Origin of the sequence: Streptomyces sp. HP-A2021 (assembly GCF_022807935.1) — a bacterium.
Taxonomy (GTDB): Bacteria; Actinomycetota; Actinomycetes; order Streptomycetales; family Streptomycetaceae; genus Streptomyces; species Streptomyces afghaniensis.
The window spans coordinates 3,643,104-3,869,221 of record NZ_CP094344.1; the positions used below are offsets into that span (position 1 = coordinate 3,643,104).

At 71.6% G+C, this 226,118-nt stretch carries 198 protein-coding genes, 2 pseudogenes and 1 riboswitch (2 of these 201 cut by a window edge); of the genes and pseudogenes, 92 read left to right on the plus strand and 108 right to left on the minus strand.

What is annotated here, in order from left to right; genetic code table 11:
- Positions 1-648 carry the 5' portion of a Flp pilus assembly protein CpaB gene (gene cpaB / locus MQE23_RS16405; RefSeq protein WP_037673082.1) on the minus strand. Its footprint begins 60 nt before the window's first position, so the window shows 648 of its 708 coding nt (coding positions 1-648); its start codon is at positions 646-648; the stop codon falls past the left edge of the window.
- Between the two features lie 124 nt (positions 649-772).
- The gene (locus tag MQE23_RS16410; RefSeq protein WP_243382653.1) at positions 773-1,606 is read right to left on the minus strand and encodes a hypothetical protein; all 834 of its coding nucleotides are present in this window, start codon (positions 1,604-1,606) and stop codon (positions 773-775) included.
- A gap of 382 nt (positions 1,607-1,988) precedes the next feature.
- On the opposite strand from MQE23_RS16410, the gene MQE23_RS16415 reads away from it, so the two are divergent.
- Genes MQE23_RS16415 through MQE23_RS16435 form a run of 5 tightly spaced genes read left to right on the plus strand, consistent with a single transcriptional unit; the run spans position 1,989 to position 6,665 of the window.
- The gene (locus MQE23_RS16415; protein WP_243379480.1) at positions 1,989-3,548 is read left to right on the plus strand and encodes a hypothetical protein; all 1,560 of its coding nucleotides are present in this window, start codon (positions 1,989-1,991) and stop codon (positions 3,546-3,548) included.
- A 19-nt stretch (positions 3,549-3,567) separates the two neighbouring features.
- Positions 3,568-4,122, plus strand: a complete 555-nt coding sequence (locus tag MQE23_RS16420; protein ID WP_243379481.1) for a hypothetical protein — start codon at positions 3,568-3,570, stop codon at positions 4,120-4,122.
- A gap of 2 nt (positions 4,123-4,124) precedes the next feature.
- Positions 4,125-4,556 carry a DUF3592 domain-containing protein gene (locus tag MQE23_RS16425; RefSeq protein WP_020276615.1) on the plus strand — a complete coding sequence of 144 codons (432 nt, stop codon included), beginning with the start codon at positions 4,125-4,127 and terminating at the stop codon, positions 4,554-4,556.
- Positions 4,556-4,945 carry a hypothetical protein gene (locus MQE23_RS16430; RefSeq protein WP_020276616.1) on the plus strand — a complete coding sequence of 130 codons (390 nt, stop codon included), beginning with the start codon at positions 4,556-4,558 and terminating at the stop codon, positions 4,943-4,945. The genes MQE23_RS16425 and MQE23_RS16430 overlap by 1 nt, the downstream gene beginning before the upstream one ends.
- 31 nt (positions 4,946-4,976) lie before the next feature.
- Complete coding sequence (locus tag MQE23_RS16435; RefSeq protein WP_243379482.1) at positions 4,977-6,665, plus strand: glycoside hydrolase family 18 protein; 1,689 nt, start codon at positions 4,977-4,979, stop codon at positions 6,663-6,665.
- A 6-nt stretch (positions 6,666-6,671) separates the two neighbouring features.
- On the opposite strand, the gene MQE23_RS16440 is transcribed toward MQE23_RS16435, so the two are convergent.
- The 5 genes from MQE23_RS16440 to MQE23_RS16460 all read right to left on the minus strand — a co-directional run bounded on the left by MQE23_RS16440 (position 6,672) and on the right by MQE23_RS16460 (position 12,693).
- Positions 6,672-7,079, minus strand: coding sequence for a hypothetical protein (locus MQE23_RS16440; protein WP_020272066.1), 408 nt, complete (start codon positions 7,077-7,079; stop codon positions 6,672-6,674).
- A gap of 17 nt (positions 7,080-7,096) precedes the next feature.
- Positions 7,097-8,413: an Nramp family divalent metal transporter gene (locus MQE23_RS16445; protein WP_020272065.1), complete on the minus strand. Its 1,317-nt coding sequence runs from the start codon at positions 8,411-8,413 to the stop codon at positions 7,097-7,099.
- A 158-nt stretch (positions 8,414-8,571) separates the two neighbouring features.
- On the minus strand, positions 8,572-9,054 hold the full coding sequence (locus MQE23_RS16450; RefSeq protein WP_020272064.1) for an ATP-binding protein: 483 nt from the start codon (positions 9,052-9,054) through the stop codon (positions 8,572-8,574).
- An 80-nt stretch (positions 9,055-9,134) separates the two neighbouring features.
- Positions 9,135-10,046 carry an MEDS domain-containing protein gene (locus MQE23_RS16455; protein WP_037668679.1) on the minus strand — a complete coding sequence of 304 codons (912 nt, stop codon included), beginning with the start codon at positions 10,044-10,046 and terminating at the stop codon, positions 9,135-9,137.
- A gap of 31 nt (positions 10,047-10,077) precedes the next feature.
- A complete protein-coding gene (locus MQE23_RS16460; RefSeq protein WP_020272062.1) occupies positions 10,078-12,693 on the minus strand; it encodes a LuxR C-terminal-related transcriptional regulator in 2,616 nt (871 codons plus the stop codon).
- A 264-nt stretch (positions 12,694-12,957) separates the two neighbouring features.
- Between MQE23_RS16460 and MQE23_RS16465 the strand changes: the two genes are divergently transcribed.
- Positions 12,958-14,310: a M14 family metallopeptidase gene (locus MQE23_RS16465; protein ID WP_020272061.1), complete on the plus strand. Its 1,353-nt coding sequence runs from the start codon at positions 12,958-12,960 to the stop codon at positions 14,308-14,310.
- 12 nt (positions 14,311-14,322) lie between these two features.
- Here MQE23_RS16465 and MQE23_RS16470 read toward each other — a convergent pair whose 3' ends face one another.
- The 5 genes from MQE23_RS16470 to MQE23_RS16490 all read right to left on the minus strand — a co-directional run bounded on the left by MQE23_RS16470 (position 14,323) and on the right by MQE23_RS16490 (position 18,701).
- Positions 14,323-14,835, minus strand: a complete 513-nt coding sequence (locus MQE23_RS16470) for a hypothetical protein (RefSeq protein WP_020272060.1) — start codon at positions 14,833-14,835, stop codon at positions 14,323-14,325.
- Positions 14,836-14,918: 83 nt separating this feature from the next.
- Positions 14,919-16,397, minus strand: coding sequence for a gluconate:H+ symporter (locus MQE23_RS16475; RefSeq protein ID WP_243379483.1), 1,479 nt, complete (start codon positions 16,395-16,397; stop codon positions 14,919-14,921).
- A gap of 104 nt (positions 16,398-16,501) precedes the next feature.
- Complete coding sequence (locus MQE23_RS16480; RefSeq protein ID WP_020272058.1) at positions 16,502-16,912, minus strand: RidA family protein; 411 nt, start codon at positions 16,910-16,912, stop codon at positions 16,502-16,504.
- Positions 16,909-17,670: an IclR family transcriptional regulator gene (locus MQE23_RS16485; protein ID WP_020272057.1), complete on the minus strand. Its 762-nt coding sequence runs from the start codon at positions 17,668-17,670 to the stop codon at positions 16,909-16,911. The genes MQE23_RS16480 and MQE23_RS16485 overlap by 4 nt, the downstream gene beginning before the upstream one ends.
- Complete coding sequence (locus tag MQE23_RS16490; protein ID WP_243379484.1) at positions 17,667-18,701, minus strand: sugar kinase; 1,035 nt, start codon at positions 18,699-18,701, stop codon at positions 17,667-17,669. The genes MQE23_RS16485 and MQE23_RS16490 overlap by 4 nt, the downstream gene beginning before the upstream one ends.
- 133 nt (positions 18,702-18,834) lie before the next feature.
- Here MQE23_RS16490 and MQE23_RS16495 point away from each other — a divergent pair, with 133 nt between their 5' ends.
- Positions 18,835-20,112 carry an amino acid deaminase gene (locus MQE23_RS16495; RefSeq protein ID WP_020272405.1) on the plus strand — a complete coding sequence of 426 codons (1,278 nt, stop codon included), beginning with the start codon at positions 18,835-18,837 and terminating at the stop codon, positions 20,110-20,112.
- 12 nt (positions 20,113-20,124) lie between these two features.
- Positions 20,125-21,735, plus strand: coding sequence for a D-aminoacylase (locus MQE23_RS16500; RefSeq protein ID WP_243379485.1), 1,611 nt, complete (start codon positions 20,125-20,127; stop codon positions 21,733-21,735).
- A 22-nt stretch (positions 21,736-21,757) separates the two neighbouring features.
- Here MQE23_RS16500 and MQE23_RS16505 read toward each other — a convergent pair whose 3' ends face one another.
- From MQE23_RS16505 to MQE23_RS16520, 4 genes are all read right to left on the minus strand, one after another.
- The gene (locus MQE23_RS16505; protein ID WP_020272407.1) at positions 21,758-22,684 is read right to left on the minus strand and encodes a serine protease; all 927 of its coding nucleotides are present in this window, start codon (positions 22,682-22,684) and stop codon (positions 21,758-21,760) included.
- A gap of 137 nt (positions 22,685-22,821) precedes the next feature.
- Positions 22,822-23,244 (minus strand): MerR family transcriptional regulator, encoded by a 423-nt coding sequence (locus tag MQE23_RS16510; RefSeq protein WP_020272408.1) that lies wholly within the window; start codon positions 23,242-23,244, stop codon positions 22,822-22,824.
- Positions 23,245-23,364: 120 nt separating this feature from the next.
- Positions 23,365-24,636 carry an MFS transporter gene (locus MQE23_RS16515; protein ID WP_037668983.1) on the minus strand — a complete coding sequence of 424 codons (1,272 nt, stop codon included), beginning with the start codon at positions 24,634-24,636 and terminating at the stop codon, positions 23,365-23,367.
- Between the two features lie 102 nt (positions 24,637-24,738).
- Complete coding sequence (locus tag MQE23_RS16520; RefSeq protein WP_243379486.1) at positions 24,739-25,479, minus strand: hypothetical protein; 741 nt, start codon at positions 25,477-25,479, stop codon at positions 24,739-24,741.
- A gap of 126 nt (positions 25,480-25,605) precedes the next feature.
- On the opposite strand from MQE23_RS16520, the gene MQE23_RS16525 reads away from it, so the two are divergent.
- Both MQE23_RS16525 and MQE23_RS16530 read left to right on the plus strand, forming a co-directional pair.
- On the plus strand, positions 25,606-26,817 hold the full coding sequence (locus MQE23_RS16525) for a pyridoxal phosphate-dependent aminotransferase (protein WP_020272411.1): 1,212 nt from the start codon (positions 25,606-25,608) through the stop codon (positions 26,815-26,817).
- A 111-nt stretch (positions 26,818-26,928) separates the two neighbouring features.
- Entirely contained in the window at positions 26,929-27,351 is a 423-nt protein-coding gene (locus MQE23_RS16530; protein ID WP_243379487.1) for a hypothetical protein, read from the plus strand.
- Positions 27,352-27,577: 226 nt separating this feature from the next.
- Here MQE23_RS16530 and MQE23_RS16535 read toward each other — a convergent pair whose 3' ends face one another.
- On the minus strand, positions 27,578-29,311 hold the full coding sequence (locus MQE23_RS16535; RefSeq protein WP_243379488.1) for an Ig-like domain repeat protein: 1,734 nt from the start codon (positions 29,309-29,311) through the stop codon (positions 27,578-27,580).
- A 239-nt stretch (positions 29,312-29,550) separates the two neighbouring features.
- Positions 29,551-31,380, minus strand: coding sequence for a phosphoenolpyruvate carboxykinase (GTP) (locus MQE23_RS16540; protein ID WP_243379489.1), 1,830 nt, complete (start codon positions 31,378-31,380; stop codon positions 29,551-29,553).
- A gap of 326 nt (positions 31,381-31,706) precedes the next feature.
- Between MQE23_RS16540 and MQE23_RS16545 the strand changes: the two genes are divergently transcribed.
- Genes MQE23_RS16545 through MQE23_RS16555 form a run of 3 tightly spaced genes read left to right on the plus strand, consistent with a single transcriptional unit; the run spans position 31,707 to position 33,842 of the window.
- A complete protein-coding gene (locus MQE23_RS16545; RefSeq protein ID WP_020272415.1) occupies positions 31,707-32,420 on the plus strand; it encodes a hemolysin III family protein in 714 nt (237 codons plus the stop codon).
- 36 nt (positions 32,421-32,456) lie between these two features.
- Positions 32,457-33,077, plus strand: a complete 621-nt coding sequence (locus MQE23_RS16550; protein ID WP_020272416.1) for a TetR family transcriptional regulator — start codon at positions 32,457-32,459, stop codon at positions 33,075-33,077.
- Between the two features lie 33 nt (positions 33,078-33,110).
- Positions 33,111-33,842: a Mut7-C ubiquitin/RNAse domain-containing protein gene (locus tag MQE23_RS16555; protein ID WP_243379490.1), complete on the plus strand. Its 732-nt coding sequence runs from the start codon at positions 33,111-33,113 to the stop codon at positions 33,840-33,842.
- A gap of 73 nt (positions 33,843-33,915) precedes the next feature.
- Here MQE23_RS16555 and MQE23_RS16560 read toward each other — a convergent pair whose 3' ends face one another.
- The 5 genes from MQE23_RS16560 to MQE23_RS16580 all read right to left on the minus strand — a co-directional run bounded on the left by MQE23_RS16560 (position 33,916) and on the right by MQE23_RS16580 (position 42,614).
- Entirely contained in the window at positions 33,916-36,321 is a 2,406-nt protein-coding gene (locus MQE23_RS16560; RefSeq protein ID WP_020272418.1) for a galactose oxidase-like domain-containing protein, read from the minus strand.
- Positions 36,318-37,511, minus strand: a complete 1,194-nt coding sequence (locus MQE23_RS16565; protein ID WP_020272419.1) for a glycosyltransferase family 2 protein — start codon at positions 37,509-37,511, stop codon at positions 36,318-36,320. Before MQE23_RS16565 ends, MQE23_RS16560 begins: the two co-directional genes overlap by 4 nt.
- Entirely contained in the window at positions 37,508-39,157 is a 1,650-nt protein-coding gene (locus MQE23_RS16570; protein ID WP_020272420.1) for a phospholipid carrier-dependent glycosyltransferase, read from the minus strand. The genes MQE23_RS16565 and MQE23_RS16570 overlap by 4 nt, the downstream gene beginning before the upstream one ends.
- A complete protein-coding gene (locus MQE23_RS16575; RefSeq protein ID WP_243379491.1) occupies positions 39,154-40,443 on the minus strand; it encodes a glycosyltransferase in 1,290 nt (429 codons plus the stop codon). Before MQE23_RS16575 ends, MQE23_RS16570 begins: the two co-directional genes overlap by 4 nt.
- Positions 40,444-40,580: 137 nt before the next feature.
- Positions 40,581-42,614 (minus strand): thioredoxin domain-containing protein, encoded by a 2,034-nt coding sequence (locus MQE23_RS16580; protein ID WP_037668977.1) that lies wholly within the window; start codon positions 42,612-42,614, stop codon positions 40,581-40,583.
- A 227-nt stretch (positions 42,615-42,841) separates the two neighbouring features.
- On the opposite strand from MQE23_RS16580, the gene MQE23_RS16585 reads away from it, so the two are divergent.
- Positions 42,842-46,039 (plus strand): tetratricopeptide repeat protein, encoded by a 3,198-nt coding sequence (locus tag MQE23_RS16585; RefSeq protein ID WP_243379492.1) that lies wholly within the window; start codon positions 42,842-42,844, stop codon positions 46,037-46,039.
- Between the two features lie 98 nt (positions 46,040-46,137).
- Here the strand turns inward: MQE23_RS16585 and MQE23_RS16590 are convergent, their stop codons facing one another.
- Positions 46,138-46,434, minus strand: a complete 297-nt coding sequence (locus MQE23_RS16590; RefSeq protein WP_243379493.1) for a hypothetical protein — start codon at positions 46,432-46,434, stop codon at positions 46,138-46,140.
- Positions 46,427-47,308, minus strand: a complete 882-nt coding sequence (mca, locus tag MQE23_RS16595) for a mycothiol conjugate amidase Mca (RefSeq protein ID WP_082319852.1) — start codon at positions 47,306-47,308, stop codon at positions 46,427-46,429. The genes MQE23_RS16590 and mca overlap by 8 nt, the downstream gene beginning before the upstream one ends.
- Positions 47,309-47,455: 147 nt before the next feature.
- Between mca and MQE23_RS16600 the strand changes: the two genes are divergently transcribed.
- The gene (locus MQE23_RS16600) at positions 47,456-47,854 is read left to right on the plus strand and encodes a DUF4307 domain-containing protein (RefSeq protein WP_020272427.1); all 399 of its coding nucleotides are present in this window, start codon (positions 47,456-47,458) and stop codon (positions 47,852-47,854) included.
- A 179-nt stretch (positions 47,855-48,033) separates the two neighbouring features.
- Entirely contained in the window at positions 48,034-48,531 is a 498-nt protein-coding gene (gene greA, locus MQE23_RS16605) for a transcription elongation factor GreA (RefSeq protein ID WP_010045682.1), read from the plus strand.
- Between the two features lie 56 nt (positions 48,532-48,587).
- Here the strand turns inward: greA and MQE23_RS16610 are convergent, their stop codons facing one another.
- The 3 genes from MQE23_RS16610 to ilvA all read right to left on the minus strand — a co-directional run bounded on the left by MQE23_RS16610 (position 48,588) and on the right by ilvA (position 51,798).
- The gene (locus MQE23_RS16610) at positions 48,588-49,445 is read right to left on the minus strand and encodes an ABC transporter permease (protein WP_020272428.1); all 858 of its coding nucleotides are present in this window, start codon (positions 49,443-49,445) and stop codon (positions 48,588-48,590) included.
- Positions 49,442-50,419 (minus strand): daunorubicin resistance protein DrrA family ABC transporter ATP-binding protein, encoded by a 978-nt coding sequence (locus MQE23_RS16615; protein WP_020272429.1) that lies wholly within the window; start codon positions 50,417-50,419, stop codon positions 49,442-49,444. The genes MQE23_RS16610 and MQE23_RS16615 overlap by 4 nt, the downstream gene beginning before the upstream one ends.
- A 149-nt stretch (positions 50,420-50,568) precedes the next feature.
- Positions 50,569-51,798, minus strand: a complete 1,230-nt coding sequence (gene ilvA / locus MQE23_RS16620) for a threonine ammonia-lyase (RefSeq protein ID WP_037668980.1) — start codon at positions 51,796-51,798, stop codon at positions 50,569-50,571.
- Between the two features lie 163 nt (positions 51,799-51,961).
- Between ilvA and MQE23_RS16625 the strand changes: the two genes are divergently transcribed.
- From MQE23_RS16625 to MQE23_RS16635, 3 genes are all read left to right on the plus strand, one after another.
- Positions 51,962-52,468: a MarR family transcriptional regulator gene (locus tag MQE23_RS16625; protein WP_020272431.1), complete on the plus strand. Its 507-nt coding sequence runs from the start codon at positions 51,962-51,964 to the stop codon at positions 52,466-52,468.
- A 279-nt stretch (positions 52,469-52,747) separates the two neighbouring features.
- Positions 52,748-53,251 (plus strand): sigma factor-like helix-turn-helix DNA-binding protein, encoded by a 504-nt coding sequence (locus MQE23_RS16630; RefSeq protein WP_243379494.1) that lies wholly within the window; start codon positions 52,748-52,750, stop codon positions 53,249-53,251.
- A complete protein-coding gene (locus MQE23_RS16635; protein ID WP_020277038.1) occupies positions 53,248-53,499 on the plus strand; it encodes a hypothetical protein in 252 nt (83 codons plus the stop codon). The genes MQE23_RS16630 and MQE23_RS16635 overlap by 4 nt, the downstream gene beginning before the upstream one ends.
- Positions 53,500-53,515: 16 nt before the next feature.
- Here MQE23_RS16635 and MQE23_RS16640 read toward each other — a convergent pair whose 3' ends face one another.
- Positions 53,516-54,670, minus strand: a complete 1,155-nt coding sequence (locus MQE23_RS16640; protein ID WP_243379495.1) for a cystathionine gamma-synthase — start codon at positions 54,668-54,670, stop codon at positions 53,516-53,518.
- A 175-nt stretch (positions 54,671-54,845) separates the two neighbouring features.
- Here MQE23_RS16640 and MQE23_RS16645 point away from each other — a divergent pair, with 175 nt between their 5' ends.
- From MQE23_RS16645 to MQE23_RS16665, 5 genes are all read left to right on the plus strand, one after another.
- Positions 54,846-55,967, plus strand: coding sequence for a hypothetical protein (locus MQE23_RS16645; RefSeq protein WP_020277036.1), 1,122 nt, complete (start codon positions 54,846-54,848; stop codon positions 55,965-55,967).
- 137 nt (positions 55,968-56,104) lie between these two features.
- Positions 56,105-56,773 carry a peptide-methionine (S)-S-oxide reductase MsrA gene (gene msrA, locus MQE23_RS16650; RefSeq protein WP_243379496.1) on the plus strand — a complete coding sequence of 223 codons (669 nt, stop codon included), beginning with the start codon at positions 56,105-56,107 and terminating at the stop codon, positions 56,771-56,773.
- Between the two features lie 115 nt (positions 56,774-56,888).
- Positions 56,889-58,025, plus strand: coding sequence for an AI-2E family transporter (locus MQE23_RS16655; RefSeq protein WP_243379497.1), 1,137 nt, complete (start codon positions 56,889-56,891; stop codon positions 58,023-58,025).
- Positions 58,026-58,164: 139 nt separating this feature from the next.
- Positions 58,165-58,845 (plus strand): DUF4389 domain-containing protein, encoded by a 681-nt coding sequence (locus MQE23_RS16660; protein WP_037673659.1) that lies wholly within the window; start codon positions 58,165-58,167, stop codon positions 58,843-58,845.
- 102 nt (positions 58,846-58,947) lie between these two features.
- Positions 58,948-59,874: a DUF5829 family protein gene (locus tag MQE23_RS16665; protein WP_020277032.1), complete on the plus strand. Its 927-nt coding sequence runs from the start codon at positions 58,948-58,950 to the stop codon at positions 59,872-59,874.
- 17 nt (positions 59,875-59,891) lie between these two features.
- On the opposite strand, the gene MQE23_RS16670 is transcribed toward MQE23_RS16665, so the two are convergent.
- The 3 genes from MQE23_RS16670 to MQE23_RS16680 all read right to left on the minus strand — a co-directional run bounded on the left by MQE23_RS16670 (position 59,892) and on the right by MQE23_RS16680 (position 62,295).
- The gene (locus tag MQE23_RS16670; protein WP_243379498.1) at positions 59,892-60,653 is read right to left on the minus strand and encodes an NAD(P)H-binding protein; all 762 of its coding nucleotides are present in this window, start codon (positions 60,651-60,653) and stop codon (positions 59,892-59,894) included.
- Positions 60,654-60,764: 111 nt separating this feature from the next.
- Positions 60,765-61,148 carry a VOC family protein gene (locus tag MQE23_RS16675; protein ID WP_020277030.1) on the minus strand — a complete coding sequence of 128 codons (384 nt, stop codon included), beginning with the start codon at positions 61,146-61,148 and terminating at the stop codon, positions 60,765-60,767.
- 106 nt (positions 61,149-61,254) lie between these two features.
- Positions 61,255-62,295, minus strand: a complete 1,041-nt coding sequence (locus tag MQE23_RS16680; RefSeq protein ID WP_020277029.1) for an NAD(P)-dependent alcohol dehydrogenase — start codon at positions 62,293-62,295, stop codon at positions 61,255-61,257.
- 179 nt (positions 62,296-62,474) lie between these two features.
- On the opposite strand from MQE23_RS16680, the gene MQE23_RS16685 reads away from it, so the two are divergent.
- Entirely contained in the window at positions 62,475-63,395 is a 921-nt protein-coding gene (locus tag MQE23_RS16685; RefSeq protein ID WP_020277028.1) for a helix-turn-helix transcriptional regulator, read from the plus strand.
- An 87-nt stretch (positions 63,396-63,482) separates the two neighbouring features.
- Here the strand turns inward: MQE23_RS16685 and MQE23_RS16690 are convergent, their stop codons facing one another.
- The 3 genes from MQE23_RS16690 to MQE23_RS16700 form a co-directional block, all read right to left on the minus strand.
- Positions 63,483-66,797 (minus strand): S8 family peptidase, encoded by a 3,315-nt coding sequence (locus MQE23_RS16690; RefSeq protein ID WP_037673655.1) that lies wholly within the window; start codon positions 66,795-66,797, stop codon positions 63,483-63,485.
- Between the two features lie 315 nt (positions 66,798-67,112).
- Entirely contained in the window at positions 67,113-68,360 is a 1,248-nt protein-coding gene (locus MQE23_RS16695) for an Ig-like domain-containing protein (protein ID WP_037673663.1), read from the minus strand.
- Positions 68,361-68,637: 277 nt separating this feature from the next.
- Positions 68,638-68,970 (minus strand): hypothetical protein, encoded by a 333-nt coding sequence (locus tag MQE23_RS16700; RefSeq protein WP_243379499.1) that lies wholly within the window; start codon positions 68,968-68,970, stop codon positions 68,638-68,640.
- 109 nt (positions 68,971-69,079) lie between these two features.
- On the opposite strand from MQE23_RS16700, the gene MQE23_RS16705 reads away from it, so the two are divergent.
- A complete protein-coding gene (locus tag MQE23_RS16705; RefSeq protein WP_243379500.1) occupies positions 69,080-69,394 on the plus strand; it encodes a hypothetical protein in 315 nt (104 codons plus the stop codon).
- 57 nt (positions 69,395-69,451) lie between these two features.
- On the opposite strand, the gene hutH is transcribed toward MQE23_RS16705, so the two are convergent.
- The 3 genes from hutH to MQE23_RS16720 all read right to left on the minus strand — a co-directional run bounded on the left by hutH (position 69,452) and on the right by MQE23_RS16720 (position 73,128).
- Entirely contained in the window at positions 69,452-70,990 is a 1,539-nt protein-coding gene (hutH, locus tag MQE23_RS16710; RefSeq protein WP_037673652.1) for a histidine ammonia-lyase, read from the minus strand.
- A 92-nt stretch (positions 70,991-71,082) separates the two neighbouring features.
- Complete coding sequence (locus tag MQE23_RS16715) at positions 71,083-72,234, minus strand: GGDEF domain-containing protein (protein ID WP_243379501.1); 1,152 nt, start codon at positions 72,232-72,234, stop codon at positions 71,083-71,085.
- A gap of 93 nt (positions 72,235-72,327) precedes the next feature.
- Complete coding sequence (locus MQE23_RS16720) at positions 72,328-73,128, minus strand: enoyl-CoA hydratase-related protein (RefSeq protein WP_020274356.1); 801 nt, start codon at positions 73,126-73,128, stop codon at positions 72,328-72,330.
- Positions 73,129-73,343: 215 nt separating this feature from the next.
- Between MQE23_RS16720 and MQE23_RS16725 the strand changes: the two genes are divergently transcribed.
- Positions 73,344-73,979, plus strand: coding sequence for a hypothetical protein (locus MQE23_RS16725; RefSeq protein WP_020274357.1), 636 nt, complete (start codon positions 73,344-73,346; stop codon positions 73,977-73,979).
- Positions 73,980-73,997: 18 nt separating this feature from the next.
- Here MQE23_RS16725 and MQE23_RS16730 read toward each other — a convergent pair whose 3' ends face one another.
- Entirely contained in the window at positions 73,998-75,101 is a 1,104-nt protein-coding gene (locus tag MQE23_RS16730; protein WP_020274358.1) for an adenylate/guanylate cyclase domain-containing protein, read from the minus strand.
- A 264-nt stretch (positions 75,102-75,365) separates the two neighbouring features.
- On the minus strand, positions 75,366-76,232 hold the full coding sequence (locus tag MQE23_RS16735; protein WP_037670763.1) for a biotin--[acetyl-CoA-carboxylase] ligase: 867 nt from the start codon (positions 76,230-76,232) through the stop codon (positions 75,366-75,368).
- 110 nt (positions 76,233-76,342) lie between these two features.
- Here MQE23_RS16735 and MQE23_RS16740 point away from each other — a divergent pair, with 110 nt between their 5' ends.
- The 4 genes from MQE23_RS16740 (at position 76,343) to MQE23_RS16750 (ending at position 79,038) form a co-directional block, all read left to right on the plus strand.
- The gene (locus tag MQE23_RS16740; protein ID WP_020274360.1) at positions 76,343-77,944 is read left to right on the plus strand and encodes an acyl-CoA carboxylase subunit beta; all 1,602 of its coding nucleotides are present in this window, start codon (positions 76,343-76,345) and stop codon (positions 77,942-77,944) included.
- Between the two features lie 24 nt (positions 77,945-77,968).
- The gene (locus MQE23_RS16745) at positions 77,969-78,178 is read left to right on the plus strand and encodes an acyl-CoA carboxylase epsilon subunit (RefSeq protein ID WP_031132777.1); all 210 of its coding nucleotides are present in this window, start codon (positions 77,969-77,971) and stop codon (positions 78,176-78,178) included.
- Between the two features lie 78 nt (positions 78,179-78,256).
- The gene (locus tag MQE23_RS43525; RefSeq protein ID WP_010045609.1) at positions 78,257-78,385 is read left to right on the plus strand and encodes a hypothetical protein; all 129 of its coding nucleotides are present in this window, start codon (positions 78,257-78,259) and stop codon (positions 78,383-78,385) included.
- A 32-nt stretch (positions 78,386-78,417) separates the two neighbouring features.
- Entirely contained in the window at positions 78,418-79,038 is a 621-nt protein-coding gene (locus tag MQE23_RS16750) for a nucleoside triphosphate pyrophosphatase (protein WP_020274362.1), read from the plus strand.
- Here MQE23_RS16750 and MQE23_RS16755 read toward each other — a convergent pair.
- A pseudogene (locus MQE23_RS16755) lies at positions 79,007-79,481 on the minus strand (hypothetical protein). The gene MQE23_RS16750 and the pseudogene MQE23_RS16755 overlap by 32 nt on opposite strands.
- Positions 79,482-79,825: 344 nt before the next feature.
- Here MQE23_RS16755 and MQE23_RS16760 point away from each other — a divergent pair.
- Positions 79,826-81,601, plus strand: coding sequence for a biotin carboxylase N-terminal domain-containing protein (locus tag MQE23_RS16760; protein WP_020274364.1), 1,776 nt, complete (start codon positions 79,826-79,828; stop codon positions 81,599-81,601).
- 256 nt (positions 81,602-81,857) lie between these two features.
- Here MQE23_RS16760 and MQE23_RS16765 read toward each other — a convergent pair whose 3' ends face one another.
- A complete protein-coding gene (locus MQE23_RS16765) occupies positions 81,858-82,832 on the minus strand; it encodes a DeoR/GlpR family DNA-binding transcription regulator (protein WP_279345148.1) in 975 nt (324 codons plus the stop codon).
- 165 nt (positions 82,833-82,997) lie between these two features.
- Entirely contained in the window at positions 82,998-84,446 is a 1,449-nt protein-coding gene (locus MQE23_RS16770; protein ID WP_020274366.1) for an NAD(P)H-quinone dehydrogenase, read from the minus strand.
- Between the two features lie 96 nt (positions 84,447-84,542).
- Here MQE23_RS16770 and MQE23_RS16775 point away from each other — a divergent pair, with 96 nt between their 5' ends.
- The 3 genes from MQE23_RS16775 (at position 84,543) to MQE23_RS16785 (ending at position 87,944) form a co-directional block, all read left to right on the plus strand.
- Positions 84,543-84,980, plus strand: a complete 438-nt coding sequence (locus MQE23_RS16775; protein WP_010045592.1) for a gamma-glutamylcyclotransferase — start codon at positions 84,543-84,545, stop codon at positions 84,978-84,980.
- 91 nt (positions 84,981-85,071) lie between these two features.
- Positions 85,072-85,896 (plus strand): purine-nucleoside phosphorylase, encoded by an 825-nt coding sequence (locus MQE23_RS16780; RefSeq protein ID WP_020274367.1) that lies wholly within the window; start codon positions 85,072-85,074, stop codon positions 85,894-85,896.
- A gap of 401 nt (positions 85,897-86,297) precedes the next feature.
- Positions 86,298-87,944 (plus strand): phospho-sugar mutase, encoded by a 1,647-nt coding sequence (locus tag MQE23_RS16785; RefSeq protein ID WP_243379503.1) that lies wholly within the window; start codon positions 86,298-86,300, stop codon positions 87,942-87,944.
- 146 nt (positions 87,945-88,090) lie between these two features.
- Here the strand turns inward: MQE23_RS16785 and MQE23_RS16790 are convergent, their stop codons facing one another.
- Positions 88,091-88,816 carry a PH domain-containing protein gene (locus tag MQE23_RS16790; RefSeq protein ID WP_020274369.1) on the minus strand — a complete coding sequence of 242 codons (726 nt, stop codon included), beginning with the start codon at positions 88,814-88,816 and terminating at the stop codon, positions 88,091-88,093.
- Between the two features lie 156 nt (positions 88,817-88,972).
- Here MQE23_RS16790 and deoC point away from each other — a divergent pair, with 156 nt between their 5' ends.
- The 3 genes from deoC to MQE23_RS16805 are packed head-to-tail and all read left to right on the plus strand — an operon-like array spanning position 88,973 to position 92,257.
- Complete coding sequence (gene deoC / locus MQE23_RS16795) at positions 88,973-89,935, plus strand: deoxyribose-phosphate aldolase (RefSeq protein ID WP_243379504.1); 963 nt, start codon at positions 88,973-88,975, stop codon at positions 89,933-89,935.
- A 5-nt stretch (positions 89,936-89,940) separates the two neighbouring features.
- The gene (locus MQE23_RS16800) at positions 89,941-91,377 is read left to right on the plus strand and encodes an aldehyde dehydrogenase family protein (protein WP_020274371.1); all 1,437 of its coding nucleotides are present in this window, start codon (positions 89,941-89,943) and stop codon (positions 91,375-91,377) included.
- On the plus strand, positions 91,370-92,257 hold the full coding sequence (locus tag MQE23_RS16805) for an aldehyde dehydrogenase family protein (protein ID WP_020274372.1): 888 nt from the start codon (positions 91,370-91,372) through the stop codon (positions 92,255-92,257). Before MQE23_RS16800 ends, MQE23_RS16805 begins: the two co-directional genes overlap by 8 nt.
- Positions 92,258-92,342: 85 nt before the next feature.
- On the opposite strand, the gene MQE23_RS16810 is transcribed toward MQE23_RS16805, so the two are convergent.
- A complete protein-coding gene (locus MQE23_RS16810; protein WP_020274373.1) occupies positions 92,343-92,747 on the minus strand; it encodes a hypothetical protein in 405 nt (134 codons plus the stop codon).
- A gap of 56 nt (positions 92,748-92,803) precedes the next feature.
- On the opposite strand from MQE23_RS16810, the gene MQE23_RS16815 reads away from it, so the two are divergent.
- Complete coding sequence (locus MQE23_RS16815) at positions 92,804-93,508, plus strand: uridine kinase (protein ID WP_128092622.1); 705 nt, start codon at positions 92,804-92,806, stop codon at positions 93,506-93,508.
- A gap of 215 nt (positions 93,509-93,723) precedes the next feature.
- On the opposite strand, the gene MQE23_RS16820 is transcribed toward MQE23_RS16815, so the two are convergent.
- The gene (locus MQE23_RS16820) at positions 93,724-94,470 is read right to left on the minus strand and encodes a SigE family RNA polymerase sigma factor (RefSeq protein ID WP_243379505.1); all 747 of its coding nucleotides are present in this window, start codon (positions 94,468-94,470) and stop codon (positions 93,724-93,726) included.
- Positions 94,471-94,707: 237 nt separating this feature from the next.
- Here MQE23_RS16820 and afsQ1 point away from each other — a divergent pair, with 237 nt between their 5' ends.
- The 5 genes from afsQ1 to MQE23_RS16845 all read left to right on the plus strand — a co-directional run bounded on the left by afsQ1 (position 94,708) and on the right by MQE23_RS16845 (position 98,558).
- Complete coding sequence (gene afsQ1, locus MQE23_RS16825; RefSeq protein ID WP_010048893.1) at positions 94,708-95,385, plus strand: two-component system response regulator AfsQ1; 678 nt, start codon at positions 94,708-94,710, stop codon at positions 95,383-95,385.
- Positions 95,382-96,989, plus strand: coding sequence for a HAMP domain-containing sensor histidine kinase (locus tag MQE23_RS16830; RefSeq protein WP_243379506.1), 1,608 nt, complete (start codon positions 95,382-95,384; stop codon positions 96,987-96,989). The genes afsQ1 and MQE23_RS16830 overlap by 4 nt, the downstream gene beginning before the upstream one ends.
- Positions 96,989-97,606 carry a hypothetical protein gene (locus MQE23_RS16835; protein ID WP_243379507.1) on the plus strand — a complete coding sequence of 206 codons (618 nt, stop codon included), beginning with the start codon at positions 96,989-96,991 and terminating at the stop codon, positions 97,604-97,606. Before MQE23_RS16830 ends, MQE23_RS16835 begins: the two co-directional genes overlap by 1 nt.
- A gap of 95 nt (positions 97,607-97,701) precedes the next feature.
- Complete coding sequence (locus MQE23_RS16840) at positions 97,702-98,283, plus strand: VanZ family protein (RefSeq protein ID WP_020274382.1); 582 nt, start codon at positions 97,702-97,704, stop codon at positions 98,281-98,283.
- A 62-nt stretch (positions 98,284-98,345) separates the two neighbouring features.
- Positions 98,346-98,558 carry a PspC domain-containing protein gene (locus tag MQE23_RS16845; RefSeq protein WP_010048883.1) on the plus strand — a complete coding sequence of 71 codons (213 nt, stop codon included), beginning with the start codon at positions 98,346-98,348 and terminating at the stop codon, positions 98,556-98,558.
- 83 nt (positions 98,559-98,641) lie between these two features.
- Here MQE23_RS16845 and MQE23_RS16850 read toward each other — a convergent pair whose 3' ends face one another.
- Positions 98,642-98,968, minus strand: a complete 327-nt coding sequence (locus MQE23_RS16850; RefSeq protein ID WP_020274383.1) for a hypothetical protein — start codon at positions 98,966-98,968, stop codon at positions 98,642-98,644.
- 142 nt (positions 98,969-99,110) lie between these two features.
- Entirely contained in the window at positions 99,111-100,268 is a 1,158-nt protein-coding gene (locus MQE23_RS16855) for an adenosine deaminase (protein ID WP_243379508.1), read from the minus strand.
- A 123-nt stretch (positions 100,269-100,391) separates the two neighbouring features.
- Between MQE23_RS16855 and MQE23_RS16860 the strand changes: the two genes are divergently transcribed.
- Positions 100,392-101,150 carry an alpha/beta hydrolase gene (locus MQE23_RS16860; RefSeq protein ID WP_020274385.1) on the plus strand — a complete coding sequence of 253 codons (759 nt, stop codon included), beginning with the start codon at positions 100,392-100,394 and terminating at the stop codon, positions 101,148-101,150.
- A gap of 69 nt (positions 101,151-101,219) precedes the next feature.
- On the opposite strand, the gene MQE23_RS16865 is transcribed toward MQE23_RS16860, so the two are convergent.
- Positions 101,220-102,179, minus strand: coding sequence for a LysR family transcriptional regulator (locus tag MQE23_RS16865; RefSeq protein WP_037670779.1), 960 nt, complete (start codon positions 102,177-102,179; stop codon positions 101,220-101,222).
- A gap of 63 nt (positions 102,180-102,242) precedes the next feature.
- Between MQE23_RS16865 and MQE23_RS16870 the strand changes: the two genes are divergently transcribed.
- The 3 genes from MQE23_RS16870 to MQE23_RS16880 all read left to right on the plus strand — a co-directional run bounded on the left by MQE23_RS16870 (position 102,243) and on the right by MQE23_RS16880 (position 105,912).
- On the plus strand, positions 102,243-103,514 hold the full coding sequence (locus tag MQE23_RS16870; protein WP_037667767.1) for an MFS transporter: 1,272 nt from the start codon (positions 102,243-102,245) through the stop codon (positions 103,512-103,514).
- 101 nt (positions 103,515-103,615) lie between these two features.
- A complete protein-coding gene (gene dnaN, locus MQE23_RS16875) occupies positions 103,616-104,776 on the plus strand; it encodes a DNA polymerase III subunit beta (protein ID WP_243379509.1) in 1,161 nt (386 codons plus the stop codon).
- A gap of 119 nt (positions 104,777-104,895) precedes the next feature.
- Positions 104,896-105,912: a sigma-70 family RNA polymerase sigma factor gene (locus MQE23_RS16880; RefSeq protein ID WP_020270948.1), complete on the plus strand. Its 1,017-nt coding sequence runs from the start codon at positions 104,896-104,898 to the stop codon at positions 105,910-105,912.
- Here MQE23_RS16880 and MQE23_RS16885 read toward each other — a convergent pair.
- Positions 105,796-106,140, minus strand: a complete 345-nt coding sequence (locus tag MQE23_RS16885) for an STAS domain-containing protein (RefSeq protein ID WP_243379510.1) — start codon at positions 106,138-106,140, stop codon at positions 105,796-105,798. The genes MQE23_RS16880 and MQE23_RS16885 overlap by 117 nt on opposite strands.
- Positions 106,141-106,318: 178 nt before the next feature.
- Here MQE23_RS16885 and MQE23_RS16890 point away from each other — a divergent pair, with 178 nt between their 5' ends.
- Positions 106,319-107,239 (plus strand): AEC family transporter, encoded by a 921-nt coding sequence (locus MQE23_RS16890; RefSeq protein ID WP_020270949.1) that lies wholly within the window; start codon positions 106,319-106,321, stop codon positions 107,237-107,239.
- A gap of 1 nt (position 107,240) precedes the next feature.
- On the opposite strand, the gene MQE23_RS16895 is transcribed toward MQE23_RS16890, so the two are convergent.
- The 9 genes from MQE23_RS16895 to MQE23_RS16935 form a co-directional block, all read right to left on the minus strand.
- Positions 107,241-107,834: a Uma2 family endonuclease gene (locus MQE23_RS16895; RefSeq protein WP_020270950.1), complete on the minus strand. Its 594-nt coding sequence runs from the start codon at positions 107,832-107,834 to the stop codon at positions 107,241-107,243.
- A gap of 96 nt (positions 107,835-107,930) precedes the next feature.
- Entirely contained in the window at positions 107,931-109,208 is a 1,278-nt protein-coding gene (locus MQE23_RS16900; RefSeq protein WP_243382655.1) for a thymidine phosphorylase, read from the minus strand.
- 92 nt (positions 109,209-109,300) lie between these two features.
- Positions 109,301-109,705, minus strand: a complete 405-nt coding sequence (locus MQE23_RS16905; RefSeq protein WP_020270952.1) for a cytidine deaminase — start codon at positions 109,703-109,705, stop codon at positions 109,301-109,303.
- Positions 109,702-110,967 (minus strand): ABC transporter permease, encoded by a 1,266-nt coding sequence (locus MQE23_RS16910; protein ID WP_020270953.1) that lies wholly within the window; start codon positions 110,965-110,967, stop codon positions 109,702-109,704. The genes MQE23_RS16905 and MQE23_RS16910 overlap by 4 nt, the downstream gene beginning before the upstream one ends.
- Positions 110,964-112,085: an ABC transporter permease gene (locus MQE23_RS16915; RefSeq protein ID WP_020270954.1), complete on the minus strand. Its 1,122-nt coding sequence runs from the start codon at positions 112,083-112,085 to the stop codon at positions 110,964-110,966. Before MQE23_RS16915 ends, MQE23_RS16910 begins: the two co-directional genes overlap by 4 nt.
- On the minus strand, positions 112,085-113,656 hold the full coding sequence (locus MQE23_RS16920) for an ABC transporter ATP-binding protein (protein ID WP_243379511.1): 1,572 nt from the start codon (positions 113,654-113,656) through the stop codon (positions 112,085-112,087). Before MQE23_RS16920 ends, MQE23_RS16915 begins: the two co-directional genes overlap by 1 nt.
- 211 nt (positions 113,657-113,867) lie before the next feature.
- Complete coding sequence (locus MQE23_RS16925) at positions 113,868-114,914, minus strand: BMP family ABC transporter substrate-binding protein (RefSeq protein ID WP_243379512.1); 1,047 nt, start codon at positions 114,912-114,914, stop codon at positions 113,868-113,870.
- A gap of 293 nt (positions 114,915-115,207) precedes the next feature.
- Complete coding sequence (locus MQE23_RS16930) at positions 115,208-116,251, minus strand: BMP family ABC transporter substrate-binding protein (protein ID WP_128092489.1); 1,044 nt, start codon at positions 116,249-116,251, stop codon at positions 115,208-115,210.
- A 405-nt stretch (positions 116,252-116,656) separates the two neighbouring features.
- The gene (locus MQE23_RS16935; protein WP_243382660.1) at positions 116,657-117,889 is read right to left on the minus strand and encodes a M20 family metallopeptidase; all 1,233 of its coding nucleotides are present in this window, start codon (positions 117,887-117,889) and stop codon (positions 116,657-116,659) included.
- Between the two features lie 300 nt (positions 117,890-118,189).
- Here MQE23_RS16935 and MQE23_RS16940 point away from each other — a divergent pair, with 300 nt between their 5' ends.
- Positions 118,190-118,870 carry a class I SAM-dependent methyltransferase gene (locus MQE23_RS16940; RefSeq protein WP_243379513.1) on the plus strand — a complete coding sequence of 227 codons (681 nt, stop codon included), beginning with the start codon at positions 118,190-118,192 and terminating at the stop codon, positions 118,868-118,870.
- Between the two features lie 442 nt (positions 118,871-119,312).
- Here the strand turns inward: MQE23_RS16940 and MQE23_RS16945 are convergent.
- From MQE23_RS16945 to MQE23_RS16960, 4 genes and pseudogenes are all read right to left on the minus strand, one after another.
- Positions 119,313-120,362: pseudogene (locus tag MQE23_RS16945) on the minus strand (hypothetical protein); the annotation flags it as partial.
- Between the two features lie 47 nt (positions 120,363-120,409).
- On the minus strand, positions 120,410-121,348 hold the full coding sequence (locus tag MQE23_RS16950) for an N-acetylneuraminate synthase family protein (protein ID WP_020273960.1): 939 nt from the start codon (positions 121,346-121,348) through the stop codon (positions 120,410-120,412).
- Between the two features lie 13 nt (positions 121,349-121,361).
- Positions 121,362-122,627 (minus strand): N-acylneuraminate cytidylyltransferase, encoded by a 1,266-nt coding sequence (locus MQE23_RS16955; protein WP_037670432.1) that lies wholly within the window; start codon positions 122,625-122,627, stop codon positions 121,362-121,364.
- A 44-nt stretch (positions 122,628-122,671) separates the two neighbouring features.
- A complete protein-coding gene (locus MQE23_RS16960; protein WP_243379514.1) occupies positions 122,672-124,018 on the minus strand; it encodes a DUF6716 putative glycosyltransferase in 1,347 nt (448 codons plus the stop codon).
- A 198-nt stretch (positions 124,019-124,216) separates the two neighbouring features.
- On the opposite strand from MQE23_RS16960, the gene MQE23_RS16965 reads away from it, so the two are divergent.
- From MQE23_RS16965 to MQE23_RS16980, 4 genes are all read left to right on the plus strand, one after another.
- A complete protein-coding gene (locus MQE23_RS16965; RefSeq protein ID WP_037670434.1) occupies positions 124,217-125,203 on the plus strand; it encodes a glycosyltransferase family 2 protein in 987 nt (328 codons plus the stop codon).
- Positions 125,203-126,534 (plus strand): alpha-2,8-polysialyltransferase family protein, encoded by a 1,332-nt coding sequence (locus tag MQE23_RS16970; protein WP_020273964.1) that lies wholly within the window; start codon positions 125,203-125,205, stop codon positions 126,532-126,534. The genes MQE23_RS16965 and MQE23_RS16970 overlap by 1 nt, the downstream gene beginning before the upstream one ends.
- A 227-nt stretch (positions 126,535-126,761) precedes the next feature.
- A complete protein-coding gene (locus MQE23_RS16975) occupies positions 126,762-127,865 on the plus strand; it encodes an acyltransferase (RefSeq protein ID WP_243382662.1) in 1,104 nt (367 codons plus the stop codon).
- 63 nt (positions 127,866-127,928) lie between these two features.
- Positions 127,929-128,849, plus strand: coding sequence for a class I SAM-dependent methyltransferase (locus MQE23_RS16980; RefSeq protein WP_243379515.1), 921 nt, complete (start codon positions 127,929-127,931; stop codon positions 128,847-128,849).
- A 10-nt stretch (positions 128,850-128,859) separates the two neighbouring features.
- Here MQE23_RS16980 and MQE23_RS16985 read toward each other — a convergent pair whose 3' ends face one another.
- Positions 128,860-129,510, minus strand: coding sequence for a TetR/AcrR family transcriptional regulator C-terminal domain-containing protein (locus MQE23_RS16985; RefSeq protein ID WP_020273967.1), 651 nt, complete (start codon positions 129,508-129,510; stop codon positions 128,860-128,862).
- Positions 129,511-129,584: 74 nt separating this feature from the next.
- On the opposite strand from MQE23_RS16985, the gene MQE23_RS16990 reads away from it, so the two are divergent.
- Positions 129,585-130,982: an FAD-dependent oxidoreductase gene (locus MQE23_RS16990; protein ID WP_243379516.1), complete on the plus strand. Its 1,398-nt coding sequence runs from the start codon at positions 129,585-129,587 to the stop codon at positions 130,980-130,982.
- Here the strand turns inward: MQE23_RS16990 and leuE are convergent, their stop codons facing one another.
- On the minus strand, positions 130,983-131,630 hold the full coding sequence (leuE, locus tag MQE23_RS16995) for a leucine efflux protein LeuE (RefSeq protein ID WP_020273969.1): 648 nt from the start codon (positions 131,628-131,630) through the stop codon (positions 130,983-130,985).
- A 33-nt stretch (positions 131,631-131,663) separates the two neighbouring features.
- Entirely contained in the window at positions 131,664-133,244 is a 1,581-nt protein-coding gene (locus tag MQE23_RS17000) for a methylmalonyl-CoA mutase family protein (protein WP_020273970.1), read from the minus strand.
- A 146-nt stretch (positions 133,245-133,390) separates the two neighbouring features.
- On the opposite strand from MQE23_RS17000, the gene MQE23_RS17005 reads away from it, so the two are divergent.
- Positions 133,391-134,245 carry a L,D-transpeptidase family protein gene (locus MQE23_RS17005; protein ID WP_037670438.1) on the plus strand — a complete coding sequence of 285 codons (855 nt, stop codon included), beginning with the start codon at positions 133,391-133,393 and terminating at the stop codon, positions 134,243-134,245.
- A 156-nt stretch (positions 134,246-134,401) separates the two neighbouring features.
- On the opposite strand, the gene MQE23_RS17010 is transcribed toward MQE23_RS17005, so the two are convergent.
- From MQE23_RS17010 to MQE23_RS17025, 4 genes are all read right to left on the minus strand, one after another.
- Positions 134,402-135,460 (minus strand): hypothetical protein, encoded by a 1,059-nt coding sequence (locus MQE23_RS17010; protein ID WP_243379517.1) that lies wholly within the window; start codon positions 135,458-135,460, stop codon positions 134,402-134,404.
- Positions 135,460-136,134: an RNA polymerase sigma factor gene (locus MQE23_RS17015; RefSeq protein ID WP_243379518.1), complete on the minus strand. Its 675-nt coding sequence runs from the start codon at positions 136,132-136,134 to the stop codon at positions 135,460-135,462. The genes MQE23_RS17010 and MQE23_RS17015 overlap by 1 nt, the downstream gene beginning before the upstream one ends.
- 463 nt (positions 136,135-136,597) lie before the next feature.
- Positions 136,598-137,551 carry a hypothetical protein gene (locus tag MQE23_RS17020; RefSeq protein ID WP_243379519.1) on the minus strand — a complete coding sequence of 318 codons (954 nt, stop codon included), beginning with the start codon at positions 137,549-137,551 and terminating at the stop codon, positions 136,598-136,600.
- A gap of 171 nt (positions 137,552-137,722) precedes the next feature.
- On the minus strand, positions 137,723-138,340 hold the full coding sequence (locus MQE23_RS17025) for an RNA polymerase sigma factor (RefSeq protein ID WP_020273754.1): 618 nt from the start codon (positions 138,338-138,340) through the stop codon (positions 137,723-137,725).
- Between the two features lie 309 nt (positions 138,341-138,649).
- Here MQE23_RS17025 and MQE23_RS17030 point away from each other — a divergent pair, with 309 nt between their 5' ends.
- A complete protein-coding gene (locus MQE23_RS17030; RefSeq protein ID WP_243382664.1) occupies positions 138,650-141,262 on the plus strand; it encodes an N-acetylmuramoyl-L-alanine amidase in 2,613 nt (870 codons plus the stop codon).
- Positions 141,263-141,376: 114 nt separating this feature from the next.
- Positions 141,377-142,609, plus strand: a complete 1,233-nt coding sequence (locus tag MQE23_RS17035; protein WP_243379520.1) for an N-acetylmuramoyl-L-alanine amidase — start codon at positions 141,377-141,379, stop codon at positions 142,607-142,609.
- A gap of 1 nt (position 142,610) precedes the next feature.
- Here the strand turns inward: MQE23_RS17035 and MQE23_RS17040 are convergent, their stop codons facing one another.
- The 4 genes from MQE23_RS17040 to MQE23_RS17055 form a co-directional block, all read right to left on the minus strand.
- On the minus strand, positions 142,611-143,006 hold the full coding sequence (locus MQE23_RS17040) for a hypothetical protein (protein ID WP_020273758.1): 396 nt from the start codon (positions 143,004-143,006) through the stop codon (positions 142,611-142,613).
- Between the two features lie 154 nt (positions 143,007-143,160).
- On the minus strand, positions 143,161-143,715 hold the full coding sequence (locus tag MQE23_RS17045; protein ID WP_020273759.1) for a hypothetical protein: 555 nt from the start codon (positions 143,713-143,715) through the stop codon (positions 143,161-143,163).
- Positions 143,716-143,822: 107 nt separating this feature from the next.
- On the minus strand, positions 143,823-144,329 hold the full coding sequence (locus MQE23_RS17050) for a hypothetical protein (protein WP_020273760.1): 507 nt from the start codon (positions 144,327-144,329) through the stop codon (positions 143,823-143,825).
- Between the two features lie 96 nt (positions 144,330-144,425).
- A complete protein-coding gene (locus tag MQE23_RS17055) occupies positions 144,426-146,021 on the minus strand; it encodes a glycoside hydrolase family 20 protein (protein ID WP_243382666.1) in 1,596 nt (531 codons plus the stop codon).
- A 299-nt stretch (positions 146,022-146,320) separates the two neighbouring features.
- Here MQE23_RS17055 and MQE23_RS17060 point away from each other — a divergent pair, with 299 nt between their 5' ends.
- The 9 genes from MQE23_RS17060 to MQE23_RS17100 all read left to right on the plus strand — a co-directional run bounded on the left by MQE23_RS17060 (position 146,321) and on the right by MQE23_RS17100 (position 153,332).
- On the plus strand, positions 146,321-146,815 hold the full coding sequence (locus tag MQE23_RS17060; RefSeq protein ID WP_243379521.1) for a 2-oxo-4-hydroxy-4-carboxy-5-ureidoimidazoline decarboxylase: 495 nt from the start codon (positions 146,321-146,323) through the stop codon (positions 146,813-146,815).
- A gap of 191 nt (positions 146,816-147,006) precedes the next feature.
- A complete protein-coding gene (gene sdhC / locus MQE23_RS17065) occupies positions 147,007-147,387 on the plus strand; it encodes a succinate dehydrogenase, cytochrome b556 subunit (RefSeq protein WP_037670267.1) in 381 nt (126 codons plus the stop codon).
- 5 nt (positions 147,388-147,392) lie between these two features.
- Positions 147,393-147,875, plus strand: a complete 483-nt coding sequence (locus tag MQE23_RS17070; RefSeq protein ID WP_020273764.1) for a succinate dehydrogenase hydrophobic membrane anchor subunit — start codon at positions 147,393-147,395, stop codon at positions 147,873-147,875.
- Between the two features lie 19 nt (positions 147,876-147,894).
- Positions 147,895-149,649, plus strand: coding sequence for a succinate dehydrogenase flavoprotein subunit (sdhA, locus tag MQE23_RS17075; RefSeq protein WP_020273765.1), 1,755 nt, complete (start codon positions 147,895-147,897; stop codon positions 149,647-149,649).
- Positions 149,649-150,428: a succinate dehydrogenase iron-sulfur subunit gene (locus MQE23_RS17080; protein WP_020273766.1), complete on the plus strand. Its 780-nt coding sequence runs from the start codon at positions 149,649-149,651 to the stop codon at positions 150,426-150,428. Before sdhA ends, MQE23_RS17080 begins: the two co-directional genes overlap by 1 nt.
- A gap of 321 nt (positions 150,429-150,749) precedes the next feature.
- Positions 150,750-151,523, plus strand: a complete 774-nt coding sequence (locus MQE23_RS17085; protein WP_243379522.1) for a LamG domain-containing protein — start codon at positions 150,750-150,752, stop codon at positions 151,521-151,523.
- Between the two features lie 103 nt (positions 151,524-151,626).
- Positions 151,627-152,034 carry a hypothetical protein gene (locus MQE23_RS17090; RefSeq protein WP_243379523.1) on the plus strand — a complete coding sequence of 136 codons (408 nt, stop codon included), beginning with the start codon at positions 151,627-151,629 and terminating at the stop codon, positions 152,032-152,034.
- A 12-nt stretch (positions 152,035-152,046) separates the two neighbouring features.
- The gene (locus tag MQE23_RS17095) at positions 152,047-152,571 is read left to right on the plus strand and encodes a DCC1-like thiol-disulfide oxidoreductase family protein (protein ID WP_020273769.1); all 525 of its coding nucleotides are present in this window, start codon (positions 152,047-152,049) and stop codon (positions 152,569-152,571) included.
- Between the two features lie 17 nt (positions 152,572-152,588).
- On the plus strand, positions 152,589-153,332 hold the full coding sequence (locus MQE23_RS17100; RefSeq protein WP_020273770.1) for a TetR family transcriptional regulator: 744 nt from the start codon (positions 152,589-152,591) through the stop codon (positions 153,330-153,332).
- Positions 153,333-153,353: 21 nt separating this feature from the next.
- Here the strand turns inward: MQE23_RS17100 and MQE23_RS17105 are convergent, their stop codons facing one another.
- The 3 genes from MQE23_RS17105 to MQE23_RS17115 form a co-directional block, all read right to left on the minus strand.
- On the minus strand, positions 153,354-154,895 hold the full coding sequence (locus MQE23_RS17105) for an ABC transporter substrate-binding protein (protein WP_243379524.1): 1,542 nt from the start codon (positions 154,893-154,895) through the stop codon (positions 153,354-153,356).
- Positions 154,896-155,075: 180 nt separating this feature from the next.
- Positions 155,076-156,560, minus strand: a complete 1,485-nt coding sequence (locus tag MQE23_RS17110) for a metallophosphoesterase (RefSeq protein WP_243379525.1) — start codon at positions 156,558-156,560, stop codon at positions 155,076-155,078.
- 23 nt (positions 156,561-156,583) lie between these two features.
- Positions 156,584-156,823: a hypothetical protein gene (locus MQE23_RS17115; RefSeq protein WP_010047056.1), complete on the minus strand. Its 240-nt coding sequence runs from the start codon at positions 156,821-156,823 to the stop codon at positions 156,584-156,586.
- Between the two features lie 91 nt (positions 156,824-156,914).
- Here MQE23_RS17115 and MQE23_RS17120 point away from each other — a divergent pair, with 91 nt between their 5' ends.
- Positions 156,915-158,234: a D-alanyl-D-alanine carboxypeptidase gene (locus MQE23_RS17120; protein ID WP_020273774.1), complete on the plus strand. Its 1,320-nt coding sequence runs from the start codon at positions 156,915-156,917 to the stop codon at positions 158,232-158,234.
- Here the strand turns inward: MQE23_RS17120 and MQE23_RS17125 are convergent.
- From MQE23_RS17125 to MQE23_RS17140, 4 genes are read right to left on the minus strand one after another with little or no spacing between them, the layout of a single operon-like run.
- Positions 158,182-159,108 carry a YihY/virulence factor BrkB family protein gene (locus MQE23_RS17125; RefSeq protein ID WP_243379527.1) on the minus strand — a complete coding sequence of 309 codons (927 nt, stop codon included), beginning with the start codon at positions 159,106-159,108 and terminating at the stop codon, positions 158,182-158,184. The two genes, MQE23_RS17120 and MQE23_RS17125, sit on opposite strands and share 53 nt — an antisense overlap.
- The gene (locus tag MQE23_RS17130; RefSeq protein ID WP_020273775.1) at positions 159,096-159,548 is read right to left on the minus strand and encodes a GtrA family protein; all 453 of its coding nucleotides are present in this window, start codon (positions 159,546-159,548) and stop codon (positions 159,096-159,098) included. The genes MQE23_RS17125 and MQE23_RS17130 overlap by 13 nt, the downstream gene beginning before the upstream one ends.
- Positions 159,545-160,489, minus strand: a complete 945-nt coding sequence (locus tag MQE23_RS17135; RefSeq protein WP_243379528.1) for a decaprenyl-phosphate phosphoribosyltransferase — start codon at positions 160,487-160,489, stop codon at positions 159,545-159,547. Before MQE23_RS17135 ends, MQE23_RS17130 begins: the two co-directional genes overlap by 4 nt.
- A complete protein-coding gene (locus MQE23_RS17140; RefSeq protein WP_243379529.1) occupies positions 160,482-161,003 on the minus strand; it encodes a phosphatase PAP2 family protein in 522 nt (173 codons plus the stop codon). The genes MQE23_RS17135 and MQE23_RS17140 overlap by 8 nt, the downstream gene beginning before the upstream one ends.
- 133 nt (positions 161,004-161,136) lie before the next feature.
- Here MQE23_RS17140 and MQE23_RS17145 point away from each other — a divergent pair, with 133 nt between their 5' ends.
- Positions 161,137-162,519, plus strand: coding sequence for an FAD-binding oxidoreductase (locus tag MQE23_RS17145; protein ID WP_020273778.1), 1,383 nt, complete (start codon positions 161,137-161,139; stop codon positions 162,517-162,519).
- 19 nt (positions 162,520-162,538) lie between these two features.
- Complete coding sequence (locus tag MQE23_RS17150) at positions 162,539-163,294, plus strand: decaprenylphospho-beta-D-erythro-pentofuranosid-2-ulose 2-reductase (protein WP_020273779.1); 756 nt, start codon at positions 162,539-162,541, stop codon at positions 163,292-163,294.
- 12 nt (positions 163,295-163,306) lie between these two features.
- Here the strand turns inward: MQE23_RS17150 and MQE23_RS17155 are convergent, their stop codons facing one another.
- The 5 genes from MQE23_RS17155 to MQE23_RS17175 all read right to left on the minus strand — a co-directional run bounded on the left by MQE23_RS17155 (position 163,307) and on the right by MQE23_RS17175 (position 168,401).
- A complete protein-coding gene (locus MQE23_RS17155) occupies positions 163,307-163,885 on the minus strand; it encodes a 2'-5' RNA ligase family protein (RefSeq protein ID WP_020273780.1) in 579 nt (192 codons plus the stop codon).
- A 141-nt stretch (positions 163,886-164,026) separates the two neighbouring features.
- Complete coding sequence (trpS, locus tag MQE23_RS17160) at positions 164,027-165,040, minus strand: tryptophan--tRNA ligase (protein WP_037670272.1); 1,014 nt, start codon at positions 165,038-165,040, stop codon at positions 164,027-164,029.
- Between the two features lie 124 nt (positions 165,041-165,164).
- Entirely contained in the window at positions 165,165-166,646 is a 1,482-nt protein-coding gene (locus tag MQE23_RS17165; protein WP_279345149.1) for a glycine hydroxymethyltransferase, read from the minus strand.
- A riboswitch (ZMP/ZTP riboswitch) is annotated at positions 166,646-166,732 on the minus strand. (Overlaps the previous gene by 1 nt.)
- 111 nt (positions 166,733-166,843) lie before the next feature.
- Complete coding sequence (locus MQE23_RS17170) at positions 166,844-168,025, minus strand: glutathionylspermidine synthase family protein (RefSeq protein WP_020273783.1); 1,182 nt, start codon at positions 168,023-168,025, stop codon at positions 166,844-166,846.
- A 16-nt stretch (positions 168,026-168,041) separates the two neighbouring features.
- Positions 168,042-168,401 carry a hypothetical protein gene (locus tag MQE23_RS17175; protein ID WP_037670274.1) on the minus strand — a complete coding sequence of 120 codons (360 nt, stop codon included), beginning with the start codon at positions 168,399-168,401 and terminating at the stop codon, positions 168,042-168,044.
- A 141-nt stretch (positions 168,402-168,542) separates the two neighbouring features.
- Here MQE23_RS17175 and MQE23_RS17180 point away from each other — a divergent pair, with 141 nt between their 5' ends.
- The 7 genes from MQE23_RS17180 to MQE23_RS17210 all read left to right on the plus strand — a co-directional run bounded on the left by MQE23_RS17180 (position 168,543) and on the right by MQE23_RS17210 (position 177,698).
- Complete coding sequence (locus MQE23_RS17180) at positions 168,543-169,385, plus strand: DMT family transporter (protein ID WP_020273785.1); 843 nt, start codon at positions 168,543-168,545, stop codon at positions 169,383-169,385.
- Between the two features lie 169 nt (positions 169,386-169,554).
- A complete protein-coding gene (locus MQE23_RS17185) occupies positions 169,555-170,133 on the plus strand; it encodes an antibiotic biosynthesis monooxygenase (RefSeq protein ID WP_037670275.1) in 579 nt (192 codons plus the stop codon).
- Between the two features lie 30 nt (positions 170,134-170,163).
- The gene (gene pabB / locus MQE23_RS17190) at positions 170,164-172,560 is read left to right on the plus strand and encodes an aminodeoxychorismate synthase component I (RefSeq protein ID WP_243379530.1); all 2,397 of its coding nucleotides are present in this window, start codon (positions 170,164-170,166) and stop codon (positions 172,558-172,560) included.
- The gene (locus MQE23_RS17195) at positions 172,557-174,080 is read left to right on the plus strand and encodes an AMP-binding protein (RefSeq protein ID WP_243379531.1); all 1,524 of its coding nucleotides are present in this window, start codon (positions 172,557-172,559) and stop codon (positions 174,078-174,080) included. The genes pabB and MQE23_RS17195 overlap by 4 nt, the downstream gene beginning before the upstream one ends.
- 71 nt (positions 174,081-174,151) lie before the next feature.
- Positions 174,152-175,711 carry an AMP-binding protein gene (locus tag MQE23_RS17200; protein ID WP_243379532.1) on the plus strand — a complete coding sequence of 520 codons (1,560 nt, stop codon included), beginning with the start codon at positions 174,152-174,154 and terminating at the stop codon, positions 175,709-175,711.
- Positions 175,708-176,886 (plus strand): FAD-dependent monooxygenase, encoded by a 1,179-nt coding sequence (locus MQE23_RS17205; protein WP_243379533.1) that lies wholly within the window; start codon positions 175,708-175,710, stop codon positions 176,884-176,886. The genes MQE23_RS17200 and MQE23_RS17205 overlap by 4 nt, the downstream gene beginning before the upstream one ends.
- Before the next feature lie 11 nt (positions 176,887-176,897).
- Complete coding sequence (locus MQE23_RS17210) at positions 176,898-177,698, plus strand: aminotransferase class IV (protein WP_037670277.1); 801 nt, start codon at positions 176,898-176,900, stop codon at positions 177,696-177,698.
- 69 nt (positions 177,699-177,767) lie between these two features.
- Here the strand turns inward: MQE23_RS17210 and MQE23_RS17215 are convergent, their stop codons facing one another.
- Positions 177,768-178,235: a carboxymuconolactone decarboxylase family protein gene (locus tag MQE23_RS17215; RefSeq protein ID WP_243379534.1), complete on the minus strand. Its 468-nt coding sequence runs from the start codon at positions 178,233-178,235 to the stop codon at positions 177,768-177,770.
- Between the two features lie 48 nt (positions 178,236-178,283).
- Positions 178,284-179,672 carry a PLP-dependent aminotransferase family protein gene (locus MQE23_RS17220; RefSeq protein WP_243379535.1) on the minus strand — a complete coding sequence of 463 codons (1,389 nt, stop codon included), beginning with the start codon at positions 179,670-179,672 and terminating at the stop codon, positions 178,284-178,286.
- 47 nt (positions 179,673-179,719) lie between these two features.
- Between MQE23_RS17220 and MQE23_RS17225 the strand changes: the two genes are divergently transcribed.
- From MQE23_RS17225 to MQE23_RS17235, 3 genes are read left to right on the plus strand one after another with little or no spacing between them, the layout of a single operon-like run.
- The gene (locus MQE23_RS17225) at positions 179,720-180,238 is read left to right on the plus strand and encodes a carboxymuconolactone decarboxylase family protein (protein ID WP_243379536.1); all 519 of its coding nucleotides are present in this window, start codon (positions 179,720-179,722) and stop codon (positions 180,236-180,238) included.
- Positions 180,235-180,681, plus strand: coding sequence for a carboxymuconolactone decarboxylase family protein (locus tag MQE23_RS17230; protein WP_020273335.1), 447 nt, complete (start codon positions 180,235-180,237; stop codon positions 180,679-180,681). The genes MQE23_RS17225 and MQE23_RS17230 overlap by 4 nt, the downstream gene beginning before the upstream one ends.
- Entirely contained in the window at positions 180,678-181,397 is a 720-nt protein-coding gene (locus tag MQE23_RS17235) for an isocitrate lyase/phosphoenolpyruvate mutase family protein (protein WP_243379537.1), read from the plus strand. Before MQE23_RS17230 ends, MQE23_RS17235 begins: the two co-directional genes overlap by 4 nt.
- 6 nt (positions 181,398-181,403) lie before the next feature.
- Here MQE23_RS17235 and MQE23_RS17240 read toward each other — a convergent pair whose 3' ends face one another.
- From MQE23_RS17240 to MQE23_RS17265, 6 genes are all read right to left on the minus strand, one after another.
- Positions 181,404-182,360 carry an ABC transporter substrate-binding protein gene (locus tag MQE23_RS17240; protein WP_020273337.1) on the minus strand — a complete coding sequence of 319 codons (957 nt, stop codon included), beginning with the start codon at positions 182,358-182,360 and terminating at the stop codon, positions 181,404-181,406.
- 1 nt (position 182,361) lies between these two features.
- Positions 182,362-184,311, minus strand: coding sequence for an ABC transporter permease subunit (locus MQE23_RS17245; protein ID WP_037669908.1), 1,950 nt, complete (start codon positions 184,309-184,311; stop codon positions 182,362-182,364).
- Positions 184,311-185,381, minus strand: a complete 1,071-nt coding sequence (locus MQE23_RS17250; protein ID WP_051185602.1) for a glycine betaine/L-proline ABC transporter ATP-binding protein — start codon at positions 185,379-185,381, stop codon at positions 184,311-184,313. The genes MQE23_RS17245 and MQE23_RS17250 overlap by 1 nt, the downstream gene beginning before the upstream one ends.
- 32 nt (positions 185,382-185,413) lie before the next feature.
- Positions 185,414-186,943, minus strand: a complete 1,530-nt coding sequence (locus MQE23_RS17255; RefSeq protein WP_243379538.1) for a GMC oxidoreductase — start codon at positions 186,941-186,943, stop codon at positions 185,414-185,416.
- An 85-nt stretch (positions 186,944-187,028) separates the two neighbouring features.
- Entirely contained in the window at positions 187,029-188,549 is a 1,521-nt protein-coding gene (locus MQE23_RS17260) for an aldehyde dehydrogenase family protein (protein WP_020273341.1), read from the minus strand.
- Positions 188,550-188,731: 182 nt separating this feature from the next.
- Positions 188,732-189,652 (minus strand): LysR family transcriptional regulator, encoded by a 921-nt coding sequence (locus tag MQE23_RS17265; protein WP_243379539.1) that lies wholly within the window; start codon positions 189,650-189,652, stop codon positions 188,732-188,734.
- 94 nt (positions 189,653-189,746) lie between these two features.
- On the opposite strand from MQE23_RS17265, the gene MQE23_RS17270 reads away from it, so the two are divergent.
- Positions 189,747-191,177 carry an MFS transporter gene (locus MQE23_RS17270; protein ID WP_243379540.1) on the plus strand — a complete coding sequence of 477 codons (1,431 nt, stop codon included), beginning with the start codon at positions 189,747-189,749 and terminating at the stop codon, positions 191,175-191,177.
- On the opposite strand, the gene MQE23_RS17275 is transcribed toward MQE23_RS17270, so the two are convergent.
- The 4 genes from MQE23_RS17275 to MQE23_RS17290 form a co-directional block, all read right to left on the minus strand.
- Positions 191,170-192,159, minus strand: coding sequence for a malate dehydrogenase (locus MQE23_RS17275; RefSeq protein WP_020273344.1), 990 nt, complete (start codon positions 192,157-192,159; stop codon positions 191,170-191,172). The two genes, MQE23_RS17270 and MQE23_RS17275, sit on opposite strands and share 8 nt — an antisense overlap.
- A 1,034-nt stretch (positions 192,160-193,193) precedes the next feature.
- On the minus strand, positions 193,194-194,444 hold the full coding sequence (locus tag MQE23_RS17280) for an XRE family transcriptional regulator (RefSeq protein ID WP_243379541.1): 1,251 nt from the start codon (positions 194,442-194,444) through the stop codon (positions 193,194-193,196).
- Between the two features lie 368 nt (positions 194,445-194,812).
- Positions 194,813-195,280: a DUF3017 domain-containing protein gene (locus MQE23_RS17285; RefSeq protein WP_167338020.1), complete on the minus strand. Its 468-nt coding sequence runs from the start codon at positions 195,278-195,280 to the stop codon at positions 194,813-194,815.
- Positions 195,281-195,401: 121 nt separating this feature from the next.
- Positions 195,402-196,256, minus strand: coding sequence for a bifunctional methylenetetrahydrofolate dehydrogenase/methenyltetrahydrofolate cyclohydrolase (locus MQE23_RS17290; protein ID WP_086602564.1), 855 nt, complete (start codon positions 196,254-196,256; stop codon positions 195,402-195,404).
- A gap of 274 nt (positions 196,257-196,530) precedes the next feature.
- On the opposite strand from MQE23_RS17290, the gene MQE23_RS17295 reads away from it, so the two are divergent.
- From MQE23_RS17295 to MQE23_RS17315, 5 genes are all read left to right on the plus strand, one after another.
- A complete protein-coding gene (locus MQE23_RS17295) occupies positions 196,531-197,115 on the plus strand; it encodes a hypothetical protein (RefSeq protein WP_020273348.1) in 585 nt (194 codons plus the stop codon).
- A gap of 134 nt (positions 197,116-197,249) precedes the next feature.
- Positions 197,250-197,999 carry an FHA domain-containing protein gene (locus MQE23_RS17300; protein ID WP_020273349.1) on the plus strand — a complete coding sequence of 250 codons (750 nt, stop codon included), beginning with the start codon at positions 197,250-197,252 and terminating at the stop codon, positions 197,997-197,999.
- Entirely contained in the window at positions 197,996-199,558 is a 1,563-nt protein-coding gene (locus MQE23_RS17305; RefSeq protein ID WP_020273350.1) for a protein kinase, read from the plus strand. The genes MQE23_RS17300 and MQE23_RS17305 overlap by 4 nt, the downstream gene beginning before the upstream one ends.
- Positions 199,559-199,663: 105 nt before the next feature.
- Positions 199,664-201,394 carry a serine/threonine-protein kinase gene (locus MQE23_RS17310; protein ID WP_243379542.1) on the plus strand — a complete coding sequence of 577 codons (1,731 nt, stop codon included), beginning with the start codon at positions 199,664-199,666 and terminating at the stop codon, positions 201,392-201,394.
- Between the two features lie 115 nt (positions 201,395-201,509).
- On the plus strand, positions 201,510-202,103 hold the full coding sequence (locus MQE23_RS17315) for an ALF repeat-containing protein (protein ID WP_243379543.1): 594 nt from the start codon (positions 201,510-201,512) through the stop codon (positions 202,101-202,103).
- A 48-nt stretch (positions 202,104-202,151) separates the two neighbouring features.
- On the opposite strand, the gene purH is transcribed toward MQE23_RS17315, so the two are convergent.
- Together purH and purN are read right to left on the minus strand one after the other, a co-directional pair.
- Positions 202,152-203,741 carry a bifunctional phosphoribosylaminoimidazolecarboxamide formyltransferase/IMP cyclohydrolase gene (gene purH / locus MQE23_RS17320; protein ID WP_020273353.1) on the minus strand — a complete coding sequence of 530 codons (1,590 nt, stop codon included), beginning with the start codon at positions 203,739-203,741 and terminating at the stop codon, positions 202,152-202,154.
- Positions 203,738-204,376, minus strand: a complete 639-nt coding sequence (purN, locus tag MQE23_RS17325; RefSeq protein WP_243379544.1) for a phosphoribosylglycinamide formyltransferase — start codon at positions 204,374-204,376, stop codon at positions 203,738-203,740. The genes purH and purN overlap by 4 nt, the downstream gene beginning before the upstream one ends.
- 321 nt (positions 204,377-204,697) lie before the next feature.
- On the opposite strand from purN, the gene MQE23_RS17330 reads away from it, so the two are divergent.
- Positions 204,698-205,474, plus strand: a complete 777-nt coding sequence (locus tag MQE23_RS17330) for a hypothetical protein (RefSeq protein ID WP_243379545.1) — start codon at positions 204,698-204,700, stop codon at positions 205,472-205,474.
- Positions 205,475-205,506: 32 nt separating this feature from the next.
- Here MQE23_RS17330 and MQE23_RS17335 read toward each other — a convergent pair whose 3' ends face one another.
- On the minus strand, positions 205,507-207,336 hold the full coding sequence (locus tag MQE23_RS17335) for a DUF6350 family protein (protein WP_243379546.1): 1,830 nt from the start codon (positions 207,334-207,336) through the stop codon (positions 205,507-205,509).
- A gap of 96 nt (positions 207,337-207,432) precedes the next feature.
- Between MQE23_RS17335 and MQE23_RS17340 the strand changes: the two genes are divergently transcribed.
- Positions 207,433-208,785 carry a helix-turn-helix domain-containing protein gene (locus tag MQE23_RS17340; RefSeq protein WP_243379547.1) on the plus strand — a complete coding sequence of 451 codons (1,353 nt, stop codon included), beginning with the start codon at positions 207,433-207,435 and terminating at the stop codon, positions 208,783-208,785.
- Positions 208,786-208,900: 115 nt separating this feature from the next.
- On the opposite strand, the gene sucD is transcribed toward MQE23_RS17340, so the two are convergent.
- From sucD to MQE23_RS17365, 5 genes are all read right to left on the minus strand, one after another.
- Positions 208,901-209,785 carry a succinate--CoA ligase subunit alpha gene (sucD, locus tag MQE23_RS17345; RefSeq protein ID WP_010036416.1) on the minus strand — a complete coding sequence of 295 codons (885 nt, stop codon included), beginning with the start codon at positions 209,783-209,785 and terminating at the stop codon, positions 208,901-208,903.
- A 21-nt stretch (positions 209,786-209,806) separates the two neighbouring features.
- The gene (gene sucC, locus MQE23_RS17350) at positions 209,807-210,985 is read right to left on the minus strand and encodes an ADP-forming succinate--CoA ligase subunit beta (protein ID WP_020276790.1); all 1,179 of its coding nucleotides are present in this window, start codon (positions 210,983-210,985) and stop codon (positions 209,807-209,809) included.
- 1,580 nt (positions 210,986-212,565) lie between these two features.
- A complete protein-coding gene (locus MQE23_RS17355; protein WP_010036424.1) occupies positions 212,566-213,729 on the minus strand; it encodes a VWA domain-containing protein in 1,164 nt (387 codons plus the stop codon).
- A gap of 145 nt (positions 213,730-213,874) precedes the next feature.
- A complete protein-coding gene (locus tag MQE23_RS17360) occupies positions 213,875-216,340 on the minus strand; it encodes a DUF5682 family protein (RefSeq protein WP_243379548.1) in 2,466 nt (821 codons plus the stop codon).
- A gap of 55 nt (positions 216,341-216,395) precedes the next feature.
- Positions 216,396-217,571: an AAA family ATPase gene (locus MQE23_RS17365; protein ID WP_243379549.1), complete on the minus strand. Its 1,176-nt coding sequence runs from the start codon at positions 217,569-217,571 to the stop codon at positions 216,396-216,398.
- Positions 217,572-217,716: 145 nt separating this feature from the next.
- Here MQE23_RS17365 and MQE23_RS17370 point away from each other — a divergent pair, with 145 nt between their 5' ends.
- Positions 217,717-219,072, plus strand: a complete 1,356-nt coding sequence (locus tag MQE23_RS17370; protein ID WP_243379550.1) for an SWIM zinc finger family protein — start codon at positions 217,717-217,719, stop codon at positions 219,070-219,072.
- Between the two features lie 151 nt (positions 219,073-219,223).
- Positions 219,224-220,891, plus strand: coding sequence for a DUF5691 domain-containing protein (locus MQE23_RS17375; RefSeq protein ID WP_243379551.1), 1,668 nt, complete (start codon positions 219,224-219,226; stop codon positions 220,889-220,891).
- 119 nt (positions 220,892-221,010) lie between these two features.
- On the opposite strand, the gene MQE23_RS17380 is transcribed toward MQE23_RS17375, so the two are convergent.
- Positions 221,011-221,427, minus strand: coding sequence for a cobalamin B12-binding domain-containing protein (locus MQE23_RS17380; protein WP_037673345.1), 417 nt, complete (start codon positions 221,425-221,427; stop codon positions 221,011-221,013).
- A 509-nt stretch (positions 221,428-221,936) separates the two neighbouring features.
- Between MQE23_RS17380 and MQE23_RS17385 the strand changes: the two genes are divergently transcribed.
- Together MQE23_RS17385 and MQE23_RS17390 are read left to right on the plus strand one after the other, a co-directional pair.
- Complete coding sequence (locus MQE23_RS17385) at positions 221,937-222,800, plus strand: alpha/beta fold hydrolase (protein WP_243379552.1); 864 nt, start codon at positions 221,937-221,939, stop codon at positions 222,798-222,800.
- 219 nt (positions 222,801-223,019) lie between these two features.
- Positions 223,020-224,555, plus strand: a complete 1,536-nt coding sequence (locus MQE23_RS17390) for a M23 family metallopeptidase (RefSeq protein WP_082320065.1) — start codon at positions 223,020-223,022, stop codon at positions 224,553-224,555.
- Positions 224,556-224,605: 50 nt separating this feature from the next.
- Here the strand turns inward: MQE23_RS17390 and pcrA are convergent, their stop codons facing one another.
- Positions 224,606-226,118 carry the 3' portion of a DNA helicase PcrA gene (gene pcrA / locus MQE23_RS17395; RefSeq protein ID WP_243379553.1) on the minus strand. 965 nt of this gene lie beyond the right edge of the window, so only the last 1,513 of its 2,478 coding nucleotides appear in the window; the start codon falls outside the window, past its right edge; its stop codon occupies positions 224,606-224,608.

Here is a 226,118-nt window from a genome sequence, read left to right on the forward strand (position 1 = left end):
GGGCGCGACCAGCGCGAGCCGGACCCGCTGGGCGAACGACTCGGCGTAGGTGAGGCGCTGGGCGTCGAGGGCGGACAGCGCGAAGGTGATGGGGACGGCGTCGGTGGGCTGCTGGGTGCGGTTGTTCTCGTCCGGTTTCAGCGCGGTGAGTTCGCCGACGTCGAGGACCTTGGCGTTGGTCACGATGATCTTCGACTGGTCGGGGTCGCCCTCGCGCTTGCCCTCGAAGGTGGCGTAGACGTTGACCGAGGAACCGGGCGTGATCTTGCCCGCCACACCGGTCGCCGCGTCGATCATGATGGCGACCTCCTGCTGGCCGGGCTGGAGGGCCGGCTGGCGGACGATCATGTCGGACTGGAGCAGCGAGCCCGCTTGCAGCGTGGTCACGGCGATCTTGCCCTGGATCTCGCGCAGGTCGGTGACGGCGTTGTCCGACAGCCACCGTTCGGGCATCTCGATCTTCTCGAACTGGCCCGTGCTGAGGGTGGTGTAGGGCGGTACGTCGGACTTGAGCCGGTAGGCGGTGACCTCGGGGCCGACCTTGGACTTCACGTCGCTGATGACGGACAGCACGCCGGCGAAGGCGCCGAGGGCGCAGACGACCGACAGGAGCAGGAGAATCACGCCGCGGCGCTGACGGGAATTCATGAACCGTACAACCTCATTGGGGATATCGGTCGAGCGGAAACGAACGGGTGTGAGCGGTGGTCCGTGCGGGCCGGGGCCAGGACCCTGTGACGCGAGTCCCGTGGCGCGCCCTGTGGTTCAGGACTCACCCGACGGGCGTTTGGTTCTCGTGCGGGTTCTGGCGGGGTTGGTCGTGGACGGGCGGCGTGGCCGAGCAGAACACGCAGCGGTCGCCGATGACGTCGATGCCGCACCAGTGGCAGCGGGTCCGCCGTACGGAGGTGACCAGTTGGTAGAGGACCGACAGGTCGGGCAGGTAACTGCAGAACTCGATCAGCTTGCCGGTGCCCCACCAACCCGGTGACTCGGCTGGGAGCGGGGTCTCGCGCAGGCCCTGCACCTTCCAGGACGGGGCGAGGGTGCCCGTGACCCAGTCGGACGGGAGCTGCCCCTTGGCGACCAGCATCCAGGTGCCGAACTCGGGGCCGGGCAGCTCGGCTTCGGGGGTGATCCGGACCAGCTGCGGCTCCGGGTGGGCGAGGACGCCGAACTGGCTGCCGGGCACCCAGGACTTGGCGTGCGACTTCAGGCCGACGGGGACCCGGTCGAGCCGGGCGACGGAGTTGAGCAGCGCCCCGGCGTGGATGTAGTGCACGAGCAGCCGCCCGGCGGAGGCGAGGACGCCGGGGCTGATGTCGCAGGACGCGAGCTGTCGTAACTGGCGGGCCAGGACGGCGAGTCCGAGCGGGGGCAGATCGGGCTGGAAGAGGGCGATCCGGTCGGTCTCCATGAGGGAGCGCAGGGTGTACAGCCGTCGCTGCACGGTGATGGGCGCGGCCTGTGAGCACACCACGATCACATGGCCGTGGTGTTCGACCAGGGCCTGCATGTCTGCGAGCGCCTGCTCCAGCGGGCGCCGGTCGACGTCTCGCAGCACCACGGCGGGCAGGGTGCGTTCGTCCTGTGGCGGCAGCGCCATGTCGGCACTGGTCACGGCAATGGCAGTTGGCACGCGCAGCTCCCCGTTTCCCCATGCCCTCGGCGCGCCGCCTTGTTACCGCGGCACACCGTGGTGACTTCACTGCGTGACTACCTCAGCACTGTATCCACGGCTCTGTGACCGGAGAACAGCGTTTGTGTAGCTGAGGAGCAACTGTCGTTGCACAAGATGCGTCAAAACGGGGCAGGTTGAGCATCTTGCCGGTCGCGGCGGGGGCTCGGGTAGTCCCGGCCGGTGGTCCCGGAGGGCCCAGTGTTGACGGTGGGTCTCCGTTTGGGCCCTGAGACCCACGCCTCCCGCCGGGGTGCGTCCCTACTCTCACCGTCCACAGGCACGTGGTTCGGGCAAGGAGGTGTGCCGTATGGCCGGCGGGGGTGGCATACGGACGTACGGACACAGACCGGTCTTCGACGATCGCGGCGCGACCGGCACCGAGTACCTCGGCATGGTCGTCGTCAGCGCCGCGATCGTCCTGGCCGTCTCGGCCACCGGCGTCGGGCAGCTCGTCTACGACAAGATCGCCGCGCAGATCTGCAAGGTGGCCGGTGGCGGCGACTGCGCCTCGGGCGGGCCCGGGCCGGGCAAGCCCCTCACCGACGCCGACTTCGAGCCGGCGCTGTGCCAGGTCTCCTCCGTCACGGACAAGGCGGGCTCCAAGGCGAAGATCCTCTTCTGGGAGATCGGCAAGGAGTACGGCTTCCAGGAGCAGCACATCAAGGCGAACACGGACGTCAACGGCGACGGCACGGTCGACGACAAGGACCAGCTGGTCTATCTGACCTTCACGGACGCCGCGTCGGTCGCCGCGAAGAAGGACTTCAAACCGGGCATGAAGGTGGGCCGGTTCGGCGCCGACAAGGTGGAGCTCGGGCTCGGCATCAAGGTCACCAACGGCGACACCTGGGTCTTCGAGAGTCCCGAGGAGGCCCAGCGGTTCCGGGACGACGTGGAGAAGCTGCAGATGTACGAGATGCGGCGCACCATGCCCGGGGGCGCCGAGGCCAGTCTCGGCGACAGCATCGCCTATCTCTTCGGGACCGGTCCGCTCAAGGACGAAGAGGACACCCAGAACCGGATCAAGGACCAGCTGGGCGACAACCGGCAGATCACCTACGGCAAGGTGGGCCTGGAGGCCTCGGCGTCGGCGGGCCTGAAGATCTCGGCGGGCGACGAGAAGAAACTGAGCGCCGCGCTCGGCGGCACGTTCAAGTACTCCCCCGACGTCACCTGGACGGACAACGCCTACAAGAACACCAAGTCGTACACGTACTCCTCGTCCATCGAGTACGGCTCCAATGTGGGCTACGAGGCGGGCCCGCTCAGCGGCGAGTACGCGGCGAACACGACGCAGACCGGCACCATCACGGTCACCTACGACAAGAAGACCGGCAAGCTGGTCCGCGTCGACATGACCCGCACCGTCGAGGAGGGCGGCCAGAAGGACGGCGCCAAGGCGGGCGGCGACAACGGCAAGAAGGACGGCGACAAGCGGGGCGGGAACGCCGGCGTGAAGGGCACGGACTCGCAGACCGGCATCGAGATCGTCACCAACTCCGTCAGTTTCGACCCCGGCCCCGAGGGCGACGCGGACCGGGCGGTCGCCGAGCGCTGGCTGGACAGCAACAACGAGCAGGTCGCCACGCCCTTCCAGTACATGTTCGACGACCACGCGCCGACGTCCCGCCCGGGCGCCGACGACCCCTTCGGGCAACTGATGTTCGACAAGGGCAGGTCGAGCCGGATGACGTACACGGGTGAGGTGAACGCGGCCGAGTACGGCTTCGAGTTGAATCTCGGGCTCAGTCTGGGCATGACGATCAGCACGGAGAAGAAGTCGGAGACGCTGACCGACGCCCGGTTCCTGGGGGCGCCCCGCGGGAACGGTCGCTCCTATCTTCCCTACAGCTACTGTGCGAACTGACGAGACGGAGTCCAAGCCGATGAAGACCCGCCGTGCCCTCCTGGCCGCCGCCCTGCTGACGGCCTCCGTGGCCCTGACCGGCTGCGGGAGCTCCGACGCCGGCTCGGTGCCCGTCGGCTGGGGCACCCTGAAGACCAAGGGCGTCGACGTCTCGTATCCGAAGGGGTACGAGGAGCAGAGCGCCGGCGAGCGCGGCAAGCACAACGCGGCCGCGGCAGTGCGCACGGAGGGCGGCAGGAAGGTCTCGGTCATCACCGTGCAGCTCGGGTTCACCGAGGCGAACTCCGCCGAGCAGGCCGCGATCGCCGCCGAGGCGGGCATCCAGATGGGCGCGGACGTCAAGGGCCAGAAGGACGTGGAGCTGGCCGGTGCGGACGAGGCGAAGCGGATCGACTTCACCTTCGAGGCGACCGGCGAGGACGGCGGTCCGGCGAAGGGCACCCCGGTCGAGGGCGTGATCCTGGCCGGTCTCGACTCGACCGACTCCGCCTTCGCGATCCGGGTCGACGCGCAGAAGGGGTCCCTGTCGGACGGTGACCTGGACCGGATCATCGACTCGGTCGAGGTGCACTAGCCATGGAGGTGCCGGGCGCCGGCTACGTCGTACTCGCGCTGCTCGTGGCACTGTTCGGCGCGCTGTCGTGGAAGTACGCGCGGCGGCTGGTGACGGTGGCGCGGGTGCTGCGGCGAGGGGTGCGGGCGCAGGGCGAGTGCGTCCGGGTGGAGACGGAGCCGTACCACCGCTCGGACGCCCGGCGGCACTTCTTCGCCTTCCGTACGGCCGACGGCACGCCGGTCGAGTTCGAGGACCTGGCGGGCTGGTCGACGACGGAGGGCACCCGCGTCACCGTCACCTACGACCCGCACGATCCGCAGGGCACGGCGACGGTGGCGGGCCGGGGCAGCTGGTCCCCGGTACTCCAGTCGCTCGCCCTGGTCGCGGGCTGCGGCATGGCCGCGCTGGGCTTCGCGGTCCTCCTCTACGTCGAGATCTTCGGGAGCGGTTGATGGCGCTCGTCCGCTGCTGGGCCGTCGGCATCGTCGTCCTGGTCGTCAGCGAGTACGTCCAGATGACGCTGGTGTACGGCCCGTTCGTCGGCCCTCGGGGCGTCGGCTCGTTCGGTGCCGCGCTGGCGCTGGTGCACCTGCCGAACCTGGTGTGTGTCGTGCTCGCCACCTGGGCGGCGGCGCGGGTGCATCCGCAGCCGTGGCGGGAGATGCCGGGGCGGCATCTGGCGGCGGCGTGCGCGGCTCCTGCGGCGGCGCAGGTGCTGCTGCTGGCGCTGCGGCCGGGGGTGCTGGACCCGGCGGGGCCGGCGTTGTGGATGTCGACGGGCGTGCTGCTGGCAGGGTGTGCGGTCGGGCTGCTGCTGGACAGGTTGGTCTGGACCTCTTGACAGTGTCGTTGGTCTGGACCATTTTCTTGTCATGTCCAGACACAGACGATCCCTGCGGCTGTGGTCGGGCGCCCTCACGGCGGCCCTGGCCCTCACTGTCACGACCGTCGGCCAGGCATCCGCCGCCGACGTCAACAACGCCAGGAACGCCGGCTTCGAGTCGGGCCTGAGCGACTGGACCTGCTCGGCGGGCAGCGGTACGACCGTCTCCTCCCCGGTGCACGCCGGCACGGCAGCGCTGAAGGCGACCCCGGCGGGGCAGGACAACGCCCGGTGCGCCCAGACGGTCAGGGTGAAGCCCGGATCGACGTACACGCTGGGCGCCTGGGTCCGGGGCGGTTACGCCTACCTCGGTGTCTCGGGCACGGGCACGACGGACGTGTCCACCTGGACGCCGGACTCCGCTTCCTGGAAGCAGCTGTCGACGACCTTCACCACGGGTTCGTCGACGACGTCGGTGACGGTGTACACGCACGGCTGGTACGGGCAGGCGGCGTACTACGCGGACGACGTGTCGGTGTTCGGCCCCGACGGGGGCGGCGGCACGGACCCGGGCCCGACGGTCCCGTCCGCGCCGGGCGGCCTGAGTGTCTCCGGCACGACGTCCTCCTCGGTCTCCCTCGCCTGGAACGCGGTCTCGGGAGCGACGGGTTACACCGTCTACCGCGACGGCACGAAGGTCACGGCGGTCTCCGGCACCTCGGCGACGGTGACCGGCCTCGCGGCCTCGACGTCGTACTCCTTCCAGGTCACGGCGACGAACGCGGCGGGTGAGTCGCCGAGGTCGGCGGCGGTGACGGGGACCACCACCAAGCCGAACGGCCCGGGCCCCGCGCTTCCCGAGCACGCGGTGACGGGCTACTGGCAGAACTTCAACAACGGGGCGACGGTCCAGAAGCTGGCCGACGTGCCCTCCCACTACGACATCATCGCCGTCTCGTTCGCGGACGCGACGTCCACGCCGGGTGCGGTGACCTTCACCCTGGACTCGGCCGGACTGAACGGCTACACGGTCGACCAGTTCAAGGCGGACATCAGGGCCAAGCAGGCGGCCGGCAAGAAGGTCGTCATCTCGGTGGGCGGTGAACGCGGCACCGTGGCGGTGAACGACGCGGCGTCGGCGGCGAACTTCGCGAACTCCGTGTACTCCCTGATGCAGACGTACGGCTTCGACGGCGTCGACATCGACCTGGAGAACGGCCTGAACGCGACCTACATGACGCAGGCGCTGCGGTCGCTCTCGGCGAAGGCGGGCTCGTCGCTGATCATCACGATGGCCCCGCAGACCATCGACATGCAGTCGACGTCGAACTCCTACTTCCAGACCGCGCTGAACATCAAGGACATCCTGACGGTCGTCAACATGCAGTACTACAACAGCGGTTCCATGCTCGGCTGCGACGGCAAGGTCTACAGCCAGGGCTCGGTGGACTTCCTGACCGCCCTGGCCTGCATCCAGCTGGAGAACGGCCTCGCCCCGTCCCAGGTCGGCCTGGGCGTGCCGGCCTCGACCCGGGCGGCGGGCAGCGGGTACGTGGCACCGTCCGTGGTGAACAGCGCCCTGGACTGCCTGACCAGGGGCACGGGCTGCGGCTCGTTCAAGCCGCCCCGGACGTATCCGGACCTCAGGGGCGCGATGACCTGGTCGACCAACTGGGACGCCACGGCCGGCAACGCGTGGTCCAACGCGGTGGGTCCGCATGTGCACGGGCTGCCGTAGCGGCCCCTATCCCATCGGACGGTAGTGGCCGAGGACCCAGGCCAGCTGCGGGAACCACTCCTGAAGCCGCGTCCTGGGCTTGGCCTCCACCACGCACTCGTAGAACCTGCCGTCCATGTGGACCACGGCGACCATCAGCGCCTTGCCGTCCGGGCTCGCCCGGTAGTGGACGCCGCGGATCTCCGGCCAGCGGAACTCGACCGTGAGGCCTGACGTCTCGAAGGCGACGCCGGACGCGTCGACGACGACCGCGTTGCGCTTGTCGACGGCCAGGAAGTCCGGGCCGGCCGCCGCCTGCTGAGGCGGCGGCGGAGCCTGGATGTACGGAGGCTGTGCGGGGGCGTACGGGGGCGCAGGCGCGTACTGCGGCGGGGGCGGGCCGAAGCCCGGGCCGGGTGGCGGGTGCTGGGTCATCCGGCCATTCTCCCGCTCTAGAAGAACTCCCCCCACGGCTGGTCCCAGATCTGCTTCACGCACAGGACCAGGAACAGCAGGCCCGCGACGGCGAGCATCACGTTGCTGAGCGGTCCGTTGCGCCACTCCCTGGGCGTGCGGGAGGAGTTCAGGAGCCAGATCAGCGTGCCGGCGAGGAAGGGCAGGAAGGCCGCGCCGAGGACGCCGTAGATGATGATCAGGCGGAAGGGCTGGCCCTCGAAGAGGAGGATCATGGGCGGGAAGGTCAGCCAGAGCAGGTAGGCGCGGAAGGGCCAGGAGCGTTCACGGGTCCCCGAGGCGACCTCCTCGCCCTTGGCCTGGCCCGTGCCCGACAGGCGGGCCACGAAGTCGGCGAACATCAGGCTCACGCCGTGCCAGACACCGATCAGCGAGGTGAACGACGTGGCGAAGAAGCCGATCAGGAAGAACTTCGCCGTCGCCGCGCCGTACTCGTCCTCCAGGATGTCGCCCAGCTGGATCAGGCCCTTGTCGCCGCTCGCGATCGCGACGTTCGCCGAGTGCAGGAGTTCGGCGCCGACGAAGAGCATGGCGATCACGAAGATGCCGGTCGTGGCGTAGGCGACGCGGTTGTCCAGGCGCATGACCTTCATCCAGCCGGTGTCGGTCCAGCCCTTGGCGTTGACCCAGTAGCCGTAGGCCGCGAGGGTGATCGTGCCGCCGACGCCGCCGATCAGGCCCAGGGTGTTGAGGATCGAGTCCTTCTCGTCGGGCAGCACCGGGAGGAGGCCCGCGAAGGCGTCGGGGATGTTGGGCGTGACCCGGATCGCCAGATACACCGTCACCAGGAACATGACGCCCACCAGGACGGTCATGACCTTCTCGAACACCGCGTACTTGTTGAACCAGACGAAGACCAGGCCGACCAGGCCGCAGGCGATGCCCCACCACTTCAGGTCCATCACATCGGGGAACAGCGCCTGGAGCGGCAGCGCGCTCGACGACATCGCCGCCGCGCCGTAGACGAAGCCCCAGACCACGACGTAGACGGCGAAGAACCAGGTGGTCCAGCGACCGAGGCTCGCCCAGCCGTCGAACAGTGTGCGGCCCGTGGACAGATGCCAGCGGCCCGCCGCCTCGGCCAGGGAGATCTTCACCAGGCAGCCGATGATCGCGGCCCACAGGAGGGTGTAGCCGAAGTTGCTGCCCGCGATCAGTGTGGCGACCAGGTCGCCCGCGCCGACACCGGTCGCCGCGACGACGATGCCCGGACCGATGTACTTCCAACTCGCTTTACGAGGCTGAGGGTGTCGCGACGCCTCGTGGTCCCTGGTGTTTCCCGTGGTCTCCGCCATGCAGGTCAACAAACCGCAAAGAGCCCGGCCCGACAAGAGGGCAGGAGGGGTCCGACCTCAGGGGCGCGGGGAACTGCGCGATCGACCACGACGGACCCGCGGCCCGAAGACGGGCCCAGGCGGGCAGGACGCACCGCCAGGGCCCACCCAGCGGAGCGTCACGGCTGTCGCCGACCACAGCCGTCCGATCCGCACGTGCCGAGCTCGAACCACACGGTCTTGCCCGGCCCGTCCCGGTGGCAGCCCCAGCGCTGGGCCAGCGCGTCCACCAGGAACATCCCACGGCCGCTCTCCCCGGTGCCCGCGTCCAGCACCCGGGGCACGCGGCGTTCGGTGTCGGCCACCTCGCAGCGCAGTACGCCGTGTGCGGCGAAGAGCGTGAGCCGGAAGCGGCTCTCGGCGTGCACCAGGGCGTTGGTGGCCAGTTCACCGACGAGCAGTTCCGCCACGTCCGCCACCTCACCGCGCTCCGCGAGCCCCCATCCCTCCAACTGCCTGCGCACCTGAGCGCGGGCCTCGCGGACGGCGGAGGGTTCGGGGGCGTACTCGACGCTCAGGTGGCCGGCCCCCAGGGGTGGTTGCGGGAACGGGCCGTACCTGGCGTCGGGGTCCGGGAGGTGGCGCCCGGAGAGTTGCAGCATGCCCCCAGGGTGCCCCTGGGGCCGCTCCGGCGCAGGGGGAGGACTACCCGATCCCCTACCTGCTTGCGCAGGTGGGCGGCTTACGCGTACTGGAGGCGGACCGTGGCTCCCCCCGCGTCGTCGCGGATGTCCACGTACGCGCAGACCTGCCGCGCGTACCACAGCCCCGGGCCGGGCTCCGGCCCGGCGGGCGGTGGCGGGACGAAGCCGGCGAGCGGGTCGCCGACGGGGCGGGCCGAGCGCAGCTCGCAGACGCAGGCGGGCGCCTCGCCCCACAGCAGGGCGGTGCCGTCGAGGGGCGCCAGGGCCGCCGCCGTCTCCGCGACGGCGGCGGCGAACAACTCGGCGTCGGCGGCGGGCAGTCCCCGGGTCTGTGCCCAGGCCTGCACGGCCGCGGCGTGCGGCTCCAGGAGGGGCTGCGCACCGGCCGGGGGCAGCGGCAGCGGTACGGCGTCGAGTTCGGCCGCGAGCCGCACCGGGTCCTCGTACACCTCCGTGTCGGGGTGGGCGCGGCGGGCCGCCGCGACGACGGCGGGGCCGGCGGTGCGGGTGTCGTACGCGCACAGCGCGGTCGTGGCCATGGGCGCGAAGAGGAGGTTGGCGAGGGCCTCGTAGCGGATCCACTCGGTGGTCTCGCGGGCCGAGCGGCCGGCCCGGCCGCTCCAGACGGGCTCCATGAGGAGGTGGATCCTGCCCCCGGGACCGGCGTGGGCGGTGAGGTAGGAGGCAGCCTGGGCGACGGCGTTGGCGGCCGAGCCGGTGTACCAGTCGGTGTGCGGGATGCAGGTGACGTCCTTGGCGTCCGCGCCGAGGGCGTCCCGCAGGAGGTCCAGGTTGCGGGGGTCGGCGATGGCCACGGGGGGTGGTTCGCCGGGGGCGGCGAGGCCTTCGCCGAGGAAGGGCAGGGCGGCGGCCACGAAGTCGTCGTCGGTGCCGAAGACGGCCATGCGGTGGCCGAACGCGGGGGGCGTCGGGGGCTGTCGGGTGGTCATGGTTCCCCTCGGGGTTCGCGGTACGGACGGGTCAGCGCTGGGCGGTCACCCAGGCGGCGATCTGGCTGCGGTTGCTGAAGCCGAGCTTGCTGAGGATGCGTTCCACATGGCCTTCGGCGGTGCGGCGGGCGATCACCAGGCGGTCGGCGATCTGCTGGTTGGCGAGCCCTTCGGCGACGAGCCGGGCGACCTCGGTCTCACGCCGGGTGAGACGGACCGGGGTGTCGTCGTGCGGGGCCCTGGACTCGCGGGGGCGCGGGCGGGCCGGTTCCTGGAGCGCCTGGCCGACGAGCTCGGCGAGACCGAGGCCGGCGCCGCGCCGGTGAGCCCGTTCGAACGCGTCCCGTCCCAGGGCCAGGCAGGCCCGCTCCTCGCTGTCCCGGCGGGCGGCGTTCAGGGTGCGCGCGCCCCAGCGGGCGGCGTCGATGTCGGCCCAGACGCGGTCGGCGCCGCCCAGCAGCACGGCCGCGTGCCGGTGGGCGCCGCGTTCGGTGGCGATCGACGCGAGCAGGTCGAGTGTCAGGGCGATGCCGATGACGTCGTGGACGGCGAGCTTGAGGCGCAGGGCCTCGCGGGCGTGCCGCTCGGCCCGGGCCCAGTCGCGGCGCACGCTGTGCGCGAGGGCGAGGATGCGCAGCACGTACGACCGTACCCACAGCTCGCCGTGCCGCTCGCACAGTCCGAGAGCCCGCTCGCACACCTCGACGGCCCGGTCGGCCTCGCCCAGGAAACCCAGCGCGCAGGCGAGTTCGACCTGGTCGAGTCCTACGACGCTGAGGTGTTGGCCGGGCACGGGGCCGCGGGCGACGGTGGTCTCGAAGTGCCGCAGCGCGCCGGGCAGGTCGTCGCCGAACAGCCTGAGGACGCCGATGACGTACTCGGCGTGGGCGGCCTCGGCGGCGTGGCCCAGGAGCCGGGCGAGGGCGAGGGCGTCCCTGGCGTGCCGGCGGCCGCGGGGGAAGTCCTGGGTGGCGGCGGCGAGCAGTCCGGCGACCCAGAGGCCGCGGGCCCGTTCCGGGGTCGGCTCGGGGTTGGCGGCCAGGGCCCGGTCGAGCCAGTACAGGCCTTCGCGCGGTGCGCCGCAGGCGTGCCAGTAGAACCAGAGGGTGCCGGCGAGCCGCAGCCCGGCGCGCGCCTCGCCCGGGGTGGAGAGGCTGAAGTCGAGGGCGGCGCGCAGGTTGTCCCGGTCGGCGCGCAGCCGGGCGACGGTCTCCGGCTGCCCGGGCCCGAACCAGCCGCGCTCGCACGCCTCGACCGACCGCAGCGTCCAGTCCCGCTGCCGCCGCCGGGCGGCGCCCTCCTCCCCGACGGTCCGCCGCAACTGCTCCAGCCCGTACTGCCGCAGCGTGTCGAGCATCCGGTACCGCACCCCGCCGGGTCCCGGCTCCCGGCACAGCACGGACTTGTCCACGAGCCCGGCGACGGCGTCGAGCACGTCGTCGGCACGGAGGCCTCCGGGCCGCGGGGTCCAGTTGCCTGCGGCGCCCGCGGTCGGCGGGGGCAGCGTCAGGCCCCCGCCGGTGCTCGGGACGATCAGGGACTCGGGGCGCATCACGGGCAACGGCACGGGCCCGCCTGCCGGAGCGGGGGCAGGCGGGAACGCGCTCCCCACCGTCACAGTCCCCGAGAGCGCCTGCACGGGCCGGGTGAGTTCACAGGAGCCGTCCGCGAACCGGGGCCCGCCCGGCAGGAGCGCTTCCGCCGGTGCCGGGCCAGTCCCCCACCCGGCGTCCGGCTCCCCGGTGTCGTCCGCGCACACCGCCTCCGCCGTCTCCAGGTCGAAGCTGCCCGCCAGGACCGACAGCCGGGCCCACACCAGTTGCTCGGGGCCGGTGCACAGGTCGTGGCTCCAGGCGACCGCCGCGCGCAGGGTCTGGTGGCGGGGCAGGGCGGCGGGGCTGCCGGTGGTGAGGAATCGGTAGCGGTCGTCGAGGCGGTCCAGGAGCTGGTCGACGTCGAGGACGCGCATGCGGACGGCGGCGAGTTCGATGGCGAGGGGGAGGCCCTCCAGGCGGTGGCACAGGCGGGCCACGGAGGCGCGGTTGTCCGGGGTGAGGCGGAAGCCGGGGACGACCGCGGCGGCCCGGTCGGCGAAGAGCGTGAGGGCCGGATAGCCCTCGGCGGCGGAGAGGTCGCCGTCCGGGTCGGGCACCGGCAGGGGCCGCACCTCCAGCAGGTGCTCCTCGGTGAGGCCGAGCCGGTGCCGGCTGGTGGCGAGGACGCGGACGCCCTCGGTGCCGTGCAGCAGGGCCGCGGCGAGCTGCGCACACGCCCCCGCCAGATGTTCGCAGTTGTCGACGACGAGCAGCAGCCGCCGGTCCCGCACCTGCTCGACGAGGGCGTCCAGGGGCGGCTGGGCGGAGTGGTCGTGCAGCCCCAGCGCATCGGCGGCGGCGAGTGGCACGAGCGCCGGGTCGTGCAGCCCGGAGAGGTGCACGAAGCGCACGCCGTCGGGGAAGGCCCGCTGCACCCGGGCCGCGATGCGCGCGGCGAGCCGGGTCTTGCCGACGCCGCCCGGCCCGGTCAGGGTCACCAGCCGTGCGCGGGCCAACAGCTCGCGGCCCTGGGTCAGTTCGCCACGCCGGTCGACGAAGCTGGTCGTCTCGACCGGCAGCTGGTGGTCCCGTCGTGGCGCTGATCCGCCCATGATCAGCCAGTCCTCTGGGGGTGTGGTCCGAGGATCCGGACACTCCTTGCGCGGACCCTCACTCTCCCCCGCTGCGTACATATATGCACGCTCGGGTCACACCCGTGGGTGTACTTCGACCAGGACAGCTCGACCGCCGCGCCGCCCGCGTACTATGCGCGACCGCTTTCCATCTTGACCTGCTCATGCCATTGGCAGAACGATGTGCGCCACCCGCACCACGTACGTCGCACGGAACAACCCCACCTCCCACAAGGAGATTTCATGCGACTCCGCATACGAGGCTCCGGTGCCCGCACCGGCAGACGCACCGCCGCCCTCGCGGCCCTCCTCGCACTCGCCCTCGCGGCGCCCCTGACCGCGACGACCTCGGACGCCACCGCCGACAGCGCCCGCAAGGCGGCCCCGTCGGCCGACGACGTCCGGCAGTACGAGATCCACCTGCACGCGACGGCCGAGGACCGCACGGCACTTCAGCGCACCGGCGTGACCGTGGACGAGGCCCACGGCCACGGTGTCGTCGTCTCCGGACGCGCGGACCAGATCAAGAAGCTGCGCGCGCTGGGCTACGAGGTCACCCCGCTCGGCGCCGCGCCCGACCGGTCCGCCGGCGACGACGACGTCCGGATCCACGACTTCCCGTCCGCCGACTCGCGTTACCACAACTACGCGGAGATGACGAGCGCGATCGACTCGATCGTCTCGGCCAACCCGTCCATCGTGAGCCGGCGCGTGATCGGCAAGTCGTACCAGGGCCGGGACATCGTCGCCGTCAAGATCAGCGACAACGTGGGCAGCGACGAGTCCGAGCCGGAGGTGCTGTTCACCCATCACCAGCACGCCCGCGAGCACCTCACCGTCGAGATGGCGCTCTACCTGCTGCGCGAGCTGACCTCCGACTACGGCTCCGACTCGCGCGTCACCAGCATGGTGAACAACCGTGAGATCTGGATCGTCCCGGACATCAACCCGGACGGCGGCGAGTACGACATCGCGACGGGGTCGTACCGCTCGTGGCGCAAGAACCGCCAGCCCAACAGCGGCAGTTCGTACGTCGGTACCGACCTCAACCGCAACTGGAACTACCGCTGGGGCTGCTGCGGCGGCTCCTCGGGCTCGACGTCCTCCGATACGTACCGGGGCCGGGCGGCGGAGTCGGCACCCGAGGTGAAGGTCGTCGCCGACTTCGTGCGCAGCCGGGTCGTCGGCGGGGTGCAGCAGATCAAGGCCGGCATCGACTTCCACACGTACAGCGAGCTGGTGCTGTGGCCGTTCGGCTACACGTACTCCGACACGACCACCGGCATGACCGCGGACGACAACGCGGCGTTCAAGGCGGTCGGGCAGAAGATGGCCGCGAGCAACGGGTACACGGCCGAGCAGTCCAGCGACCTGTACATCACGGACGGGTCGATCGACGACTACCTCTGGGGCACGCACAAGATCTTCGGGTACACCTTCGAGATGTATCCGAGGTCCGGCGGTGGCGGGTTCTACCCGCCCGACGAGGTGATCGAGCGGGAGACCTCCCGTAACCGCGACGCGGTGCTGCAACTCCTGGAGAACGCGGACTGCATGTACCGGGCCATCGGGAAAGAAGCCCAGTACTGCCGGTAGTGGACCGGCCGGCTACTCGGCGTCTTCCTCGAAGTAGGCGTCCAGTACCGCGTCCAACTGCGTGTCCCACTCGGTGAAGTGGCTCCTGGCCGGTGCTTCGATCTCGATCGGGTACCAGCGCCGGTCAGGGGTGTGGACGGTGACGGTGTAGCGCTTGCCGAAGCGGGCGGTCTCCGTCTCCACCGCCCCGATCTCGTCCCAGCGGAACTCGCATCCCTGGTCGTCCAGGGACAGGCGTACGCCTCTGTGGTCCGCGACTATTCTCGCGCGGCGGTCGGACGCCTCGAAGACGGGACCGTCGACGTCGGCCTCCTCCTCCGGCTCGGAGGGCGAGGCCGCCTCGGCCGTCTCCTCCGGCTCGGGGGCGGACTCCTCGGCGTCCTGCGCCGCGGCGACCTCCGGCTCCTTCTCCGGCCCGTCGTCCTCCGTCCTCGCCGACGCGGGTGACGTGAGCCCGGGGATGAAGGCCGGGTCGAATCCGGCGCCCTCCAGGGGCTGGCTGCTCGAACCTATGCGCTGCTCCACAGCGGAGCAGTATGGTCGACAAACCTGTGCCGCACACAGCCAGCCCCGACTTCGTTATAAGACGCCTACACGAAACAGGACGTCTACACGAACAGGCTCAGTACCGCCGCCACCGCGAACCCCGCCACCGACAGGACACTCTCCAGCACGGTCCACGACTTGAGCGTGTCCCGTTCGCTGATGCCGAAGTACTTGGCGACCATCCAGAAGCCGCCGTCGTTGACGTGCGAGGCGAAGATGGAGCCGGCGGAGATGGCCATGATGACCAGGGCGACGAAGGCCTGGGAGTGGTCGCCCTCGGACAGCAGGGGCGCCACGATGCCCGCCGTCGTCACGATGGCCACCGTCGCGGAGCCCTGGGCGACGCGCAGGACCACGGAGATCAGGTAGGAGAGGACGAGCACCGGCAGGCCCACGTCGTTGAACGTGTCCGAGAGGGCCTGGGCGACGCCGCTGGCCTTGAGGACGGCGCCGAAGATGCCGCCCGCGCCGACCACGAGCAGGATGTTGCCGACCGGCTTCAGGGACGCCGTGGACACCGTCTCCAGCGACTTGCGGGACCAGCCGCGCCGGATGCCCAGCAGGTAGTACGCGAGGAACAGGGCGAGGGTGAGCGCCACGAACGGGTTGCCGAAGAACTCGATCACCGAGCGGAGGGTGGAGGGGTCCAGGGCGATCGAGGAGAAGGTCGCGGCGAGGATGAGGACCAGCGGGGTGCCGATGATGCCCAGGACCGTGCCGAGGGAGACCGGCTGCTCGCGCGGCTCCGTGCCGACCGCCCGCTGCTCGTCGACGACGGCCTGCTTGGCCTCCTCCGCCGCCTCGACCATGTCCTGCGGCACGGCGACGAAGATGCGGCGGCCGATCCACGCCGAGTACGCCCAGGCGGCGGCCACGGCGGGCAGACCGCAGACGATGCCCATGAGGATGACCCAGCCGAGGTCGACGTGGAGGAGACCGGCGGCGGCCACCGGGCCCGGGTGCGGCGGCAGGAACGCGTGGGTGACCGACAGGCCCGCGAGCAGGGGCAGGCAGTAGAGCAGGATCGACTTGCCCGAGCGCTTGGCGGCGGCGTAGACGATGGGCGCCAGGACGAAGATGCCGACGTCGAAGAAGACCGGGATGCCGAAGATCAGACCGGTGAGGCCCATGGCGAGCGGGGCGCGCTTCTCGCCGAACAGGCCGAGCAGGCGACCGGCCAGTACCTCGGCGCCGCCGCTGACTTCGAGGATCGCGCCGAGCATGGTGCCCAGGCCGATGATGATCGCGACATGGCCGAGGATGCCGCCCATGCCGGACTCGATGGTGGAGACGGCGTCCGACTTCTGGACCGTGCCGAAGAGTTCGGTGACCGACAGGCCGGCCGCGAGGCCGACGGCTATGGAGACCGCGAGCAGGGCGACGAACGGCTGGAGTCTCATCCTGATGATGAGGAACAGCAGCAGCCCGATGCCGAGCGCGGCGGTGAGCAGGAGTCCGGCCGTACCGTCGACCAGGAGGAGCAGGCCTCCGGTGTGGGGTGGGGTCTCGGCTGGGGCGGACGCGGCGAGCGGATGGGACATTCGGGGGTCCTCTACGTAAATGCATGCAGCTTCTGGGTAGGGGGGAGCGCGACGCGGCGCATCGAGGGCGCCGCGCCTCACGGACGTGCGGGGGTGGGGGTGGGTCAGCCGAGGACGGCCAGCGCGTCGATCTCGACGAGGAGACCCGCGGGCAGGCCGACGTAGACCGTCGTGCGCGCGGCGGGCGGCCGGGTCAGGCCCTGCTCCTCGAAGTACGCGTTGTAGATCTCGTTGAACTCGGCGAAGTGGGCCACGTCGGTGAGGTAGACGCGGATCATCATCGCGTCGTCCCAGCCGGCGCCGCCCTCTTCGAGGACGGCCTTGACGTTGGCCAGGGTCTGGAGGGTCTGCTCGCGCAGGGTCGGCCCGGCGGGCGTGGGCGGCTTGCCCTCCTCGGCGGGCAGGAAGCCGACCTGTCCGGCGACCTGGAGGATGTTGCCCTTCCTCACACCGTGCGAGAACTTCGCCGGCGGGGTGGTGTGGGTCTTGGGGGTGAGTGCGGTCTTGTCCGTCATTCGGTGCCCTTCACTGGTGTTCTGCCGGAGTACTCGCCGCTGATGGCGTCCGCCGTACGGCGCACCAGCGGCAGGAGGGTGAGGAGTTCGTCGGCGGTGACGACGACGTTCGGCGCGGAGACCGACATCGCGGCGACGACCCGGCCGTCGGCGCCGCGGATGGGCGCCGCGACGCAGTTGATGGACTCCTCGTGGCCGCCGAGGTCGGTGGCCCAGCCCTGTTCGCGCACCTTCTCCAGCTCGCGCAGGAACGCGCCGGCGTTCGGTGTCGAACGGGACGTGTAGGTCGGGTAGTCGAGCTTCTCCGCCACGGCCCGCCGCTCGTGCTCGGGCAGGTCGGCCAGCAGCAGCTTCGCGACCGCGGCGACGGTGATGGCGACGGGCTTGCCGATGCGGGAGTACATCCGCACCGGGTAGCGGCTCTCGACCTTGTCGATGTAGAGGACCTCGTTCTCCTCGTACACGGCGAGGTGCACGGTGTGCCCGCAGCTCTCGTTGAGGCGGACCAGGTGGGGATGGGCGATCTCGCGGACGTCGAGGTTCTCCATCGCCTCCTGGGCGAGGGCGAAGAGGCGGGCGCCGAGGCGGTAGCGCTGGTCGGACTGGCGGTAGACGAGGCCGTGCTCGTGGAGGGTGCGCAGCAGGCGCAGGGCCGTGGACTTGTGCACGCCGAGGCGGTCGGCGACCTGCCCCAGGTCGGCGGGGCCCTCGGCGAGCAGCGGCAGGATGCTGAGCGCGCGGTCGACGGTCTGGCTCATGGCGTACGTACCTCCTCGGGGGCCCGCTGTGTGTCATCGGTCCAGCCCGGGCCGAGTCGCAGTCTCCCCCATGCGGCGTCGTCCAGGGCGGCGAGGCGGTCGGCGTGCTCCCGCGCGGGCGGCGCGGCGAGGTCGCCGGGGGCGGTGAGCGCGGCGGCGGCCAGCAGATGCCCGTGCCGCAGCCGGTCGCGGACGGGCAGTCCGCGCAGGGTGGCGGAGAGGAACCCGGCGGCGAAGGCGTCCCCGGCACCGACGGCGGCGACGACGTCGACCCGCGGGGCGGGCACGAAGGTGACGTCCCGCCGGTCGAAGACGGTGGCTCCCGCGGCGCCCTGCTTCACGACCAGCACCTCGGGTTCGGGGAGGGCGGCGCGGACGGCCTCGGCGCCGCGCAGCCCCCAGGCCTCGTCCTGCCCGACGAACACGAGGTCCGCGCCGCGCGCGAGATCCCGCAGCACCTCCGGAGCGTCCGTGTCGCGCCACAGGCCGGGCCGGTGGTTGACGTCGAAGGAGACCAGGGGGCGGCCGGGCCGGCGGGCGGTCAGCTCGCGCATCAGGTCCAGGCAGGTCGCGGACAGTGCGGCCGTGATCCCGGACAGGTGCAGTACGCGGCCGGCGCGGACCGCGTCCAGGTCCACGTTGCCGGCCGACATGGCCGAGGCCGCTGACCCGGTCCGGTAGTACGCCACCTCGTGCGCGTCGGTGGCCCGGTCGCCGGCGGTGCGGAAGTAGATGCCGGTGGGGCGGGCGGGGTCGCGCCGGACGTGTGCCACGTCGACCCCGTACCCGCCGATCGCCCCGACCAGGTGGTCGCCGAACGGGTCGTCCCCCACCCGGCTGACCCACCGCACGGAGTGCCCGGCGGCGGCCAGCACGCACGCCGTGTTGGACTCCGCGCCACCGATGCCCCGGTCGAAGGAGGGGACGTCGGCGAGCCGTCCCGGCCGGGACGGCAGGAACGTGACCATGGACTCGCCGAGCGCGACGACGTCCACGACGTCGGGGGCGTTGCAGGGTCCGGTGGGGGTCACGATGCTCGTAGCTCCTCGTCGGGTCGGTGGGTGGCGGTTTCATTGACCGGCGGTGGCCGAGATGTTAGACAGCGTTCAGCGACATACGCAATGAAGGTTGCAGCTACTGCAACAGTGCTGATCAGGAGGCTCCATGACAGCCGACAGCCCCGCCGAGTCCCTCGCCCGGCTCGCCGCCGAGCGCGTCGACCACCGCTTCAAGGGCCTCCCGCCGGACGCCGACGGGCTGACCGTGGGCGAGCTGGCCGCCCAGCGCCGGAACCTGTTCACGGGCGGCTTCGCCACGCCCGTGCTCGCGCTGTCCGCCGAGCGCCTGGAGCACAACCTGAGGCTCATGGAGACCTACGCGGACCGGCACGGCCTGGCCTTCGCGCCGCACGGCAAGACCTCCATGGCGCCGCAGCTGTTCCAGCGGCAGATCGAGCACGGGGCGTGGGGCATCACGCTGGCGGTGCCGCACCAGGTGCGGGTGGCGCGCGCGTTCGGGACCCGACGCGTCTTCCTGGCGAACGAGCTGGTCGACCCGGCGGCCCTGCGCTGGGTCTCCGCCGAGCTCGACGCCGACCCGGAGTTCCGCTTCGTCGCTTACGTCGACTCGGTGCGCGGGGTGGAACTGATGGACGCCGCGCTGGGTGATGCCCGGCGCCCGCTGGACGTCGTCGTGGAACTGGCCGCCGGGGAGGGCGCCCGGACCGGTGTGCGGACGGAGGCGGAGTGCGCGGCGGTCGCGGACGCGGTGGCGGGCACCCGGTCCCTGCGGCTGGTCGGCGTCGCGGGCTACGAGGGCGAGGTGCCGAAGGCCGACCCGGAGCGGGTGACGGCGTGGCTGCGGCGGCTCGTCGCGCTGGCCGCCGGCTTCGACGAGGCGGGGCGTTTCACGGACGTGGACGAGATCGTCGTCAGCGCGGGCGGCAGCGCCTGGTTCGACGCGGTCGCCGACGTCTTCGCGGAGATCCCCGAACTCTCCCGGCCGGTCCTGAAGTTGCTGCGCTCGGGCGCCTACGTCTCGCACGACGACGGCCACTACCGCAAGCTGACCCCGTTCAACCGGGTGCCCGAGGAGGGCGCCCTGGAGCCGGCGTTCCGGCTGTGGACGCAGGTGGTGTCACGGCCCTCGGCCGAGCAGGCCTTCGTCAACGCGGGCAAGCGGGACGCGGCCTACGACCTCGACCTGCCCTTCGCCCAGGTGATCCGCCGGGACGGCGCCGAGCGCCCGGCCACCGGCGTGTCGGTGACGGCCCTGTCCGACCAGCACGCCTGGCTGAGCACCACGCCGGAGGCGGATCTGGAGGTGGGCGACTGGGTCGGTCTGGGGCTGTCCCATCCGTGCACGTCGTTCGACAAGTGGCCGCTGATCCCGGTCGCGGAGGCGGACGGCACGGTCGTCGACTACGTCCGTACGTTCTTCTAGGAGGCCGGCGCGATGGAAGAACTCGTCATCCGGGACGCGGACGTCGTGGACGGCTCCGGCGAACCGTCCTACCGGGCCGATGTCGTGGTCGACGGCGGCCGGATCGTGTCCATCGTCAAGGAGGCCGCCGCGGCCGGCTGCCAGCGGCCGAAGGCGCGCCGGGAACTGGACGCCGAGGGACTCGTCCTCTCCCCCGGCTTCGTCGACATGCACGCCCACAGCGACCTGGCCCTGCTGCGCGACCCCGACCACAGCGCCAAGGCCGCGCAGGGCGTCACGCTGGAGGTCATCGGCCAGGACGGACTGTCGTACGCGCCGGTCGACGACCGCACGCTCGGCGAGGTGCGCCGGGCGATCGCCGGGTGGAACGGCTCCGGCGACGACATCGACTTCGACTGGCGGACGGTGGGCGAGTACCTCGACCGCCTCGACCGCGGCATCGCCGTCAACGCGGCCTACCTCGTCCCCCAGGGCACGGTCCGTGCGCTCGCCGTCGGCTGGGAGGACCGGGAGGCCACCCCGCGGGAGCTGGACCGGATGCGGCAGTTGGTCGCCGAGGGCATGGAGCAGGGCGCCGTCGGCATGTCGTCGGGGCTGACGTACACGCCCGGCATGTACGCCAAGGACGCCGAACTGACGGAGCTGTGCCGGGTGGTGGCGTCGTACGGCGGCTACTACTGCCCGCACCACCGCTCCTACGGCGCGGGCGCCCTGGAGGCGTACCGGGAGATGGTCACGCTGGCCCGGGAGGCGGGCTGCTCCCTGCATCTCGCCCACGCCACCATGAACTTCGGCGTGAACAAGGGCCGGGCGCCCGAGCTGCTGGCCCTGCTGGACGAGGCGCTGGCGGCCGGGGCGGACATCAGCCTCGACACCTACCCCTACACCCCGGGCTGTACGACGCTGGCGGCCATGCTGCCGAGCTGGGCGAGCGAGGGCGGGCCCGAGCGGGTCATCGAGCGGCTGGCGGACGAGGAGACGGCCGAGCGGATCCGCCACGACCTGGAGGTCACCGGCTCGGACGGCTGCCACGGCGTGCCCATCGAGTGGGACACGATCGAGATCTCGGGCGTGGGCGACCCGGCCCTGGCCGATTACGTCGGCCGGACGGTGCAGGAGTCGGCCGACCGGCGGGGCGAGGCCCCCTGGGTGACCGCGCGCGGGCTGCTGCTGGCCGACCGGCTGGCGCCGACGATCCTGCAGCACGTCGGCCACGAGGAGAACGTCCGGGCGATCATGCGCCACCGCGTGCACACCGGCGGCTCGGACGGCATCCTCCAGGGCGCCAAACCGCACCCTCGCGCGTACGGCACGTTCCCGCACTACCTCGGGCACTACGTGCGGGAGTTGGGGGTGCTGTCGCTGGAGGAGTGCGTCGCGCACCTCACCTCGCGCCCGGCGGCCCGGCTCCGGCTGCCGGACCGGGGCCTGGTGCGCGAGGGGTACGTCGCCGACCTGGTGCTCTTCGACCCGGTGACGGTCGCGGCGGGGTCGAGCTTCGCCGAGCCGCGCGTGCTCCCGACGGGCATCCCGTACGTGCTGGTCGACGGGCGGTTCGTGATCGAGGACGGGCGCCGCACGGACGCCCTGGCGGGCCGGGCGGTCCGCAGGACTCCCGCGTGACCGCCCGACCCGGGGACCTCCCTTACGGCTTGGGCAGGGTGCAGCCGCTCGCGCTCAGGTCGAGCTTGTTGTCGATGCCGAAGCAGGACGGGATCTGGTAGGTCTGCTGGGCGTAGTTGATGCCCTTGCGGACGGTCACGTTGCCGCTCTTGTCGACCTCACAGGGGTTGTTCACCGTGCAGCGCTCGCCGTCCTCGTTGCCGGTGTTGTTGATGGCGACGACCTTGCCGGTGGCCTGGTCGACGACGGGCGAGCCGGACGTGCCGCCGATGGTGTTGCAGGCGGAGGTGTAACGGACCGAGTCCTTCCAGGTCCAGTCGCCCTCCTTCAGGCGGTACGCGAACCCGTCGATGTCGCAGCTGTAGATCCGCTTCCAGTAGCCGGAGGGGATGCTGATGGCGGTGCCGGCGACGGGGTGCGAGTCGTTCAGCGTCAGCGGGCTGATGCCGTAGGAGCTCTTGATCTGCGCGTAGCTGGTGGTGAGCTGGTAGAACGCGACGTCCGTGTCGGTCATCGTGGCGTACGCGAGCTTGGCGGCGCGCAGGGTCGCCACGCGCGAGCCGGAGGCGTTGAGCAGGCTGAAGGTGCGGCTGGAGGCCTTGTCGACCTGGACCTCGCCGGGGCCGGGGAAGCCGGACTCCAGGCAGTGGCCGTTGGTCATCACCAGCGCCGGGTCGCCGGCCTCGGAGTCCGGCATGCGGACGACGGAGCCGGAGCAGTTGCTGAGCGCGACCGTGCCGGCGAAGTTCACGCCCTTGGGCGCCGGGTTGGTGAGCCCGGACACGGTCTCCGCTGCGGACGTGACCACGTCCGAGACGGCGGACGTGACCGCGCCCGTGTCCGCGACCTTGCCGACGCCCGTGGGGGCGGCCTCGGCTGCGGTCGCGGGAGCCGCGCCGGCCCCGGCTATCGCCAGGGCGCAGAACGCGGCTGCGAGAGGTTTTCTCATGGGGGGTCCCCTCTTGCGACGGAGGCGGCCGGAAATCTTCCGGCCGCCCGCACTGTTGTCATGCGCATTGTGATCGTCGCAAGGCGGGTGGGGCAAGGAGTTGTTCCGCGCGGGGGACCTGCGCGTCCGGCCCGACCCTACTCAACGGCCTTGCAGGCCGGATTACTTGGGGTCCTGGGTACCGCCGGCACCTTTTCCGGGCTGCGGCGCAGGTCGGACAGCCGGTCGAGGAGCTGCTCGCGGACGGCGACGAGGCCATTGATGCGCTGCTGGAGAAGGGCGAGGCGGTGCTCGAAAACGTCGATCTTGGGAGTCGGGTCGGCGCAGGCATGGTCCCCGACCAGCTCGTCACGCAGGCAGTCGTCGAGGAGACGCAGGTCGTCCGTGGTCAGGCCGGCGGCCAGGAACAGCCGGATGTTCTCGACGACGCGTACGGCGCTGTCCGGGTAGCTGCGGTAGCCGTTGGCGGAACGGTCGGGTCGCAGCAGGCCCTGTTCCTCGTAGTAGCGAAGCGCCCGGGTCGTGACACCGGTGACACGGGCGAGTTCCCCGATGCGCATCCTGCCTCCCTCCTTGATCCACGCGGTCAGGGGGAGCGTAGACCTTGCCGTCGACGTGAAGGTCAATCCGGAGCGGTGAGCGGCGCCGACGCCTCGTCAGGGGAAGGAGATCGAACGGGTTCATGCCGAAGCTCCACTCGTCGCGTCGGAGCGCCGCGGGGCGTCCTGCCCGGTGTCGCCGATCGCTTCCCCTCGTCGGCTGCCGCGGTGTTCGGCACAGACGACGACCAGTGCCAGGACTGCGATCAGCCCGCCGACGAGAGGAAGCCGGCGCAGGTCCCCGCCGCCGGCGATGGCTTCTCCGCCCGCCCAGCCGCCCGCGGCGATGCCGAGGTTGAACGCGGAGCTCTGCACGGTCAGGGCCAGAGTCCGTGCCCGGCGCGAAGCCACGTTCAGCATGCGGGTGTTCACCGCCGGGATGACGGCGTAGTAGGCGGCGCCGAAGAGGAAGAGGAACAGTACGGCGAGCGGCTTGATGGTGACCGTCGCTCCCAGGAGCAGCAGGGAGCCTGCGAGCGCCGCCACGGCCAGGCACGCCGCCCGGGTCGCGGACCGGTCGGTGAGCTTGCCGCCGAGGAGGTTGCCGACCGTGCCGCCGATCCCGAAGAGCAGCAGCAGGATCGTCACGCCGGAAGGAGTGAAGCCCACGGCGCTGGTGAGCAGGGGCGTGATGTAGGTGTATGCGGTGAATGCGGCGGCAGCGGTCAGCGTGGTGACCACGACGACTGCCTGGACGCGGCGTTCGGCGAGCACTCGGATCTCCGCCCTGCGGTTCGCCGCTGCGCCGGGCTCCTCGGCGGCAGGCGTCCCCTTGGCCAGGGTGAGTACCGGACCGGTGGCGGCGAGGGCGAGCAGGGCCACGGCGGCGAAGGGGGCCCGCCAGGAGAGCCACTGGCCCAGCGCCGTCCCGATCGGCAGGCCCACGAGCATGGCGAGGCTGAGCCCCAGGGACACCCGGGCCACCGCGGTGCCGCGCTTGTGGGCAGGCACCGCGTCAGCTGCGAGGCCGAAGAACAGCGGCATCAGGGCCGAGTGTGCGAGGGCAGCCGCGATCCTCCCCGTGGTCATGACGGCAAACGACGAGGTCAGCGCGGACAGGGCAGTGCCCAGCACGAACAGCGACAGCAGCACGCCCAGCAGTCGGCTGCGGCGCGCGGTCGTCGTGGTCAGAGCCAGTACCGGGCCTCCCACGACCACGGTCAGCGCGAACATGCTGACGAGCAGGCCGGCGGTGGACAACGAGACGTCGGCGGCCGCCGCGAGGTCCGGCAGTATTCCGGCGATCATGATCTCGCCGGTACCGAGCGTGAACGCGCACAAGGTCAGGATGGTCAGCGCCCACGCCGATCCGCTGCGTGCGGGACGGCCGGCGTCGTGTTCCGAAACGTTCATGGCGCCACCCTCGACGTTCACGTCGGCGTGAACGTCAAGCCGGCGGCTTCGGCGGACAGGAGCGCAGGACCGAAGCCGTGGTGACAGGGCTGTGGAGACCGACTACTTGGGTCCCTTCGTGCCGCCGGGGCCGTGTCCGGGCTTTCCGTCGGTTCGGCCGGGGGGCGTGGCGGTGACGGCGGGAGCGGAGGTCGTCGGGGTGCCGGCCGTGGGTGTGCCGGCCGAGGGACTCTGGGGGTCCGGCGCCGACTCGGACGGGGTGGGGCTCGCCGCCGTGGTCGGGCTCACGGACGCCGGCCCGGACGGCTCGTCACCGTTCGCCGGCCGGCCGACGAGGGGGGTCCCGGTGGTCGGTGTCCGGTCGGCACCGGTCGAGGGAACGGTCGGCGACTCCCCCGCGGTCGGACCCGTGCGGCCACCGCCACCCTCACGCGTCCCGCCGGAGGGCGCGTCCGGGAAACCGAGACCGGCTATCAGCGCGGCCGCCGAGACGGCACCCACGGCTCCGGCGGCCACCGCCCAAGGGCGGGCACGCCACGGCCCCAGTCCACGCCGGGAGTGGCGTCCCGCACCGGACCGGCCATGCCCCGGCACCGGCACCGGCACCGGCACCGGCACCGGCGGCAGCTCACGCGTGTCGCCCATGTCTCGCGTGTCGCCGGTGCCGCGCGCGGCGTCCTGGCCGTCCAGCGGGTCGTACACGTCCTGCCATCCGTGCGCCGCCGCCGGATCGGCGTACGCGTCGTAGGCCGGAGGCGGATCGGCCTGCGGCAGGTACACGTTCGGCGGCTCCTGGGGGGCACCGCTCGTCGCTCCGTCGGCGTACTCGGATGGCCTGGACATGGCGGCGCATTCTAGGCACCGATGGTGCTGGTGGGACAGCGCGTGGCGATATCCACCCAAAGCGACGCGTCTCACGTGGCGGAAAACACGACCCGTGGCGCATTACCGCGCCGTAAGCTCCCAGACATGCAGGTGATCCAGTCGACCAAGCTCGCCAACGTCTGTTACGAGATCCGGGGTCCGGTGCTCGAGGAGGCGATGCGGCTGGAAGCGGCCGGTCACCGCATCCTCAAGCTGAACACCGGCAACCCGGCGGCGTTCGGCTTCGAGTGCCCGCCCGAGATCCTGGAGGACATCCTCCGGAACGTGTCCTCGGCGCACGGGTACGGAGACGCCAAGGGGCTGCTGGCCGCCCGCCGCGCGGTCGTGATGCACAACCAGACACTCGGCATCGAGACGGACGTCGAGCACGTCTTCATCGGCAACGGCGTCTCCGAGCTGATCGTGATGGCCATGCAGGGCCTGCTGGACGACGGGGACGAGGTGCTCGTGCCCGCCCCGGACTATCCGCTGTGGACCGCCGCCGTCTCCCTGTCCGGCGGCACCGCCGTGCACTACCGGTGCGACGAGCAGTCCGACTGGATGCCCGACCTGGCCGACGTCGAGCGCAAGGTCACCGACCGCACCAAGGCGCTCGTGATCATCAACCCCAACAACCCGACCGGGGCCGTCTACGACGAGGCGATGATCAAGGGGCTCACCGACATCGCCCGCCGTCACAACCTGCTGATCTGCTCGGACGAGATCTACGACAAGATCCTCTACGACGGTGCCACGCACACCCCGACCGCCGCCGTCGCCCCCGACCTGCTGACCCTCACCTTCAACGGCATGTCGAAGGCGTACCGCGTGGCCGGCTACCGGGTCGGCTGGATGTCGATCTCCGGGCCCCGCGCGCACGCCGACTCCTACATCGAGGGCCTGACGATCCTGGCGAACATGCGGCTGTGCGCGAACATGCCGGGCCAGCACGGTGTCGTCGCGGCGCTCAGCGGACGCCAGACGATCAACGACCTGGTGCTGCCGGGCGGCCGGCTGCACGAGCAGCGGGACGTCGCCTACGAGCTGCTGACCCAGATCCCGGGCGTGAGCTGCGTGAAGCCGAAGGGGGCCCTGTATCTCTTCCCGCGCCTCGACCCCAAGGTCTTCAAGATCAAGGACGACCGGCGGATGGTCCTGGACCTGCTCCGGCGCGAAAAGATCATGGTCGTCCAGGGCACCGGGTTCAACTGGCCGGAGCAGGACCACTTCCGGGTGGTGACCCTGCCGACGGTCGGCGACCTGCGGGACGCGGTGGGTCGGATCGGGCACTTCCTGGACGGCTACAGCCAGGCCTGACCGGTCACCTCGCTCACGGTACGTGTGCAGCCCGTCCGGGTTTGTGAGCAACTCAACTTTAGACGAAATCTAAGCTAGGATGGCTTCCTGAAGCACTCAGGAGGCCCTCCCATGTACGAACCGATCCGCACCAAGTCGGTCCACAGCACGGTGGACGGCCCCGCCCCCGACTTTCCCCACCGTTCCCGCGAGGAAGAGCTGGACATCCAGCTCGCGGGCCATCTCGCCGCCCTGCTCGCCGTCACGGACGAGCTGCGAGCGAGGGAGAGCTCGGCCGACCTGGACACCGCGGCGGAGCGGCTCGCGGAACAGGTGGGCCGGCTGCGGGGAGGGCGTACGCCGGTCCGCGCGCCGATGAGCGGCACCCGGCGCGAGCGCAGCGCGACAGCCCTGCACCGGCGGGCGCACGCTCTGGCGGGCCGCGCGCTGGTCGTCGCCGCCTCCCGCGCCGACACGGCGGCCGCCATCCTGTCCGCCGAGCGGATGGACGCGCACGCCGCTGCTCTGGAGCCGCGCGAACTCGCGTCCCGCTGAGCCCCCGCGGGGGCTCCCCCCGACGGCCCCGGTCCGCGCGCTCCCGCAGCGACGCGCGGACCGGGTGCCACAGCACTGCCTTGGCTTGAGCCGGTTATCGCCGTTGTGGTTTTGGGCTGGGGGTTTGCGCGGGTTGAGTGTGGCTGGTCGCGCCCACGCGGCGGAGCCGCACATCGATACAGCCCCGCGCCCCTAAAGGGCGTGCCCCCGCCCGGCGTCGCAGTGGCTAGCGCCTTACATACACCTCGGCCGAGGCCGTTGCGCCCTCGTGCAGGTCGTCGCCCGGCCAGGTGACCGTGTAGGTCACCTCGCGGCGGGTGCGCGGCACGTCGTTGATCGTGAACGTGCCGTCCGCGGCGACGGTCACCGACGACAGCGTGCCCGTGCCGAGCCGGTCCTCGCGTACGACCTTGAGCACGGCCCGCTCGGGCAGCGCCTTGCCCCGGGCGGTGAACGTGCCGGTGATCTCGATGCCGCCGGACATGCTCGCCTCCTCGGGTGCGGCGAGCGCGATCGAGGTGGGCGCCTTGCCGACCGTCACGGTGTGGGTGACGTCGGTGGCCGGACGGTGGGTCAGATCACCGAGGTACGACACCGTGTACGTGGCCTCGCCGACCAGGCCGGGCTCGTCGAGGACGGTGAAGGTGCCGTCGGCCTTGACGGTGGCGGTGCCGAGGTCGTGGGTGCCGTCGGCGTCCGTGCGGGTCGCCTTGACCTTCAGCGGCTCGGCGGGCGCGGGCCCGTCCTGCTCCAGCCTGCCGCGCACGGCCAGCGGCTCGCCCGCCACGGCCTGAGCGGGGCTGTGGGTGAGACCGCCGGTGAAGCGGGTGTCGTACTGGACGGCGGGCGGCTTGATGACGTGCAGCCAGTACTGGCCGCCGGTCGCGTTGGTGGTGACCGCGAACAGCCGGGAGCCGTCCGCCGACCACTCCATGCCGCGCGGCACCACCCGGTCGCCGTCGAGGCTGCCCTCGAAGACGAACTCCAGCGGGGTGGTGGAGTCGCCCGGGTCGGCCGGCTGCACCAGCAGGTCGGGGACGGCACCGGTGGCGGCGGATCCGCGGGCGATGTACTTGCCGTCGCCGCTGAAGGCGACCGCGCTGGCGGTGGCACCTTCGGGCAGGGCCTGGTAGCCGGTCGCCGCGTCCGACAGGTCGCCGGTGTTCAGCAGCCGGGTGCCGGCGGTGGCGTCGGCGACGGCGACCTTGCTGCCGTCGGCGGACAGCGCCAGATCCTTGAGGTTCAGGGCGCCGTTGCCCGCGCCGTCGGCGAAGCGGCGCGCGGCGTTACGGACCAGGGCGCCGTTGCCGGTGTCGTACACGGCGAGGAAGGGGTCGGCCGCCTTCGCGTTGAGCGGCTGGCCCATGAGCATGCGGTCCCCGGCGCCGGACTCCAGCAGCAGATCGCCGTAGTCGTTCCAGCCCGTGTACGTGTACGCGCCGTTCACGACCCCCGCGAGGTGGGTCTCGGACGTGGCGCACTGGGAGACCGAGGACGCGTACGGCGCCGTGAAGTAGAGCTGGCCGCTGGACTGGGCGACCTCGCGGCCGCAGTAGTCGGTGCCGACGGAGGCGACGGTGGTGCGCTGGTAGGTGACGGTGTCGTAGGCCTCGATGCGGTCGCGCAGACCCGCGTACAGCTTGCTGCCGTCGGCGCTGACCGCGAGGCCCGAGACGTGGGCCTGGTTGGTGGTGAGGGTCGTCAGGCGCTCGCCCTCGAAGTTGTAGACGGCGATGGTGCCGGAGTTGAGGTAGTAGCCGACGTTGCTGTCCGCCACGAAGACACGCTGGTGGACGTTGTCGACGGCCAGTGCCGAGTACGACGAGATCGGCAGCTTGGCCACGGCGTCGGAGGCCGCCGCGTGCGCCGCGGGCGCGGCGGCGACGGTGAGCCCGGTCCCGGCGAGGATCGCGGCGGACAACGTGGCCGCGAGCCGTCTGGAACGGTGTGCAGTATTCAACTGTGCCCCCCACAGGCTGGCTTGGGTCTCACCGGGACCGGCGAGACACCTGTAGAGAGCATGAAACAGGCGTGAAGATCCTGTGAGCAAGGGGGCGCGACGTAAGCAGTGAAAGGCAGGGGCCCGCACGCCGTTGTGCGAACCCCTGCCTCCTGTGGTGCTGTCACCGCGGCCGGCCGTGACGATGTTGCTGGTCAGGGCACGATCGGAGCCGGCCGCGGCGTCGGTGGAGGGCTGTCTCAGCCCAGGCGCTGCACCAGCGCGCGGTACTCGTCCCACAGTTCCTTGGGCGTGTGCTCGCCGAAGGTGTTGAGGTGCTCGGGGACCAGGGCGGCCTCCTCGCGCCAGACCTCCTTGTCGACCCTGAGCAGGAACTCCAGGTCGGAGTCGGCCAGCTCCAGGCCGTTGGTGTCGAGGGCATCCTTGGTCGGCAGGACGCCGATCGGCGTCTCGACGCCCTCGGCCGTGCCCTCCAGGCGCTCCACGATCCACTTCAGGACGCGGGAGTTCTCACCGAAGCCGGGCCAGACGAACTTGCCGTCGTCGTCCTTGCGGAACCAGTTGACGTAGTAGATCTTCGGCAGCTTGGACTGGTCCTTGTCCTTGGCCACGTCGATCCAGTGGGCCATGTAGTCGCCCATGTTGTAGCCGCAGAACGGCAGCATCGCGAAGGGGTCGCGGCGCAGTTCGCCGACCTTGCCCTCGGCGGCGGCGGTCTTCTCGGAGGCCACGTTGGCGCCGAGGAAGACGCCGTGGTTCCAGTCGAAGGACTCCGTCACCAGCGGTACGGCGGTGGCCCGGCGCCCGCCGAAGAGGATCGCCGAGATCGGCACGCCCTTGGGGTCCTCCCACTCGGGCGCGATGATCGGGCACTGGGCGGCTGGGACGGTGAAGCGGGCGTTGGGGTGGGCGGCCGGGGTCTCGGACTCGGGCGTCCAGTCATTGCCCTTCCAGTCGGTGAGGTGGGCCGGGGCCTCCTCGGTCATGCCCTCCCACCAGACGTCACCGTCGTCCGTCAGCGCGACGTTGGTGAAGACCGCGTTGCCCCACAGCGTCTTCATCGCGTTGGCGTTGGTGTGCTCGCCGGTGCCGGGCGCGACACCGAAGAAGCCCGCCTCGGGGTTGATGGCGTAGAGCCGGCCGTCCTCGCCGAAGCGCATCCAGGCGATGTCGTCGCCGATGGTCTCGACCGTCCAGCCGGGGATGGTCGGCTCCAGCATGGCGAGGTTGGTCTTGCCGCAGGCGCTCGGGAAGGCGGCGGCGACGTACTTGGCCTCGCCGCGCGGCGGGGTCAGCTTCAGCACGAGCATGTGCTCGGCCAGCCAGCCCTCGTCACGCGCCATCACGGAGGCGATGCGCAGGGCGTAGCACTTCTTGCCGAGCAGGGCGTTGCCGCCGTAGCCGGAGCCGTAGGACCAGATCTCGCGGTCCTCGGGGAAGTGCGAGATGTACTTGGTCGTGTTGCAGGGCCAGGGGACGTCCTCCTGGCCGGGCTCCAGCGGGGCGCCCAGGGTGTGCACGGCCTTGACGAAGAAGCCGTCGGAGCCGAGCTCGTCGAGCACCGCCTGGCCCATGCGCGTCATCGTGCGCATGGAGACGGCGACGTAGGCCGAGTCGGTGATCTCGACGCCGAGCGCGGACAGCGGGGAGCCGAGCGGGCCCATGCAGAACGGCACGACGTACATGGTCCGGCCGCGCATCGAGCCGCGGAACAGGCCGCCCTGGCCCTCGGAGCCCTGGAAGATCTCCCGCATCTCGGCGGGGGCCTTCCAGTGGTTGGTCGGGCCCGCGTCCGCCTCCTTCTCGGAGCAGATGAACGTCCGGTCCTCCACGCGGGCGACGTCGGTGGGGTCGGAGGCCGCGTAGTAGGAGTGGGGGCGCTTGATCGGGTCGAGTTTGCGGAAGGTGCCCTTCTGGACGAGCTCCTCGCACAGTCGCTCGTACTCGGCTTCGGATCCGTCACACCAGACCACGTTGTCCGGCTGGGTCAGCTCGGCGATCTCGTTCACCCACGAGATCAGGCCCTTATGGGTGGTGGGGACGGTGGGAGCCGCGATGTCGCGCGCCACGATTGCTCCTAAATGAGGGATTTTTTTGATGTGGAGGCCCCGTGGGGGCTGCGACCCGGATGCTTCACGGTGAAACTTGGCGCTCATCCGGTGCCGACCGCACTCATTTGATCATCCGACGCGTGCGCCCATCTGTCCAGAGGAGCGCACAGGTGAGCAACGTGAGGATCGCCACGGTTTCTCGCGCCCCTTTACATGCACGTTGGGTTCACCTGACCGTTCGTTTGCGTAACCATCGTTCGGCCAGGATGAGAGGATGGCCACTCTTCATCGGCCAATCGACCCGACTGATGGGTCACTTACGGTTCCGTAGCTACCATTCGGCCATGACTGCGTTCGCCCCCGACGCGCCTACGGACACGCCGGCCGACGGCCGTGGTCCGACGGCGCTCTCCCTGCCGCACCCGGTCAAGCCCAAACTGCGCGGCTGGCTGCACCTCGGCATGTTCCCGGCGGTTCTCGTCGCGGGACTGGTGCTGACCGCCCTCGCCGACTCGACCAGAGGGCGCATAGCCTGCGGGATCTTCGCACTGACGGCATGCCTGCTGTTCGGTGTGAGCGCGCTGTACCACCGGGGCGACTGGAGTCCGCGCATGGACGGCGTGCTGCGCCGCCTGGATCACGCCAACATCTTCCTGATCATCGCGGGCACCTACACTCCGCTGGCCATGCTGCTCCTGCCTGGCGCCAAGGGCGAGTGGCTGTTGTGGGGCATCTGGGCCGCGGCGGCGGCCGGCATCCTCTTCCGCGTCTTCTGGGTCGGCGCCCCGCGCTGGCTGTACACGCCGTGCTACATCGCGATGGGCTGGGCGGCCGTCTTCTACCTGCCGGACTTCATGCGGACCGGCGGCATCGCCGTCCTGGTCCTCGTCATCGTCGGCGGCGTGCTCTACAGCGCGGGCGGCGTGATCTACGGGATCAAGCGACCCAACCCGTCACCGCGCTGGTTCGGCTTCCACGAGGTGTTCCACTCCTTCACCCTGGCGGCCTTCATCGCGCACTACGTGGGGATCTCGCTGGTGGCCTACCAGCACGGGTAGTGACAGTGGGTAGTGATTGACAGTTACTGTCGATTCATGGCTGACGTCACGCCCGCCGACCGGCCCCCACTGGGACTCCGGGAGCGGAAGAAGATCAAGACCCGCCAGGCGATCCGCGCCGCGACCTACGCGCTGATCGAGGAGCAGGGTTACGACGCCACGACGGTCGAGCAGATCGCCGACCGGGCCGAGGTGTCGCCTTCGACCGTCTTCCGGTACTTCCCGACCAAGGAGGACATCGTCATCACCGACGAGTGGGACCCGGTGATACTGGCGGAGCTGCGGGCCCGGCCGGAGGACGAGTCGTGGGCCGACGTCCTGCGGCACGTGATGCGCACGGCCCTCGACCTGAGCCTCGCCGAGGAACCCGAGGTGACCCGGCTGCGGAGCCGGCTCGGGGTCGAGGTCCCCGCCGTCCGCGCCCGCATGACGGAGAGCATGGCGGCGACCGGCCGGCTGCTCCGCGAGGCCCTCGCCGAGCGCTCCGGGCTGGACCCCGACAGCCTGGAGCTCCGCGTCTTCGCCATGTCCGTGATGGGCGGGCTGCTGGAGGTCTCCCACTACTGGGCCGAGACCGGCCACCGGGACGACGTCCGGGAACTCGTCGACCGTGCCCTGGACGTCCTGGAACACGGCCTGACGACCGGAAAAGCCTGAGGCCGGCGCCCGCCGCCGTGGCATCCTGACCGGGTGAACGGTCCCGAGATCCACGTCGAGTTCGCTCCCGAGCTGCACGTGTTCGTCCCCCAGGCCCGGCGGGTGGGCACCCTGCGGGCCACCACGGACGGCCTCTCCAGTCTGGGCCATGTCGTCGAGTCGCTGGGTGTGCCGCTGACCGAGGTGGGCGCCCTGGTCGTGGACGGCCGCGAGGTGCCCGTCTCGCACGTCCCGGCGGCCGGAGAGTCGGTGACCGTTCGGACCGTCGCCCGACCCCAGCGGGTGCCGGGCGCGCCCCTGCGCTTCCTCCTCGACGTACACCTCGGCACACTGGCCCGCCGGCTGCGGCTGCTCGGCGTGGACACGGCCTACGAGTCGACCGACATCGGCGACCCCGCCCTCGCGGCGCGTTCGGCGGCCGAGCGGCGGGTCATGCTGAGCCGCGACCGGGGGTTGCTGCGGCGGCGCGAGCTGTGGGCGGGGGCGTTCGTGTACAGCACCCGGCCGGAGGAGCAGCTTCGGGACGTCCTGGAGCGCTTCCAGCCCGAGTTGCTCCCCTGGACGCGGTGCACGGCCTGCAACGGGGTGCTCCGCAAGGCGACCAAGGACGAGGTCGCCGATCAGCTGAAGCACGGGACGCATGCGATGTACGACGTGTTCGCGCAGTGCACCGCGTGCGGCCGGGCGTACTGGAAGGGTGCGCATCACGAGCAGCTCGAAGCGATCGTGGAGCGGGCGATGGCGCTTCGGTCGGAGCGCCGTTGACAGTTGGGCGCCGCGGGGAACTGCGGGCCGTCGGTGGCTGGTCGCGCAGTTCCCCGCGCCCCTTGGAGGGCGTCTAACGCCTGGTCAGGTCCTTCTTGCCGCAGGCGATGCCGTCCCTGTCGCGGTCCAGCCCGAGCGGATCGTCCCTGCCGTTGACCTTCAGGCGGCCGTAGTCGTTCGCCTTGAGCCACGCACAGCGGGACGCCGTCGTCTTCTTCACCTCCGCCGGGAAGTCGGTCGGCACGCAGACGTTGATCGAGCCGTAGTGCCGGTCGCAGCCGGAGATCGTCGGGCTGACCTTCTGTGCCACCCGCTTCTTGCCGGGGCCCGTGACCTTGCCCTCGGGCGCGTCCGCGAAGTCGTGGACATGGGCCGAGGCGTCCGTCGCCTTGAGCGCCTGCGGGCCCTGGAGGTGCACCCACTTCGCCACCGACGGCACCCCGTTCGCGTCCACCGCGAAGAGCATGTACCAGCCGGGCGGAGCCAGGTTGGGGTTGCTCGTCACGTTCAGGTCGACGTTGTCGCCGTCGACGGACAGTGGCAGGTCCACGAACCGCTGGTTCGGGTCGGAGGAGTGCGTGACGGCGGCCGGACGGATCAGCTCGGCCTTGGCGATGGGCCGGTCGACGGTGATCCGCTGGGTGTCGCCGTAGTTCCACTCGGTGTCGATCACCGAGGTGATCGAGGGGCGCGGGCCCTTGAACAGATAGGGCGGGCTGTAGACCGACACGTCGTGGTTCCAGGAGCCGTTGCCCGGGTTGTCGCCGGTGGTCATCACCCGGCCGTCAGGGAGCAGGAACGCCGAGGAGTGGTAGCCGCGCGCCTCGGGGTCGACGGCCACCGGGTCGAAGGTCTCCGACGCGGGGTCGAAGATCGACGTCTCGTAGACCGGGTTGGCGCGGTTGTGCAGCGCGCCGCCCGTCTCCAGCACCTTGCCGTCGGGCAGGAGCACGGCGGAGACGTACATCTTGCCCTGGTTCCCGGTCTGCGGCACCGGGCCGTTGCCCAGGTCGACCGTGCCCTGTGGGATCGGCGGCCCGGCCATGTACGCGGGGCTGGGCTGCTTGAGGTCGATGATGTCGGTCAGGCGGTTCGCCTCCGGGTTGGAGTCGATGTTGCCGCCTCCGAGGGTGAGGACCTTCTGGTCCTGTGCCGGGGGCAGCAGCACGCTGGCCGACTGGTCGCGCTCGTCCTTCTTCTGGAGGCCGGGGACCTGGGTGATGGTGTTGGCGCCGTAGTCGTAGATCGCCGAGCCGGTGCCGGGGATGTTGTTGCCGAAGACGTGGCTGCCCGAGTAGAAGAGGCGGCCGTCCTGCATGAGGATCATCGACGGGTACAGGCCCCAGTACGACCAGGTCTGGTTGACCTTCCACAGCGGCTGCCACTGCTGCTCGGCCTCGGAGAACAGCTCGGCGGTGACCGAGCCGCTGGAGTCCTCGCGCAGGCCGCCGAAGGAGATGACGTCACCGTTGCCGAGGATCGTGGCCGACGGGTACCAGTGGCCGTCGTTCATGTCGTTGGTCTTCGTGTAGGCCTCGGTCTCCGGGTCGAAGATGTACGAGTCCTTGTAGCCCTGGTAGCCGACGCGGCCGTCCGCCGTCGGGTAGCCCTTGTTGCCGCTCATCACCAGCACGCGCCCGTCCTGGAGCTGCACATGGCCGGCGCAGAACATGTCCTTCGGTGTGGGGATGACCTTGTAGGAGCCGTTCGCCGGGTCGTAGACGGCCGAGGTGAAGGTGCCGGCCTTGAACATCGACTCGTCGTTGCCGGAGCCCGCGATGAGCAGCACCTTGCCGTTGTGGAGGACGACGGAGTGCATGGAGCGGACCGGGTTCTTCGTGGGCAGCACGTCCCACGTGCCGTTGGCGCACTGCTCGGCCGTGCCGGTGCAGTCCGGCGGCGGGACCGGGGCGGCGACCTGCTCCATCGTGTAGTCGTCGGTGGTGGCCGAGCCGGTGCCGTAGACGGAGACGCCCCAGGAGATGCGGTCGGTGCCGGCCGGGACCTCGGGGGTGCGGACGGTGGCCTCGGTCCAGGTGCCGGCCATGTCCAGCGTCTTGAGGTCGGTCCAGTACTGCCAGCCGGCCGTCTTGTCGTGCCGGAAGAGGGTGACCGAGGCGTCCGGGGTGGTCGTCTTGTACCAGAGCCCGAGGTCGTACTGCCTGCCCGGCGTCACCACCGGCGCGCACTCGGCGGACTCGGTGATCAGGGCCTTGCGGTCGCCGTCGACACGGCGGGTCAGCTCGACCTTCATGGCCTTGGAGCCGGTGTGCGCGTCGGCCGTGGCGGTGAAGGTGAAGTCGTTGTCGCCCCAGCCGGACTTCTCCCAGCAGTACGGCATGTCGCCGGTGCCGGCGGTCTCGAAGCCGGGGTTCCTGATGAGGTTGGCGGCGGAGGCGGGCTGGGGTGCGGTCAGCAGGAGGCCGGCCGTGAGGGCGCCCACGCCGACGAGTGCGGTTCTTCTCCGGTACTTGTTCACACGGCTCTCCTTGCGGTGCGGCCGTCGCGCACGGGCTTCTCACCGGCCCGGCGCGGCAGGTAGACCAGCGCTTCGGTCGCCACGAAGCGCAGGACGAAAGTCGTCACCAGCGCGAGCGCGGTGGCGGACAGCACGCCCAGGTGCAACTGGTGCACGAACAGGGCGATCAGCGGGATACGCAGCACCAGATCGGCGTTGGCGAGCAGCGCGAACCGGCCCGCCCGGTCCCACCAGCGCCGGTGCCGGCGCCGCTCGCGGAACAGCAGGTGCTCGATGAGCACGAAGTTCCAGGCGACGCCGAGCTGGTTGGCGAGGATCTCCGCCGGTACGTAGTGCATGCCGGCGGCGGTCAGCGCCCACAGGCCGAGCAGGTTCGGCAGGAAGCCGGTGAGCCCGATCAGGCCGAAGCCGACCATGCGCGCGACCGGCGAGGCGGCGCGCAGCCCGGCCAGGTGGCGCAGGAACCGCAGGCCCTCCTGCGCGGTCGACTTGGACTCCCCGGCGAACCGGTCCTGGAAGACGAAGGGCACCTCGGTGACCTTGCGCGGGCGGCTGCGGACGGCGAGTTCGAGGAGGATCTTGTAACCGAGCGGCTGGAGCACCTCGGCGGTGACCGCGCTGCGGCGGATCGCGAAGAAGCCGCTCATCGGGTCGCTGATGCCGTGCAGCCGGCGCGGGAACAGTGCCTTGGTCAGCCAGGTCGCCCCGCGCGAGACGGCCACCCGGTAGCTGCCCGCGAGCCCGGCCCGGCTGCCGCCCTTGATGTACCGGGAGGCGACGACGAGCCCGGCGTTCGCCCGCTCGCCCGTGGCGACCAGGTCGGGCACCAGGGACGGCGGGTGCTGGCAGTCGCCGTCCATGACGACGATCCAGTCGGACGTGGCGGCCTTCAGTCCCTCGACGACCGCGCCGCCGAGCCCGCCCACCGGTTCCTGCCGGTGCAGGACGGTCACCGGGAAGGGGCAGTCCTGCGCCGCCTTCTCGATGACCTCGGGCGTGTCGTCGGTGGAGTCGTCCACGAAGAGGACTTCGCAGGGCAGCCGGGCGGGTACGGCCTCGGTGATCTGGTGCAGCAACTGCCGTACGTTCGCCGACTCGTTGAACGTCGGTACGACGATGGTGACGGCGCCCGGCTCGGGGATCTCGGCGGTCTCGACGACCTCTCCGGGGACGGTGGACTCCTGGCTCATCGCGCGCCTCCGGCGGACGTCTGGATCTGGCGGATCTCGATGCGGTCCTCGCCGGTGCCGAAGGTGGCGACCGGGTCCGAGTGCTCCATGGCGGCCTTGACGTTGGGCAGGTCGGCCGCGTCGCGCCGCACGGTCGGCGAGGCGACGACGTAGTCCAGGTCCTTCCAGCCGCGCGGCATCGTCTTCGTCACCGCCGGGTCGAGGTCGGCCTTGTAGAACCAGATGACGCCGAGGCCCGGCCGGTAGCCCTGGTGCACCAGGTCCAGCCAGAGGGCGTCGTCGACCAGGACGCGGGTGCGCTCCGGGTGCTCGACCTCGGTGGCCAGCCACTTGGACGCGGCCTTGTAGGGGGCGTTGGCGTCGGTGGTGACGGCGGTGCGGGCGCCGTCGTACCAGTGCGGTACGACGTAGGCGCCGGCGGCGAGGGCGAGGACCGTGGCGAGCGCGTACCGGCCCACGCTGACGTACCGTTTCTCCGCCTCGGAGCGCCAGCGGCTCAGCACCGCGTGGGCGACGGAGGCGGTTCCTCCGGCGAGGACCAGGGCGAGGAACGGCAGGGCCTGGATGACGTACATCGCGGGCAGGTAGCCGTTGGGGCGCAGGGCCAGGGCGGCGAAGATCGCGACGGCCAGGGCGGGTCCGGCCAGGGCGCGCGCGGTGACGGACCAGCGCCAGGTGACGAGGAGCAGGAGGGCGCCCGCGAGGCCGCCGAGGGGCAGGATCCTGTCGTAGTACAGCCACGACTGGAGTACGCCCCAGGAGCCGGAGCCCTGGTCCAGGATGAAGCCCGAACCGGGCCTGGTCATCTGGTACTTGACGCCGTCCCAGAGGGAGACGTGCCCGGCGCCCGGCAGCAGCTCGCCCTTGAGCAGGGCGAACAGCGGATACGAGAAGCCGATCAGGGCGCAGGCCGTGACGGCTCCGGTGAGGGCGAACTTGCGGGTGTCCTTGTGGCTGTGCCGCCACATGGTGAGGAACAGGGCCGGCAGGACGATGAGCATCGTCTCTTTGGTGAGGACGGCCGTGGCGGCCGCGATCCCGGCCCCGAAGTGGTGCCAGAGGTGGCGGCTCGGGGAGGCGGCCAGGGTGAAGGCCAGCAGCGTCCACATCACCGCGAGGTTGTCGAGGAAGATCTCCCGCTGGAGGACGACGGCCAGCGGCGAGAGGCCGAAGAACACCATGCCGAGCGCGGCCGCCCAGCGAGGCAGGGCGAGGCGGCGGCCCAGGACGTAGACGAGGACCGCGCTGATGCCGCTGATCACCAGCATCGCGGCCCGCATGGTGCCGACCGTCATCGACTCGGGGCTGATCAACGCCGGGATCCAGGTCAGCACGGCGATCTGGATCCAGCCCAGCGGCGGGTGGTCGTACCAGTAGGTGTAGTGGGCCAGGCCGTTGCCCTGCTGGACCGACCAGGCCTGGGCGAGGTAGGTGCCCTCGTCGTCGCTGAGCGCCGGGTAGTCGGCGATGTTCCAGCCCTGCACGACGAGGATCGCCACGAGGAGGACACCGCACAGCAGCAGGTCGGACCGGGAGGAGCGCAGCCGGCTCGGCGGCTCCGGTCGTCGGTGGGCACCGGTGCGGGGCGCGGGCTGCCGCTGCGCGGGGACCTTGGCAGTGGTCACCGCGGGAAGGGTGGAGGTCACGCGGGAACGTCCTCTCGGGTCACGGGAACGTCCTGCCGGCTCACGGCCGTCTCGTCGAGATGCGCGCCCACATGGGTCGTCAGCTCCCAGTCGTTGCGGCCGCGCTGCTCGCGCCATACGGCACGGACGGCCGCCCCGGCGAGCAGGACCTGGTAGAAGGGGCCGCCCAGGACCAGCTTCAGGTAGTGCGCGAACCGCACGCGCAGTCCGTACTGCTTGCCGAAGTCGTGCAGTCCGACGATCTCGAAGACGAAGGTGACCAGGGCGGTGACGGCCGGCAGGAAGGTGATGAAGGCGATGCCGACCGGTACGTCCAGGAACAGCGCGATCGCCACGTTCAGCGGGATGATCAGGCCGGTGAAGGCCTGCATGAACGGTGTCATCAGGGTGTAGCGGGCGAGCAGCCGCTGCCCGAGGGTGGGCAGTTGCTTCCAGTCCTTCTTCCGGTACACCTGGAGGAACCCCTGGTTCCAGCGGGTGCGCTGCTTCAGCAGGGACATCAGCGAGCCCGGGGTCTCCTCCCGGGTCACCATGTCGGAGTCGTAGGCGACGACGACCTTCTTGCCGACGCTGGAGAGCCTGACGCCCAGGTCGCAGTCCTCGGCGAGGCAGTTCGGGTCCCAGCCGTCGGCTTTCCTGAGGACGTCCGTGCGGACGAAGACCGTGTTGCCGCCGAGCGGAATGAAACCTTTCTGCGCGTGCAGGTGGAGCCGCGAGCGGAACCAGAAGAAGTACTCCAGGCAGTTGCGCAGGCTGTACCAGCTGGAGTGGAAGTTGATCAGCTGCACCCCGCCCTGGACGACGTCCGCGCCGGTGGTGCGGAAGGCGTGGTCGACGTGGGCGAGGAGCTCGGGGTGGACCTGGTCCTCCGCGTCGAAGACGCCGACGACGTCGCCGCGGCAGTGCGGCAGTGCCGTGTTCATGGCCTTCGGCTTGTTCTTCTTCTCGTGGCGGTCGACGACGACCCGGACCCGTGGATCACGCGCCGCGGCCTGCTCGGCCACGGCGGTGGTCTCCGGGTCGTCGTGTCCGACGATCACGATGATCTCGAAGTCGGTGTGGCTCGATTCCAGCAGCCGCTGGATCGTGTGGTCCAGCACCGCCTGTTCGTGCCGTGCGGGCAGCAGCAGCGAGAACGAGACGTGCTCGGTCCCGTCCGGACTGCTGAACCGCGTGGAGGCGAGCACTTCCGGCGTACGCCAGGCGTGCATCTGCCACCACAGGGTGAACGCCGCCATCCAGAACAGGGCCAGTGAAACGGCAGCGATGAAGACAGACGTCAGCAAACAGATCCCCCCAGATCCCAGAACCCCCCGCCGTGACGGTCTATCTCAGCCATCACGGCACTGTGCAGAGATTAAGGGGGAACTGTGAAGCCTGGGGGCCGTTCAGATAAAGAGCGTGTTGCCGTTGGTTCCCGACGTCAGTCGCTCAGCACCGCACGCAACCTGTCAGCTTCGGTCGTCGGGGCATCGCAGGTGAAGTTGCGGCAGACGTACGCGGCCGGTTCACCGCCGACCAGCGGACGGTCCGCGAGCAGCGGAAACTCGTCACTCTCGGGGGCACCGACGGCGACGACCGCGCCTGGCGCGGTGCCCAGAAGTGCCGTGCGGTGCAAGGTCCTCGTCCCCTCGTGATCGAGGGACGGTCCCACGATCGCGACCTCGCGCGGCCCGTCCAGCGCGGCCTCGGCGGCGGCGAGCCCCCAGCCGATGAAGCGGGGCACGCGCGGCCCGAGCGCCTTGACGACGCCGAGGGCCTTCTCCGCGGCGGTGCGGTGGGGCTCCGACCCGGTGTGCGCGGCGTAGCTCAGCAGGGCGCCCGCCGCCGCGGTCCAGCCGGACGGGGCGGCGTTGTCGGTCGGGTCCTGCGGGCGCCGGATCAGCCGCTCGGCGTCTGCGGCGGTGTCGAACAGGGCGCCCGACTCCTCGTCGGTGAAGCGGGCCAGGACGTGGTCGAGGAGGAACCCGGCGAACTCCAGCCAGACGCCCTCCCCCGTGACGGACGCCAGCGCGAGGAAGCCCTCCGCCACGTCGGCGTAGTCCTCCAGCACGCCCGCGTTGGCGCCGGCGTGGCCGTCCTTGCTGGTGCGGGTGAGCCGGGCCTGCTCGTCGAGGTGCAGCCGGACGAGGAGGTCGGCGGCGGCGAGGGCGGCCTCGACGAGGTCGGGCCGGTCGAAGTAGGCACCGGTCTCGGCGAGCGCGGCGATCGCGAGGCCGTTCCACGCGGCGACGACCTTGTCGTCCCGGCCCGGGGCGGGACGCCCGGCTCGCTCCGCCAGCAGCCGTTCCCGGATGGAGGCGATCTTTTCGGCGTCGAACAGGCCGTCCTGCTGCGGCAGTTGGAGGACGGACTGACCGTGTTCGAACGTGCCTTCCTCGGTCACCCCGAAGTACTGGACCGCGAGCTCGGCGTCCTGCTCGCCGAGCACCTCGCGCAACTGCCCGGGCGTCCACACGTAGTACGCGCCCTCGACGTGCTTGCCGGTGCCGTCGTCGCTGTCGGCGTCCAGTGCGGAGGCGAACCCGCCCTCGGCGGTTCGCAGTTCGCGCACCATGAAGTCGGCGGTCTCCAGGGCGACCCGACGGGCCAGCTCGGAGCCGGTGGCGCGCCAGAGGTGGGCGTAGACCCGGCACAGCAGGGCGTTGTCGTACAGCATCTTCTCGAAGTGCGGCACGATCCAGTCGCGGTCGACGGAGTAGCGGGCGAAGCCGCCGCCGAGCTGGTCGTAGATGCCGCCCCGGGCCATGCGCTCACAGGTGTCCTGCGCCATCTGGAGAGCGCCCTCGGCACCGGTGCGGGCGTGGTGGCGCAGCAGGAACTCCAGCACCATGGACGGCGGGAACTTCGGCGCCCCGCCGAATCCGCCGCGCTGCGGGTCGTACTCGCGGGTGAGCGCGAGCAGCGCCTGCGCGAGCTCCTGCTCGCCGGGCGTCTGCGCGTCACCGTAGGAGATCTCCCGCCCGGCCAGGTCCCGGACGATCTTCCCGGCGACCTCGGTGACCTCGTCCCGCCGCTCCTCCCACGCCTGGTGGACGCCCTGGAGCACCTGCCGGAAGGACGGCATGCCCTGGCGCGGGGCGGGTGGGAAGTACGTGCCGAAGTAGAACGGCTCGGCGTCCGGGGTGAGGAAGACGGTCATGGGCCAGCCGCCCTGGCCGGTCGCCGCCTGCACGGCCTCCATGTAGACCGCGTCGACGTCCGGGCGCTCCTCACGGTCGACCTTCACGCTCACGAAGTGCGCGTTGAGGTACTCGGCGGTCTGCTGGTCCTCGAAGGACTCGTGCGCCATCACGTGACACCAGTGACAGCTGCTGTAGCCGATGCTGAGCAGCACGGGCACGTTCCGCTTGCGGGCCTCCTCGAAGGCCTCCGCCGACCAGGGCCACCAGTCCACGGGGTTGTCGGCGTGCTGCAGGAGGTAGGGGGACGTCTCGTGCGCCAGTCGGTTCGGCATGGTGTCCATCCTGCCGCAGTACCCCGCCCGGCACGCGTCAGGCGCCGCGCGGGCGCCGCCCGGGGCGCACACCCGACGGACGCGCGGCGCCTCAACCCGCCCGCGTCTTCACATAATCGGGCCGGGCACGCCCCCTCGCCCCGATGCGCCGTCGGCAGCACACTTGACCAAGGAAACGACCAGTACGACGACCTAGGTGCGCCGGTGCCGCCGGAGGGGGACGTGACATGCGGGACAGTCATCGGGCGGAAGCCGAGCGGCTGTTGGCACAGGCCGTGGAGGAGGAGGTGCGCCGGACGGGCGGGCGCACGGACGGGAAGGTGCTGCTCGCGCGGGCACGCGGGGCGCTCGACACGATGGCGCAGAGCGCGGCCGAGGAGTACGAGGCCTACACGCGCGCCCTGGACGAGGCGGCGGCCGGGCAGCTCACCTTCGGGCAGCGCTACGCCCGGGAAGGCGCCGGGACACCGCTGCTGGTGGCCGGGGTCGCGGCGGTCGCGGCCGTGGTCGCCGACATGGCCCTCGGCACGGACACCGGGACGGCGCTGGGCGCGGGCGTGACCGTGGGTGTCGTGGGCGCCGCGGCGACCGTCGTGAAGGTGGTCGGCTCACATCTGCCGGCCGCGCACCACCGGGCCGGGGCCGCGAGCCAGCCGGGCGGGCCCGAACAGCTGCGGCTGCAGTGGCTGACGGCACTGGAGGTGCGGGGCATCCGGCCGTTCCTGGACCAGCAGCGGGTGCTCGCCGCCTCCACGGGGCCGAAGAAGACCGGGCCGCGGCTGCGGGGCGCCGACAAGAGCGCGGCGGCGCGCGGGCGCAACGTGCTGGAGCAGTCCTTCGCGCAGCTCCCGGAACCGGCGGAGCCGTTCGCGGGGCGCCGGCACGAGCTGGCGCAGATCCGGCAGTGGGTGCAGGCGGCCCGGGCGAGCACTCAGACCCAGCCGACGGTGGTCGTCCTGCACGGCACGCCCGGCAGCGGCCGTACGGCCCTCGCGGTGCACGCCACGCACGATCTGAAGGACTACTTCCGCGGCGCCTGCGTCGTCGACCTGCGCGCCGAGGGCCGGGGCGAGTCCCCGCTGTCCACCCGCGACGCCCTGCTGCACCTGCTCAACCGGCTCGGCGCGCCCCGCGAGCAACTGCTGTTCCGCGAGCGCTCCTCCCCCGACCAGCAGGTCAAGCGGCTGAGCGAGCTGTACCACCAGCATCTGACCGGCCTGCCGGTCACGGTCGTCCTGGACGACGCCTCGGACGCGGGGCAGGTCCGGGCCCTGGTCCCGGAGCGGTCCGACAGCCTGGTGCTGGTGACCGCGCGGGGCCCGCTGGAGCTGGGCGAGCTGCCCGCGCGGGTGCACCAGCTGGCGGTGGCGCCGCTGGACGCGGCGGGTGCGGAGGAACTGCTGGGCGCGGCGGCCCAGGACCGGTCCGGACCGTACGACGCCGAGTCCGCCGACCGGGTCCGGGAGCTGTGCGGCGGGCTGCCGCTGGCGCTGCGCATCGCCGGCTCGTGCCTCGGCCCGCGCTCCCCGCGCGCGCTGGCCACGGACCTCGGCGCGTACGGCCCGGTCGATCCCGTCGAACGCGCCCTGTGGCTGCGCTACACCGACCAGCCCGAGCCCGTACGGCGGCTGCTGCGCCGCCTGGCCCTGGCCGGCCGGGCCTCGCTGGGCGCCGCCGCGGCCGCCGCCCTGCTGGCCACCGACGAGGCGGAGGCCACACGCCACCTCCAGGCCCTGACCCGGGCGGGCCTGATCGACCACGTGCGGGGCGACCGCTACCGGCTGCACGACCTGGTCCGTGCCTTCGCGCAGGCCCGGCTCCTCGACGAGGAGGAACCGGCCGAGCGCACGGCGGCGCAGGAACGGCTGATCGTGAACTACGCCGAGCTGGCCGACTCGGTGCTGCGCATGGTCGACGGCAACATGTCGACCCGCACGAACCGCTTCAGCCCGTACGGCTTCCCCTCCCTCGACGAAGCGCTGCGCTGGCTGGACGACGAGTCGAGCTTCATCACGGCGGCGCTGCGGCACGCCGAGGGCGTGAACCAGGCGTCGGTCCTGAACCTCCTGGGCGCCCTGTGCGACTACTGCCTGCTGCGCGGCGACCTCTACCGCCTGGGCGAGATCAGCGAGCTGGCCCAGGCGGTGGACGAGGGCCTGCTGGTCCGCTCGGTGCAGTGGCGCACCGGCATCGCGGCACGGCAGCTCGGCGAACTGGACAAGGCGCGCACGACCCTCGCCTCGGTCGTCGACCTGTACCGGGAGGCCCATCACGACGCGGGTGCCGCCCGCGCCCTGTGCTCCCTCGGCATCACCCTGCACCACCAGGGCAATCTGACGGAGGCGTCGGCGAAGCTCCGCGAGGCACTCGCCCTGCAGTCCTCCCCCGAGCTGGCGACGGACCGGGCGTGGACGATGCACGCCCTGGCGGCGGTGGAGCGGGACCGGGCCCGGGTGGCGGAGGCGCTGGACCTGCTGACCGAGTCGCTGGTGCTGCACCGGCGGGGCGAGTCCGTGCACGGTCAGGCCTGGGCCCACTTCCAGCTCGGCCAGCTCGGCCTGCGCATGGGCGACGTCCCGCGGGCCGAGGCCGAGCTGCGCGCGGCCCTGGAGCTGTACGGCCGCACCCGTGACGCCCGCGGCGAAGCCTGGGCCCTGACCCAGCTGGCCCGGGCGCTGCTGGTCGCCGGTGACGCGTCCCCGGCCGTGGAGGAACTGCGCGGGGCCGCCGCCCGGCACCGCGAGAACGAGGACGCGCGCGGCGAGGCGTGGACGCTGTACTACCTCGGCCAGGCCCTGGAGGAGACGGGCAACCTGGACCAGGCGGTCCGTGAACTGGAACGCTCCCGCACGATGTTCTCCCGTATGCGGGACGTCTACGGCCTGGCCTGCGCTCGCCACCACTCGGCCCGCGTCACCCGCGACCAGCGCGCGGCCCAGACGGGTTCCCTGCGCAACTCCGGCTTCGCCCGCCAGCTCCTGGTGGACGCCCGCGCCGACTTCCAACGCATCGGCGTCGCCCACGGCGAGGCGTGGACCTGCCTGGAGCTTGCGGTGGTGGACGCGGGCAACGCCCGCACCCAGCAGGCCCTGGCACTGTGCGACGAGGCGGCGGATCTCTTCATGTCGTACGGCGACCGCCGGGGCGAGGACTGGGCCCGCTTCCTGCGCTGCACGCTGCTGCCGTACGCGGCCCCCGGCGGTATGGAGGTCGGCACGGCCGTGGCCCAGGAGGAACTGGCCCAGCTGTCCCGCGCGAGCCATCCGCTGCGCGACCAGAAACTGGACGACTACCTCGACGCGTACGCCCTGCTGCTGGAACGCGGCGTGACCCTGGAGGCGGGCTGGCAGGCCTGGCGCCTGGGCATGGTGCCGAACCGGCATGCGCGGGAGGTGATGGGCGTGGCCGTGGAGTCGAAGGCGTAGGGACGCCCCCCTGGGCGGGCACGCGACGCACCCGTCGGCGGCGGACGGCCACCGACGGGTGCCCCCCCGGGGAGAGACGGACGCCCCGGGAGGGGGCGTCAGCCCTGCTTCTGCTTGCCCTGGCCGGAGGCCTCCGCGTCCGCGGGCTCCGGTTCAGCCTGCTCGGCCTGCTCGGCCTGCTCGGCCTGCTCGGCCTTGGGGTCGGGAACCTGCGTGAAGTCGACCCTGTTCATGTGCCGGCTCATGGACTTCATCAGGGCCCACACCGCCAGGGCCATCGCCGCGAAGACGATGAAGCCGAGGACGCCGGGGGTGACCTTGTCCTCGTCGACCTCTTTGGCGAAGGTGACGAGGTGCGTCATTGCCAGGCTTGCGCTTGCGCTCATGTCAGGCATTGTCGCGGACGCCCGCGAAGAGGTCGTCCTCGGGGAGGGAGGTATCGACGAGGGACTTCGCCAGCTCGTACTCCTCCGTCGGCCAGACCTCCTTCTGGATGTCCATCGGCACCTTGAACCAGCCGCCGTCCGGGTCGATCTGCGTGGCGTGCGCGATCAGCGCCTTGTCGCGGATCTCGTAGAAGTCGCCGCAGGGGACGTGCGTGGTGAGCGTGCGCTCCTTCATCCCGAATTCGTCCCAGCGCTTGAGCCAGTCCCCGTAGGGCGACTCCAGACCCCGGTCGAGCATCGCCTGGTGCAGCGCCTCGGTGCGGGGGCGGTTGAAGCCCTGGTTGTAGTAGAGCTTCTGCGGCTGGTACGCGGGGCCGTACTCGGCCTCCGGGTACTTCTCGGTGTCCGCCGCCCCCTCGAACGCCACCATCGAGATCTTGTGGGTCATGATGTGGTCGGGGTGCGGGTAGCCGCCGTTCTCGTCGTAGGTCGTGATCACCTGCGGACGGAAGGAGCGGATCTTGCGCACCAGCTCACCGGCCGCGTGGTCGACGTCCTGCAGGGCGAAGCAGCCCTCCGGCAGCGGCGGCAGCGGGTCGCCCTCGGGCAGGCCCGAGTCGACGAAGCCGAGCCACTCCTGCTTGACGCCCAGGATCTCCCGGGCCTCGTCCATCTCCTTCTTGCGTACCTCGTGGATGTGCTCCTCGACGTACTTGTCCCCCTGGAGCTTCGGATTGAGGATGGAGCCGCGTTCCCCGCCTGTGCAGGTCACGACCAGCACGTCCACCCCCTCGGACACGTACTTGGCCATGGTCGCCGCGCCCTTGCTCGACTCGTCGTCGGGGTGGGCGTGAACGGCCATCAGTCGCAACTGGTCAGTCAAGACTCATTCCTCAGTAAGTCGGCGCCCTGTGTGCGTCGGCGCAATCAGCGGCTTCTATAGTGACCGAACCGGGGGGCGAATAATTCCGGGCCCCGGTCACGAGCCCCCTTACGGGACGTTCGTCCCGGCCCTGTCTGGAGGACGATCATGAGTACGGCGACCACGCGACTGCCCGAGGGACGTTACGGCCGTTCCTCGGACGAGCGCGCCGACCGCACACTCAAGATCGTCGGCGCCGTCCTCGCGGTGGCGCTGCTGGGGCTCGTCGGCTGGTTCGGCTACCACTACGTCGCCCAGAGCGAGATCAGCGCCGAGGTGATCAGCTTCGAGCCCGGCAAGGAGTCCGTGCAGGTGCACCTGGAGGTCCGCAAGGACGCCGGTGCCGACGGCTACTGCACCGTGCGCTCGCAGGCCGAGAACGGTGCCGAGGTCGGCCGGGCCGATTTCCGCTTCGACGGGGACGCCACCCGCATCGACAAGGTCGTCACGCTCCGTACGACCTCCCCGGGGACGACGGCCGAGCTGCTGGGCTGCCACACCGGCTGAGACCCCGCCCGAGTCACCTGCAATACGTAGCGCCTGACCTGCGTTGACGTGAAACTGGTGGCTTATGTCCTCCCCCTTCCGCTCCTGAATTGTTAGGCTCGTGGTTTCGCCCATCCGTGAAGGAACATGCTTCTGGGTAGGGCGATGCTTTGTATTCCCAGTACCTACGAGGAGCACCTGTGACCCAGACCAGCGAGAACGTCACCTGGCTGACCCAGGAGGCGTACAACAAGCTCAAGGCTGAGCTTGAGTACCTTACTGGTCCCGCGCGGGCTGAGATCTCCGCGAAGATCGCCGCCGCGCGCGAGGAGGGCGACCTGCGTGAGAACGGCGGGTACCACGCAGCCAAGGAGGAGCAGGGCAAGCAGGAACTCCGTGTGCGCCAGCTCACCCAGCTCCTCGAGAGCGCCAAGGTCGGCGAGGCGCCCGCGGCGGACGGCGCCGTGGCGCCCGGCATGGTCGTCACGATCGCCTTCGACGGTGACGAGGACGACACTCTGACGTTCCTGCTCGCCTCGCGCGAGTACGCGAGCACCGACATCGAGACGTACTCACCGCAGTCCCCGCTGGGCACCGGCGTGATCGGCCACAAGGTCGGCGAGGACGCCGAGTACGAGCTGCCGAACGGCAAGAAGGCATCGGTGAAGATCCTCAAGGCCGAGCCGTACGAGGGCTGAACCGCCTCGACCGACGTCTTGCCTGCCCCCGGCGCCGCGCGGCGCCGGGGGCATCGTCATGCCGTCGCGGACCGGTACTTGCGCACCGCCAGCGTCCGGAAGACGACCAGGATCAGGACCGAGTAGATCAGCGAGGCCCAGACGGGGTGTTGCATGGGCCAGGCGTCCGACGGTGACTGGCCCGGGTTGGCGAACAGCACTCGGCAGGCCTGGACCGTGGCGCTGAAGGGGTTCCACTCGGCGATGTGGCGCAGCCACGGGGTCATGTGGCTGGTGTCCACGAACGCGTTCGAGATGAAGGTGACCGGGAAGAGCCAGATCAGACCGCTGGACGTGGCCGCCTCAGGGGTCCGGACGGACATGCCGATCAGGGCGCCGATCCAGGTGAACGCGTACCCGAGCAGGAGCAGCAGGCCGAAGGCCCCGAGCACCTTGCCGAGGTTGGTGTCGCCGTCCGACCCGACGCGCCAGCCGACCAGGAGGGCGACCACCGCGAGGACGACCAGGGTGAGGGCCGTCTGCACCGAGTCGGCGAGGGTGCGCCCGGTGAGGACCGCGCCGCGTGCCATGGGCAGGGACCGGAAGCGGTCGATGAGGCCCTTGTGCATGTCGTCGGCGATACCGGCGCCGGAGCTGGCGGTGGCGAACGTGACGGTCTGCGCGAAGATGCCCGCCATCAGGAAGTTCTTGTAGTCGACGGCGCTGGTGCTGCTGCCGATCTGCATGGAACCGCCGAAGACGTAGGTGAACAGCACCACGAACATGATCGGCTGGATCAGTCCGTAGATGATCATCTCCGGGATCCTGGACATGCGGATCAGGTTGCGTTGCGCGACGACCATCGAGTCCCGGATGGACTGGCTGACCGGGTTCGTGGCCGGCGCGACGCGCACGGTGTCGGTGACGGCACTCACTTCACGGCCTCCTCGTCGTTCTCCTCGTTCTTCGCCTCGGCCACGTGTCCCGTCAGCGACAGGAAGACGTCGTCGAGGGTCGGCCGGCGCAGGCCGATGTCGTCGATCTCGATGCCCCGGGTGTCCAGTTCCCGGATGACCTCCGCCAGGAGCTTGGCGCCGCCGGTCACGGGCGCGGTGAGCTTGCGCATGTGCTCCTCGACCGTGGTGTCGCCCTTGCCGAAGCCGGCGAGCACCTCGGCGGCGGCCGGGATGTGCTCGCGCTCGTGCACCACGACCTCGACGCGCTCGCCGCCGGTGCGGGCCTTGAGCTGGTCGGAGGTGCCCTTGGCGATGACCTTGCCGTGGTCGACCACCGCGATGTCGTGTGCCAGGTGGTCGGCCTCTTCCAGGTACTGCGTGGTCAGCAGCAGCGTCGTGCCGCCGGAGACCAGTTGCTTGATGACCTCCCACAGCTGCTGGCGGTTGCGGGGGTCGAGGCCGGTCGTCGGCTCGTCCATGAACATCACGGGCGGCGAGACGACCAGGGCCGCCGCGAGGTCGAGCCGGCGGCGCATGCCTCCGGAGTAGGTCTTGGTGGGGCGGTCGGCCGCGTCCGCGAGGTGGAACTGCTCCAGCAGCTCGGCCGCGCGCTCCTTCGCCGCCTTGGCCTTCATCTGGTAGAGCCGGCCGACCATCTGCAGGTTCTCGCGGCCGGTCAGGTATTCGTCGACGGCCGCGAACTGGCCGGACAGACCGATGGAGCGGCGGACGGCGTCGGGCTGTTTGAGCACGTCGATGCCCGCTACGACCGCCCGTCCGCTGTCGGGGCGCAGCAGGGTGGTCAGGCAGCGGACGGTCGTCGTCTTGCCCGCGCCGTTCGGCCCGAGCAGGCCGAGGACCGTGCCCTCGGGCACGTCGAGGTCGACGCCGTCCAAGGCCCTTACGTCACCGAAGGTCTTGACCAGACCTTCGGCATAGATGGCGCCTGGCATAAAAGTCTCCACGTCTTCGGGGATCGCCGGACAGGATGGATCAGGTATCGCACGGACACACCATAACGCGATGTATCGCGTCTCACAACGAGGTTTTCCGCGTGGTGCTCGGTGTGACGAAAGGATCTTGAGCCCGGCTCCGGAGGCGGTCAGCCCATGACCGTGTAGCCCGCCTCGCGCAGCGCCTGGCCCACCTCGGCGCAGTGCGCCGGGCCCTTCGTCTCCAGGTGCAGCTCGACCTCCGCCTCCGTGAGCCCGAGCCGTGGGTCGGTTCGTACGTGACTCACATCGAGGACATTAGCGTCGACCACTGACAACACACCCAGAAGTGTGGCCAGAGCTCCGGGCCGGTCCGTCAGCCGCAGCCGGACGGCCAGGTAGCGGCCCTGCGCGGCCATGCCGTGCCGCAGCACCCGCTGCATCAGCACCGGGTCGACGTTGCCGCCGGACAGCACCGCGACGACCGGCCCCTCGAAGGAGCCGGGCCGGCTCAGCAGCGCCGCGACCGGGCTCGCCCCGGCCGGCTCCACGACCAGCTTGGCCCGCTCCAGGCACAGCAGCAGCGCGGCGGACAGCTCGTCCTCGCTGACCGTGCGCACCTCGTCGACCAGCTCGCCGACGATCCCGAACGGCACGTCGCCGGGCCGCCCGACCTTGATGCCGTCGGCCATCGTCGCCGGATTCTCGACCGTGACGGGCCGGCCCGCCGCCAGCGAGGGCGGATAGGCCGCCGCGCCCTCCGCCTGGACGCCCACGATCCGCAGATCCGGCCGCAGGGCCTTCACCGACACCGCGATCCCGGCGGCCAGCCCGCCCCCGCCGATACCGACCACGATCGTCCGCGCCTCCGGGCACTGCTCCAGGATCTCCAGGCCGACCGTGCCCTGGCCCGCGATGATGTCGGGGTGGTCGAAGGGATGGATGAACACCGCGCCCGTCTCGGCCGCGTACTCCTGCGCGGCGGCCAGCGTCTCGTCGACCACCTGGCCGTGCAGCCGCACCTCGGCACCGTAGTCCCGGGTGGCGCTGACCTTGGGCAGCGGGGCGCCCTTCGGCATGAACACCGTGGAGCGCACGCCGAGCAGCGCGGACGCCAGGGCCACGCCCTGCGCGTGGTTGCCGGCGCTCGCGGCGACGACACCGGCGGCGCGTTCCTCGGGCAGCAGTCCGGCGATCCGGACGTAGGCGCCGCGCAGCTTGAACGAACCCGTCCGCTGGAGGTTCTCGCACTTGAGATGCACCGGCGCGCCGACCAGCTGGGACAGGTGCCTGCTGCCCTCCATCGCGGTCACCCGCGCCACGCCCGAGAGCATCTTCTGGGCGCCGCGCACGTCGTCGAGGGTGACGGGCCGCAAGGAGTCAGCCGTGCTGTAGCTCATGACTCCAGCATCGCAGTTCACGAGCGGGAACGGCCGTTGTGACCAACCTCCGAGACCCGCTTTGCGCAGCGCCGGTACGGCCCGCCCCCCGGCCGCGTACCCTGTCCCCCAATCAGCCAGCCCTCCACGAAGTGAGCCCCCGGCCATGCCCACAACACCTGAAATGTCGATGGACATGACGACCGTCGGTGACACCGGTCTTCTCGACACCCTCCAGCACGAGGTGGCGGTGTTCGCACGCCGTGCCGAACAGACCCGGCTCGGCGGGGTCGGGCAGGTGCGCAACTCCATGGACCGCGCCGCATACCTGCTGCTCAACCGCCTCGACAAGGAAGGCCCGATGGGCGTCAAGGCCCTCGCCGCGAGCATGGGGATCGACTCCTCGACGGTCACCCGACAGGTGGCTCCGCTCGTCGACACCGGCCTGGTCAAGCGCACGTCGCACCCCGAGGACGGGCGGGCGGTGGTGCTCCAGCTGTCCCCGCGCGGGCAGTCCCGGCTGGAGGAAGTGCGCTCGTCCCGGCGGCAGTTGATGGCCGAGCTGACCGAGGACTGGGAGCCGGAGGAGCGCGAGGCGTTCTGCTCGCTCCTCACGCGCTTCAACAGCGCGCTGTCCGCCCGGATGTCGGTACAGGGGGTGCCGGGGCCGGAGGCGCAGTCGCCGTCCTGACCCCCACGCGCGCGTGGCCAGTGGAGCGGGCGGGACGCCGACGCCGTCCGCCGGCGGGCCGCGACGCAGTTGCTGCAGGCGGTCGGCCGGGCCCGGGTGAGGCTCTGGCCGCGGTGCGGCCCGCGCCCGCCGCCATCCGCCGTCCCGACCCGGTGCGCGACTCTTGACCCCGGGGCCACCCCTGGCCTGATATGAGACCGGGTCTCCGTGGTACGCGGCCGTCGCGCGCGTACCCGGCCGGGCCCGCATCCTCAGGGTCGCCGTCGGGCGGGAGGCGCGATGCGAGAGCGGCATGCGTCCCGGGCAACCCGTCGAGCCCGGGAGTTCGAGGCGTTCGTCGCGGGCGCGGCCGGGCGGCTGCTGCACGCCGCCACCCTGCTCACGGCGGAGGCCCCGGACGACAACCCGCGCGCGCGGCGCCTGCTGACCCTGTCGCTGGCGCACACGTACGCGTGCTGGGACCGGCTGCGCGGCGAGGATCCGTACGACCGCACCCGCCAGTACCTGGCGACCCGCTTCGCGCGCGGCGCGTGGCACCACCACGGCGCTCTCGGCCGCTCCCGGCCGCACCCGGCGAGCCCCTTGGCCCCGCTCACTCCGCAGGAGCGGCTCATCCTGGTTCTCAGGCTTTACGAGGGCGTCGCCGAGGAGCAGACGGCGGCCCTGCTCGGCCTGTCCGCGGAGCGCGTACGGGCCATCTGCCACCGGGCGACGACGACCCTGCTGCACCGCTCGCGGGGCGCGGCCCCGACGGTGACGGCCGCGAAGGCGGTGCCGTCATGAGCGGGAACGACCGCGACGCGGCCGTACGGCGGCTGCTGGAGCAGGCGTCGTCGCGGTCCGTGCCGCCCGAGATTCACGCGGAGGCCGTGCGCCGGGGCGGCCGGATGGTGCGGCGCAGGACGATCGCCCGGCGCCTGCTGTGGCTGCTGCTGTTCGCGGCGGCCGTGGCGTTCACGGTCTGGGCGCTGACGGCCCGCCCGTGGGTGGAGCCGCCGTCGGACACGACTCCACCTCTCACCGGCTGGTGACCCCGCCGGGGCCGACCTAGCCGAGCGCCTGCTGGAGGTCCTCCAGCAGGTCGTCGGCGTTCTCGATGCCGACGGACAGCCGCACCAGGTCGCCGGGCACCTCCAGGAGCGAGCCGGCCGCGGAGGCGTGCGTCATCCGGCCGGGGTGCTCGATCAGCGACTCGACGCCGCCCAGGGACTCGCCCAGCGTGAACACCTTGGCGCGGTTGCAGACCTCGACGGCCGCCTCCTCGCCGCCCGCCACGCGGAAGGAGACCATGCCGCCGAACGACTTCATCTGCTTGGCGGCGACCTCGTGCCCGGGGTGCTCCGGCAGGCCCGGGTACAGGACGCTCGTCACGCGCGCGTGCCGGGTGAGCATGTCGGCGATCTTCGCGGCGTTCTCGCTGTGCCGGTCCATGCGCACGGAGAGGGTCTTGGTGCCGCGCAGCACCAGCCAGGAGTCGAAGGGGCCGGCGACCGCGCCCATCGCGTTCTGGTGGAAGGTCAGCTCCTCGCCCAGCTCCGGGTCGTTCGTGATCAGGGCGCCGCCGACGACGTCCGAGTGGCCGCCCATGTACTTCGTCAGCGAGTGCACGACGACGTCCGCGCCGAGCGAGAGCGGCTGCTGGAGGTAGGGCGTGGCGAAGGTGTTGTCGACGACGAGGCGCGCGCCCGCGTCCCGGGTGACCTGAGCGACGGCGGCGATGTCCGTGATGCCGAGGAGCGGGTTGGAGGGGGTCTCCACCCAGACGACCTTGGTCTTCGGGGTGATGGCGGCCCGTACGGCGGCCGGGTCGCTGGTGTCGGCCACCGACCACTCCACTCCCCAGCGCGCGACGACCTTGGCGAAGAGGCGGAACGTGCCGCCGTAGGCGTCGTTGGGGATGACCACGTGGTCGCTGGGGCTGAGCAGCGTACGCAGCAGGCAGTCCTCGGCCGCCAGCCCGGACGCGAACGCGAGACCGCGACGGCCGCCCTCCAGGGCGGCGAGGTTCTCCTCCAGCGCGGTCCTGGTCGGGTTGGCGCTGCGGCTGTACTCATAGCCGCCGCGCAGGCCCCCGACGCCGTCCTGCTTGTAGGTGGACACCTGGTAGATCGGCGGGACCACCGCGCCCGTCAGGGGGTCGGCGGTGTTGCCCGCATGGATCGCGAGCGTCTCGAAGTGCTGACTGATAGGCCTGTCGCTCATGGGCACCGAGGGTAATGCGCCGACGCGATGAGTGCCGGGGGAAGCGCCGGGGGCCGAGGCGGCACGGGCCCGGGGCCGGGGTTTCCACAGGGCGGCGGATGCGGCCCGGCCGGGTTTTCCACAGGTTCGGGGACCAGGTTGGCCAATTGTCGGCGCGGTCTGGTTCGCTTGTTGCATGGAGATTCTCTGGGTCCTGATCGCACTGGTCATGCTGGGCTTCGTGCTGCTTCCCTTCCTGCGGCGCAGGCGCGGGGCCGCGATCGGGCTGGTCTCGCCCGACCACCCGGACGCCGCGGACCCGGCGAACTACGGCTTCGTCCGCGAGGAGGAGCTGGACATCCGCATGCCCGGTCCCGACCAGGACCTGCTGGACGTCCTGGACGTGGTGCAGCGCACGCAGGACTACCGCGCCGCGCAGCAGCTCCTCGCCGGTACGGAGACGGAGGGCGAGCGCCGCTGGCAGCGCGTGCAGGCCTTCGCGGGTGCGGCGTCGCTGGAGCTGCAGCAGCGGCCCGGCGGGGTGAGCGAGGCGCCGGGCGGGCAGTGGCTGCGGGTGTGGCGGGCCGAGGCGCCCAAGGACGCGGGCGGGGCCGCGGTGCACGCCGAGTTCCTGGTGCAGCAGGCGTGGCGGACGGCCACGCCCGGCACGGACGAGTTCCGGATCATCATGGAGGAGGCGAAGGCGGCGTGCGGCGAGGCGGCGCTGCTGGCCCCCGGCGACCCGATCCCGTACATCGTGGAGCTGTCGGTGGCCCGTGGGCTGGGCTACTCCCAGAAGGACTTCGAGCAGCTCTGGCTGAAGATCCTGGACCGCGCCCCGGCCCACATGGGAGCGCACCTGGCCGCGCTGCACTACTGGTGCGAGAAGTGGCACGGCTCGCGTGCGCTGGCGTACGAGTTCGCGGAGGCCGCGGCGGCCCGCGCGCCCAAGGGCTCCCTGCTGGCGGCGATGCCCCTCTTCGCCGTGTTCGAGCACCTCCCCGAGGTGACCCTGGTCAGCAGCTTCTGGCAGACCGAGGTCGTCACGAAGGCGGTCCACGGCGCGCTGCACGCGGTGCACTCGGCCCGCCCCGACGACCCGATGCTGGCGCACGTGCGGCACATGCTGGTCTTCTTCCTGGTCCGCAGCGAGCGCTGGGCGGAGGCCATGAACCAGCTGGTGCACATCGACGGCCACGTCGGCGCCCTGCCCTGGACCCTCTCCACCGACCCGGCGGCTGAGTTCGCGGTGTACCGCGCCCTGGCGGTCGCAGGCTACGAGGCGAACGGCGGCAGCCCGGCGAGCCTCCCGCACTGAACCGCGAGCGGGGGCGAAGCCCCGGGGCGTGGGCCCGGACCACCCCCGGGCACGGCCCCCGGCCGGAATTCCCCCCGGCCCTCGCGCGTTGAACTGGGCGTCGCCCCCGCGTGGGTGTCGTGCCGATTGGAGACCGCATGTTCCTGCACAGCCGTACGCCCCAGCTGCCGACCCCCGAGCAGGCGCTGCCCGGCCGCCCGGAGCCGGCGTTCACGGTCCCCGACCGCCACACCGTCCTCGGCAACCCGCTGCTCGGCCCGTACCCCGAGGGCCTGGAGACCGCCGACTTCGGTCTGGGCTGCTTCTGGGGCGCCGAGCGCAAGTTCTGGCAGCTTCCGGCAGGGGTGTGGACGACCCTGGCCGGCTACCAGGGCGGTCACACGGAGAACCCCACGTACGAGGAGGTCTGCTCGGGCCTGACCGGCCACACGGAGGTCGTCCGCGTGGTCTACGACCCGAAGCAGATCTCGTACGAGCGCCTCCTGAAGACGTTCTGGGAGTCCCACGACCCCACACAGGGCTTCCGCCAGGGCAACGACGTGGGCACGCAGTACCGTTCGGCGATCTACACCCACACACCCGAGCAGGCGGCCACCGCCAAGTCCTCCCGCGACTCCTACCAGAAGGTCCTCACCGCGTCCGGCTACGGCGAGATCACCACGGAGATCGTCCCGGCAGAGGGCCGCCCGTTCTACCCGGCGGAGGGCTACCACCAGCAGTACCTGGACAAGAACCCGGCGGGTTACTGCGGCATCGGCGGTACGGGCGTGTCCTGCCCGATCGGCGTGGCGAAGGCCGAGGGGTGACGACCGGCGTCACCCCTGGACGAGACGCCCCGGGCCCGAGCGGATCGCACCGCGCCTCGACCGTAGCGAAGTGATCGGACGTGGCAATGGGAGTCGGTGGCAATAAAGTGCCTCCGTGACTGCGCCCTTGAGTTCCACGAAGACCCGTGACGCGCTCCGGATATCCGCCCGCGTCTCCGCAGAGTTGCTGCTGGTGCTTGTGATGCTTGCGGTGGCTCTGTGGCTGCTGGGGCGGATGTGGTCGGTGGTCTGGCCGCTCGTCGTCGGGTTGCTGCTGACCACCCTGACCTGGCCCGCGGCCCGCTTCCTGCGGCGGCGCGGGTGGCCGCCCGCACTCGCCGCGTCGGTGGTGACCGTGCTGTTCCTGCTGGTGGCCGCGGGTGTCGTGGCGCTGATCGCCGTGCCCGTGGCGTCCCAGTCCGGTCAGCTGACCGACGGCGTGGTCGAGGGCATCCAGAAGATGCGCGAGTGGGCCGCCGGGCCGCCGCTGAACATCGGCGACGCCCAGATCAACAAGGCTTTCGACACCGCGGTCTCCCGCGCTCAGGAGGGCGTCGGCAGCATGGTCGGCGCTGTCGTCACGGGGGTGAGCACCGTGGTGAACGGCCTGGTCACCGCCGTTCTCGCCCTCTTCCTGATGTTCTTCTTCCTCAAGGACGGCCCGCGGTTCCTGCCGTGGCTCTCCCGTCAGCTGCCCGGCCGGCTCGCCGCCGACGTCCCGACCGTGTTCGAGCGCGGCTGGAACACTCTGGGCGCCTTTGTGCGTTCCCAGGCGGCCGTCGGCCTGCTCGACGCCGTGCTGATCGGACTGGGCCTGTGGATCCTGGGCGTACCGCTGGTGCTCCCGCTGGCGGTGCTGACCTTCGTGTCCGCGTTCGTGCCGATCATCGGCGCCCTGTTCGCCGGTTTCGTCGCGGTCCTCATCGCGCTCGTCTCCAGCGGCCTGACGGACGCGCTGATCGTGCTGGCCATCATCGTCGTGGTGCAGCAACTGGAGGGCAATGTGTTCCAGCCCATGATCCAGAGCCGGGGGCTGGGCCTGCACGCGGCCGTGGTGCTGCTGGCGGTGACGCTGGGCGGCAGTCTGGCCGGGATCGTGGGCAGTCTGCTCGCCGTCCCCGTCGCCGCGCTGATCGCGGTGGTCTGGAACTACGTGCGCGAGCAGCTCGTCGATCCACCGCGGGAACCTGACGGCGCCGATGAACCTGACGGCACCGACGAGCCGGACAGCGCCGCCCCCGTCCCGTCGTAACGGTCCGGACGCACGAACCCACCTCGGACGCACGAACGCCCCCGGACCCACGAACCCGCCCCGGACGCGCGAACGGCCCCGTCCAGGTCGCGGGGCTCCCCTTCGCTTGCGAGCCTGCAAGCGAAGGGAGTGCCACCCCATGGTTCCTGTCACCGCGTCGCCCGTGCGTCTCGAGGCGTCCGTCGACGCCCGGTTGTCCCGATGGCTGTGGCTGGTGAAGTGGCTGCTCGCCATCCCCCACTACATCGTGCTGTTCTTCCTGTGGATCGCGTTCGTCGTCGTGAGCGTCGTCGCATTCTTCGCCATCCTGTTCACCGCCCGGTACCCCCGGTCCCTCTTCGACTTCAACGTCGGCGTGCTGCGGTGGAACTGGCGGGTCACCTACTACGCACACACCGCGCTCGGCACCGACCGGTACCCGCCGTTCACCCTCGCCGACGTGCCCGACTATCCGGCCCACTTCGACGTCGCCTACCCCGAGCAACTCTCGCGCGGACTCGTGCTGGTGAAGTGGTGGCTGCTGGCGATCCCGCAGTACATCGTCGTCGCGATGTTCGTCGGCGGCGGCTGGGGCTGGGACGACGGGGACGGCTGGCGCGGCACGGGGCTGATGCCGTTCCTCTCACTGGTGGCGGTGGTCGTCCTGCTGTTCACCGCCCGCTATCCGCGGCACCTCTTCGACTTCCTGCTCGGCCTCGCCCGCTGGTGTGCCCGGGTGACCGCGTACGCCGCCCTGATGACCGACCAGTACCCGCCGTTCCGCCTCGACATGGGCGGCCAGGAGTCACCTGACCGAGGGCCACTGATCAAGGGCCAGTGACCAGGGGCCCCGCAAACGGCCCTGACAAACGCCGCAATCCCCGGCGGAAGCGATTCCTCCCGCTCTACGCTCCTGCGCATGACGGTCAGACGAGCATTACAGATGATCATGGTCGTCGCCCTGGCCCTCGCGGGGGCGGTCCAGGGCGGAGTGAGCTCCGCGCAGGCCGAGGACGGCGCACGGCAGCTCCTCTTCTACAACCACGCCTACGGCGTCCTCGACCGGGAGACCGCCGACGCCATCGAGCACTCCGCCTATCTGCGGGACTTCGCGAACTTCCAGGTCCGCACCACGACCGGTGCCGGCGGGCAGACCTGGACCGGCCGCTATCTGATGGGCCGCGAGACCTACATCGAGCTGTTCGGGATCGGTGACGTCCCCGGCAAGGACGGCACCCTCGGCGCCGGCGGCATGGGCGTCTCGGCCGAGCGGGAGGGCGACCTGGCGACGGTGACCGCGCGGCTGCGCGAGCTGGGGATCAGCGACCCCGTCGAGTTCCGGCAGACCCGCGACTTCGGCGACGGCGTCCCGGTGCCCTGGTTCGACGCCGTCTTCACCACCGAGGAGTACGACCTCTTCGGCGCCTGGGGCATGGAGTACCGGCCGGAGTACTTCGCCGACCCCCGGAGCAAGACCGAGCCCGCCGCACACCCCGGTGACGTGGGCCGGGAGCGCTATCTGCCCGACGCCTACCGCGACCACCTGATGCGGGACGTGACCGGCATCCGGCTCGCGGTGACCGCCCGGGACCTCGCCAACACGCTGCCGCTGCTGAAGGCCGGAGGGTTCGCCGTCCGGTCCCTGCCCGGCGGGGGCGCCGTCGCGAAGGGCGGCGGCACCACGCTGCGGTTCGACGCCGTGCCGCTGGACCAGGTGGGACTGCGGCAGGTCGAGATGTCGCTGAACAGGCCGGTGTCGTACCGGCACGAGGAGCGGATCGGTCACTCCGCCCTCGTCGTCGGCCCGGGGTCCCGTGCCGTGTGGACCTTCGGCGAGCAGGACCGGCAGGACCGGCCGACGGCCCGCTGACACCCGGCCGGCAAGGATCAGCGCAGCTTCTCCGCCAGGAACTCCTCCCAGGTCCGCTTCCCTTCCTCCGCCCCCTCCAGCGTCAGGTTCGCCCCCGCCCGGTACGCCCGCCCCGCCTTCCCGGGGATGCGCACCGGCAGCATCGGGCGGCGCCGGCCGCTGCGGCGGAGGTAGGGGCGGGCCAGGGCGGCGAGATCGTAGAGGTGCGGGCCGGTCAGGTCCGGGACGAGGCCGGACGGGGCGCCGAGGGTCAGTTCCGCGAGGCGGGCGGCGACCTCCCGTGAGTCCACCGGCTGGAGCCGGAGGCCGCCGGGCACCGGGAGGACCGGCAGCTTCGCCATCTTCTCGACCATGGTCAGTGCCAGGTCGTGGAACTGGGCCGCGCGCAGGATCGTCCACGGGATGCCCGAGTCGGCGACGGCCCGTTCCGACTCCAGCTTCGTCCGCATCCAGGCCAGCGGTACCCGGTCCGCGCCGACGACCGAGATGTACACCAGGTGCCGTACGCCCGCTGCCGACGCGGCGCGAACCAGGGTGCGGGTCGCCTCGTCGTCGTCCTTCGGTCCGCCCGCCAGGTGCAGCACGGTCTCCACGCCGTCGACGGCGGCCTCGACGCCCTCGCCCTTCAGCAGGTCGCCGGTGACGTACTCGACACCGGCCGTGGCGGGGCGCGGGCGCCGGGTGAGGATCCGCACGTCGTGGCCGGAGGCGCGCAACAGCGGGACGACGTGACCGCCCAGCGTGCCCGTGCCACCAGTGACCAGGATGGGTGTCGTCATGACTGCTCCCCTGTCCGGAGCGCCCGGGCCTCGCCCGGGCGCCTCTCGTGTGCCTTCACCGCTATGACGGCGGCCGGCGGGGAGATGTGACGGGCGGAGCGCTCCGGGAGATCACCCGCCGCTGCCGTACGGCCGCGTGATGATCTCCAGGCGGTGGCCGTCGGGGTCGTCGAAGTACGCGCCGCGGCCGCCGTCGTTGTGGTTGATCTCGCCGGGACGGCTGTGGAACGGATCCGCCCAGTACGTCAGACCGGCCTGCTGGATCCGCGCGAAGATCTGGTCGAACTCGTCCTCCGAGACGAGGAAGGCGTAGTGCTGCGGCGTGATGGCGCCGGGGCTGTCCATGTAGTCGAGCGTCACGGCGTTGGGTATCTCGACCGGGAGGAACGGGCCGTAGGGCGGGCCCACGTCCAGCCCCAGGATGTCGGCGAGGAACCGGGCCGACACGCGCTTGTCGTGCGCGACGACGATGGTGTGGTTCAGCTGCACGGTCATGGCGGGCCTCCCCTCCCACTCCACGATACGGCGGTACCCGCTGAGGCTGCCCGGACGGCGCTGAGGGCCCCGGCACGCGGCCGGGGCCCTCACGGGGCGATACGGATCAGATCGTCGCCGTGTCGATCACGAACCGGTAGCGCACGTCGCTGGCGACCACCCGCTCGTACGCCTCGTTGATCTGGTCACCGCGGATCAGCTCGATCTCGGCACCGAGGCCGTGCTCGGCACAGAAGTCCAGCATCTCCTGGGTCTCCGCGATGCCGCCGATCATGGAACCGGCGAGGGACTTGCCGCCGCCGATCACCGAGAAGAGGTTCAGGGAGATGGGCTCCTCGGGGGCGCCGACGTTGGCCAGCGTGCCCTCGGTCTTCAGCAGCGACAGGTAGGCGCCGAAGTCCAGCGGGGCCGAGACGGTGGAGACGATCAGGTCGAAGGTGCCGGCCAGCTCCTCGAAGGTCTTCGGGTCGCTGGTGGCGTAGTAGTGGTCCGCGCCCAGCTTCAGGCCGTCCTCCTGCTTGCGCAGGGACTGCGACAGCACCGTCACCTCGGCGCCCAGCGCGTGCGCGATCTTCACGCCCATGTGGCCGAGGCCGCCCAGGCCGACGATCGCGACCTTCTTGCCGGGGCCGGCGCCGAAGCGCTTCAGCGGGGAGTAGAGGGTGATGCCGGCGCACAGCAGCGGCGCGGCGACGTCGAGGGAGAGGCCGTCGGGGATGCGGACGACGAAGTTCTCGTCGACGACGACCTTCTGCGAGTAGCCGCCGTAGGTGGGCTCGCCGTCCTTGCCGATGCCGTTGTACGTCGGGACGTTGCCCTTGACGCAGTACTGCTCGCGTCCGGCCTTGCAGTTCTCGCACTCGCGGCAGGAGTCGACCATGCAGCCGACGCCCACGCGGTCGCCGACGGCGAACTTCGTGACGCCCGAGCCGACCTCGGAGACGACACCGGCGATCTCGTGGCCGGGGACCATCGGGAAGATCGCCTCGCCCCAGCCCTCGCGGGCCTGGTGGATGTCCGAGTGGCAGATACCGGCGAACTTGATGTCGATCAGGACGTCGAACTCGCCGACCTCACGGCGCTCGATGGTGGTGCGCTCCAGCGGAGCCTTGGGCGCGGGGGCGGCGTACGCAGCAACAGTGGTCATGCCGGGGGTTCTCCTAGCAGGGTTCCGTGCCCGGCTGCCTTCTGGATCTTCTGACCGGGCACGATCACCACCGTGCCAAACCCGCGAGCGTCTACCCAGACCACGGTTTTGCGTACGCACAGCGTGCGTACCACTGGCGGGGTCAGGCTCGTGTGCGTACGACCGTGCAAACTGGGGGCATGGACGAACAGCCCGAACCGGTACAGGAGCCCGCACCGCAGACCGGCGGGGGCCTGGACCGGCGTGCCGAGCTCAGTGAGTTCCTGCGCACCCGGCGTGCCCGGCTGAAGCCGGAGGACGTGGGGCTGCCCGACTTCGGGCGGCGGCGGGTGCCGGGGCTGCGCCGTGAGGAGCTGGCGCAGCTGGCCGGGGTGTCCGTGGCGTACTACACACGCCTGGAGCAGGGCAACGGGCGCAACGTCTCCGCGGAGGTGCTGGACGCGATCGCGCGCGCCCTGCGGCTGACCGGCGCCGAGCACGCCCACCTGATGCACCTGGCGAAGCCGAAGCAGCACAAGAAGAAGCAGACGGCGCGGGCCCAGCAGGTGCGGCCGGCGTTGCGGCATCTGCTGGACTCGATCGACACCGTCCCGGCGTACGTCGTCGGGCGCCGCTCGGACATCCTGGCCTGGAACCGGATGGCCGCGGCCCTCTTCGGCGACTGGGCGGAGCTGCCGGCGCCGGAGCGGAACTGGGCGCGGCTGGTGTTCCTCAGGCCCGACTACCGCGAGCTGTTCGTCGAGTGGGACCAGAAGGCGTCCGACATCGTCGGTTATCTGCGCATGGACGCGGGCTGCCATCCGGACGACCCGAAGCTGTCCGCCCTGGTGGGCGAGCTCTCCGTGAAGAGCGAGGAGTTCCGCCGGCTGTGGGCCGCGCACGACGTCAAGGAGAAGAGCTACGGCGTGAAGCGGATGCGCCACCCGCTGGTCGGCGACCTGACCCTGTCCTTCGAGACGTTCCGCCTGGTCGACGACGCCGAGCAGTCCCTGATCACGTTCCACGCGGAACCGGGCTCCCCGTCGGCGGAGGCGCTGCGGCTGCTGGCGAGCTGGGGCGCGGACGCGACCCGGGCGGGGAGCGGTACACCGGCCCGGTGAACGGGAACGGCCCGCCGGAAACCGAGGCTTCCGACGGGCCGCTCACCGACGAGTCCTACAGCTCACCCTGCGGCGCAGGGCGGCGTCTCACTTGCCGTAGTACGCGTTGTAGATCGAGATCGTCGACTTGTTGCCCTTCTTGTCGGCGATCTTGGCGTGGAAGGAGATGGCCTTCCCCTTCGCCGGGTTCTTGAAGCTGACCTTGCCCTTCTTGACGGTGAGCTTCTTCCAGGTCTTGCCGTAGTCGTACGACACGTACACCGACAGCGACTTCAGGTTGCTGCCCTTGGCCGCGCCCTCGACGGTGACCGGGACACTGACCGTCTTGCCGGCCGGGACCTTGCTGTCCAGACCCGTGACCGCGTTGAAGCGGACCGTGGAGGCGGGCAGCTGCTTGATGCCCGAGGTCTTCTTCGAGCGGAACGTCCAGCTCGCGTCGATGCGGGTGGAGGCCGCCGCGACCTTGACGCTGCGCTTGACCGACGTCGTCAGCTTGTACTCGGCGTCACCGGCCGGGACCTTGAACTGCTTCTCGCCGAACAGCGGGTCGTCGTTGCTGCCGACCTTCTTGCCGTTGCGGTACAGCGTCGTGTCGACCGCGGAGAAGGTCGAGTAGCCCGCGTTGCCCTTGCCGTCCGCGAACAGCGGCAGGGAGCCGTAGATCTGGTTGTCCTCGCGGAAGAGGCCGAAGTCGGCGTTGAGACGCGGTCCGAAGACGGCCGTGTTGACGGTCTTCGAGTAGGTCTTGCCGGCGGCGAACTTGTGCGTGCCCATCGCGTAGCCGGCCTCGTCGATCGGGAAGCCGTCCTCGTCGACACCGCCGGACTGGGCGAACTCGAGCTGCCACTTCACATCGCCCACGGTGGACAGGTGCAGCGTCCGCGTGCTGGGCAGGGACTGCTGGATGCCGATCGAGGAGGCGCTGTTGCTCCACGGCAGCCAGCCGACGGCGCTGATGGCGCCCTTCTTGCCCTTCGCCGCGGCGCCGAGGCCCGCCTTCACCGTGGCGAGCTCGCTCGCCTTGTAGTGCTTGGTGTAGCCGGTGGCGAGCTGCTTGACCTTGCCGCCGCCGGTGACGTCGTACTGCTCCTTGTCACCCTTGGTCCAGTGGCCGTCCCACTGCTGGGTCACGGAACCGTCGGTGATCTGCGGGCCGACGTGCGCGGTGCGGATGTCGGCGTAGGAGTCGAGGAACCAGCCGAAGCCGTAGCTGGAGTCCTTCGTCTCCACCGTGTAGTCGGGCGAGGCGAACTCCGACTTGGCGGCCTTGTCCGGCACGGTGATGTCCACCGGCTTGGCCTTGCGGGCGTCCAGCGTGACCGTCGTGTTCTTGGTGACGTCCAGCTTGGGCTGGGCGAGCCAGTCGGCGCCCTGGAACTTCTCGGGGTCGTCGCCCACGAAGATGTTGGTGTTGAGGATGAAACCACCCTTGGGCACCCGGGTGGTGACGGTGCCGTCCGCGTCGTACGGCGCGTAGAACTTGCCCTTGCCGAGGCCGGAGACGGCGGCCAGGTCGGCGCTGTAGTTCTTGGCGGGCTTGCCGTCACGGTCGAGGAACTTCAGCGTGACGTCGTACGACTCGACCTCGCGCTGCACCGCGGCGGCCGTGCGGACCGTCTGGCCGCCGCCCGTCGCCGTCACGTACGACGAGTAGGCGCCGTCGAGCGTGCCGCCCAGCTTGGTGTTCACCGTGAACGGGACGGAGGCCTTACCGCCGGCCGGGACGGTCACCGAGGTGGCGCCGAGCTTGAAGAAGCCGGCCGGAGCGGCCTTGCCCTTCGGGTCGGTGGCGGTCGACGCCAGCTTCAGCGTGACGTCCTTCGTACCGAGGTTGCGGTACGTCAGTTCTTTGGTGACCGGCTTGTCGTCGGTGTGCGGCCACTGCTGGACGCCGAAGCTCACCGAGGACGGGTTGGCGATCACGGACTGCTTGATGGCCTGGTCGACCTGGATGCGGCCCGAACCCTGCTGGAACGGCGTGTACTTGCCGCCCTTCGTGGAGCCGGTGAGGGCGCCCTTCAGCTCGGCGTACTTCCACTCCGGGTGCTGCTGCTTCAGCAGCGCCGCGGCGCCCGCGACGTGCGGGGTCGCCATCGACGTACCGGAGATCGTCATGTAGCCGGCCGGCTTCTCGCCGACCTCGGCGGCTATCTGGTTGCCGGGGGCGGAGGCCGCGGTGATGTCCACGCCGGGCGCGGTCACGTCGGGCTTGAGGGCGCCGTCCATGCCGGGGCCGCGGCTGGAGAAGTCGGCCAGCACGTCCTTGTCGTCGACCGCGCCGACGGTCAGGGCCGCCTCGGCGCTGCCCGGGGAGCCGATGGTCTGCTCGCCGAAGTCGCCCTCGTTGCCGGCCGCGATGGCGAACAGGATGCCCTTCTCCTCGGACAGCTTGTTCACCGCCGCTTCCAGCGGGTCGATCGCGGGCGTGTCGCCGCCGCCCAGGCTCATGTTGACGACGTCGGCGCCCTCCGCGGCGGCCCACTCGATGCCGGCGAGGACCTCGGAGTCGCTGCCGAATCCGCCGTCGTCGAGCACCTTGCCGTTGATGATCTTCGCGCCGGGCGCGACACCCTTGTACTTGCCGCCGGACTTCGCGCCGGTACCGGCCGCGATGGAGGCGACGTGCGTGCCATGGCCGACCTTGTCGGTGGTGTCGGGCGAGGTGGTGAAGTTCTTGGCGCCGATCACCTGCCCCTTGAGGTCGGGGTGGGTGGCGTCGACACCGGTGTCCAGGACGGCGATCTTCACGCCCTTGCCGTCGTAGCCGGCGGCCCACGCCTTGGGGGCGCCGATCTGCGGGACGGACTTGTCGAGGCTGGCCTTGCGGACGCCGTCGAGCCAGACGTGCGCGATACCGGAGGCGGTCTTGTCGCCGTTGGTGACCGCGTCCCACAGCTCGGGCGCGTCCTCCTGCGGCGTCTGAACAGCGTCCGCGTTCACGGTCTTCAGAGCGTGGCTCAGCCGGCCGGCGTCGCGGACGTCGGCCTTGGTGGCCGCGGCGCTGCCCTGGTAGCCGACGATGACCTTCAGGCCCTTCTTCTGGGCCTTGCGGGTCGCGGACTTGTTGAGCTCGGTGACGTCGAAGAGCCGCTGGTCGAGCTTGCCGGTGGCGACCAGGCGTGCCGCGTCGGCCGGGATCACGAGCGTGTGGCCGTCGAGCTTGCGGACCTGGAAGGGAATGTCCTCGCGTCCCTTGGCCCGCTCCAGACCGATGACCCGGCCCTTGGCGTCCAGGACGACCCGGTCGCCGGTGATCAGTGTGATGCGGTGCTTGGCGGTGACCGACGCCTGCTTCGCGGCTGCGGTCGTCTGCTCGCCGTTCGCCGACGCCGGGCTGGTCATACCCGCCGCCAGGGCCACGGCTGCTGCTGTGGCGACCGTGGCCGCGCACGCCCTTTTCACTTGTCTGCGCAAGTTTCCCCCTTGCAGAAGTACCGGGCGAATTCCCCGTTCACCCGGCCGGGGGTGGTCTCGTACGCATGGACGTACACCCCCCGGAATACGCAGTATGCCGACGGGTGATCAGGCACTCAATAGTTGAGAGAGAGGTAAGAAATCCGTGGGCCGGCTGTTACACGGCTGCCGGAACTCCGTTACAGGGTAGGACCATTGCGCACGCGTGTTCTCCTTGACACCAGAGCCGCGGAGAAACGGAAGCCGCCGCTCGCCCCCCAAATCGGGGCAGAGCGGCGGCTCTTGAGTGCAGCTACGGCGCCGTCAGACCGCCGAACCGGCCTTCCAGTCGGCCCAGTTCATGTTCCAGCCGTTGAGGCCGTTGTCCGGCGCGACGGTCTTGTCGCCGGTGTTCTCGACGACCACCACGTCACCGATCATCGAGTTGTTGTAGAACCACGCGCCCGGGGTGTTCGGGTCGTTCGCGCCCTTCGCGTCCTGGAGACCGACGCAGCCGTGGCTCGTGTTCACGTTGCCGAAGATGGACTTCGCGCCCCAGTAGTTGCCGTGGATGAACGTGCCCGAGCTGGACAGGCGGATGGCGTGCGGCACGTCCTTGATGTCGTACTCGCCCTTGCCGTCGTCGTCCGTGAAGCCCACGGTCGCGCCGTTCATGCGCGTCTCCTTGAACTTCTCGGACATCACCATGATGCCCTCGTAGGTCTTGTTCGCCGGCGAGCCGGCGGAGATCGGGATCGTCCGGACGACCTTGCCGTCCTGGGTGATCTTCATCTGCTTCGTCTTCGCGTCGACGTACGAGACCTGGTTGCGGCCGATCTTGAAGGTGACCGTCTTCTGCTGGACACCGTAGACGCCCTCGGCACCCTGGACACCGTCGAGCGCGAGCTTCAGCGTGACGGTGGAGCCTTCCTTCCAGTAGTCCTCGGGACGGCAGTCCATGCGGTTGGCGTTGAACCAGTGACAGGCGACCTCCTGGCCGCTGGTCGTGCTGACCTTGATGCCCTTCTGGACGGCGGCCTTGTTGGTGATCGCCTTGTCGAAGTTGATCGAGACCGGCATGCCGACGCCCACGGTGGTGCCGTCGTCCGGAGTGAAGGTGCCGATGAAGCTGTTGGCCGGGGAGACCGTGGTGAACGAGGCGTTCTCGTGGGCGACACGACCGTCGGAGTCCTTCGCCTCCGCCGCCAGCTTGTAGGTGGTGGAGCGCTCCAGCTGCGTGCTGGGCTTCCAGCTGGTCTTGTCGGCGGATATCTGGCCGCTGACCTCCGTGCCGTCGGACGTCGTCATCTTGACGCTCGTGAGCGTGCCCTTGCTCACGGTGACGGCGGCGGAGTTGTTGATGGAGGCGTTGTCGGAGCCGTCCTCGGGCGTGATCTTGATCTGGGCCTTGGAGGCCTTCTTGGCCGCGGCCTCGTCGACCTTCGACTGGGAGCTGCCGCCGTCGCTCCCGGAGGCGCTGTCATCGCCGCCGGAACAGGCCGAGAGCACCAGCACTCCGCCGAGCAGTGCGGACGCGACCGTCAGGCCCTTGCGCCGCTTACTGACCGTCATCACACGCTTCTCCATCGTTGCCGATTTCCCCAAAACCCCGAGTGTCCCCGTCAAAAGTCCAAGTGCCCCCGTCAGGACTCGTGAGTCCTCGCCCGGAACTTTCAACGCTACGACTGGTTCGTCCGGTTCCCCATGTCGCGCACGTGTGGGGATCACCACGCCCGCGCCGGTCCACGGCGCACGGGCGCGGACGGTGCGGCTCAGGGCGGTGCGCCGCCTGAGACGCAGAGACCCCGGACGACGGTTGCCGCCCGGGGTCACTGTTTTCTCAAGTGCCTCAGCTGTCACTGTCGTCGTCTACATCATCCTCGTCGAGGTCCCAGTCCGGCGAATCGGGGTCGTAGTCGATCCGCTCGCTGCTCCAGGAGGCCTGCTGGAGTTCCACCCCCGGCACCTGGCTGACCAGGTCGAACGGGTCCACGAGGTATGCGAGGGCCTCGGCAGTGTCTTCCGTCACAGCGGCCTCGCCGTGGGCCCGTTCCGCCGTCGGCATCTCACCGTCGTCGGCGATCCGGCGCAGCGCGGCTTTGGTGATCGCGTCCGCGTCCTCGACTTCAAGAACGAGTTCCACCCGAAGCCGGACAAAACGTGATTTCTCTGGAGTGCTCATGGCGCGAGCGTACGTCCAGGGCCTCCCGTGACTTTCCCGTGACCCGCGACTTTCACTAACATCGCCCCACACGGCCAATTCGCCAGCGCCACAAGGGGATCGATATTCCGTGTCATCCGCTCGCCGTCCGTTGCTGACCGCCACCGCCGCGGCGACCCTGCTGGGCGCCCTGTGGTTCGTCCCGTCCGCCAACGCGACGTCAGACTCGCCGGTGAGAGACGCGGTCGCGGCGAGCCCGTCGCCGCAGGTCACGGAGCAGGCGCGGATCGCGGCCACGACCGCGGGCGACTCCGTCACCGGCACCCGCCTCGCCGACACGGGCAGCTTCGACAGCACGCCGTACGTCATCGGCGGCACGTTCTTCCTCACGCTGGGCGCGGGCTTCGTCGCGTACTCGGTCCGCCGGGAACGGCTCGGCTTCTGAGATTCACGCGCCCGGGACCCCCGCCGCACGGCGGGGCCCCGGGCGGCCCTCTCCTGCCTACTGGAGCGGACCGGTGACCGTCTCCACCGCGGCCAGCAGCCGCCCGTCGCGCACGAACGCGTCCGCCGCGGCCAGGTCGGGCGCCAGGAACCGGTCCGGGCCCGGACCCTGAACCCCTGCTTCCCGCAGGGCGTCGATGACCGCCCGCGTCGCGGGCGCCGGGGTCAGCCCCTCGCGCAGTTCGATCGCGCGCGTGGCGGCGTACAGCTCGACGGCCAGGACCCGGGTGAGGTTGTCGACGGCCGTGCGCAGCTTGCGCGCGGCCGACCAGCCCATCGAGACATGGTCCTCCTGCATGGCGGAGGACGGGATCGAGTCGGCGGACGCCGGTACGGCGAGCCGCTTCAGCTCGCTCACCAGCGCGGCCTGGGTGTACTGGGCGATCATCAGGCCCGAGTCCACGCCGGCGTCGTCGGCGAGGAAGGGCGGCAGGCCGTGGCTGCGGTTCTTGTCGAGCAGCCGGTCGGTGCGCCGCTCGGCGATGGAGCCGAGGTCGGCGACGGCGACGGCGAGGAAGTCCAGGACGTAGGCGACCGGCGCGCCATGGAAGTTGCCGTTGGACTCCACACGCCCGTCGGGCAGCACCACCGGGTTGTCCACCGCGGAGGCCAGCTCACGGTCGGCGACCAGCCGGGCGTGGGCCATGGTGTCCCGCCCGGCCCCGGCGACCTGCGGGGCGCAGCGCACCGAGTAAGCGTCCTGGACGCGGGGCGCGTCGTCCTGGTGATGCCCGGTCAGGCCCGAACCCTTCAGCACGGCCAGCATGTTGGCGGCACTGGCGGCCTGCCCCGGGTGCGGCCGGATGGCGTGCAGCTCGGGCGCGAGGACCTTGTCGGTGCCGAGCAGGGCCTCCAGCGACAGCGCGGCGGTGACGTCGGCGGACCGGTAGAGCATGTCCAGGTCGGCCAGGGCCATGACCAGCATGCCGAGCATGCCGTCGGTGCCGTTGAGGAGGGCGAGACCTTCCTTCTCACGCAGTTCGACCGGCTGGATGCCGTGCGCCGCCAGCAGTTCGGCGGCCGGGCGTACGACACCGTCGGGGCCCTCGGCGTCGCCCTCGCCCATGAGCGCGAGCGCGCAGTGGGACAGCGGGGCGAGGTCGCCGGAGCAGCCGAGGGAGCCGTACTCGTGCACGACCGGGGTGATACCGGCGTTGAGCAGGTCGGCCATGGTCTGCGCGACCTCGGGCCGTACGCCGGTGTGCCCGGAACAGACGGTCTTCAGCCGCAGGAACATCAGGGCCCGTACGACGTCCCGCTCCACCCTCGGCCCCATGCCGGCGGCGTGCGAGCGGACGATGTTGCGCTGGAGCTGTGCGCGCAGCTCAGGGCTGATGTGCCGGGTCGCCAGGGCACCGAAGCCGGTGCTCACGCCGTACACGGGGTCGGGCTTGGCCGCCAGCGCGTCCACGATCTCGCGGGCCGCGGCGAGGGCGGCCAGCGCCTCCTCGGAGAGCTGGACGCGGGCGCCGCCGCGCGCCACGGCGAGCACGTCGGACGCGGTCACCCCGGACGTCCCCACCACCACAGTGTGCATATCCATATTCAGGAGCGTACGCAGTGAATTCGATGATGTCACCACTGGGGACCCGGTTCACCCCTTACCGATACGTCACACGCGGGCCGTCCCTAGGGTGCGTGCCGCCCCCGGAAGCGCCGGCGCTCGCCGTCGGTCTCCCGGGACGGTTCGTCCGCGAGCCGCACGACGGGGTCGTCGGGCCCGGCCCGCCCGGCGACGACCGGCCGCGTGGCCTGCTCGGCCTTCGCCCGGTACTGGGCCGCGTCGGCGAGCCGGAACAGCCGCCGGGCGGAGCGCACCGGCCCGATCGGATCCTCGGTGGACGCGACCCCGCAGGCCACGCCGTCCCCGAGCTCCAACTCCGCTGCCCGGCGGCACAGTTCACCGGCCGCCTTCACGACCTGGTCGGCGGGCGGCCCGACCGCGAGCAGACAGAACTCGTCCCCGCCGAGCCGTGCCGCCAGGGCCCCCGGCAGCATGGCCCCGCACAGCGACAGCACCGAGCCGAAACGCTCCAGGAGCCGGTCGCCGGCGGCGTGCCCGTGGGTGTCGTTGACGCGCTTGAGCCCGTTCAGATCGCAGACGACGAGGCTGACGACGGCTCCGTCCCTGCGGTGCCGCTCGATCGCCTGCTCCAGGTGTACGTCGACGGCACGGCGGTTGGCCAGTCCCGTCAGCGCGTCGGTGAACGCGAGGCGCCGGGCCTCCTCCAGCCGCTCGGTCTGGGCGATGCCGGCGGCGACGACGGCGGCCAGGACGGTGGCGAAGTCGGCGTCGGCCCGCTCGAAGACGGGCTCCCCGGCCGGCCGGGCGACGTACAGCTCGCCCCAGGCCCTGCCGTGCAGCACGATGGGCGCGACCACGCAGCAGCCGCGGCCCCGGCGGCGCAGGGCGGCGACGCGCTGGTGGCAGTACCCGGGACGCCGCCCGGCGGCAGGCCCCTCGGCGGTCTCCACCCAGGCGTCCGGCTCCCCGCCACCGGCCCACTGCTCGTGCAGGAACTCGGTGATCTCCGCGAACTGGTGCACCGGGTAGGACTCGTCCTCCGGGAACTCCTCTTCCCCCTCGGCCAGCTCACCGACGTTCACGAGGACCTTCAGCCGCCCGAGCTCCCGCTCCCACACCGACAGCGCGGCAAAGCTCCCGCCCAGCGCCCGGCACGCCCCGACGGCCGCCGCACGCCACGCCTCATGCAACCCGTGCGCGGCCGCCATCCCCTGAGCCAACGCGACGACAGCCACGAGCCGTCTGTCCTCACCCATCACCCCAGGCTAGGCAGTTTCCAGCCATTTGGTTCGGTTGACGGCGCGAACGGGGAGAACCGGACGCCCCACGGCCGGCCCAGCGACCTCAGCTCACTCGCCCGGCCACTGAGGCCTGCGCTTCTCATTGAACGCAGCGACCCCTTCCGCCCGGTCCCCCGAAAACGCCACAGACCGCCAGGCCGCGTCCTCCACCTCGAGGCCGGCCCGTAGATCCAGCCCCTGCCCCAACCGCAACGCCCGCTTCGCCGCCCGCAACCCCACAGGCGAATTCCCGGCGATCCGAGCGGCCAGCTCCAAGGCCGACTCCCGGTCCCGCCCCTCCTCCACCACCTGATCGACCAGCCCCAACTCCCCCGCCTCAGCGGCCTCCACCCGCCGCGCCGAGAAGATCAGCTCAGCCGCCCGCGCCGCCCCCACCCGCCGCGGCAGCAACTGCGTCCCCCCGCCTCCGGGAATCACCCCCACCGACACCTCCGGCAGCCCCACCACCGCGGTCCGGTCCGCCACGATCACGTCACACGCCAGCGCCAGCTCGAACCCGCCCCCCAAGGCGAACCCGTGCACCGCCGCCACCGTCGGCACCGGCAGCTCCAGCACCCCGGTGTACGCGCCCCGCGCCACCGGCCGCTGCCGCACCAGCTCCGCGTCACTGAAGGAGTTCCGCTCCTTCAGATCGGCCCCGACACAGAACGCTCGCTCATGCGACGAGGTCAGTACGACCACCCGTACGTCCCGGTCCTCCCCCAGCGCCGCACAGGCCCCGGCGAGGGACCGCGCCATCTCCGTCGACACCGCGTTCATGGCCTTGGGCCGGTCGAGGACGAGCTCCGCGACATGTCCCTGCTCATGCCGCCGCACCAGCACGAACTCCCCGAACCGTTCCTCACTCATGACACCCTCCGGTTAACGCGGGTTAACAACATCACCGCTCCGATCATCGCAGCCCCACCCCACCCGCGAAAGAGCGGACGCGTCCGGTTCCCGCACCACGACCCCGCCCACCCGTTCGAGTGACATCAGCCCAACTCCGGTCCGATCGCCCATGGGAGCGCATAGCGTGCATCCGCCACGGCGCACTGGGGGCGCGTGCGTACCGGGGAGGGACCATGACGACGACGAACACGTCGGCGAAGCCGCAGCGGGACACCGGAGCACCGGGGGAAACCGACTCCTTCTCACCCCGCGCCCGAGGCGGCCGCCACCGCAAACCCCGCCCCCGCAAGGCCCTGCTCGCCGCCGGCGGCCTCGCCCTGGCAGCCGGCGCCCTGAGCCTCGTACGTCTGACCTCCGGCCCCGGCCCCAGCACCGACAGTGTCGGCACGGTCGAGGCCGAGCCCCGCCCGGACCCCGTCACGACCGGCACGGACGAGGCCACGAACACCGCCGCCACCGCCACCCCCGAGGCGAGCCCCTCGTCACCCACCGCCCTGGGCGGCCTGACCCCGTCGCCGGGCACCCGCGGCCCGGTCGCCGCCCCGCCCGCCCCGTCCACGTCCATCGACACCCGAGGGGCGGATACGGCCGCGAATCCCCGGACCACGACCGTCCCCGACACGACGAACCCCCCGGCGCCGACGTCCAGGGGCGAGGCCCCACGCCCGGCCCCGACCCAGCCCTCACCACCGAGCCGGACCACACCTGCCCCGGCACCCGAGCCCGAGAAGCCCGAGAAGCCGGAGAAACCGCAGGACCCGGACCTGTGCGTGCCGGTCATCGGCGTGTGTGTGGACCCGCTGGACTGAGCGCCCGCGTCGGCCTCGTCAGCCGCTGTCCCGTCGCGTGAGCAGCCACGGCTCCACGACGCCCAGCCCACGCACCGGCCGCTGCCACATCGGCTGCAACGCGAACCGGTACGCCGGCGGCTCCTCGCCCTCCTTCTCCGCCGCCGCGGCCTCCTCGGCCGCCTCCGCCTCCGAGGAGGGGGCGTCCTGCGTGCGGATCAGCTCCTCGGCGAAGGCGGTGTCGACGAGGACGGCGTCCTTCGGAGCTATCGAGGTGAGCCGGGAGGCCAGGTTCACGGTCGTACCGAAGACATCACCCATACGGGTGGTCACCGTGCCGAACGCCATGCCGACGCGCAGCTCCGGCATCGTCTCGTCGTGCGCCATGGTCTCGATCAGCCGCAGGGCGATCTCGGCGGCCACGCCCGCGTCGTCGGCGGCGTACAGCACCTCGTCGCCGAGAGTCTTGATCAGCCGGCCGCCGTTCGCGGCGACCAGGTCCGCGGCGGTGGTCTCGAAGGCCTCGACCAGCTCGCCGAGCTCCTCCTCCTCCATCCGGCGGGTCAGCCGCGTGAACCCGACCAGATCGGCGAAGCCGACCGCGAGCCGCCGGTCCACCATCTCCTCGTCGTCGGCGGCCTGCACGACCCGTCCGGCCGAGGCGGCGAGCTGCCGCCGCCAGACGTAGACCAGGAACTCCTCCAGCTCGGGCAGGAGCAGCTCGACGATCGGGTACGTCACCTCGGTGCGCGTCATGCCCGGCTCGGGCGGCTCGGTCAGCCCCTCCAGGAAGGAGTCGATCTGCCACTCGGCGAGCCGCGCGGTGGTCTGCCCGGTGGACCGGGCCACCTGTACGGCCATCGCCTCGCTCAGCAGCCCCGCCTCGACGAGACCGGCGAGGCGCCGCAGCGCGAGGACGTCCGCCTCCGTGAGCGCCTTGGCCTGGCCGATGTCGGCGAAGCCCATGGCCCGCCAGAAGCGGGAGGCCAGTTCCATGGAGACGCCGGCGCTGCGGGCCGCCTGGAACGGGGTGTAGCGGCGCTCGGCGCCCAGGATGAGCCCTTCGAGGCGCAGGGCGAGCGGATCCTCGCCGGAGTCGGCGCCCTGCGCGTCCTCGCCGGAACCCGAGTCGTCGACGGTCACGCGTGCTGCCCTTCCGATCTGTCACGGTCATGTATCGACCGGCCTCAACTCTACGGCAGGTGTGCGCCAGCTCACTCCGTTAGGTTCGGCCGGGGGGTGGGGTGAGGTACCCGGCGTGTCCGAGGCACCCGGCGCTGCGAAGGCCGGCGCTGCCGTAATCCGCGGGCATGCGTGCCGCCTGGGGCGGCACGGGTGGGCGCGGGCGGCACCCCGCAGCGCCGGGCTGCGCAACGCCCCGACCCGAGCGACAACGCCGAGCAACCGTCACGCAGGCCTCAGGTGCACGATGTCCCCCGCGCCGACAGGCTCCTGCACCCCCTCCCCCGTGGCCAGCACCAACCGCCCGTCCCCGTCCACCGCAACCGCTTCCCCCACCACGGCCCGATCCCCCGGCAACTCCGCCCGTACTTCCCTCCCGAGCGTCGCGCACCCCGCCGCGTACGCCTCCAGCAGCCCACAGGCACCCGCGTCACCCCGGGCCGCACGCCACTTCCCGTACCACTCCTCCAGAGCCCGCAGCACCCCCCGCAACAACGGATCCCGGTCCGTGCTCACCGCCCCGGCCAGCCCCAGCGACCCCGCCGTGGGCACCGGCAGCTCGTCCTCCTTCAGCGTCACATTGATGCCGACCCCGATGACGACCCCGCCGTCCCCCGCCCGCTCCGCCAGGATCCCCCCGGCCTTGCGCTCCTCGCCCCGCACGGTGACCAGCAGGTCGTTCGGCCACTTCAGCGCCGTGTCGACACCCGCAGCGCGCGACAGCCCGGTCGCCACCGCGACACCCGTGAGCAGCGGCAGCCACCCCCACCGCTCCACGGGCACCTCGCCCGGCGTGAGCAGCACGGAGAAGAACAGACCGGAGCGGGGCGGCGCCGTCCACTGCCGGTCGAGACGCCCGCGCCCTGCCGTCTGCTCCTCGGCGACGAGCACCGCACCCTCGGCGGCCCTGCCCTCGGCCGCCCGGGCCACCAGGTCGGAGTTCGTGGAGCCGGTGCGCTGCACCACGTCCACCTCGGACCACAGCCCGCCCTCATGCACCAGGCCCCGGCGCAGGGCGGTGATGTTGAGGGGCGGACGGTCCAGGTCGGACCAACGGCTACCGTTCGGCTCTGATGCATCTCGCGGCGTCATGCAACCCACCCTAGGTGTGGTAAACGCCGCACTGCCGATACCGAGGCACCCCACTACTCTACGGATGAGTAACCGTCCCCCCTTTTGAGCAGGCAGGGAGCCGCATCCCGATGTCCGAGCCGGAAGAGCAGCAGCCTGACATTCACACGACCGCGGGCAAGCTCGCGGATCTGAAGCGCCGCATCGAGGAAGCGACGCACGCCGGCTCCGCACGCGCCGTCGAGAAGCAGCACGCCAAGGGCAAGCTGACGGCACGTGAGCGGATCGAACTCCTGCTGGACGAGGGCTCCTTCGTCGAGCTGGACGAATTCGCCCGGCACCGCTCCACCAACTTCGGCCTCGACAAGAACCGGCCGTACGGGGACGGGGTCGTCACCGGTTACGGCACCGTCGACGGCCGCCCCGTCGCCGTGTTCTCGCAGGACTTCACCGTCTTCGGCGGGGCCCTCGGCGAGGTCTACGGGCAGAAGATCGTCAAGGTCATGGACTTCGCCCTGAAGACCGGCTGCCCGGTCATCGGCATCAACGACTCCGGCGGCGCCCGGATCCAGGAGGGCGTCGCCTCCCTCGGTGCCTACGGCGAGATCTTCCGCCGCAACACCCACGCGTCGGGTGTCATCCCGCAGATCAGCCTGGTCGTCGGCCCGTGTGCGGGCGGGGCCGTCTACTCCCCGGCCATCACCGACTTCACGGTCATGGTCGACCAGACCTCGCACATGTTCATCACCGGCCCCGACGTCATCAAGACCGTCACCGGCGAGGACGTCGGCTTCGAGGAGCTGGGCGGGGCCAGGACCCACAACTCGACGTCCGGAGTCGCCCACCACATGGCGGGGGACGAGAAGGACGCCATCGAGTACATCAAGCAGCTGCTGTCGTACCTGCCGTCCAACAACCTCTCCGAGCCGCCGGCCTTCCCCGAGGAGGCGGACCTGGAGGTCACCGACGAGGACCGCGAGCTGGACACGATCGTCCCGGACAGCGCGAACCAGCCGTACGACATGCACGCGGTGATCGAGCACGTCCTGGACGACGCCGAGTTCTTCGAGACGCAGCCGCTGTACGCGCCGAACATCGTCACCGGCTTCGGCCGGGTCGAGGGCCACCCGGTCGGCATCATCGCCAACCAGCCGACGCAGCTCGCCGGGTGCCTGGACATCAAGGCCAGCGAGAAGGCCGCCCGCTTCGTGCGCACCTGCGACGCCTTCAACGTCCCGGTCATCACCTTCGTCGACGTCCCCGGCTTCCTGCCCGGCGTCGACCAGGAGCACGACGGCATCATCCGCCGCGGCGCCAAGCTGATCTACGCCTACGCCGAGGCGACCGTCCCGCTGATCACGATCATCACGCGCAAGGCGTTCGGCGGCGCCTACGACGTCATGGGCTCCAAGCACCTGGGCGCCGACCTCAACCTCGCCTGGCCCACCGCCCAGATCGCCGTCATGGGCGCCCAGGGCGCGGTCAACATCCTGCACCGCCGCACGATCGCCGAGGCCGAGGCGGGCGGCGAGGATCTGGAGGCGGTCCGGGCCCGGCTGATCCAGGAGTACGAGGACGCCCTCCTCAACCCCTACGTCGCGGCCGAGCGCGGCTACGTCGACGCGGTGATCCTGCCGTCCGAGACCCGCCGGCACGTCGTACGCGGCCTGCGTCAGCTGCGTACGAAGCGGGAATCCCTGCCTCCGAAGAAGCACGGCAACATCCCCCTCTAGTCCCGGCGAGCCCAGGAGGCCCACATGACGATCAAGGTCGTACGGGGCAACCCGACCCCGGAGGAGCTGGCCGCCGCCCTGGCGGTGGTCAGGGCCCGCGCCGCGGCGGCGGCCGCAACGCCGCCCGGCGCGCCGGCCACCCGCGACTCCTGGTCCGACCCGTCCCGCATCGCAGCTCACCGCCTGCCCCAGCCGGGGCCGGCGGCCTGGGGCCGCACGTACTGGCCGGGCTGACCCCTAGGGGTGGGGGCCGGACAAGTTGAGTACTCGTACTCAGGCGTCGCCCCCACCCCCGGTCCGACGATGGAAGGCATGCTGTGGTCCGACCCCGAGAACGAACCGCCGAAAGAGCTGCGGGACACGCAGGACATGCTTCGGCGGCTGGGCGTTCTCATGGCGTTGGCCATGGTGCTGGCGATGATCGTGATCGGCGTGAGGTGAGAGGCGACAGGTGACGCCGATACGCTGAACGCATGACAGATCAGCCGCGCCGCCGACTCGTCCTCGCCTCCCAGTCCCCCGCCCGGCTCGGCCTGCTCCGCCAGGCCGGTCTCGCCCCCGAGGTGATCGTGAGCGGCGTCGACGAGGACGCCGTCACCGCACCCACCCCCGCCGAGCTGGCGCTCGCCCTGGCCGAGGCGAAGGCCTCCGTCGTGGCGGCCCGGCCGGAGGCCAAGGGCGCGATCGTGATCGGCTGCGACTCGGTGCTCGACCTGGACGGCCAGGCCCTCGGCAAGCCCGAGGACGCCGAGGAGGCCACCGCCCGCTGGAAGGCGATGCGCGGACGCGCCGGAACCCTCCAGACCGGCCACTGTGTCTACGACACGCTCTCCGGCCGCTACGCCTCCGCCACCGCGTCGACCGTCGTCCATTTCGGCGACCCCACCGACGAGGAGATCGCCGCCTACGTCGCCTCCGGCGAACCCCTCTACGTCGCCGGGGCGTTCACGCTGGACGGCCGCTCGGCCCCGTTCATCGACGGCATCGACGGCGACCACGGCAACGTGATCGGCATCAGCCTGCCCCTCGTACGGCGGCTCCTCGCCGAACTGGGCGTCGGGATCACGGAGTTGTGGGCGCCGGCGGAGAAGTGACCGGGGAGCCGTCGCCGCCCGCCCCGTCCTGGGGCGCGGCGTCGGCGGGCTCGGCCGGACGGTCGTACGTCATCAGCACCAGCACGATCAGACCGAGCACCAGCACCATGAAGAGGAACGCGGGCCAGCCCACGAGCCCCCAGGTGAACGCGCCGAGCAGCCCGTGCACGACCGCCGCGCTGATCAGCAGCACCCGCCCGAAGCCCGCCGGGGGCCGGTCCCGCAGCGCCACCAGCAGGGCGACCAGGCCGCACAGCGCGAAGTAGGCCGAAGGCGATCCCGCCGATCTTCGACGACACGGACATCATGTGCGGGTCGAGCCCGGCCAGGGACATCTCCTGCCGGTCGACGACGACGCCGAGAAACCAGTTCAGCGCGGCGATGCCGAGCGCCTCACCGAAGAGCAACACCGCCACGATCCACGCCACCGGCCTGCGCACCACCGGGCCCACCCACTTACCCCTAGTACGTTCGAGACATCGCGAACGCTACTAACGAGTAAACCCTGGGACAAGGGTTCTGCGGCGGGCAAAGAATCATTGGGCCATTCGTAGGGACTCCACAAAGAAACCGAGTGGCCCGCAGCACGTGATGACAGAGACCTTGACCACAGGGGAGGGCTAGGGTTTCCCGGAGGAGTACCGCGTATCGCGGTGCGACAAGGGATTTTGCGGGTCGAGCGAGCCTCGCATCACGCTCCGTGTGGGCAAGCTCACCACTGGGGACGGGTCGAAGTGCCGTGTCGGCAGTCCCTAAACTCGGCTTGTTTCAAGGAGGGAGCCTCATCGTGCGCAAGGTGCTCATCGCCAACCGTGGCGAAATCGCTGTCCGCGTGGCCCGGGCCTGCCGGGATGCCGGCATCAAGAGCGTGGCCGTCTACGCCGACCCGGACCGGGACGCTCTGCATGTCCGCGCCGCGGATGAGGCGTTCGCCCTGGGCGGTGACACGCCGGGCACCAGCTACCTCGACATCGAGAAGGTGCTGAAGGCCGCCCGCGAGTCGGGCGCGGACGCGATCCACCCCGGCTACGGCTTCCTCTCCGAGAACGCGGACTTCGCGCAGGCGGTCCTGGACGCGGGCCTGATCTGGATCGGCCCGCCCCCGCAGGCGATCCGCGACCTGGGTGACAAGGTCGCGGCCCGGCACATCGCGCAGCGCGCGGGCGCCCCGCTGGTGGCGGGCACGCCCGACCCGGTGTCCGGTGCGGAGGAGGTCGTCGCCTTCGCCGAGCAGCACGGTCTGCCGATCGCCATCAAGGCGGCGTTCGGCGGTGGCGGCCGCGGTCTGAAGGTCGCGCGCACGCTCGAAGAGGTCCCGGAGCTGTACGACTCGGCGGTCCGCGAGGCCGTGGCGGCCTTCGGCCGGGGCGAGTGCTTCGTCGAGCGCTACCTCGACAAGCCGCGGCACGTGGAGACCCAGTGCCTCGCCGACCAGCACGGCAACGTGGTCGTGGTGTCCACGCGTGACTGCTCCCTCCAGCGCCGGCACCAGAAGCTGGTCGAGGAGGCACCCGCCCCCTTCCTGTCCGACGCGCAGGTGGAGCAGCTGTACTCGGCCTCCAAGGCGATCCTGAAGGAAGCCGGCTACGTCGGCGCGGGCACGGTCGAGTTCCTCGTCGGCAACGACGGCACGATCTCCTTCCTGGAGGTCAACACCCGTCTCCAGGTCGAGCACCCGGTCACCGAGGAGGTCGCCGGCATCGACCTCGTCCGCGAGATGTTCCGCATCGCCGACGGCGAGGAGCTCGGCTACGACGACCCGGCGCTGCGGGGGCACTCCTTCGAGTTCCGCATCAACGGCGAGGACCCGGGCCGCAACTTCCTGCCGGCCCCCGGCACGGTCACGACGTTCGCCCCGCCGTCCGGCCCGGGTGTCCGTCTGGACGCGGGCGTGGAGTCCGGGTCGGTCATCGGTCCGGCGTGGGACTCCCTGCTGGCCAAGCTGATCGTCACCGGCCGCACGCGCAAGGAGGCGCTGGAGCGGGCCGCGCGTGCCCTGGAGGAGTTCCAGGTCGAGGGCATGGCGACGGCGATCCCGTTCCACCGTGCGGTGGTGCAGGACCCGGCGTTCGCACCCGAGCTCACCGGCTCGTCCGACCCGTTCACGGTCCACACCCGCTGGATCGAGACGGAGTTCGTCAACGAGATCAAGCCGTTCGCGGCGGCCGCGGACGCCCTGGAGGCGGACGAGGAGCCCGGGCGCGAGACGGTGGTCGTCGAGGTCGGCGGCAAGCGCCTGGAGGTCTCCCTCCCGGTGTCCCTGGGCATGTCCCTCGCCCGCACGGGCCTCGCGGCCGGGGCCAAGCCCAAGCGCCGCGCGGCGAAGAAGTCGGGCCCCGCCGCCTCCGGCGACACCCTCGCCTCCCCCATGCAGGGCACGATCGTCAAGGTCGCGGTGGAGGAGGGCCAGGAGGTCAAGGAAGGCGATCTGATCGTCGTCCTGGAAGCCATGAAGATGGAGCAGCCCCTCAACGCCCACAGGTCCGGCACGATCAAGGGCCTCAGCGCGGAAATCGGCGCGTCGGTCACGTCGGGCGCGGCGATCTGCGAGATCAAGGACTGAGCGAGCACGACGGACAACACCTACGGCGCGGCCCCGAACCGGGGCCGCGCCGGGGGTTACCGGCTGAGCTGCTGCCCTGGCTGCGGGCAATCATGCCGCTAAGGGCGATGGGGGTCCCCCCTGCTCGAGCGAAGCCGAGAGCTTGGGGGAGGGTGGGCGCAGCGGCACCCCGCAGCGCCGGGGTTGCGCGACGCCCCGGCCTCAGCAGCAACGCCGAGCACCTGGCAACCAGCAGAGATTCAACCGACCCGCCGGCTCAACGCCGCCGCAGATCCGCAACCCTCGCCCGCTCCGCCCCAGGACTCTGCTCCCCGAGCATCGAGGCGGACCGCAACCCACTCCCCGCCCCCGGCACCTGCCGCCGAGGCCCGGGCAACGGCACATCCCGACGCTGCTGACGCGCCGGAGCGGCATCACCCCCGGGCCCTCCCGCTCCCGCCGAACCCCCCGGCGCCCCCGCGACAGCGATCTGCACTCCCTGATCGGCGAGCGCCTGAAGCTCCGTAGCCGCACGGTCGTCGTGGGCGGGCGGCTCGTCCGTCACGAGGCGCGTGATGAGATCCGTCGGCACGGTCTGGAACATCGTGTCCGTCCCGAGCTTGGTGTGGTCCGCGAGGACCACCACCTCCGCGGCGGCCTGCACCAGCGCCCGGTCGACAGACGCCGACAGCATGTTGGACGTGGACAGCCCGCGCTCCGCGGTCAGACCGCTCCCGGACAGGAACGCCCGCGACACCCGCAGCCCGTGCAGGGACTGCTCGGCACCGCTGCCGACCAGGGCGTAGTTCGAGCCGCGGAGCGTACCGCCGGTCATCACGACCTCGACCCGGTTGGCATGGGCCAGCGCCTGGGCGACCAGCAGTGAGTTGGTGACGACGGTCAGCCCGGGCACCCGGGCGAGCCGGCGGGCCAGCTCCTGGGTCGTCGTACCCGCCCCGACCACGATCGCCTCGCCCTCCTCCACGAGGTTCGCGGCGAGGTCGGCGATGGCGGTCTTCTCGGCGGTCGCGAGATGAGACTTCTGCGGAAAGCCGGACTCCCGCGTGAAACCGCCCGGCAGTACCGCACCGCCGTGCCGGCGGTCGAGGAGTCCTTCTGCCTCCAGCGCGCGCACGTCCCGCCGTACGGTCACTTCGGAGGTCTGGACGACGCGGGCGAGCTCACGGAGCGACACGGCCCCGTTCGCTCGCACCATTTCGAGGATCAATTGGCGACGTTCTGCAGCGAACACGAAACTGACAGTAACGCCAGCGACCGTCTGCTTTCAGCAGTTTGCGCTGAATAGCAGAAGATGTTCGCACGGAGCAGCGGGAGGTGGTATAGGACCTAGTCCGGCCGCCTATGCCGTACGCATGGTCGAACACTCCCCGTGACCAGCGAGGATCCGGATCCGGCCTCAGCTCTCGCCGGTCTCCTTACGGGTGTGCAACTGCCGTGCCACCTCGGCGATCGAGCCCGACAACGAGGGATAGACGGTGAAGGCGTTCGCAATCTGTTCGACTGTCAGATTGTTGTCGACCGCGATCGAGATGGGGTGGATCAGTTCCGAGGCGCGCGGCGCCACGACCACACCACCGACCACGATCCCGGTCCCCGGCCGGCAGAAGATCTTGACGAAGCCGTCGCGGATGCCCTGCATCTTGGCGCGCGGGTTGCGCAGCAGCGGCAGCTTCACGACCCGGGCGTCGATCTTCCCGCCGTCGACGTCGGCCTGGGTGTAGCCGACGGTGGCGATCTCCGGGTCGGTGAAGACGTTCGACGAGACGGTCTTCAGGTTCAGCGGGGCCACGGCATCGCCCAGGAAGTGGTACATGGCGATACGTCCCTGCATGGCGGCCACGGAGGCGAGGGCGAACACGCCCGTCACGTCACCGGCCGCGTACACGCCCGGAGCGGTCGTACGCGACACCTTGTCGGTCCAGATGTGACCGGACTCGCGCAGCCGGACCCCGGCCTCCTCCAGCCCCATGCCCGAGCTGTTCGGAACGGCACCGACGGCCATGAGGCAGTGCGACCCGGTGATGACCCGCCCGTCGGAGAGGGTCACCTCGACACGGTCCCCGACCCGCTTGGCGGACTGCGCCCGGGTGCGTCCCATGACGTTCATGCCGCGCCGCCGGAAGACCTCCTCCAGCACGGCGGCCGCGTCCGGGTCCTCACCCGGCAGCACCCGGTCCCGCGACGACACGAGCGTCACCTTCGACCCGAGCGCCTGGTAGGCACCGGCGAACTCGGCACCGGTCACACCCGACCCGACCACGATCAGCTCCTCGGGGAGCTCGTCGAGGTCGTACACCTGGGTCCAGTTCAGGATCCGCTCGCCGTCGGGCTGGGCGTCGGGCAGCTCGCGGGGATGCCCACCGGTGGCGATGAGCACGGCGTCCGCCGTCAGAGTCTCTTCACTCCCGTCGGCGGCGCGCACCACTACCTTGCGCGACCCGTCGAGCGCCTGCATGCCCTCCAGCCGCCCGCGTCCGCGCAGGACACGCGCCCCGGCACGGGTCACGGAGGCCGTGATGTCATGCGACTGGGCGAGCGCGAGCCGCTTCACACGCCGGTTGACCTTGCCCAGGTCCACCCCCACCACCCGGGCGGCCTGCTCCACGTGGGGAGTGTCGTCAGCAACGATGATCCCCAGCTCCTCGTAGGAGGAGTCGAAGGTGGTCATCACCTCGGCCGTGGCGATCAGGGTCTTCGACGGCACGCAGTCGGTCAGCACCGACGCCCCGCCCAGACCGTCGCAATCGACGACGGTCACCTCCGCGCCGAGTTGAGCGGCCACCAGCGCCGCTTCGTATCCGCCGGGTCCGCCACCGATGATCACGATCCGAGTCACGTACCCCATTGTCCCGCACCCATCAACATGGCACCGCCCCGGGGCCCGCCGCCGATGCGGCTCCGTTACGCGAGTGACTCCGGGGCACTGCCGTACCCTCTCCCCATGTCGCTCTACGCCGCGTACGCCGGCAACCTCGACGCGCGGCTGATGTCCCGCCGCGCCCCGCACTCGCCGCTGCGCGCCACCGGCTGGCTGAACGGGTGGCGACTGACGTTCGGCGGCGAGCACATGGGCTGGGAGGGCGCCCTGCCGACGATCGTCGAGGACCCCGTCTCACAGGTCTTCGTCGCGCTCTACGACATCGCCCCCATGGACGAGGAGTCGCTCGACCGCTGGGAGGGCGTGGGACTCGACATCTACCGCCGCACACGCGTACGGGTCCACACCCTGGAGGGTGACGAGCAGGCGTGGGCCTTCACCCTCAACGCGTACGAGGGCGGCCTGCCCTCCGCCCGCTACCTGGGCGAGATCGCCGACGCGGCCGAGTCGGCCGGCGCCCCGCACGACTACGTGATGGAACTGCGCAAGCGCCCCTGCTGAGCCTCTTCGTCGGAAACGACAAGACAACGATCGCCACCCCGTGAGGTCCACCATCTACGCGCGTAGGCAATCACCGGCTACCCTCGTGCGCGTGAACGCATCTCTTCTTCCGGACGACATCCAGGGCGACCCCCACGCCGCCGCCGACGCCGCCGCGGCCCGCCTGCGCGAACTCACGGGCGCCGAGACCCACGACGTCGCCCTCGTGATGGGCTCCGGCTGGGCTCCGGCCGTGGACGCCCTCGGCGCTCCCGAGGCCGAGCTCCAGGTCACCGAGCTGCCCGGCTTCCCGCCCCCGGCGGTCGAGGGCCACGGAGGCAAGATCCGCTCGTACCGGATCGGCAACAAGCGCGCCCTGGTCTTCCTCGGCCGTACGCACTACTACGAGGGCCGCGGCGTGGCAGCGGTCGCCCACGGCGTCCGCACCGCGGTCTCGGCCGGCTGCAAGACGATCGTCCTCACGAACGGCTGCGGAGGCCTGCGCGAGGGCATGCGCCCCGGCCAGCCGGTCCTCATCAGCGACCACATCAACCTCACCGCCACCTCCCCCATCATCGGCGCCAACTTCGTCGACCTCACCGACCTCTACTCCCCGCGCCTTCGGGCCCTGTGCAAGGAGGTCGACCCCACGCTGGAGGAGGGCGTCTACGCCCAGTTCCCCGGCCCGCACTACGAGACTCCGGCGGAGATCCGTATGGCCCGGGTCATCGGTGCGGACCTGGTGGGCATGTCGACGGTCCTTGAGGCGATCGCCGCGCGTGAGGCGGGTGCGGAGGTTCTGGGCATCTCCCTCGTCACGAACCTGGCGGCGGGCATGACCGGGGAGCCCCTCAACCACGAAGAGGTCCTCCAGGCCGGCCGTGACTCCGCGACGCGCATGGGTTCACTGCTCGCCCAGGTCCTGGGCCGCCTGTAAGCAACCCGGCGCCGCTCCTGAGGCGGGGCGGGTCCGCAGCCCGGCGGAACGGGGTGCCGCTGCGCCCACCCGTGCCGCCTGGGGGCACCTCCCAGGCCCTTAAGGCACTGGGGGAGGCACGACTGCCCGCAGCGCGACGGCCTGCGGCAGCTAAGCCGAGACGCGCCCGCACCCGCGTACGCACGGAAGGGGACGTGTCGGGGGGTGTCCGCCCGCAGCGGTTGGCGCGTCAACGGGGGGTTAGTCGGTACGCAACCCCATCGCGCCGTTCCGAGGACGGACACCCCCCGGCGCGGCCCCGACCCCCCACTCGGCGTAAGGCGCTACGCGCACCCCACCGCAGCCGCACAGGCCGCCGCAGGCACCCCGCACCACCCACAACGGAGAGGCTGACACAGACCGTGCACGACGAACTCATCGCACAGGCCCAGGCGTGGCTCACCGAGGACCCCGACCCGGAAACCCGCACCGAGCTCGCCCGCCTCATCGACGCCCAGGACCACACCGAACTCGCCGCCCGCTTCAGCGGCACCCTCCAGTTCGGCACCGCCGGCCTCCGCGGCGAACTCGGCGCGGGCCCCATGCGCATGAACAGCTCGGTCGTCATCCGCGCGGCCGCCGGCCTCGCCGCCTACCTCAAGAAGCAGGGCCACCACGACGGCCTCGTCGTCATCGGCTACGACGCCCGCCACAAATCGCGCGACTTCGCCCGCGACACCGCCGCCGTCATGACCGGCGCCGGCCTCCGCGCCGCCGTCCTCCCCCGCCCCCTCCCCACCCCCGTCCTCGCCTTCGCGACAAGGCACCTCGGCGCGGTCGCGGGCGTGGAGGTCACCGCCAGCCACAACCCGCCCCGCGACAACGGCTACAAGGTCTACCTCGGCGACGGCTCCCAGATCGTCCCCCCGGCGGACATCGACATCGCGGCGGAGATCGCCGCCGTCCCGTCCCTCACCACCGTCCGGCGCCCCACCGAAGGCTGGGAGACCCTCGACGACAGCGTCCTCGACGCCTACCTCGCCCGCACCGACGCCGTCCTGTCCAAGGATTCCCCCCGCACCGCCCGCACGGTGTACACGGCGATGCACGGCGTCGGCAAGGACGTCCTCCTCGCCGCCTTCGCCCGCGCCGGCTTCCCGGAACCGGCCCTCGTCACGGAGCAGGCCGACCCCGACCCGGACTTCCCGACCGTCGCGTTCCCCAACCCGGAGGAGCCCGGCGCGATGGACCTGGCGTTCGCGAAGGCCCGCGCGACGACCCCCGCCCCTGACCTGATCATCGCCAACGACCCGGACGCGGACCGCTGTGCCGTCGCCGTACAGGACGGCAAGGACCGCGCCGACTGGCGCATGCTCCGCGGCGACGAGGTCGGCGCCCTGCTCGCCGCCCACCTGGTCCGCCGCGGAGCGACCGGCACCTTCGCGGAGTCGATCGTCTCCTCCTCCCTCCTCGGCCGTATCGCCGAGAAGGCCGGCCTCCCCCACGTCGAGACCCTCACCGGCTTCAAGTGGATCGCCCGCGCGGAGGGCCTGCGCTACGGCTACGAGGAGGCCCTCGGCTACTGCGTCGACCCGGACGGAGTACGCGACAAGGACGGCATCACGGCCGCGCTCCTGATCACGGAACTGGCGTCGCAGCTCAAGGAGGAGGGCCGCACGCTCCTCGACCTCCTCGACGACCTGGCGGTGGAACACGGCCTGCACGCCACGGACCAGCTCTCGGTCCGCGTGGAGGACCTCTCCCTCATCACGGCCGCGATGCGCCGCCTGCGCGAACAGCCCCCGACCGGACTCGCCGGCCTGCCGATCACCCGCACCGACGACCTGACCCAGGGCACGGACACCCTCCCGCCCACCGACGGCCTGCGCTACACCCTCGACGGCGCCCGGGTGATCGTCCGCCCGAGCGGCACGGAACCGAAGCTGAAGTGCTACCTGGAGGTCGTGCTCCCGGTGGCGACCCACGCCGACCTCCCCGAGGCCCGCGCACAGGCGACGGCCCTACTGGAGTCGATCAAGCGCGACCTCTCGACGGCGGCGGGCATCTGACCACACCCCCGGTCGGACACTGACAGGTCGGCCCCACCGAAGCCAGCACCCCGGGGCCGACCCCAGTCAGCCCGCAACCAGGTCAAACCACATCCCGGTCAACCCACAACCCGGTCAACCCGCATCCCCGTCAACCCACGACCCGGTCAACCCACAACCACCAGAATCAGCACCAACAACGCCCCGGCAACCGCCGGCCCCATCACCTCGTACGCCCACCGCACGGTCACCTCCCCCTGCGCCGTCTCCGCCTGGTGCCGCGCCTCGTGCAGCCCCCGCAGCTCATCCATGATCCGGTCGGTCTCCGCCCGCACGGGCCCGTCCGCCACAGGGCCTCCACCGAGGCCCTGCCCATGCCCCGAACCCAGTCCACCCAGCCCCGCACGCATCCCGAGCGCACTCCCGCGCCCCTCGTCCCGCCCCATCTCCCGCCGCGCCTGCGCGGTCGCCCGCATCTCACGCCGTGCGGCCTTCTTACGGGCGCGCAGCGAGACGGGCACGGCCCACAGCTGGTACTTCGCGCCGGACTCGGTGATGACCTCGTTCGAGTAGGCGGACTTCAGCGAGGCGACCTGCCCCCACGGCACCACGATGACGCGGAACGGGTTGCGGATACGCAGCCGGTCGTCACCCGCGTACACGGCGGGCCGCAGCGTGAAGGCGGCGACGAGCGGCACGATCAGGATCAGCACGGCGAGCGCCATCCACGGCGTCCGCCCCTCGCCCGAGACGATCGCGTCGATGCCGAGCCACCCGGCGATGGCGAGCAGCAGCGCACCACCGGCGATGGCCGGAACCGACCGGTACACCCGGTCCTTGGACTCGGGCTCCGGAGGCTGCGGCGCGGGCGACTGGGACTCGGGGCTCGTCATGCCCCGATTCTGCCGGACCGCCCCTCGACCACCCACCGCACCCCACCACCACGACCACCCGCACCACCCCGCACCGTCCCGCACCGCCCCACCCCACCCGACCAAACCCAGGGGCTGTACAGCCGCTACGCGCGTAGATATGCTCGTCTGGTGACCATGCCCAGTTCTGCACTCACCGCAGCTCACCACCTCAAGGACGTCACCTCGTCCGACAGCGCGCTGCGCCGCTTCCTCCACGGGCTCCCGGGCGTCGACGCGGTCGGTCTCGAGGGGCGTGCGGCCTCCCTCGGTACGCGTTCGATCAAGACGACCGCGAAGGCGTACGCCATCGACCTCGCCATCTCGATGGTCGACCTGACGACGCTGGAAGGCGCGGACACCCCCGGCAAGGTCCGGGCGCTCGGCGCGAAGGCGGTCCGGCCCGACCCGACCGACCGTACGACGCCCACGACGGCCGCCGTCTGCGTCTACCCCGACATGGTGGCCGTGGCCAAGGAGGCCGTCGCCGGCTCCGGCGTGAAGGTCGCCTCCGTCGCCACGGCGTTCCCGGCCGGCCGTGCCCCGCTCACCGTCAAGCTGGCCGACGTCCGTGAGGCCGTCGCCGCGGGCGCCGACGAGATCGACATGGTCATCGACCGCGGGGCGTTCCTCTCGGGCCGATACTTGAAGGTGTACGACGAGATCACCGCCGTGAAGGAGGCCTGCGGCACGTCCGCGCGCCTGAAGGTCATCTTCGAGACGGGCGAGCTGTCGACGTACGACAACATCCGCCGCGCGAGCTGGCTCGGGATGCTGGCGGGCGCGGACTTCATCAAGACGTCCACCGGAAAGGTCGCCGTCAACGCGACCCCGGCGAACACGCTCCTCATGCTGGAGGCGGTACGTGACTTCCGTGCACAGACCGGCATCCAGGTCGGCGTGAAGCCGGCCGGCGGCATCCGCACCTCCAAGGACGCCATCAAGTTCCTCGTCCTGGTCAACGAGACCGCCGGCGAGGACTGGCTGGACAACCACTGGTTCCGCTTCGGCGCCTCCTCGCTGCTGAACGATCTGCTGATGCAGCGCCAGAAGCTGGCCACCGGCCGCTACTCCGGCCCCGACTACGTGACGGTGGACTGATCACCATGGCATCGGTATTCGAATACGCCCCGGCCCCGGAATCCCGCGCGATCGTCGACATCGCGCCGTCCTACGGCCTGTTCATCGACGGCGAGTTCACCGAGGCGGCGGACGGCAAGGTCTTCAAGACGGTCAGCCCCTCCTCCGAAGAGGTCCTCGCCGAGATCGCCCAGGCGGGCGAGGCGGACGTGGACCGCGCCGTACAGGCCGCCCGCAAGGCCTTCGAGAAGTGGTCGGCGCTGCCCGGCTCGGAGCGCGCCAAGTACCTGTTCCGCATCGCGCGGATCATCCAGGAGCGCTCCCGCGAGCTGGCCGTCCTCGAAACCCTCGACAACGGCAAGCCGATCAAGGAGACCCGCGACGCGGACCTCCCCCTGGTCGCGGCGCACTTCTTCTACTACGCGGGCTGGGCCGACAAGCTCGACCACGCCGGCTTCGGCGCGAACCCGCGGCCGCTGGGCGTGGCGGGCCAGGTCATCCCCTGGAACTTCCCGCTGCTGATGCTGGCGTGGAAGATCGCGCCCGCCCTCGCGACCGGCAACACGGTCGTCCTGAAGCCGGCCGAGACCACCCCGCTCTCGGCGCTCTTCTTCGCGGACATCTGCCGCCAGGCGGGCCTGCCGAAGGGCGTCGTCAACATCCTCCCCGGCTACGGCGGCGCGGGAGCTGCGCTGGTGGCCCACCCGGACGTGAACAAGGTCGCCTTCACGGGCTCCACGGCCGTGGGCAAGGAGATCGCCCGCACGGTCGCCGGCACCCGCAAGAAGGTCACGCTCGAACTGGGCGGCAAGGGCGCCAACATCGTCTTCGACGACGCTCCGGTCGACCAGGCCGTCGAGGGCATCGTCAACGGCATCTTCTTCAACCAGGGCCAGGTCTGCTGCGCCGGCAGCCGCCTCCTGGTCCAGGAGTCGATCCACGACGAGCTCCTCGACTCCCTCAAGCGCCGCCTGTCGACCCTCCGCCTCGGCGACCCGCTCGACAAGAACACCGACATCGGCGCGATCAACTCCGAGGAGCAGCTCACGCGCATCACCTCCCTCGTCGAGCAGGGCGAGGCGGAGGGCGCCGAGCGCTGGTCACCGGCCTGCGAACTGCCGGAGAGCGGCTACTGGTTCGCCCCGACGCTGTTCACGAACGTCACCCAGGCGCACACCGTCGCCCGCGACGAGATCTTCGGCCCGGTGCTGTCGGTGCTGACGTTCCGCACGCCGGACGAGGCGGTCGCCAAGGCCAACAACACGCCCTACGGCCTCTCCGCCGGCATCTGGACGGAGAAGGGCTCCCGCATCCTGGCGGTCGCGAACAAGCTCCGCGCGGGCGTCGTCTGGTCCAACACGTTCAACAAGTTCGACCCGACGTCGCCGTTCGGCGGCTACAAGGAGTCGGGCTTCGGCCGCGAGGGCGGCCGCCACGGCCTGGAGGCGTACCTCGATGTCTGACACGCGACTCAGTGTCCTCAAGACCTACAAGCTGTACGTGGGCGGCAAGTTCCCGCGTTCCGAGAGCGGCCGGGTGTACGAGGTGACCGACGCAAAGGGCAACTGGCTGGCCAACGCGCCCCTGTCCTCCCGCAAGGACGCCCGTGACGCGGTCGTCGCGGCCCGTAAGGCGTTCGGCGGCTGGTCCGGCGCGACGGCGTACAACCGCGGCCAGGTCCTGTACCGCGTCGCGGAGATGCTGGAGGGCCGCCGCGACCAGTTCACGCGTGAGGTGGCCGACGCCGAGGGGCTGTCCAAGTCCAAGGCGGCGGCGGTCGTGGACGCGACGATCGACCGCTGGGTCTGGTACGCGGGCTGGACCGACAAGATCGCCCAGGTGGTCGGCGGCGGCAACCCGGTGGCGGGCCCGTTCTTCAACCTCTCCTCCCCCGAGCCGACGGGCGTGGTCGCGGTCCTGGCCCCTCAGGAGTCGTCCTTCCTGGGCCTGGTGTCGGTGCTGGCCCCGGTGATCGCGACCGGCAACACGGCGGTCGTGGTGGCGAGCGAGAAGTCCCCGCTGCCCGCGCTGTCCCTCGCCGAGGTGCTGGCCACCTCGGACGTCCCCGGCGGCGTGGCCAACGTCCTGTCGGGCCGCACGGCGGAGATCGCGCCCCCGCTGGCGGCCCACCAGGACGTCAACGCGATCGACCTCGCGGGCGCCGACGAGGCCCTCGCGAAGGAACTGGAGATCGCCGCGGCCGACAACCTCAAGCGCGTTCTCCGTCCACAGCCTGTGGATTACGCGGAGACTCCCGGCATCGACCGCATGACGGCGTTCCTGGAGACGAAAACGGTCTGGCACCCCACGGGGTCACTGGGCGCGTCCGGTTCCTCGTACTAGACCGCCCCTCACAGCGGAAGCCCCGGCCCTCCTCCGTCCGGGAGGGCCGGGGCTTCTCTCGTGCGCGTCTGACGTCGCACACGGCCTACCGCGAGAACACCCCCGCCGCCTGCCCCGCCACCGGAATGCTCTCGACCGACGGCGCCTGCGCCACCGGCCCCGTCAGCTCCCGGGACTCCACCGGCTTGAAGTCCGCGACCTCGGTGCCGACGCCGTTGTCGAGCGGGTCGACTCCCGTGCCGGCGAGGGGGTTGGGCTTGAGGTTCCTGGCGGCGCCGGTGGCATGGCCGACGGAGCCGGTGGCGGCCCGGAGGGCGGTCTGGGGGTCGGTCCTGCCGAGGGAGGTGTGGACCACGTCCAGGACCGAGCCGGTGCCCGCAGCCGCGGCCGTCGCCGCCCCCGCCCCCGCCCCCAGCACCACTCCCGTGGTCGCGAGGACGGCCAGGGCACGCTGGACGGTCGGCTTCTTGGAAGAGTCGTGTCGGGCCATCGCTGCCACCTTCTGATGCACTTGGTAATCGGTTCGACACAAAGGGTAGTTGAGGTGTGACGCGCACATCAAAGCCGACCCGCGGGGTCGTACGGCCCCCGATGGATGCCTCACACTGGTGTCCCGTGAGTTCCCCTCTGGCCATACCGACGCGAGTCGTGCTGCTCTGCGGCCCATCCGGCTCCGGCAAGTCCCTCCTCGCGGCCCGCTCCGGCCTCCCGGTGCTGCGGCTCGACGACTTCTACAAGGAGGGCGACGACCCGACGCTGCCGCTGGTGGCGGGGAGTTCGGACATCGACTGGGACCATCCGGAGTCGTGGGACGCGGACACGGCCGTCGCCGCGATCACCCGGCTGTGCCGCACGGGCCGTACGGACGTCCCCGTCTACGACATCGCGCGCAGCGCCCGCACCGGCACGGAGACGGTGGACATCGGACGGACCCCGCTGTTCATCGCGGAGGGCGTCTTCGCCGCGGAGATCGTCGCGCACTGCCGGGAGCTCGGCGTCCTCGCCGACGCGCTGTGCCTGAGCCGCGGCCCGGTGAAGACGTTCCGCCGCCGCTTCCTGCGGGACCTGAAGGAGGGCCGCAAGTCGGTGCCGTTCCTGCTGCGCCGCGGCTGGCGTCTGATGCGGGAGGAGCGCTCGATCGTCGCCCGCCAGACCGCGCTGGGCGCGTACGCCTGCGATCGCGACGAGGCGATGGGCCGGCTGGCGGCTGCGGCGGCGGGCCGGTGCGCGAGCCTCGGTACGGCGGCCTAGGCAGCGAGAAAAAAGCGGGAGACGAGAAAAGCGGGACTGGACGGACCCCCCGGCCCTCCAGTCCCGCTCTTGTGCTCCCCCCTTTTGCTCCCCCGTTGTCCTCCCCCGTGTTCCCCCACTGTCCTGAGGAGACGCCCCCAGCGTCTCCGCAGTTCCCCCGTGGGCCCCGGTTCCAGTCCCCCGTGGGGCCCTTTTGGTGCTTCCCCCCCCGACCTTCAGGCGACGAGCTCGCCGAAGGCGTCCTCCTCGTCACGGCCGAAGCTGAGGACCTCGTCCTCGCGCAGCCGGCGGAGCGACCGCCAGATGCTGGACTTCACCGTGCCGACACTGATGTCGAGGATCTCCGCGATCTCCGGGTCCGTGCGGCCCTCGTAGTAGCGCAGGACCAGCATGGTGCGCTGGAGCTCGGGCAGCCGGGCCAGCGCCTGCCACAGGACCGCGCGCAGTTCGGTGCCGCGCATCGCGTCCGTGTCGCCGGGCGTCTCCGGCAGTTCCTCGGTCGGGTACTCGTTGAGCTTGCGGCGCCGCCAGGCGCTGATGTGCAGGTTGGTCATGGTGCGGCGGAGGTATCCGCCGACCGCGGCCTTGTCACTGATCCGGTCCCACGCCCGGTACGTCGAGAACAGCGCGCTCTGGAGCAGGTCCTCGGCCTCGAAGCGGTCGCCGGTGAGGTGGTAGGCGGTGGCGTACAGGGAGGCGCGGCGCTCCTGGACGTAGGCGGTGAACTCCGCCTCCGACAGCGAGCGGCGCTCCCCCGAGTCCTCCCTGTACGCGGCTCCCCCGTGAGCCCCCTTGATCTCCCCCGTAGGTGCGTCAACCACCGTCATGAACGCGGTGTGCTGACGCCCGGTGCCGCGAGCGCACCCCCGCCCGCTCACGGCACCGGACTTCTCGGAACCCCGGTGCACGTCGTGCAGACGCGTGACCACTGCGCTGGTGCTGGTGCCGTGCAGCGTGTTCATCTCGCGCCCCCCGTCGTGGACTTCCGGTGTGCGGCCCGCCGGTCGGGCGGGCTTTCCTGCTTGTGCCGAAAAGCTTGCCGCGGCACTTTCATGGCCGTGTCCGCCGACTGTCACAGAGCTGTCACAGGGGTCTGGGACAGGACGGGCACGGCCCGTACACAGGCATCGGCGCTGTGCGCGGCCCTCATCTCGGCCCACAGGTCGAACCCCGACCCCTCCATGGGCCAGAATGAGCCCGTGCCTTCCCTGTTGCTGATCGAGGACGACGACGCCATCCGGACGGCCCTGGAGCTCTCACTGACGCGCCAGGGTCACCGGGTGGCGACCGCTGCCAGTGGTGAGGACGGTCTGAAGCTGCTGCGCGAGCAGCGGCCGGATCTGATCGTGCTGGACGTGATGCTGCCCGGCATCGACGGGTTCGAGGTGTGCCGACGCATCCGGCGCACGGACCAGTTGCCGATCATTCTGCTGACCGCGCGCAGCGACGACATCGACGTGGTCGTCGGGCTGGAGTCCGGCGCCGACGACTATGTCGTCAAGCCGGTGCAGGGGCGGGTGCTGGACGCCCGGATCCGGGCCGTGCTGCGGCGCGGCGAACGGGAGTCCAACGACGCGGCGACGTTCGGCAGCCTCGTCATCGACCGCTCGGCGATGACCGTGACGAAGAACGGCGAGGACCTCCAGCTCACGCCGACCGAGCTGCGGCTGCTGCTGGAGCTGAGCCGGCGGCCGGGGCAGGCGCTGTCGCGGCAGCAACTGCTGCGGCTGGTGTGGGAGCACGACTACCTGGGCGACTCGCGACTCGTGGACGCGTGTGTCCAGCGGCTGCGCGCCAAGGTCGAGGACGTGCCCTCGTCCCCGACGCTGATCCGTACCGTGCGGGGTGTCGGTTACCGGCTGGATCCGCCTCAGTGACACAGCGGCACCACCAAGGGGGGGACCGCGGCTGGACCGCGGCGCGCAAGGGAGTTCTGTCGCGGCTGCGCTTCACCAGCCTGCGGCTGAGACTGGTCGTCGTCTTCGGCCTGGTGGCGCTGACGGCCGCCGTGTCCGCGTCCGGCATCGCGTACTGGCTCAACCGCGAGGCCGTGCTCACCCGCGCCCAGGACGCCGTGCTGCGCGACTTCGAGCAGGAGATGCAGAACCGGGCCGGTGCGCTGCCCGAGCATCCGACGCAGGACGAGCTCCAGCACACCGCGGGCCAGATGGCCGGCAGCGACCAGCGCTTCAGCGTGCTGCTGGTCGCGAGCAACGCCGACGGCAGGACCGTCTACGGCAGCTCCGGAGGGCTCAGCGGCTTCTCGCTGCGGGACGTGCCGGTCTCGCTGCGCACGGCGGTGAACAAGACGCAGAAGGTCGACGGGTCCAACAAGCACCCGTACCACCTGTACTGGCAGCGGGTCGTCGACCACGACACGCCGTATCTCGTGGCCGGTACGCGGGTGATCGGCGGCGGTCCGACCGGTTACATGCTGAAGTCGCTGGAGCCGGAGGCGAAGGACCTCAACTCGCTGTCCTGGTCGCTGGGGATCGCCACGGGGCTCGCGCTGATCGGCTCGGCGCTGCTCGCGCAGGCCGCCGCGACCACCGTGCTGAAGCCGGTGCAGCGGCTCGGGGCGGCCGCGCGGCGGCTCGGTGAGGGCAAGCTGGACACCCGCCTCAGGGTGTCCGGGACCGACGAGCTCGCCGACTTGTCGCGGACGTTCAACAAGGCGGCCGAGGCGCTGGAGAAACGGGTCGCCGACATGGCCTCGCGGGACGAGGCGTCCCGGCGGTTCGTGGCCGACATGAGCCATGAGCTGCGGACGCCGCTCACCGCCATCACCGCCGTGACGGAGGTGCTGGAGGAGGAGCTGGAGGCGGAGACCGGGAGCATGGACCCGATGATCGAGCCCGCCGTCCGGCTGGTGGTCAGCGAGACGCGGCGGCTGAACGACCTGGTCGAGAACCTGATGGAGGTCACCCGCTTCGACGCGGGCACGGCCCGGCTCGTCCTGGACGACGTCGACATCGCCGACCAGATCACCGCGTGCATCGACGCCCGCGCCTGGCTGGACGCGGTCGAGCTGGACGCCGACCGCGGTATCCACGCCCGGCTGGATCCGCGCCGTCTGGACGTCATCCTGGCCAACCTGATCGGCAACGCGCTCAAGCACGGCGGCTCCCCGGTGCGGGTGTCCGTCCGTGAGGCCGACGACTCGCTCGTCATCGAGGTGCAGGACCACGGGCCCGGCATCCCCGAGGACGTCCTGCCGCACGTCTTCGACCGTTTCTACAAGGCGAGCGCCTCCCGGCCGCGCTCCGAGGGCAGCGGCCTGGGCCTGTCCATCGCCCTGGAGAACGCCCACATCCACGGCGGTGAGATCACCGCGGCCAACTCGCCCGACTCGGGCGCGGTGTTCACCCTGCGGCTCCCACGCCACACGTACGCGCCGGGGGAACAGCCCGCCGGGGACGGGCACAAGCCCGGGGACGACACCGGCCAGGACCGGGGCGCGGACTCGAAGGGGGACGCCTGATGACCACACGTCTCGTGTCCGGGGCCCGGCTCGGTGCCGTGTCCGTGCTGGCCCTGCTGCTCGCCGGCTGCGGGATCCGGGCCACGGAGGTGCCGACGAACTTCGGGCCGGCGCCCTCGCGGGTGCGGTGTTCGCTCGCCGAGCCGGACGTGTCGACGCAGGCCGCCCGGGGGCTGCCCGTGCAGGTGTTCCTGCTGTGCGGGTCCTCGCTGGTGACCGTCGACCGGACCGTACGGGTCCCGGACGGCGCTGCCGACTCCGAGCGGCGGATGCTGGTGGCGCAGGGCCTGCTGGACCAGCTCGCGGAGCCGCCGTCGCCCGCCGAGAAGGAGGCCGGCTACAGCACGGACGTACGCGGCGGCATCACCGTGGGCCGGCCCCGGTCCGGCGACCCGGAGGACACGCTGCGGCTGAGCATGGCGCCGGACAGCCTCACCTCGTACGCCCTCGCCCAGATCGTCTGCACCTTCTCCGACTCGGCGGCCGCCGAGGGCGACGGCTCCGTGGTCCTCGGCGGGCCCGGCGCCGACTCCGCGCGCCGCTACGAGTGCACGGACGAGGTGCGGGCCCGCCCGGGCAGCAAGGAACCGCCCTCCAAGGACGCGGCCGGGGAGTGAGCCGGCGGGCTCCGCCGGGGCTGTGGCGCATGCCTCACAGGCCGACCGGGGCCCATCCCGGAACCGATCCTGCCGGAGGCCGCGTCTTGGGGGGCGTGCGTCAAGGCTCCATCGGCGGCAGCGCCGCGTTCCGCATCCGTGTGACAGGAGGTGTCCTCCTCGTCGCACACCTCGCGTTCGTCGCCTGGCTCACGCTGCGGCCGCTGGACGTGCCCTGGGTGATGCCGGCCAATCTGCGGCCGTTCGACGGCATCCGGGCCGATCTCGCCCTGGGCTGGCCCGAGGCGGCCCGGCGGATCTGCGAGGGGCTGGCCCTGCTCGCCCCGCTGGGCGTGCTGCTGCCGATGGCGAGCGGCAGGCTGGTCGTCTCGCCGCTGGCGTCCCTGCTGAACACCGTCACGGTCGGCGCCCTGCTGTCACTGGGCATCGAACTGCTCCAGACCGGCGTTCCCGGTCAGGTCGTCGACGTCGACTCGCTGTTCCTGAACACCATGGGCGTGGCCCTCGCGCATCTCGCGCTCGTCCCCGCCGGCCGCTCCTGGCTGCGCCGCCGCACACCCGCGCGCCCGTCCCGTACGCCCCTGCCCCCGGAGGAGCCGGCTCAGGGTCGGACCCCGACGATTCCCAGGGTCGGGATCGCCCCGTGGAGCGACGCTTTGCCCCCTTCGTCTCCGTAGCGTGGAGTGCAGATGGGGTACTCGGACGAGAGGCCTCACGACACCTCACGAAGGAGCCGCACATGTCACGCCTCGCCCGCCCCACCCACGGCCGCATGATCGGCGGAGTGTGCGCCGCGCTGGCACGGCGCTTCGGCACCTCCACGACGACGATGCGAGTGATCTTCCTGGTCTCGTGCCTGCTGCCCGGTCCGCAGTTCCTGCTGTACATCGCGCTGTGGATCCTGCTGCCCTCGGAGAGCAAGGTGCAGAACAAGGCACAGACGGCCTGGTAGCCACCCGTCGCGGAAATGCCGATGGGGCGCACCCTGTGTCCAGGGGTGCGCCCCATCGGCGTGTGTGCGCCTGGGCGGGAGGGTCAGGCGCCCGGAAGGCCGTTCACCGGGAGCCCGCCGAGCAGCCCCGCGGCCGGGCCGGTCGGGCCCTGGGCGAGCAGCTGCCCCGCGACCGGCTGGGCGGCGGCGAGACCGGTGCTCGCCAGGGTCTGCCCCTGGCCCACCGCCTCGCCCGAGCCCGCCGGCAGCGTCCGGGAGAGCTGCTCCGCCGGGAGCGCCTGGGTGACGGTCTCCATCGCCTGGGCGGTGTCCGGGACGGCCGGGGCGGCCTGGGCGGCGCCCGCACCGGTGGCGGCGAAGGCGGCACCGAGAGCGGCGACACCGAGGGACTTGGCAGCAGACTGCTTCATGAAAATGCGTCCTCGCAATGGGATGACGGGGTGTGTGAGCGGTGCGGCGACCGTAATCACGCGGCACCACCCGCCGCAAACATCGAAATGCGGACGGCTTGTGAACACCGTCCGCATTCCCTGTGTGCCGACAACCCCGGGATCAGCCCTCCGAAGTCGCAGAACCGCTGGTGGAAGCGGTCTGCCGGAACAGCCATTCGGATTTCAGCTCGGCATAACCGGGCTTGATCACGTCATTGATCATGGCGAGTCGTTCATCGAAAGGAATGAACGCTGATTTCATCGCATTGACTGAGAACCACTGCATGTCGTCGAGCGTGTAAGCGAACGCCTCGACGAGGTGCTCGAATTCCCGGCTCATGCTCGTGTGGGACATCAGGCGGTTGTCCGTGTTCACCGTGGCCCGGAAGTGCAGCCGGCGCAGCAGCCCGATGGGGTGCTCGGCGTACGAGGCCGCCGCCCCGGTCTGGAGGTTGGAGCTCGGGCACAGCTCCAGCGGGATGCGCTTGTCGCGGACGTAGGAGGCGAGCCGCCCGAGTTCGACCCGGCCGTCCTCGTGGACCTGGATGTCGTCGATGATCCGCACGCCGTGCCCGAGCCGGTCGGCGCCGCACCACTGGAGGGCCTGCCAGATGGACGGCAGTCCGAAGGCCTCGCCGGCGTGGATGGTGAAGTGGTTGTTCTCGCGCTTGAGGTACTCGAAGGCGTCCAGGTGCCGGGTGGGCGGGTAGCCGGCCTCGGCGCCCGCGATGTCGAAGCCGACGACGCCCAGGTCGCGGTAGCGGTTGGCGAGTTCGGCGATCTCCAGGGCGCGGGCCGCGTGCCGCATGGCGGTGAGCAGCGCACCGACGCGGATGCGCAGGCCGTTCTCCCGGGCGCGGCGCTCCCCTTCCCGGAAGCCCTCGTTGACGGCCTCGACGACCTCTTCGAGGCTCAGACCGCCTTCGAGGTGCTGCTCGGGGGCGTAGCGCACCTCGGCGTAGACGACGCCGTCCGCGGCGAGGTCCTCGGCGCACTCGGCGGCGACCCGCACCAGGGCGTCGCGGGTCTGCATGACGCCGACGGTGTGGGAGAAGGTCTCCAAGTACCGTTCCAGCGATCCGGAGTCGGCGGCTTCGCGGAACCAGATGCCCAGTTTCTCCGGATCGGTCTCCGGGAGCTGGGTGTAGCCCGTCGCGCGGGCGAGCTCGACGATCGTGCCGGGGCGCAGACCGCCGTCGAGGTGGTCGTGCAGCAGGACCTTGGGCGCCCGGTGGATCTGGTCCGGTGTCGGGGTGTTCGCGATGGTCTGGCTCGTCATTTCCGCACTCTAACTCCTACGCGCGTAGATGGCGCGTTCCCGGATCCTTTACGTTTCCGTCGATACGTAACGGTGACCGCAAGGACGGGTCGAGTACACCCGCGCTTCTGACACTGTTCTGTCATGGCACACCAACCGACGCCGGTGCGCAGGGCCCGGCTGGGCAGGACATTCGGTCCGGAGCCGTCGGCGGTCAGCGGCGTGGTGCTGCTGCTCCCCGGCGGCGACGAGGTCTCCGGCCGCAGGCCGTCCCCCATGGTGGCGACCGCCTCCGTACGCGCCCTGGGGCGCCGCCTGGCCCGCGCGGGCCGGGACGAGGGCCTCGTCACGCACGTGGTGCACTACCGCTACCGCGGCTGGAACGGCAGCGAGGCCAATCTCGCGGCCGATGCGGCCTGGGCGGCCGACGAGGTCGTACGGCGTTACGGAGACGTTCCCGTCTGCCTCGCCGGCATCGGCATGGGCGGCCGGGCCGGGTTGCGGGCGGGGGGCCACGAGGCCGTCAACTCCGTGCTGGCGCTCGCTCCTTGGCTGCCGGAGGAGGATGTGGCCGCGCCACCCGAACCGGTGAAGCAGTTGGTCGGGCGGCAGGTGCTGATCGTGCACGGCACGAACGACGCGCGGACAGATCCCGAGTTGTCGTTCCGGCTGGCGGCGCGGGCGAAGAAGGCGAATCGGGACGTGTGCCGGTTCGAAGTGCACGCGGACGGGCACGGGTTGAATCAGTACCGGGACGAAGTGCTGGCGTTGGCCGAGGACTTCGTGATGGGGGCCTTGTTCGGGCGGGCCGTGTCCCGGCCTGTGCGGGATGCGCTGGCCGCGCCGCCGCCGTTGGGGTTGCGGATGCCGTTGGCTGCGGGGTTCAGTCCTTCGAGGCGGTAGCGCCGTTTGGGTGGCTGTGTTTTCGGGGTGCGGGTTGTTTGTGGTTGCTCGCGCAGTTCCCCGCGCCCCTCAAGCCAGGAGACTTCCCCTCCTTGAAAGCAAGAACTTCTTGAATGCTGCCACCGGGGGTGTGTCCGGGTGGCCTTCCAGCCAGGCCACGCCGATTTCGCGGGCCGCTCGGGGGGACGTGACCGTCAGTTCCACCACCCCCGGTCGGGGGACGGCCGGCGGGGGCAGGAGGGCGACCCCGAGGCCCGCTGCCACCAGGCCCCTCAGGGTTTCCGCCTCCTCGCCCTCGAAGGCGATGCGGGGCTTGAAGCCGGCCTCCTTGCAGAGGTCGTCGGTGATGCGGCGCATGCCGTAGCCGGGTTCCAGGGTGACGAACATTTCGTCCGCCGCCTCGGCGAGGCGGATGCGGCGGCGGCCCGCGAGGGGGTGGTCGGCCGGGACGACGAGGCGGAGCTTCTGCTCGTCGAGACGGCGGGCGACCAGGTCGGGGGCGTCGGGGACGGGGGAAGTCAGGCACAGGTCCAGTTCGCCGGCGCGGAGGCGTTCGAGCATGGCCTCGCCGTAGTTCTGGACCAGGCTGAAGCGGACGCGCGGATGGTCGGCGCGGAAGGCCTGGAGGAGGCCCGGGACCGTCTCGGCGCCCATGGTGTGCAGGAAGCCGAAGGCGACCTTGCCGGTGGCGGGGTCGGCGTCGGCCCGCACCTCCTCGGCGGCGCGCTCGACCTCGGCCAGGGCCCGTTCCACGGAGGTGAGGAAGGTGCGCCCGGCCGGGGTGAGGGAGACCGTACGGCCGTGGCGGGCGAAGAGGTCGACGCCGAGGTCCTGCTCCAGACGGGCCATGGACCGGGAGAGGGTCGACTGGGGGACGTTCATCTCCTGGGCGGCACGGGTGACGTGCTCGGTGCGGGCGACGCCGGCGAAGTACGCGAGACGGGGAGCCAGCACCTTGGACATCTCCGCCATGTCTTCTGTGTCACTGGACGGTGACAGTCGAGCCGCTGAACTGTGTTGATGCGCCATGGGAACGATTATGGCGGTTCCATGCATTGGACGGATCAGTGGGCGCGTACGTAGCTTCGAAGCATGTCTCCCGCCAGTACCGGGGCGCCCACCATCGTGGGCGCCGATACCGCTGTCCCTGCTGCCGACTCACGTATGTCCCCGGGCGGGCCCGGCTACCGCCGGATGAGCCTCGCCCTCTTCCTCGCGGGTGTCGCGACCTTCGCGCTGCTGTACTCCACACAGGCGCTGCTCCCGCTGATCTCCGGCGAGTTCGGGGTGGCGGCGAGCGACGCGAGCTGGACGGTGGCCGCCGCGACGGGCGGGCTGGCGCTGTTCGTCCTGCCGATGAGCGCCCTGTCGGAGCGCTTCGGACGGCGTGCGGTCATGACGGCCTCACTGGCCGTGGCGGTGACCGTCGGACTGCTGGTGCCCTTCGCCCCGTCGCTGGGGGTCCTGGTCGTGCTGCGGGCGCTCCAGGGCGCGGCCCTGGCCGGGCTGCCCGCGTCGGCGACGGCGTACCTCGCGGAGGAGGTCAGCCCGAAGGCGCTGGTCACCGCGATCGGACTGTTCGTCGCGGGTAACAGCGTCGGCGGGATGAGCGGCCGGGTCATCACCGGCTGGGTCGCGCAGGAGTGGGGCTGGCGGGTCGCCGTCGGTGTGATCGGCGCGCTCGCGGTGGCGTGCGCGGTGGCCTTCCGGCTGCTGCTCCCCGCCCCGAAGAACTTCAAGGCCGGTTCGCTGCGGCCGCGCGTGCTGGCCCGGACTGTCCGTGACCACCTGTCGAACCCGCTGCTGTGCCGGCTGTACGCGATCGGCGCGCTGTTCATGACGGTGTTCGGCGGTGTGTACACGGTCATCGGCTACCGGCTGACCGAGGCGCCGTTCTCACTGCCGCAGGGCATCATCGGCTCGGTCTTCCTGGTGTACCTCGTCGGTACGGTGTCGGCGTCCACGGCCGGTCGGCTGGTGGGCCGGCTGGGCCGCCGGGGCGCGCTGTACGCGGGCGGCGGTACGACGGCGGCGGGTCTGCTGCTGTCCCTGGCCGGCTCCCTCCCGCTGGTCCTGCTGGGCCTGGTCCTCATCACGGCGGGCTTCTTCGCGGGCCACGCGGTGGCCTCCTCGGCGGTCAGCAAGACGGCCACGACCGGCCGCGCCCAGGCCTCGGCGCTCTACCAGTCGGCCTACTACGTCGGCTCCAGTGCGGGCAGCACGGTCGGCGCGATCGCCTTCCACGCGGGCGGCTGGGCCGGGACGGTCGGGGTCGGCCTGCTGGCGGTCCTGGGCGTCGTCACGATCACGGTCTTCGGGACCCGGGCGGCCCGGATGCAGCGGCGACTGGCCACGGCCGCCTGAGCTCGGAGCCCGGGCCGTTCCCCCTGGTCGGGTCCGGTTGTCAGTGGGCGCGGATAACGTCCGCCTCCGCTGACCACCGGATTCGAGCAGGGGGATTTTTCATGGAGTTCCGCATCGACCGTACGGCGTTCGCCGAGGCCGTGGGCCGGGCCGTACGGGCGCTGCCCGCGCGGACGCCGGTGCCGGTGCTGGGCGGGCTGTTGCTGGAGGCGGACGCGGGGCGGCTGGCCGTGACGGGGTTCGACTTCGAGGCGGCGGTGCGGGTGGCGGCCGACGCCGAGGTCGCGGTGCCCGGGCGGGTGCTCGTGCTGGGTCGGCGGCTGCTGGACGTCTGCCGGGTCCTGCCGGACGGGCCGGTGAGCTGCGCGCTGGAGGCCTCGCGGTTCACTGTGGAGGCGGACGGTACGCGGTTCGGGCTGTCGACGCTGCCCGTCGCCGAGTACCCGGCCCTGCCGGTGCCGCCCGCGCCGTACGGCACGGTGGACGGCGCCGCGTTCGCGACGGCCGTCGCCCAGGTCGCGGTGGCGGCCGGGCGCGACGACACGCTGCCGCTCCTGACGGGCGTCCAACTGCGTCTGGACGGCAGGGAGATGACACTCGCCGCTTCCGACCGCTACCGGTACGCCGTGCGGCGGCTGGAGTGGCAGCCGGGGGCGGCGGCGGACGGTGTGGTGGAAGCGCTGCTGCCCGCACGGCGCCTGCTGGACGTCGCGCGGTCGCTGGGGCGCTGCGAGGACGTGCTGATCGGGTGGGACCCGGCCGCCGGCGGCGGGCTGATCGGCTTCGCGTGCGGGCCGACGCGGACGGCACTGCGGCTCCTGGACGGGCGGCTGCCGACGTACAAGTCGCTGTTCGACATGGCGGGGGCCGCGGTCGCCGAAGTGGAGCGCGAAGGGCTCGCGGAAGCCGTGCGGCGGGTCGCGGTGGTGGCGGAGGCGAACAGTCCGGTGCGGCTGGACTTCTCGCCCGACGGGTCCGTCATGCTCCGCGCCGGCTACGGCGACGACGTGGCGGTCCAGCGCCTGCCGGCCACGCTGACCGGCGCCGACGAGATGCCGGTGGCCTTCAACCCGGGCTATCTGCTGGACGCGCTGACGTCCTTCGAGAGCCCGCGCGTACGGCTGGAACTGCTCGGGGCGGGGCAGCGGGCGCTGCTGCACGCGGTGCCGGACGGCGGGGCCCCCGAGATGGCCGGGGAGCTTGCCGGGGAGACGGCCGGGGAGCACCGGCATCTGCTGATGTCGGTGAAACAGCTGGTCTGAAGCGCTGCTCCCACCTGCGCTTTTGTGCGCTCGGGGGGCCGTTGTCAGTGGGCTGCGGTAGCTTCCGAAGTGCTGGACGCGACGGCGCGTGACAGAAATTCCACAGGGGTGGGTGGACGATGACGAACGGCACGGCGACACCGACAGATCTGGACACCAGGCTGGAGGCACACCGCACCGAGCTGACGGGGTACTGCTACCGGATGCTCGGCTCCTCCTTCGAGGCCGAGGACGCGGTGCAGGACACGATGGTCCGCGCCTGGCGCAGCTACGACAAGTTCGAGGGCCGCTCCAGCCTCCGCTCCTGGCTCTACCGCATCGCGACCAACGTGTGCCTGGACATGCTGACCGCGGGCAACAAGCGCGCCAGGCCCATGGACCTGACCGAGTCCACCCCGCTCGCCCAGGCCGCCCTCTCCCCCCGACCGGACAACACCTGGCTGGAGCCCATGCCGGACGCCCGTGTGCTGCCCACGACCGGCGACCCGGCGGAGGCGGCGATCGCCAAGGAGTCCGTGCGGCTCGCCTTCATGGCCGCCCTGCAGAAGCTGCCGGCCAAGCAGCGGGCCGTGCTGATCCTGCGCGAGGTGCTGGCCTGGAAGGCCAGCGAGGTCGCCGAGCTGCTGGGCACGTCGGTGGCGTCGGTCAACAGCGCCCTCCAGCGGGCTCGCGCCACTCTGGCCGAGCGGCAGGAGCCGGGCGCCGAAGCGGCCGTCTCCGACCCGCTGGACGAGGACCAGCAGAAGCTGCTGGACCGCTATGTCGCGGCCTTCGAGGGCTACGACATGACGGCGCTGACGGCCCTGCTGCACGAGGACGCGGTCATGACGATGCCGCCGTTCGACCTGTGGCTGACCGGCGTCGGCGACATCACCGGCTTCATGACGACGCTCGGCGCGCCCTGCGCGGGTTCCCGGCTGGTGCCGGTCCAGGTCAACGGCCTGCCGGGGTTCGCTCAGTACAAGCCGGACCCGGAGAAGGGCGGCTTCTCGCCGTGGGCGGTCCAGGTGCTGGAGATCTCAGACGGCCGGATCACCGGGTTCCACTGTTTCCTCGACACCCAGCGCTGGTTCCCGCTCTTCGGCCTGCCCCTCCACCTCGAAGCGGAGACCGACCAGGTCGAGCAGGGCGCGTAGGGCCGGGTCGGGGTCGCGCAGCCGTATCCGGCCCCCGGCCCGCCGGGCGGCCAGCTGGAGCCGCGCCAGCAGGTCGACGGCGGCGAGCCCGGGCGGCCCGAGGCCTCCGACATCGCACACCACGACCCGGGCACGGCTGGTTCGCAGCAGTGCCCTGACGTCGTCGCTCAGTCCGCTCACCTCGTCCCGGGCGACGGGACCGGGGAGCACGAGCACGGGGGGTGTCATGGCGTCCACGATCGGTAGACCGGGCGGGCGGCGGTAACTCATCGCGGCTGTCCGTCCTCTCGGCGCCGTAAGGATCACATTGACCTCGGTACGGCCTTCCCCGGAGGGTTGGCTGTATGCCCCATGCATCTGCCCCTCCCGCGCTGTCCGATGCACGTGTCGCCGGTGAGGGGGCCTCGTGCAGGGGGTGCTGAGTGGCTTCGCGGTCATCGCGGTCGTCATCGGGGTCGGCTATCTGATCGGCCGCCGGGGGTATCTGGGCGACGGCGGGCGCGAGGTCCTGACGAAGCTGGCCTTCCATGTGGCGTCTCCCGCCCTGCTCTTCACGACGCTCGCCCGGGCCGACCTGTCGGTGATCTTCTCGGACCGGCTGCTGGTCACGGCGATGAGCACGGCAGCGGCGGCGGGTGTGTTCGTGGCGGTGGGTGCCGTGCGCGGCTGGGGTGTGGGCCGGACGACGATCGGCGCGCTGTGCTCCAGCTACGTCAACTCGGGCAACCTCGGCATCCCGATCGCGGTGTACGTGCTGGGCGACGCGTCACTGGTCGCGCCGGTGCTGCTGTTCCAGCTGGTGGGCGTCACGCCGGTGGCGCTGACGGTCCTGGACCTGGCGAGCGGCGGCGAGAAGCGGCCTCTGTGGCAACGGCTGCTCACGCCGCTGCGCAATCCGATAGCCCTGGGCTCCCTGGCCGGTGTGGCGGCGTCGGCGTCGGGCCTGCACGTCCCCGGTCCCTTGATGGACCCGCTCACCCTGATCGGCAACATGTCGGTCCCGGCGGTGCTGCTGGCCTTCGGCATCTCCCTGCGCGGCAGCACGCTCCCGCTGCGCGGCGCGGAACGGGCCCCTGTCCTCCTCGCCGTGACCCTCAAGGCGGTCATCCAGCCCCTGGTCGCCTGGGCCCTCGCAGCGGGCGTCTTCGGTCTCCACGGGGCCTCGCTGCTCGACGTGGTGGTGACGTCGGCGCTTCCGGCGGCGCAGAACCTGTTCACGTACGCGAGCAGTTATCGGGTGGGCGAGGTGCTGGCGAGGGAGGCGATCTTGTTGTCGACGGTGTTGGCGGTGCCGGTGCTTGTGGTGGTGGCGGCGGTGTTGGGGTGACTCAGTGCTCCGGGAACTCGCCGGTGTCGAGTTCGAGGGCGAAGGGCTCCGGCAAGGCAATGAGTTCTCCGAACTTGCCTGCGTGCAGAACCCGGTAGACGTCCCCTTGCGGTTCGCCGTAGAGCGTGATGGTGGGACCGCCAGGTGCCCAGCCGTCGATGAGCAGGTACAGCGGAACGCCGGCCTGGGCGTAACCTGCGGCCTTCTTGATCCGGTCGTGGGCCGCATTCGACTTGGACGTGATCTCGACGATGAGTTCAGCGGCAGCCGCTGGGATGAAGTTGCCGCCCTCGTCACGCAGCACCTGCCGGGGGGCGATCGCGAGATCGGGAATGTAGAGCCCGTCACGGGACGGGACCGCCGTACCCAGGGTCTGGTAGATGCCCCAATGCCTGGGGATGACCTCGTACAGGGCTCGCTGAACCAGGTCAGCGATGTCGTTGTGGGCATTGGACGGCGGTGGTGCCACGGTGACGATCCCCTCGATGATCTCCACCTTGCAGCCCTCTGGCGCGTCCGTCTCCTGCCAGATCCGAACGAGGTCGTCCCACTCGTGGCCGCTGGCCGTCGAGTGGTCGACGGTGAGTGCGCTCATGGCGGTTCTCCAATCAGTGCGTCACCGATCCCAGCATGCCGAACGGGACTGGTGCGGGTCCACCAGTCCCGTTCGCCCAAACGAGAAAACCCCAGCTCAGGCGATACGTTCCAGCACCACCGGCGACGCCGTGAAGGCCGTCCCCGGCGTCGCGATGTCGTACGAGCCCTCGACCGCCTCCAGCGCGTACTCGAAGCGTTCCGGCGTGTCCGTGTGGAGGGTCAGAAGGGGCTGGCCCTCGGTGACCTGGTCGCCGGGCTTGGCATGCATCTCGATGCCCGCGCCCGCCTGCACCGGGTCCTCCTTGCGGGCGCGGCCCGCGCCCAGGCGCCAGGCGGCGACGCCGATGTCGTAGGCGTCGAGGCGGGTGAGGACGCCCGAGGACGGGGCCTTGATCACGTGCTGTTCGCGGGCCACCGGAAGCGCCGCGTCCGGGTCGCCGCCCTGGGCCGTGATCATGCGGCGCCAGACGTCCATCGCCGAGCCGTCGGCCAGGGCCTTCGCCGGGTCGGCGTCCCTGACGCCCGCCGCGTCGAGCATCTCGCGGGCCAGGGCGATGGTCAGCTCGACCACGTCCGCCGGGCCGCCGCCCGCCAGGACCTCCACCGACTCGCGGACCTCCAGCGCGTTGCCCGCCGTCAGACCGAGCGGGGTCGACATGTCGGTGAGCAGCGCGACCGTCTTCACGCCGTGGTCGGTGCCGAGGCCCACCATCGTGGAGGCCAGTTCGCGGGCGTCCTCCAGGGTCTTCATGAAGGCGCCCGTGCCGACCTTCACGTCCAGGACCAGCGAGCCCGTGCCCTCGGCGATCTTCTTCGACATGATCGAGGAGGCGATCAGCGGGATCGCCTCGACCGTGCCCGTGACGTCGCGCAGGGCGTACAGCTTCTTGTCGGCCGGGGCCAGGCCGTCGCCCGCCGCGCAGATCACCGCGCCGGTGCCGTCCAGGACGGAGAGCATCTCCTCGTTCGAGAGCAGGGCGCGCCAGCCGGGGATCGACTCCAGCTTGTCCAGCGTGCCGCCCGTGTGGCCGAGGCCGCGGCCGGAGAGCTGGGGGACCGCGGCGCCGCAGGCGGCGACCAGGGGGGCCAGCGGGAGGGTGATCTTGTCGCCGACGCCGCCGGTGGAGTGCTTGTCGGCCGTCGGGCGGGACAGGGACGAGAAGTCCATGCGCTCGCCGGAGGCGATCATCGCGGCCGTCCAGCGGGCGATCTCGCGCCGGTTCATGCCGTTGAGCAGGATGGCCATCGCGAGGGCCGACATCTGCTCGTCGGCCACCTCCCCGCGGGTGTACGCGTCGATGACCCAGTCGATCTGCTCGTCGCTGAGTTCGCCGCGGTCCCGCTTGGTGCGGATGACGGAGATGGCGTCCATGGCCATGGCTTGGGCTTCCTTCCGAGGGTTCCAGAAGCCGTACGGCCCCCCTGAGCCGGTCGCATGAGCAACTCAGGGGGGCCGCACGGGGATTACTTGGTGAGGTGCTCCGGGCCGAAGGCCTGGGGCAGCATCTCCGACAGCGGCAGGATCCCCGCCGGGGTCTCCAGCAGCAGGTCCGGGCCGCCGAACTCGTGCAGCAGCTGGCGGCAGCGGCCGCACGGCACGAGCGTGGCGCCGTCACGGTCGACGCAGGTGAAGTGCGTCAGCCGGCCGCCGCCGGTGTTGTGCAGCTCCGAGACCAGGCCGCACTCGGCGCACAGGCCGAGCCCGTACGAGGCGTTCTCGACGTTGCAGCCGGAGATGATGCGGCCGTCGTCGACCAGGGCCGCCACGCCCACCGGGTAACCGGAGTACGGGGCGTACGCCCGGGACATGGCGTCCCGGGCCACCGCGCGCAGCTTCTCCCAGTCGACGTCCGGGCCGACGGCGGTCACTTGCCCTGCCCCTTCCGGTACGGCATGCCGTTCGCCCTCGGCATCCGCAGGCGCTGGGCGGACAGGGCGAGGACCACCAGGGTGATGACGTACGGCGTGGCGGAGACGACCTGGTTCGGGACCTCGTTGGTGGTCGCGTACCAGGCGAACACCAGGCCGCCGACGACCACGGTGACCACGGCCTGGACGTACTTCTTGCGGACCACCAGCCAGATGGCGCCGATGAGCAGCAGCAGGGCGCCGAGCAGCAGCAGGGCGTGGACGTTGGCCGAGCCGCCGCGCAGGTTGAGGCTGTCGGTGTAGCCGAACAGACCCGCGCCGAGGGCGAGGCCGCCGGGCATCCAGTTGCCGAAGATCATCGCGGCGAGACCGATGTAGCCGCGGCCGCTGACCTGGCCCTCCAGGTAGAAGGGGTTGGCCACGATGGACAGGAAGACGCCGCCGAGGCCGGCCAGACCGCCGGAGATGATCACGGCGATGTACTTGTACTTGTAGACGTTGACGCCGAGGGACTCGGCCGCGACCGGGTTCTCGCCGCAGGAGCGCAGCCGCAGGCCGAACGCGGTGCGCCACAGGATCCACCAGGTGCCGGGGATCAGGGCGACGGCGATCAGGGTCAGCCAGGAGACGTTGGTGACCAGGCCGCCGAGCAGGCCGGCGATGTCGGAGATGAAGAACCAGCCCTGGTTGTTGAGGTCCCTGAGCGCGTCGGACAGGCCCGGCACGGTGAAGTTGCCGAGGGAGTCCACCGCCGGGGACTGCTTGGCGGAGCCGCCCGTGTGGCCCTCGAAGGCGAGGGGCGCGAGGTAGCGGGTGGCGCCGAGGGCGAGGATGTTGATGGCCACACCGGAGACGATGTGGTTGACGTTGAAGGTGACGGTCACGAAGGCGTGCAGCAGGCCGCCGATCGCGCCGCCGGCGACGCCGACCAGGACACCCGTCCACGGGCCCCACTGGAAGCCGGCCCAGGCGCCGAACCAGGTGCCGAGGATCATCATGCCCTCGAGGCCGATGTTGACCACGCCCGCGCGCTCGGCCCACAGGCCGCCGAGACCGGCCAGGCCGATCGGCACGGCGAGCTGGAGCGCGGTGGACATCTGGCTGACGTTGGTGATGCCGTCGGCGCCCGTGATGAGGCGGACGATCGAGGTGAGCGCCAGCCCTCCGGCGATGATCAGCAGCAGGACGGGCCACGACAGGCGGCGGCCGGTCGGCGCCGCGGGCTGCAGCGTGGGCTGGTTGAGGTCGGTCGCGGTGGTCATCGGCCAGCCACCTCCTTCGTGGTGTTGTTGTTGCCGAGGACGTGACCGGCGGCCAGTTCGGCGCCGACCCGGCGCTGCTGGCGGCGCAGGCCCCACTCGCGCACGGCCTCGTAGGAGACGACGACCGAGAGCACGATCAGGCCCTGCATGATGACCGCGATCTCCTTGTCGTAGCCGTGGAAGTCCAGCTCGGGCGAGGCCTTGTCGAGCCAGGCCCACAGCAGGGCGGCGAAGGCGATGCCCACGGGGCTGTTGCGGCCGAGGAGGGCGATGCCGATGCCCAGGAAGCCGATGCCGGTGGGGAAGTTCAGGCTGTACGTGTGGGTGTCGCCGAGCAGGATCGGCAGGCCGGCGAGGCCCGCGATGCCGCCGGAGATCAGCATGGCGCTGAGCACCATGCGCTTGGGGTCCACACCGCTGGCCGCGGCGGCGGTCTGCGAGGCGCCGGAGGCGCGCAGGTCGAAGCCGAAGCGGGTGCGGTTGAGGACGACCCAGTAGCCGATGCCGAGCAGGACGGCGAGGAGCACCAGGCCGTAGATCTCGCCGGCCGCGCCCATGCTGATGCCCGGGATCCAGCCGGACTCGTGCATCTCGCCGGTGGTGTTGTTGTTGCCGACCTTCACACCGAAGACGTTCGGCAGCCACAGGTAGGCGATCACGGAGGTGGCGATCGCGTTGAGCATGATCGTGGCGACGACCTCGCTGACGCCGCGGGTGACCTTGAGGACGCCGGCGATGCCGGCCCAGAAGGCGCCGGTGAGGACGGCGGTCAGGAGCAGCAGCGGGACCTGGAGGGGTGCCGGCAGCGCGACGTGGGCGCCGACGACCGCGGCCAGCATCGCGCCGAGCTGGTACTGCCCGTCGACGCCGATGTTGAACAGGTTCATCCGGAAGCCGATGGCCACCGCGAGGGCCGCGATGTAGTACATCGAGGCCTGGTTGATGATCAGGACCTGGATGTCGGAGAAGCTCAGCTGCTCGAACATCAGGGCGTACGGCTCGACGGGGCTCTTGCCCGACGCGACCAGCACGATCGAGGTCAGGGCGAAGGCCACGGCGAGCGCGATGACCGGTCCGGCCACCGCGAGGAGCACGCGCTCCCTGTCGAACTTCTTCATCAGCGGGCCTCGTCTTCCGGAGACTCGGGGGCGTCGGCCTTCGAGGTCTCGGGGGTCTCTTCGTGCGCGAGGTGCCCGGTGGCGGCGCCGGTCATGGCCGAGCCGAGCTCCTCGGGGGTGATGGTGGCCGGGTCGGCGTCCGCGACCAGCTTGCCGTTGTAGATCACGCGCAGCGTGTCGGACAGGCCGATGAGCTCGTCCAGGTCGGCGGAGATCAGCAGGACGGCCAGGCCCTCGCGGCGGGCCTCGCGGATGTGGTCCCAGATGGCGGCCTGGGCGCCGACGTCCACGCCCCGCGTGGGGTGGGCGGCGATCAGGAAGCGCGGCTTGTGGCTCATCTCGCGGCCGACGATCAGCTTCTGCTGGTTGCCGCCGGAGAGGGAGGCGGCGGTGACGTCGATGCCGGGGGTGCGGACGTCGTACTCGGTGACGATCCGGCGGGTGTCCTCCTGGGCCGCCTTCGGGTCCAGCCAGACGCCCTTGGCGAGCGGCTTCTCGGTGACGTGGCCGAGGATGCGGTTCTCCCAGAGGGGTGCCTCCAGGAGCAGGCCGTGGCGGTGCCGGTCCTCGGGGATGTAGCCGATGCCCTGCTCGCGGCGCCTGCGGGTGGGCCAGGCGGTGATCTCCTCGTCGGCGAGCCGGATGGTGCCGGAGTCGGCGGCCCGCAGGCCGATGAGCGCGTCGACCAGCTCGGTCTGGCCGTTGCCCTCGACACCGGCGATGCCGAGGACCTCGCCCGCGTGGATGGTGAAGCTGATGTCGTCGAGGAGGGCCTTGCCGCCGGGGGCGGCCAGGCGGAGCCTGTCGACGCTGATGACCGGGCGGTCGGTGACCGTGGACTCGGCCGTCTCGGGGGTGGGCAGTTCGCTGCCGACCATCATCTCGGCGAGCTGGCGCGGGGTGGTCTCGGCGGGGACGGCCGTGCCGACGGTGGTGCCGCGGCGGATGACGGTGATCTCGTCGGCGACGGAGAGCACCTCGCCGAGCTTGTGCGAGATGAAGATGACCGACAGGCCCTCGGACCGCAGTTCGCGCAGGTTGGCGAAGAGGGCGTCGACCTCCTGCGGGACGAGCACGGCGGTCGGCTCGTCCAGGATGAGGGTGCGGGCGCCGCGGTAGAGGACCTTGAGGATCTCCACGCGCTGGCGGGCGGCGACGCCGAGCTCCTCGATCAGGAGGTCGGGCTTGACGTCGAGGCCGTAGCGCTCGGAGAGTTCCTTGATCTTGCGGCGGGCCTTGGCGCCGATGCCGTACAGCTGCTCGCTGCCGAGCACGACGTTCTCGAGGACCGTGAGGTTGTCGGCGAGCATGAAGTGCTGGTGGACCATGCCGATGCCGCGGACGATGGCGTCGGCCGGCGACGAGAAGCTGACCTGCTCGCCGTCGACGGCGATGGTGCCCTCGTCCGGCTTCTGCATGCCGTAGAGGATCTTCATCAGCGTCGACTTGCCGGCGCCGTTCTCGCCGACGAGGGCGTGCACGGTGCCCTTGCGGACGCTGAGGTGGATGTCGTGGTTGGCCACGACGCCCGGGAAACGCTTCGTGATCCCGGCGAGCTCGACGGCGGTCACCGATTCCTTGACCGCCGCTCCGGCCGGAGGGCTGCTGGACGCGTTGATGACGCACTCTCCTGGGGACGGGGGCCGTCTACGCGCGTAGCGCCCCTACGGCATACAAAGGGGCCGACGCACCGCGACAACGGGGTACGAGGAGCAGCCTCCCCGTACCCCGTCGAGCGGACGTAACCCCGGGGGTTACCGCCTGCTTCGAGGCAGTCGGTCGTCAGCTGCTCTTGACCTTGATCTCGCCGCTGATGATCTTCTCCTTGGCCGTCTTGATGGCTTCCTGAAGCTCGGCGTCGTCCGCGAACTTCGGGTTGGAGTCCGACAGGCTCACCTCGCCGGTCTTCAGATCGCCACGAACGATACCGGTCTCGGGCTTGCCGTCCTCGACCGACTTCGCCAGGTTGTACACCGCCTTGGCGACGTCCTTCATCGCCGAGGTCAGGATGAAGTCCTTGTACTTGGCGAGGGCCTCCTGCTTGTACTGGTCGGAGTCGACACCGATGGCCCACACCTTCTTGGCGGCGGCGGCCTCGATGACGCCCTGGCCGGACAGGCCGGCGGCCGCGTAGACGACGTCGGCCTTCTTCTCGATCTGGCCCTCGGCAGCCGTCTTGCCCTTGTCGGGGCTGGAGAAACCGCCCTCCTCGGCCGTCTGCGTCAGGTACTGCGACAGGACCTTCACCTTCGGGTTCGTGTCCTTGACGCCCTGCTCGAAGCCCGCCTGGAACTTGTGGATCAGCGGGATGTCCACACCTCCGACGAAGCCGACGACGTTCGACTTGGTGCTCTTGGCGGCGGCGACACCGGCCAGGTACGAGGCCTGCTCCTCGCTGAAGACGAGGTCGGCGACGTTCTTGGAGTTGATCGTGGCGTCGTCGACGATGCCGAAGGTGGTCTTCGGGAACTTCTCAGCGGCACCCTTGACGGCCGCGGCGTACGCGTAGCCGACGCCGATGACCGGGTCGTAGCCCTGCTTCGCCAGCGAGACCAGACGCTGCTCCTTGTCGGCGTCCGTCTCGCCCTCGGTGGGCTCCAGGTCGGCCGTCTGGTAGCCGAACTCCTTCTTCGCCTGCTCCAGGCCGGCGTACGCGGCGTCGTTGAACGACTGGTCACCCTTGCCGCCGACGTCGTACGCGATGGCGAGGCCCTTGCCCCCCTTCGAGTCCGACGACCCGGAGGTCGAGGTGCTGCCACAGGCGGAGAGGGCGAGGGCCAGGGAGGCGGTCGCTGCGCCTGCGACCGTGATCCGGGAAATCCGGCGCATGTGTGGGTGCTCCTGTCGTACTACCGGGGCCGCATAGCGCCGGGACGGTTCAGCTTCGGCGCTGGCTTCGCCGCAGATTAACGCGCGTAGACCTGCCTGAAAACCCCTTCTGTCCACCTTGTTATGCGCCCGTGGCCAAGCCATCACCCGGCCTTGGCCGGGGCGTTGCCGACTGCGAACGGAGGGTGGCGCTGGGTGATCCGGGCCCGGCGCGCCCCGGGAACGTAGGAGCGGGCGGGCACCCCGGGGTGCCCGCCCGCTCCTACGGCCTCACGGCCGGACAGCTGGACGGCCTACTCGGTCTTGACCTTGATCGAGCCGTCGTCGATGCCTTCCTTGGCCTTGTTCACGGCGTCCTCGAGCCCCGGGATCTTGGCGTACTCCGGGTTCGACTCGGAGAGGCCGACGCCGTTGACCTTCAGGTCGAAGGTCTGGGTGCCGGTCAGGGGCTTGCCGTCGTGGACGGACTTGGACAGCGCGTAGACCGCGCCGCCGACGTCCTTGAGGGCGGAGGTGAGGATGTAGTTCTTGTACGGGGCGAGGGCGGCCTGCTTGTACTGGTCGGAGTCGACGCCGATCGCCCAGACCTTCGCCTTGGCGGCGGCCTCGATGACGCCCTGGCCGGACAGTCCGGCGGCCGCGTAGAGCACGTCGGCCTTCTTCTCGATCTGGCCCTCGGCGGCGGCCTTGCCCTTGTCGGGGCTGGAGAAGCCGCCCTCCTCGGCCGTCTGCGTCAGGTACTGGGACAGGACCTTCACCTTGGGGTTGGTGTCCTGCACGCCCTGCTTGTAGCCGGCCTCGAACTTGTGGATCAGCGGGACGTCGACACCGCCCACGAAGCCGACGATGTCCGACTTGGTGGCCTTGGCGGCGGCGACGCCGGCGAGGTACGAGGCTTGCTCCTCGGCGAAGACGAGGGAGGCGACGTTCTTGCCCTCGACCACGGAGTCGACGATGCCGAAGGTGGTGTCCGGGTACTTGGGCGCCACGGCCTTCATCGCCAGCGTGTAGGCGAACCCGACGCCGATGACCGGGTTGTAGCCCTGCTTGGCCAGCGAGGCCAGGCGCTGTTCCTTGTCCGCGTCGGTCTCGCCCTCGGTGGGCTCGATGTCGGCGGTCGTGTAGCCGTACTCGTCCTTTGCCTTGGTCAGGCCGGCGTAGGCGGCGTCGTTGAAGGACTGGTCGCCCTTGCCGCCGACGTCGTACGCGATGGCGACGCCACGGTCCTTGCTGTCGCCGCCACCACTCTCACCGCTGGTGCCGCCACAGGCCGTGGCGACGAGCCCGAGCGACGCGACCCCCACCGCGACGCGGGTCAGTTTGGAAATCCGACGCATCGTGAAGTTCCCCATTCTCCAAAGCCCCGCAGTGGGTGCTCGGTTCGGCGCACATTAACGCGCGTAGACACTCCTGGGAACGGTTCGCTGCGGGGCCGTTATCCATTCGTGCCGATGGCCGGTTACGCCCTTGTGAACCACGGGATCGAACGGGGTCGAAAGGTGTACTCGGGCACACGGCGCATGCCTCCTCGTCACGCGCACCAGGCTGCCCCGTGGGCACCCGGGGCGCAACCGGAGGCTGCGGACTTGAAGGGGGCGGGTGGGGAGGGCTCCGCCGGGCGGGGCGGGGCAGGCTGCGCCGGGCGGGGGCGGGCGCCAGCTGGAGGCTCGCCGGGCAGGACAAGTGGTGGGGCGCCGGGCGGGGCGGCGGGAGGTCCCGCCGCGCCCCCTGGCAGCCGGCCGTCAGCGCAGGCCGTTGACCAAGGCCGCAGCTGTGAAGAGTTCCACGCCTACCGTGATCGCGGACTCGTCGACGTCGAAGTCGCCCTGGTGGAGGTCGCGTACGTGGCGTTCGCCCGGGGTGCGTACGCCCAGGCGGGCCATCGCGCCGGGGACGTGTTCCAGGTACCAGGAGAAGTCCTCGCCGCCGAGGCTCTGCTCCGTGCCGACGACCGAGTCGACGCCGCGTCGGGAGATCATGGCGTCGCGCAGCAGCTCCGTCACGCCGGCCTCGTTGACGACGGGCGGGACGCCGCGGACGTAGTTGATCTCCGACTTGGCGCGGTACAGGTTGGCGATCTCGTCGATCGCGGCGACCACGACGTCGGGGGCCTGCCGCCACGCCTCGATGTCGAGGCACCGCACGGTGCCGGAGAGCTCGGCGTGCTGCGGGATGACGTTGGGCGCGTGCCCGGACTCCACGCGGCCCCAGGTGATGGCGAGCCCGCTCCGGCTGTCGAAGCGCCGGCCGACCAGGGCGGGTACGTCGGTGACCACGCGGGCGGCCGCGGTGACCAGGTCGGTCGTGAGGTGGGGGCGTGCGGTGTGCCCGCCCGGGCCGTTCAGGGCGATCTCCAGCCGGTCGCAGGCCGAGGTGATGGGGCCCTCCCGGAGTCCGACCTGCCCCGCGTCCACCCGGGGGTCGCAGTGCACGGCGATGATCGCTCCGACCCCCTCCAGCGCCCCGCACTTGATGACGTCGGCGGCACCGCCGGGCAGTACCTCCTCGGCGGGCTGGAAGATCAGCCGGACGGGGCGCGGCAGCAGGCCCTGCTTGTGCAGTTCGGCCAGGACGAGACCGGCGCCGAGGACGACGGTGGTGTGCACGTCGTGGCCGCAGGCGTGCGCGCGGTCGGGCACGGTCGAGCGGTACGGGCAGTCGCTCTTCATGTCCGGGATGGGCAGGCCGTCGATGTCGGCCCGCATGGCGAGCATGCTGGGGCCTCCGGCCCACTGTTCGCCCTCTACGCCGATGTCACAGACGAGTCCTGTCCCGACGGCGAGTACGCGCGGCTTGAGGCCGGCCCTCTCCAGCCGCTCCTTGATCGCGGCTGTCGTGCGGAACTCCTGGTTGCCCAGCTCCGGGTGCATGTGCAGGTCGCGTCGGAACGCGATGAGCTCGGCGCGCAGAGCGTCGGGCAGCGCACCGGGAAGTACGGCTCCCCCGGGAAGATCGACCTCGGACTCCAGTGACATCAATTGCTTCACCCTCTGAAGGGTAGGGCGCCAGGGCGGTCGGCTGACCCTCGATCAACAAAACTTCAACCCGTTAGGGGCAGAAAATATGACCGCCGAACGTATAGCTATCAAGTGAGATGGGTAAACTCGCCCGCCTTTAGGGCCGAGCCGGTCACCACGACCCACAGAGTGTGACATCGACCACACCTGCGCCACGGCGCCGTTATCCATCCATCCTCCTCCACGGATACCACGCCCTGCGCGGGGAACACGGCCTTGTTCGTCTGGCGGACGCCCGGCCCGGATAGTGTGCGCCCCGTGCGCGCCGACACCCCCGACTTCGTCCAGTCCACCCAGGCCTCGTACGACGCCATCGCCGAGGACTATGCCGCCGGGTTCCCGGACAGTCTCGCCGGGAGGCCGCTGGAGCGGGCTCTCCTTGCGGCCTTCGTCGATCTGGTGCGTGCCCCCGGGGCGCCGGTGCAGCCGCCGGTCGCCGACATCGGCAGCGGTCCCGGGTACGTGGCGGCCCGGCTGCACGACCTGGGGCTGCCGGTGTTCGGGGTGGACGTCTCACCGCGCATGGTGGCCCTGGCCCGCCGGGCGCACCCGGGGCTGCGGTTCCACGTCGGTTCGATGACGGCGCTGGACCTGCCGGACGAGACGCTCGGCGGCATCGTCGCGCTGTACTCGATCATTCATGTGCCGGACGAGCATCTGCCCTCGGTCTTCGCCGGGTTCCACCGCGTCCTGGTGCCGGGCGCGCCCGTGCTGCTCGGGTTCCAGTCCGGTGCCGAGGACGGCCGTGCGCGTCTCACCGAGCGCTTCGGGCAGGAGATCTCGCTCGACTGCTACTGGCGCACGCCGGAGACCGTCGCGGCGCAGCTCAGGCAGGCCGGCCTGGAGCTGCATTCCCGTGTTCTGCGGGAGGCAGAGGGCGAGGAGCAGCGCCCCCGGGCGTTCCTGTTGGCACGCAAGCCGGCTCCTGCCGGAGCGTGAGCCGCCGCGGGGCTTCGGCCGGCCGCGCCCCCACGTCCGCGAGGTATCCCGGAACCGCCGGCCCGCCGAGCCGCCAAGCTGCCCAGTCGCCTGACAGGCCGCTGACGCGGTCGACCCCGCTGGTGTCCGAGGCGCCTCCGGGACATCAGCCGGCAGTCACCGCACCCGCCGCACCCGCCGGGCCGGCGACACCTGCCGAGCCCACCGCCCCGGCCGAGCGGGCCATGCTCCCCGAGCCCGCCGAGCCCGCCGAGCGCGGCGTCCCGGTCGAGCCCGCCGTACCCGTGGCACTCCCCGGGCCGGCCGTACCCACGGGACCGGTCGGGTCTCCGGCGGGCGCCGAGCCTCTCGGACCACCGAAGCCGGGCGTACTCGCGGGACCCCCCGGCCCGGCCGTGCTCGCCGGGCCCTCCTGACCGCCCGTCCCCTCCCCCGGCCCCGCCGCCGACAGCCGGTGCACATCCCGTGCCGCCCCCGTCACTCCCGACAGGAAGCCCTGGGCTCGAGGGGAGGCGTGGTCGGTCAGCCAGGTGGGGTCGATGTCGCAGACCGCGACGCGGACCTCCGTGCCGGAGAGGGCGAGCGGGAGGGTGTGGACGACCGTGGAGGGGAAGCTGAGGATCGTCCGGCCGATGGGGCCGCGGCGGGCGATCAGTTCGAGGGGGAGTTCGGGGCGGACGATCTCCAGGCCCGTCTCGACCGCGAGCCGGTGGAGCTTGTCCGTGCTCTCGCGGCGGTGGGCGAAGTAGCGGGTCGCGCCGTGGGCCCCGGCCAGCGTGCGGACGGCCTCCAGGTAGCGGTGGTCGTCGACCACGCCCGTCTCCACCAGGGACGTGCCCACCATGTCGGCGCCCTTGGTGATGCGGGGCGGGCCGAAGCGGGCCCGGGTCCAGGCGAAGTCGTTGGCGCTGACGGTGACGCCCGCCGGGGTCTCCTCCATCGGCATGGAGGAGAAGATCTCGACGTGGCGATCGCCGCCGGGGGTCAGGCGGCGGCGGGCCGAGGCCGACACCGGCGCGAAGATCAGGTCGCGCGGGCCGGGGCGGCCGCCCTTGCGGTGCCAGCGCACCAGCCGTTCCCCCCGGGCCAGTTGGCCGACGAACTCCATGGTCGCCGTGCCGTCGTCGACGACGACCAGGTCACGGGCCCGGGTGATCGTCAGCAGCAGTTGGACGTAGCGGGAGAAGGGGTCCCCCAGTACGACCCGGCGCGCCCTGCGGAGCAGGCCGGTCAGGCCGCCGATGGTCTGGAAGGGCGCCAGGGGCCCGCCGCGGGCTTCCTCCCAGCGGACCTGGTGCCCCTCGTCGCGGGCCAGGTCGGACATCCGCCGCAGCTGGCCGCGCGTCATCGGGTCGACGGGCGACAGCACCACGAGGGTGAGCCCCACGCCGGGCGCATGCGCGTGCGCCCACTCCAGCACGTTCAGCAGCTGTACCGGACTCTCGACGAACGCGAGAGTGTGGGGGCCGGCGTTCCCGGCGCGGGGGCTCATCGACGTACGACCGTCCCGTCGTAAGGGGGGTTGTGGGGGTGGTGCGCTCAGACGCCGACCGGCTCGCCCGCCGCGTCGGCGATCTCCGCCTCGGCGACCACACCGGCGACGCGGCGCAGCTTCTTCATCGGGGCCAGCTCGGACTCGTAGACCTTCTTGACGCCGTCACCGAGGGAGGCCTCGATGGTGCGGATGTCGCGGACGAGGCGGGTGAGGCCCTGCGGCTCCACGGAGGCGGCCTGGTCCGAGCCCCACATGGCGCGGTCGAGGGTGATGTGACGCTCGACGAAGGTGGCGCCCAGGGCGACCGCGGCGAGGGTGGTCTGCAGGCCGGTCTCGTGGCCGGAGTAGCCGATCGGAACGTTCGGGTACTCCTGCTGGAGCGTGTTGATGACGCGCAGGTTGAGCTCCTCGGCCTTCGCCGGGTAGGTCGACGTGGCGTGGCACATCAGGATGTTGTCGGAGCCGAGGACCTCCACCGCGTGGCGGATCTGCTTCGGGGTCGACATGCCGGTGGAGAGGATCACCGCGCGGCCGGTGGAGCGCAGGGCGCGCAGCAGCTCGTCGTCGGTGAGGGACGCGGAGGCGACCTTGTGGGCGGGGACGTCGAACTTCTCCAGGAAGGCGACGGCCTCGGTGTCCCACGGGGAGGCGAACCAGTCGATGTTCTTCGACTTGCAGTACTCGTCGATCGCGCGGTACTCGTCCTCGCCGAACTCCACGCGGTGGCGGTAGTCGATGTAGGTCATCCGGCCCCAGGGGGTGTCGCGCTCGATGTCCCACTGGTCGCGCGGGGTGCAGATCTCGGGGGTGCGCTTCTGGAACTTGACGGCGTCGCAGCCGGCCTCGGCGGCGGCGTCGATCAGCTTGAAGGCGTTCTCGAGCTCGCCGTTGTGGTTGATGCCGATCTCACCGCAGACGTAGACCGGGCGGCCCGGGCCGACCTCGCGCGTGCCGAACCGGCGGATACGGGAGTTGGTGCTCATGGCAGAGATGTCCTTACTTGGTGAGGGAATCGAGAGAGGGGCCGAGGATCCAGCTGGCGATCTCTCGGATCGCGCCGTCGCCGCCGGGGACGGTGGTGACCGCGCGTGCGGCGCCGCGCACGACGTCGTGGGCGCTCGCGACCGCCACGGGCCAGCCCACGAGGGCGAAGCACGGGAGGTCATTGACGTCGTTGCCGACGTAGAGCACGCGCTCCGGCGCGATGCCCTGCTCCTCGCACCACTGCTTCAGCGCGAGGTCCTTGCGGTCGATGCCGTGCAGCACCGGGAGCTTGAGCTTCCGGGCCCGGGCGGCGACCACAGGGTTCTGTTCCGTGGACAGGATCAGCATCTTCAGGCCGCTCCTGCGGAGGGCCGCGATGCCGAGTCCGTCCCCGCGGTGCACGGAGACGAACTCCCGTCCGTCGGAGTCGACCAGCACCCGGTCGTCGGTCTGGGTGCCGTCGAAGTCGAGGACGACCGCGTCGATGTCGTCGGCGGTCGGCAGCGCGCCGGGGCGGTCCGCGTCGAAGAGCGGCGCGAGGGCCCGGGCGCGGGCGAGGTCGTGCGGGTCGTCGACCTCCAGCACGCGTGCGGCGTCGGTGCGGACCAGTTCGGTCCGGCCGAAGAAGCGGTGCTGGTGCTTGCGGAAGCCGGCCGCCTCCATGGCGTAGGCGGCGCCGGTCTCCAGCAGGTCCTGGGGGCGGTCCTGGCGGCGGGGGCGGAAGGACTTGTCGTGGTTGACGCCGTAGCCGCCGCCTACGGCCGCGTCGGCCTCCGCGACGGACCCGGCCGCGGCCTCGTCGTCGGCGTCCCGCCAGACGAATCCGTGGAAGGGCGCCACGGTCACCGCGGTGTCGGCCCCGTTCTCGGTGATCGCCCCGGCGACTCCGTCGATGTCCTCGCGGACGAGGAAGGGGCTGGTGCACTGCACGAGCAGGACCACGTCCACCGGCGCCCCGTGCAGGGCCTCGTGCGCGTCCATGGCGTGCAGGACGGCGGCCTCCGAGGTGGCCGTGTCGCCGGCGATGGCGGCGGGCCGCAGTACGACCTCGGCGCCGGCCTGGCGGGCGGCGGAAGCGATGGCCTGGTCGTCGGTGGAGACCACGACGTCCGTCACGAGCCGGGCGGCGCGGCACTCGCGCACCGCCCGCGCCACCAGCGGGACGCCGCCGACCGGGAGGAGGTTCTTCGCGGGCACGCCCTTGGAGCCGCCGCGCGCGGGGATCACCGCGAGCACGCGGCGCACCGAGGCACCTCGGCCCGCTTCGGGTCGGGACATGGGGTCTACTCCTTGGGCTGCTTGGGCGGAGGGCTCGGGGCGGCTCACAGCTCCCCCATCCGCCGGATGACGGGCGCCACGCGCTGCACGCCGTGCCGGTAGGCGCCGCGCGCCGCCCGGCGCACGATCTGCCGGACCGGGCCGGGCTCCCGGTCGGCGGCCGGCGCGCCGGGCAGCGGGGTGCCGTCCGGGCCGAGGTGGTGGCGGGCGAGGATCCCGGGCAGATAGCCGGGGGCGGTGACGGGTGTGTAGTACGGGGCCAGCGGCGGCAGTCCGCCGGGCCGGTCGAGCAGCTTGGCGATGCGTTCGCGTGCCGCGTCGAAGGCGGACTCGTAGGAACCGTCCGCGACCACGCCCTGCCGGGCGACCCACTCCTCGTCGGGCGCCGGCCGGTGTCCGGCGTCGAGCTGGTCCCAGGAGGCGAGGCAGCCGGAGCCCACGAAGTGGTGGTTGCCGAGGGCCTCACGGACGCCCAGGTCGGTCAGCACGACGGTCGGGATGCGGCGGTGCAGCGATTCCAGGGCGGCCGTGGAGCTGACCGTCACGAGCAGGTCGGTGCGGTCGAGAACCTCGCCCATGTTCCCGTAGACCAGGCGGAAGTTGGCCGGCGGATCGAGGCGCTGCACCAGCTTCTGGTACGGCAACTCCTCGATGTGGGTGGTGTGTTCGCCCGGCTTGGACCGCAGCTTCAGCAGCACCTCGCGCTCGGGGTGCCTGTGGGCGTGCTGCACGAGCCGGTTCAGCAGGTACGTACGGTCCTTGCGGCTCTCCGGTACGGAGGGCTGGGCGGCGAAGACGACCGTGTACGGGTCGTGTTCCCCTTCGTAGGGCGCACCGCCGAGGAACGGCAGGGCCACCTCGGTCACCGACGTGGCGTCGGCGCCCACCCCTTCGTAGACGGCCCGGAAACGGTCCGCGTCCTGACGGGAGTTGGCGAGGACGAGGTCCGCGCCGTGCCGCAGCAGCAGGCCGTCGGCGAGCTTCTCGTAGACGACACCGACGTAGCCGGTGACGACGACGGGCCGCGAGGTCCGGTTCTGCCAGGCGCGCCCCAGGCCGTGCAGCATCGCCTGCACACCGCCGCCGACGAGGGCGAGGACGAGGACGTCGTAGGACTCCTCGGCCATGGTGCGCAGGAACTCGACGGCGGTGACCTCCCGCAGCGAGTCGGCGCGCACGCCCACTTCCTCCAGCTGGCGCGGCGTGGGCGTGGCCCGGCCGCGCAGCAGGAATCCGTCGAGTGCGGGGCCGGCTTGCGCGCTCTCGCGCGGTCCGGTTTCCATGGACTGTCCCGGGGCGATGCGGTGCGCGGTGAGCGCACCCCATTTCCATCGGGTGTCGGAGTCCGCGAGGACGGCGATTCGCGGGCGCTTCGGTGTACTTGCTGGCACGTCGAAGACGCTAGGAAGCAATTCCTAGGTATGGCGGAACCACGACTCAACGAAAAGTTAACAACACCCCACCGGGAGCCGAACTGGCCCGTGGCGAACGGGGAAGTACACGGGGTGCACCGTTCTGACACATTGAGTTCACCCAGTGTATGTTCACCGGAAAGTTCCGGAGCCGGACGGCCTCCTAACGTTTTGCGGGTGCCTAAGCTTTCCGTGATCGTGCCGTTCTACAACGTGCAGCAATACGCCCCGGACACCCTCAGAAGCCTTCGGTTGAACGCCGACCGTGATTTCGAGTTCATTCTGGTCGACGACCATTCGAAGGACGAAACACCGGCCATTCTCGAACGGGCGGCCGAGGACCTTTCGGATGTCGCGCAGGTGCGTTACATCCGACACGAGAAGAACGGGGGGCTCGCCACCGCCCGCAACACCGGCCTGGACGCGGCGCAGGGCGAGTACCTGACGTTCCTGGACGGCGACGACTGGCTGGCCCCCGGCTACCTCGCCGAACTGGTGTCCGCCCTGGACGAGTTGGGCTGCGACTTCATCCGCACCGACCATGTGCAGGCCACCGCGCGCGCCCGTTCCGTCTCCCGGGTCCCGGTCGGCCGGCGCTGGGAGGCGTTCAGTCCGCGGGACGCGATCCTCCCCTCCCACCGCTCGACCTCGGTGGACTACGCCTACGCCTGGGCCGGCGCCTACCACCGCCGCCTCCTCGACCGGGGCGTGCTCCACTTCACCGACGGTCTGCGCACGGCCGAGGACCGGCCGTGGATCTGGAAGCTGCACCGCGAGGCGGAGTCGTTCGCCGTGGTGAGCCTGCTGGGCGTGTTCTACCGGCGCGGGGTGGCCTCGTCCCTGACCCAGATCGGCGATGTCCGCCAGCTCGACTTCATCCGCGCCTTCGACCAGGTGATCGAGGAGACGGCCGCCGACCGCGAGGCCGACCGGCTGCTGCCCAAGGCGGTACGGACGTACTGCGCGATCATCGCGCACCACCTTTCCAACGAAGACAGGTTCGAACCGGCCGTGGCGAGGCAGCTGCGGTCGATGAGCGCGGCGGCCATCAAGCGGATGCCGCAGGACGCGCTCGGTGACGCACTGGAGGCCATGGACATGGACCGCTCGTCCAAGCTGCGGCGGCTGCGGCGCAGGGTCACCCCGGCGGGAGCGGCCGCCTGATGCCCGGGACCACACAGATCTTCTGCGCCTCGACGCTGTACGGCGTCGCCACCCTGGCCGCCGCGATCGACTCCGACCTCTTCGAGGAGCCGGACCGCCGGGTGCTGCTGGTGTTCAACAACTCAGCGAACCCGGAGACCACTCCGGCCCTCGACGAGATGCCGGGTTTCGCGCCGCTGCGCGAGCACTTCGACGACGTGCTGTCCTGGAACGACGCCATCCGCCCGTTCCACCCCGGGGCGTGGACGCCGCGCTCCGACGACATCCCGCTGTTCGAGCGCTATCTGCGGATGCTGTGGGGCCTCGGCGACGACCGGGTGAGCCTGGTCCTGGAGTCCATCCAGGTGGCGCCCGCGCTGACGGTGGCGCAGTTGTTCACCGACGCCCCCATCGACGTCTACGCCGACGGGCTGATGAGCTACGGGCCCACGCGCAACAAGCTCGACCCGCTGGTCGGCACGCGCGTGCGGCGGCTGCTGCACCTCGACCTGGTGCCGGGGCTCACGCCGATGCTGCTGACCGAGTTCGAGGTGCCGGCGCGGCTGGTGCCGTCGCCCGCGTTCCTGAAGGTGCTGGGCGAGGTCACCGAGACCGTGCCCGAGCTGCCCGACCTGCCCGGCGACGCGGCGCTGCTGCTCGGCCAGTACCTGTCGGCGCTGAACATCCTCTCCCCCGAGGAGGAAGAGGACCTGCACGTGCGGATGATGCGGGGCGCGGTCGCCCGCGGCCACCGCACGGTCGTCTTCAAGCCGCACCCGACCGCGCCGGCCCGCTACAGCCGCGCCCTGGAGACCGAGGCCGAGAAGCTCGGCGTGGACCTCACCGTGCTGGACACGCCCGTGCTCGCCGAGGTGCTGTTCGACCGGACCCGGCCCGCGCTCGTCATCGGCTGCTTCTCCACAGCGCTGTTCACGGCCTCGGTGTTCTACGAGCTGCCGGTCGCGCGCATCGGCACCGAGCTGCTGCTGGAGCGGCTGACGCCGTACCAGAACAGCAACCGGATCCCCACCACCCTGGCGGACGCGCTGCTGCCCGACCTGGACGGCGGCGAGGACGGCGACCTGCTGCCCGCCGAGTTGCTGTCCGACCTGGTGACCGCCGTCGGGTTCACCATGCAGCCGCAGATCTACCCGGACCTGCGTCCGCGGGCGGAAGCGTTCCTGTCCCGGCACCTCGGTCCGCGCACCCGGCGGTACTTCAAGAAGCGCCGTCTCACCTCGCTCGGACTGCCCGGCGGCATTCCGCAGCGGCTGGCTTTCCTGCCCCGCAACTCCACGGCACGCCGGGTGGTCCGGCGGGCACGGGCGCTGCGCAAGGCGGTGCGCCGCTGAAGAAGGTGTGCCCGGCGGCCGGGCTCGGCGACATCCAGATGAACCCATGGAGACCGGCAGGCGAAGGGTGCCTCTGTCGAACGTTTTAGCGTCAACCTCGGTCCTAGGGTGACAGTCGGCGCCCTGCCCGCCCACAGGCGGCTCAGGTGAAGGACATACGAGCTACAGAGGTTTTCAGCGTGACCGAGACGGTCGTCAGCACCCGTAAGCCCGGGCCCCAAGTCGCCGTGCTGGTCGAACCACCGGGCGCCACGACCATCCCACGCCGGAAGGACTCCGGCGGCCGGCTGCGCGCTCTGGACGGACTGCGGCTGGTGGCCGCGCTGATGGTGGCGGCGTACCACTACGGCGGGCGCGACGGTGAGGTCTCCCAGGCCTGGGGCACCTCACCCAAGGAGCAGTTCCCGACGCTGCACGAGTACTTCGCCTACGGCTGCCTCGGCGTCCAGGTCTTCTTCGTGATCAGCGGGTTCGTGATCTGTATGAGCGGCTGGGGCCGGCCCCTGAAGTCGTTCTTCGCCTCCCGCGCCTCCCGGCTGCTGCCCGCCTACTGGGTGGCGGTCGTGCTCGTGACGGCGGTGTTCGCACTGCCCGTGGTGGCGTACAAGGCGGTCTCGCCGAGCGACGCGCTGGTGAACCTGACCATGCTGCAGATGCCGCTGGGCGTGGACCGGGTGCTCGGGGTGTGCTGGACGCTGTGGGCGGAGGTCCGCTTCTACGCGCTGTTCGCGCTGTGTGTCGTGCTCCCCGGGGCGAACCGCCGCCGGGTGATCATGTTCTGCGCCGGCTGGACGCTGGCGGCGGTGATCGCGCAGAACGCGAAGATGCCGCTGCTCGACATCGTCGTGATGCCCGAGTACGCCCCCTTCTTCATCGGCGGTGTCGGCCTCTACCTCGTCCACCTCGACCGCCGGGACGTCTACGGCTGGGGCATCGTCGCCGTGAGCTGGCTGATCGGGCAGCACTACGCGGTGCAGAGTCTGTGGCACGCGCCCGGCGCGGACGGCTTCTCGTACCGCTCCTCGGTCGGCATCATGCTGGTCGTCACCTTCGGCTTCGTGGCGGTCGCGGCGATCGCGCTGGGCTGGCTGCGCTGGGCGAACTGGCGCTGGCTGACGGTGGCGGGGGCGCTGACGTATCCGTTCTACCTGGTCCACGAACACCTCGGCTGGGTGGTGATACACGCCCTGCACCGCGGCCTGGACCTGCCATCCGGGGCGACATTCGCCCTGACCGTGGCCTCAATGCTGCTGCTGGCGTGGCTGCTGAACAAGTATGTGGAGAAGCCACTGACGCCACGGCTGCGGGCAGCGCTGGCGAAGACTCGCTGAGCTGTTCACGGGACGTTCAACCCACCGTCGGTTTGGGCAACGCTCAGAGAGAAGGCTCGTCTCATGACCAACGCACAAGCGACCGACACGTACCCCGGCGAACTCGCCGACGTCCCCGGCTGGTTCCCGCCACTGGACCAGATGCTGTTCACCTGGTTCCTGGAGCGGCAGCAGAAGCAGGGCATGAGCGGAGACCTGCTGGAGCTCGGTGTCTACATGGGCAAGAGCGCGATCCTCCTCGGCCACCACCTCCAGGGCGGTGAGAAGTTCACGGTCTGCGACCTGTTCGAGGGCGACGCCCCGGACGAGGCCAACAAGGCGGAGTCCACGAAGTCGTACGCCTCGCTCACCCAGCAGGCCTTCGAGCGGAACTACCTCTCCTTCCACGACACCCTGCCGACAGTGATCGCGGCCCCCAGCTCGGTGGTGTCCGAGAAGGTGGCCCCGGACAGCTGCCGCTTCGTCCACGTCGACGCCTCGCACCTGTACGAGCACGTGTACGGCGACATCGGCGCCGCCCAGGACATCCTGCTGCCCGAGGGCATCGTCGTCCTCGACGACTTCCGCTCCGAGCACACGCCGGGTGTCTCGGTCGCCGCCTGGGAGGCCGTCCTCAACCGCGGCCTGCGCCCGGTCTGCCTCAGCACGCAGAAGCTCTACGGCACCTGGGGCGACCCCGAGCCGCTCCAGGAGGAGCTGCTCGACATGCTGCGGCAGCGCACGGACGTCGGGCTGAGCGTGCAGGAGGCGGCCGGGCACCGGCTGGTCCGCGCCCGGTCCCGGGGCATGAAGCCGCCGCCCTTCCCGCCGTCCCGGCACTACACGGCACCGGTGCCGGCCAGTGCCCCGGCCGCCGGGGTCACCGAGTCCCGCGCCGCGCGCCCGGCCCGGCCCGCCCCCTCCCGGGCCCGCCGGCTCGCCAAGGACCTGCTGCCCCCCGTGGTCACCCGGGCCGTACGGCGGGCACGCGCGCAGCGGTCCTGACCCAGGGGTGTCATGAGACCCCGTACCGCGCCCCGATCCCCTCGATCACGAGCGCGAGTCCCTCCTCGAAGTGCCCGTCGTAGTCCTCGAAGATCTCCGCGCCCGCCTGGGCCGACAGTGGAAAGTCGGCCATCAGGCGGGCGCGTTCGTCCATGTCGTAGCCCTCGCGCCGCTCGCCCGGCAGCGGCTGGACGCCCTGTTCCTCGGTGACGAAGCCCAGCGTGTACAGATACGTCGTGGTGAGCGCGCGGACCGCCTGGGCGAGGGTGAAGCCGGCGGCCGTGAACAGGCGCAGGTTGTCCTCCATCTGCCCGGCGTGCTCGATCCCGGTGAAGCGTGAGCCGCTGAACACCTTGGCGCCGTCCCGGTAGCCCAGCAGGGCGCCACGCAGTCCCCGGTTGGCCTTCAGCAGCCTCTCCCGCCAGGTGTCGGCAGGGTCGAGCGAGGCCCCGGCGACCATCCGGCGGTACATCTCCGTCGCCATCTCGTCGAGCAGCGCCTGCTTGTCCTTGAAGTGCCAGTAGAGGGCGGGCGCCTTCACGTCCAGTTCCCGGGCGATGGCGCGCAGGGTCAGGCCGTCCAGGCCCACCTCGTTCAGCAGCCGCAGCGCGGTGTCCGCGACCCGTCGACGGTCCAGGGGCGCGCGTCGTTCCGTACTCACGCTTGACAACTTAACACCGTTAAGGCCACGCTCGGAAACGACGGAACTTAACAGCGTTAAGGAGAAGGTGGCTCATGGACACGGACGTACTGGTGGTGGGTGCGGGCCCGACCGGTCTGGCACTCGGCATCGATCTCGCCCGGCGCGGCGTGGCCGCGCTGGTGGTCGAGCGGGCGGAGGGGCTGTTCCCCGGTTCGCGCGGCAAGGGCATCCAGCCGCGCACGATGGAGGTCTTCGACGACCTGGGCGTGCTCGGCGCGATCCGCGCGGCGGGCGGCCCCTACCCGGTGGGGATGATCTGGCAGGACGGCAGGCGAGTCGGAGAGCACCGGATGTTCGACCCGGGCGAGGAGAGCGAGGACTCGCCGTACACCGAGCCGTGGATGGTGCCGCAGTGGCGCACGCAGCAGATCCTGCGGGCACGGCTGGAGGAACTGGGCGGGCAGGTGGCCTTCGGCCGGGAGGTCGTCGGCCTGACGCAGGACGCGGACGCGGTCCGCGCGGAGTTCACCGCCGGTGCGCCGGTCACCGCCCGGTACGCCGTCGCGGCGGACGGCGGCCGCTCGACGGTGCGCCGGCTGCTCGGCATCGGCATGACGGGTGAGACCGTCGACCCGAACCCGACGCTGGTGGCGGACGTCCGGATCAGCGGCCTGGACCGCGACAACTGGCACATCTTCCCACCGCGCGGGGACGGCGACGGCTTCCTCGCGCTCTGCCCGCTGGCCGGCACGGAGGACTTCCAGCTGATGGCGCAGTTCCCGGAGGGGACGCCCCCGGACCTCTCCCTTGAGGGCGTGCGGAAGGTCGTCGGCGCCCGCTCGCACCTCGCGCCGGAGGCCGTGACCCAGGTGCGCTGGGCCTCGGACTTCCGCCCCCGGGCGGCCCTGGCGGACCGCTTCCGCTCCGGGCGGGTCTTCCTCGCCGGCGACGCGGCACACGTGCACTCCCCGGCCGGCGGCCAGGGCCTCAACACCAGCGTCCAGGACGCCTACAACCTGGGGTGGAAGCTGGGCGCGGTGCTGACGGGCGGTGCGCCGGCGTCACTCCTCGACACCTACGAGGAGGAACGGCGCCCGGTCGCCGCGGACATGCTCGGCCTGTCGACGCGCGTCCACCGCGGGGAGACGCGGCGCGGCGAAGCGACCCGCCAGCTGGGGCTGGGATACCGGGAGTCGTCCCTCACCCAGGAGACCCGCACGGCCCCGGGCGCCCTCCGGGCCGGCGACCGCGCACCCGACGGCACGCTGGACGGCGTACGGCTCTTCGACGCGTTCCGGGGACCGCACTGGACGCTGGTGGCGGTGGGGACGACGGCGCCGGCGCTGCCGGAGCCGGTGCACGCGGTCAGCGGCGCGGAGCAGTCGACATACGGAAAGGGCCTGTTCCTGGTACGGCCGGACGGCTATGTGGGCTGGGCGGGCGAAACGGGCGACGGACTGCGGCAGTACCTGGGGTGCGCCGGACTCTGATCACGCGCTCGCGAGGGACAGCTTCACCGCGAACCCGAGGAACAGCGCGCCCGCCGCCGAGGTCACCCCCGCCGACAGACGCCTGCGGCGGCGGAAGGCTGCGGCCAGCCTGGTGCCGCCGAATATCAGCGCGCTGAGGTAGAGCACGCTGGCGAGCTGGGCGAGAGCGCCGAGGACGACGAAGGACAGGGCGGGATAGGCGTACCCCGGGTCGACGAACTGCACGAAGAAGGCGACGAAGAAGAGGATCGCCTTGGGGTTCAGCAGACTGACCACGAAGGCACGGCGGAAGGGCCGCTCCCCGGCGGGCGCGGAAGCCTCCGCACCGGCGGACCGCTCCGCACGCGTCCGCCACATGGCCCACGCGGCCCGCAGCATGCCGACGGCCAGCCACGCCAGATAGCCGGCCCCCAGGTACTTCACGATGCCGAACAGCACCGCGTTGGCCTGCAACAGGGACGCGACCCCGGCCGCCGACAGCGTCATCAGCACAGTGTCCCCGCACCAGACACCGGCCGCGGCGGTGTACCCGGCACGCACACCGCGCCGGGCGGCGACGGACAGGACGTACAGGGAGTTGGGACCGGGCAGCAGAACGATCAGGACGAGGCCCGCCAGGTAGGTGGGCAGATCGATGACACCGAACATGGAAGGGAGTGTCGCACGGGGGCGGCGGGAGGATCAGAACGCGTCGCTCGGGACGTACGTCCCCCACACCTCCCGCAGGGCGTTGCACACCTCGCCCACCGTGGCCCGGGCCTTCAGCGCGTCCTTCATCGGGTACAGGACGTTGTCCTCGCCCTCGGCGGCCTTCTTCAGGGCGGCCAGGGCCGCGTCCACCGCCGGCTGGTCGCGCTCCGCGCGGAGCCCGGCCAGGCGTTGCGCCTGCTGTGCCTCGATCGCGGGGTCGACGCGCAGGGGCTCGTACGGCTCCTCCTCGTCGAGCTGGAAGCGGTTGACGCCGACGACGACCCGCTCGCCGGAGTCGGTCTCCTGCGCGATGCGGTAGGCGCTGCGCTCGATCTCGTCCTTCTGGAAGCCGCGCTCGATCGCCTCGACCGCGCCGCCCAGCTCCTCCACCCGGGCCATCAGCTCGACGGCCGCGGCCTCGACGTCGTCCGTCATCCTCTCGATGGCGTAGGAGCCGGCGAACGGGTCGACGGTCGCCGTCACGTCCGTCTCGTGGGCGAGGACCTGCTGAGTGCGCAGGGCGAGGCGCGCGGACTTGTCCGTGGGCAGCGCGATCGCCTCGTCGAAGGAGTTGGTGTGCAGCGACTGGGTGCCGCCCAGCACCGCCGCCAGCGCCTGGACCGAGACCCGGACCAGGTTCACCTCCGGCTGCTGGGCCGTCAGCTGGACGCCCGCCGTCTGCGTGTGGAAGCGCAGCATCAGCGACTTGGGGTTCTCCGCGCCGAACTCCTCCCTCATCACCCGCGCCCAGATCCGGCGTGCGGCGCGGAACTTGGCGACCTCCTCCAGGAGCGTCGTACGAGCGACGAAGAAGAAGGACAGGCGGGGCGCGAAGTCGTCGACGTCCATGCCGGCCGCCACCGCCGTGCGGACGTACTCGATGCCGTTGGCGAGGGTGAAGGCGATCTCCTGCGCCGGGCTCGCACCCGCCTCGGCCATGTGGTAGCCGGAGATCGAGATCGTGTTCCACTTCGGGATCTCGGCCCGGCAGTACTTGAAGATGTCGGCGATCAGGCGCAGCGAGGGCTTCGGCGGGAAGATGTACGTCCCGCGGGCGATGTACTCCTTCAGCACGTCGTTCTGGATCGTGCCGGTCAGCCGGCCGGCGTCGACGCCCTGTTCCTCGGCGAGCAGTTGGTAGAGGAGCAGCAGCAGGGCCGCGGGGGCGTTGATCGTCATCGACGTCGAGACCTGGTCCAGCGGGATGCCGCCGAACAGCACCCGCATGTCGTCGATCGAGTCGACGGCGACGCCCACCCTGCCGACCTCGCCGTGCGCGAGCGGGGCGTCGGAGTCGTGGCCCATCTGGGTGGGCAGGTCGAAGGCGACCGACAGGCCCGTCGTGCCGTGGGCGATCAGCTGCCGGTAGCGGGCGTTGGACTCGGCGGCCGTGCCGAAGCCCGCGTACTGGCGCATCGTCCAGGGCCGGCCGGTGTACATGGTCGGGTACACGCCACGGGTGAAGGGATACGCCCCCGGCTCCCCCAGCTTCTGCGCCGGGTCCCAGTCCCGCAGGTCCTGCGGCCCGTAGACCGGTTCGATGGGCAGTCCGGACTCCGACTCGCGCGCCATGGTCTGATGCCTCCCGCAGGACGGACTGTAGGGACCTCGCTCACCACCATGCCCCGTGGTTCGCGACGGGTCATCCCCGGGGAACATCTCAGGTGACATCCGGGCACACCGGTGAGACGACGGAGGGCCGCGTGCGTACCACGGGCATGGGGAGAGCAGCGATCGCAGTGGCAGTCGCCGGGGCGGCCGTCCTGGCCGGCTGCACCGTGCAGGCCCCCGACGGCAGCGGGAAGAGCCGCTCACCGGTGCACATCGAGTTACCCGGCGACACCCCCTCCCCGGCCCGTACCCCCGCCGACGGTGGCGGACCGGGCACCACCGCTCCCACCGCTCCCGGCGACGACAAACCGAGCGCCGCCGCCGTGCCGCCCCGCGTGCTGTGGTCCCGCGGCGACACCGGCCGGGACGTCCGCGAGCTCCAGGCCCGGCTGCGGCAGGTCGCCTGGCTCTTCGACGGACCGACCGGCACGTACGACGAGTCGACGCAGCGGGCGGTCAGCGGCTTCCAGGGCAAGCGAGGGCTGCCGCGCACCGGGAAGACCGACACCGTCACCTGGCAGCGGCTGCTGCGGATGACCCGCGAGCCGGGCACCTGGGACCTCTACCTCATGGGCGGGCAGCCGGCCGACCCACCGGACCCGCGCTGCAGGACCGGGCGGGTGCTGTGCATCGACAAGACCAGCAGGACCCTGCGCTGGATGATCGACGGCCGGACCGTGTCGACGATGGCCGTCCGCTTCGGCTCACGCGGCACACCGACCCGGGAGGGTGTGTTCAGCGTCTACTGGAAGTCCCGCGACCACGTGTCGACGCTCTATGACTCGCCCATGCCCTACGCGATGTTCTTCAGCGGCGGCCAGGCCGTGCACTACTCCCCGGACTTCGCGGCCCGGGGCTACGCGGGCGCCTCCCACGGCTGCGTCAACGTCCGGGACGAGGGGGCGATCGCGGAGCTCTACGCGCAGGTCCGCGACGGCGACAAGGTCGTCGTGTCCTGGTGAGGACGCGGAAGGGGAATTGGGGCGCGGGCGGGACCGGGGAACGTGTCCCGCCCGCGCTCAGGTGCACGAGCCGTAGGTACGGGGGGAACCCCGGCTCCGTGCGACGGCCGATGACCAGTCGGCTCACTCATTACTGCGCCGGGGCGGCCGAAAACGTCACACCCTCGGCCAGGATATTTTCGCGGGGTACGAAACCGCAGGTCGGAGGGGTGCGAGAGACCGTGTGGACCGGCCGCGGTCCGCGGCGGCGTCGCCGTCCTGCCGCTCGGCACGCTTCCCGGCCCGCTTCTCGGCCTTCTTTCCGGCCTCGTCCTGCACACGGTCACCGTCCTGCTCGCGGTCGTGTTTCCGGTGCTGCTTCCCGGACCTGTCGTCGCGATCGCGCCGGTCGGTGTCCTCGTCGTGCCGCTCCGCCGAGCGTCCGCCGGACCCGGACAGAACGCCCTTGCAGTACTTCCAGACCCGGGAGCCGCCCGCCGCGTCGCGCAGGGCCCGCCTGCGGTCGGCGTCCAGCCGCTTGCCGTCGCGGAGGTCGCGGCAGGCGGCAGCGAGCTTCCCGCGGCTGTCGCTGTGGCTGTCGCCCCGGTCGCCGGAGCCGGGCTTCTGGGCCGGGTCGTCGCCTGCCACGTCCCGCCCGGGGTCGCCGCCACTCGGGTTGTCGTCGGGCGTGGACCCGCCCTGCACGGCGTCGCTCGGCGAGGGCGACACCAGCGGGCGCTCGGGCGGAGTGACGGCCGCCGAGACCGAGGAGCCGGGCCGGGGCTCGTCGTTGCCGAACGGTGCTTTCAGGGCTCCGGTTCCGGCCACGAGGGCGGCACCGCCGGCCATGCCTACCGCCAGCGCGGCGGCCAGGGCGAGGCGCGCCGGACGAGCCCAGCGAGGCCTCCGGACGTCGCCGGAGCCGCTGCCGCGCGGGGTTCCGATCCGGACCAGCCCGGCGTCGGCGACCTCGCTGCGGGCCCGCCCGCCGTCGGCCCCGGGGGCCGCCGCGGTGTCGGCGCGTTCCGCGCGCGCCTTGCGGAAGGCGGCCATCGCCGCGGCCTCACCGGGGAGTTCGTCGCTGGTCGGCGGGGGTGCGGCGGAGAGCGCGCGGAGCGCTGCGGCGAGCCGTTCGGCCTCGGCCCGGGAGGCGCCGTCGACAGCTTCGGGTGGCTCTCCGCTCAGCAAACGCTCCGCCGTTTCGCGGTCCAGCCACCTGTACTGCTCGTCGGCCATCACACATCCTTCTGCGTCCGCGCGACGCTTTGCGTCACACGTGCGGACGCCATGGCACCGCCGCGCGGTTCTCGCTGGGACGGCAGGGCGTCGAGGACTCCGGCGGATTCCGGATCGGCCTCCGGATCGTCGCCGAGCAGCTCGGCGAGCCGCTTCAGGCCCCGGTGGGCCGCCGTGCGTACGGCGCCCGGGCGCTTGCCGAGGGTCTCGGCGGCGGTCTTCGCGTCGAGCCCCACCACCACGCGCAGCACGACCGCCTCCGCCTGGTCCTGCGGCAGCCGGGAGATCAGGGAGAACGTGCCGTCGGTGGCGAGTGCTTCGATGGCCTCGTCGGCGGTGTCGGACTCGGCGGCCCGGCCGGCCAGTTCCGTCTCGTCGCCGCCGATCGCGGGCCGGCGGCCGCGCATGCGTATGTGATCCAGCGCACGGTTGCGGGCGATACGGGCGGCCCAGCCGCGGAAGCGGTCCGCGTCACCGGTGAACCGCTCCAGGTCCCGGGCGATCTGCAACCAGGCCTCGGAGGTCACGTCCTCGGCGTCGGGGTCGCCGACCAGCGTCCGTACGTACCCGAGCAGCCGCGGGTGCACGGCCCGGTACACAGTCCGGAACGCGGTTTCGTCTCCGTCCTGTGCCGCGCGCACCGCGGCGGTCAGCTCCGCGTCGTCCCCCAGCACCGCGCGCCCTTCTGCGCCTGAGCCGGCGCCGCTTTCGCGGACCGGGTTCTCGCCGTCGTGGTTCCTCAATTGATGGTTGCGGTGTGATCACCGCAAGTGGTTGCGGTGTGATGACCGCAGGTGGTTGCGGTGGTCTTGGTGCCTCCGCGTTGGCGCGAAAGGCACGTTACGACCTGAAACCACTCCCCGTCCATGTCCGCCCAGGATGCAACTAAGCCGTGACACGGTGGGGTGTGACAGAAAACGCACCCCGGGCGCTGTAGGTAGTACGGGCCGCCGCGCGGCCCGTGCCGCGCGACGGCCGGGGCCTCTCCTGTGGGGGGTGGCGGCCTCGGCCGTTGCCATGGCGGGACCCACCGGTGACCTGGCGAGGCGGCCGGGCACCTGCGCGATACGGCCTGGCACCCGGGCGGTGCGGCCGGGCGTGGACACGTGACTCTCTGGCTCCTGATGCCGAATTCTGCTACGGACGGCGGTCATTGGGCTGGGCGGGCTTGCCCTTGGCCCCGGCCGAGGTGCCGTCGGCGGGGTCGTCCCCGCCGTTGCGCGCGGCTCCCGATCCGTTCTCCGCGTTGCCCGCGCCGCTGTCCGCGTTGCCCGAGCCGCTGTCCGCGTTGCCGGGCCCGCTGTCCGCGTTGCCCGAGCCGTTGTCCGCGCCGGCGGCACCGGAGGCGCCTTCGCTCTTCTCCGGTCGTGCGGTGCTGCCGGGCTTCGCCTTCGCCCGGGCCAGTTGCTCGGCGCAGTACGCCGTGACGTTCCTCTCACCGCCCGCGGCCTCGACGAGGCGCTTCCAGGCCGTCGCGTCCATGGCCTTGCCCCGGCCGTCGGCCTGCTCGTAGGCACGGCAGTGGGCCTCGGTGTCCCGGGAGGGAGCGGGGCGGTCCGGGCGTGCGGACGCGGAACCGGACGGAGTGCCGGTGGCCCCGCCCGCCGAGGCGCCGGGGGCGCGGGTGGCGGCGGGCGGGCGACCGCGGTCACCGGCACCGTCCGTGGAGCCCACCGAGCCGATCGCCGCGACCGCGACCCCGCCCAGCGTGAGACTGGCGAGCAGCACGGAGAGCGTGGCCTTCAGCGAACGCCCCGGATACCGCCGCTCCCGGGGCCGCCAGTCGTCGCGGCGGCGAGTGCGGGCCCGGCGCACGCCGGCGTCCCGGGCGGCCAGGAACGCGGCCACAGCCCGCTGCTCGGCCTCGGCGTCGATCCGGTCCCGGACCAGCGCGGTCACGAGCAGCGCCTCCAGCTCGGCTTCGTCGAAGACGTGCCGGGCGCCGAGGCCCGGGCTGTCGAAGCCGGCCGTCCCGCGGTGGCCGGGCAGCCGGCCGTCGGCGTCACGCGCCGCCCGGTGGTCGCAGGCGGAGCCCCCAGGGTGCACACGCCGACGGCCCGGAAACCCGCCGCCGCTCCGATGGTCACCCATGTCCTGTTCCGTCCCTGCTCGATCCACGCGTCCCGCGGTGCCCGCCGGGTCCATACGACCCGGCCGGCCCGGCCGACCGGCCCGGCATTCCGGGTCCGATCCATACGTATCGTTCGTCCGCCCTGTTCAGGGCACCGGACCCGGCGACGCCGCCCGGCCAGCCGGCATCGTTCATTTCGACTCCCCCAGCGTCCGGGGAGCCTCATCCGTCACACCCTCTGCGCCCAGCCGGGTGGCGAGGCGTTTCAGGCCCCGGTACGCGGCCGTCCGCACGGCACCCGGCCGCTTGCCCAGGACCCGGGCGGCGGCGGGTCCGTCCAGCCCCACCACGACACGCAGCAGCACGGCCTCGGCCTGGTCCTGCGGCAGGCCCCCGACCAGCCGCAGCGCCTGCTCGGTGGACATGGCCTCCAGCGCCTGGTCGTGCGTGCTGTGCGGCCCGGGCAGGTCCAGGACGTCCTGCTCCAGCGCGGACGACCTCGGCCGTACGCGCTGGCGGCGCAGGTGGTCCAGCGCCCGGTGCCGGGCGATGGTCGCCGTCCAGCCGCGGAACCCGGCCCCGTCGCCCTTGAACCGTCCCAGGTCCCGGGCGATCTCCAGCCAGGCGTCGGAGGCCACGTCCTCCGCGTCGTCCCCGACCAGTCCGCGCAGATAGCCGAGCAGCCCGGGCTGCACGATCCGGTAGGCGACCGCGAAGGCCGCCTCGTCACCGTCCTGAGCCCGCTCGACGGCCTCGCCCAGTTCCCCGTCACGAGCCTGCGCGCGCCGGGGTTCCTCTCGCTGGCCCAAGAACCGTCCTCGTCCGTACTGATTTGCCCTCCACGATCATCAGCGCCGGACTACGGAGAAGTGTCACAGCAGACGTGGGCTCCGGCCCGGTAGGACGCGGCATCGACACAACCGGGTGACGTTTGGCCATAGCTGTGCGCTGGGTGAATGGCATCTGTGTGACAGCGGGTGCGAATGTGACCAGTTCTAGGGGTGGGGTAGTTGAGTCCTCGCAGCACGCGTGCGTACAAACCGCTCAGTCTGAAGAGACGGGCGTGGCTGACCATCGGCGCCGTGGTCCTGAGCGGAGCAGGGGTCGTCACGTACGCGATGGCTGATCCGCCCGGCGGTCCCGGCGGCGCGTCCCAGAGCCGCAAGCCGGCCGTCCACACCGTGAAGCTCGAGGAGAAGGGCTCCGGGCGCAAGGGCCTGGGCAAACAGGACACGGACCGGTTCAGCGCGGTACTGCTGACCTGGAACGACCCGGACGCCCGGGTCCGGGGCACGGCCGAGGTGCGGACCAGGGATCTGGAGAGCCGGCGCTGGTCGGGCTGGCAGAAGCTGGCGGCCGACCCCAGCCAGGCCGACGGCGCGGAAGGCGAGCGGGCCGCGCTGCGCGGTGGCACCGAGTCCCTCTGGACCGGCGACGCGGACGGCGTCGAGGTGCGGGTCGTGAACGCGGACGGCACGGAGGCGGGCGGTCAGCCCGCCGGCATGGACGTGAAGCTCCTCGACCCGGGCACCGACCCGAAGGGCGCCATCCGGCCCGCGGCCTACGCCGAGGAGACCCCCACCCCGACGACGGAGCCGACGGCCCCCACCCAGACCCCGACGACTCCCACCGAGGCCCCGACGGAGACGGCCACCCCGACCGAGACGGCCACGCCGACAGGCACCCCCGGCGACACGGCGTCCCCGACCACGTCCGCGTCTCCCACCACGCCCGCGTCCCCCACCCCGACGGCATCCCCCTCCCCGACGCCCACGGTCCCCGCGCCCCGCCCCTCCACCGTCGTCAAGCCGCCGGTCATCACGCAGGCCGAATGGGGCGCCTCCACGGACTACGACGGCACACCGGCCTACGGCACCGAGATCAAGGCCGCCGTCGTCCACCACACCGGCATGGACAGCGACAACACCCTGTCCTGCGCGCAGTCCCGGGCCCGAATGCGCTCCATCCAGCAGGAGCACTTCGCCCGCGGCTACTACGACATCGGCTACAACTTCGTCGTCGACAAGTGCGGCCAGATCTTCGAGGGCCGCAGCGGCGGCATGGACCTGCCGGTCACCGGCGCCCACGACGTCGGCTTCAACACCGACACCGTCGGCATCTCCTACATCGGCAACTTCGAGAAGGCCCGGCCGAGCCGCGCCGCGCTCGACGCGATCTCCCGTCTGGTCGCCTGGAAGTTCGGCATGTACGGCATCGACCCGACCGGCAAGGTGACGCTCACCTCCGGCAGCCCGGCCGGCCAGGACGGCAACAAGGTCGACAAGGGCGTCTCGATCACCCTGCCCCGGGTCTTCGGCCACCGGGACACCAACGCCACCGCCTGCCCCGGCGCGAACCTCTACTCCCAGCTCTCCCGCATCGCCCAGGTCGCCAAGACCCCGGGCATCTCGCACGCCCTCGCCACCTCCGACTACAACCGCGACGGCCTCACCGACCTGGTCGCGGGCACGCCCAAGGCGCTGAGCGGCGGCGGCACCGTCACCGTCGTCCCGGGCGGCATCGACGGCCCGGTCACCGCCGCCAAGGTGACGCTCAGCCAGAGCAGCCCGGGCGTGCCCGGCTCCCACGAGTCCGGCGACGGCTTCGGCACGTCCACCGCGTGGGGCGACGTCAACGGCGACGGCTACGCCGACCTCGCGATCGGCGCACCAGGCGAGGACGACACCAGCGGCCACGCCGACCGCGGCGCTGTCACGGTGATGTACGGTCCCGCCCTCGACACCGGCTTCTCCTACACCACGTCAGGACTCACCTCGACGGGCGCCAAACTCGGCTCCACGGTCGCCGTCGGCGACTTCAACGGCGACGGCAAGGCGGACGTCTTCTCCGCCGGCACCGGCAGGGGCGGCAACTGGAACGCCCGGCTGACGGGCGGCGCCACCAAGTACGGCACGCTCACCACGGCCACGGGCGCCGTCTCCTACCTCGACGCCGCGACCGGCGACTTCAACCGGGACGGCTACGCGGACATCGCCCTGAACTACCGCGACACCGGCGGCATCGGCCGGGTCGTCCGCTTCGCGGGCTCCGCGACCGGTCTGACCAAGGTGGGCGTCATCTCCGTCAAGGGCGGCTGCTCCCTCGCCGCCGGTGACATCAACGGCAACGGCTACGACGACATCGTCATCGGCCAGCCGGTCGCGTCCGAGTCCGGCGGGAAGTCCGGCGGCCAGATCACCATGGTCCCGGGCACGGCCACGGGCTTCACGACCACCGGCATGACCGTGATCCACCAGGACACGGCGTACGTGCCGGGCGGCAACGAGTCCGGTGACGCCCTCGGCACCTCCGTCTCGGTCGGCGACTACAACGCCGACGGTTACGCGGACGCCCTCGCGGGCGCCCCGGGCGAGGACCTGACCCGGGACGGCGTCAACCGCGCCGACGCGGGCGACGCGATCCTCGTCAAGGGCACCGCGTCCGGTCTGACCGGCTCCGGCTCGGTGGGGATCTCGCAGGACACCTCCGGCGTCCCGGGCTCGACGGAGACCGGCGACCGCTTCGGCTCGTCGGTGTCGCTGACGGACCTGTCCGGCTACGGCCGGGCGGACCTCACGTTCGGCGCCGACGGCGAGGACGGGGGCGACGGCGTCCTGCTGTACCTGCCGAGCAACAGCACCGGCCTCGGTTACGCCGACTCCGTCGTCTTCGGCAAGTCCACGCTGGGCACCCCGACGGACGCTCACCTGGGCCAGACGCTGACGCCGTGACAACTCGACCGGTCCTCGGCCGTTCGCCGGATTTCTCCGGAAGACCGAACGGACGGGTGGGCGATGGGGAAAGCCTCCCCCATCGCCCCCAAGAGGACCGGAATCGAGCCACGCATGACACGCCTTCTGCTGCACACCGCCGTCGCCACCGCCCTGGCCGCCGGCACGCTCGGCCTGACCCAGCCCGCCCGGACCTCCTCCTCCGACGGCGTGCACACCGTCCGGGTGCCGGACGGTGACCCGCACCAGCGGTCCCTCGCCCCGCGCACCACCGAGCCGTTCAGCATGATCGGTGTCACCTGGGACGACCCGGACGCGGCCCTGGACGGCACCGCGCATGTGCGCACCCGCTCCCGCGAGAGCGGCGCATGGAGCGCGTGGCGCGCGCTCGACACCGACGTCCGGACGCCCGAGACGGGCCCCGACCGCCACCGCGCCGGAGTCCGCGGCGGCACGCAGCCGCTGTGGACCGGGCCTTCGGACGGCGTCCAGGTGCGGGTGTCGGGCGGGCGGCTGCCCAAGGGGCTGCGCGTCGAACTGGTCGATCCGGACGGCGGGGCGGACGCCGTGCAGGCCACGGCCGTCGAACCGGACGTGGTGGAACCGGACGTCGTCGAACCGGCCGCCGGTGCGCCCCACGCCGAACGTCCCGCCGTCACGTCGCGTTCCGCCTGGGGCGCCGACGAGTCCCTGGTGAAGGACCCGCCCACCTACACCACCGACACCAAGGCGATGTTCGTCCACCACACGGCGGGCACCAACGACTACACCTGCGCCCAGTCGGCGTCGATCGTGCGCGGCGTGTTCCTCTACCACGTGCAGAGCAACGGCTGGAACGACATCGGCTACCACTTCCTCGTCGACAAGTGCGGCACGGTCTTCGAGGGCCGTGCGGGCGGCATGGACAAGCCCGTCCTCGGCGCGCACACCTACGGTTTCAACACCGCCACCAGCAGCGTCTCGGTGCTCGGCGACTACAGCAAGACGACCGCGAACACCGCCGTGCGCGAGTCGGTCGCCAAGGTCGCGGCCTGGAAGCTCGGCCTGTACGGCATCGACCCGACCGGCACGGTGGTGCTGACCGCCGGTGCCGGCAACGGCAAGTACAAGGCGGGCCAGAAGGCCACGCTGCACCGCATCTCCGGGCACCGCGACGGCTACCCGACCGAGTGTCCCGGCCGGCACCTCTACAGCGACCTGCCCGGGATCCGCACCCTCGCCGGGAAGGCCGCCAGGCCCGACGAGATGGCCGCGGGGCACGACGAGATGGCGACGGGGCCCGACGAGATGGCCGCGGATCCGGCCGGTCCCGGAACCGAGGACACCACGGTGGCGTTCCCGCGCTGAGCTACCGCCGGGGCGCGGCCGTCGTCGCGTCCCGGCACAGCAGCCGCAGCGAGCCGTGCCCGGCGTAGCAGCGGCGGGCCTCGTCGATCGGGTCCCAGAGGCGCCCGTCGGGGGTGCGGATCCAGTGGTCGCCGCCCGTCGCCCACCACTCGGCCCCGGCCTGACGTGCCATCACCTCACCGGCGTAGGCCCCGAATCCGCGCAGCACCTCCTGCACGGCGGCGTACGGCGCTCCTTCCCGCCGTATCCCCTCGATCATCCGGTCGATGCTCCACAGGCTCTGTGCCGAGTAGTCGAGGCGCAGCCGTGCTCCCTCGCGCATCGTCGCCACCGTGTCCGCCGCCCACCGCAGCGGCTTCGCCGCGGCCGAGGGCCTGGTTTCCGCTTGAGTCGTCACACCCCGGAAAGCGCTGCGGCGTGGCGTTTCGTCACACGGAATCGGCGACTTCCCCGAAGCGGCGCAGGACCGCCCCACCTCGCCCAACGGACGGTCACAGGACTCTCCCAGGAACGGGGGTTTAGGCCGGTCAGGGAGCCGGGCGCGGTGTCCGTCAGGTCTGTTGCCGGCTCCGGCGCGAGACGACCGCGCGCAGCACCCGTCGCCCCTCGGTCGACACCTCCAGCGCCCGCCGCAGCCCGGCCGGGCCGTGTCCGGCCAGGACCTCCAGGACGGTGATCTGGCGGCGCAGTTCCGCGGCGACGAGCGGCGACATGCCCTCCGTACGGCCCTCGCGGCGCACGGCGACCGACGAGGCGTCGTCGGCCGCGGTGTCGAGGAGGCGGTGGATCTGGAGGGACGCGACGGAGCAGGCGTCGGCCCACACCCGCACCCCGCCGGGGGACCGCTCGGCGGGAGCGGCCTCGAGCATCCGGTGGGCGAGCACGATCGCCTCGTCCCCGGTACCGGCGGCGTCCAGCTTCTTGCGCACCTGCTCCAGCCCCTCACCCCAGTCGCCGCTGCCGGCGCCGTCGCTGAGGCTCGCCCACAGCGGCCGCAGGGTCTCGTCGTCGCCGCCCAGCAGGGGCACGCACCGATCCAGACAAGCCAGCCCGCTCGCGGCCAGCCCGCGTTCGTCGGCCTGTGCGATCAACTCCACCAGGCTCATCCACGCCTCCCTCCGCGGGCCTTGCAGGGGCCCTACCAGGCCGCTTCCGGCCCTCACCCCTCACGGAACCCGCACTTCCCCTTACTGCGCGCAACGGCCCCGGAACGTCACAGGGGCACGACGCCCAGTCGGTCGAGGAAGCGGAAGAAGAGGTTTTCGGCCAGCGGGTCGGGGTCTGAAGTGAGTACGTCCACAAGAGCGTCGGCGTTCACTTCGTGCCCGGCCTCGGCGGACCAGCGGACCGCGCGCTCGGCGGCGTCGCGGGGTTCGAGGAAGTAGTCCTCCAGAGTGAGGCCCTCCCGGTCGGCCCCCAGGTACCCGGCCATGGCGGCCCGGGCGAGGCAGGTCGTCCACGTCCCGCTCTCCGGCGCCGCGGCCTCCAGCACCACGCACTCGCTGTTCATGACGTACCCGAACAGCGCGGGCGCCCCGGTCTCCCGGGCGAGGGCGTTCATGTTCCCCACGTCGCCGTCGCTGCTCGGGTACTCCCAGACCTGCCACCCGCCCGGCGCCGAGGTGCGCCGCACCATCCCGTCCGTCACACCCGTCAGAGCGTCCAGCTCCGCCAGCGGCCGCTCCCCACGGCCCACGACGAAGTACCCCCAGTACCCCATGCTCCGGTTCCCCCCGGCATATTCGATTCGGCTCGCGTCAGAAGACCACCACACCCGTACGGCAGTTCGCAGCCGTACGGGCCAATTCGTGTGCAGTCAGCCGAGCCTGTCCGCAAGCGCCCGGAACTCCGCCCAGGACAGCTCGGGCCGGCCCGGGTCCCACAGCTTCTGGACGGTCGCCCGCAGCGGCATCCGGATCCCGGCCGCCACCTGGTCCTGCGTCTGCGCGTTCGGGACGTCTCCCCAGACGGCGAAGACCCCGCCGAGGATCTGCCCGTCGTAACGCTCCGGCACGGCCTGCGTGTCGCGCAGCACCCGTGGCGTCCACTGCTCGTAGATCCGCTGCCCCGTCGGGTAGACGAAGGTCTGCGGCTCGCCGAGCACGTAGTACAGGAACTCGTCGTTGTAGTTGATCACCTTCCGGCCCGCGCTCAGGTACACCGCCGGCGGCCGGGCCCCGATCTCCTTGCCGGTCCAGTAGCCGACCTGGATGTCCTTGTCGGCGTCGACGGAGGTGTCCCTGAAGAAGCCGTCGTTCCACGCGCGCGGGACGCGCTCGTGATTGCGGACGGTGGCGGCCCGGTCGTTGAGCCAGCCGGTGGTGAGGTCGGCGACCGTCGCTCCGGAGCCGTACTTCTCCCGCGCGGCGGCGGCCAGCTGCGGGAACGACGCCTCCGGGTCGGAGCGCACCAGTGCCTGGTACTCGTCGCCGCCCAGGTGCCACGGCTCGCCGGGGAACAGGTCCGCGTACTCGTTCAGCAGGTCGTCGACGATCTCGGCGCTCTCGCTCTTGGAGATGTCGATGGCCCCTTGCACCGCCGACCCCTGCGCGGTGCGCAGCTGGAGGTCGGGGTGGGCGTCGAGGACGGCGCCGAGGTGCCCGGGCGAGTCGATCTCGGGCACGACGGTGATGTGCCGGCTCTCCGCGAGGTCGACGATCTTCCGCACCTGCGCCTTGGTCAGATGCTGCTGGGACACGATCTCCGGATGCGAGTCGGACTCGATCCGGAATCCCTGGTCGTCGGAGAAGTGCAGACCGAGCTGGTTGAACTTCAGATCGCCCAGTTCGCGGATCCGGTCCTCGATCCAGCCGGCCGTGTAGTTCTTGCGCGCGATGTCCAGCATGAACCCGCGCTCCGGCTTGGCCGGCTCGTCCCGCACCACGCCCTCGGGCGCGGTACCGCCGTCGTGCACCTCCTGCTTGAGGGTGCGGGTGCCGTAGAAGACGCCCGCGTCGGCGGGACCGCTGATCTCCACCCGCCCGTCGCGCACGGTCATGACGTACGACTCGGGATTCGCCTTCTTGTCGTCGTCCAGCGTCAGCCGTACGTCCCCGGCACGCCGGTCGTCCTTCTCGCCGTCGTACCTCAGCCCGAGCTCACCGGCGATCAGCCGGCCCTCGTCGGCCAGCGCCGGGTCGTCCACGACGACACGGTTCCCGCTCGCGGGGCGCCAGCCCGGGCCGCGCGCCGCGGTGTGCTCGCGCACGGCGGGGATCGTCTGCGGCGCCTTGGACAGGGCGTACGAGCGGCTCGGACTCGGGGCGCCCTCCGGCGAGGTGCCCCGCGGGGCGGCCGCGGACCGGCCCTGGGACGATCTGGCCTCCGGCCCGGTGGCCCCGCCGTCGCCGCCCGAGGCCGCCCAGAGCCCCAGGCTCACCCCGGCCGCGATCACGACCAGGGCGACGGCCATGGCCACGACCAGCACCTGCCGCTGCTTCCCCTGCTTTCCCTGCTTCGCCGCACCTCGGCGCCTGTGCTGACTCACATCGCCAACCTAAGACCCCCCGTCACCTCACGCCCGTCCACCACGCGTGCCGAATCTCTCTCTCCCGGGTGAAATTCGGGCATCCGTCGGACACGTCATGGTCGTACTCGATAGCGTGACGTCACATCTCTCACAACACACCCTGCCGACACACGTGACGCCCACGAGGACCCACGCTGCCTGCGCACCGTCTCCCAGACCTCCCCGGCCGACTCGCCATACCGGTGGAGCACTTCAACGCGGCCTCCGAGGAGGCCCTGGAGCAGACCCTCCTGTCCTGCCTGCGCAGCCCCCGCTGGCGTCGGCGTGTCGCGGAACACCGCCCTTATCCGGACCTGGACTCCCTGCTGGCCGCGGCGGACGAGGCGGCCTACGACCTCACCTGGCCCGACCTGACCGAGGCCCTGGCAGCGGAGTCCTTGCCGACGCTCCCGCCCGGCACGTACTCAGCGGCCTACACGGCCCTCAGCGCAGCCCACGCCGCATACGAGGCCCGCTTCGGACATGTGTTCGTCATCTGCCTGGAGGGGGTGCCGCGGGGTGAATGCCTGGACCACATCCTCGAGGGCATCCGGTCACGATTGACCAACGATCCAGAGGAAGAACGCGTGGTGGTGGCGGAAGAGCTCCGCCGCCTGGCGAGAGAACGGTTGGTACATGCCCTCAGGGGCGCGGGGAACTGCGCGAGCAACCACAACGAACCCGCACCAGGCAGATAACAGGACACCCCACCCCACAAGCCGCAAGGCTAGCCCGTACGCATGCCAGTTTGATCACACAGCCAGACCCCGGCTCAGCCCAGCGGCAGCGCCTCGCTACGATGCTGGGGGCCGGTGGACCGTACCCGGCCGGGCCCGACCGACACACCAAGCCGGCGCGGCCCCAATCCCCGCTCCCGGAGGAAACTTCCGTGCCGGCTGGAACGCTGTACCGCGGCCGGGAAGGAATGTGGTCCTGGGTGGCTCACCGAGTCACCGGCGTCCTCATCTTCTTCTTCCTGTTCGTTCACGTGCTGGACACCGCACTCGTCCGTGTGTCGCCCGAGGCCTACGACAAGGTCGTGGCCACGTACAAGACGCCGATCGTCGCGCTGCTGGAGTACGGCCTCGTCGCCGCCATCCTCTTCCATGCGCTCAACGGCCTGCGCGTCATCGCCGTCGACTTCTGGATCAAGGGCGCCCGCTACCAGAAGCAGATGCTCTGGACCGTCGTCGCCCTGTGGGTCGTGCTGATGCTCGGGGCGATCTACCCCGTCCTCGGCCACGCCGCTCGTGAACTGTTCGGGAGCTGACGCCAATGTCCACGTCTGAGAAGACCGCCGCCGGCGTCGGCCCCGTCGAGGGTGGCGCCGTCTACACCGTCGACAACCCCGCGCCCTTCATCGAGGCCCCGCGCAAGCGCACCAAGAAGACCCCGAAGTCCACCCGGGGCAACTTCGAGCTGGCCGCGTGGCTGTTCATGCGCCTGTCCGGCGTCGTGCTGGTCGTGCTGGTCCTCGGCCACCTGCTGATCCAGCTGGTGCTGGACGGCGGTGTCTCCAAGATCGGCTTCGCCTTCGTGGCGGGCCGCTGGGCGAGCCCCTTCTGGCAGGTCTGGGACCTGCTGATGCTGTGGCTCGCGATGCTGCACGGCGCCAACGGCCTGCGCACGGTCATCAACGACTACGCGGAGCGCGCGAACACCCGGCTGTGGCTCAAGGGCCTGCTCTACACCGCCACGGTGTTCACCATCCTGCTGGGCACGCTGGTGATCTTCACCTTCGACCCGAACATCCGCTAGGCACGGGGCTGCGAGAATCATGAAGATCCACAAGTACGACACCGTCATCGTCGGCGCCGGTGGCGCCGGTATGCGCGCCGCCATCGAGTCGACGAAGCGCAGCCGCACCGCCGTGCTCACCAAGCTCTACCCCACTCGCTCCCACACGGGCGCCGCGCAGGGCGGCATGGCCGCCGCGCTGGCCAACGTGGAGGAGGACAACTGGGAGTGGCACACCTTCGACACGGTCAAGGGCGGTGACTACCTGGTCGACCAGGACGCCGCCGAGATCCTGGCGAAGGAGGCCATCGACTCCGTCCTCGACCTGGAGAAGATGGGCCTGCCGTTCAACCGCACCCCGAACGGCACGATCGACCAGCGCCGCTTCGGCGGTCACAGCCGCAACCACGGCGAGGCCCCGGTCCGCCGCTCCTGCTACGCGGCCGACCGCACGGGCCACATGATCCTCCAGACGCTGTACCAGAACTGCGTCAAGGAGGGCGTGGAGTTCTTCAACGAGTTCTACGTCCTGGACCAGCTGATCACCGAGGTCGACGGCGTCAAGCGTTCGGCCGGTGTGGTGGCGTACGAGCTGGCCACCGGCGAGATCCACGTCTTCCAGGCGAAGGCCGTGATCTACGCCTCCGGCGGCTGCGGCAAGTTCTTCAAGGTGACGTCGAACGCGCACACGCTGACGGGTGACGGCCAGGCGGCGGTCTACCGCCGGGGCATCCCGCTGGAGGACATGGAGTTCTTCCAGTTCCACCCGACCGGCATCTGGCGCATGGGCATCCTGCTGACGGAGGGCGCCCGCGGTGAGGGCGGCATCCTCCGCAACAAGGACGGCGAGCGCTTCATGGAGAAGTACGCGCCGGTCATGAAGGACCTCGCCTCGCGTGACGTCGTCTCGCGCTCCATCTACACGGAGATCCGGGAAGGCCGCGGCTGCGGCCCCGAGGGCGACCACGTCTACCTCGACCTCACCCACCTCCCGCCGGAGCAGCTGGACGCCAAGCTGCCCGACATCACCGAGTTCGCCCGTACGTACCTCGGCATCGAGCCGTACACGGACCCGATCCCGATCCAGCCCACCGCGCACTACGCGATGGGCGGCATCCCGACGAACGTCGAGGGTGAGGTCCTGGCGGACAACACCACGGTCGTCCCGGGCCTGTACGCGGCCGGCGAGGTCGCCTGCGTGTCGGTGCACGGCGCGAACCGCCTCGGCACGAACTCCCTCCTGGACATCAACGTCTTCGGCAAGCGGGCCGGCATCGCCGCGGCCGAGTACTCCCAGACGGCGGACTTCGTCGAGCTGCCGGAGAACCCGGCCGAGTTCGTGCTCAAGCAGGTGGAGATGCTGCGCGACTCCACCGGCACCGAGCGCGTGACGACGCTGCGCAAGGAGCTGCAGGAGACCATGGACGCCAACGTCATGGTGTTCCGCACCGAGCAGACGATCAAGACGGCGGTCGAGAAGATCGCGGAGCTGCGCGAGCGCTACAAGAACGTGTCCATCCAGGACAAGGGCAAGCGGTTCAACACGGACCTGCTGGAGGCCATCGAGCTGGGCAACCTGCTCGACCTCGCCGAGGTCATGGCGGTCTCCGCGCTCGCCCGCAAGGAGTCCCGCGGCGGTCACTACCGCGAGGACTACCCGAACCGCGACGACGTCAACTTCATGCGGCACACCATGGCGTACCGCGAGGTCGGCGCCGACGGCTCCGAAACCGTCCGTCTCGACTACAAGCCGGTCGTCCAGACCCGCTACCAGCCGATGGAGCGTAAGTACTGATGGCTACCCCCGTTCTGGACAAGTCGGACGCGGCCGGAAAGCCCGAGCCCGGCTTCGCCGACTCCCCCTACATCACGGTCACCTTCCGCATCCGCCGGTTCAACCCGGAGGTCGCGGCGGAGGCCAGCTGGGAAGACTTCCAGCTGGAGATCGACCCGAAGGAGCGCGTCCTCGACGCCCTCCACAAGATCAAGTGGGACCTCGACGGCACGCTGACGTTCCGCCGTTCCTGCGCGCACGGCATCTGCGGCTCCGATGCCATGCGGATCAACGGCAAGAACCGCCTTGCCTGCAAGACGCTGATCAAGGACATCAACCCCGAGAAGCCGATCACGGTCGAGGCCATAAAGGGCCTGACGGTCCTGAAGGACCTGGTCGTGGACATGGAGCCGTTCTTCCAGGCGTACCGGGACGTCATGCCCTTCCTCATCACGAAGGACACGAACGAGCCCACGCGCGAGCGTCTGCAGACGGCCGAGGACCGCGAGCGCTTCGACGACACGACGAAGTGCATCCTCTGCGCGGCGTGCACCACGTCGTGCCCGGTCTTCTGGAACGACGGCCAGTACTTCGGCCCGGCGGCCATCGTCAACGCGCACCGCTTCATCTTCGACTCGCGTGACGAGGCGGGCGAACAGCGCCTGGAGATCCTCAACGACCGCGACGGCGTCTGGCGCTGCCGCACGACCTTCAACTGCACGGACGCCTGCCCGCGCGGTATCGAGGTCACGAAGGCGATCGCGGAGGTCAAGCGAGCGCTGATCACGCGTCGCTACTGAGGTCTTCCTCGGCAGTCCCTCGAGGGCCCCGTCTCCGGTTCCGCACCGGGGCGGGGCCCTCGCCGTGCCTCGTTCGAGTGAGTTGCCCAGGGTCGACCCGTACGCCTACGTGATTGTCGGCAGGACGCGAACGCCTCCACGTCCTCACTGGTCCGGCCCGGGACGGCTCGGCGCCAAGGTGGCTCTGGACGTCGCAGCGATCCTGAAGGCCGGCCGGCCGAAAAAGGCCGAGTGACCTGATCCGGACAGAAACGGGACGTGACCGGCCACTTGGGGAGCAACTACTGTCACGGCTGTAACTCCCGTGGCCAGACTCCCCGCATGGCAAACCTCAGAAGGACCGCCGCCGCGCTCCTGGCCACGGCTTCCGCGCTGCTCCCGGTATCCCCCACAGCCTCTGCAGCCCCCTCTCCGGTCCTCGCACGGGAGAGCTTCGACCGCCTTCCCCTCGGCCCGGTCACCGAAGGCCGCGACTGGACCTCGGACGCCTCCGACGGCACGCTGACCGTCACCCGCGCCTCGACCGGCCACGGACGTGAACTCCGCATCCGCACCGAGGGCAACGGCCGCGCCTTCCTGGTGTTCCCGCACCTCGCCCCGCCCGGCAACAGCTTCTGGGCCCGGATGCGGCTGAAGGTGGACGCGTTCCCGACCGCCCCCGACTGGGCGCACTGGACCCTGGCGGAGGCCTCCGGCCTGGACTCCCCGACGCTCGTCCGCCCGCTCGGCGGCCAGTACGTGCCCACGGAGAAGCGCAACTTCTACGGTGTCGGCTCCGACCTCGGACCCACCGGCGACTGGACCGCGTGGCAGACCTCCGCGCCGGCGACGGCCGGGAAGTGGCAGTGCGTCGAGTTCCACCTGGACGCCACGGACAACCGCGTCACGGTCTACTTCGACGGCGTACCCCAGCCCGACCTGACCGTCTCCACCGACCGGCACGGCGGTACGACGGACCCGTTCATCTTCCCGACCTTCGACAAACTCAAGCTGGGCTGGCAGCTGTACCAGTCCGACCCGAGCCCGTCGTCGTACGACGTCCGGCTGGACGACATCGCGCTGAGCACGCGGAGGATCGGGGGGTGCGCGGACTGACGGGACGCCGGCAATCACCCTGGGCCACGTGTTGAACATGTTCAAAAAGGGGTCTAGAGTCATCCCCGACAGCGTTTTGAACGTGTTCAAGAAGGGTGGGGCAATGGACCGCACGGTCATCGCCTACGTCATCTACCTGCTGGTCAGCATCGGTCTGACCATCTGGGTGGCCCGCACGCTCAGCCGGAACGGGAGGATCTTCCTCGCCGACGTGCTGCACGGCAACGAGAAGCTCGCCGACGCCGTCAACCACCTCCTGGTGGTCGGCTTCTACCTCGTCAACCTCGGGTTCGTCGCGCTGTACCTGAGCGGCGACGGAACCATCACCGACACGCGCGGTGTCTTCGAGGCCCTGTCGACCAAGCTCGGCGTGGTGCTGCTGGTGCTCGGCGTGATGCACCTGGCCAACGTCTACGTGCTCAACCGGATCCGGCGGCGCGGTGCCATGGAGCGCGAGCAGGTGCCGCCGGTGCCGCCGCAGGGCTGGGCCGCCCCGCAGGCCCAGGCCTGAGCGGAGCGCGGCATGAACGCCACCGCACCGGTCCGCCGCCTCACCGTCCTGTACGACGCCGAGTGCTCCCTGTGCGCGTTCCTGCGCGACTGGCTCCTGCGGCAACCGAAGCTGGTGCCGCTGGAGCTGGTCCCGGCCGCCTCCGAGGAGGCCCGGGGGCGGTTTCCCGGCCTCGACCACGGCGCCACCCTCGAAGAGATCACCGTCGTCGGCGACGCCGGGCAGGTCTACCGGGGCCCCGCCGCCTGGATCGTCACCCTGTGGGCGCTGCGCGAGTACCGGCCGCTCGCCCACCGGCTCAGCACCCCGTCCGGCGCCCGGCTCGCCAAGGGCGCGGTGCTGGCCGCCGCCAAGTGGCGCGGCGCGCAGTGGAACCGGGGGCAGGGAGGCGGGGCGCACTGGGGCGAGGCTCAGTGGGGCGGCCGGGTGTACCGGCGGGCGGACGGATGGGCGTACGACCCGGACGTCGGCTGGACCCATACCGCGCCGGGCTGCGCCGACGGCACCTGCGCCCCTGACCGGGCGCCGGGGCGCTGACGTTAGGCTCTCTTCCCGTGTCCGCGAAGAACGACGGCCCCGACGACGGCGCCACCCCGAGCAAGTCCGAGCAGACCCGCGCCCTGATCCTGGAGACGGCCATGCGGCTGTTCCAGGAGCGCGGCTACGACAAGACGACGATGCGGGCCATCGCCAAGGAGGCCGGGGTCTCCGTCGGCAACGCGTACTACTACTTCGAGGGCAAGGAACACCTGATCCAGGGCTTCTACGACCGGATCGCCGCCGAGCACCAGGTGGCGGTCCGGGAGATCCTGGACCGGGAGACCGATCTGGAGGCCCGGCTCGCGGGCGTGCTGCGGGCGTGGCTGGACATCGCCGCGCCCTACCACGAGTTCGCGGTGCAGTTCTTCAAGAACGCCGCCGACCCGGACAGCCCGCTCAGCCCCTTCTCCCCGGAGTCGGAGCACGCGCGCGAGGAGGCCATCAGCGTCCACCGGGAGGTGCTGGCCGGGGCGACGAAGACCAAGGTGGCCGAGGAACTGCGGGGCATCCTGCCCGAGTTGATGTGGCTGTCCCAGATGGGCCTCGTCCTGTACTGGATCTTCGACCGGACCGAGGGCCGGGAGCGCAGCTACCGGCTCGCCGAGCGCGGGGCCCGGCTCACCGCGCGGGGCGTCTCGCTGGCCCGCTTCCGGGTGCTGCGGCCGCTGGTGCGCGAGGTGCACGAGCTGTTCACGGACTTCCTGCCGGGCATGACCCGGGCGATCCCGGACCCGGCCGCGCGCCGGACCGAATCCTAGACCGCCGGCGCCAGGAGCCCGTCAGAGCTGCGTGAGGCTCCAGAGGCGGAACACGCCCGTGCCGTCCGACAGGTACTGGCCGCCGCCGATGTCCTCGGTGGTGACGACGTACTCCTTCGCCTGCCACAGCGGCAGCACCGGCACGTCCTGGGCGACGGTCTGCTGCACCGACTGGAAGTCCCGGTCGGCCTCGCCGCGGTCGGCGTAGCGGCGGCTGTCCTTGATGAGCCGGTCGACGGCCTTGCTGCTGTAGCCGGTGTTCATGGCGCTGCCGGTGCCGACGAGCGCGGCCTGGAAGGTGTCCGGGTCGGGGTAGTCGGCGACCCAGCCGACGGCGTACGCGTCGAGCTCGCCGCTCGCCCAGCGCTTCTGGAAGTCGGTCCACTCGTAGCCCTTGAGGGTGACCTTGAACAGGCCGCTCGCCTCCAGCTCCCGTTTGATCTCGGCGGCCTCCTGCGCACCGGCGCCGCGGCCCTTGGCGTAGCCGTAGGTGAAGCGGACGGGCAGGGTCACGCCGGCCTGGGTGAGCAGCTTGCGCGCCTTCTTCGGGTCCTGCCGGGGGTAGTCGTCGAAGAACGAGGCGGTGTGCCCGGTGAGGCCCGCCGGGATCAGGGAGTACAGGGGGTCGACGGTGCCGTCGTAGACGGTGGCGGCCAGCCGCTCGCGGTCGATGAGCCAGGCCATGGCCTGCCGGACCTTCGGATTGTGCAGGGGCTTGCCCGCGCGGGTGTTGAAGTACAGGTTGCGGGTCTCGGAGCCGTCCGCCTCGAAGACGCGCTGCGCGGGATCGCTCGGGTTCAGGTCGGCGAGGACCGCGGGCGGCAGCTGGTCGGTCGTGACCTCGACGCGCTTGTCCTTCCACGCGGTGTCCAGGGCAGCGGGGGTGGCGTAGTAGCGCAGTTCGACGGGCCTGTTCGCACCGCCTTTGACCGCGCCCCGGTAGCGGCTGTTGGGCGCGAGGACCGCCGTGGCGTCCTTCGTGTAGGAGGTGAGGGTGTACGGGCCGGTGCCGTCGACACGGCTGCCGGTGCGCAGCTTGCCTGCCGGGTAGGCGGTGTGGTCGACGATCGAGCCCGCGCCGGTGGCCACCTTGAACGGGAACGTGGCGTCGGGCGAGGACAGGTGGAAGGTGACGGTCAGCCCGTCGGCGTCCACGGAACGGAGGGTGTCGAGCAGGGACGCCGGGCCGACCGGGGACTTGATCCTCATGATCCGGTCGAAGGAGTACTTCACGTCCTCGCCGGTCATCGTCCGGCCGCTCGGGAAGGTGAGGCCGGAGCGCAGTTCGCAGCGGTACGTGGTCAGGTCGCCGTTGGCGAACGCGCAGCTCCTGGCCGCGTCCGGTACGGGTGCGGTGCCGCCCGGGGCGAAGGTGAGCAGCGACTGGAAGACGTTGCTGAACAGCGCCCAGGAACCGGCGTCGTAGGCGCCCGCCGGGTCGAGTGACGTGACGGCGTCCGTCGTGCCGACCGTGATGGCCGTGCCGTCCTTCTTCGAGGGCACGAGCTGCCAGGCGCCCACCCCCACGGCCGCCAGGACGAGCAGTCCCGCGAGTATCCGCATGCGAACCGATCGCATCGGCCTTGCCCTCCCAGGCCCGTGGGCCCTTGTGCCAGTGCCACACCCCTTTGTGGCGGCCTCACCCAATCACAGGTGTTTGAGCGGGCGGAAGGGAGATCTGCCGAGTTGGGAAAAAACTTACCGATGGGCCTTTCGGTCCGGTTTCACAGCGCTCTCACAGGGTCAGGCCTGCCGCGACGCCAGCTCGATCAGGGTGATGTCCGACGGTGCCCCCACCCGCGTGGGCGGGCCCCAGGCGCCGGCGCCGCGGGAGACGTAGAGCTGGGTGTCGCCGTAGCGCTCCAGGCCCGCGACGGTCGGGTTCGCGGCGGCGGCGATGAGGTTGCCGGGCCAGAGCTGGCCGCCGTGGGTGTGGCCGGACAGCTGGAGGTCGACGCCGTGCTCGACGGCGTCGTGGATCTGCACGGGCTGGTGGGCGAGCAGTACGCACGCGCGTGCCGTGTCGCGGTCGCCGAGGGCGCGGGCGTAGTCGGGGCCCTGGCCCTCGTCCTCGCCGGTGACGTCGTTGACTCCGGCCAGGTCGAAGTACGGCATCTCCCTGCGGGCATTCTCCAAGGGGGTGAGTCCGAGGCGGCGGACCTCCTCGACCCACTGCTCGGCGCCGGAGAAGTACTCGTGGTTGCCGGTGACGAAGTAGGACCCGTGACGGGCCTTCAGCTGGGCCAGGGGGGCCGCCGCGGGGCCCAGGTCCTTCACACTGCCGTCGACCAGGTCGCCGACGACCGCGATCAGGTCGGGCTGGGTCGCGTTGATCGTGTCGACGACCTTCTGCGCGAAGCCGCGGCCCAGGACCGGGCCGAGGTGCACATCACTGACCACGGCGATCCGGTACCCGTGCGCTGCGCGCGGCAGTTTGGCCAGGGGCACGGTGACCCGCTTCACCTTGGGCCCACGCAGCACGCCGTACGTCCCGTACCCCACGGTCCCGGCAGCAGCGGCCGCGGCGGCCCCGGCGACGACCCGGGAGACGAAGAGACGGCGGGAGGGGCCGGTGGGAGCGGAGGCGGTGCTGTCGGGGGCGCCTGGGGTGGTGAGCGGCTGCGGGGAGCTGTCGGGGGTGGCGGGTGCGGGGCCGGCCTGCGGGTGGGGGTCGGTGACGGGGGCGGTCACCGTGCCGCCGGGGTCGGCGTGCATGGCGGTCGCCGCCACGGACGTGGGTACACCGCCGGGCGCACCGGCACCGTCATCCGTCCGCGGGCCGCTCGCCGTCGCGGACAGGGGTGCCCCGCCGGCCCGGTCCGTCTGTGGTGCGGCAGCGGGGTCACCGGCGGCGCCGGGCGCACCGGCACCGGGCTCAAAGCCCGTGCCGTTCGCCCTCGCCCTCGCCCGCCGCTCGAGGAACCACCGCAGCACCGGCCGTACGGCCTCCCCCGCGACGACCGCCAGCAGCAGGTATACCGACAGGGCCAGCCACAGGAAGCCCGGCCAGGCGAGGACCTGCTGGAGCCAGAAGGGGGCGCCGGTGCGTTCGGCGACCAGGGCCGTGATCGCGAGGAGCCAGCCGCCGGCGATCAGGGCCGCGCCCGCGCGGCGGGTGAGGCCCGGGCCGCGGGTCGTGTCGCGGAACAGGCGGCGCCACACGTACCAGTTGGCCGTCACGATGACGGCCAGGACGAGCGTTGCGACGAGTACGAAGACGAAGGCCACGGTGTCGTGTCTCCCGATTGCCGTTATGACGTCCGGCGCAGTGCGCGCAGACCACGCAACCCGATGGCCCCGATGGCCGTCCCCAATACGAAGGAGACGACGGCGAGCAGCAGGTGCACCCAGAAGTACGCCGTGGGATGACCGTCGTCGAAGGCGAGCCCGCTGCTGTCCTTGACAAGGTTCTTGACGAAAGTGATCCAGATGACCCAGCTCCACACCCCGAAGGCGAGCAGGAACCAGGAGACGGGGCGGCTGAGCTTCATGAGACCAGTATCGCCAAGGCCTGTCCGGTTCCGTTCGCGGGGTGGGGGCGGAGGCGGGACTTCCCTGCGTACTGCATGTACGTTTCCGGTCGTGCCCGCTCCGAAGAAGACCGCCAGGCGATCCCTGCTGGTCACCTCCGCCGTCCTGTCGTCCCTCGCCCTGGCCGCGCCCGCCGCCGTCGCGGCCCCGAGTCCCTCGGGCAGTCCGTCGGCGAGCCCTTCGGGCAGTCCGTCGGCCACTCCCCCGGCGTCGATGTCGACCGTGGGCGGCGCCCGGCTCGGGCAGCCGGGCACGCAGGTGAACCTCGCGAGCGGCGTGCCGGTGCTGCCGAAGGACGTGAGCGCCCGCTCCTGGATCGTCGCCGACGCCGAGTCGGGTGACGTGCTGGCCGCGCACAACGCGCACTGGCGGCTGGCCCCGGCGAGCACGCTGAAGATGCTGTTCGCGGACACGCTGCTGCCGAAGTTCCCGAGGACGGCCAAGCACAAGGTCGTCCCCTCCGACCTGGCGGGCATCGGCTCGGGCTCCAGCCTGGTCGGGATAAAGGAGGACGAGACCTACACGGTCCACGACCTGTGGCTCGGCGTCTTCCTGCGCTCCGGAAACGACGCCGTGCACGTGCTGTCGGCCATGAACAAGGGCGTCGACAACACCGTCAAGGAGATGAACGAGCACGCCGAGGAGCTTCAGGCCCTCGACACGCACGTCGTCAGCCCGGACGGCTACGACGCCGAGGGGCAGGTCTCGTCGGCGTACGACCTGACGCTGATCGCCCGCTCGGGGCTGCAGAAGAAGGACTTCCGGGAGTACTGCTCGACGGTCAGCGCGAAGTTCCCGGGCCAGACGAAGAAGAACAAGAAGGGCAAGCCGGCCCGCGAGTCCTTCGAGATCCAGAACACCAACCGGCTGCTGAGCGGCGACGCGGGCCTGCCCGTCTACCAGGGCATCGCCGGCGTCAAGAACGGCAACACCACCAACGCCGGTGCCACCTTCACCGGTGTCGCCGAGCGGGACGGCAAGGTGCTGCTGGTGACGGTGATGAATCCGGAGAAGCAGGAGCACAACGAGGTCTACAAGGAGACCGCGCGGCTGTTCGACTGGGGCTTCAAGGCGGCCGGGAAGGTGCAGCCGGTGGGTGAGCTGGTGCCGCCGAAGGGCGCCGCGCAGGCCAGTTCCCAGCCCGGTGCGAACCCCTCCGGGGAGGCCGGCGGCTCCGGGAGCGGCGCGGGCAGCACGGCCGGGACCGGTTCGAAGCCGGTGGCCAGCGGCCCTGCCGCGGACGGCTCCAGCGGCATCGGGATCGCGCTCGGCATCACCGGCGGTGTGCTGGTGCTGCTCGCGGGCGGCGCGTTCCTGGTCAACCGCCGTTGGCCGCTGCCGGATCTGGTGCGCCGCCGGACCCGCCCCTGACCTCCGGGACGTCCGGGAGTTCGTCCTCCTTGCTCTGCGTCGCCGTCCAGGAGGCGCAGAACAGCACCAGCTTCGAGGTGAAGTTGATCCACAGCAGCAGCGCGACGGGCACGCCGAACGCGCCGTACATGCTCTTCGCGGCCACACCCTGCAAGTAGCCGCTGAGCAGCAGCTTCAGCAGCTCGAAGCCGACCGCGCCGGTCAGCGCCGCCACGAACAGGCGGTGGCGCGTGGGCTCCACGCCCGGCAGCAGCGTCAGGACGTAGAGCAGGAGCAGGAAGTCGGCGAGTACGGCGATCAGGAACGCGGCGATGTGCAGCAGGACGCCGCTCCAGCCGCCCTCGTCGATGCCCAGGTGCCGGGTGATCCAGCCGATCATCGCGGAGGCGACGGTGGAGGCGGCGATGGTGACGAGGAGCGCGCCGCCGAGGCCGATCAGGACGCCCGCGTCCTTGACGTAGCGCAGGACCGGGTTCTCCTCGTCGTCGGGCAGTTCCCACACCGCGCGCAGGCACTCGCGCATCGAGCCGGCCCAGCTGATGCCGGTGAAGAGCAGCAGGGCGCCCGCGATGAGGCCGATGGTGCCGGCGTTGTCCACCAGGCCGGCGATGTCCAGCTGGTCGGAGATGCCGGGCACCTGCTCGGCGAGCTTGTCCTGGAGCTTGTCCTGCTGCTCCGTGCTGAGCGTGGCGGCGGCGATGGTGGCGGACACCGTCAGCAGCGGGAACAGCGCGACGAAGCTGGTGAAGGTCATCGCGGCGGCCAGCCGTGTCCACTTCACGCGGTCCAGCCGCTCGTACGACCGCCACGCGTGGGTGATCATCAGCCGCTCCGCCCACGGCCCGATGACCGGGAGCCTTTTCAGCCAGTCCATGATCCGACTCTGCCCTCCGCCCGGAAGACCCATGTACGGGTACCCCAGAACCGGAGGACTGTGGCCAACGCCATACCGACGACCGCGCCGGAGACGGTGTCCGCGCGCTGCGAGGTGAGTCCGAGGCCGTAGTGGCTGACGGCCAGGCACAGCAGTTGTACGGCGGCGCCGGCGAGGTTCACCAGGAAGAACGCGGCGTACGGGCGCAGGCCGCTGATCCGCCTGTCCCGGTAGGTGCCGAGGGCGTTGCCCGCGTAGGCGACCGAGCAGGCCGCCACGAAGGACAGGGCCTTGGCGGTGAGCGGGCCGAGTCCGGCGGGGCCGCGCAGGCAGGTGAACAGGGCCAAGTCGACGGCGTAGGCGAGGAGACCGGCGGCGGCGAAACCCAGGAGCTCCCGGCGGCAGGGGGCCGTGGGGCGCGACCACGCGCGCGTGGTCACCAATTGGCCACCGCCAGGCCGTACATCGCCATCCACACCAGACCGATGAGGGCGAGCGCCCGGTCGCGCAGGACGACGTCCTCGGGTTCGCCGGCCGTGCCGCGGTCGGCGAAGACGGCGTACCGGAGGATCGCGAGGATGAAGGCGACCATGGACAGCTGGCGCCAGGGCAGCACGCTGGTGTGCGGGACGCCGCCCTCCTCCATGGCCCACAGGCAGTAGCCGAGGACGGCGACACCGGCGGCGAGCTGCCAGACGAAGCGGAGATAGCCGGTGGTGTACTCGGTGAGCAACGCGCGCGTGACGCCCTCCTTTCCGGCCATCTGCACGGCTTCGGAGTAGCGCTTGGCCGACACCATGAACAGCGCGCCGAAGCCGGTCGTGATCAGGAACCAGCGCGACAGCGGGATGCCGAGGGCGAGTCCGCCGACCATCGCCCGCATCAGGAAGCCGGTCGTGACGACGGCGAGGTCGACGACGAGGACGTGCTTGAGGCTGACGCAGTAGGCCAGTTGCATGCCGAGGTAGGCGGTCAGCAGGGCGGTGACGGCCGGGGGGCAGAGCCAGGCCGCGGCGGCGGGCGCGAGGACGGCGAGGCCGCCGCCGACGGCGTAGGCGAGGGGTACGGGGACCTGTCCGGCGGCGACCGGGCGGTGCCGCTTGGTGGGGTGGGCGCGGTCGGCGTCGGCGTCGCGGGCGTCGTTGACGAGGTAGACGGCGGCGGCGCAGGCGGTGAAGAGGACGAAGACGAGGGCGAGTCGGGTCAGGGCGTGCCGGGAGAAGAGCTCGCCGGCGGCCGCCGGGGCGGCGACCACCAGGACGTTCTTCACCCACTGTTTGGGTCGCGCGGTCCAAAGCAGACCGGCCAGGAGACCGCCCTTGCGGGGTGGCGCGGGCCGCTCCTCGTGGGTGCGCTGCCGCAGGACGGCCGCCTCAGTCATGGTGGGCCTCTCCCTTCATCCAGCGGGCGCCGAGCCGGGCCGTGAGTGCGCCGAGGGCCGCGCCCGCCGCGACGTCCGAGGGGTAGTGGACGCCGGCCACCAGCCGCGAGACGCACACGGCGGCGGCTAGCGGCGGGACGGCGCGCGCTCCGAGGGCGCCGAAGGCGACGGCGGCGGCAGCGGCGGAAGTGGCGTGCGAGCTGGGGAAGGAGTGCCGCCCGGCGGTGCGCACCAGGGGCTCGACGTGCGGGGGGCGCGGTCGGCGCACGACCCGCTTCACCCCCATGCTGACGAGGTGCGCCCCCGCGGTGAGCGCTGCGCCGCGCAGCCAGGCGCCGCGTCTTGTGCCGTCGACGGCGGCTCCGGCGAGCCCCGCCGCCAGCCACAGCGCCGCGTGTTCCCCCGCCCAGGACAGGGCGCGTGCGGCGCCCGCCACGCGCGGGTCGGTGCCGCACGCCCTGAGCGCCGAAACGATCCGGTGGTCCATGTCGTGCAGGTCGTCGAGGTCGTCCATGTGGACTCACTGTTCACGCCCACATGGCCTGAACTCCGGCAATATTGAGCGACATCCCATTAATCACCCGTTTCGGGGAGGGGCACCATGTTCTCTAACTAAGAGCTCACATGGGGACGATACGGTCACGGACATGTCTGCCGACACCGCTTTCGTCCCGGACGTCTCGGGCCTGGACCACACCACCGTCACCGGCTGGGGCCGCACCGCTCCCACCGCCGCCCGGCTGATCCGCCCGCGGACGTACGAGGAGGCCGTGGCGGCCGTCCGCGACTGCGGGGCCCGCGGCGGGATCCCCCGGGGCCTGGGACGGGCGTACGGGGACGCGGCGCAGAACGCGGGCGGGTCCGTGCTCGACATGACGGGCCTGGACCGCGTCCACGCGATCGACGCCGCCGGCGGCACCGTGCTGTGCGACGCGGGCGTCTCCCTGCACCGGCTGATGGAGGTGCTGCTGCCGCTCGGCTGGTTCGTGCCGGTCACCCCCGGCACGCGCTACGTCACCGTCGGCGGGGCGATCGGCGCCGACATCCACGGCAAGAACCACCACGTCTCGGGCTCCTTCGCGCGCCACGTGCTCGCCCTCGAACTGCTCACCGCCGACGGCGAGATCCGCACGGTGATCCCCGGCACGCCCCTGTTCGACGCCACCGCGGGCGGCATGGGACTGACCGGGGTGATCCTCACCGCGACGATCCGGCTCCAGCCGGTCGAGACCTCGCTGATGTCGGTCGACACCGAACGCGCGGCGGACCTCGACGACCTGATGGCCCGGCTGGCGGCCACCGACCACCGCTACCGCTACTCGGTCGCCTGGATCGACCTGCTGGCCCGGGGCGCCGCCACCGGCCGCGCGGTCCTCACCCGCGGCGACCACGCGCCCCTGGACACCCTCCCCGCCCGTGTGCGCCGGGACCCGCTGTCCTTCCGCACCTCCCGCTTCCCGGCCGCCCCCTCCCTCCTCCCCGAGGGCCTGCTCAGCCGCACGACCGTGGGCCTCTTCAACGAGCTCTGGTATCACAAGGCCCCCCGCGCGCGGTCCGGCCAACTCCAGCGCATCTCCGCCTTCTTCCACCCCCTGGACGGCGTGCCCCACTGGAACCGCGTCTACGGCCGGGGCGGTTTCGTGCAGTACCAGTTCGTCGTCGGCTACGGCCAGGAGGACGCCCTGCGCCGCATCGTGCGCCGTATCTCCGAGCGCCGCTGCCCGTCCTTCCTGGCCGTCCTCAAGCGCTTCGGGGAGTCCGACCCGGGCTGGCTGTCCTTCCCGGTGCCCGGCTGGACGCTGGCGCTGGACATCCCGGCGGGCCTGCCCGGCCTCGGCGCGTTCCTCGACGAACTCGACGAGGAGGTCGCCACCGCCGGCGGCCGCGTCTACCTCGCCAAGGACGCCCGGCTGCGCCCGGAACTGCTCGCGGCCATGTACCCGCGGCTGGACGACTTCCGCGCCCTGCGCGCCGAGCTGGACCCGCACGGGGTGTTCGTGTCCGACCTGGCCCGCCGCCTCCACCTCTGAGCGATCCCTAGGAGCTGTCATGAAGGACGCCTTCGGTCTCCCCCAGTCCCTGCTCGTCCTCGGCGGTACGTCGGAGATCGCGCTGGCCACCGCCCGCCGGCTGATCGCCCGCCGCACCCGCACGGTCTGGCTGGCCGGCCGCCCGTCGCCCGCCCTGGAGGAGGCCGCCGGGCAGCTGCGCGGGCTCGGGGCCGACGTGCACACCGTCGCCTTCGACGCGCTCGACCCGACCTCCCACGAGGCCGTGCTCGGCAAGGTCTTCGCCGAGGGCGACATCGACATGGTGCTGCTCGCCTTCGGCCTCCTCGGCGACCAGGCCCGCGACGAGCGGGACCCGGAGGCGGCGGTACGGGTCGCGCAGACCAACTACACCGGCGCGGTCTCGGCGGGCCTGGTGTGCGCCCGCTCACTCCAGTCCCAGGGGCACGGCTCGCTGGTCGTGATGTCCTCCGTCGCGGGCGAGCGGGCCCGCCGCGCGAACTTCATCTACGGCTCCAGCAAGGCCGGACTCGACGCCTTCGCGCAGGGCCTGGGCGACGCGCTGCACGGCACGGGCGTGCACGTCATGGTCGTACGCCCCGGATTCGTGCGGACGCGGATGACCGCCGGGCTGCCCGAGGCGCCGCTGGCGACCACGCCCGAGGCGGTGGCGACGGCCGTCGAGCTGGGGCTGCGGCGCCGCTCGGAGACGGTGTGGGTGCCGGGGGCGCTGCGCGTGGTGATGGCGGCGCTGCGGCACCTGCCGCGCGGGTTGTTCCGGCGGCTGCCGATCTGATCTACGGGCGGATCACCAGGTCGGGACCGAGCCGCGCTCCACGTGCCCGGCCTGGGGCGGGACGACCGAACCGCCGAAGGGGAACTCGCGCAGCTTGCGCCAGACGCCGTCGGCGCCCTGTTCGTAGAGGGCAAAGCCGGTGCACGGCCACTCGGCCTCGTAGTCGGCGAGTTCCTCGAAGGCGCGGTCCATCGCCGCCTCCTCGATGCCGTGGGCCACCGTGACGTGGGGGTGGTACGGGAACTGCAGTTCCCGTACGACCGGCCCGGCGGGGTCGCGGACCTGCTCCTGGAGCCGCGTGCAGGCCTCCGCTCCCGCGACGACCCGGACGAAGACGACCGGGGACAGGGGCCGGAAGGTCCCGGTCCCCGACAGCCGCATCGGGAAGGGCCGGCCGGCCGCGGCGACCTCGGTCAGATGCGCCTCGACGGCCGGCAGGGCGGACTCGTCGATCTCCGTCGGCGGCAGCAGGGTGACGTGCGTGGGAATGCCGTGAGCCGCGGCGTCGCCGAAGCCCGCGCGCAGCTGCTGAAGCCGGCTGCCGTGAGGCTCCGGGACCGCGATCGAGACACCGATCGTTACGGTCCCCACGTCGTCTCCTGTCGTTAAGTTTGCGGGTCGCTGATACGACCACCCGGTTATCGACTGTACGGCCACGACCCGGTTACGGGCAGGCGCAACCGAAGTGATGTACAGCGCTGTTCGGTGGTACGGCTGTGCGCGGGAGCGGGTTCAGTGCTTGGCGGGCAGGAAGCCGACCTTGTCGTACGCCTGGGCGAGGGTCTCCGCGGCGACGGCGCGGGCCTTCTCGGCGCCCTTGGCGAGGATCGAGTCGAGCGTCTCCGGGTCGTCCAGGTACTGCTGGGTCCGCTCCCGGAACGGCGTGACGAAGTCGACCATGATCTCGGCGAGGTCCGTCTTGAGCGCGCCGTACATCTTGCCGGTGTACTTCTCCTCCAGCTCACCGATGGTCTCGCCGGTGAGGGTCGAGTAGATCGTGAGGAGGTTGCTGACGCCCGGCTTGTTCTCGGCGTCGTAGCGGATCACCGTGTCCGTGTCGGTGACCGCGCTCTTGACCTTCTTCGCGGTGGCCTTCGGCTCGTCAAGGAGGTTGATGAGGCCCTTCGGCGTGGACGCCGACTTGCTCATCTTGATCGACGGGTCCTGAAGGTCGTAGATCTTCGCCGTCTCCCGGAGGATGTACGGCTTCGGGACGGTGAACGTCTGGCCGAAACGGCCGTTGAAGCGCTCGGCGAGGTCGCGGGTGAGCTCGACGTGCTGGCGCTGGTCCTCGCCGACCGGGACCTCGTGCGCCTGGTAGAGCAGGATGTCCGCGACCTGGAGGATCGGGTACGTGAACAGGCCGACGGAGGCGCGCTCGGCGCCCTGCTTGGCGGCCTTGTCCTTGAACTGGGTCATCCGGCTCGCCTCGCCGAAGCCGGTGAGGCAGTTCATGACCCACGCGAGCTGGGCGTGCTCGGGGACGTGGCTCTGGACGAAGAGCGTGCAGCGGTCCGGGTCAAGACCCGCGGCGAGCAGCTGGGCGGCGGCCAGGCGCGTGTTCGCACGCAGGTCCTTCGGGTCCTGCGGGATGGTGATCGCGTGCAGGTCGACGACCATGTAGAACGCGTCGTGGGTCTCCTGCAGGGCCACCCACTGGCGGACGGCGCCGAGGTAGTTGCCGAGGTGGAACGAGCCGGCGGTGGGCTGGATACCGGAGAGCACGCGGGGTCGGTCAGAGGCCATGTTGCTTATTGTCTCAGAGGGCCGCGGGTGGTTTCGGCGGGTGGGGAACCGCGGACCCTTGTGGCTGGTCGCGCCCCGCGGCGGAGCCGCAAATCGATGCGGCCCCGCGCCCCTTACGAGGCCTTCAGCCGAGGTCGATTTCCGGGTACAGGGGGAAGCCGGCGACCAGGTCGGTCGCCCGGTGGGAGATCTCGTCGGCGATCTTCGCGTCGAGGACGTGGGCCGCCTTGGAGGGGGCGCCCGACTTGGTCGTGCCCGGCTCCGTGGTGGTGAGGACACGGTCGATCAGGCCGGCGACCTCGTCCATCTCCGCCGTACCCAGGCCGCGGGTGGTCAGGGCCGGGGTGCCGATGCGGATGCCGGAGGTGTACCAGGCGCCGTTCGGGTCGGCGGGGATGGCGTTGCGGTTGGTGACGATGCCCGAGTCGAGCAGCGCGGCCTCGGCCTGGCGGCCGGTGAGGCCGTAGGAGGAGGCGACGTCGATCAGGTTCAGGTGGTTGTCCGTGCCGCCGGTCACGAGGGTCGCGCCGCGGCGCATCAGGCCTTCGGCGAGCGCCCGGGAGTTGTCGACGATGCGCTGGGCGTAGTCGCGGAAGGACTCCTGGCGGGCCTCCGCGAGGGCGACGGCCTTGGCGGCCATGACGTGCGGGAGCGGGCCGCCGAGGACCATCGGGCAGCCGCGGTCGACCTGGTCCTTCAGGGAGTCGTCGCACAGGACCATGCCGCCGCGCGGGCCGCGCAGCGACTTGTGGGTGGTCGTCGTCACGATCTGGGCGTGCGGGACCGGGTCGAAGTCGCCGGTCAGGACCTTGCCCGCGACCAGGCCGGCGAAGTGCGCCATGTCGACCATGAGCGTCGCGCCGACCTCGTCGGCGATCTCGCGCATGATCCGGAAGTTCACCAGGCGGGGGTAGGCCGAGTAGCCCGCGACGATGATCAGCGGCTTGAACTCGCGGGCCGAGGTGCGCAGGGCCTCGTAGTCGATGAGGCCGGTGGCCGGGTCCGTGCCGTAGGAGCGCTGGTCGAACATCTTGCCGGAGATGTTCGGGCGGAAGCCGTGGGTGAGGTGGCCGCCGGCGTCCAGGGACATGCCGAGCATGCGCTGGTTGCCGAAGGCGCGGCGCAGCTCCGCCCAGTCGGCCTCGGAGAGGTCGTTGACCTGGCGGGCTCCGGCCTTCTCCAGGGCCGGGACCTCGACGCGCTGGGCGAGGACCGACCAGAAGGCGACGAGGTTGGCGTCGATGCCGGAGTGCGGCTGGACGTAGGCGTGGCGGGCGCCGAAGAGCTCCTTGGCGTGCTCGGCGGCGAGGGACTCGACGGTGTCGACGTTGCGGCAGCCGGCGTAGAAGCGGCGGCCGATGGTGCCCTCGGCGTACTTGTCGCTGAACCAGTTGCCCATCGCCAGCAGCGTGGCCGGGGAGGCGTAGTTCTCCGAGGCGATCAGCTTGAGCATCTCGCGCTGGTCGGCGACCTCCTGGCCGATGGCGTCGGCTACGCGCGGCTCGACGGCGCGGATGACGTCGAGGGCGGCGCGGTAGGCGGTGGAAGCGGTGGAGAGGGGCTCGGCTGGCATGTGGGACCTCCGGACGTTGCGTTCAGCGTTCACGGTACGGCCCAGGCGCACGGCTCTGTCTGCTCGGGCCGCTCCCCGATGGTTTTGTCCATCCCAGCGCGCCAGTCACGGCCCGGCGATCAGCCTACCGGCTGGGTCGGGGAAGCGTCTGCCGGGTTGGTGAGCGTTGCCGGGTGCGGGGTGCGTTGTGGCTGGTCGCGCAGTTCCCCGCGCCCCTGAAAAGCAGGTCGCTAAAGGATCACGTGGGGCAGGAAGCGGGCGTACTCGTCCGTGATCAGGCCCGAGGACTCCCGGATGCCCAGGCCCGCCGACTCGTTCTCGACCACCCACGCGCCCAGGACCACGCGGTTGCCGTCGAAGTCGGGCAGGGGGGCCAGTTGCTGGTAGCAGCAGGGCTCGTCGCGGAGGACGGGGTCCGTGCCGGGCTCGTGGATCGTGACGCCGGCTCCCTCCCGGCCCAGGAGGGGCTTGGCGACCCAGCCCTTGGCGGGCAGGTCCCGGGGGCCGTCCAGGTAGGCCGGGAGGAGGTTGGGGTGGCCGGGGTGCAACTCCCAGAGGACGGCCAGGAGCGCCTTGTTGCTGAGGAGCATTTTCCAGGCCGGCTCGATCCAGAGGGTCGTGCCCGTGCCGCCGCCGTTGTCGAGGGTGTCCAGGACGTGGCCGGCGAAGCGGTCGGTGGTGAGCCACTCCCAGGGGTAGAGCTTGAAGATGCTGCGGATGAAGCGGAGGCGGTTGTCGACGAAGCGGCCGGAGAGGCGGTCCCAGCCGATCTCCTCCATGGAGATCCAGTCGGTGTCCAGGCCTGCCTGCTCGGCGGTTTCCTTGAGGTAGGCGACCGTCATCAGGTCCTCGCCGAGTTCGTCGGCGGAGGAGTACGCGAAGTACAGGGGACTGCCCGGCGGGAGCAGGGCGGCCTGTTTCCGCCAGGCGTCGATCAGGCGTTCGTGGAGGGAGTTCCACTGGTCGGCGCCGGGGAAGCGGTCCTCCATCCAGAACCACTGGGGGGACGCGGCCTCCACCAGTGAGGTGGGGGTGTCGGCGTTGTACTCCAGGAGCTTGGCCGGGCCGGTGCCGTCGTAGCGGAGGTCGAAGCGGCCGTAGACGGAGGGGAGTTCGGCGCGGCGGTGCCAGGACTCGGCGACCGTGCGGGCCACGCGGGGGTCGGTGATGCCCAGGTCCGCGAAACGTTCCTGCGTGACGATGTGGTCGGCCGCCGCCAGGCACATGCGGTGGAGCTCCTCGACGACCTCTTCCAGGGCCTCGATCTCCGGGAGGGTGAAGGTGTAGTAGGCGCTTTCGTCCCAGTAGGGACGCAGGGAGCCGTCGGGGTAGCGGGTGAGGGGGTAGATCAGGCCCTGTTCCTCGACGGTCTGCTGCCAGGCGGGGCGGGGGGTGATGGTGCGGCGTTCCATGTGCGTACGACCCCGGTCAGCCGCCGCCGCTGCCGGAGCCCGAGCAGCCGAAGCCGCCCCGGTCGACGGCCTCGCTGCGGCTGAAGGTGCCGTTGTCGGCGTAGCGGCCGCTGACGTCGGCGTCGTAGTACCAGTCGGCGTCCGTGGTGCCGGTCTTGCCGGTCTTCTTGCGGCCCTTGCCGTACGAGGAGGACGAGGAGCCCGACTTGCAGTTCTTGTCGGCGACGATCTTGTAGCCGTTGATGTAGTCGTAGCTGTCCCGGTCCACGCAGCGGCGGTCCGGGTCGGAGCCGCACGCGGACAGGGCCGCCGCGAGGACACCCATGCCGCCCAGCACCACCGTGCTCGAGCGCAGTCGTCGCCGTGTTTCAGCCATGGGCGTGTCTCCCCGTGTCCCCGTGTACTGCGTGTCCCTGTCATGTACTGCCGAGCGGTCAGCCTAGAGACCGGTGTGAACGGGCCTGCATGACCCCCCGGCTCACGCCCCCTCCCCTACTGTCGTTTTGTGATCTTTGGAATGGTGTGCGCCCTTGGTGCGGCGGTCTGCTTCGGTACGGCGACAGTGCTGCAGGCGATGGCCGCGCGGGCGGTGGCGAGCGGCCCGGGCGGGGACGTGGCGCTGTTGTGGCGGGCGCTGCGGCAGTGGCGGTATCTGGCCGGGCTCGGGATGGACGGGCTCGGTTTCCTGCTCCAGATCGTCGCACTGCGGTCGGTGCCGATCTACGCCGTGGGGGCGGCGCTGGCCGCGAGCCTCGCGGTGACGGCCGTGGTGGCGGCGCGGCTGCTCAAGGTGCGGCTGAGCCGCGTGGAGTGGGCGGCGGTGGGGGTCGTGTGCGCCGGGCTCGCGCTGCTGGGGCTGGCGTCCGGCGCGGAGGGCGACGAGGGCGGGCCGGTCTGGCTGAAGTGGGCGATGCTCGCGGCGGCGGGCGGGGTGCTGCTGCTCGGGGCGGTGGGCGGGCGACTGCCGGAGCGGGGGCGGGCGCTGGCGCTCGGAATGGGTGCCGGGCTCGGATTCGGGGTGGTGGAGGTGGCGGTGCGGCTCATCGACGGGCTGACGCCCGGTGCGCTCCTCACGAACCCTGCGGTGTACGCGCTGCTGCTCGGCGGCGGGGCCGCGTTCCTGTTGCTGACCTCCGCCCTCCAGCGCGGGTCGGTGACCACGGCGACCGCCGGGCTGGTGCTCGGGGAGACCGTCGCGCCCGCGCTGATCGGCGTGGTGTGGCTCGGCGACCGTACGCGGCCCGGGCTGGGCTGGCTGGCGGTGTTCGGTTTCGCGGTGGCGGTGGCCGGGGCGCTGGCGCTGTCGCGGTTCGGGGAGGCGCCGGTCGAGCAGGAGGAGAGCGCGGTCACGCCTGGGTGATCCGGGGGCTGGCGCCCAGGTGATCCGGGGCTCGCGCCCAGGTGATCGAGGCTCACGCCGACGCGCTCCGAGGTGTTTCCCACCTGCCGAAAAGCTTCACTTTCCGGACGATCGGAAAATTGTTTGTTGAATCTTGAACGCGGGTGAACCGCTTTCCGTATGGGACGGCGTGACCAGTAATCCCGTCACGGTCACCGTGGCCTATCGCGTGACGCCGGGCCGTGCGGCCGACTTCCACTCCTGGGGGTGGGCCATGCTGGGCGCGACCGCGCGGCAACCGGGGTTTCTGGGGGGTGGGGTACTTGTCGACGGAGGGGCGGAGTGGCATGTCGTCTATCGCTTCGCCAGCGAGGGTTCGGCCCTGGCCTGGGAGAAATCACCTTCCCGGGCACAGTGGGACGCCCGGCTGGAGGGACTTGCCCAGGAGGCGGCGCGCAGGCGGGTGCGGGGGGCCCGGGCCTGGTTCGAGGCGCAGACTCTGACACCCGCGCCGCCGGCTCCGCCGTCGAAATGGAAACTGTGGTTCGTGAATATGAGCGCGGTTTTTCCCCCGGTGCTCCTGTTCAACCTGACGGTGCTTCCCTATCTCGGTGACCTCAATGCGCTGATCCGCACGTTGTTGTTATGCCTGTGCGTGACGGCCCTTGTCACCTGGATTCTCATGCCGCGGCTCCAGCGTTTCTTCAGGAAATGGCTGTACCCGTCGCTCCAGGCGCTCCGCGGACGGCACAAACGCCGGGCCACGTAGGCCCGCGAACGAACAGAGGGAGGTGGGCGGGTGAAGACCCTGCTCATCGACAATTACGACTCGTACACGTACAACCTGTTCCAGCTGATCGCCGAGGTCAACGGCGAGGAGCCGGTGGTCGTCCGCAACGACGCCGCCGTCGACGGGATCCCTGATCTCCGGGATTTCGACAACCTGGTGGTGTCCCCGGGCCCCGGGCACCCGGCGGACGCGCGTGACTTCGGCATCGCGGCGAGGCTGGTGGCGACCTCCCCGGTTCCGGTGCTCGGCGTGTGTCTCGGCCATCAGGGGATCGCGCTCGGGGAGCGGGCGGTGGTGGGGCCCGCTCCGGAGCCGCGGCACGGGCATCTCTCCACGATCCGGCACGACGAACGCGACCTCTTCCAGGGCCTGCCGCAGAACTTCACCGCCGTCCGCTACCACTCGCTGTCCGTGCGCGAACCGCTGCCGGAGATGCTGGAGGCCACGGCCTGGGCGGAGGACGGCGTCCTGATGGGACTGCGGCACCGCACCCGGCCGCTGTGGGGCGTGCAGTTCCACCCGGAGTCCGTCCTCACGGAGTTCGGCCATCGCATGCTCGTGAACTTCCGCAACCTGACCGCGGAGCGGGCCGGCAAGCTGCGGACGAAGAACACGGCGGTGCCGTCACCGGAGGCGGCCCGACGCCGCGTGGTGGTACCGGAGTGCGAGGTCGGGATCGCCCGGCCATCGGCCTCGGGCCATCGGCCTGCGGCCGCGCTTCAGGCGGCGGTGATCCCGGTGACCGGGGCAGCTGCAGCGGCCGCCGGGGGCGGGTGGCGGGGCGAGGTGGACCGCGAGGGTGAGGCGGGCGCAGGGCGTGGCGAGGGCGGGGCGGCCAGGGACTCCGGCCCCTCCGACGCCGTCGCCCCTCCCACCGCCACCATCCCCCGCCCCCGTCGCCCCCACCGCGTCGGGTACCGGCTGCACAGTCGGCGGATCGTCGGGGCCGTGGATGTCGAGGCGGCCTTCGGGCGGATGTACGCGGGGGCCCCGCGGGCGTTCTGGCTGGACAGTTCACTCGTGGAGCCGGGGCGGTCGCGGTTCTCGTTCTTCGGGGACGGCAGCGGGCCGCTCGCCGAGTTCGTGCGCTACGACGTCGAAACCGGGCGCTGTGAGATCGAGCGGGCGGGGCGGCCGGTGAGGAAGGTCGCGGCCAGTGTCTTCGACTACCTCAAGCGGCAGTTGGGCAACCGCCGTGTGGACGCGACCGGGCTGCCGTTCGACTTCACCGGAGGGTACGTCGGCTACTTCGGCTACGAGGTGAAGGCGGACTGCGGTTCGCCCAACCGGCACCGCTCCCCAGTCCCGGACGCCGCCTGGCTGTTCGCCGACCGGGTGATCGCGGTGGACCACCAGGAGGGCTTCACGTACGCCGTCTGCCTCGCGGAGGACACCCCGCAGGCCGCGCGGGAGGCCGCCGACTGGCTGGAGAGCACCCTGGCCGACCTCACCTGCGTGGCGACGCAGCGCCCGCTCCTGCCCGTGGCGCCCGCCCCGGCGGACCCCGGCGCCGCCGAGCCGTGGCTGGTGCGCGACCGGGCGACGTACCTCGCGGACATCGAGGCGTGCAAGCGGGAGTTGCGCGCGGGCACCAGTTACGAGGTCTGCCTGACCAACGCCGCCCGGCTGCCGGCTCCGCCCGACGCGCTGGAGTTCTACCGGACGCTGCGCCGCGACAACCCGGCCCCGTACGCGGCGTTCCTGAGGTTCGGGGAGCTGGAGGTGGCCGGGTCCTCGCCCGAGCGGTTCCTGCGGATCGGGCGGGACGGCACCGCCGAGGCCAAGCCGATCAAGGGGACCGCACCGAGGGGCGAGGGGCCGGAGGAAGACGCCCGGCTGCGGGACGCGCTGGCGTCGGACGCCAAGACCAGGGCCGAGAACCTGATGATCGTCGATCTGCTCCGCAACGACCTGGGCCGGGTCTGCCGGACGGGGTCGGTGCGGGTCTCCAAGCTCATGGCCACGGAGACGTACGCCACCGTGCACCAGCTCGTCTCGACCGTGCAGGGCAGACTGCGGGCGGACACGGACGCGGTGGACTGTGTCCGGGCCTGTTTCCCCGGCGGCTCGATGACCGGCGCGCCGAAGCTGCGCACCCTGGAGATCATCGACTCGCTGGAGTCCGAGGCCCGGGGGGTGTACTCGGGCGCCCTCGGTTACTTCGGGTGCGGCGGCGGAGCGGATCTCAGCATCGTCATCCGTACCGCCGTGTTCGCCGACGGCCAGATGCACCTGGGCGCGGGCGGGGCGATCGTCCTCGGCTCGGATCCGGACGCGGAGTACGCGGAGATGCTGCTGAAGACCGCGGCCCCGATGCGGGCCCTGCACCAGCACACGGCCGAGCGGATCCGGCGGCAGGCCCCGCCGGGTGACCGGGCCGGGGCCACCGAGGAGGCGCGGCGATGACCAGTCCGCAGGCGGTGCTGCACCCCGCTGCGGCCGAGGCGCCCGGGAACCTCGCGGCCCAGCTCGAAGAGCTCGCCGAGCGGCGCGGATGGAGCGGACGGACCGCCTTCCACCAGGGGCACCGGGCGTGGACCCACGGCGAGGTGCACGACCTCGCGGCCCGGGCCGCCACCGTGCTCGCCGGCCACGGGGTGCGCCCCGGGGACCGCGTACTGCTGGCGCTGCCCGACTCCCTCGCCTGGGTGACGGCCTTCCTCGCCACCGCCCGCCTCGGCGCCGTCGCGGTCCTGGTCAACCCCGAACTCACCGCGGCCGACCACGCGTTCATGGCCGACGACACCGAGGCCGTGCTCTGTGTGACGGGCCCGGGCCTGGAGGAGCGGTTCGCCGGACGGGCCCGCCTGGGCGCCGACCAGCTCATGGCGCTCGCCCCCGCCGCCGAGCCCGCGCCCGCCCACCAGGTCCACGCGCACACCCCGCTCTACGTCCAGTACACCTCCGGCACCACGGGCCGCCCCAAGGGCGTCGTGCACACGCACGGCGATCCACGGACGTACCACGACCTCGTCGGCCGGCGGGTGCTGCGGATCACCGCGGAGGACGTCACCCTGTCGGTGTCGAAGCTGTTCTTCGCCTACGGCTTCGGCAACGCCTTCGTCTTCCCGCTGTTCTCCGGCTCGTCCGCGGTGCTGGTGGACCGGCGCCCCACCCCGGCGACCATCGACGAACTCGTCGCCCGGCACCGGGTGACGCTGCTGTACTCGGTGCCGTCCGCGTACGCCGCGCTGGTGGCCGAGCGGGGCCACGGGCACGAGGGCTGCTTCGCCTCGGTACGGGCCGCGGTGTCGGCCGGCGAGGGGCTGCCCGAGGGGCTCGCCCGGCAGGTGACCGCGCTGCTCGGCGCGCCCGTGCTGGAGCAGATCGGCTCCACGGAGGCCGGTCACGCGTTCTGCGCCAACGGTTTCACCCACAACCACCCGGGCACCGTCGGCCGTCCCGTGCCCGGCTTCGAGGTGGAGCTGCGGGACCGGGACGGCCGCCCGGTGCCGGACGGCGAGGAGGGCGAGATGTGGGTGCGCGGGCCGACGGTGACGCCCGGCTATCTGAACCGGCCCGAGGAGACCGCCCGGACCCTGGTGGGCGGCTGGCTGGCCACCCGCGACCGGGCGTGCCGCGAACCGGACGGCTCCTACCGGCATCTGGGCCGCGCCGACGACATGGAGATGGTCGGCGGCATCACCGTCTCCCCGCTGGAGGTGGAGGCCGTGCTGCGCGGCCATCCGGTGGTGCGGGAGGTGGCGGTCGCGGCCGTGCCCGACGGGCGGGGCGCGAGCCGGCTGCGGGCCTTCGTGGTCCCCGCGTCGCCGGTGCGGGACGGCCTGGCGGACGAGCTCGTCGGCCTGGCGCGGGAGAGCCTCGCCGCGTTCAAGGTCCCCCGCAGCGTCAGCTTCGTCCCGTCGCTGCCGCGCACCCCGACCGGGAAGCTGCGCCGCCATCTGGTGCGACGGGGCGCCTGGTGAACCCCGTAGAGAGGCACCTGATGAGCCCCGTGGAGATGCGCCCGGTGAGCCCCGCAGAGAGGAACGACCGCATGCGAGCACCCCTGTTCACCGACCGCGGCTTCTATCTCGGACCGGTCTTCCGGCGTGCGGCCGACCGGCACGGAGCCGTCTTCGTCACCCTGGACCGGCCGCTGGACGTCGCCCCCTCCCTCGGGGTCGACCTGAGCTACACCGTGCTGGCCGACCTGGTCGAGGACCTGTCCGGGCGGCTGTGGGAGGCCGGGGTGCGGCCCTCGGAGCAGGTCGTCGTGCACAAGGCGGACAACGTCGACATCATGCTGCTGACCTGTGCCGTCTCCCGTATCGGCGCCGTGCCGGTGCTGTTGTCGCCCGCGCTGGCCCCCGCCGTGGCAGCGCAGCTGCTCGAACGGCTGCGCAGGCCCTGGCTGATCACCGACAGGCCCACCCTGGACGGCCTGCGGGAGCTCGCCCTGTCCGGGCTGGTGCGGCGGACGCTCTGCGTGGACGACGCGGCCGGGGCCGAGCCCCTGGCGAAGTTCGCCGGCGCCGAGCCGCCCCCGCCGGTCCGGCTGCACCCCCGCGAACCCGCCCTGATCACCCACAGTTCGGGCACCACCGGCGTCCCCAAACTGGCCGTGCACTGCGCGCACACCATGTGGAACAGGCTCGTGCCGCAGCAGGCGATGGGCTGGCCCACTCGGGGCGAGCCTGCGGCGCTGCACATGTCGTTCGTGCACTCGCGCTTCTACCACCTGCTCGGCGTCCTGCTGCACTTCGGCAGCCCGCTGGTGCTGATCACCGACCCGGATCCGGCCGCGGTGGGCCCGCTGCTGGTCCGGCACCGGCCCGGCATCGTGGAGACGCACCCCAACACGTTCGTGCTGTGGGAGGAGCTGGCCGACGCGCCCGGCGCCCCGCTGTCCCGGGTGCGGGCGTACGGCTCCACGTTCGACGCGATCCATCCGCGCACCGTCCGGCGGCTGCTGGGCGCCTCGCGGCGCCGTACGCCCTGGCTGGTCCAGCTGTACGGGCAGAGCGAGACGGGCCCGGTGGCGTTCCAGGTGGTGACCCGGCGCAGCGCGGCCCGCGCGGATGGCCGCCGGGTCGGGTTCGGGATACCGGGCTTCACCCGGGTCCGGGTCACCGGCGCCGGGGGCGGGCGGGTCCCGCCCGGCACCCCGGGCCGGATCGAGGCCCGCACCCGGGGCCGGATCCTCACCTACCTCGGCATGCCGGAGCGTTACGACCGTCAGCTCACCGACGGCTGGTGGGAGATGGGCGACATGGGCTACCGGAGCCGTCTGGGCGCGCTGTACCTGATCGACCGGGAGGTGGACCAGATCGACGCCGTGCACAGCAATCTGGAGGTCGAGGACACGCTGATGTCCCGGCTGGAGGAGCTGCGCGAGGTCGTCATCGTGCCGGGCGCGGACCGGGAGCCGGTGCCGGTGGTGTGCGTGCGCGGCGAACGGCCCCTGGACCCGGAGCGCTGGCGCCGGGCGACGGCAGGGCTGCCGGCGATGGCCGAGCCACGGCAGTGGCGGTTCGAGGACCTGCCGATGACCGCGACCTGGAAGGTGAAGCGGGTGGAGATCGCCCGGATGCTCACCGAAGGCGTCCGGGCATGACCCCGGTCCTGGTCGTGGGCGCCGGACCCGTGGGCCTGTCGGCGGCTCTGGCGCTGCGGGCGCACGGGCTGCCGGCCGTCCTGCTGGAGGCGGAGCCGGAGGACCGTGAACGGCCCGGCAGCCGGGCCCTGTTCGTGCACCGGGAGACCCTCGGCCTGCTGGACGCGATGCGGCCCGGCCTCGCCGCCGAGATCACCTCCTACGGGCGGACCTGGCACACCAGGCGCACCCTCTACCGGGGACGTGAGGTGTACTCCCGCACCTTCCCGCCCCCGTCCGGCCCGCCGCCCTTCACCAGCCTGCGCCAGACGGACACCGAGCGGTTCCTGCGCGCGGCCTGCGCGGAGGCCGGGGTGGAGTTCGTGTGGGGCGCGCGCGTGACGGGCGTGAGCGCCGGCGAGACGGAGGTCCGGCTGACGGGTGAGGACGGGCGGGTGTGGTCCGGCGCGTTCGCGATCGCCGCCGACGGGGCCCGCTCCACGGTCCGGCGCGAGCTGGGCATCGCCCTGGAGGGCACGCACGGCGAGGGCTTCCACGTCGTCGTGGACGTCGCCGACGTGCCGGGCGCGGAGCTGCCGCTGGAGCGGGTCTTCCACTACGAGCATCCCGGGGTGGGCGGACGCAGTGTGATGCGGGTGCCGTTCACCGGGGGCTTCCAGGTCGACCTCCAGTGCCGGGACGACGACCGGCCGGAGGAGTTCGGCACCGAGGAGGCCGTACGGCGCTGGCTGCCCTCGGTCGTCGGGGACGGCTACGGTGAGCGGATCCTGTGGGTGTCGACGTACCGCTTCCTGCGCAAGGTGGCGGCGTCGTTCACCGATCCGCACCGGCGGGTGCTGCTGGCCGGCGAGGCGGCGCATCTCTTTCCGCCGTTCGGGGCACGCGGCATGAACAGCGGGATCGCGGACGCGGCGGCCGCCGCCGAGGCGACCGCCGCGGGGACCGGCGAGGCGGTCGCCGGGTTCGCGGAGGTGCGGCGGGCGGCCGGCCTGTTCAACAGTGCCGCCGCCGGTGCCGCCCTGGACCATCTGCGGCCGCGCCGCCGGATCGTCCGGGTCAGGCAGCGGACGGCGGCGGCCCTGGCGCCGGTGCTGCCGTGGTGCGGGTCATGGCTGGAGCACGCGCCGTACGGGCCCCGGCACGGGGCGCCGGCCGTGGCGGGACGCAAGTACTGAGGAGGGTGTGGGTGACGACACCGGCGGTGGCGGAAGGCCTGTGGGCGTGGACGCCCGGCCGTGGCCTGGCCCCGGCCGCGGACCAGGCGGCCGGGGGGCGGCTGCTCGTCGCGGACTCGTGGCTGGTGCGCGAGGGCCGGGTGCGGGCCTATGACCGGCACCGGGAGCGGTTCGCGCGGGCCTGCGCCGACTGCGGCGGGCCACAGCCGCGCCGGCTTGTCGCGTTCTGGCAGGACGTGACGGCCGTACTGCCACGCACGGGTGCGTGGTTCCCGCGGGTGGAACTCGCGGCGGGCTCCCTGGAGCTGCGGCTGCTGCTGCGGCCCGCACCGCCGCTCGGCACGGGGGTGCGGTTGTGGGCGGCGGGCCAGTCCGATCCGCGGACCGTGCCCCGCCGTAAGGGCCCGGACCTGGACACCCTGGCGCGGGTGCGTCGCCGGGCCTGCGGCGAGGGCGCGGAGGAGGCGGTGCTGATCGCGCCCTCGGGAACCGTGCTGGAGTCGGCCACGGCCAGTGTCCTGTGGTGGGAGGACGACACCCTGTGCCTGCCCCCGCCCCGGCTGCCCGTCCTGCCGAGCGTGACGTCCGGGCTGGTCCAGGAGCGGGCACTGCGCTCCGGGATCCGGATCGCGCACCGGGAGCGGACCGTGGCCGAACTGGACGGCCGGGAGGTGTGGCTGGTGAACGCGCTGCACGGGATCCGGCCCGTGACGGGCTGGGTCGGGCGGCCGATGGGAGTGCCTCCGGCTCAGCGCGCCGGGGAATGGCGGAACTGGCTGGACGGCCTCATGGAGCCGCTGCCGGCCGACTGAGTCGAGGAAATGGCGACGCCGGGTCGAATTCGACCCGGCGCGTTTTTCGCTGACTGCTTCGATTATTTTTCAGTTCTTCGGAACCATGCGCGTCGCTATCGCGATCCGGTTGTACGCGTTGATGACCGTGGCCGACCAGATGAGCGCCGCGATCTGGTTCTCCTCGAACACCCCGGCCGCCTCGGCGTACACCGCGTCCGGGACGTGGCCGTCGTGGACGAGCGTCACGGCCTCGGTCAACGCCAGTGCCGCACGCTCGCGTTCGGTGAAGAACGGCGTCTCCCGCCAGGCGTTCAGGGCGTAGATGCGCTGCTCGGTCTCGCCCTGGCCGCGGGCGTCCCTGGTGTGCATGTCGATGCAGAACGCGCAGCCGTTGATCTGCGAGGCGCGGATCCTGACCAGTTCCAGCAGTTCCGGTTCGAGTTTGGCGTCCTGCGCCGCGGAAACGGCGGCGGCGTGCAGGGAGCCCATTGCGGCGGAGACGTCGGGAGTTATTTTCTTCAGGGCCACGCGGGGCAGGGAAGTGCTTTCGCTCATGGGGTGACCATATCCGTTGAGCGGCATTCCGGAGGGGAATTCGCGCGATTATCCGGCCAGTACCGCGCACAGCGCGTCCAGCGCCCCCGACCACGCGTGGTCCGGCGGTGTCCCGTAGCCGACGACGAGGGCGTCGGCCGGCTCGGCGACCGCGGCGGCGTGCCGGTAGCGGGTGAGTCCGTGGACCGCCAGGCCCTGCCAGTGGGCCGCCTGGACCACCGACTGCTCGGTGCCGGGCGGCAGTCGCAGCAGGACGTGCAGCCCGGCCGCGATGCCGGTGACCCGGGCCTGGGGCGCCCGGGCCGCGACGGCGGCGACCAGGGCGTCGCGGCGGCGGCGGTAGCGCAGGCGGGTCGCGCGGACATGGCGGTCGTAGGCCCCGGCGTCGAGGAACTCGGCCAGGGTCAGCTGGTCCAGCGCCCCGCAGGTGTCGATCCCGCCCTTGGCCGCGGCGGTCTCCTGCGCGAGGCCCGGCGGCAGCACCATCCAGGCCAGCCGCAGCCCGGGTGCCAGGGCCTTGCTCGCGGTGCCGAGGTAGACCACCCGGTCGGGGTCCAGCCCCTGGAGCGCGCCCACGGGCTGACGGTCGTAGCGGAACTCGCCGTCGTAGTCGTCCTCCAGCACCAGCCCGCCGGTGCGGCGCGCCCAGTCCACGACGGCCGCGCGGCGGTCGCGGTGCAGGGGGACGCCCATGGGGAACTGGTGGGCGGGAGTGAGGAGGACCGCGTCGGCGGCGGACAATGCGCCGGGGTCGGTGCCCAGCCGGTCGAAGGGCAGGGGGACCGTGCGCAGACCGGACGCGGCCAGGAGTCTCCAGTGCACATCGAGCCCGTACGACTCGACGGCGACCGTCCGTGCCCCGCGCGCCCTCAGGGCCGTGCCGAGCAGCTTCAGGCCGTGCGCGAACCCGGAGCACACCACGATCCGTTCGGGGTCGACGCGTACGCCCCGGGCCCGGGAGAGGTAGCCGGCGAGCGCGGCGCGCAGCTCGGGGCGGCCCCGGGGGTCGCCGTAGTCGAGGGCGTGGTGGGGGGCGGCGGTCAGGGCGCGGCGGGCGGCCTTGAGCCACTCCGCGCGCGGGAAGGAGGCGAGGTCGGGGCTGCCGGGGCGCAGGTCGTAGGCGGGGCGGCCGCGTTCACGGGGATGGGGCGCCGTGCCGGCCGGCGGTACCACCGTCCGGGCGGCGACCCGGGTCCCCGAGCCCTGCCGGGCGGTGAGCCAGCCCTCGGCGACCAGGTCGGCGTAGGCGTCGGCGACCGTGTTGCGGGCGATGCCCAGGTCGGCGGCGAGCGCGCGGGAGGAGGGCAGCCGGGTGCCGGGGGCCAGCCGGCCGGAGCGCACCGCCTCGCGCAGGGCGTCGGTCAGCCCCCGGCGCAGGCCCGGGCCGGTCGGCTCCAGGTGCAGGTCGATGCCCAAAGTGGCCCAATGTTCCGCCATGGAAATGGACCATACCCCTGGGCTGCTTTCTTCCTAGGGTCGAGGACATGACGACGCACAGCGATGAAACGACCGACACGACGACCGTGGAGTACGCCCCCGAGGAGCCCGCCCGCCTGGACTGGGCCAAGCACGCGCCCGAGGTCTACAAGGCGATGGTCCGGCTGGAGATCGCCGCCCGGCAGGGCCTCGACCACAAGCTGTACGAGCTGGTGAAGATCCGCGCCTCCCAGATCAACCACTGCGCCTTCTGCATCGACATGCACACCAAGGACACCCTCGCGGCGGGCGAGAGCGTCGAACGGATCCTCCAGCTCAGCGCCTGGGACGAGTCGCGGCACTTCTACACCGCGAAGGAGCTCGCGGCCCTGGAGCTGACGGAGGCCGTGACGGTCCTGACGGACGGTTTCGTGCCGGACGAGGTGTACGAGAACGCCGCGAAGCACTTCGAGGAGGCCGAGCTGGCGCAGCTCATCGCCGCGATCACGACGATCAACGCCTGGAACCGGTTCGGGGTGACCTGCCGGATGACGCCGGGCCACTACCAGCCGGGCCAGTACAAGTGACGGCTCGGACGCGGGCGCTCGACCCGGCGGTCGGCCGCGCCCTGTCAGCGCTGAGCGCCACAGCGAAGAAGGGCCTCGGCGACCCGGCCCTGGCCGAACTCGTGGTGATCCGCGCCTCGCAGCTCAACCACTGCGCGTTCTGCCTCGACATGCACCTCGCGATCGCCCGCGAGCACGGCGTGAGCGAGAAGCAGCTCGATCTGCTGGCGGCCTGGGAGGAGGCGGGGGACGTCTTCGACGAGCGGGAGCGGGCCGCACTCGCGCTGACGGAGGCGGTGACGGTCCTGACGGACGGTTTTGTGCCGGACGAGGTGTTCGAGCAGGCCGCGAAGCACTTCGACGAGGCCCGGCTCGCCCATCTGATCGGTCTGGCCGTCGCCATCAACAACTGGAACCGGGTGATGGTCAGCCGCCGGATTCCGCCGGGAGGTCACACGCCATGAGCAAGGCCGAGAAGTTCCGCGCCCTGCACCACCACCGGGCGCCCGGCGATCCCCTGGTGCTGCCCGGACCCTGGGACGCGGCCAGCGCCCGGGTGTTCGCCGAGGCCGGGTTCCCGGCGCTCGCCACGCCCAGTGCCGGGGTCGCCGCCTCCCTCGGGTACGAGGACGGGCAGGTCCCGGCCGACGAGATGTTCGCGGCGGTCGCCCGGATCGTCCGGGCCGTCGACGTGCCGGTCTCGGCGGACGTGGAGGGCGGGTACGGGCTCGCGCCGAAGGAGCTCGTGGAGCGGCTGCTGGAGGCCGGGGCGGTGGGCTGCAACCTGGAGGACTCCGAGGGCGGGGTGCTCAAGGACCCGCACGCGCACGCCGACTGGCTGGCCGAGGTGCGGGAGGCGGCCGGCGACCGGGTCTTCGTCAACGCGCGCGTGGACACCTTCGCCTGCGGGGTCGCCGATCCCCAACGGGCCGTCGAGCGGGCCGCGTTGTACGTCGCCGCGGGCGCCGACTGCGTCTATCCGATCGGGGCCCCGCCTGAGGTGCTGCCGCTGCTGCGGGCCGGAATCCAGGGGCCGATCAACGTGGGTGCCCCGACCGAGGGTGGCCCCACACCCGCCGAACTCGGCGCGCGAGGGGCCACCCGGATCACCTTCGGGCCGGGGCTCCAGCGGCGGGCCGCCCGCGCGCTGCGGGAGATCGCCGCCGGCCTGCGACCGTAGGGACGCTCAGGACAGCCACTTCTTCCACGTGGAGCGGTGGCTGTCCACCCACTTCTTCGCCGCGTCCTCCGGCGTCATCTTCTTGTCGGCGATCATCAGGGAGACCTCGTTCTGGTCCTCGGTCGTCCACTTGAACTTCTTCAGGAAGGCCGCCGCCTTGCCGCCGTTCTTCGCGAAGCCCGAGTTCAGGTACTTCTGCAGCGGCGTGTGCGGATAGGCGCAGGCGACCTTCTCCGGGTCGGCGTCGCAGCCCTCCTTGTACGGCGGCAGCTTCACCTCGGTCATCGGGACCTTCTTGAAGAGCCACTGCGGCGAGTACCAGTAGGTGAGGAAGGGCTTCTTCTCCTTGGCGAACTGCCGCATCTGCGTGATCTGCGCGGCCTCGGACCCGGCGAACACCACCTGGTAGTCCAGCTTCAGGTTCTTCACCAGCGCCTTGTCGTTGGTGACGTAGGACGGCGAACCGTCCATCAGCTGGCCCTTGTCGCCGCTCTCCGGGGTGCGGAACAGGTGGGAGTACTTGTTGAGGTTCTTCCAGTTCGTGATGTCCGGGTGCTGCTTGGCGAGGTACGTCGGGACGAACCAGCCGATGTGTCCGGTGACGCCGAGTTCGCCGCCGGCGGTGATCGTCTTCTTGTCCTTGACGTACCGCTGCTCCTGCTCGGGGTGGCCCCAGTCCTCCAGGAGCGCGTCGACGCGGCCCTGGCTGAGGGCGTCCCAGGCGGGCACCTCGTCGACCTGGACGGTGTCGACACGGTAGCCCAGCTCGTGCTCCAGGATGTACTGGGCGACGGCCACGTTGGCCTGGGCGCCCACCCAGGACTGCACGGACAGGGTCACGGTCTTGGCGCCCTGCGCGTTGGCGAAGGGCGAGGCCTGCTTGGTCATGTCGGCGGCACCGCAGCCGGTGAGCAGCGCCAGGGAGCTCACCGCGGCGACCGCGGCTGTCGTACGGACTCGCATGTCACGCTCCCTTCTTCGCGCGGCGTTCGGTGGGCTGGGTCACCCGGTCGAGCATCAGTCCGAGGCAGACGATCGCCGCGCCGGCCACCAGACCGGTCGCCAGGTCGCCCTGGGCGAGGCCGAAGACGACGTCGTAGCCGAGCGCGCCTCCGCCGACCAGGCCGCCGATGACGACGACGGCGAGGACCAGGACCAGGCCCTGGTTGACGGCGAGCAGCAGGGCCGGGCGGGCCAGCGGGAGCTGGACCTGACGCAGTTGCTGCCAGCTGGTCGCGCCGAGCGAACCGGAGGCCTCCAGCGCGGCCGGGTCGACCTGGCGCAGGCCCTGGGTGGTGATGCGGACGACGGCCGGGAGGGCGTAGACGATCGCGGCCGCGACGGCCGGGGCGCGGCCGACGCCGAACAGGGCGACGACCGGGATCAGGTACACGAACTGCGGCATCGTCTGGAAGACGTCCAGGACCGGCCGCAGCAGCCGTTCCAGGCGGTCGCTGCGGGCCGCCGCGATGCCGGTGGCGAAGCCGACGACGAGGGTGACGGCGACGGCCGCGAGGACCTGCGACAGGGTGTCGAGGGACGGCTTCCAGACGCCGAGCGCGCCGATCGCGGCCATGGCGAGGACGGCGGTCAGCGCGGTGCGCCAGGTGCCGATCACCCAGGCCAGCGCGGCGACGATCAGCAGGACCGACCACCAGGGCAGCCCCTGCAGGCCGTCACGCATCGGGTCGAGGACCCAGGTGGTGAAGTGGCCGGCCCAGTCGGCGGTGCCGCCGATCACGGGGACACCCGAGTACAGGTGCGCGGTCATCCAGTCGACCACGCGGTTGACCGGCTCGGCGATGCCGACGACCCAGGAGTCGGGCCAGTCGAGCCGGCCCGCGAGACGCCCGGCGACCGCCACGGCGACGACACCGAGCAGGGCGTACAGCCAGCCGAGCCCGCGCCGGGGCTCCGGGTCGGCGCCGAGCCGCTCCCCCGCCGCGCCCGTGACGCGGTCCAGGACGACGGCCAGCAGCACGATCGGGATACCGGCGGCGAGCGCGGCGCCCACGTCGACCGAGGCCAGCGCCTGGTAGACGCGGTCACCGAGACCGCCCGCGCCGATGACGGCCGCGATGACGGCCATGGACAGCGCCATCATGATCGTCTGGTTGACGCCGAGGAGGAGTTCCTTGCGGGCCAGCGGGAGACGGGCGGTCAGCAGCCGCTGCCGTGCGGTGGAGCCGAGCGACGCGACGGCCTCCAGCACCTCCTTGTCGGCGCCGCGCAGCCCGAGCGAGGTGAGTCGCGCCATGGGCGGGGCGGCGTAGATGACGGTGGCCAGGACGGCCGCCGGGACGCCGATACCGAAGATCAGCACGACCGGCAGCAGGTAGGCGAAGGCCGGGAGTACCTGCATGGTGTCCAGGACAGGGCGCAGGACGCGGTCCATCCGGTCGGACAGCCCGGCGGCCAGCCCGAGCAGCAGGCCCACCACGACCGACGCGACGACCGCGACGACCATCAGGGCGAGCGTCTGCATGGTCGGCACCCACATGCCGAGCAGGCCGCAGGCCAGGAACGCGGTGCCCGTGCCGAGGGCGAGCCGGATGCCCGCGACGCGCCAGGCGACCAGCGCGCCCAGGGCCGTGACGCCCGCCCAGCCCACGGCCAGGAGGGTGAGGTAGACGGCCCGTACGGCGATGACGACGACGTTGCTGACGTGGCCGAGGAAGTACAGGAACAGCGGGTGGCTGTCGCGGTTGTCGATGATCCAGTCGCTGGCCTTGGCGAGCGGCTCGGAGAAGTCGACGGTCAGGGCGCTCGGCCAGGTGCCGCTCGCCCAGCGGGCGTTCGCCAGCGGGACGAGGATCGCTGCCGCGAGGGCCAGGAAGAGAAGCTTGCGGACAGCCGGGTGCTTGAGGAGGCCGGGCAGGCCGATACGCGGCGGGGAGGCGGTGATGGTCGCCATCACACCGCCTCCTTGGGCTGCTCGGTCCCCGGCGGGGCGGGCTGCTCCGTGCCGGCGACGACGCCGAGCAGCGTGTCGGAGTCGACCACGCCCACGCAGCGGCCCTTGTCCATGACACGGGCCGGTGCGCCGGCGCGGGCGACCGCCTCGATCGCCTCGGAGACCGTCGCCTCGGGCCGGACCGCCGGCCCGCTGCCGTCCTGGTCCGCCGCGGGGCGGCGCATGGCCGTACGGACGGTCATGACCTGCTCGCGCGGGACGTCCCGGACGAACTCGCGGACGTAGTCGTCGGCGGGCGAGCCGACGATCTCCTCGGGCGTGCCGAGCTGCACGACCTGCCCGTCGCGCATCAGGGCGATGCGGTCGCCCAGCTTGAGGGCCTCCTGGAGGTCGTGGGTGATGAAGACCATGGTGCGGCCCTCCTCGTGGTGCAGCCGGACCACCTCTTCCTGCATCTCCCGCCGGATGAGGGGGTCGAGCGCGCTGAACGGCTCGTCGAACAGCAGGACTTCGGGGTCGACGGCGAGCGCGCGGGCGAGGCCCACGCGCTGCCGCTGGCCGCCGGAGAGCTGGCCGGGGCGGCGGTGCTCCATGCCTTCCAGGCCGACCTTGGCGACGACCTCGGCGGCCCGCTCACGCCGCTCGGCCTTGCCCATGCCCTGGATCTCCAGGCCGTAGGCGACGTTGTCGAGGACCGTGCGGTGTGGCAGCAGGCCGAAGTGCTGGAAGACCATGGCGGCGCGGTGGCGGCGCAGTTCGCGCAGCCGGGAGCGGTCCATGGCGCGGACGTCCTCGCCGTCGATGGCGATGGTGCCGGCCGTCGGCTCGATCAGCCGGGTCAGACAGCGCACCAGCGTGGACTTGCCGGAGCCGGACAGGCCCATGACGACGAAGACCTCGCCCTTGCGCACGTCGAAGCTGACGTCCCGGACGGCGGCCGTGCAGCCGGTGCGGGCGCGCAGTTCGGCGGGGTCGAGGGCGGTGAGCTCGGGGTCGCCGGGAACGCGGTCGGCCTTGGGGCCGAACACCTTCCACAGGCCCTCCACCGAGAAGACGGGGGTCGTGTCCATGGTCTGCTCCGTGGGGGGTTCGAGGGTCGCGGTCACTTGGCACCACCACCGATCAGCTCGGCGGCACGCTCCCCGACCATGAGCACGCCGATCATCGGGTTCACGGTGGTCATCGTGGGGAACACGGAGGCATCGGCGACGCGGATGCCCTCCAGGCCGCGGATGCGCAGCTCGGGGTCGACGACGGCGAGCCGGTCGTCGGCGCCGCCCATCTTGCAGGTGCCGGCCGGGTGGTAGACGGTGTGGGCTACCTTGCGGGCGTACTCGCCGAGCTCCTCGTCACCGGTGACGTCCGGGCCGGGGGCCACCTCGCGCTTGAGCCAGCCGGCCAGCGGTTCGGTCTTGGCGATCTCGCGGGCGATCTTGATGCCGTCGACGAGGGTGCGGCCGTCGTAGTCGTCCTCGTCGGTGAAGTAGCGGAAGTCCAGGGCGGGCTTGACCTCGGGGTCGGCGCTGGTCAGGTACAGCCGGCCGCGGCTCTTCGGCTTGGGGATGTTCGGGGTCATCGAGACGCCGAACTCCGGCCGCTGATAGCCCAGTCGCTCCGGGTTGTCCGTGAACGGGATCTGGTAGAAGTGGAACATCAGGTCCGGGTGCGGCAGTTCGGGGTCGCGGCGCACGAACAGGCCCGCGTCCGAGTCCATCGCCGAGTTCTCCGGGATGGGGCCGTTGGTCTCCCAGACGATGACCGACTCGGGGTGGTCGAGCAGGTTCTCGCCGACGCCCGGCAGGTCGTGCGTGACGGGGATGCCGAGCTTCTCCAGGTCCGTCTTCGGGCCGATGCCGGAGTGCATCAGCAGCCGGGGCGAGTCGACGGCGCCGGCGCACAGCAGGACCTCGTTACGGGCCTTGACGAGGATCTCCTCGCCGTCCTTGGTGCGCACGTGCACGCCCTCGGCGCGGTTGCCGTCCAGCTCCAGCTTGTACGCCCAGGTCTCCAGCAGGATCGTGAGGTTGGGGCGCTCGTCCATCACCGGGTGCAGATACGCCACCGACGCCGAGGACCGCTTGTTGTTCTCGGGGTGGTAGGCGAGGTCGAAGAAGCCGACGCCCTCGGTGAACGGCTTCTGGTTGAAGCCCTCCACGCGCGGCACGTCCAGCGCCGCCTGGGCCGCGTCGACGAAGTCGCGGGCGATGGCGTTCCGGTCCTGCTCGTCTACGGGGACGATGTTGTTGAGCAGGCGTGCGAAGTACGCCTCCATCTGCACCGCGCCCCAGCCCTTGGCGCCGGCGGCCTCCCACTCGTCCCAGTCGGCGGGCAGCGGCTTGAAGGCGATCAGGGTGTTGTGCGAGGAACAGCCGCCCAGCACACGTGCCCGGCTGTGCCGGATATGCGAGTTTCCGCGTGGCTGCTCGGTGGTGGGGTAGTCGTAGTCGAGCTCGCCGCCCAGCAGGCCCATCCAGCGGCGCAGGGTCAGCACGTCGTCGCGGCCGACGTCGCTGGGGCCGCCCTCGATGACGGCGACGGAGACGTCGGGGTTCTCGGTCAGGCGGGAGGCGATGACGGAACCGGCTGTTCCGCCGCCTATCACGACATAGTCGTACTCATGGTTGTGGGACATGGCGTGCTTGCTCCAGAGGGGATGAACCAGAGGGGACGAAGGGATCGGGCTCGGAGGGTGGCGGGGTCGGCCCTGGGGAGGGAGGTCAGCCCGCGAACCAGCGCACCGGCTTCGGCGCGAGGTTCTGGTAGACGTGCTTGGTCTCGCGGTACTCGGCGAGGCCGGCCGGGCCGAGTTCGCGGCCCACACCGCTCTTGCCGAAACCGCCCCATTCAGCCTGCGGCAGGTAGGGGTGGAAGTCGTTGATCCAGATCGTGCCGTGCCGCAGCCGGCCGGCCACGCGCCGGGCGCGGCCCGCGTCGGTGGTCCAGACGCCGCCCGCGAGGCCGTACTCGGTGTCGTTGGCGAGCGCGACGGCCTCGTCCTCGGTGCGGAAGGTTTCGACGGTGACGACCGGCCCGAAGACCTCCTCCCGTACGACGCGCATCTCGCGGTGGCAGTGGTCGAGGACGGTCGGCTCGTAGAAGTAGCCGTTCTCCGGGCGCTCGGGGGACGGCTCGGGGCGCTTCCCGCCGGAGCGCAGCACCGCGCCCTCCTTGAGGGCGGACTCGACGTACGTCTCGACCTTGGCGCGCTGCTGCTCGGAGACCAGCGGGCCGCACTCGACGCCGTCTTCGGTGCCGCGGCCGAGGCGGATCTTCTCGGCGCGCCGGGCGAGTTCGGCGACGAAACGGTCCCGCACGGACTCCTCGATGATGAGGCGGGCGCCGGCCGAGCAGACCTGGCCGCTGTGGATGAAGGCGGCGTTGAGGGCCTGGTCGACGGCGGTGTCGAAGTCCTCGTCGGTGGCGCAGGCGTCGGCGAAGACCACGTTGGGGTTCTTGCCGCCGAGTTCGAGGGCGACCTTCTTCACGGTCGGCGCGGCGGCCTGGGCCACCTTGGTGCCGCTGATCAGGCCGCCGGTGAAGGAGACCAGGTCGACGTCGGGGTGTTCGGAGAGCCGGGCGCCGACCGAGTGGCCCGGCCCGGTGACGATGTTGGCGACCCCGGCGGGCAGTCCGGCCTCGACGAGCAGCTCGATCAGCGCGATGGTCGTCATCGGGGTGATCTCGCTCGGCTTGACGACGAAGGTGTTGCCGGCGGCCAGGGCCGGGGCGATCTTCCAACTGGCCTGGAGCAGCGGGTAGTTCCAGGGCGTGATCATCGAGCAGACGCCGATGGGCTCGTGCACGACGACGCTGTGGATGTCGGGCGAGCCGGCGTCCACGACCCGGCCCGGGCTCTCGGCCGCGACCAGGTCGGCGAAGTACCGGAAGGCGTCGGCGACGCAGTCGATGTCGACGCGCCCTTCCTCGACGGTCTTGCCGGCGTCACGGCTCTCCAGCAGCCCGAGCTGCTCGCGGTCGCGCACGAGCAGGTCGGCGACGCGGCGCAGCAGCGCGGCCCGCTCGGCGGCGGGCGTGCGCGGCCACTCCCCCTCGTCGAAGGCGCGCCGGGCGGCGGCGATCGCCAGATCGGTGTCCTTCTCGTCACCTTCCGCGACCACGGCGAACGGCAGGGCGTCCGCGGGGTCGAGGATCTCGCGCGTGGCGCCGGAGACGGCCGCACGCCATTCCCCTCCCGCGTGGATGGTGCTGCGCGCCTGCAGTTCGTTGCTTTCCGCCATGATCGCTTTCGCCTTCCGTTCCTGATCAGCGCCCCTGTGTCACACATGTGTCACTAAGAGACCGAGTGCGCCTGCCCCCCTCCCCCGGATGCATGCGCGATCCGTGGCCGAAAGTGCGCTGTGTCACTGGAGATGCGGGCAATCATGGGCAAAGCGGGCGCAGAGCGGGGTGGATGATGCGGCTAGAGGGCGTCCGACCACTCGGCGAGAATTTCCCGCACCGCCCCCCGGAGCCAGCCGTGAGCGGGGTCGGCGTCGTGGCGCGGGTGCCACGCCAGTCCGACGTGGACCGGTGGGAGCCGCAGGGGGACGTCGAAGGTGGTCAGACCCAGGGCCCGCGCCAGCGGCACGCTCCAGGAGTTGATCAGACCCGCCAGGTCGGTGGCCCGCAGGACGAAGAGGGAGGCGGGAAAGGTACCCACCGACCCCACCACCCGCCGGGCCAGGCGGAGTCCGGCGAGCGCCTCGTCCACCGGCCCGTGCAGCTTCCCCCGCCGGGAGACGGTCAGGTGATCGGCCTCCAGGGCGAACCGCTCGGGCGTCAACTCGCCCTCCAGCAGCGGATGCCCGGCCCGGACGACCCCCACCATCCGGTCCTCGTACAGCGACTCCACCCGCACCTCCGGCGCCACCGTGTCGATCACGCCGACCTCCAGATCGGCGGTGCCCTCGCGCAGGAAGGGCCCGTCCACATGGCTCTCGGTGAGGAAGCGGAGGCGGATCCCGGGGGCGTCGCGGGCCGCCCGGGTGAAGAGGTCCGGGCCGCAGGCGGCGGCGACGGCGTCGTGGCAGAGGACGGTGAACGTACGGGTCACCGTCCTCAGGTCGGTGTCGGCGGGCGCGAACAGCGCCCGGGCCCGTTCCACCACCGCGCTCACCTCGGCCCGGACGGCCAGCGCACGCGGCGTCGGCACCATCCGCCGCCCGGCCCGCACCAGCACCGGGTCACCGAGCGCCTTGCGGATCCGCCCCAGGGTGCGGCTCATCGCGGGTTCGGACAGATGCAGCCGCCGTGCCGCACCGCCGACGCTCTGCTCCTCCAGCAGCACGTCCAGGGCGACCAGCAGATTCAGGTCCAGGCCACTTGATTGCGTCACACGCATCGATCCCTTGCAAAGGTTGCACTGGAGTACGGGTACGGCCCGAGCCTACGGTGACGAGGCGATCCCCCCATCCACCGAGCTCCCGGGAGGAGCCTTGCCCCCGCACGCCCTGAAACGGCGGACCCTGCTCGCCCTGTGCGCCTGCGTCCTGGTCGCCCAGAGCATGGTCGCCGCCATCAACCTGCTGATCCCGCAGCTGAGTTCGTCGTCCCTGCACCCCTCGTCCAGCGAGATCCTGTGGACGGTCGACGCGTACGTCATCGTCTTCGCCGGGCTCCTCGTCCCGGCCGGCGCCCTCGGCGACCGGTACGGCCGCAAGGGCGCCCTGCTCACCGGACTCGCCCTGTTCGCGGCGGGCGCCGGCCTCAGCGCCCTCGCCCGGGACCCGGCGCTGCTCATCGCCGGGCGCGGTGTCTCTGGAGCCGGGGCCGCGCTGATCACACCGGCGACGATGTCGATCCTGCTGCACCTCGCCGGACCGCACGGGCGCGCCCGGGCCATGGCCTCCTGGACACTGGCGATCGGACTCGGCGGGCTGGCCGGCAATCTCGGCGGCGGACTGGCCGGCCAGTTCCTGTCCTGGCGCGCCCTGTTCGCCGTCATGGTGCCGCTGGCCGCGCTGCTCGCCCTCGCGGTGGCCGTCACCACCCCGCGCACCGACCGCTCACCGCACAGCCACCTCGCCCCTGGCGGCACGCTGCTCCTCACCGCCGGGCTGGTCGCCGTGCTCTTCGGCATCATCGAGGGCCCGGAGTACGGCTGGAGCGCACCGCGGATCCTGCTCGCGTTCGCGGCGGGCGCCCTGCTGATCGCCCTGTTCACGGTCCAGTCCCTGCGCTCGCGCACCCCGCTGTTCGACCCGCGTGTCTTCCGGGCGCCCCGGCTGCGCGCGGCCACCCTCGGGATGGCGACCGGCTTCTTCGGCCTGTTCGCCCTCTTCTACCTCAACTCGCAGTACCTCCAGGGCGTCAAGGGCTACGGCCCCGCCCGCACCGGCGTCGCCATCGTCCCGCTCATCGTCGGCATGGCGCTCGTGCCGAGGCTGGCGGCACGCTGGGCCGCCCACCCCCGGCCGGTCATCGGCGGCGGCCTGGCCCTCATCGGCCTCGGTCTGCTCGGCGTGTCGACGGCCGGCGCGGGCACGCCCTACGCGGTGTACGCCTGCTGGCTGCTGGTCATCTCGGCGGGCACCGGGCTGTGCATGCCGACGCTGACCCTGGGCGTCGTCACGTCCCTGCCGCCCCACCAGGCGGGTCTCGGGTCCGGCCTCGGCACCGCCGCCCGGGAGATCGGCGCGGCGCTCGGCGTCGCGGTCACCGGGACGGTCCTGGCCTCCCGCGGCGACCTCCACGAGGGCATGGCCCCGGCCCTGCGCACGGTCGCGCTGCTGGTCCTGGTGGCCACGGCGGCGGTGGTCGCCGGGTACGGGGGCTCGCGGAAGGGCGCCGGAAAGCCCGCAGGCCCCGCACCGGACGGAACCGGTACGGGGCCTGCGCGCGAACGCGGAGAGGCTCCGGTCAGATGAGGCCGAGGCCGCGGACCGCCTCGCGCTCCTCCTCGAGCTCCTTGACGGAGGCGTCGATCCGGGCGCGGGAGAACTCGTTGATCTCCAGGCCCTGGACGATCTCGTACTTGCCGTCCTTGCAGGTGACCGGGAAGGAGGAGATCAGGCCCTCCGGGACGCCGTAGGAGCCGTCCGACGGGATGCCCATCGAGACCCAGTCGCCGTCGGCGGTGCCGTTGACCCAGGAGTAGACGTGGTCGATCGCGGCGTTGGCGGCGGACGCGGCCGACGAGGCGCCGCGGGCCTCGATGATGGCGGCGCCGCGCTTGGCGACGGTCGGGATGAAGTCCTCGGCCAGCCACTTCTCGTCGTTCACGACCTCGGCGGCGTTCTTGCCGGCGACCGTGGCGTGGAAGATGTCCGGGTACTGAGTGGCGGAGTGGTTGCCCCAGATGGTGAGCCGCTTGATGTCGGCGACCGTGGAGCCGGTCTTCTTCGCGAGCTGGGTCAGGGCGCGGTTGTGGTCCAGACGGGTCATGGCCGTGAACCGCTCGGCGGGTACGTCCGGCGCGGCGGCCTGCGCGATGAGCGCGTTGGTGTTGGCCGGGTTGCCGACGACGAGGACCTTGACGTCGTCCGCGGCGTGGTCGTTGATGGCCTTGCCCTGCGGCTTGAAGATGCCGCCGTTGGCCTCCAGCAGGTCGCCGCGCTCCATGCCCTTGGTGCGGGGGCGGGCGCCGACGAGCAGGCCCACGTTCGTGCCGTCGAAGGCGACGTTCGGGTCGTCCGTGATGTCGATGCCCTGCAGGAGCGGGAACGCGCAGTCGTCCAGCTCCATGGCCGTGCCCTCGGCCGCCTTCAGGGCGGGCGTGATCTCCAGCAGGCGCAGCTTCACCGGCACGTCCGCGCCGAGCAGCTGACCGGAGGCGATGCGGAAGAGCAGGGCGTAACCGATCTGGCCGGCCGCGCCGGTGACGGTGACGTTCACGGGAGTGCGGGTCATGGCGTTCTCCGTATGACAGCTGGCGGTGGGGCGTCCCTGCCCCGGACGTTTGATCGATCTCTTGGCGTCAAGAGATCCATCCAGCGGTCAGGCTATCGCGCATCCGGGATCCCGGACGGCCGGGTCGGTGTGGCCCACCCCACAACCGACCGACACCCGTACAAAAAGGCGGCCGCCCGTCCGGGAGAGGAGGACGAAGGCGGCCGCCGGGGGAACCGACCAAGCCGGACTCCCGTGGGGGTACGGTTCGCGTGCCCCCGATTCCCCCGGCCATGCCACCCTCCCCGAAATTCATCCCCGCCCGGCCCTGCCACCGACGCCTCCGGCCGCTGGCGGGACGCTGCGACCAGGCGCGATGAACCCCACCCGGTGCGAAACGCCCCGCGTTTCACCGGGCACCGACGGACCCTCGGACCTCCGGCCGGAGATCAGGCGCCCCACCGGACACAGACGGCCCCAACCGGCGCACAACGCCCCCGTTTACCGCGCATCCACGGCCCGCCGGACGTCCGGCGGAAGGCCAGGCAACCCACCGGGCCCAGGCGCCGGCTCCGGGCGCCAGGCGCTACCCGGTCCCACCCGCCCCACTCCCGGCCGGAAGCCACGCCCTCAGAGGCAAGGCGGCCCACCGCGTGCAGAGCACCCCGGATCCCAGCCCGCGGCCGGAAGCTCGACGCGCCGCGCCCGTCGAGACAGCCTTGGTCGGGCGCTGGGGCCAAGTGCTGGGTTCCCCCGGCGCGAGGCACCCGCCGGGTGACGGGCACTCGCGGGGTGACGGGCACTCGCCGGCCCTGAGGTTTCGGCCTGCAAGTCAGGCGCCCGCCGAGCACAGGGCAGCCCACGGCGCGCAGAGCACCACCGAGTCCCGACACCAGCCAGCAGCCACACGCCCCGCCAGGGCAAGGCAGCCCGCCCTGTGCCAAGCGCCCGCCGGACCCCCAGCCCCGGCCGGATCACCCCGCCGGATCGCCCCGGCCGGAAGCCACGGGCGCCCCCGCAGCCACTCGTCCCGCCAGGGGCAGCCGGTCGTCCCCCTACTCCGTGCAGCCCTGGTCGCCGGAGGCCAGGATTGCGCAGGCCTTGGCGTCGGCGGCGTTCTTGACGGCGACCATCGGCGTGTACGCGATGGTGTCGCCCGTGGCGGTGATGCTCCCGGACTGCTTCGCCTTGCCCGCGCTGACCTGGACCTCGTCGCCCTGGGCCGCCTGGGTGATACGGCCCCAGGCCGCCTTGCAGGTCTCGCTGTAGCGGACCTCGACGACGGTCGTGCCGACGGTCGCGGTCTCGGCCGTGGTCACCAGGTCACCACTGCACCCCATGTTCTCCGCGTCCTTGCCCGTGCAGCTGTCGCCGCTGCACTTCACGCCGGGCGGCAGCTCCTGGTTCGTGCCGGCGGTCGGCGTCGGCGACTTGGTGCCGCCCCTGGCCTCGTCGTCGCCACCGCCACCGGTGAGGTAGAACGCGCCGGCGATCACCACGAGCACACCCACGACACCCGCGAGGAACGTCGCGGTCCGCCGCTTGCCGCCGGAGCCACCGGAGCCGGCAGAACCGCCGGTGCCGCCGGCACCACCCGCGCCCGCCGGGACGGCGTCCCGCGGCGGTGTGCCCTGCGAGCCCGCCCCGACGCCCGGCATCCGGGCGGTGCCTGGACCCGAACCGGGCGTGCCGGTCCCCGTTCCGGCGGGACGCCCGAGGCCCTGGGACGGGCCCTGGTACCCGGCCACTCCCCACGAGTTGACCCCGGTCCCACCGCTGCCGGTGGAGTCCTGCACCTCGGGGGCCGTCGGCTGCGCCGGCACGGTCGGGGCGACGCCCGCCGGCCCCGCGATCCCCGGCGTCACCGTGGCGCTGCCGCTTCTGCGGGCCGTCCCGCCACCGCCCGCGGAGGACGTCTTGCCGTCACCCTTGGAACCGGCCGGGGGACTCCCGAAGTCCTGCCCGCCGAACTCACCGAGCGCGGCACGCGCCTGGGAGATCCGGATGGCCTCCATCGTCATGTCGTGCCGCATCTCCGAGCGGCTCCAGGCGCGCTCGGCGAGCTCCCACATGGTGGTGAGGTGCACCGGATTGGTCCCGGTGACCTCGGCCAGCGCCACGATCGCGCCCTTGGGCGCGAGCAGCCGGCCGTTCAGATAACGCTCCCACGACGTCTTGCTGTAGCCCGTGCGGTCCGCCACCGACGCGATGCTCAGACCGCTGCGGTCCACGAGTCTGCGCAGTTGGCTGGTGAACTCCCTGATCTGTGGATCGAGCTCCTCCGGCAAGGCCCTCCAACGAGGCATTGCTTCCCCCCTCTTCCCCCCGGTACGTGCTGTTCTGTCCCGCGCTGTTCGCCCCGCGCGTTGGCGGCCTTGGCCGAGTCCCCGTTCTGGCTACCCACAGGGATGCGCCCACCCAGGATCTCAGTTCCCTGACCGGGGGCGCACAGGAGCACAGCACCGGCGCGCGAAACACCCTGGACCGTCCCGATTGTCCACGCCAACCCCGTGGATGCACCACTTCATGCCGAATCTCCCGACGGACGTACCGGAACTGTCACTTCCGTGCCACAGCGCACTGACAGCCGTTGAACAGGCCGTTCGCCGTGCAGGAGGGTTGGCCGTGACGGCGGCCCGTCCTTCCTCGGGGGAGAGGACGGACCGCCGTCCGGTCACTCGCTGGTGACCGTGAAGTGCAGTGTGTCCTTCAGGAACGGGATCTGGAGCCAGGGATTCGGCTGCGCCATCATCGCCAGCAGAACGATCGCCAGGCCCATGATCCCGTACGTGACGATGTCCGTGAACCGGGAGCGGACGGCGAGCATACCGACGTCCGGCAGCAGCCAGCGCATCGCGCCACCGCCCAGCAGGGCGGTGCCGATCAGCAGCGTCCCGAGCCGGAACTGCCCGAACGCGGTCACGAGCAGCCCGAGTCCGACCAGTCCCAGCACGGCGAGGACGGGCCACTGCCGCGCCGGCGCGAACGCGTCCCCGGGCGCGGCCCGGCCACCGCCCTCGGGCCGCGCGGTGTCCTTGGTGAACAACGGAAACCGCCGGGTGACCCGCCGCGGCCGCCCCTCGGCATCGGGGGCGCTGACGGGATCCCGCACGGTGAGATCGCCGTCCTCGTCCCGCACCACCGCATCGGCGTCACCGTCGACCACACCAGGCGCATCCTGCTCGCCCTGCACGGCCTGCGCACTCGTGACGGCCGGGGCGCCCTCCGTGTCCCCGGCCTGCGAGGCGCTGCCCGCGCTCCGCTCAGCCGACACTGCGCTCCGCCGCCTCGACCACGTTGACGAGCAGCTGGGCGCGGGTCATCGGGCCGACTCCGCCGGGGTTCGGGGAGATCCAGCCGGCGACCTCGGCCACGTCGGGGTGGACGTCGCCCACGATCTTGCCCTCGGCGCTGCGGGAGACGCCGACGTCGAGGACGGCCGCGCCCGGCTTGACGTCCTCGGCGCGGATCAGATGGGCGGAACCGGCCGCGGCGACGATGATGTCCGCGCGCTTGAGGTGCGCCGACAGGTCACGCGTGCCGGTGTGGCACTGGGTCACGGTCGCGTTCTCGCTGCGCCGGGTCAGCAGCAGCGGCATCGGTCGGCCGATGGTCACACCCCGGCCGACCACCACGACCTCCGCACCCTTGATCTCCACGCCGTACCGGCGGAGCAGGGTGAGGACGCCGTTGGGGGTGCAGGGCAGCGGGGCCGGCTCGTTCAGGACCAGGCGGCCGAGGTTCATCGGGTGCAGGCCGTCCGCGTCCTTGTCCGGGTCCATCAGTTCCAGGATGCGGTTCTCGTCGATGCCCTTGGGCAGCGGCAGTTGCACGATGTAACCCGTGCAGGCCGGGTCCTCGTTCAGCTCGCGGACGGCCGCCTCGATCTCCTCCTGCGTCGCCGTGGCCGGCAGCTCGCGCTGGATGGAGGCGATGCCGACCTGCGCACAGTCACGGTGCTTGCCGGCGACGTACTTCTGGCTGCCGGGGTCGTCCCCGACCAGGATCGTGCCGAGGCCGGGCGTGACGCCCTTCTCCTTCAGCGCCGCCACGCGGGCGGTCAGATCGGACTTGATCGCGGCTGCGGTGGCCTTGCCATCGAGAATCTGGGCGGTCATGCCCCCATCCTCGCGGATGACCCGCCCACGGTTCCAATCCGGCCGCAATACGGGCACCGCGGTGCCCCTCCTCCCGTATCCGCCCATGATCAGTGATGTTGCACTTGCACAACACATCGGGAATGCGGCTGGACAAGCCCGTCTGTGGTGAAGAACGATGACCTGACAAGTGCCGCGGGCAGCTCAACGGGGGGACGGTCGCTGTCTGAAGAACTCTCCTCCGTGCGGATGCCACGCGCGTCCCCGCACTCGGAACAACGGAGGAAAGTCCCCCATGAGCTACGGCGATCCGAACAACCCCTACGGTGCTCCCCAGGGGCAGCCGCAGCAGCAGCCCCAGCAGGGCTACGGCTACCCGCAGCAGCAGGGGCAGGCGCCCGGTTACGGCTACCCGCAGGCCCCTCCGGTGTCCCAGTACGGCGGTCCCGCCGCGCCGACGACGATGCCCGGCTCGGTGGGCGCGGCCCGCGTGATGATGTGGGTCATCGTCGGCCTCCAGGTCATAGGCGTGGCGTTCTTCGCCTTCGCCGCCGCGGCCCTCAACGCCGCGAAGGACGACGAGTCCCTCAAGGACAACACCGCTTTCCAGGACCTGGTCGGCCAGTCGACCGGCGTGATCTGGGGTTACGTGGTGTTCGGCCTGGCCTGGCTGGTGTTCGCGGCCGTCCTGGCGACCAAGTTCAAGAACGGCGGCAACGGCGCTCGCGTCACCATCCTGGTCTTCGCCATCATCACCGCCGTCCTCGGCATCTACCCGTTCATCCTCGTGGGCCTGGTGCACACCGTCCTGGCCATCCTGGTCGCCGTGTTCGTCGGCAACGCCAATGGCAAGGCCTGGTTCAACCGTCCCCGTTACTGAACGGACCCCGGCGAGCGGACCAGTTCACGCCAATCACATCCAAGGGCCGTGTCTCACCCGTACGAGGGGGGCACGGCCCTGGTGCGTCGCCCTAGTCTGACGTCCATAGCCGTCAGGCACGGGGAGAGCACACCTTGTACAGCATCATCGTGGTACCTCCGCCGACCACGGAGGACGAGCGAGACCTGAGCCAGATCCGACTCGCGCCCGGTGAACGCCTCACGTTCGGCCGGTCCGCGCACGACAACGACCTCCGCATCACCCACGACGGAGTCTCCCGCCGGGCCGGTGAGATCACCGCGCAGGGCGCCTTCTGGATACTCAGCAACCTCAGCCGCGAACAGACCTACGTGGTGGAGAACCCGGAGGGCGCGGGCGAACACGTCAAGATCGCACCCGGGCGGCTGGACGCGCCCATCCCCTTCGAGTTCTCGCGGATCGTGCTGCCCGCCGCCGGCGACCTGCTGGCGCTCCAGGTGTGGGCGCCGCGCCACGACTACCTGAGCGGCACGGGCGGCCTCGACGGCGCCACGACCGCACCGGCCTTCTCCCTCGACCGCACCAAACGCTACTTCGCGGTCCTGGCCGCCCTGTGCGAACCGCGCCTGCGCGGTACCCCGCACGCCCCGCTGCCCACCGTCGACCAGGTCGCCGACCGCCTGCGCCCCACCTGGCCGGCCGCGTCCCGCACGTCGGTGCAGTGGAACATCGACTACCTCGCCGTGAAACTGCGCCTCAAGCCGGGCCCGGAGAGCGCGGACACCGGCCCGCGGCTCAACGGCAAGAAGGAGTCCCTGGTCTCGCTGGCGCTCCGCTTCGACCTGGTCCGCGAGGACGACCTGGCCGTTCTGGCAAGCCGGTCGTCGGGCCGGGTGCCCCGGTGACCGAGCCCTACGCCGTCGCGGTGCCGAAGGGCTACCGGGTCGGCGTCTGGGAGGTGCGCGAGCCCCTCGCGACCGGCGCTTTCGGCAGTGTGTACGCGGCCCGGCGCACGGCGGAGAGCACGGAACTGCCCCGGACGGCCGCCCTGAAGTTCCTGCCCACGGGCACGGCCACGCCCCGCCGGCTGACCCATCTGCGGGAGCTGGTCGAGCGGGAGGTCGAGCTGTACCGGCGGCTGAAGCAGCCGCGCCTGGTGCGGATGTACGAGACGCTGACGGTCGACGACCCGGACCGGCCGGAACTGGACGGCGCCACCGTCCTCGTCCTGGAGCGGGCCGAGGGCTCCCTGTCCGCCCTGCTCACCGCGGAGCCCCGGCCCGAGGCCGGTCCCGCGTTGCTCGCGCAGATCTGCGAGGGCCTGGCCCAGCTGCACGGCGCCGGCTGGGTGCACGGCGACCTGAAGCCGGCCAACGTGCTGCTGATGGACGACGGTTCGGTCCGCCTCGCCGACTTCAACATGGCCGCCGAGCTGGAGGGCACCCACGCCTACACCCCGGCGTTCTCCACCCCCGACTACACCCCGCCCGAGCTCCTGTGGACCGAGATCGGCGAACGGGGCCGCCGGATCCGCCCGTCCGCCGACGTATGGGCCTTCGGGGTCCTAGCGCACCTCGTCCTCACCGACTCCTTCCCGCTGCCCGGCGGGACTCCGACGGCCCGCCGCGACGCGGCCGCCGCCTACGCCCGCGGTACAGACGAGCTGCGTCTGTCGCCCGAACTGCCCGACGACTGGCGGCAGATCATCTCCGCCTGCCTCACCCGCACCCACCAGGACCGCGTCTGTGGCGAGGCCCTGCTCGACCGCGTCCGGGCGGCCGCCGGCACCGGCCACCGCTCCTTCCGCCTGCCGCGCCTGCGCCCGGCCCACCGCCGCTCCCGCCGCATCGCGGTCCTCGCGGCCGGTGCCGCGCTCGCCGCCCTCGGCTACGGCATCACCACCTGGACCGGTCCCGGCGACGACGGCGGGAGCAAGGCCGGCGAGACCCGCAAGGTGACGCCCGCCACCTACGGCGCCTCCGAACTGCGCACCGACAAGGGCGTCCCGGTCGCCTACCGGCGGCTCATCGTCGACTCGGCCCACGACTGCGTCCAGCCGGAGATCACCCCGGCGCTCATCGCCGCGATGCTGAAGGTGGAGAGCGACTTCGACCCCGATCTCTCCGACCCGGACGCGGGCGAGGAGGGCGAGTACGGCATCGCCCGCTGGACCCCGAGCATCCTGCGCTGGTGGATCCGCGCCGACGGCGTCCCCGCGAAGGAGACCCCCAGGCCGCCGCTCACCCCCTCCGAGTCCATCCCGGCCATGGCCCGCTACCTGTGCTTCGCCGAACCACGCCTGGAGGCCGGGCTGAGCGGCGACCGCCGGGTGCTGGTCGCCGCCGCGTACCGGACGTCGTACAAGAGCGTGAACAACGCGGGCGGTGTTCCCCCGAAGTACCGCGACTACGCCGCCCGCGTCGCCCACTACCTCAAGGAGTACACCCCGGCCGTGAAGAAGTGACCCTCAGAGTTCACAGGTACTCCCGGGGCGCCGGGCACGTCAGGCCGGCGGGCCTGCTCCGGTACCGTTTCCCGCATCGCTGCCAGGACCACAGCCGGGGGATCCATGTCAGACGCCGCCTTCGCGCAGACCGGTTGCGTGCCGCTGCGGCCCACCGATCCGGTGCGGGTCGGACCGTACGTACCGCTGGGGCTGCTCGGCAGGGGTGGCATGGGCCGGGTCTATCTGGCGCGGCACGGGGACGGGGCGCCCGGGCTCGCCGCGGTGAAGGTCATCCGGCCCGAGTACGCCGAGGACGCGCCCTTCCGGCGGCGGTTCGAGCGGGAGGCCACCGTGCACGCGCGCGTGGGCGCGCCCTACACCCCCGAGTTGCTGGGCACGGGCTTCGAGCCGGACAGCGAGCTGCTGTGGATGGCCACCGTGTACTTACCCGGTCTCAACCTGGCCGAGGCGGTGCGGGATTGCGGTGTCCTGCCACCGGACGACGCCTGGCGGCTGGTGGCCGATCTCGGGCGGGCGCTCGGCGCGCTGGCCGCCACCGGGATCGTGCACCGGGACTTCAAGCCCTCCAACGTTCTCCTGACCCGGCAGGGCGCACACGTCGTCGACTTCGGCATCGCGCAGGCCGTCGACGCCAGCGCGATCACCACGACCGGCAACCGCGTCGGCACACCCGCCTTCATGTCCCCGGAGTACCTCAGGGACGGCCGCTGCGACACGGCCTCCGACGTGTTCTGCTGCGCGAGCACCGTCGTCCACGCGGTCACCGGACACGCCCCCTTCGGCGACGGCACCGGCGTGGACGTCCTGCACCGCATCGCCTCGGAGGAGCCGAACGCGGAGGTCATGTCCGAGGTGCGGACGGCCGACCCGGACCTGGCCGACCTCCTCACGGCGTGCCTCTCCAAGGACCCGGCCCTGCGCCCCGGCCCCCAGGACCTGGTCGACACGGCCTCGGCACAGCCCCGGTCCGCCTCCTGGCAGGAGCCGCTGGGCAGCCGCATCCTGGTCCGGCAGCAGGCGTACGAGGCGCTGAAGGACAGTCCGTTACCGCCGCCGCGGGTGCAGCGGGCGGTGGGACATCCGGCTGCTGCGGGGCCGGGGTACGGGCCGCCGGGACCGGCGCCCGTATCCGGCGTACCGGCGGCGGGGCAGCCGGGCTTCGGGTCCCCGGGAGCGGGGAGTACGCCGGTGGCGCCACCGGCGGCCGGAACTCCCGCCCGGCGGCGGCTGAAGCCGTACGCCGCCCTCGCCGCCGTACTCACCGTGTGCGCCCTCGCCCTGACGGCCTTTCTGGCCACGCGCCCCTCGTCGGCCGGCGACACCGGCTCAGCCGCCCCCACGGCCGGTGCGTCCCGCGACGGTCACGACCGGACGTCCCTGCCGGGCTTCGACCGCCCGGACTCCGCCTCACCGACCAGGCAGGTCCCGCAGAGTGAGGGGGCGACGGGAACCTCGCCCAGCCCCTCGGGCGACGAGGCCGAGGCGGACACCCGTACCACCGCCCCCGCTCCTTCGCCGGAGACGACGAAGCCCCGGCCCTCCGCCACGCAAGCGCCGAAGACGCCGACCGCCTCGGCCGGGCCCCCGTGGCTCACCGACTGCACCTACTACTCCGGCACCGAACTCACCCGCCGCGGCGACAGCGGCCAGCGCGTCGTGCAGGTGCAGTGCATGCTGGCCAAGCGCGGCTACGACGTGGGCGGCGCGGGCGTGGACGGCCGGTTCGGCAAGGACACCGCCACGGCGGTACGCGGCTTCCAGCGCGCCAAGGGGCTGGACCCCGACGGCAAGGTCGGCCCCAGGACGTGGGCGGCGCTGCGCTCCCCGACCTGAAAAAGGGAGCTGCCTCGCGCGGCGGGGAATGTGAGGATGTCCGCACCGGGGCCCAGGCACCCGCCTGGCACCGCCCGGCTTCACCAACTCCCCTGACCCTGAGGAAGGTTCACGCATGAGACCCGCCCGCGGTGCCCTGATCGTCGCCGCCGCCCTGACGCCGGCCCTCCTGTTCACCACCCCGGCCCTCGCCGCCGGCCCGGCCCCGGCGACCCCCGCCGTGACCGCCGCCGCGGTGACGGACGGCACGCCGGTGGACGAGATGTCGGAGGACGATCTGCGGATCGCGATCCTCCGCATCATCGCCGACGAGGACAGCGGCCGCGGCGTCAGCAGGGAGGCCAACGAGGCCCTCGACGGCACCGTGGAGGACATGCGGGAGTTCCTGAAGACGGGCTACCGCCTCGCCCAGGCCGAGGACGACCGCGTCGCCATCGCCCGCATCCTGGCCGACCCGGTCTCCGGCCGGGGTGTCAAGCGGGAAGCCGGCAAAGCACTCGACGTGAACACCCCGGAGGCCCTGCGCGCGTTCCTGGAGACCGGCTACCGCCTCGCCCAGGCCGAGGACGACCGCGTCGCCATCGCCCGCATCCTGGCCGACCCGACCATCAGCGCGGCGCTCCGGGCCGCCGCCGAGGAGGCCATCGACGGCACTCCGGAGGAGCTGCGGTACTTCCTGGAGGTCGGGCAGTACGAGGTCGACGGCTGAGTCGTACGGAGAGCGGGTCGGTGTTGATCACCGACCCGCTCGCCACCGTCAGTGGAAGAAGTGCCGCGTCCCGGTGAAGTACATCGTGATGCCGGCCTTCTGCGCGGCCTCGACGACCAGTTCGTCACGGACGGAACCGCCGGGCTGCACGATGGCCTTGACGCCGGCGGCGCCCAGGACGTCGATGTTGTCGGGGAACGGGAAGAACGCGTCAGACGCGACGTACGCGCCCCGGGCCCGCTCGGCCCCGGCCCGCTCCACCGCCAGCTTGCAGGAGTCGACCCGGTTGACCTGTCCCATGCCGACGCCCACCGAAGCACCGTCCTTGGCGAGCAGGATGGCGTTGGACTTCACCGCGCGGCAGGCCTTCCAGGCGAAGGCGAGCTGCTGGAGCTCGTCGGCGTCCAGCGCCTCGCCGGTCGCCAGCGTCCAGTTGGCCGGGTCGTCGCCGTCGGCCTGGAGCCGGTCGGTCACCTGGAGCAGCGCGCCGCCGTCGATCGGCTTGACCTCGACCGGGGCGGCGGGCCCGTCGGGGCAGCGCAGCACGCGGATGTTCTTCTTCTTGGTGAGGGCCTCCAGGGCGCCGTCCTCGTAGTCCGGCGCGACGATGACCTCGGTGAAGATCTCCGCGACCTGCTCGGCCATCTCCTTGCTGACCGGGCGGTTGACCGCGATCACGCCGCCGAACGCCGACAGCGGGTCACAGGCGTGCGCCTTGCGGTGCGCCTCGGCGACGTCCGCGCCCACCGCGATACCGCAGGGGTTGGCGTGCTTGATGATCGCGACGCACGGCTCGGCGTGGTCGTACGCGGCACGGCGGGCGGCGTCCGTGTCCGTGTAGTTGTTGTACGACATCTCCTTGCCGTGCAGCTGCTCGGCCTGGGCGAGACCGCCGCCCTCCGGGGAGACGTAGAGCGCGGCCGGCTGGTGCGGGTTCTCGCCGTAGCGCAGGGTGTGCTCGCGCTCCCAGGTGGCGCCGAGGAAGTCGGGGAACTGCCCCGCGGCGGAGCCGCTATCGGCCGCAGCGTCGACGGGCGCGTAGGAGGAGGCGAACCAGGAGGCGACGGCGACGTCGTAGGCGGCCGTGTGCTGGAAGGCCTCGGCGGCGAGCCGCTTGCGGGTGGCGAGGTCGAAGCCGCCGTTCTGGACGGCCTTGAGCACGTCGGCGTAGCGGGCCGGGCTGGTGACGACCGCGACGGACGGGTGGTTCTTGGCGGCGGCCCGGACCATCGAAGGTCCGCCGATGTCGATCTGCTCCACGCACTCGTCGGGCGAGGCGCCGGAGGCGACGGTCTCGCGGAACGGGTAGAGGTTGACGACGACGAGGTCGAACGGCTCGACACCCAGCTCGGCGAGCTGCCGCCGGTGGTCCTCCAGGCGCAGGTCGGCGAGGATGCCGGCGTGCACGCGCGGGTGCAGCGTCTTGACGCGGCCGTCCAGGCACTCGGGGAAGCCGGTGAGTTCCTCGACCTTGGTGACGGGGACGCCGGCAGCGGCGATCTTCGCGGCGGTGGAGCCGGTGGAGACGAGCTCGACCCCGGCCTCGTGGAGCCCGCGCGCGAGGTCCTCGAGCCCGGTCTTGTCGTAGACGCTGACGAGCGCCCGGCGAAGGGGCCGCTTGTTGCTCTCGGCGGTCACTGGATAACTACCTTTCGTCCCTCAATGCGATAGCCGTTGCGGGCGAGCCGCCCCACGACCTCGACGAGCAGCCTTCGCTCGACTTCCTTGATGCGCTCGTGCAGAGCGCTCTCGTCGTCCTCGTCCCGGACCTCGACCACGCCCTGGGCGATGATCGGGCCGGTGTCGACGCCGTCGTCGACGAAGTGGACGGTGCAGCCGGTGACCTTGGCGCCGTACGCGAGCGCGTCCCGCACGCCGTGGGCTCCCGGGAAACTGGGCAGCAGGGCCGGGTGCGTGTTGACGAACCGCCCGCCGAACCGCGTGAGGAACTCCTTGCCGACGATCTTCATGAACCCGGCGGAGACGACGAGGTCGGGCTCGAAGGCGGCGACGGCCTCGGCGAGCGCGGCGTCCCACTCCTCGCGGCTGCCGTAATCCCTGACCTTCCGCACGAAGGTCGGCAGCCCGGCGCGCTCGGCGCGGGCCAGCCCCTCAATGCCCTCACGGTCGGCGCCGACGGCCACGATCTCGGCCCCGTACTCCTGCGCACCGTCGGCGTCGATCTCGTCGAGCAGCGCCTGAAGGTTGGTGCCGGATCCGGAGACCAGCACGACGAGGCGCTTGGCGCGCGGGGCCACGGGCTTGGCGGCCACGGTGGGGGCCTTTCTCGAAGGGAGCGTCTGTCCAGGTGGCCGGCCTTGGCGTTTGTACATTCATACGAATGCTTCGCGCCCCCGGATACGGGGAAGCCTACGAACCGGCCGACCGTCAGCAACGATACCGGCACACCGGGCAGCCCCCACGGGACGGGGGCTTGGCCGGAAGGTAGCGTCTGGGCGGAGCCGGTTCGGGAACGCCGTTTGGACGTGATGCGTTCAAGAGGTGGCGGGCCCGGGTCCGACACCGCTCGGTTCTGTCCACCCATTCCTGCTCAGCAACTCGTTCCTACTCATCAACGGGAAGACGCTCACTTGATGCCGGACCGCAGCCTGCGACTCCTCACGTTCCCCCACCTGTCGGCGCAGGGAGGGGAGCGCGGCAGCGTGCTGCTGCGGGAGCGCCCCAGCTCACCACCCGACGCGCCGTCGGACGGCGACCGCGGCGACGAGCGAGGGCGCGGGTCCCAGGAGGACAACCCGTTCGCCCCGCCGCCCGAGGGCACCCCGGACCGGCCCTGGCAGCCGCGGCGCCCGTCGGGCGACGACTCCCAGGACGACGGCGAGGACGACCGCGCGCCCTGGGGCAGGCAGTGGAGCGACCGGCAGCCCGGCCGCTCCTCCGGCGGCTTCGGCGAACGCCCCCGCGGTGGCCCCGAGGGCCCGGGCGGCCCCCAGGGCGGACCGAACCCGCGCTGGGACCCGACGGACCCGGCCCAGCGCCGCGCGCGCTATGCCCTGCTGTCGGGCATGTGGGCCTTCTTCTTCGCCCTCTTCAGCTGGCCGTACGTGGCACTGCTGCTCGGCGCGCTCGCCCTCTACTGGGGCATCAGCGCCCTGCGCGCCAAGCCCCGCAGGCCCGACCCGGACTCCCCGGCCCCCGAGCAGCAGGGCCGCCCCCAGACGACCGCAGCGGTGAGCGGCCTGGTCACGGCGTCCCTGGCCATCGCCCTGGTCGCCGCGTCCTTCACGGCCCAGCTGGTCTACCGCGACTACTACACCTGCACGAACGACGCCCTCACGAACGAGGCGAAGCAGTCCTGCACGGAGCTGCTGCCGAAGGAGCTGCGGGGCTTCCTGGGCACGGACGGCTGACGGGCGGTCTGCTGCTTCAGGGGGTGTCCCGTTCAGGGGGTGTCCGGCTTGGGGGCGGGGTCGGTCGGGGGCAGGACGTCGTAGTGCTCGGGGGCCGGGTCGGCCGGCAGGAAGTCGTACGGTCCGAATGGGGGGTCGTCCAGGTCCTGGAGGCCGTAGGGGGCGTCGTGGTAGGGGGCGTAAGGGACGTAGGGGTCGTCCGGCGTGGGGGATGAGGTCCCCGGCTCCGTTGTCCCGTCGGGCGGGGAGGCACCGTCCCGGGAGGCTCCGGCGGCTCCCGCGCTTCCGGCGGACCTGGCGCTCCCGGCGGCGCCGGCGGCCCCGGCGCTGCCCGCACCCCCCGCGACTCCGGCGATCCCGGCGATTCCGGTGCGCGTGAACCAGCCCCGGGCGCGGCGCGAGCCCTTCGGCAGGTGCCCGCCCTGCCGAGCGCCCTCGGCCGGTTCTTCCCGCTGTCTGCCGATGCTCGGCCCGTCCGACCGGGGCGCCCGGCATCGCCAGGCCCGTACGGACACCGCAGTCGGGACGGCCACCAGGACCAGCCACGCCAGTGTCGCCGTACCCACCTGCCACCACACCGGTCCGAACCGGGCCAGGACGGTGACCCCGAGCGGCCCGCCCGCCAGCGCGGCGAGCCCCGCGAGTACGGCCGCGCACAGCACGGCCGCGACGGCGGCGGCACGGGCGGTGCGCCCCGGCGACCGGACGACACCCCGCCCACCGCCCGGCCGCGTCCCGCCGCACTCCCCGGAGGCCGCCTCCCGCGCCACGACCCAGCCGACCACCACCCCGGCGGCCACCGGCACGGCCCCGGCCGCCGCCCAGTGCACCAGCCGCCCCTCCCCCGCCTCCGGCACCGCCGCCAGCAGCGGAAACGGCGGCAGGAACGGAGCCGGCGCGGAGGACAGCGGGCTGACGACATGGCCGGTGCCGAGGGCGAAGCCGGGGCCGAGGGCGTAGGCGGCGCCCCACACCGCCGCGTTCGGCACCAGGGCCGCACACAGCAGCAGCACCGTGAACCGCCCCGACCACCCCTCCGTCAGCCGCAGCAACGCCGCCTGGGCCGCCGCGCCGTGTCCCACCAGCGACAGCGCCACCAGCAGCGCACCGCCCCCGAGGAGTACCGCCGTCCCGGCCGCCGCGGCCCGGGCGGCGACACCCGGGCGCCCGTCCGGCCCGAGGACCAGCGGCCGTACCCCGACCGGCAGCACGCCCAGCAGTCGCCGCAGCGGCCCGCCCGGACGGCCGTACGCCGACCACACGCCCGCTCCGGTGGCCACGACGGCGACCAGCGGCACGCACACCCCGCTCGACACCCACGACGGCCGCAGCGCACCGCCCGCGGCGTACAGGGCGGCCGGAGCGGCGACGGCGAGGTAGCCGAGGACGACGCCCGTCCACGCGTTGCGGGCGGAGACCAGCGGCGGTCCCGCGACCACCGCGATGCCGGCCACCTCCCCGACGTCCTCGTCGATGCCGTCGTCCCCGTCGCCCGCCCCGCCGTCCGTGGCGTCCCGCGCCGCCCGGTACAGCAGCCACACCGGCAGCGCGAGCAGCAGCAGCGGCGGGACACCCACGGGGGCCGGGACGCCGGCGAGCGTGTCGGTGCGGAGCAGTTCGGCGCCGTGGGCCAGCAGCCACAACGCCGCCGCCACGTGCAGCGCGCCGCCGGGCCCGCTGTCGGGGTAGGGCGAGGTGATCCACAGCATCATCACCAGCACGGCGAACGACGCGAGCCCGAGGCCCGCCGCGACCGCGCCCCCCATGAGGGCGCCGCCCAGTCCGGGCGAACGGTCGCGCATCCGGGTGAGCAGGGGCGACGGCGGACGGCGGCGAGCGGTCATCTCGATCACGCCCGCCATGCTCCCAACGACACGCGCTTTCCTGTCGTAACAGGCGAACCATCGTTGTGTCGCTCAATATACGTTTATGTACTTTTCCGCACGGAGGGGCGCCCTGTGACACAGAGCACTGCCATCCTTCTCCCGCCGCCCAAGGAACGCCGACGCCTGCGCGAGGCCGCCGCGCTGACGCGGGCTCAACTGGCTTCCCGGGTGGGCGTCACCAGCGAGACGGTGCGCGGGTGGGAGACCGGCCGCTCGACGCCGCGCGGCCGGAAAGGGGAGAGGTACGCGAAGCTGCTGAACTCACTGGAGACGGAGGCGGAAGTGCCACCGCCTCATGCGGAGCGCGGGGCCGCCGCCGCGAGCGATCGGAGCCGCCCCTCGGCCGGGGACCGCGGCCGCGCCGCCGGCAGGAACCGGGGCCGCACCTCCGCCACGGACCAGGACCGCACCACTGTCGGCCACCGCAGCCGCGCCTCGGCCACCGAACACAGCCGTGCCGCCGGCAGCGTGCAGAGCCGCGGCCCCGCCGCCGACCATCGCCACACCACCGTTGCCGACCACCGGCACACCACTACCGTCGCCGACCACAGCCACACCACCGTCACCGACCGGCGCCCCGGCCCCGCCCGGGCAACGGCCCTGCGTCGGCCGGACGATGCGACCGCCGGCCTGACACCCGATCAGGCCTTCGACGCGCTGTACGCGTTCTGCGCGCCCGCGCTCGTCCGGCAGACCTACCTGCTGACCGGCCGCCGCGAGCTGGCGCGGGAGTCGGTCGAGCGGGCCTTTCACATCGCCTGGCAGCGCTGGCCCGAGGTGGCCCGCGACCCCGACCCGGCGGGCTGGGTGCGGGCGGTGGCCTACGACTGCGCCCTCTCCCCCTGGCACCGGTTGCGCCTACGCCACCGGTGTCCCGAGCCGCCGCCCTCCGACGCGTTCGACCGCGCACTGCTGGACACCCTGCTGAAGCTGCCGCCCTCGTACCGCCGCACGCTGCTGCTGTACGACGGGGTCGGTCTCGGCCTGCCGGAGACGGCGGCGGAGACGGAGGCGAGCAGCCGCGCGGCCGCGAACCGGCTGATGCACGCGCGGGAGGCGGTCGCCGAGCGGCTGCCGGAGCTGGCGGACCCGGAGGTGCTCCACTGGCGGCTGGTCGGACTGGCCTCCATCGAACGGCTGCGGGCCGCCAAACCACTGGTGGTGCGGCGGGCCGGGGAACGCCGGGCCCGTTTCTGGACCCGGGCCGCCATCGCCTTCACGATCGCCCTGATCGGAGCCACCGCGCTCACCGCGCGCACGGCCCCCACCCACTACGAGCCACCGGTGCCGCAGGGCGAGACCGTTCAGGGCGTGCCGCCACCGGTCGCGCCCGGGCCGCTGTCGGAGTCGGAGCAGGAGCTGCGGGCGAAGCTGCGCAGGGAGGAGCAGCGGGGGCCGGTCCGGCTGATGCCGCAGCCACGCTGACGCCTGTCTCATGAAACGGACGCCTGTTCCACGAAAAGGCGGTGGGCCCGCCCCCGTGCAGGGAGCGGGCCCACCTATGAGCTGTACGACCGAGCCGTAGGGCGTTGCCCCCTGCTCAGCCGGCGAGGATCGCGCGCGCCAGCTTCGCCGTCTCGGTCGGGGTCTTGCCGACCTTGACGCCGGCGGCCTCGAGGGCCTCCTTCTTCGCGGCGGCCGTACCGGAGGAGCCGGAGACGATGGCGCCGGCGTGGCCCATGGTCTTGCCCTCGGGGGCGGTGAAGCCCGCGACGTAGCCGACGACCGGCTTCTTCACGTTCTCCTTGATGAAGGCCGCGGCCCGCTCCTCGGCGTCGCCGCCGATCTCACCGATCATCACGATCAGGTCGGTGTCGGGGTCGGCCTCGAACGCGGCGAGGGCGTCGATGTGGGTCGTCCCGATGACCGGGTCGCCACCGATGCCGACGGCGGAGGAGAAGCCGATGTCCCGCAGCTCGTACATCATCTGGTACGTCAGCGTGCCGGACTTCGAGACCAGGCCGATGCGGCCCGGCTTGGTGATGTCGCCCGGGATGATGCCGGCGTTGGACTGGCCCGGCGTGATGAGACCGGGGCAGTTCGGGCCGATGATCCGGGTCTTGTTGCCCTTGGACACGGCGTAGGCGTAGAACGCGGCCGAGTCGTGGACCGCGATGCCCTCGGTGATGACGACCGCGAGCGGGATCTCGGCGTCGATGGCCTCGACGACGGCGGCCTTGGCGAAGGCCGGCGGGACGAAGAGGACGGATACGTTCGCGCCCGTCTTCTCGATCGCCTCGGCGACCGTGCCGAAGACCGGGATCTCGTTGCCGTCGATGTCGACCGACGTGCCCGCCTTGCGGGGGTTCACGCCACCGACGATGTTGGTGCCGTCGGCCAGCATGAGCTTGGTGTGCTTCATGCCCGTGGCACCGGTCATGCCCTGGACGATGACCTTGCTGTCCTTGTTGAGGAAGATAGCCATGGCTGTTTAGTCCCTCGTCCCTTACTTCGCAGCCGCGAGCTCGGCGGCCTTGTCGGCCGCGCCGTCCATGGTGTCCACGCGCTGGACCAGCGGGTGGTTGGCGTCGGAGAGGATCTTGCGACCCAGCTCGGCGTTGTTGCCGTCGAGACGGACAACGAGGGGCTTGGTGACTTCCTCGCCCTTGTCCTTGAGCAGCTGCAGCGCCTGCACGATGCCGTTGGCGACCTCGTCACAGGCGGTGATGCCACCGAAGACGTTGACGAACACCGACTTGACGTCCGGGTCGCCGAGGATGATCTCCAGGCCGTTCGCCATGACGGCGGCGGAGGCGCCACCGCCGATGTCGAGGAAGTTGGCGGGCTTGACGCCACCGTGCGCCTCACCGGCGTACGCGACGACGTCCAGGGTGCTCATGACGAGACCCGCGCCGTTGCCGATGATGCCGACCTCGCCGTCGAGCTTGACGTAGTTGAGGTTCTTCTCCTTGGCGGCGGCCTCGAGCGGGTTGGCCGCCTCCTTGTCCTGGAGGGCCTCGTGCTCCGGCTGACGGAACTCGGCGTTCTCGTCCAGGGAGACCTTGCCGTCCAGGGCGATGACCTCACCGGAGGCGACCTTGGCCAGCGGGTTGACCTCGACCAGGAGGGCGTCCTCCTTGATGAAGGTGTCCCACAGCTTGACGAGGACGTTCACGACCTTGTCGGCGACCTCGGCCGGGAACTTCGCGGCCGCGACGATCTCGCGGGCCTTGGCCTCGGTGACACCCTCGTTGGCGTCGATCGGCGTCTTGGCGACGGCCTCGGGGCGGGTGGCCGCCACCTCCTCGATCTCCATGCCGCCCTCGACGGACGCGATGGAGAGGAAGGTGCGGTTGGCACGGTCCAGGAGGAAGGAGACGTAGTACTCCTCCACGATCTCCGGGGCCGTCTCGGCGATCATCACCTTGTGGACCGTGTGGCCCTTGATGTCCATGCCGAGGATGTTGGTCGCGTGCTCGACCGCCTCGTCGGGGGTGGCGGCGAGCTTCACGCCACCGGCCTTGCCACGGCCGCCGACCTTCACCTGGGCCTTGACGACGGACTTGCCACCGAGGCGCTCGGTGGCTGCGCGGGCCGCCTCAGGCGTGTCGATGACTTCACCGGCCAGCACCGGTACATCGTGCTTGGCGAAGAGGTCCCTCGCCTGGTACTCGAACAGGTCCACGCGCTTCCGTCCCTATCAGTGATCTCGCGGTTCGTTGTCTGCGTGGGCGTGCCGCGAGGGCAACGTGACGTCCGCTGTCTGTCACAAGGGAGGCGCACACGGTGTCCGAGCGCGCGGCATGTCCGTCTCGCAGGTTATCGCTGCTTGCGGGGGGCCTCTAAATCGAGGGTCACACCTGAGCGGTGATACCTGTCACATGATGCCGCGCTCTCTGGCACGGCGTGCCTGAGGTGAGGGGCCTCACCGGGCTGGGGTTGACCCGGTGAGGCCCGTCTGGCATCCCCGAAGGAACACAGAGGCCCGGTTCAGGGCCCGGCTCTCCGGGGTGCGGGGTGGTTGGTCCCCACCCCAATGGGGACCACCCGACCCCATCCACGAGGTCTCGGCCTCGGACGACCGACGGTTTTCGACCGCCCGGAGGGGGTGCCTCGTGGAGTCGGTGGGGGAGGGGGAGGGGTGATGTGATCCGGGGTGCTGGGGGGTGGTGGAGTGCTAGCCGGGGAAGACGGGGACGTCTCGGCGACTGTCCCGGGTGCCTGCGGTGCAAGAGGGGGCCGCTACACCGGGCAGGAGTCTCAGCGGGGCCGTATGGCTCGGGTTGACGGCATGCGCGTCGCCGTGGCGTGACGTACCGCCGTGGGCCGTGGACCGGTCGCCGAGCGCGCCGCCAGGCCGGTCTGCGGGCACGTGCGCGCCCAGGCCGTGTCCGAGGCGGTCAGACGGGCCTGCGTGGTTTGTGCGTCTGAGGTGGCCCGGGTCTGTGAGTCTGATGTGACTGGGGCGCTCTGCGAGTCCGGCGGCGTGGTGCGGGGCACCGCGCACCACGGTGTCCGCCCTCCCGGTGACGACCTCCGTCGCCCTGGCCCGTCCGACGGAGGCGGGGGCGTCGACCGGGGGCGCTTCCGGGAGCGTGACTTCGCCGGTGGGGGGTGGGGGCAGGAAATCGCTCGGGAGTGCGGGTGCCGTTGGCAGGTCGGACAGGGCGGGCAGCTCTGCCGGCACAGGCAGCTTGAGCGACGGCAACGCCGACGGCAACGGCAACGGCAACGGCGAGGAAGACGGCAGCGGCAGCGGCTCCTTCGCCCGCGCCTCTCCCCGCCCCGGACTCATCGGCTCGCCCGTATCACCGACCACCCGCACGACCCGCTCCCCCACGGCCGCCACGTCGGCCCCTGCCCGGGAAGCACTGCCGACTCCGGACAGGGAAGGGAGACCCGGCGAGTCGATCCGCCCGGCCGTGACGTCCGCGCCCGTCAGCCCTCGCACGCCGTCCGCCGCATACGCCCGCTCTCCGCACAGGAGCCCGATGACGAGCACCCCGCCTACCAGCAGCGCCACCCGGAGCGCACGCCACCCGGCCGCTGTGCGCAGCATGCGCACAGCGGCACCGGGCAGGGCTGCTGACCAGATCAAGAGGGGGAGCTTCCTCCCGTGCTACGGAACAAGCGCAGCGCGACGCACCGCCGAGCAGGCGCCGATCCTCGCACGGGAGTGCGGAGTTGACGCAAGTCCCCTGCAAGCTGACGGGCAGTCATATCCGTTTCGCGGGCCGCAGTCGGACCACTGCGGCCCTCCGCAGGTCACGCCGCGTCCGGTATCGGAAGCGGGCGCTTCTCGATCGCCGCCGCCATCACCTCGGGGAACAGATCGGGCGTGCAGGCGAACGCCGGTGCCCCCAGCGCGGCGAGCGCTGCCGCGTGCTCCCGGTCGTACGCCGGTGCCCCCTCGTCGGAGAGCGCCAGCAGCGTCACGAACTGCACCCCCGAGGCCTTCATCGCCGCGACCCGCTTGAGCATCTCGTCCCGGATGCCTCCCTCGTAGAGGTCGCTGATCAGCACGACCACCGTCTCCGCGGGCCGGGTGATCTGCGACTGGCAGTAGGCCAGTGCCCGGTTGATGTCCGTGCCGCCGCCCAGCTGCGTCCCGAACAGGACGTCGACGGGGTCGTCGAGCTGGTCCGTGAGGTCGACGACCGCCGTGTCGAAGACGACGAGTCGCGTGGAGATCGTCCGCATCGAGGCGAGCACCGCTCCGAACACCGATGCGTACACGACAGATGCCGCCATGGATCCCGACTGGTCGATACAGAGGATGACCTCCTTCTTCGTGGACTGGGACGCCCGCCCGTACCCGATGAGCCGCTCCGGCACGATCGTTCGGTACTCGGGCAGGTAGTGCTTGAGGTTGGCCGCGATCGTGCGGTTCCAGTCGATGTCGTGATGGCGGGGCCGGTTGATCCGGGCGCTGCGGTCGAGGGCGCCGGTGAGGGTGGCCCGGGTGCGCGTGGCGAGCCGCTTCTCCAGGTCCTCGACGACCTTGCGCACGACGGCCCGTGCCGTCTCCTTCGTCGTCTCGGGCATCGCCTTGTTGAGCGACAGCAGCGTGCCGACGAGGTGCACGTCGGCCTCCACCGCCTCCAGCATCTCCGGCTCCAGCAGGAGCGTGGCGAGACCGAGCCGGTCGATGGCGTCGCGCTGCATGACCTGTACGACGGAGGACGGGAAGTACGTCCGGATGTCCCCGAGCCAGCGCGCCACGGACGGCGCCGACGCCCCGAGCCCCGCCGAACGGTCCCGGCCCCCCTGCGGCTTCTCCCCCTTTCCGTAGAGCGCGGTGAGCGCTCCGTCCATCGCCGCGTCCCGCCCGGACAGTTCGCACCCGGTGCCGTCCGCCGCGTCGCCCCCGAGCACGAGCCGCCACCGCCGCAACCGCTCCTGCGCCGGGTCCGTCACCTCCGCCGTCATCCGTGTCCTCCCTTGCGAGGCCGTTGCCACAGCGGGATCACGTGCACGGCCGTCGTCGGCCGGCCTTCCGCCCGCGCCCCGTTCCCGTCGGGGTCTCCCGCTCCCGCGCCCGCGCTCGGCGCCGGCTGCCGCAGTTCGTCGGTCGTCATCCCGTCACCCCCACCAGGTCCTTGCCGATGTCCTCTGCCACTTCGTCCAGCCCGAGCAACAGCCGCAGGACCGGCAACACGGCGTCCGCGCGCGCCGGGTCGAGCTCTGCCGCGAAGCCGGGTATGCCGGGGCCGGCCCCTGTCGCACCGGTCCCGGCCCCGGGCCCGCGTCGGACCAGTTCGCCGAGGGTCCGCCGCACACCGGGCTCGTACGCCGAGAACGTCCGCCGCAGCAGGGGCAGCACGTCCGTGAACGCCTCCGCCGGCACCCCGGTCAGCCACGCGTCGACCAGCCCGAGCAGCCGCTCGTCGTGCACCAGGAGCATCCCGCCCCCGGAGCCTCCTCCGACGAAGCCCTCGATCCACGCGGCCGCGTCCGCCGGTGGCGTGCCCGGGGACAGGACGAGCCCCATGAGGCGCGCCGCCTCCTCCTGCGCCAACTCCCCGTCGTCCAGCAGGAGCCGCACGGCCCGTCCTCTGATCACTCCGGGTACGGTGTCCCGCCCGGACAGCACACGCAGCACCGACTGCCAACGGGCTCTCAGGTGACCTTGCCCCGCCGCGGGGGCGTCTCCCAGGAGTCCCACGGCCCCGTGCACGGCGTCGACGTGGCGTCGCATCTCCTCGGCGCCGTCCGCGTCGAGTGCCGCACAGGCCGGGGGCAGGCCGACGAAGACCCGCTCGGCCAGACCCGCCGCGACCTCTCCCAGGGCCCCGGTGTCCGTGCCGCGCACATCGCCGTAGCGCAGGGAGCGGACCAGGGCCGGCAGCGCCTGGGCGAGCTGGCCGACATCCGTGTCGAGGGCCGCGCGGTCGGCGAGGATCCGCATCACCGTGGGCAGCGCGTCGGGCAGTTCGCCCAGCAGGCAGCGCTCGGCGAGTGCGGTGACGTCGGCCAGCCCCTGCGCGGTGACGGCGTCCGCCTCCGCCTTGGCGGTCGCGGCGGACAGGACGGTCGTCCCCCACACGCCGGCCTCGGCGACCCGCACCGACAGCTCGGGCTCCCAGCGCAGCCGCCACGTCTCCCGGAAGGTGCCCGTGCTGCCCCGCGAGGCGGCCGGTTCGCCCCATGCGATGCCGAGCAACCGCAGCCGGTGCAGCAGCCTGCCGCGGGCGGCGTCGGTCTCCTTGCGCAGGTCGAGCTCCAACTCCCGCTCCAGCGCCTCCGGCTTCAGCCGCAGCCGACGCTGGAGCCGGGCGAGGTCCCGCTGCAACGGAACCGCCGGTGCCGCCGACGGCACCTCCCCCAGTACGTCCCCCACGACCAGCCGGTCCTCAACCAGCGCCAGCGGCACGTCCGAGCCCTCGCACATCACCGCCCGCACCGCGTCGGTCGTCTCGCTCAGGCCGGGCAGCGGGCGGCCGCGCATCGCGGCGAGCGTCTCGGCCAGCCGCACGGCCTCGATGACGTGCGCGGAGGACACGAGCCGGTCCTCGGCGCGCAGCAGCCCCGCCACTTTGGTCATCCACCGCTCGACCGGCCGGTCCGGGGCGCTGAACAAGTGCCCGTACCAACCCGGCGAGTCGATGCCGGCCCCGTAGCCGCTCACCCGGGACAGCCGGCGGTGCGTCCACGGCACCCACGTCATGTCCGTCTTGACCTTGGGCAGTCCCTTCAGCAGCGCCTTGTCGGCGGCGACGGTGGTCTTCCGCCGCAAGGCGGGCACATGCCACGCCCCGCAGACGACGGCCACGCCGTCCTCGAACTCCCGCTGCGCGGCCCGCACCTGGAGCCGCATGTACGCCTCGCGCACCAGGTCCCGGTCGTGTCCCCCGCTGCCGTAGGTCTCCCGCAGCGCCCCCATCGCCTCCTCGAGCACGGTGAACGGCGCGAGCGCGTCCCCCTTCCCGACTCCCCGGTGCTCCACGACGTCCTCCCACCACCGCTCCGGGTCGTCGTAGCCGGCGGTCTCGGCGAGCACGCCGAGCGGATCGATCCGCACGTCGGCGGGGCCGGGTCCGCAGGCGGGTTCGGGTCCAGAGGCAGGTTCGGGTCCAGAGGCGGGTTCGGGTCCGCAGGCGGGTTCGGAGTCACCCTCGCTGTCCGCCGTCTCGGCGTCCAGCGGTGATTCCCCCGCCACTCCGGCCTCGTCCTCCTGCCTCCCCCAGGCCAGCGTGTGCGTGGCCGGCAGGTCGATGAAGCGGGCCGGGACGTCGTGTTCCAGGGCCCAGCGGATGGCGACCCACTCCGGGGAGAACTCGGCCAGCGGCCAGAACGCCGAGCGGCCGGGCTCGTCCACGGCATGGGCGAGCAGGGCGACCGGCGGCCTCATCTCCTCGTCGGCGGCGAGCGGAATCAGGGCATCGGCCTCGGGCGGCCCCTCGATCAGCACGACCCGCGGCCGGGCCTCCTCCAGCGCCGCCCGCACGGCCCGCGCCGACCCCGGCCCGTGATGCCGCACCCCGAGCAACAACGGCCCCGCCCCGGCCGCCCGGCCCTCAGCTTCTTCCGAGCCTGTCACTTGATCCCCTCCCATCGCCTACCCGGTCCCGCAACCGACCCCCGCCCGGCGTCGCTCACACGCTCACCTCCCGGCAGGCCCGGTAGAAGTCCTTCCAGCCGTCCCGCTCACGGACCACCGTCTCCAGGTACTCCTGCCAGATCACGCGGTCGGCCGCCGGGTCGCGGACCACCGCGCCGAGGATGCCCGCGGCCACGTCGCCCGGCCGCAGCACGCCGTCGCCGAAGTGGGCCGCCAGGGCCAGCCCGTTGGTGACGACGGAGATCGCCTCGGCCGTGGACAGCGTGCCGCTCGGCGACTTCAGCTTCGTCCGGCCGTCGGTCGTGATCCCGTCGCGCAGCTCGCGGAAGACCGTGACCACCCGGCGGATCTCGTCCAGGCCGTCGGGCGCGGCCGGCAGGTCGAGGGAGCGGCCGATCTGGTCGACACGGCGCGAGACGATGTCGACCTCGGCCTCGGGGCTCTCCGGCAACGGCAGCACCACCGTGTTGAACCGGCGACGCAGGGCGCTGGACAGGTCGTTGACCCCGCGGTCGCGGTCGTTGGCCGTGGCGATCAGGTTGAAGCCGCGGACCGCCTGCACCTCCTGGCCCAGCTCCGGTATCGGCAGCGTCTTCTCCGACAGGATCGTGATGAGCGTGTCCTGCACGTCGGCCGGGATACGCGTCAGCTCCTCGACGCGGGCGGTCATGCCCTCGGCCATGGCCCGCATGACCGGGCTGGGCACGAGGGCGTCGCGGCTCGGGCCGTGGGCGAGCAGCTGCGCGTAGTTCCAGCCGTACCGGATGGCCTCCTCCGGTGTGCCGGCGGTGCCCTGCACCAGCAGCGTGGAGTCGCCGCTGACCGCCGCGGCCAGATGCTCGGAGACCCAGGTCTTCGCCGTGCCGGGCACCCCGAGCAGGAGCAGGGCGCGGTCGGTGGCGAGCGTGGTGACGGCGACCTCGACGATGCGGCGCGGGCCCACGTACTTCGGCGTGATCACCGTGCCGTCCGGCAGCGTGCCGCCGAGCAGGTAGGTCGCGACGGCCCACGGCGACAGCTTCCAGCGGGCCGGACGCGGACGGTCGTCCTGCGCGGCCAGCGCGGCGAGTTCGCCGGCGAAGGCGTCCTCGGCGTGCGGTCGCAGTGCTTCCGCCTCAGGTACGTCCGCGGGTGTGCCCGTACCCGCGTTCGCGGGCGCGGACCCGTTCTGGCTCGGGTCGACGGACGTCGGTTCTACGGACACAGGCATGGCTGAGTCCCCCTCCAGCTCGGCCGGTTCGGATCTGGCATCCACGTTGCACCACACCACTGACAATGCGTTCCGACCTGCGCAAACGACCAGCCCGAGGCGCTCGCCGACCCGATTGTCAGTGGTGGGATCTACCTTCGATGGCATGACTCAGCAGGGGGTGCGCTGGACCGCGGACCAGGTGCTGGCACTGGCGCCTGACGCCGCATCACGCAAAGCGGCAAGCAAACTCGGCGCGGCGGGGCCGTGGTCCGAGGCGGGGAGTTCCGACGAGGGGACGGTGTGGGGGCTGTGCAAGGGCAGCGGAAGCAAGCCGTATCAGACGATCGTGGACATCGCGGACGCCTCCGGGCCCGCGTACAAGTGCAGTTGTCCGAGCCGCAAGTTCCCGTGCAAGCACGCGCTGGGGCTGCTGCTGCTCTGGGCGGGCGGCGACGGAGCGGTGCCGACGGGAGAGGCGCCGGAATGGGCCGGGCAGTGGATAGCGGGGCGGCGCAAGCGCGCGGAGGAGAAGAGGAGCGGGGACAGCTCCGGTTCGCCGTCCGGGTCCGCTGATCCGGAGGCGGCGCGCCGCCGGGCGGAGCGGCGGGCCGAGCGGGTCACGGCGGGCGCGGTGGAGCTGGAGCAGCGCCTGACGGACCTGTTGCGCGGGGGCTTGGCCTCGGCGGAGCAGGCGGGTTACGGCCTGTGGGAGGAGACGGCGGCCCGCATGGTCGACGCCCAGGCACAGGGACTCGCCTCGCGCGTGAGGGAGTTGGGGGCCATACCGTCCACCGGCCCGGGCTGGCCGGTGCGTCTGCTGGAGGAGTGTGCGCTGCTGCATCTCCTCGGTCAGGGCTGGCTGCGCCGCGAGCGGCTGCCCGATGCCCTCGCCGCGACGGTCCGCTCCCGCATCGGTCTGCCGGGCTCCGCGGACGGACCGCCGGTGCGGGACCGCTGGCTGGTGCTCGCCCAGTACGACACGGTGGACACGCGCCTGACGACCCGCCGTATCTGGCTGTACGGCGCCGATTCGAACCGCACCGCGCTGCTCCTCTCCTACGGCGCCGCCGGCCGCGCCCCGGAGCTGGCGCTACCGGTCGGGCTGACCCTGGAGGCCGAGGTGTCCGCCTACCCGGGCGCCGGGCAGCTGCGGGTGGCCCTGGGCGAACAGTTCGCCCCACCCGCGCCGACGGCGATACGCCCGCAGGGGATGACGACGTCCCAGGCGGCCGCCCGTTACGGCGACGCCCTGCGCGACGACCCCTGGCTGGAGTCCGTCCCGGTGACGCTGGACCGGGTCGTCCCCACCCCGGACGGCGACTCCTGGCAGTTGGCGGACGCGGACGAGGACGCGGCGTTGCCGCTCACGCCCGCCGCGCGTTCCCGGCCGGGCCTGTGGCGGCTCGTCGCGCTGTCGGGCGGCGCCCCGGTCCGGGTCTTCGGCGAATGCGGCCACCAGGGCTTCACGCCGCTGACGGCCTGGCCCGAAGGCCCGGGCGAGGCGATAGCCCTGTGCTGAGCCGACGCCGACTCCGGCGCCAGCGTCGGCGGCCCGGCCTTTCCGCCCCGCCCCACCTCCCCCACACATCCGCGAATTTTTCAGGCATCCCGGGACAACCGGTAAGGGTGAGCCTTCAACCACCCCCGGGCGCCCCACGGAAAGGAAGCTCATGACCAGGACCTCCGCTCCTGTGGACGCGCCCGCGACGGGTGCCTGGGAGGGGCTCGTCACCACGGCACTGCTGGGCACGGACCGGCGCACCCCGCCGGGCACCGGCCCGGGCCCGGAGGCCCCGGTGGCCCTGCTGGACGCGGCGGCCGTGGAAACCGTACGCCGACGGGCCGGTCTGCGTCCGGCGCGGGCGTCCCAGCGTCCTCAACCGGCGCCGGAGGACCCGCGTCCGCCGCTGCCGCAGGCGGCCGCCCACAGACTCGCCGTACTGCTGGCCGACCGCCCCGGCGCGTCCGGCGGCGGTCGTCGGGGCACCACGCCCGACCTGACGGAGTTGCTGCCCCAGTGGCTCGCGGCGGCCAACGCCCGTGGTTTTGCCCCACCTCCGCAGCTGCTGCCCGCACTGCTGGACGCGGCTCGGGGGCGTACCGACCTGCGTCCGGCGGCGCTGGAGTTCGCGGGGCCGCGGGCCCTGTGGCTGGCCCGGCTGAACCCGGACTGGCGGTTCGCCCTGCGCTCGACACCGGGCGGCGGAGCGGCCCTTCCGCATCTCGACGACGCCGACAGCATCCGGCAGCTGTGGCAGGAGGGACTGTTCGCCGAACGGGTCGCCCTCCTGTCCGCCCTGCGCTCCCGCGACCCGGCCGCGGCACGCGAACTGCTCGAGACGACCTGGGCGACGGAACGGGCCGAGGACCGGCTGATGTTCCTCGACTCCCTGCGCACGGGCCTGGGCCCGGACGACGAGCCGTTCATGGAGCAGGCCCTGGCCGACCGCAGCCGCAATGTCCGGGCGACGGCGGCGGAGCTCCTGTCGGCGCTGCCCGGTTCGGCGCTCGCGGCACGGATGGCGGTCAGGGCGGAGGCCTGCGTCGCCATCGACCACATGCAGCCCACCCAGCCCACCCAAGATTCCCCGGCCACCGGATCCACGGTGGCCACGCCGACGATCACCGTCGAAGCGCCTCACGAGTGCGACCCCGGCATGGAGCGCGACGGTGTCGTGGCGAAGGCGCCGGCCGGCCGGGGTCAACGTTCGTGGTGGTTCGGCCAATTGGTGGAGGCGGCTCCGCTCGGGACCTGGTCGCGGCGGCTGGGCGGGCGGACACCCCGGGAGATCGTGGCGCTGCCGGTCACGGACGACTGGCAGGGCGAACTGCACGCGGCGTGGTGCCGGGCCGCCGTGCGCCAGCGGGACGCCGAGTGGTCGCGCGCGCTGCTCGGAGAGCCCTCGGCACCGGAGGCGGGCGGTCCGGGCTCGGTGTCCTTGGCCGAACGCGCCAAGCTGCTCGGCACGCTGGACGCAGCAGAGCGCGCCGAGTGGGTGGCCGGCTTCATCTCGACGCACGGCCTGTCCGAAGCGTTTCAACTGCTCGGGGTGTGCGCGGTGCCGTGGGCGCCGCCGCTCGGCCGGGCCGTGGTGGACGCGCTCAACATCGCGCGGGACGCGGGGAGTTATCCATGGAGTTTCAGCGGAGTCATGGGCCTGGCGGAGCGCTGCCTGGACCCGTCCGAGGCCGGCCGCCTCGACGGTCTGCTGGCCGTACCGGACGAGCCGGAGAACGCGTCTCCCGGCGCCGGCGGCTACTGGGCGGAGGCATTCCAGCGCCTGGTCACGACGTTGCGCCTGCGCGCGGCGATGACGGAGGAGCTGAACACTTCCTGACCCCGGCCCGCGTCACGGAGCCCGGTAGCCACCCACCGAGGCCGACCCTGGCAGACCAGAACCACTCGCCGACGACACCCCGGGCCACCGGCCCACACCCCGGCACCACCGCCGGAGGCCTACGCCCCGGCCGGCTGGCGTGCGTTCGCCCGGACCCAGTCCACGATCGACGCCGTCGTCGCGCCGGGGGTGAAGATCTCCGCGACGCCCTTCTCCTTGAGCAGGGGAATGTCCGCCTCGGGGATGATCCCGCCGCCGAAGACCAGGATGTCCTCCGCGTCCCGCTCCTTGAGCAGGTCGATCACCGCGGCGAAGAGCGTGTTGTGCGCGCCGGAGAGGATGGACAGCCCGATCGCGTCGGCGTCCTCCTGGAGCGCCGTGTCGACGATCTGCTCGGGAGTCTGGTGGAGCCCGGTGTAGATGACCTCCATACCGGCGTCGCGCAGGGCCCGTGCGATGACCTTGGCTCCGCGATCGTGGCCGTCGAGGCCCGGCTTGGCCACCACCACGCGGATCGGACCGGCTGCCACACCCATCACTGCCTCCATGAAGCGACTACATCCATCCGTATCGACAAGTACCGCACATATCGCGCTCGCCGTACACGCCGCACCGCACGGACACCCTGCCCCGATTCGTCCCGGCAAGTGAACGAACGTTATCTCCAGGATCCCGCGACCGGCAGTTTCGCGGTGTGGACCGAGGGGGAAATCACACGATGGGACAAGCGCAAGGGGAGCCGCGACGAGGTCGCCGTACCGCCGCCCCACCCACCACGCACAGCGGCGGTACGGCACTTCGGCGAAGGCACGCGGGACACGCAGGGCACGCACAGCACGCAGGGCAGACACGGCGCAACAGCGGGGAGCCTCGTCGCCGCACCGACAGGGGACCTCGTCGCACCACCGGCGTCACACGCGCCACTAGCCGCGCTCCGACCCCACGGCTCACGCCGCTCACGCAGTCATCAGCCGTCTTCGCCGCTGCTTTCCACGAGGGCATACGGGGGGCGGCTGTCCTCCCGCGTGCCGACAGGAGGTCGGCCATGAAGGTCACCAGGGCAGCTCTGCCCTTTCTTCCGTACTGCCAGCGTCTGCTGCCGAGCCGGCTGGCGGGACTCTCCCTGGCACTCCTGAAGGCCACCGCCCTGGAGATCGCGATCCTGGCCGGGCATCTCCTCCTCTATCCCTCCGGCATCACGCAGGAGCGACGGGCGCCCGCTCCAACCCTGCCCACGGCCGGAGCCGCCCAACTGCCGACGGAGGCCAAGCCCCCGGTCGTCCTGCTGCACGGCTTCATCGACAACCGCTCGGTCTTCGTCCTGCTGCGCCGCAGCCTCGCCCAGCACGGCAGGCAGCAGATCGAGTCCCTCAACTACTCGCCGCTGACCTGCGACATACGCGTCGCGGCCGAGCTGCTCGGCCGCCACATAGAGGAGGTCTGCGAGCGCACCGGAGCCCAGCAGGTCGACGTCGTAGGGCACAGCCTCGGCGGCCTGATAGCGCGTTACTACGTGCAGCGGCTCGGCGGCGACGCGCGCGTGCGGACCCTCGTGACACTCGGCACGCCGCACTCGGGCACCCGGGTGGTGCCCCTGGCGAACGCGCACCCCATCGTGCGCCAGATGCGCCCCGGCTCACCGGTGCTCGAGGAGCTCACTCGGCCTGCCCCGGGCTGCCGCACGCACTTCGTCAGCTTCTGGAGCGACCTGGACCACGTGATGGACCCGCTGGAGACGGCCTGCATCGACCATCCGGATCTGACAGTGCAGAACGTGCGGGTGACCGGCATCGGTCATCTCGCCCTGCCCGTGCACCCCGCCGTCGCCAACGGAATACGGCAGGTTCTCGACACGGCCCGCCCGGGTGAACCGTCGGCCGGCCGGACCGATGGTCTGACGGTGGCCTGAGACTCGTCATACAGCCGGCACACAGCGCCGAAGCACCGACGGACCTCGAACAAACTTCGAACACAGGGCCAAGCTCGTGCCCGCAGTCCGCCAAAACACGGCCGAATGCCCGTTTCCTGCGCGCGCGAAACCTGCCGAAGATTGTCGTGCCCGCGTACCGCCGGGTACAGTCGCCGCACTGCTCTGGCAGCCCCTGTTGTCGAGGCGAAAGAGAAGTTGGTGAACGACCGTCACCCGTCGGGGACCATGACCCCGGCTCCGGCTTCCGACGCCGACTCGGCGCACTACGCGTCGTACGGCACCCAGGAAGCCCAGTACGGCGACTTCACCACGTACGGCGACTACGCCGCCACCGGATTTGACACCACCGGTACGGACGGCGCCGGTTTTGAAGCCACCGGCCACACCACCGCGACGTTCGCCACCGACCCCCTCTTCGGTGACATGCCAGGCAGCGGCCACGACACCGGCGCGTACGACACCGGCCACTGGCCCACCGGCACGCAGGACAACCCGCACTACGACGCTTACGCGGCCCAGCACCACGCCGCCTATGACACCGGCGTCTACGACACGACGACCTGGACGGCCGCGCAGCAGCCGCTCTCGGTCATCCCGCCGCAGGCCACCTCCCCGGACAGCACCGGGCAGTGGGACGCCGGTGCCTGGCTCCAGCCCGACCAGTCCGGCAATCCGGCCGACCAGACCCAGCAGTGGGAATGGGGCACGCAGGCCTTCGACACCGGTGCCTACGACGCCACGCAGTGGAACACCGACGGTGCAGGCGCCCCGGCCCCCGACGCGTACGAACAGCACGGCGAAACCTTCGAGCAGCACGAGACCGGGACGTTCGAGCAGGTCACCTACGACGAAGCCGACGGGGCCGACTACCACGACCCCGCCACCGACGGCGGCGACCCGGCCACCGGCGAACTGCCCACCGTCGCCCCGCTCCTGGACGGCCAGGAAGAGGTGAGCCCGCGCGCCGGCTCACGGGCGGCCTCGCGCGCCGGGTCCCGTTCCCGCCGCCGCACGCCGCCCAAGCGCTCGGCGCTGCTGACCATCGCGGTGCCCTCGGCGTGTGTCATGGGCGTCGCGGGCATCGCCGCCGCCTCCGTCGGCACCTTCACCGACGACGGCGCCGCGGAGGCGCAGACGACGGCGGCGGACGTGCAGCCGGTGAAACCGGCCACCGCCAACAACAAGCTGGACACACAGCTCCAGAGCCTCGCCGCCGGCGCGGACGACTTCGCCGACCGGGCCAGCCGTACGCAGGAGCGCATCGACCTCAAGGCCCAGCAGGCGGCCGAGCGCAAGCGCGCGGCGGAGGAGGCGGCCCGCAAGGAGCGGCTGCGCCCCAAGTTCGCCCTGCCGGTCGCCCGGCACGGACTCAGCGCCTACTACGGCCAGTCCGGCATCAACTGGATGTCCCTGCACACCGGCATCGACTTCCCCGTCTCGTACGGCACGACCGTGATGGCCGCGACCGACGGCACGGTCCGCACGCAGTGGAACAGCGCGTACGGCAACATGATGATCGTGACCGCGAAGGACGGCACGGAGACGTGGTACTGCCACCTCTCCACCTACACGGTCCCCTCCGGTACGACCGTGAAGGCCGGCGATCCGATCGCACGCTCCGGCAACTCCGGCAACTCGACCGGCCCTCATCTGCACTTCGAGGTGCGCCCGGCCGGCGGCTCGGCGATCGACCCGCTCCCGTGGCTGCGCAGCCACGGCATCGACCCGACGTAACGTCCCGGCAGCCCCCGCCCGTCGGGCGAACGGGGGCTGATCTCACACGGCTACAGCTTCTCCACCGGCGCGTACCGCAGCAGCAGGCGCTTCGGCTTGGTGTCCCCGAAGTCGATGGTCGCCTCGGCGTTCCCGCCCGTGCCCTTCACCGCCACGACGGTCCCGAGCCCGAACTGGTCGTGCGTGACCCGGTCCCCGACCGCCAGGGACACGACCGGCTTCTCGGAGGTCCGGCGCGTGGCGAAACCGGACGCGCCCGACGCGGACGAACGGGAGCGGGACGACGACAGCGAGGCCGCCACCCCGGAGACCGGGCCGGAGGACGCGGGCGCGGTGGCACCCGTCCGCTTCCACTCCACGTAGGCCGGCGGGATCTCCTCCAGGAAGCGCGAGGGCGGGTTGTACGACGGCTGGCCCCAGGCGCTGCGCAGCGTGGACCGCGTCAGATACAGCCGTTCCCGCGCACGCGTGATCCCGACGTACGCCAGGCGCCGCTCCTCCTCCAGCTCCTTGGTCTGGCCGAGGGCGCGCATGTGCGGGAAGACGCCGTCCTCCATGCCGGTCAGGAAGACGACCGGGAACTCCAGGCCCTTGGCGGTGTGCAGGGTCATCAGCGTGATGACGCCGTCGCCGTCCTCCTCGTCGGGGATCTGGTCGGAGTCGGCGACCAGCGCGACCTGCTCGAGGAAGTCGGACAGGGTGCCCCGCTCCTCCTCGCCGCGCTCCTGCTCGAACTCCATGGCGACGGCGGCGAGTTCCTGGAGGTTCTCGATCCGGGTCTCGTCCTGCGGGTCGGTGGAGGCCTGCAACTCGGCGAGGTACCCGGTGCGTTCCAGGACGGCCTCCAGCACGGTGGCCGGTCCGGCGCCGGACTCGACGATCGTACGGAGGTCCTCCATCAGCGTGTTGAACCGCTTGACGGCGTTGGTGGAGCGCGCGGCCATGCCGTACGCCTCGTCGACGCGCTTGAGCGCCTGCGGGAAGCTGATCTTCTCCCGCTGGGCGAGGGCGTCGATCATCGCCTCGGCGCGGTCGCCGATGCCCCGCTTGGGGACGTTGAGGATCCGGCGCAGCGGCACCGAGTCCTCCGGGTTGGCCAGCACGCGCAGGTAGGCCAGGACGTCCCGGACCTCCTTGCGCTCGTAGAAGCGGACGCCGCCGACGACCTTGTAGGGCAGGCCGACGCGGATGAAGACCTCTTCGAAGACACGGGACTGGGCGTTGGTGCGGTAGAACACGGCGACGTCGCCGGCCTTGGCCTTGCCGGCGTCCGTGAGGCGGTCTATCTCGTCGGCGACGAACTGCGCCTCGTCGTGCTCGGTGTCGGCGACGTACCCGGTGATCGTGGCGCCCGCGCCCGCGTTGGTCCACAGGTTCTTGGGACGGCGGGACTCGTTGCGCTCGATGACCGCGTTGGCCGCGCTGAGGATCGTCTGGGTGGAGCGGTAGTTCTGCTCCAGCAGGATCGTCGTCGCGTCCGGGTAGTCCTCCTCGAACTGGAGGATGTTGCGGATCGTCGCGCCGCGGAAGGCGTAGATCGACTGGTCGGCGTCACCCACCACG

Excerpts from the sequence above, each read along its gene's own strand:
- MQE23_RS17205 (WP_243379533.1), top strand. The coding sequence starts at position 175,708 with ATGACCCCGGTCCTGGTCGTGGGCGCCGGACCCGTGGGCCTGTCGGCG.
- MQE23_RS16820 (WP_243379505.1), bottom strand. The coding sequence starts at position 94,470 with ATGAACACGCTGCACGGCACCAGCACCAGCGCAGTGGTCACGCGTCTG.
- sdhA (WP_020273765.1), top strand. The coding sequence starts at position 147,895 with ATGAAGATCCACAAGTACGACACCGTCATCGTCGGCGCCGGTGGCGCC.
- MQE23_RS16725 (WP_020274357.1), top strand. The coding sequence starts at position 73,344 with ATGACGACGACGAACACGTCGGCGAAGCCGCAGCGGGACACCGGAGCA.
- MQE23_RS16455 (WP_037668679.1), bottom strand. The coding sequence starts at position 10,046 with ATGACCACCCGACAGCCCCCGACGCCCCCCGCGTTCGGCCACCGCATG.
- MQE23_RS16530 (WP_243379487.1), top strand. The coding sequence starts at position 26,929 with ATGTACGAACCGATCCGCACCAAGTCGGTCCACAGCACGGTGGACGGC.
- MQE23_RS16460 (WP_020272062.1), bottom strand. The coding sequence starts at position 12,693 with ATGGGCGGATCAGCGCCACGACGGGACCACCAGCTGCCGGTCGAGACG.
- MQE23_RS16675 (WP_020277030.1), bottom strand. The coding sequence starts at position 61,148 with ATGACCGTGCAGCTGAACCACACCATCGTCGTCGCGCACGACAAGCGC.
- MQE23_RS16865 (WP_037670779.1), bottom strand. The coding sequence starts at position 102,179 with ATGGCGCATCAACACAGTTCAGCGGCTCGACTGTCACCGTCCAGTGAC.
- MQE23_RS16860 (WP_020274385.1), top strand. The coding sequence starts at position 100,392 with ATGGCACACCAACCGACGCCGGTGCGCAGGGCCCGGCTGGGCAGGACA.
- MQE23_RS16900 (WP_243382655.1), bottom strand. The coding sequence starts at position 109,208 with ATGGACGCCATCTCCGTCATCCGCACCAAGCGGGACCGCGGCGAACTC.
- MQE23_RS17005 (WP_037670438.1), top strand. The coding sequence starts at position 133,391 with ATGGGGAGAGCAGCGATCGCAGTGGCAGTCGCCGGGGCGGCCGTCCTG.
- MQE23_RS17355 (WP_010036424.1), bottom strand. The coding sequence starts at position 213,729 with ATGACGGCGGAGGTGACGGACCCGGCGCAGGAGCGGTTGCGGCGGTGG.
- MQE23_RS16695 (WP_037673663.1), bottom strand. The coding sequence starts at position 68,360 with ATGACGGTCAGTAAGCGGCGCAAGGGCCTGACGGTCGCGTCCGCACTG.
- MQE23_RS16475 (WP_243379483.1), bottom strand. The coding sequence starts at position 16,397 with ATGTCCCATCCGCTCGCCGCGTCCGCCCCAGCCGAGACCCCACCCCAC.
- MQE23_RS16790 (WP_020274369.1), bottom strand. The coding sequence starts at position 88,816 with ATGACGAGCCCCGAGTCCCAGTCGCCCGCGCCGCAGCCTCCGGAGCCC.
- MQE23_RS17215 (WP_243379534.1), bottom strand. The coding sequence starts at position 178,235 with ATGAGCGAAAGCACTTCCCTGCCCCGCGTGGCCCTGAAGAAAATAACT.
- MQE23_RS16645 (WP_020277036.1), top strand. The coding sequence starts at position 54,846 with ATGGAGATTCTCTGGGTCCTGATCGCACTGGTCATGCTGGGCTTCGTG.
- MQE23_RS17310 (WP_243379542.1), top strand. The coding sequence starts at position 199,664 with ATGTCAGACGCCGCCTTCGCGCAGACCGGTTGCGTGCCGCTGCGGCCC.
- MQE23_RS16700 (WP_243379499.1), bottom strand. The coding sequence starts at position 68,970 with ATGAGCACTCCAGAGAAATCACGTTTTGTCCGGCTTCGGGTGGAACTC.
- MQE23_RS17170 (WP_020273783.1), bottom strand. The coding sequence starts at position 168,025 with ATGGAACGCCGCACCATCACCCCCCGCCCCGCCTGGCAGCAGACCGTC.
- msrA (WP_243379496.1), top strand. The coding sequence starts at position 56,105 with ATGTTCCTGCACAGCCGTACGCCCCAGCTGCCGACCCCCGAGCAGGCG.
- MQE23_RS16505 (WP_020272407.1), bottom strand. The coding sequence starts at position 22,684 with ATGAGAAAACCTCTCGCAGCCGCGTTCTGCGCCCTGGCGATAGCCGGG.
- MQE23_RS16480 (WP_020272058.1), bottom strand. The coding sequence starts at position 16,912 with ATGACGGACAAGACCGCACTCACCCCCAAGACCCACACCACCCCGCCG.
- MQE23_RS17070 (WP_020273764.1), top strand. The coding sequence starts at position 147,393 with ATGTCCACGTCTGAGAAGACCGCCGCCGGCGTCGGCCCCGTCGAGGGT.
- MQE23_RS16850 (WP_020274383.1), bottom strand. The coding sequence starts at position 98,968 with ATGAAGCAGTCTGCTGCCAAGTCCCTCGGTGTCGCCGCTCTCGGTGCC.
- MQE23_RS17335 (WP_243379546.1), bottom strand. The coding sequence starts at position 207,336 with ATGGCGGGCGTGATCGAGATGACCGCTCGCCGCCGTCCGCCGTCGCCC.
- MQE23_RS16415 (WP_243379480.1), top strand. The coding sequence starts at position 1,989 with ATGGCCGGCGGGGGTGGCATACGGACGTACGGACACAGACCGGTCTTC.
- MQE23_RS16435 (WP_243379482.1), top strand. The coding sequence starts at position 4,977 with ATGTCCAGACACAGACGATCCCTGCGGCTGTGGTCGGGCGCCCTCACG.
- ilvA (WP_037668980.1), bottom strand. The coding sequence starts at position 51,798 with ATGAGCTACAGCACGGCTGACTCCTTGCGGCCCGTCACCCTCGACGAC.
- MQE23_RS16870 (WP_037667767.1), top strand. The coding sequence starts at position 102,243 with ATGTCTCCCGCCAGTACCGGGGCGCCCACCATCGTGGGCGCCGATACC.
- MQE23_RS16970 (WP_020273964.1), top strand. The coding sequence starts at position 125,203 with ATGCCCGGGACCACACAGATCTTCTGCGCCTCGACGCTGTACGGCGTC.
- MQE23_RS16805 (WP_020274372.1), top strand. The coding sequence starts at position 91,370 with ATGTCTGACACGCGACTCAGTGTCCTCAAGACCTACAAGCTGTACGTG.
- MQE23_RS16935 (WP_243382660.1), bottom strand. The coding sequence starts at position 117,889 with ATGTCACTGGAGTCCGAGGTCGATCTTCCCGGGGGAGCCGTACTTCCC.
- MQE23_RS16770 (WP_020274366.1), bottom strand. The coding sequence starts at position 84,446 with ATGGGGTACGTGACTCGGATCGTGATCATCGGTGGCGGACCCGGCGGA.
- MQE23_RS16925 (WP_243379512.1), bottom strand. The coding sequence starts at position 114,914 with ATGCGCCGGATTTCCCGGATCACGGTCGCAGGCGCAGCGACCGCCTCC.
- MQE23_RS16425 (WP_020276615.1), top strand. The coding sequence starts at position 4,125 with ATGGAGGTGCCGGGCGCCGGCTACGTCGTACTCGCGCTGCTCGTGGCA.
- MQE23_RS17055 (WP_243382666.1), bottom strand. The coding sequence starts at position 146,021 with ATGGCCGTCGCCCTGGTCGTGATCGCGGCCGGGGTGAGCCTGGGGCTC.
- MQE23_RS16520 (WP_243379486.1), bottom strand. The coding sequence starts at position 25,479 with ATGTCCAGGCCATCCGAGTACGCCGACGGAGCGACGAGCGGTGCCCCC.
- MQE23_RS16420 (WP_243379481.1), top strand. The coding sequence starts at position 3,568 with ATGAAGACCCGCCGTGCCCTCCTGGCCGCCGCCCTGCTGACGGCCTCC.
- MQE23_RS16500 (WP_243379485.1), top strand. The coding sequence starts at position 20,125 with ATGGAAGAACTCGTCATCCGGGACGCGGACGTCGTGGACGGCTCCGGC.
- sucD (WP_010036416.1), bottom strand. The coding sequence starts at position 209,785 with ATGGCTATCTTCCTCAACAAGGACAGCAAGGTCATCGTCCAGGGCATG.
- MQE23_RS16495 (WP_020272405.1), top strand. The coding sequence starts at position 18,835 with ATGACAGCCGACAGCCCCGCCGAGTCCCTCGCCCGGCTCGCCGCCGAG.
- MQE23_RS16625 (WP_020272431.1), top strand. The coding sequence starts at position 51,962 with ATGTCGATGGACATGACGACCGTCGGTGACACCGGTCTTCTCGACACC.
- MQE23_RS16410 (WP_243382653.1), bottom strand. The coding sequence starts at position 1,606 with ATGGCGCTGCCGCCACAGGACGAACGCACCCTGCCCGCCGTGGTGCTG.
- MQE23_RS16835 (WP_243379507.1), top strand. The coding sequence starts at position 96,989 with ATGACCACACGTCTCGTGTCCGGGGCCCGGCTCGGTGCCGTGTCCGTG.
- MQE23_RS16910 (WP_020270953.1), bottom strand. The coding sequence starts at position 110,967 with ATGACCACCGCGACCGACCTCAACCAGCCCACGCTGCAGCCCGCGGCG.
- MQE23_RS16550 (WP_020272416.1), top strand. The coding sequence starts at position 32,457 with ATGGCTGACGTCACGCCCGCCGACCGGCCCCCACTGGGACTCCGGGAG.
- MQE23_RS16810 (WP_020274373.1), bottom strand. The coding sequence starts at position 92,747 with ATGGCCCGACACGACTCTTCCAAGAAGCCGACCGTCCAGCGTGCCCTG.
- MQE23_RS16950 (WP_020273960.1), bottom strand. The coding sequence starts at position 121,348 with ATGAGCACCAACTCCCGTATCCGCCGGTTCGGCACGCGCGAGGTCGGC.
- MQE23_RS16750 (WP_020274362.1), top strand. The coding sequence starts at position 78,418 with ATGACAGATCAGCCGCGCCGCCGACTCGTCCTCGCCTCCCAGTCCCCC.
- MQE23_RS17020 (WP_243379519.1), bottom strand. The coding sequence starts at position 137,551 with ATGGGTGACCATCGGAGCGGCGGCGGGTTTCCGGGCCGTCGGCGTGTG.
- MQE23_RS17275 (WP_020273344.1), bottom strand. The coding sequence starts at position 192,159 with ATGACCCGCACTCCCGTGAACGTCACCGTCACCGGCGCGGCCGGCCAG.
- MQE23_RS17080 (WP_020273766.1), top strand. The coding sequence starts at position 149,649 with ATGGCTACCCCCGTTCTGGACAAGTCGGACGCGGCCGGAAAGCCCGAG.
- MQE23_RS16740 (WP_020274360.1), top strand. The coding sequence starts at position 76,343 with ATGTCCGAGCCGGAAGAGCAGCAGCCTGACATTCACACGACCGCGGGC.
- MQE23_RS16510 (WP_020272408.1), bottom strand. The coding sequence starts at position 23,244 with ATGCGCATCGGGGAACTCGCCCGTGTCACCGGTGTCACGACCCGGGCG.
- MQE23_RS17375 (WP_243379551.1), top strand. The coding sequence starts at position 219,224 with ATGACCAGGACCTCCGCTCCTGTGGACGCGCCCGCGACGGGTGCCTGG.
- MQE23_RS17045 (WP_020273759.1), bottom strand. The coding sequence starts at position 143,715 with ATGAGCCTGGTGGAGTTGATCGCACAGGCCGACGAACGCGGGCTGGCC.
- MQE23_RS17260 (WP_020273341.1), bottom strand. The coding sequence starts at position 188,549 with ATGGCGGAAAGCAACGAACTGCAGGCGCGCAGCACCATCCACGCGGGA.
- MQE23_RS16930 (WP_128092489.1), bottom strand. The coding sequence starts at position 116,251 with ATGCGTCGGATTTCCAAACTGACCCGCGTCGCGGTGGGGGTCGCGTCG.
- MQE23_RS16430 (WP_020276616.1), top strand. The coding sequence starts at position 4,556 with ATGGCGCTCGTCCGCTGCTGGGCCGTCGGCATCGTCGTCCTGGTCGTC.
- MQE23_RS16680 (WP_020277029.1), bottom strand. The coding sequence starts at position 62,295 with ATGACCACTGTTGCTGCGTACGCCGCCCCCGCGCCCAAGGCTCCGCTG.
- MQE23_RS17380 (WP_037673345.1), bottom strand. The coding sequence starts at position 221,427 with ATGGGTGTGGCAGCCGGTCCGATCCGCGTGGTGGTGGCCAAGCCGGGC.
- hutH (WP_037673652.1), bottom strand. The coding sequence starts at position 70,990 with ATGCACACTGTGGTGGTGGGGACGTCCGGGGTGACCGCGTCCGACGTG.
- MQE23_RS16525 (WP_020272411.1), top strand. The coding sequence starts at position 25,606 with ATGCAGGTGATCCAGTCGACCAAGCTCGCCAACGTCTGTTACGAGATC.
- leuE (WP_020273969.1), bottom strand. The coding sequence starts at position 131,630 with ATGTTCGGTGTCATCGATCTGCCCACCTACCTGGCGGGCCTCGTCCTG.
- MQE23_RS17030 (WP_243382664.1), top strand. The coding sequence starts at position 138,650 with ATGGCTGATCCGCCCGGCGGTCCCGGCGGCGCGTCCCAGAGCCGCAAG.
- MQE23_RS16665 (WP_020277032.1), top strand. The coding sequence starts at position 58,948 with ATGATCATGGTCGTCGCCCTGGCCCTCGCGGGGGCGGTCCAGGGCGGA.
- MQE23_RS16580 (WP_037668977.1), bottom strand. The coding sequence starts at position 42,614 with ATGCCGAACCGACTGGCGCACGAGACGTCCCCCTACCTCCTGCAGCAC.
- MQE23_RS16715 (WP_243379501.1), bottom strand. The coding sequence starts at position 72,234 with ATGGGTGAGGACAGACGGCTCGTGGCTGTCGTCGCGTTGGCTCAGGGG.
- MQE23_RS16720 (WP_020274356.1), bottom strand. The coding sequence starts at position 73,128 with ATGAGTGAGGAACGGTTCGGGGAGTTCGTGCTGGTGCGGCGGCATGAG.
- MQE23_RS16445 (WP_020272065.1), bottom strand. The coding sequence starts at position 8,413 with ATGGCGGAGACCACGGGAAACACCAGGGACCACGAGGCGTCGCGACAC.
- MQE23_RS17315 (WP_243379543.1), top strand. The coding sequence starts at position 201,510 with ATGAGACCCGCCCGCGGTGCCCTGATCGTCGCCGCCGCCCTGACGCCG.
- MQE23_RS17175 (WP_037670274.1), bottom strand. The coding sequence starts at position 168,401 with ATGGCTGAAACACGGCGACGACTGCGCTCGAGCACGGTGGTGCTGGGC.
- MQE23_RS17240 (WP_020273337.1), bottom strand. The coding sequence starts at position 182,360 with ATGCGAGTCCGTACGACAGCCGCGGTCGCCGCGGTGAGCTCCCTGGCG.
- trpS (WP_037670272.1), bottom strand. The coding sequence starts at position 165,040 with ATGGCCTCTGACCGACCCCGCGTGCTCTCCGGTATCCAGCCCACCGCC.
- MQE23_RS16640 (WP_243379495.1), bottom strand. The coding sequence starts at position 54,670 with ATGAGCGACAGGCCTATCAGTCAGCACTTCGAGACGCTCGCGATCCAT.
- MQE23_RS16775 (WP_010045592.1), top strand. The coding sequence starts at position 84,543 with ATGTCGCTCTACGCCGCGTACGCCGGCAACCTCGACGCGCGGCTGATG.
- MQE23_RS17235 (WP_243379537.1), top strand. The coding sequence starts at position 180,678 with ATGAGCAAGGCCGAGAAGTTCCGCGCCCTGCACCACCACCGGGCGCCC.
- MQE23_RS17200 (WP_243379532.1), top strand. The coding sequence starts at position 174,152 with ATGCGAGCACCCCTGTTCACCGACCGCGGCTTCTATCTCGGACCGGTC.
- MQE23_RS16565 (WP_020272419.1), bottom strand. The coding sequence starts at position 37,511 with ATGAGCCAGGAGTCCACCGTCCCCGGAGAGGTCGTCGAGACCGCCGAG.
- MQE23_RS17150 (WP_020273779.1), top strand. The coding sequence starts at position 162,539 with ATGAAGGACGCCTTCGGTCTCCCCCAGTCCCTGCTCGTCCTCGGCGGT.
- MQE23_RS17010 (WP_243379517.1), bottom strand. The coding sequence starts at position 135,460 with ATGGCCGACGAGCAGTACAGGTGGCTGGACCGCGAAACGGCGGAGCGT.
- MQE23_RS16855 (WP_243379508.1), bottom strand. The coding sequence starts at position 100,268 with ATGACGAGCCAGACCATCGCGAACACCCCGACACCGGACCAGATCCAC.
- MQE23_RS17280 (WP_243379541.1), bottom strand. The coding sequence starts at position 194,444 with ATGCCTCGTTGGAGGGCCTTGCCGGAGGAGCTCGATCCACAGATCAGG.
- MQE23_RS16585 (WP_243379492.1), top strand. The coding sequence starts at position 42,842 with ATGCGGGACAGTCATCGGGCGGAAGCCGAGCGGCTGTTGGCACAGGCC.
- MQE23_RS17125 (WP_243379527.1), bottom strand. The coding sequence starts at position 159,108 with ATGGACTGGCTGAAAAGGCTCCCGGTCATCGGGCCGTGGGCGGAGCGG.
- MQE23_RS17385 (WP_243379552.1), top strand. The coding sequence starts at position 221,937 with ATGAAGGTCACCAGGGCAGCTCTGCCCTTTCTTCCGTACTGCCAGCGT.
- MQE23_RS17250 (WP_051185602.1), bottom strand. The coding sequence starts at position 185,381 with ATGGACACGACCCCCGTCTTCTCGGTGGAGGGCCTGTGGAAGGTGTTC.
- MQE23_RS16685 (WP_020277028.1), top strand. The coding sequence starts at position 62,475 with ATGGACGAACAGCCCGAACCGGTACAGGAGCCCGCACCGCAGACCGGC.
- MQE23_RS16465 (WP_020272061.1), top strand. The coding sequence starts at position 12,958 with ATGCGACTCCGCATACGAGGCTCCGGTGCCCGCACCGGCAGACGCACC.
- MQE23_RS17255 (WP_243379538.1), bottom strand. The coding sequence starts at position 186,943 with ATGTCCCACAACCATGAGTACGACTATGTCGTGATAGGCGGCGGAACA.
- MQE23_RS17265 (WP_243379539.1), bottom strand. The coding sequence starts at position 189,652 with ATGCGTGTGACGCAATCAAGTGGCCTGGACCTGAATCTGCTGGTCGCC.
- MQE23_RS16630 (WP_243379494.1), top strand. The coding sequence starts at position 52,748 with ATGCGAGAGCGGCATGCGTCCCGGGCAACCCGTCGAGCCCGGGAGTTC.
- MQE23_RS16745 (WP_031132777.1), top strand. The coding sequence starts at position 77,969 with ATGACGATCAAGGTCGTACGGGGCAACCCGACCCCGGAGGAGCTGGCC.
- MQE23_RS16670 (WP_243379498.1), bottom strand. The coding sequence starts at position 60,653 with ATGACGACACCCATCCTGGTCACTGGTGGCACGGGCACGCTGGGCGGT.
- MQE23_RS16800 (WP_020274371.1), top strand. The coding sequence starts at position 89,941 with ATGGCATCGGTATTCGAATACGCCCCGGCCCCGGAATCCCGCGCGATC.
- MQE23_RS17225 (WP_243379536.1), top strand. The coding sequence starts at position 179,720 with ATGACGACGCACAGCGATGAAACGACCGACACGACGACCGTGGAGTAC.
- MQE23_RS17290 (WP_086602564.1), bottom strand. The coding sequence starts at position 196,256 with ATGACCGCCCAGATTCTCGATGGCAAGGCCACCGCAGCCGCGATCAAG.
- MQE23_RS17365 (WP_243379549.1), bottom strand. The coding sequence starts at position 217,571 with ATGCCTGTGTCCGTAGAACCGACGTCCGTCGACCCGAGCCAGAACGGG.
- MQE23_RS16515 (WP_037668983.1), bottom strand. The coding sequence starts at position 24,636 with ATGAACGTTTCGGAACACGACGCCGGCCGTCCCGCACGCAGCGGATCG.
- MQE23_RS16895 (WP_020270950.1), bottom strand. The coding sequence starts at position 107,834 with ATGAGCGCACTCACCGTCGACCACTCGACGGCCAGCGGCCACGAGTGG.
- MQE23_RS17330 (WP_243379545.1), top strand. The coding sequence starts at position 204,698 with ATGCCGGACCGCAGCCTGCGACTCCTCACGTTCCCCCACCTGTCGGCG.
- MQE23_RS43525 (WP_010045609.1), top strand. The coding sequence starts at position 78,257 with ATGCTGTGGTCCGACCCCGAGAACGAACCGCCGAAAGAGCTGCGGGAC.
- MQE23_RS17050 (WP_020273760.1), bottom strand. The coding sequence starts at position 144,329 with ATGGGGTACTGGGGGTACTTCGTCGTGGGCCGTGGGGAGCGGCCGCTG.
- MQE23_RS17085 (WP_243379522.1), top strand. The coding sequence starts at position 150,750 with ATGGCAAACCTCAGAAGGACCGCCGCCGCGCTCCTGGCCACGGCTTCC.
- MQE23_RS16880 (WP_020270948.1), top strand. The coding sequence starts at position 104,896 with ATGACGAACGGCACGGCGACACCGACAGATCTGGACACCAGGCTGGAG.
- MQE23_RS16615 (WP_020272429.1), bottom strand. The coding sequence starts at position 50,419 with ATGCCAGGCGCCATCTATGCCGAAGGTCTGGTCAAGACCTTCGGTGAC.
- MQE23_RS16915 (WP_020270954.1), bottom strand. The coding sequence starts at position 112,085 with ATGAAGAAGTTCGACAGGGAGCGCGTGCTCCTCGCGGTGGCCGGACCG.
- MQE23_RS16485 (WP_020272057.1), bottom strand. The coding sequence starts at position 17,670 with ATGAGCCAGACCGTCGACCGCGCGCTCAGCATCCTGCCGCTGCTCGCC.
- MQE23_RS16635 (WP_020277038.1), top strand. The coding sequence starts at position 53,248 with ATGAGCGGGAACGACCGCGACGCGGCCGTACGGCGGCTGCTGGAGCAG.
- MQE23_RS17295 (WP_020273348.1), top strand. The coding sequence starts at position 196,531 with ATGAGCTACGGCGATCCGAACAACCCCTACGGTGCTCCCCAGGGGCAG.
- MQE23_RS16440 (WP_020272066.1), bottom strand. The coding sequence starts at position 7,079 with ATGACCCAGCACCCGCCACCCGGCCCGGGCTTCGGCCCGCCCCCGCCG.
- MQE23_RS16955 (WP_037670432.1), bottom strand. The coding sequence starts at position 122,627 with ATGTCCCGACCCGAAGCGGGCCGAGGTGCCTCGGTGCGCCGCGTGCTC.
- MQE23_RS16660 (WP_037673659.1), top strand. The coding sequence starts at position 58,165 with ATGGTTCCTGTCACCGCGTCGCCCGTGCGTCTCGAGGCGTCCGTCGAC.
- MQE23_RS17145 (WP_020273778.1), top strand. The coding sequence starts at position 161,137 with ATGTCTGCCGACACCGCTTTCGTCCCGGACGTCTCGGGCCTGGACCAC.
- MQE23_RS17140 (WP_243379529.1), bottom strand. The coding sequence starts at position 161,003 with ATGGACGACCTCGACGACCTGCACGACATGGACCACCGGATCGTTTCG.
- MQE23_RS16735 (WP_037670763.1), bottom strand. The coding sequence starts at position 76,232 with ATGACGCCGCGAGATGCATCAGAGCCGAACGGTAGCCGTTGGTCCGAC.
- deoC (WP_243379504.1), top strand. The coding sequence starts at position 88,973 with ATGCCCAGTTCTGCACTCACCGCAGCTCACCACCTCAAGGACGTCACC.
- MQE23_RS16590 (WP_243379493.1), bottom strand. The coding sequence starts at position 46,434 with ATGCCTGACATGAGCGCAAGCGCAAGCCTGGCAATGACGCACCTCGTC.
- MQE23_RS17090 (WP_243379523.1), top strand. The coding sequence starts at position 151,627 with ATGGACCGCACGGTCATCGCCTACGTCATCTACCTGCTGGTCAGCATC.
- dnaN (WP_243379509.1), top strand. The coding sequence starts at position 103,616 with ATGGAGTTCCGCATCGACCGTACGGCGTTCGCCGAGGCCGTGGGCCGG.
- MQE23_RS16980 (WP_243379515.1), top strand. The coding sequence starts at position 127,929 with ATGACCAACGCACAAGCGACCGACACGTACCCCGGCGAACTCGCCGAC.
- MQE23_RS17000 (WP_020273970.1), bottom strand. The coding sequence starts at position 133,244 with ATGGCGCGCGAGTCGGAGTCCGGACTGCCCATCGAACCGGTCTACGGG.
- MQE23_RS16600 (WP_020272427.1), top strand. The coding sequence starts at position 47,456 with ATGAGTACGGCGACCACGCGACTGCCCGAGGGACGTTACGGCCGTTCC.
- MQE23_RS17370 (WP_243379550.1), top strand. The coding sequence starts at position 217,717 with ATGACTCAGCAGGGGGTGCGCTGGACCGCGGACCAGGTGCTGGCACTG.
- MQE23_RS17180 (WP_020273785.1), top strand. The coding sequence starts at position 168,543 with ATGGTGTGCGCCCTTGGTGCGGCGGTCTGCTTCGGTACGGCGACAGTG.
- MQE23_RS17115 (WP_010047056.1), bottom strand. The coding sequence starts at position 156,823 with ATGAAGCTCAGCCGCCCCGTCTCCTGGTTCCTGCTCGCCTTCGGGGTG.
- MQE23_RS16545 (WP_020272415.1), top strand. The coding sequence starts at position 31,707 with ATGACTGCGTTCGCCCCCGACGCGCCTACGGACACGCCGGCCGACGGC.
- MQE23_RS17135 (WP_243379528.1), bottom strand. The coding sequence starts at position 160,489 with ATGACTGAGGCGGCCGTCCTGCGGCAGCGCACCCACGAGGAGCGGCCC.
- MQE23_RS17105 (WP_243379524.1), bottom strand. The coding sequence starts at position 154,895 with ATGCGGATACTCGCGGGACTGCTCGTCCTGGCGGCCGTGGGGGTGGGC.
- MQE23_RS17095 (WP_020273769.1), top strand. The coding sequence starts at position 152,047 with ATGAACGCCACCGCACCGGTCCGCCGCCTCACCGTCCTGTACGACGCC.
- MQE23_RS16845 (WP_010048883.1), top strand. The coding sequence starts at position 98,346 with ATGTCACGCCTCGCCCGCCCCACCCACGGCCGCATGATCGGCGGAGTG.
- MQE23_RS16450 (WP_020272064.1), bottom strand. The coding sequence starts at position 9,054 with ATGCTGCAACTCTCCGGGCGCCACCTCCCGGACCCCGACGCCAGGTAC.
- MQE23_RS17195 (WP_243379531.1), top strand. The coding sequence starts at position 172,557 with ATGACCAGTCCGCAGGCGGTGCTGCACCCCGCTGCGGCCGAGGCGCCC.
- MQE23_RS17220 (WP_243379535.1), bottom strand. The coding sequence starts at position 179,672 with ATGGCGGAACATTGGGCCACTTTGGGCATCGACCTGCACCTGGAGCCG.
- MQE23_RS16990 (WP_243379516.1), top strand. The coding sequence starts at position 129,585 with ATGGACACGGACGTACTGGTGGTGGGTGCGGGCCCGACCGGTCTGGCA.
- MQE23_RS17035 (WP_243379520.1), top strand. The coding sequence starts at position 141,377 with ATGACACGCCTTCTGCTGCACACCGCCGTCGCCACCGCCCTGGCCGCC.
- MQE23_RS16885 (WP_243379510.1), bottom strand. The coding sequence starts at position 106,140 with ATGACACCCCCCGTGCTCGTGCTCCCCGGTCCCGTCGCCCGGGACGAG.
- MQE23_RS17245 (WP_037669908.1), bottom strand. The coding sequence starts at position 184,311 with ATGGCGACCATCACCGCCTCCCCGCCGCGTATCGGCCTGCCCGGCCTC.